Raw genomic sequence first — 230,686 nt, 5'->3', positions numbered from 1 at the left:
CCATCGGACCCGAGGCCACCGGCGGGATCCGCCAGTACCTTCTGGATTTCACCACCGTTCGCATCCTTCAGGATCATCCCAACCTGGCCGGGAAGGTGATTCCGGGTGTTGCGAGGGAATGGGCGGTCGATTCCAGCAAGGCCACCGTCTACTATCGCATCGATCCCGACGCGCGCTGGTCGGATGGCGTGCCCATCACCACGGACGATGTCATCTTCCTTTTCTATTTCATGAGGAGCCCGCACCTCAACGAACCGTGGTACAACAATTTCTACACGACAAAATACAAGACGCTGACGGTGTACGACAAGATGACCTTCGCACTCACGATGTTCGCCAACAAGCCCGACCTCGCCAGCGCATACAGCAATTTCAGCCTGTACCCCCGCCACGCAATGAAGGACTTCGGCCCAGGCTGGCTCGAGCGCTACCAATGGCGGTTCCTTCCCACCACCGCACCCTACATTCTCAAGGACAAGGATCTCGACAAGGGCCGGTCCATCACCTTCACGCGACTCGACAACTGGTGGGCGAAGGACAAGCGCTTCTATCGCGGGCGCTTCAATCCCGACCGCTACCGTCTCGAGATCATCCGCGATCCCGACAAGAGCGCCGAGGCATTCGCCAGGGGCGACCTCGACATGTTCCCGCTCTCGCAGCCCAAGTTCTGGTACGAAACCATTTCCAATCAGCATCCGGCTGTGACCGCGGGCTACATCGCCAAGGCCACGTTCTACAACAACATTCCGCGACCGGACTGGGGACTCTGGATCAACCGCGCAAAGCCCGAACTTGATCAGCGCGAAGTCCGCCTCGGCATCCAGTACGCGACCAACTTCGACCTGGTCTGCAAACAATTCTTCCGGGGCGACGCCGTGCGCATGAACACCCGCTCGGACGGCTACCCCTTCCGCGTCCACCCCACGCTCACCGCCCGGCCCTTCGACCCCAAGCTCGCCCGCGAGCATTTTGCGAAGGCTGGTTTTACCACCCAAGGTCAGGATGGCGTTCTGCAGAACGCAGCCGGGCGACGTCTCTCATTCACGCTTTCATCTTTCCGACCTGATCTGCGCGACATGCTGCCCATCCTGAAGCAGGAGGCTCTCAAGGCGGGCCTGGAGCTGAACCTGGAGGTCCTCGATCAATCAACCGGCTGGAAAAAGTTTCAGGAAAAGAACCATGAGATCGCGCTGATCGCCCTCTCCCGCTCCGTCGAGGCCTACCCTCGTTACTGGGAAATGTATCACGGTTCCAACGCATACGAGGACGCCTACTTCGACGCCAATGGAAAACCCGTCGAGCGTTATTCCGAGGGAAAACCGAACCCTTCGCCGAAGAAGATCCGGGTTCAGACCAACAACATGACATCCACGTTCATTCCCGAGCTGGATCGCCTGATCGAAGCCTACGATGCCGCAAGCACCATGGAGGACATCAAGGCCTACGCCGCGCAGATCGAGCAGATCATCTACGACGACGCCGCGTGGGTGAACGGCTGGGCGATCCCGTTCTACCGGGTCGGCTACCAGCGCTACATCAAATGGCCCAAGGGATTCAACGTCGCCCAGAGCCGGACGCCTGAGGAGTTCTTCGTCCACTGGATCGACCAGGACGAGAAGAAGGCTGTCACTGATGCCCGGAATTCCGGCAAGACGTTCCCGCCGATGATCCAGGTGTTCGATCAGTACAAACAGTAGGCTGCGAACGGAATCCCGCCGGACTTGCATCCTCCCGCTTCCATGCCAGCACACGAGCCGACCGACGTCGTCCTCGACATCCGCCGTCTCGTCACGACGTTCGACACCGACGCCGGCGTGCTGACCGCCGTCGACGGCGTAAGCTTTTCCGTCCGCCGCGGACGCACGCTGGGCATCGTTGGCGAATCAGGCTGCGGCAAGAGTGTCACCGCGCTGTCCATCATGCGGCTCCTTCCGCAGCCGATGGGAAAAATCAAGAGTGGAGAGGTGTTGTTTGATGGCCGGAACCTCGTGGAGCTGCCAGGAGCCGAGATGCGCAGGATCCGCGGCGGTCGCATCGGCATGATTTTCCAGGAACCCATGACCGCGCTCAATCCGGTCCACACGATCGGCCGGCAGTTGAGCGAGATTTTCCTGCTGCATGTCACCTCCGACCGGCGCCGCGCGCTGGAGATGTCGGTCGAGATGCTCCGCAGGGTCGGGATTCCCTCACCGGAAATCCGAGTCGGCGAGTATCCCCATCAACTCTCCGGCGGCATGCGCCAGCGCGTGGTGATCGCCATGGCGCTCGCCTGCAAGCCCTCCGTCGTTATCGCCGACGAGCCGACCACCGCCCTCGATGTCACGATCCAGGCGCAGATCCTCGAGCTCATGCACGCGCTGCAGGAGGAAATGGGCATGGCCATCATTCTCATCACGCACGACCTCGGGGTCATCGCCGACATGTGCGACGACGTCGTGGTGATGTATGGCGGACGGATCGCGGAGTCGGGACCGGTCGACGACATCTTTGCCGCACCCGCCCACCCCTACACGCGGGGGCTGCTGAGCTCGATACCGCGCCTGACCACGCCGAGGAAATCCCGCCTGAATGTGATCGACGGCATGGTCCCCGGTCTCGCGGATCTGCCGGAGGGCTGCCGCTTCCAGAACCGCTGCCCCTACCGCATCGACGCCTGTGCCCGCCAGCCTCCCGACGAGAATGTCACACCTGATCACGTCGTCGCCTGCCATCGCTGGCGCGACCTGCCCCGATTCAACTCCGCCCCATGAACCCGCCGCTGATTGAGGTTCAGGACCTGTGCATGCACTTCCCCGTGAAGGAAGGCCTCTTTCAACGCAGCAAACGCTTCTGCCGCGCGGTGGACGGCGTTTCGTTCTCGGTCGGCTCCGGTGAAACCATCGGCCTCGTGGGGGAATCAGGCTGCGGAAAATCGACGCTCGGCAAATGCATCGTTCGGCTGCTCCGCCCGACCTCGGGACGCATCCTCTTTGACGGAGTGGACCTCTCCGGACTCTCCCCGCGGCGCATGAAGCCGCACCGGCGTCATCTCCAGATGATCTTCCAGGATCCCGTCGAATCGCTGAACTCACGGCACACCGTTGGAGAAATCCTCGCCGAACCGTTCGCGATCCATGGAATCGGTGATCCCGCCGGGCGCCGGCAGAAGGTCCGCGCACTCCTCGACAAGGTGGGCCTTCCGGCGAGTGCCGCCGATCGCTATCCGTTCGAGTTCTCAGGCGGACAGCGACAACGCATCGGCATCGCCCGCGCGATCGCCCTCGAGCCGCGGGCGATCGTCTGCGATGAACCCGTCTCGGCCCTCGATGTCTCCATCCAGAGCCAGGTGCTGAACCTCATGCTCAACCTCCAGCGCGAGATGGGCCTCAGCTACCTGTTCATCGCGCACAATCTTGCGGTCGTGAAACACGTGTCCGATCGCATCGCGATCATGTACCTCGGACGCATCGTCGAGTTTGCCGACGCCGAGGACATCTATCGCGACCCACGACACCCCTACACGCGCGCTCTGATCTCCGCGATCCCCGAGCCCGATCCCAGGAGACGCAGCAAACGCATCGTGCTGACGGGCGACGTCCCCTCGCCCATTCACCCCCCCTCCGGCTGCGCCTTCCACACCCGCTGCCCGTTCGCGACGGAACGCTGCAGACAGGAAACCCCGCACCTCCGCCCCGCCCCCGACGCCCCCGCCCACACCGTGGCCTGCCACTACGACCGCCCGTGGAACGCCACGGCATGATGGAGGCTGGAACGGCCCTCCGACGAACGATATCCGACCACTGACCGTGTGGAACAGACATTGACCACCAGCCTTTGATATCCGCCCGACTCGTCCCCAAACTGGAGGGGCACGCTTTGTCGTGACCTGGGACCGCACAACGCGCAACTGCGCCGGAATAGTCTCACGCAAAGCCGCAAAGCACGCAAAGAAATCCCCCACAGCCCGAAGCACATATCTCCGATTTGGAGGGGCACGCTTTGTCGTGACCTCCGACCGCCGCCAGAAATACTGCGCCCGACAAACCTCCCATTCGCTCCAACCGCACGCCATTCCTCCAGCCCCAACGGGGCGCAATATCTCCACATAGCCTGCGCCAACGGCGCGCCATTCCCCAAGCCCCAAAGGGGCGCAACATCCCAAGCCCATGGCAACGCCATGGGATACCCGTCGAAACAAACCCGGTGAGCCCTGAAGGGGCGACCCAACCCCCGCGCAAACTCGCATTGGAACGCCCCTACAGGGCTCGGCATGGTGGCTCGCCAAAATCCCAAGGCGCTGCCTTGGGCTGCCAAGGCTGGGCCGCTGGCGCGCCATTCCTCCCAGCCCGTTCCGCTCTCACCATGACCGCACAGGGTGTCACCGAGTTCGCAACGGTGAACGTGAGTGACTTCGACGGCTTGGGCTTTCGGAAGGTGTGGAGCCCGCTCTGGCAGACGCCCGCGCCGGCGGGAACGATCCGCGGATTCACCCGTGTTTGCGTGGATTGAAATCCCGGCCTCGCGCGCGTACGCTTGCGGGATGAGGAACGGCGACAAATGAACCGCAGAAAATTCATCCACCGGACACTCGCAGCCACTTCCGCAACCCTTCTGGCCGGGAAGGTGGCGGGCGCGTCCAACAAGAGAACACCGCATGGGAAGGTGATCGCCGGCGCGCCCTTCACTTCTTTTCCGACCGACGGGCACACGATCTACCAACTGAAGCCCGCGGCGGTCGGCGCGGGCGATGCGGCCCGCGCGATTTACTGCGCCGCCTATGACGGCACCGTGCTGTGTCTCACCCAGCAAGGCGTTCTCCTCTGGAAAACCAAACCCTCGGCCGGCTTTCCCTTTGACCTGGCCTCGGGCGACATCGATGCCGACGGCTTCGACGAAGCGCTGGTCGCCTCCTCGGACGGCGGCCTCTACGCGATCGACCACGATGGCCGGCATCTGTGGACCTTCAAGCGGGAGGCCCCGCTCTACCAGGTGATCGTGCGGAACGAAGCCGGCGGGCCGCGCATCCAAACCGGCGGCATTGAGCGCGTCCTCTACACCCTTGCGACAGACGGAAGCATTGTCGCGCAGGAGAAACGGGACCGGGTCATTCGCCGCCTGGGCGCCTCCGGCGCGCAGATCAAATCAAGGTGCAAGCCTTTCCGGGTGCGACCCTATCTGACAACCTACGCGTCGCACGTGAAGAGTGACACGTTGGGCGACGAGTTCCTGCTGAGCCTGTATGGACGGAATCTCATGATCGCGAACAGCGATGGCTCGTGCCGCAAGGTGCTCTACGGAACGACGGTGGCGGCGGGCGCGGTGTTCGACCCTCGGACGAACACGTATTGGATCGGCAGTGACATCTCAGGCGGTGACGGCATTCACGGTTTCCATCTCGACCATCCCGGCTGGCAGGATGCGTTCACGAATCTGAGACCGGTCGGGACGATGATTGAGCTCGAGCAGAATCTCGCCGCGCTCGCGCAGCAAACCGAGGCGTTCAAGGCCCTCCCCTACCAGAAGCCGGCCGGCCGGACCATGGTGCTCCTCGAGGAGTGCATCGACTGGGATTACCGGAAAACCTATGACGCCATCCGGCGCGAATACCTCGAGCGCCATGGGCTGAAGAACGTGTTCTTCGTCCCCTACGTCTATTCCCACGAGTCGGTGTTTTTCTTCAAGGAGGCCTACGATCCCGGCATCGCCGATCCGGCCAAACTGGCGGCGTGGACCAGGGAGCACAACCGCATGGGGCACCGGATGCTGAAGCAGGCGGAAATCCTCCGCTTCGCCGCGGAACGCGAGGCGGCGGGCGAACCTTTCTTTATCTACGCGGGTCACGGTCGGATAACCGGGATCGATTTCTATCTCAGCCCCGACACGCTGGCCAGAATGCTCGTGCTCGCGCCGACGACCCTGCAGGGTTTCGTTTTCGCGGAATTCGAGACCATCGACGACAACATGGCCCTGGCAATACGGGAGCAACTGCTCCCCCTCGCGGACCTCTGCCACGAGCGAGGGAAAAAGATACTGCTCCGCGGCAAAAACATCTTTTGGAACGGCAGTGTCTACGCTGACGTTTTCAAGCCGCTCATGTCCGAGGAAAAGTATCGCGAGGTCTTCGTGCCCAGCATGGAGGAGACCAACTCGCGCAACCAGTCGCTGAGCCTCACCGGGCGCACCGGACTCTGGCTGACAAAAAAGTTCAACCACATGTCCGGGCGCGCGGTGACCGACAACGGAAACTTCAACCGCCTGTGGGACTGGTGCCAGTCCGCGCACCTCAGTCACTTCGTTCGCGCGATGATCCTGGCCCGCTGCCAGGGCGCCGACATTTTCCACCTGAACATTTACAGCGACAACGCCGGTGAGATGCTGCCGTTTTACCAGATGCTCGAGAAGGGCATCCTGCCGCTGCCCGCGCGCGAGGACATCCTGTCCATCTCCGATCTCGCCATTGGCATGCTGCAGCCGGATCAGGACTTCCTGCGGCACGGCATCAACGGACACGGCATGGACCTTTATTCTCCCGGAGAAGCGCCGTTCGTGTTCGACCGCCTCGACTGCTTCTGGGGCGGGGCCATGCTCGCCGATCACGACTTCGAGAACTACGCCCTGCACGCGAAGCGAAGGATGACCAATTTCATCTCGCGCAGCCCCTACGGCAATCTGGCGATGATCCCGGCGGACACGGACCTCGCCCGCTTTCCAATTTTCAAGCGAAAGCTGCTCACTGACGGCCGCTACTGGTATGACGACGCCGGCAGGCGCCACACCGCCCCGGAATACAAGCCCGTGGTGCTTCAAGCCCTCGAGGAGGCCGCCGCGCGGCTGCCGATCCGCGTGACCGGCGACGTGGCCTGGGCCGCCCTCAGGCTGGATGCCACGCACATCCGCGTTGTCGTCATCGATCCCGGCTATTTCGACCCGGCGCCACGCCAGGCCATTGTTCGCTTTCAACACGTCAAGCCCACCGAAATCCGCGACATCCTCGACGGTGCAAAGCTGACCGCGGAAGTGGAAGGGCTGGCGCTAAACATTCCGATGGGAAGCCTGCGAATCATCGACGTTGCTCATCAACAACCCGACGCCGAGCGCCTGACCTGACATTGCGTGAAACCATTCCGGCGGCGTTACACGTCGCACGTCCCCAGGTCACGACGGAGCGTGCCCCTCCAGTGTTGCCTGCATCCTCCCCAGTGTTGCCTGCATCCCCCCTCCGTTGGAGGGGCATGCTTTGTCATGCCCAGGGTTCGCGCCTCGCGCCACAACGCCGGCCGTTTCGCGTCCAACCCATCGCGACTCTTCTTGAACTCCACATCATCTTCTCCTCTCCTCCGCGCCTCCGCGTCAAACCCTCCGCCGCCGTTCCTCCACGCACGTCCCCTGGGCACGATGCGGCGCGCACGGGCCTTGCGTTCATTGCCGCGAGGGTTGATGATGGCCGGCTCAACCCTCCCTTGCCCAATCCCATGAACTCCTCCCGCTTCCGCCTCATTGCCACGCTCGCCGTGATCAGCCTGGCATCGCTGCACGCCGCTGAAACCAGCCTGTTCGACGGCAAAACTTTGAACGGCTGGCAGAACTTTGGCGGCGGCAGGTTCTACGTGGAGGACGGCGCCATCGTCGGCGAATCCAAACCGGGGCTCCCCAATTCCTTCCTCGCCACGAAGAAGGTCTACAACAACTTCGAACTCGAGGTCGATTTCATGATCGACCCGCTCCTCAACTCGGGAATCCAGATCCGCAGCAATGTCTATCCCGCCGAGACAAAGACGATTCGCTGGGGCGGCCTTAACGCACCCGATGGCAGCCGCATCACCAAGGAGATGACCAGGGAAAAGGGGCGTTTCTGGGGATACCAGATCGAGATCGATCCAAGCGAGCGCGGGTGGACTGGAGCCATCTATGAAGAGGCCGGCCGCGGGTTTCTCCACCAGCCGAGCCACACCACCGCCTACCGACCCGGCCAGTGGAACCACTTTCGCATCCGCGCATCAGGCGACCACATCCAGGCATGGCTCAACGGCGTCGCCATCGCCGAGGTGCACGACAACCTCACCGCCTCCGGCTTCATAGCCCTCCAGCTCCACGGCATCGGCAACTCGAAGGAGAAGGCCGGCCAGAAAGTTCGCTGGCGCAACATCCGCCTGAAGGAACTTTGAGACTCCCCTTCGCCGGCAAATGAGTTCGGTCGCTGCGCGCTGGTGCGGAACCTGAAGGCCCCCACCACCCCACAACCATGTCGCGCCCAGACGTCCCCGGCAACCCTCCCGTCTTCCACGCGCGCGGGCTCACCAAGGTGTACGGCGAGGGCGACGCCATAGTCCGCGCCCTCGATGGCGTCGATCTGGATTGCGCACCCGGCGAGTTCATCGTCGTCCTCGGCGCCTCAGGCAGCGGAAAATCCACCCTGCTCAACCTGCTTGGAGGACTCGACACCCCGACCAGCGGCACCCTGCTTTACCAGGGATGGAACCTCGGCGAATCCGACGAAAAAGGCCTCACCCGCTATCGGCGCGAAGCCGCCGGCTTCGTTTTCCAGTTCTACAACCTCATACCCAGCCTGACCGCGCGGGAGAATGTCGCCCTCATCACCGAGATCGCCGCGGACCCCATGACTCCGGAATCCGCGCTCGAGCTCGTCGGCCTGGGCGCGCGCATGAACCATTTTCCCGCGCAACTCTCCGGCGGCGAACAGCAGCGCGTCGCCATCGCCCGCGCCATCGCCAAGCGCCCCGCCGTCCTCCTCTGCGACGAACCCACAGGAGCGCTCGACGTGCGCACTGGCATCACCGTCCTCGAGGCCATCGAGCGCATCAACCGCGAGCTCGGCACACTCACCTTCGTCATCACCCACAACGCCGTGATGGCCGACATGGCTGACCGCGTCCTGAGCCTTTCCGACGGACGCATCACAAGCGAGAAGCGAAACTCCGCCCGGATGCCGGCGAAGTCCCTGGTTTGGTAAGCCGCCATGTCGCTGCTCGACCTCAAGCTCCGGCGCGATCTGCGCGGCCTCAAATCCCAGGCCATCGCCGTGGCGCTCGTGATGGCCTGCGGTCTCACGATGATGGTCATGACGCGCAGCCTGATCCGCACGCTGGAAACCACGCGCGACGACTATTACCGCGACTACCGTTTCGCCGATCTCTTTGTCCGATTGAAACGGGCCCCGGACGCCGCCGCACTGGACCTCGCCGGCATCCCCGGAATCTCGGCGGTGCAGACCACCATCGCCCTCTCCGGCCGGCTCGATCTCAAGGGCGTTCCTGAACCCGCAAACGGACTCTTCCTGTCGCTGCCGGAAACCGGTGAGGCGGTTCTCAACCGCCTTTTCCTGCGCAGGGGCCGCATGATCACGGGCCGCTCCGCACCGGGCGAGGTGCTCGTCGGCGAGGCCTTCGCCGAGGCGCACGGCCTGCAGCCCGGCGACGAAATCGCCGCCGTTCTCTACGGGAAGCGCCAGGTGCTGCGCATCGTCGGCATCGTGCTTTCACCCGAATTCGTCTTTGAGGCGCCCCCTGGCGCGGCGCTGCCCGATCACCGGAGCTACGGCATCTTCTGGCTGCCGTACAAGGAGCTCGCCGTCGCCGCCAGCATGGAGGGAGCCTTCAACCAGGCGTCATTCTCCCTCGCACCCGGCGCGCGCGGCGACGCCGTCATCGCCGCGATCGACCGCGCCCTGCGTCCCTACGGCGGCCGCGGCGCGTACGATCGTGAATCGCACACGTCCCACATGCGCCTGCGCGACGAGATTCGCATCCTGCAGGGACTCTCCGTCGGCTTCCCGCTCGTGTTCCTCGGCGTCGCCGCCTTCATGACCAACGCGGTCATGAACCGGCTGATCACGCTGCAGCGCGAACAGATCGCCATCCTCAAGGCGTTTGGTTTTTCCAACCGGGAGATCGGCGGACACTTTCTGAAGTTCGCGCTGGTCATCGTGCTCGCGGGCTCCGCGCTCGGCATCGTCGGAGGCATCGGGCTCGGTCACAAGCTGGTGAACATGTATCACCTGTTCTTCCGCTTTCCCCTGCTCGAATTCCACCTTGCGCGCGGCGTGCTGGCCGCCGCTGTTCTGGTATGCGGTTTCGCGGCCATTGTGGGCGTGTGGGGCGCCGTGCGCGCTGCGGTGCGCCTGCCTCCCGCGGAGGCCATGCGGCCCGAGCCGCCCGCATCCTTCCGCCCCGCGCTGCTCGAGCGCACGAGGCTCGCCGCGAGCTTCACTCCATCCCTGCGCATGGCGCTGCGCAACATCGAGCGCCGCCCCATGCGCGCCGTGCTCACCTGCACGGCGCTCGCCCTGGCCACGGGCATTCTCGTCGTGCCCAGCGCGTTTCGCGACGGCATCGACCACGTGCTCGACTACCAGTGGGACCTGATGCAGCGCCAGACGGTCATCGCCTCCCTCATCGAACCGGGTCCGCCCCAGGCTCTCGCTGACTTCTCCAACCTTCCGGGCGTCACGCTCGCCGAACCCAGCCGCGTCGCCCCCGCGGAACTCCGCTCCGGCAACCACCTGCGCCGCCTGAGCATAGTCGGCGTGCGTTCGCAGGCGGTGCTCAACCGCATCATCGACGCCCATGACCGGCAGATTGCACTGCCTCCCCACGGGATCGTGCTCTCGGCCAAACTCGCCCAGGTCCTTCATGTCAAACGCGGGGATCCGCTCCACGTTCGCGTGCTCGACGGACGCCGCCCGGAATTCGTCGTACCGGTGGCCTCGCTCGCCGAGGATTTTGCCGGCACCGCCGCTTACATGGAAATCGACGCGCTCAACCGCCTGCTCGGTGAGGGCGACCGCATCACCGGCGCCTACCTTTCCGTCACCTCCGGCGGCTGGCTCGATTTTCTTCACGCGGTCAAGCTGACCGCACGCACCGCCGCCATCGTCAACAAACAGGCCATCCGCGACGGCTTTCGAAAGACCACCGCCCAGAGCATCGGGCTGATTCAGAAGATCTACCTCACCTTCGCCACGATCGTGGCCTTCGGCATCATCTACAACAGCGCGCGCATCGCGCTCTCGGAGCGCCAGCGTGAACTCGCGACGCTGCGCGTCCTCGGCTTCACCCAGGGGGAGGTCGGCGCCGTGCTCGTCGGGGAACTCGCCATCCTGACGCTCGTCGCACTGCCCTTCGGCATGATCATCGGTTCGGGTCTCGCCGGCGCAATACTCACCTCGGTCAACACCGAATTCGTCCGCCTTCCCCTCATTCTCACCCCTTCGAACTACGCATTCGCCGTGCTCGTCGTCAGCATCGCCTCCCTCATCTCGGCAACCCTTGCGTGCCGGCGCCTTTCCCGACTCGATCTCGTCGGTGTTCTCAAAGCCCGCGACTGATCCTCCATGAACCCGAATCACCAGAAATCTCCCGGAGCAAAGCCCGCGCGAGCCGCGCGTCGTTGGACGCGTTTCGTGCCGTGGATCGCCGGCGGAATCGTCGTCGCGCTGATCGTGACCGGCCTCTGGCCAAAGCCCCTGCCGGCGGAACTCGCGACGGTCGCCCGCGGGCCGCTCCAACTGACGGTCAACGAGGAGGGCATGACACGACTCAAGTTCCGCTATTCCGTTTCGAGCCCGGTCGCCGGACTGCTGCGCCGCATTGACCTCAAGCCCGGCACTGCGGTCGAGGCCGGTAAAACGGTCCTCGCGACACTGGAGACGCGCGATTCCGATTTTCTCGACGCCAGAACCCGCGCCCAGGCCGAGGCCGCCGTCAAGGCGGCCACCGCCATGCTTGCTGAGGTTTCCGCGCGCCGCGAAAGCGCCGCGGCCGCAGCCGTTCTTGCGCGCACGGAGTTCGAGCGTATCCAAATGTTGTATACATCGGGCTCCGCCTCGCGCCAGGAATTCGACGCCGCCGAGCTCCGCCACACCGTAGCCGAGCAGAACAGCCGCGCCGCCGGATTCGCACTCCAGGTCGCCGAGCACGAACTTCAGCAGGCCCGCGCCATGCTCGCGCGCGGCACCGGCACCAACGACGCCACCAGCGAGCCGCTCGTCATCACCTCGCCCATAACCGGCAGGATTCTCAAGGTTTTCCAGGAGAGTGAACGCGTCGTCCCGGCGGGATTTCCACTTCTCGAGGTCGGCGATCCCACCGACATCGAGGCTCGCATCGAGGTGCTTTCACGCGATGCCGTGGCGATCAAACCCGGTGCAACCGCGCTCCTGCACAAATGGGGCGGCGTCGAACCGCTGCGCGCGCGGGTCCGCGTGGTGGAACCCGCCGCCTTCACGAAGATTTCCGCCCTCGGAGTCGAGGAACAGCGCGTCTATGTGGTCGCCGACCTGCTCAATCCCCCCGATGAACGCCCCTCCCTCGGCGACTCCTATCGCGTGGAGGGAAGCATCGTCGTCTGGTCATCCGACGACGCCCTCAAGGCGCCATCGGGCGCCTTTTTCCAGCGGGGCAGCCAGTGGATGACCTATAGGGTGGACGGTTCGCGCGCCCGCCTGTGTCCCGTGCGCATTGCTCACAACAACGGCATCGAAGCCGAGGTTCTCGAAGGCCTCGCAGCAGGGGACAAGGTCGTCGTCTATCCGGGCGACCGCCTCACCGACGGCAGCCGAATCGAGGCCATGACCGTGACCACGCATTGAACGGCATCTCTGTGTTCAGGAGTGTGGGGTGGACATTCCTGTCCGCCCGTTCCTTGATGAGCACAAACAGGGAATGCGTGCACCACCCGTGAAGCAGGCGACGGCTTGCTACGCCACGGGAACCTTCTGACCAGCGACATCACCTCGCGGCACCGCAAAGCCCGTATCCTTCACACGCACGGACCTCGCAAGGCCAATGCTCAGCAGGCCGGCCGCAACGGCTATCCATCCGAGCCAGTTGAAATGCAACAGACGTTCGTCGGGCTGCTTGGTGACAATCCAGCCGCCCACCGTCGAGCTGACTCCGGAAATCAGGTCCCGCGTGCAGCTGCTCAGACTCAGGAACGCCCCGCGGCGCGAGGACGGCACCGCGAGCGTCACGATCGCCTGACTCGGCACGAACCGTCCGCTCGCAAAGATGAAGAACAGTCCGTTCAGGACGAGCGTCAGCCAGACGGGCGTTGGCCCGGAGTTCGCGATCACCAGAGTGACCAGCATCGCAACCACCACCATGATGTTGAAAATGCGCTGACGGCCGAATCTATCCGCCAGACGGCCAACCCGCGGCGCGGTCAGGACGCTTGACACGCCGCCGATGAAATAGACGACGGAGAGGTATTTCTCAGGCAGCGCCATGTCTCCGACGAGATGCGGTGACAGCAGCGGGATGACGCTGAAGTGACTCAGCACCGTCACCCCCATGAAAACGAGTGCCCGCCAGGCATTGCCGTCACCCAGCAACTCGCGAAACGACCGTCCCCCAGCTTCACCTTCACTCAGGTGCCCGCGCACCGGAGGCACGATGCGAAACACGACGGACCACATGACGCCGGCGACCAGCGCGAGCAGCGTGAACGGCGTGCGCCAGCCGAATGACTGCGCCAGTTGCAGCCCCACCGGAACGCCGATCGCGGCCGCGACGGCAAATGCCGTCATGACGATTCCAATTCCCGCCGCACGACGCTCCGGCGGCACAATGTCGCTCACAATCGCCATGCACAGCGACCCGGAGATCCCTCCAAAAGCACCGCCAATAGCGCGGGCAATCAGAAGCGTGTGCGCATCCCGCGCCAGTCCGCAAAGCAGCGTGGCCACGCCGAATCCAGCATACATGCACAGAAGGAGCGTGCGCCGATCGAATCGATCGATGAACGGTGCTCCAAGCAATCCCACGACTCCCGCCGAAATCGAATAGGCCGCCACAAGCGCGGTGAAACGCCCCGCCCCCAGATTCAGCTCGCGCATCAACTGCGGCGCGAGCGGCATCATGACCATGAAGTCCATGATGTGTGTGAACTGAATCCCCGCCAGGATCAGCAGGAGCAGACGTTCGGAAGGAGACTGGCGCGACATCGTAAACCTTCAGACTCTCCGAGACCAAACCCGTGGGCAACCCGATCCCGCGGGAAATGCCGGCACGCTCCATCGCGCAGAGCATTCGCGATCAGCCGGACGGCGGGACAAGGCAATACTACAATTTCCTCGAGCGCCTGACGGCGCGGCGCACACGCGGTTCTTCCGCTTCCTCCGGACTTGGAGGCACATGCTCAGCCTGCAGCGCATGCAGTTGTTCAATGATGCCGGCCAGCTTCACACCGGTCGGAGTGAGGCTGTATTCGACATGCTGAACCTTTCCCGCAAGTTCCTCGCGGGTGATCAGTCCGTAGTCGCGCAGCTTGCGCAGGCGCTCGGTCAGCACCTTCGTCGATATCCCCGGAATGTAGCGCTCCAGCCTGCCTGGCCGCGTCACGCCCCGTTTCAGCGCACCGACAACAGCGGCCGACCACTTGCAGCCAACCACATCCTCGAGCCGCCGATAGGCCGAGCGTTCGTCGATGGAAAGATTTTGGGCGGGCATCGCATTCCCAGATTGCTCACTTCCACGCGCGACGTCGAGCAGGCACCTTTTGGTGCCCCCTCCGCAATTTGTGCCCTCTGGCCGGCATGCGTGCCTTCGGTTAAACTCATGAGGTCGGAACGCGAAGCCATCCGGCGTCGCATCCGGCGCGTTTCAACAAACCTCCGAATCCATCCAAAAAATAATCCTCATGAAAACTTCCGCAAAATTCTATCACGCCGGCTGCCCTGTTTGTCTCGACGCCGAACGCGTTGTCACCCGCTACCTCGATCCCACCAAGATCCAGGTTGAGATCGTCCACCTGGGCACCGCAAAAAACCGCATCGCAGAAGCAGCTGCGGCAGGAGTAAAATCCGTGCCCGCCCTCGTCATCGACGGCAAACCCGTGCACATGAACTTCGGCGCCGCATTGTCCGACCTGAAGTAGGCGCCGGCACTCTGCTCTCGTGCTCCGCGGCGCTGAGTGAAGCTAACCGGCGCCGTGGCGCTGCGCTCCGTCGCGCGAAACTATGCCGGCTGCTCTGGAGCTCCGCGTAAAAAATTCCGCCGTCGTTGCGCGACGCCCGTCCCCTGGTCACGACGGAGCGTGCCCCTCCAAAATTTTTCAAATCCCCCCTCCAGATGACGGGAAATGCATGCCGTTGACCCTCGTGAAATTTCACACCCTCACACGCACTGCCGCTGGCTCACCCCTTCAGACAAATCCGCTTTCAACTTCCCCCCATTCCAGCATCTATTGACCGGTGATGCTTTGGTTTCGTTTTCTCGGCTTGTGCCCGCTCCTGGCGTCAATTCCCGCCAACGCATCGGGCGCGACGGTTGACTACCTGCGCGACGTCAAGCCGATCCTCACCCGGCATTGCGTCCGCTGCCACGGCGAGGGCAAGGAGGAGGCCGGCCTGCGCATCGACACCGCCGAAGCCATGAAGCTGGGCGGCGAAAGCGGCTCCATCTCCAAGCTCCGCCACGGTCGCGAAAGCCTGCTGATCGAGGTTATCACCGGCACCCACACGGACATTCCGCGCATGCCGTACAAGAAGCCGCCGCTGGGAGCCGATCAGATCGCAACGCTGCGCGCATGGGTGAATCAGGGCGCCATCGCTCCACAAAACGAGGAGCCCGGCCGCTTCATCCACTGGGCCTTCGTTCCGCCATCCCGCCCCGAACCGCCACCCGTGAAGCAGAAGCGATGGGTCAGGAACACCATCGATCGCTTCATTCTCGCCCGCCTCGAAAAAGAAGCGATCAAACCTTCGCCCGAAGCGGATCGGGTCACTCTGCTGCGCCGGGTCAGTCTCGACCTGACAGGCATTCCGCCGACGCCCGCAGAGGTCGACGCATTTCTCCGCGACAGGTCGCGCGACGCCTACGAGCGCGTCGTTGACCGCCTGCTCGCCTCCTCGCGCTACGGCGAGCGCTGGGCGCGCACCTGGCTCGATGTGGCGCGCTACAGCGATTCCGATGGCTACAGCGTCGATTCTCCACGGCAGATCTGGAAATACCGCGACTGGGTGATCAGCGCCTTCAACCGCGATCTGCCCTATGATCGTTTTGTCGTCGAGCAGCTCGCCGGCGATCTTCTTCCGGAGCCGACTCTGGAGCAGCGTGTCGCCACCGGATTCAACCGCAACACCCAGATCAACCAGGAGGGCGGCATCGATCCGGAACAGTTCCGCGTCGAGTCCGTTGTTGATCGCGCCAACACCTACGGCACCGCCTTCCTCGGGCTCACGGTGAGCTGCGCCCAGTGCCATGACCACAAGTTCGACCCACTCACGCAGAAGGAGTACTACCAGCTCTTCGCCTTCTTCAACAACAGCCCCAATGACGGCCACGGTGAGTCGAAGGCCGGGGGACGGCTCGAGTTTCCCGGCGAATCCGCCCTTCCCCCCGATCATGAAGTCGAACTGGAAAAGGCCCGCACCGCACTCACCGCCTTCCTCGACGGAAAGTCCGATCATGTCGTCAGGGAGATCGCCGAACTCACGCCCGATTCGATTCAAGCACTGAAGCAGAAGACACGGGATGCGATCGCGATTCCCTGGGCGGAACAATCCCTGGAGCAGCGCCGCGACATCTACTTCACGCTCAACGGAGCCGATACCGAATTTCTCAACCTGAACCAGTCCTTTCTCGCGCTCGATCGCGCACCGCGATTCGTCTCGACGCTCGTGATGTCCGAGCTGCCGGCGCCGCGTCAGACTTTTCTCTTCATCAACGGCGACTTCACCCGCCACGGCGAAGCCGTTTCCCCGGGTACGCCGCAGGAGCTCCCGCCGCTGACAGCACAAAATCCCAACCGGCTCGATCTTGCCCGCTGGACGGTCGATCCGGGCAATCCGCTGACAGCGCGCGTCGCCGTCAATCGCATCTGGCAGCAGTACTGGGGTCGCGGTCTGGTGGAGACCGAGAACGACTTCGGCACCCAGGGCGAGCCACCCTCGCACCCCGAACTGCTCGACTGGCTGGCCACGGAATTCATCGCACAGGGCTGGAGCATGAAGGCGATGCACCGCCTGATCGTCACCTCGGCAGCCTACCGCCAGGCATCGACGGTGAGGCGCGATCTGGAAAACATCGATCCCTTGAACAAACTCTGCGCCCGCCAGACCCGCATCCGGCTCGACGCCGAGGTCATCCGCGACGTCTGCCTCTCGGCCAGCGGCCTGCTCTTCGAAAAACTGGGAGGCCCGCCCGTGCACCCACCCCAGCCCGATGGCGTCATGGCGCTCGGCCAGGTGAGGCGCCCCTGGCCAACCAGCACCGGGGATGATCGTCATCGCCGGGGCATCTACACGCAGCGCTGGCGCGGAACCCTCCACCCGGCCTTCGCCGTCTTCGACGCACCGGACGGCGTGACAGCGTGCACGCGCCGGCTGCACTCCAACACACCGCTGCAGGCGCTCACCCTCCTCAACGATCCGCAGTTCCATGAATTTTCCCAGGCGCTTGCACGCCGCATGCTCGACACCCGCAGGGGCGGCATCACAAGCCAGATCGAAACCGCCTTCCGCCTCTGCCTCGCGCGCAAACCCGACCGCATCGAGCGCCGGCGCCTCGTTGATCTCTATCAGCAGCAGCTTCAGGCTGCGTCCGGATCCGACCCGCAGCGCCGCCTCGAAGCCTGGGAAACCGTGGCCCGCGTCCTGCTCAACCTCGACGAAACCATCACGCGGGAGTGATTCACCGCCCGTATCCAACTTTCAAACACATGCGCCCCATCTCCCCCGAGGAACACCTCCGCCAGTTGACGCGACGCCACTTCTTCAGTCGCTGTTCCGTCGGACTGGGCGGCATCGCACTGGCCTCCCTGCTGGGGCGGCACCCGCTCTCCGGCGCAACAACCGCTCCCCTGCCTGGCTCCCCCCGGAGGCATCCACACTTCGCCCCGAGCGCAAAAAACGTCATCTACCTCTTCATGGCGGGCGGCCCGAGCCAGCTCGAGCTCTTCGACTACAAGCCCCGCCTCGTCGAGCTCAACAACCAGCCGATCCCGGAGTCGTTTCTTGAAGGGAAACGCTTCGCCTTCATGGACAGCAGTCACTCGACGAAGCTGCTCGGCACGCGCCGGACATTCAGCCAGCACGGACGCAGCGGCGCGTGGGTGTCCGACCTCTTCCCCCACACCGCCGGCATCGTCGACGACATCACCATCCTGAAGTCCTGCCAGGCCACGCTGTTCAATCATGCTCCGGCAAAGTTGTTCATGAACACCGGATCGGGTCAGTTCGGCCGTCCGAGCATGGGCGCATGGGTCAACTACGGACTCGGCAGCGAGGCGAAGGACCTGCCCGGTTTTGTCGTGCTGCAGTCCGGGCCGCGGGGCCCGCGGGGAGGACCGGTCAACTGGGGATCCGGTTTCCTGCCGACAAGTTTCCAGGGCGTGCCGCTGCGATCCGGTGCGGAGCCCATCCTCGATCTCAGCAACCCGCCCGGCGTGACATCGCAGAAGCAGCGCGAGACGATCGACGCCATTCGCGATCTCAACCTGCGCCGGGCGGTCGCCACCGGCGACCCTGAGATTCACACGCGCATCGCCGCCTACGAGATGGCCTTCGCCATGCAGTCGAGCGCGCCGAAGCTCATCGATCTGTCGGGCGAATCCGACGCCACGCTGCGGCTCTACGGGGCGGACCGCACCACGCACTCCTTTGCACGCAACTGCCTGCTCGCCCGCCGGCTGATCGAGCGCGGCACGCGCTTCGTGCAGTTGTATCACACGAACTGGGACAGCCACGGCGGCCCGGGTGAAAACCTTCAGGGTGACTTCGAGAAGATCTGCCGCGAGGTCGACCAGGGGCAGGCCGCCCTCGTCACGGATCTCAAGTCACGCGGCCTGCTCGATGACACGCTGGTGATCTGGGGCGGCGAGTTCGGCCGCACGCCGATGGGCGAGACGCGCGACACCACCGGCCGCAATCATCACATCGACGCCTTCACCATGTGGTTCGCAGGCGGAGGCGTGAAGGCCGGCGCGGTCATCGGCGAGACCGACGAACTCGGCTTCAACGCGGTCGAGGACCGCGCGCACGTGCACGACATCCATGCGACAATCCTGCATCTGCTGGGCATTGATCACACGCAGTTGACCTTCCGTTTCCAGGGCCGCGACTACCGACTCACCGACGTGCACGGAAATGTAATCAACAAGCTGCTGGCATAGTCGCGCAAGCGCGGGTCCTCTTCTCCGCGTGCTCCGCTTCTCCGCGTGAAACCTCTCGGACTGCTATGCTGCGCCCGCGTGAATTTCCTCCGGTGCCGTTCTTCCACGCGCGTCCCCAGGTCACGACGGAGCGTGCCCATCCAGAATCGCATGCTTCCCCTCTCCAGAATCGCATGCTTCCCCCCCTCCGTTGGAGGGGCATCCTTTGTCATGCCCAGGGTTCGCGCATCGCGCCACAACGCCGGCGCACATTCTCATCAACGCATCGACTCCTTCCTCCCCGCGTTTCCATGTCCCCCAGTCTCCCTCTCCCTCTTCTCCGCGTGCTCCGCGACTCCGCGTTGGAAATCTCGGCAATGTCTCAACGCTCGCCAATCCGCCCGGCCCCCGCCTGCTCCGCCAGCAGCGTGACCGGGCCGAGGAGCCCGGAATCCAGAAGCGGGCTGTCCGGCTTGAACGGATTCAGCGAGGACCAGGTGAACCGCTCCGCAGGCGGCAGCGCCAGATCCCCGATCATCCGGTTCGGCCAGAGATTCGCGACCTCGATCTCCAGGTCGTTGGCGCCGCGCCGCAGCGCGCCCGATACTTCGACCCGCCAGGGCGAACACCAGACAACGCCCACATCGCGCCCGTTGAGTCGCACTCGCGCGATGTTCTTCACGGTCCCGAGGTCGAGCCAGAGGCGCCGTGCACCGCGTTCGCCGCCGCCCGGTTCCCATTCAAACCGCTTCCGGTAAACCGCCACTCCGGAATAGTGCCGGATGCCGGTTTCGGGCCGCTGTATCCAGTTTTCAAGCACGTCGAAAGCGACCCGCTCCGGGCCTCCCCACCTGGGATCAAACGCGACGGTCCAGGGTCCGCGCACTTCCTGCACGGAATGCATCGCCGCGAAATTCTCCACCCCTTCCCAACCTGCCTGATTTTCGGGAGCGCTGCGGAAGATGACAAAGAAGGACTGCTCCGGCTCGAAACGCAGGGGAATCGTGGTGCGACCGGCCTGGGTCCCGAATCTCCGCAGAGGCCTGCGTCCGCCAGTGACGGGATCCCAAAGCTCGGGCTGCGGCCCAGCAACCCGGAACACGCAGTTCGCGTCCACAGCGCGATTCTCGCGGTTGGCGACAAAATACAGCTCCGTCGTCCCCAGCCTGCGATGCGTGTAGCGCACCGGTCCGTCACTTTCGAAGTCGGGTGCAACCGCCATCCGCTTCAGCAGCGCGGCGGTGCCCGCGTGGGCGCTGTACTGCGTGAAGACATCCTGCGGCGCCGCATCCGCATCCCAGACAACCCGGCCCTTGCCGTGCGCATGCTCCTTCACCGCACGCCCGTCGCATGGGCCCCACACCGCATCCGCAAGCGTGCGGACCTCGTCGTCACAATCGGGAAAATTCTCAAGGCTCGGTGAATGCCGCGGGCGCGGACCAAGGATCGTCGCTCCGGCGCTCACGAGCGCATCCAGCCTGCGCAGCAGGCGCGGGGTCATTGTAGGCCGGTTCGGCAGCACGAGCACGGCATAGCTTCCGCCATCGCGCAAATGGATCCGCCCATCCCTGACTGTCACGCCCTCGAGCAGCGTCTCAGGCGCACAACCATCGAAATTGTACTCGCGGCGGTCCGGCCGGTTGCCGGTCGTCGCATCGGGCGGCGGACGAAACACCTGCGGCGCGCCTTCACCGGCGAGGTAGAGGATGTCCGCAACAGGCTGCCCCTGCTGCAGCATGAACTGGCAGCGCGAGAAATATTCATGACACGCCCCGGCCATGGGCCACCAGGTCTGCGTGCGCTCCCAGTGCACTCCATACTTCCACATCATCATTCCCGGCCTGCGGTCAAGATACGGCTGGTGCGTGTAGCGGTGTATGTAGAAGCGATTGATCCCCGCGCAGAACGCCCAGTCGCCCAGTCCCTTGACCGAGCCGGGATACCCCCGCCAGTCCTCGCCCGGGTCCGAAGTGAACGCCTCCGCGCCGATGATCCGCCTGCCGTTGGTGTGGCCGATGGAGGCAGCCTCAATGACGCTGTAGTCCGTGTTGAAGTTCGGACAATGCCACCAGAATTCCCCCATCGGCAGATCCGCCGCGGCGCCGAGCGTGAGATCCGCATTGGGATTCATGTCATACGGTTCGATCGAGAACGTCAGACCGTGCTTCCGCGCCATCGCCTTGAGCGGCAGCATGTGGTTCGCGACAACCAGTTCCTGCGCGGTCTGGCGCAGGTCCCACAGGAAACGTTCCGTCTTTTCGGGGCTGTCGACAACACGGCCGGTGAACGCCGGCAGCCAGGCCCAGGGATCGTAGTTGCGGCGCTTCCGGAACTCGTTCGCAAACTCCCCCGACCAGTTCTGCGCGCTCATCTCCCAACTGTCGAAATGAAGCACCTGCACCCCGCCGCCCTTCCGCGAATCGGGCCCCAGGCCGCTTAGCAATGGACCCGGATAATGCGCCAGATGATTCTCCACCGCCGCAACCGAAAACTTGTCGCTTTCGAATCCAAGCCCGCTGGCCGGAGCCGGCCGCGTGGTCTGCCCGGTGCTCACGCGCCCAAAGCGCAGAATCGTCCATTCACCGGGCGGGACCGACCAGTCTAGCCGCCCATCGGGACCAAGCCGCGACGTCAGATCCACGATCGCATTCGTCCGAACGCATTCATCGGGCGGCGCGGAGGGAAAATCGGCCGGCATGGGCAGAAACGGCTTCACTCCGGGCACCGAGGAAAACGGCGCCCGGCGATAGAGCGCCTTCTCGTCTATCCCTTCAGTTCTCAGACCGCCGCGCGGCGTGGGGAAGGCCAGCACACGGACGTCGCGATAGAACTCCTTCCATTCGCGCGTCAGCTCTGGAGTCATGGTTTTCGCGCCAAAGAACGGGACCCTCGGCTGGGGACGCGGCAGCTCGCGGTTGAAATGCGCGGGTCCCGTCACATTCATTTCACTCGCGACCAGATGCTGCATCGACTGCTCGGGCGACACCCACGGTCCGCCTGTGCCGCACCATCCCGGCCCGGCAATCACACCGATCTCCAGTCCCAGTCGTCGTGCCTCGTTTTCCGCATGGGTAAAAATCTCCCGCCATTCCGGGCTCATGAACCCCACCGGACCGCGGGGCAGGCCGAGGTCCACTTCCATGATCATGAGACCGCCGATGCCGGCCTCGCGCATCGCTTCAAAATCGGCGGTGATGCCTTCGCGCGTGAGCGTTCCATCCATCACAACGTAGTAGACCCACGGTCGCGCTGCGGCAGGAGGCCGCAGAAAGCCGCGTTCTAGGTGCTCGTCGACTGCAGAGGCCTGCTGCATTGAGAACAACGACACGACCACCACAATGCCTGCACGAAAAGCTCTCGAAAAACTCATGCTTGAATGGTTCGCCTGATGAATATTGGCGACTGGATGCGGCGGCAATCCCGTTCATTGAATTCGCGCTGCATTGGCAGGGCAGACACTTTTGGAGCCTGAATCAAATTGGACAAAATTATCGAATTTCGCTCAAAACTCGTCAGCGGTCTTTCCTTTGTCCCGAACCGCGCTATTTGCATTGGCTTTCCTCTCCAGAGGAATCCGGAATTCTTTCCATGAAGTCCACTCCCCTCCGCGTCGGATTGTTCGGCATCGGCCTTGATGAATACTGGCCCCAGTTTGCAGGACTTCGCGATCGGCTTGAGCATTACGTCGGCAAGGTGGCGGGCAGACTCTCGCGCCCGGGTGTTGAAGTCGTGAATCTTGGGCTCATCGACACGCTTGATCGCGCAGTTGCGGCCGGCCGCACCTTTCGTCAGCGCGAGGTCGACCTCATTTTCCTGCATGTGACAACCTACGCATTGTCCGCCACCGTGCTGCCGGTCGTGCAGCGCGCGAAGGTTCCCGTCATCATTCTCGGACTTCAGCCGTCAGCGGCGATCGACTACGCATCCTTCAACGCGCTGCGCGACCGGACAAAAATGACGGGGGAGTGGCTCGCCCATTGCGCCATCTGTTCGGTGCCGGAGCTGGCGAATGTCTTCAAGCGCGCCGGCATTCGTTTTCACCAGATCACCGGATGCCTTGAAAATGACTCCGCCTGCTGGAACGAAGTCGATGCCTGGATCGAGGCCGCGGGTGTTGCCTCGGCCATGGCCGATAACCGCCTCGGCGTCATGGGCCACTACTATGGAGGCATGCTCGACATCTACAGCGACATGACCCTGCAGTCCGCGACGTTTGGAACCCAGATCGTGATGCTCGAGGTTGACGAGCTTTCCGCCATTCGCCGGGAAATCTCCGGCGACGCGGTCGCCCGGCGCACCGCTGAATTCCACGATGTGTTTGACGTCCAGCCGGACTGCGCCGAGTCGGATCTCGCCGACGCGGCACGGACCTCCCTCGCACTGGACCAGATGGTCGCCCAGCACCGTCTCGGATCCCTGGCCTACTATTACAAGGGCACCGGAGTCGCTGAAAACGAGGCGACACTGGCCTCGATCATCCTGGGCACGTCAATGCTGACGAGCCGCGGCATCCCCGTGGCCGGCGAGTACGAGATCAAGAATGTCCAGGCGATGAAGATCATGGATCTTTTCGGCGCGGGCGGATCCTTCACCGAGTACTACGCCATGGATTTCAACGACGATGTCGTGCTGATGGGACACGACGGCCCGGGACACATCGCGATTGCACAGGGCAGAACAAAGGTCCGCCCACTGGATGTCTTTCATGGCAAGGTTGGTCGCGGCGTGTCGGTGGAGATGGCTGTCCGGCATGGGCCCGTGACGCTGTTGTCCGTGATCGAATCGGCCAACGGCAGGCTCGAGCTGCTCTGCGCCGAGGCGGAGTCCGTGCCCGGACCGATCCTCGAGATCGGCAACACCAACAGCCGGTATCGTTTCGCCTGCGGTGCTCGCGAATTTGTCAATCGCTGGAACGCCCACGGCCCGGCGCACCACTGCGCGGTCGGTGTCGGCGCCCTCGCCGACCGCATCTCCAAACTCGGCGCGCTGCTCGGCCTGGAGGTGCATCGCGTCTGCTGAATGCCGTCCTCCGCTCCCCGTGAATTTCCTCCCGCGCTGTTATTCCACGCGCGTCCCCAGGTCACGACGGAGCGTGCCCCTCCAAATCAGAGAAGCCCATCCGTTGGAGGGGCATGCTTTGTCATGCCCAGGGTTCGCGCGTGGCGCAAAGACGCCGGTGCATATGCTCATCAACGCTTCGACTCCCTCTTCTCCGCGTGAATCCATTCGGTTCTCCGACATCTTCGAAGTCCAGAGGCTCATCGCACCTCGCGGGCCGCAGGATTTGCCGGCGGATCGGGCGGTGCAGGTTGACGTGAACGGCAACTGGCGGCAAAGGAGTGAACGCCGTGCCTGAGTTCACCAAATCTCCCGATCTTGTCCTCATCGGCCGCAGCGCGGCTTCGGTTGATTTCGAGGCCGTGCTCAGGCGGCACGACCCGAAGCTTACAATCCGACTCTATCAGACCACCGAGGACCTGCTCCGCGAAAGCTGGCGCGAGCGGGGGTTGCTCGCCGCCATCGTCGAAGCTTCGGATGACGCGATCATCGGAAGAAAGCTGGATGGCGCCATCATGAGCTGGAACTCAGGAGCGGAGCGGATTTTCGGCTACAGGGCCGAAGAGGCCATCGGACGCCACTATTCATTCCTCGTGCCGCCGGATCTGCGGGACGAACTGGAGGAAATTCGCAGGAAGATCGAGCAGGGAGAGCGGATTGAGCATTATGAATCGGTGCGCCTCGCCAAGAACGGCAGCCTCGTTGACCTGTCGCTCACGGTTTCGCCCATCAAGGATGCGCGCGACGTCCTCGTTGGAATGTCGGTGGTCGGGCGGGACATCACGGCCCGGAAAAAAAATGACGCCGAACGGAGCCGCCTGGTGCTTCTGCTGGGTGAACGGGTCAAGGAACTCACGGTCATGTATCGGATGGCCCACGTGCTCCAGTTGGAAGGAAAGCCGGCCATCGCGATGCTTGAGGAAATCGCCGCTCTGCTGCCGCCGGCCTGGAGGCATCACGAGGTCGCCGCCGCACGAATCAAACTGGGATGCATGGAGTACAAGACCTCGAACTTCCGCCCATCGCGATGGAGCCAGCGGGCGGAGTTCACAACGGCCGACGGACGCGGCGGCATGGTCGAGGTGGTCTACTTGGCGGAATGTCCGCCGAACGCGGAGGGTCCCTTCTCGGCGGACGAGCGACGGCTGATCGATGCCGTTGCCGTCAATCTAAAGGCGTATTCGGACCGCAAAGACCTGGAATCGGAAATCCTGGAAATCAGCGAGCGCGTCCAGCGCCGCATCGGGCAGGATCTGCACGACGGTTTGAGCCAGCGCCTGCGGGGCATCGCCTATCTCAGCCACGTGCTCGCGGAGGATCTGGCGCAGAAATCCCTGCCGGGCGCCGTGGACGCGCATCGAATCACCCAGCTCCTCGATGAGGCGATCAAGGAGGCCCACTCGCTGGCGCAGGGGCTTTCTCCAATAAGTCTGGAAGCCGAGGGCCTGATGTTCGCCCTGAAGGAACTGGCCTCCTCAATCAAGGGCATCTACGGGATCTCGTGCAGTTTCGCTTGTCCAAATTCCGTGCTGGTGCACGACAAATCCACCGCGATGAACCTGTTTCGCATCGCGCAGGAGGGCGTCCAGAACGCCATCAAGCACGGCCGGGCGAAACGCATTGCCATCCGGCTGACCGAGAAGGACGGCACCGTGAAACTCGCGGTCGCCGACAACGGCTGCGGACTTCCCGGGGATCTTTCTCGGCAGCGGGGAATGGGGCTGAAAATCATGGAGCACCGGTCGAGCATGATCGGGGCCGAGCTCACCTTGCAACGGGCGCCGGGTGGCGGCACGCTGCTGACCTGTCTGCTGCGGGGTGTCGGCGTCAAACCCGAAAAATCGAGGCCATGAGCACAAAGAAAACACGCGCAACTGTTCCCATGCCGAAACCCTCGCAGGCGGCGGAGCGAAAGAAAGTCAGGATTCTGCTGGTGGAGGATCATCCGACCATGAGGGAAGGGCTCATCCGGGTGATCGAACGCGAGGCAGACCTGACCGTGTGCGGTGAGGCGGAGACTTTTCAACAGGCACTGGAGCAGATCGCGGCCTCCAGTCCGGACGTTGTCGTCGTTGACATTTCACTGGGCGACAGGAGCGGCATCGATCTCATCAAGGACATCAAGGTCCGGTCTCCGCGGCTGCCGGTCCTGGTGCATTCCATGCACGACGAGTCCGTGTATGCTGAACGCTCGCTCCGTGCCGGAGCCCAAGGCTACATCAGCAAGAAGGAACCGCCGCAGAAACTGCTCCAGGCCATTCGCGACGTCAGGCGGGGGGAAATCTCGCTGAGCGATGCGATGACCCGGCAGATCCTCCAATCGTTCGGGGCGAAACGGACGGACGAGGAGTCCCTTTCGTTCCGGGATTTGAGCGACCGCGAATTCGAGGTGTTCGAGCTGACCGGCCGGGGGCTGGGCACCAAGGAAATCGCGGGCGCGCTCCATTTGAGCGAAAAAACCGTGCAGGCGCATCGCGACAACATCCGGCGAAAGCTGGATTTGCCGGATGGACGCGGCCTGACGCGGCTGGCCACCCGCTGGGTGGAATCCCAGGGCTGATCCCGCGGCGGAGCGGCCCGCTCCACTCCCACCCTCGCGTCCGCTTCGCCCTGACGGAGCGATCCGCGCTAGGCAATTTGCCTACGGGCCTAGTCATGGCACCCAGAAGGAATCGGCACCGCGCCCAATGACTGCTCCGCGCGGATGGAGTACGGTGTCCGCATGCAACCAACGCAGTGGAACCCGGACAATCGCCTTGGTTGCATCGCGAAGGCGCAGGACAAGGGAGCCGCAAGCGCCGCGCGGCACAATCGCCGCGCCGGCGGTCGTTCAAGTCTTCATTTGAAAGGAAACGTGAAATGATGAACAAGCCGACTGCCCGGCGACCGAAAGGGCTCAAGAAGAGAAACAGCGAACTGAAGAAGATGCTGGCCGGTTCGCTCCTGAAGAAGCGCGTCTTGAAGATCGTGAACGCCGGGAAGCCAGGATCCATGCAACTCGACACGTCCCACACTGAAAGCGATTCCAGAACCGCCGCGGCGCAAAACCATCAAGTTTGATTTTATGAAAACACATTCAATTCCATCCGACGGGACGCCGCGGGGCGCATCATCGAAGGGGGCCTTGTGAACGCACCCAGCCTGCAATCCGTCGTCGCGGCCCTGATGGCCCCGGCAAAGGCGGCAACTGCGATGTTCGCACGGACCACACGGCAATCCTCCGCTAGTTTCACCGCACATGACACCACCTGATCTCACCAAAATCGCGGAACACTATTCGGGCATCCTGCGGGAACTCGGTGCCGACCTCAACTCCGAGGGCATGGGGGAGACGCCGCTGCGAGCCGCCAAGGCCCTCGTGGAGATGACGGAAGGCTCGCGGTTGGATACCGCCGACCTCACAAAGATGTTCAAGGCGGAGTGTCGGACGGCCATCTGCCACGACATGGTGGTCGTGGACGGCATCAGGGAGGTCGGATTGTGCGAGCACCACTTGCTGCCGATTCTCATGAGCATCACCATCGCCTATATCCCGGACAAACAGATCCTGGGGCTTTCCAAGCTAGCCCGCATCGCCGGCTATTTCGCCCGAAGGCTGCAGAACCAGGAGCGGACCGCCCATCTGATCGCCGTGTTTGTCGAACAGATTGTCGAGCCACTGGGGGTCGCTGTGCTGATCGACGGCAAACACATGTGCGCCATGGCGCGCGGCGTCCACGACACGCATTCCGCCATGAAGATGAGCGAGATGCACGGAGCATTCCAGAAGGATCCAAATTTGCGCAACGAGCTCCTGGCGAGGCTGCGCTTGAACGCCGGCACCGGCGCGTGACCGGCGGGGAGTGACCAATGAAAAATGCCCATGTTGAAATCGGCATGGTCGGCCTCGGGGTGATGGGCCGCAACCTGGTGTTGAACATGGCCGACCACGGCCATTCCGCCGCGGGCTTCGACAAGGACGCCGACAAGGTGTCGGCGTTGAAAAGGGAGGCGGGGAACCGCGACATACAAGGCGCGGCGTCCATGCAGGAATTCGTCGGTTTGCTCCGAACGCCGCGCGCCGTGATGATGCTCGTGCCCGCCGGGCCGGCGGTCGACGCGGTCATTCGCGACCTGCTCCCGCATCTCGAACGTGGCGACCTGATCATCGACGGCGGCAACTCCCACTTCAGCGACCTCGAATCGCGGGCAAAAACGCTCGCGGAGCACGGGATCCAGTTTCTCGGCGTAGGCATCTCCGGTGGCGAGCACGGCGCACGCCACGGTCCCAGCATCATGCCGGGCGGTCCGCGCGACGCCTATGAACGGGTGCGCCCGATCTTCGAGGCGGTGGCCGCCCGTGCGGGCGGCGAGCCGTGTGTGGCATGGCTCGGTCCGGGAGCGGCGGGCCACTACGTCAAGATGGTTCACAACGGCATCGAGTACGCGTTGATGCGCCTGATCGCCGACACCTATGATCTGATGAAACGCGGGCTCGGATTGACCGACGACGAACTGCACGACGTTTACGAGCGGTGGAATCGCGACGAGCTCAACTCGTACCTCCTCGAGATCACGGCCGCCATTTTCCAGCCGGTCGACGGGAGGACAGGAGCGCGGCTGATAGACGTGATTCTCGACGAGGCCCGGCAAAAGGGCACGGGCGCGTGGACCTCGCAGGACGCAATGGCGCTGCAGGTTCCGGTGCCCACGATAGACATGGCTGTGGCGATGCGAAACCTCTCCGTCTTCGGGAGCGAACGCGACGCGGCGAGCCGGATTCTCAACCGTCCCGTTCCCCTCCCAAAGGGAGACCGCCCGCAGATGATCGACCGACTGCGAAGCGCGCTTCATGTCGGCATGATCATCGCCTACGCGCAGGGCATGGCTTTGCTGACGGTGGCGTCGGCAAAGCACGGATTTCAACTCGACCTCGAGAGGGTCGCGCGGATCTGGCGGGGCGGATGCATCATCCGGGCCGCGCTGCTGGAGGACATCCGCGCGGCATTTCGCGTGCGACGCGATCTGCCGAACCTGCTCCTCGATCCGCATCTCGCGAAAAAAATCGCGGAGAATCAGGAGAATCTACGCCGCGTTGTCTGCACCGCGAGCGAGCTCGGCGTGCCGGCGCCGGCCATGATGGCGTCGCTCGCCTATCTCGACAGCTATCGCAGCGCGTGGATGCCGGCCAACCTGATCCAGGCGCAGCGCGATTACTTCGGCGCTCACAGCTACGAGCGCACGGATGTCGCAGGCACGTTCCACACGCAGTGGGAGAAGGAGTAGGCAACATGGAGATTCCACCAACCATCATCGTGATCTTTGGAGGCGCGGGCGATTTGACCTGGCGCAAGCTCATCCCGTCGCTGTTCGACTTGAAACGGGACGGACGAATGCCGGCGCGCCATGCGATCGTTGCGGTTGACCGCATACCGATGACGAATGACGCGCTGCGCAGGCGGCTGCTCGACGGCGTCCGAAAGTTCGCCCGCCGGGAGACTTTCAGGGTGGCGGAATGGAATCGATTCGCGCGGGGCATCACCTACCAGCAGGGGGATTTCAACGCCCCGGCCACGTACGCGACGCTCGCGAAAACCTGCGGATTGCTGGAGAAAACCTGGCGGAGCGGTGCCAGCCGCATCTTTCACCTGGCGACGCCGCCCGCCATGGTGGGCGTGATTCCCGACCAGCTCGCCCGAGCCGGTTTGAACCTGGAACGGAACCGCGCGCGCATCATCGTGGAAAAGCCGATCGGACACGATCTGGAGTCCGCGCGGGAGCTGAACCGCGCGCTGACCCGCGGGTTTCACGAATCGCAGGTTTTCCGCATCGACCACTACCTCGGCAAGGAAACGGTGCAGAACATCCTCGCCTTCCGCTTCGCCAATCCGCTCTTCGAGCCGATCTGGAACCGACGGTACGTCGATCACGTGACCATCACCGCGGCGGAAACGGTGGGCGTCGGCCACCGCGGCGGTTATTATGAACATGCCGGCGCGCTCCGCGACATGGTGCAGAACCACCTGATGCAACTGCTCTGTCTCGTCGCGATGGAGCCGATCGCCTCGTTCGAGGCGGACGAGATCCGCGACAAGAAGCTGGATGTGCTCCGTGCGGTGCGCCGGATTGCGCCGGGCGAGGTTCACCGCTGCGCCGTGCGCGGTCAATACGGCCGGGGCATCGTCGGCGGAAAGAAAGTGCGCGGCTATCGCGAGGAGGAGAACGTTTCGCGGCGTTCACAGACGGAGACCTATGCGGCCTTGAACCTGTTCGTTGACAACTGGCGCTGGGAAGGCGTGCCCTTCCATCTCCGCACGGGCAAATGCCTGGCCGAGCAGCGTTCGGAGATCGTCATTCAGTTCCGCGATGTGCCGCATCAGTTGTTTCCACACGAAGCCGCCGTGAACTGGCATCCCTCGCAACTGGTGATGTCCATCCAGCCCGAGGAAGCCATCGTGCTCGGCTTCCAGGCGAAGCGCCCCGGGCCGCTGATGGAGCTGCGGCCGGTGCAGATGCATTTCAACTATCGGGAAAGTTTTTCCATCCCGTCGCCGGACGCCTACGAGACCCTGCTGTGGGACGTGATGAACAACGACCCCACCCTCTTCATGCGTGCCGATCAGGTCGAGGCGGCGTGGCGGATCCTGATGCCCGTGCTCGACGCATGGGCGAAGCACACCGCGCGCAATTTTCCCAACTACGCCGCGGGGAGCTGGGGGCCCAAGAACGCGGAAAGGCTCTTTGCCGGAGACGTCCGTGTGTCCGCCGGACGGAAGGCAAAGGCACGCGCATGAGAATCATGGTCATGGATGCCGGCGGCGCGCAATGGAGGGTGCGCGAAAAATTTCCGCCCGGTGGTGTCCGCTGCGGACGTTCACAAACATGATTCACGCAGTCGCATCGATGGATTTTCCGCTCTGGTTGCGCGTCAATCACTACATCAACTTCCTGTTCATCACGCTGCTGATCCGGAGCGGGATTCAAATCCTGGCCGACCATCCGCGGCTCTATTGGAACAAGCACTGCACGCCGGGCAGTGAATGGTTGAAGTTTTCGCGGAAGGTTGTGCCGAAGACCGGGCTTTGGACCTCGATGGACGAGGCCGTGGACGTGTCACCGTGGATCGCGCTGCCAGGCGGACGCCACAGCCTGGGCATCGGACGCCACTGGCATTTTTTCTGCGTGGCGTTTTGGGTGCTCAACGGTTTCGCGTATGTCTTTCTGCTTTTTTTCACCGGCAACTGGAACCGGTTGATCCCCACCTCGTGGAGCATCTTTCCGGCGGCCTGGCACACGCTGCTGACCTACGCCTCGCTCCATTTCCCTCCTGCGGACGCGCTGCATCCTTACAATCCGCTCCAGCAGCTCGCGTATGCCGGCGTCGTGTTTGTCCTCGCGCCCATCTCACTGCTCACCGGTCCGGCCATGTCGCCGGCGTTCACCGCGCGGTTTCCGTGGTATCTGCGGATTTTTGGCAACCGCCAGAAGGCACGCAGTCTTCATTTTCTGGCGCTGGTCGGCTACCTGGTTTTCATTCCGATCCACGTCGGGCTCGTCCTCATCGAGAATTTTCCGCAGAAGATGAATCAGATCGTCCTGGGGATGCGGCCCCGAGGCGAAACCCTGGCGGTTGTGCTGGGTCTTGGCGGCATCGCGGTGGTCGTGACGATTCACGTGGCGCTAACCGTATGGTCGCGGCGCCGCCCGCGCTCGGTGCAACACCTGTCCGGCCTGGTCACGGACTGGCTGATGCGCCTCCTGCTCTACCGGCTGACCACCCGGGAGGAGTACGCCGCTTCCGACATTTCCCCGGCGTTCTGGGTCAACGGACGCCCGCCGGACAATGCCGCGTGGGCGGCACTCGCGAGCAACGGCTTCGAAAGCTGGCGGCTGGAGGTGAATGGACTCGTTGAGCACCGGCTGCTGCTCTCGCTGCCCGAGCTGCGTGCCATGCCACGGAAGCGGCAGATCACCCAGCATTGTTGCATCCAGGGCTGGTCGGCCTTTGCCGAATGGGAAGGCGTGCCGCTGTCCGCAATTCTGGAGCGATGCCGGCCGCTCCCCCGGGCGCGCTATCTGATCTTCCACACGCATCAGGTGGACGGCCAGGCCCGCGAATATTACGGCTCGCTGGATATTCGCGAGGCGTGCTATCCCCAGACCATCCTCGCCTACGCGATGAATGGCGCGCCGCTCCCGATGAGTCACGGAGCACCGTTGCGGCTGCGCGTGGAAACCAAGCTCGGCTTCAAGATGATCAAGTGGCTCAAGTCCATCGAACTGGTCGAGGACTACCGCGGCATCGGCGAAGGCCAGGGCGGTTATCGTGAGGACACCCAATACTATGGAACCGGCGCCGAAATCTGAGCACCGCGGCGGTGAACAGCGGCAGGCGGCCGGATCGACATCATGATCGACTACAAGATATCGAAACATGCCAGGATTCTCTTTGTCGGAATCAACCCGCATCCCGGCTCCGATCGGCGTGGCGTGCCCTTTTCGAACAACAAGATGTTCTGGTATCTGCTGAACCGGGCGGGCCTGATCCAGGAAGCGGAGGCGGATCTGCGGAACGACGGGAAGCTCAGGCGGATTTACGACGAAAAGTTCCGGCAGGTCTACGGATTGAATCTGGTGAACCTGGTCGACCGGCCCACCATCGATGTGACCATGCTGGAAAAGGGTGAGGCGCGGGAGGGAATCGAGCGGGCGCTGGGAATCGTCCGGCGCTACCGGCCAAAGGTGGTTTGTTTCATCGGGAAGATCACGTTCACCACGTTTGGGGGCGGTCCTGAGAGCGACTGGGGCTGGCAGGCGGGGATCGGGGACTCCCGGGTGTACCTCATGCACTTTCCAATCCGGGGCCCGGCGGATGTCCGGGTGAAGGAACTCCAGGAAATGCACCACGCCGTCAATGTCGCGTTTGGCACCAGGGCCATGAACTTGGAACTTGAAATGCCCACCGCTACAACAGGCGGGAGGCCGGCGACTCGCTCCTCCCCGACAAGCGCCGCATGATTCGTCAACCCATGTCCGAATCAAACCCCCGATTTCCCCATCCCCAATCCAAAGGGGTCAAACCTCACTTTTCGCATTCCGGATGTGGCACATGCTGGATCGACTCTGGCGGCGGGAGATGGTGTGAATCTTTCCACGGGACTCCCAGGGCACGACGAAGCGTGCCCCTCCAGGGGGAAGAGACCGCATCACTCCGCGTGGAACTATTCCGGCGCTGCTCCGCACAGCGCGCCCGTCCAGGTGCATGGGACTGCGTCCCTCCGCATCAGAGCCTCTCCGCCTTCCCCATCCGCGTCTCCACCGAGCATGCACGGGCGCCGGGCGCGAATCTCTCATCCTGCGTCAAACAGGCGATCATGCATCGCCTTGGCGACCGCGCCGCTCCGGCTCTTGACGTGGAGCTTTTCATAGATCTGCCGGGTGTACCCGTCGGTCGTGTGCGCGCTCAATCCGAGCTTCGCGGCAATCTCCTTGTTGGTGAGCCCGGCGGCCATGCCTTCGACAACCTGTCGCTCGCGGGGTGACAGCGTCGTCCCCCGGTTCTCCTTCGGCGCAAGGCGCGAAAACATCTCAAGCACCCGCCGCGCCACCCGCGGCGTCATAGGCGCGCCCCCTTGCATCGCCTGCTCCAGCGCAGCGGCCAGTTCGTCCATCCCCGCACCCTTCAGAAGATAGCCGGACGCCCCCGCGCAGATGGCCCGGTAGATCTTCTCGTCGTCGTCGAAGACCGTGAGAATCACCACCTGGGACTTCGGCGACAGTTCGCGGATCCGCGCAATCCCATCCAGGCCGCTCATTCCCGGCAATCCGACATCGAGCAGGATGACATCGGGCGGGACATTCGCCGGCTGCCCAAGCTGAACGAGCGCATCCTCGCACCGGATGTACCTCGCCGTGCAGGCCATGCCGCTGATCGCGCCAACCATGCGCGCAATCACCCGGCTCAACGTCGTGTTGTCCTCAATCAGCCAGACGGTCTTCTTCCTGGCGGCGGCCATGGGCATGCCATTGAACTTCGAGAGTTGGCACGCACGCAAGGCTCAAGCGGACAACGCACCCTGGAGTCGCGCGAAAAACCAAAGACGCCGCGATCGCGTCATGACCACCAAGCCCTGCTTCCTTCCGCCGGAGGCCCCGGCTCTTGAATGAGAAAAATGGCGCCAGGCGCCCGATGGAAGATCCACCGGGTGCCGGCTTCTCAAAACGAGTCTCAGAACATCACGGTCGCTGAGAACGTGACCTTCCTTGGCTCGGGGTAGTTGAAGAACCCCGGTATTTCGACAAGCGGGTTGGTCGCGATGCCGCCAACGCGAGGAGTAATGATCGAGTAGAACCGGGGGTCGTCATCGTCGAGCAAGTTGTCCACGTTGATCTGGTATTTCGCATGGTACCTGCCGAAAAGCCTGTGCTCCCAGCTCACGTGTGCAGTGACATTGTAGTAGGATGGCGCATACCTGTAGGCGAATGCGGAATCGGCCCTCTGCTGGGGTGTGGGGTTGTCGGTCTTGAACAGGATCTGCGGACTCGTGTTTCCAATTTTCTGCTTGCCGCGCAGGTAGGCGCCGGCGCCGACGGAAAGGTTCTTCAGTCCTCCCTCGGTGAACCGGTAGGTCGCATAGAAGTTCGCCGTGTATTTGAGCGTGCCGTTGAGGCGCGCACCAGCGACAGTTGTAAGCAGCGTCTGGTCGAGCGCATCGAGGTTGCTCTGGAGAGAGTTGCGTTCGGCCGCAGTCATGACGTAACCGTTCACTCCTCTACCGGTGCTGCGGGCAGCCTCCCACTCGGGGCGGTTCAGCTCATTGTATTTCTTGGTGTCAGCCAGGCGGTCCACGATGGCGGTGTCGGGCAGGCTCAGACCGGCGGTCAACCTCAGATTGTCCGTCGGATTGGCCGTGATCTCAAATTCGTAACCGTCCGCGGTCAGGGATTCGGTGTCACGGAAGTCAATGTTGAACTTCCGCTCGTCGAGCGTGACTGTGTAGCCGATGGCGCGCCAGATGCCGCGCAAGGCGCCGGCGTTGGTGCCGGTGATGCGGTCGGTCTGCTTGGAGTCGTAGCGGCTGAAAGAGGCGTAAACTTTGCCGCCAAGGAGATTCAGCCGGATGCCGTAATCCTTTCCGGAGCCGCTCGTGGGACCGAAAGGTGACAGGTCGAAGCGCGGCAGGCCGGGCGTGGCAGGCGTGAAGTTCTCGGAGTAGTTCCAGAATACCCCGATCCACTTGGCGCGGGGAAACGGATAGGCCACCGCCCCTCCCGAGAAGGTCGTCGAATTGCCGGTCTGCGAGACGGGCGGAAGCAACACGGCGCCAGTGGGCCGCTGATCGGAAGCTTGCTGGCTGCGGTCAAAGGTGTCGTAACGCACGCCGCCGAGGAGCGAAATCCGGTCATCCCAGAGCGTGGTGTTTGAAACGAGCTGCGCGTAGTCGAGCACGTCATCCGTGTGAGTCTGGAAAAAAACCTGCCGATACTGGATGTCCGCTCCGGGAATGCCGGGAAGACCCATTATGGGATATTTGCGCGGCTCGTCCCAATAGAGCCGGTACCGCACGATGTTCTCCTCGAGGCGGAGGTCCGGGTTTGGACCATTGACGCGCCGCTGAAAGAAGGAGTTCAGGTCGAAGTTGAACCAGCGGCGTCCGCCGGCGACGGTGAAGCGCTGCTTCAGGTCGAGCCCCTTCCAGTCGCTGGCGAAATTCCAGGAGGCGAGACCGCGAATCTCATTCACCGTGCGCGACTGCGGCTGGCGCCCGACTGCGGCGTCGGAGAACGGAACGAGGAACTTCGGATTCGAAGTTCCGTCGGGAAGAAGCCGGTTGACGTCCACGCGACGGGCATTGAACAGCTCGGTTGTGTTGGCGACACGGCGATCGTCGAAGTAGTAATAGGACAACTGCGCCTCGAGGTTTCTGCTGAAACGGTGGTCGAGCCAGACAGTCACGGTGTTGAAGTTCTCGGAGGCCGTGCCGTCCGGTGGCTGGAGGGTGAACTCGCGGCTGGGCAGAACCGGGGAGTTGGGAATGTCCGCGCGCGGGGTGTCGAGCAGCGAGCCCCCGGTGCCGACCGTCTGAAATGTGTTCTGCCAGTTCTGATATCCCGCCTTCGGCACCGCGGGGATGACGAGGAAATACGGCTGGGAACTCTGCAGGGCAACGCCAGCGGCAGCGCGTTCAGCAGCGGGAATGGCATTGGCACCGACAACATCGGCGGTGCGTCCGGTCCAGTAGGAGCTTTGGTCGCTGTGATTGATGGCATAGGTGAGTCGCTCCTCCTTGCTCCACTCCGTCTCGGCCCGGATTTCGGTCTTCTCAGTCAGGCGGTACCGGGCGGCGATGTGAACTGCCTGGCGGTCAAGGTCGATGCCGTCGCGCCAGTCCTTGCCGAGCTGATAGAGGCCGTTGACCCGGATGGCCGCCCTGTCGCCGAGACGCTGGTTCACGTCAAGAGTGGTGCGAATTCCGCCGTAGCTGTCCACTTGTGCGCGAATGGAGCGGAAGTCGCGGTCGACGCGCGGCACCTTGGTCCACGTGGTCGGCTGGCCGCCGAGCTGGGCGTCGCCATAAACGATGGAGTTCGGGCCGCGGGCGAATTCGAAGCGCTCGGTGTTGTACGTGTCGCTCGTCGCGTAGAAGTGGAAGTAATTGCGCGTGGGAACCGTGCTGCCTGAACCAACGCCACGAATGTTGTATTCGTAGTCGCCAAATATCGTTTCCTGCTGGCGGAGATTGCCGGGCGAGGCGTTGACGGTCCAGAAATAGGAATCGCGGATGTTGGTGATCGCAAGGTCCTCGAGAAACTCGGCCGTGATGGCGGAGATGGCGGAGGGTATGAGTCTCAGCGGCGTGTTGGTGCGCCCGCCGGCGAGCGAATTGACCGCGAGGTAGCCGCGGTCCTCATCGACGCGCACCTCGAACGCAGGCAATTCCTGGCTCTGGCTGTCGGTGGTGGACGCCGTCGAGGAGTCGGGAGACGTCTGTGCCGACGCAATGATCGCGCCGGCCAGCGTGAACGGGATGAGGCAAAGTTGCCTGACATTCATGATGTGGATTGGGTTGGGGTTGACGGTGAAAACTGGGATCGGACTGCGCTGTCCGGCGCGGCGATGCCTTCGACAGGGTTGCTCGGCGCAACTGAGACCAGGGCGACAATCGGCAGGACGACATGCGCGCCAGCCGCCAGGGCGAAAGGCTGTGCCGCCCAGCAACCGGATCCGATGCCGCACGCGCATTTCGCATAAAAATATTCGATGAGGCCAGGGGGTAGCATCGTTCGAGCGGGATGGGGTACGATGAGGCAGACAAATCATGCAAACGTTATCATTGCAAGTTCAAATCGTCCACTCCAACGAATCTCAAGATGAAGCCCGCACCGAATCATCCGCTAAGATGCACATCCAAATTATTGCTATCCATTGGTTTAGTACGCGACCCCGACGACAGATCACCGCGCGAACGAATTGTGGAAACTGACATCACACCAACATCAACAAACGGCTGCCACAGACAAAGGTCCCGCAGGGTGCCGGGGAATTCCGGACAGCAGGAGAAGCTGGCATGTTGTTCTCAGCAGCGTGCAAGCCGCTCATTTTATGCCAGTAACACTGCCACCAAACTCGCGCCACGCACGCGCCCTGCGCAGAAATGACGCGTTCCCACAGGTTCAGCGCCAGAATTGACAACGTTTGCAGGCCGTCGGTGCTGTCTCGCCATCTCCCGCAGCAGCGGCGCTGCGACTCCGATCCCAACCGCCGCGCTGTTTCCAGCCAGCCCAATCCTGTCATGCTTCAATCCAACCTCCCTCGTGTTTGCGGCACGAGGTTCATTCTACCAGCGGGGCGAGTTTCATGGACAGGAGTACGTGCAGTTCAATCCGCTTTTTGGCTACCAGTACAGCCACGTATGGATTGACCCGCGCGGCCTCGCTGATCCCTACATGCACGACAAGGGCATCGACTATTTTGTGAATGCGCGGCGGGCCACCCTGGCCAACCGCGCCTACTGCATTGCAAACCCCGGCGGATTCAAAGGCTATGGAGAGAACATCTGGGGGCTCTCCGCGTGCATGGGGCCGGCCTCGGTTACAGTTCAGATCGAGGACAAATCCGTGCGCTTCAAGACGTATTCGGCGCGAGGGGCGAGCCGGCGCTCCATCAACGACGATGGCACGATCACACCGACCACCGCCGGAGGTTCAGTTCCATTCGCCCCGGAAATCACCATTCCGGCCCTGATGGCAATGCACGAACACTTCGGTGACCTTCTTTTCAACCATCATGGATTTCTCGATGCCTTCAATCCCACCTACAGGGAGGAATGGGGACCGGCGGCTCACGGGATCATCCACCCCGAGCACGGCTGGTTTGATGACAGGCAGCTCGGCATCGATCAGGGGCCCATCCTGCTCATGACTGAAAATCACCGCACAGGATTCGTCTGGGAGGTGATGAAGCGCAGTCCCTACATCCAAAAGGGTCTGAAACTTTCCGGTTTCACCGCCGACTGGCTGATGTAGGCGCCGCAATCCCGCCGCGCTGCCGGTCATCAACCCACGCATTCTGGGGGATGTGAAGCACGCACCCTGCCGTGCTAGAATGCCACCGCCCATGGCGCGCACGCACCCTGCCGCCCCAGGACCACTTCGCGAACCAGGCCGTTGCACCACATGACATCACTTGCTCTCCCCTTCCTCCCCCGCTCCTGCCACAGACGGGCCTGTCTCGCCCTCGCGGCCATCTGTCTGTTCGCTCTTCCTGCCTCGGTTCGCGCAGAATCGGCAACTGCACCCCGGATTCACCTGAACTGGGACGACGGCTGGAGATTCATCCTCTCCGACCCCGCAGGCGCCGAAGCGCCGGCCTTTGCCGATGCCTCTTGGGAGCCGGTGCTTCTCCCGCACGACTGGGCCATTCGCGGCCCCATCGCAAAAACACATCCCGGCATCGGTCGCATGGGCTACTACCCGGGCGGTGTCGGCTGGTATCGAAAGTCCTTCAACCTGTCCCCCGCATTCGCCGGGAAACACGTGCGCATCACCTTCGACGGCGTCTACATGAATGCCGACGTCTGGATCAACGGACACCCCCTCGGCCGCCGCCCCTACGGCTACGTCAGTTTCAGCCACGATCTCACCCCGTTTCTCCGCAGCGACGGCAATCCCAATGTGCTCGCCGTGCGGGTCGACAATTCCGTCCAGCCCAGTTCCCGCTGGTACACCGGCTGCGGCATCTACCGGCACGTCTGGCTCACGGCCACAAATGCCACCCACGTGGAACCCAACGGCATCTTTGTCACAACACCCGAGGCGACCTCCGAACTCGCGGAAATCCGCGTGCAAACTTCGGTCAAACATCAGAACCGTGCGCCAATCGGCGTGACTGTCGAACACGCCGTCCTGAGGAACGGCCGCCGCATCGCCACATTCACCCCGACTTCACAGACCATCGGCGCAGAGGGTTCGCTGGCCTTCAACCAGACGATCAAACTCCACGCCCCCGAACTCTGGTCACCCGAATCACCGGCACTCTACCTGCTCGAAACCACCGTGCGCGCCGGTGGAAAACTCGTCGACCGGGTTGAAACCCGTTTCGGAATCCGCCGCCTCGAATTCACCACCGGGCAGGGATTCTTCCTGAACGGTCGCAACACCAAGCTGAAGGGCGTGTGCCTGCATCACGACGCCGGGCCCGTCGGCGCGGCCGTCCCCGAGGACGTCCTGCGGCGGAGACTGCGCCTCCTGCAGGAGGCCGGCTGCAACGCGATCCGCACCGGCCACGCCCCGATGGCGAGCGAGTTCTACGACCTCTGCGATGAAATGGGCATCCTGGTCATGGGTGAAACCCTCGACGAATGGCGCATCGCCAAGAAGGACATGGCCGCCGGCGGCTACAACCAGCTGTTCGCCGAATGGGCCGTGCGCGACGTCCAGGACGCCATTCTCCGCGATCGCAACCACCCGTGCGTCTTCATGTGGAGCGTGGGCAACGAAGTGCGCGAACTCGGCAAACCGGAGGGCGTCGCCGACGCGCGCCGGCTTCGCGACGCCGTGCACGAGATCGACTCCACGCGGCCGGTGACCTGCGGCATCAACTACATGGACCAGGCCAACCAATCGGGTTTCGCGGATGTCTTCGACGTCGCCGGCTACAATGACGGCGGCGGATCCGTTTTCCTCTACCGCGAGGATCGCCAGAAATTTCCCAAACGACTCTTCATCGGCACCGAGCATCCGCACACAAGCCAGACCCGGGGAGTTTATCGCACCACCACCCGCATGCGGGAAAAGATCCCGGGCTACCCGCCAATCCCCGATCTCGCACCGCAGGAGGTCTTCACAGAGGTCCGGGACCTCGGCACGGAACGCCCGACACTGAGTTCCTCCTACGACAACAACTACGTCTACCTGAATGCGCGCGACTCCTGGCGGCTCACCGCCAGCCTGCCCCATGTGATGGGGGAGTTTCGCTGGACCGGCATCGACTACCTCGGCGAATCAAGCTGGCCCAGCCGCGCGTCATCCGCGGGCATTCTCGATCTCGCGGGATTTCCCAAGGACCATTACTATCTCTATCAAAGCCTCTGGACCACGAAGCCAATGGTCCACCTGCTCCCGCACTGGACCCATCCGGGCAAGGAAGGCGTCACGATTCCGGTCGTCGCCTACTCCAACGCCGAGGAGGTGGAACTCTTCCAGGACGGCCGCTCCCTCGGACGCCAGCCCATGACGCTCGCCTGGCAGATCGTCTGGAACGTGCCCTATCGGCCTGGCGTGCTCAAGGCCGTCGCCTATCGCAATGGCCGCGCGATGGCCGAAACTATTCAGCAGACGGCTGGTCCCGCGAAACGGCTCACGCTCGAAATCGATCGCACGACCATGCGCGCGAATCATCGCGACGCCCTGCACGCGACAGTCCGCATCGTTGACGAACACGGCGTGCTCGTGCCCGCCGCGGACAATCGCATCACCTATTCGGTCCGCGGTCCCCTGAAGCTACTGGGAACCGGGAACGGCGACGTGCTCGATCATTCACCCGCGCCATCCTCCGCAAGAAATGCTTTCATGGGCATGTGCCTGGCCATCTGCCAGGCGACTGACGAGGCGGGCTCCGCCGAACTGACCGTCTCCGCGGAAGGCCTCCAGCCCGCAGGCGCCCGCATCCGAATCAGGCCGGAAAACAACTGACCCGCCGCGCCCGCGCGCGCCGTCGCGCCCGCAGGCGTATCCATACGACCGACCCCGTCGGGACGCGACGCGGCCCCGATGCGCGCCACCGAGGCATCCGGCGGACGATTGAGTGGTTGACATCGATTCTATTTGATCGATTGTTTGAACAAATACCAAAGCACCCCGCGCTCAACAAGACCATTGCCCTGGCTCTGCTCATCAACAGATGGCTGGGTTTGGCAGCGTCCGCAGCGGACAATCACGCGCAGCATCACCCCCAATCATCCTCATCAGTCATGAAAAGAAGAACCTTCATCACGACCACCGGCATTGCTTCGCTGGCAGGCGCCCTGATTCCCTCAACGGCCTCCTCGAAGGAAACAGATGGCAGCCGCAAGTCCGGAAGCACAAAGGGGGCGGAGCGTGGCGCAACGCCAGCGGAGCATCGCGGGGAGAACTGCGTCTATCCCGCCGCCGCACTTGCGGTGATTGATGTCACCAAGGCACCCTATCACTGCGACAATCAGGGAAGGAAGGACTGCACCGAAGCGTTGATTCGCGCGCTCGATGACATTCTCCGTCCCACGCTCGAAGCGGAAAAAGCGCTGGAAAAGGAAATGGCCGATGACCCCCGTCAGGATTTCCATCATCCCATCAGCGTCGAAACACTCAAGGCAAACGGACGCATTCGCGTCGTATTTCCCGCACGGCCGGAGCAGTCGAGAATTCTCTACTTCCCGAACGGGACCTACCTGGTGAGCGACACCCTGTGCTACACGTTTGCCGATCTGCACAACACCTCTGGTGGGGAGCTGAACCGGCAGATCATCATTCGCGGCCAGAGCGAGCGGGGTGCCGTGATCAGACTGAAGGATGCATGCCCCGGCTTCGAAAGAGGCTCCAACAAGCCGGTCTTCAGTTTCATGAGGAAGTCGACATCGAACGTTTCAATGGCGAATCTCTTTGAGAACATCTCGATTGACACCGGCATCGGCAATCCCGGGGCGTCGGGCCTCCGCTTTTTCGGCAACAACATGGCCGCCGTCCGACACGTCACCATCCGATCCGGGGATCCCGGCAAGGTCGGAGCCGTCGGACTCCTATGCGACCGCCACAACCTTTCAGGCTGCTACTTCAAACATGTCACCGTGGAGGGCTTCGACTATGGCATCCAGGCACTGCCATACCGAATGTACACGGTCTTTGAGCACATCACACTCAGCCACCAGAAGATTGCGGGATTTCTTGTCGACGAAACCCCCGTTTCGATCCGTGGATTGCGAAGCAGGAACCAGGTGCCTGCCCTCACAATCGCGGGATCGCCCGCCCACGTCGTCCTCGTCGACAGCGAATTGGCGTTCGAGTCCGATCCGACGGACCGAACGGAAACAGGCGGGGCGGTGCCTGCAATCGAGCACATCAACGGCGTGCTCTTTGCCAGAAACGTGAGGACATCCGGATACCCGGCCGCAATCGGAAGGTTCGACAGCACGCTCCTCAGCGGCCCGATCATCGAAGAGCACTCCTCTCATGGCGTCCAGACACTGCGTTCAGAGCAGGAAAAGCGGTCCCTCAATCTGCGCATTGAGGAGACGCCTGAAATCCCCTGGGAGCAGGACATGAACCGATGGGTAAGCGTCAACGAATTTGGAGCGAAAGGAGACGGGACAACGGACTGCACCCAGGCGATCCAGTCGGCGCTGGATTCGGGGAAATCAGTCATCTACTTTCAACCGGGTCGATACCTCATCAACGGAGCCATTCGCGTTCCGGCGACAGTCGAGCGGATCAATTTCATGTTCTGCGATCTCGTGTCGGGTGAGAATCTGAAGCAAGCGAAGAACCGCGGCACCTTTCGTGTCGACGGCGAATCATCAACGCCGCTCCTCATCGAGGATCTTTTCGCCTTCGAGGAGTTCAGGGGAGAGCAGTACCTTGTCGAGCACGCTTCAAGGCGCACCCTGGTTCTCAGCGACCTTCATGCACAAACGGGGGCGATGTACCTCAACACGGTGAGCGGTGGAAAAGTGTTCATCGAAAACATCTGTTGCACCGACCAGTTCCCGCCCAACCCCAACTGCTACCAGTTCAAGGGGCAGTCGGTCTGGGCGCGGCAGTTGAATCCCGAGCGTGCAAACCCCGAGGTGATCAACGACGGTTCGCAGCTTTGGGTACTGGGATTCAAGACCGAAGGGCGCGGAGTCGGGTTTCTCACGAAGAACGGTGGATCGACCGAAGTGCTTGGAGGCGTTGTCAATTTCGGCGGAAATGACAATCCCTTCGTCATCAATGACGAATCATCAGTCTCGATCTCATGCGCCTCCAACGGAAAATCCAATTTCCTTCACCAGGCGCCATTCGCCAGTGAGAAGATCAATGGTCGGGAAAGGGTGCTGTTGAAAAGTTCGCTCCCAAAACGCATTCTCTTTCAGGGTGCCGGTCCGTTCCGCGAAGGGGGCCAGTATTCGGAGCAAACCCATGTACCACTGTACGTCGGCAAACACAGAGGCTGATCCGCGTCCTGAATCCACTGCGCCCGGATCCCATGGCGTTCCTGAAATTTCCGCATTCCCCCTCTCGTGTCCCGCCAGGACACGCAACAACAGATGACGGCAGCGACAATCGGGAACCCGATGGCGACGCCCGGGGCACCGCCCAACTGCGGGATTGACAGCGCCATCATTCGATCAGTTTGTTTGAACAAAGTATGATGCGCTCGATTTCCCCCACTCCATCGACAGCCCCATCCGGAATTCTGAAAGGACTGCGACTGGATCCGGGCAACTCCCTGCCGCTTCATGCCCAGGCTGAGCAGTCCCTGCGTGCTCTCCTGGCCCAGCCCGCCCAGGCCCCCGGCACGCTGCTGCCCGACGAAGTCTCACTGGCCAACGCCATGGGCGTCAGCCGCAACACGCTGCGGGCCGCGATCGCCCGCCTGGTGAGCGAGGGAAGGCTCGACCGCAGGGCCGGCGTGGGCACGCGCGTGCTGGAGCCCAAGGTGCACTCCGGCGTCGGCGCATGGCAGAGTTTCACCCGCGAAATGGAGTCAAAGGGCGTGCGCGTTGAAACCTACACGGTGTCAACCCGCTCGCTGACCGCCCCGGAGGAGGTCGCCCGCCGGCTTCATCTCAAACCGGGAGCCGAAGTGATCTGCCTCGATCGCATTCGCGGCTGGGATGCCACCCCCGTCGTGCGCTTCCGCTCCTACCTTCACCCGCGCCTGAAGCTGAAGGTCGGTGACGACTTCAGCCAGCCCCTCTACGAATTGATTAGAAGCCGCTGCGGAGTCATCGCAGATCAATCCGAGGACGCCCTTTCCGCCGTCGCCGCCGATCAAAGGCTCGCCCGCGCGCTCCGGGTGGCACCCGGAGCTCCGCTGCTGCTGAGAACACGCACCGTCTTCGACACCCGCCGTAAGCCGATCGAGTATTCAATTGTCCACTACCGCGGCGATCGCTTCGAGCTCAGCCTGACGCTGCGCCCCAGTTGAACCCATCCGCACCGCTCCTCCCATGACCGCCCCGTCCCCACATTCCCACCGCTTCGTCCTCTTCGCCACGGGTGTGACCGCCATCGGCGGATTTCTCTTCGGCTACGACACGGCCGTCATCAACGGCGCCAACTCGTACCTGACCGCGCACCTCGGATTGACGCCCGCCGAGGAGGGACTCGCCGGCGCGAGCGCCATCCTCGGCTGCATACCCGGCGCCATGTTCGCCGGTTTTCTCAGCGACCGGTTCGGACGCCGGAAGATGCTCTTCCTCTGCGCCATCCTCTACGCCGTGTCGGGCCTGCTCTCAGCCATTCCGCGCACGTTCGAGGAGTTCCTCGCGGCCCGCATCATCAGCGGTCTCGGCATCGGCGCATCATCCATGATCTGCCCCGTCTACATCGCCGAGATTGCTCCGGAAAGATGGCGCGGCCGCCTCGGCTCCCTCTTCCAGCTCGGCATCGTCACGGGCATTTTCCTCACACTGTTCGTCAACCACGTCATCCAGGGCATGGGAGACGAGGAGTGGAACACCGCCTTCGGGTGGCGCTGGATGCTCGGCATGGAGGTCGTGCCGGCCATCGCCTTCATCGGCCTGCTCTTCACCGTTCCGGAGAGCCCCCGCTGGCTGGCACGTCGCGGGCGCACCGACGAGGCCCGGTCCATTCTGTCCAAAGTGGACGGTCCTGCGCACGCGGAGCGGGAAATGACCGCGATACAGTCAGCCGCCCCCAGCGCCGAGGCACCCTTTTCCGCACTTTTTTCCCGGAACTTTCGCCGCCCGCTCGCGCTGGCCGCACTGCTCGCGCTCTTCCAGCAGTTCTGCGGCATCAACGCGATCATGTACTATTCGACCAAAATCTTCGAGACCGCAGGCGCCGTGAAGAACGCCGCCTTCACCTCCTCGGTCTGGGTCGGATTGATCAACCTCATCTTCACGTTTGTCGCCATCGCGTTTGTCGACCGGCTCGGACGTCGCCCGCTGCTGCTCATCGGCACGGCCGTTCAGTCCATTTCCTTGCTGCTGGTGGGCTGGCTCTTCCATTCCGGTCAGCAGGGCCCCCTGCTGCTCGGAGGCGTGGTGCTTTTCATCGCCGCGTTCGCGATGGGAATGGGCCCGATCACGTGGATCTTCTGCTCGGAGATTTTCCCCAATGAAATCCGCGGACGCGCCATGTCCGTCGCCACCTTCGTCATCTGGGTGGCCTGCTACATCGTGGCCCAGACTTTTCCGATCCTCAACGACAGTCCCGCAGTCGGCCCCGCCATGACCTTCTGGCTCTATGCCACGGTCAGCCTCGTTTCCTTCCTTTTCGTGCTGACCCTCATTCCTGAAACCAAGGGCCGCACCCTGGAGGAAATCGGCCGCATGTGGCGGACGCCGGCGCCGTCCCCGAAGCAAATGAACCCTCGTCATGACATACCTCGCTTGTGATCTCGGTGGCACGCGCCTGAAGATCGGCGTCGTGCGCGACGGCCGGGTCCTCGCGCACACCGTCGAGCCCGCCCACTCCCAGCACGGTCTCGCACTGCGCCTGCCCGTCTTGAAGGACGCCTGGCTCCGCCTGCTGCACGGGCTCAACCTAAAGCTCTCCGACTGTGCCGGTGCGTCGGTGGCGTTTCCCAGTCTCATAGACAAGGAAACGGGGCGCATCCTCGTGGTCTATGGAAAGTACGCCGACTCGCTGGGCATCGACATGCGCGCGTGGGTGCGGACCGAGCTGGGTCTGCCGCTCGTCATCGAGAACGACGCCCGCATGGCGCTGATCGGCGAATGGCGCGCCGGGGCGGGTCGCGGCTGCGACAACCTTGTCATGATCACCCTCGGCACGGGGCTCGGCGTGTGCGCAATCATCGAGGGCCGTGTGCTGCGCGGCAAACACGGCCAGGCCGGCGTGCTCGGCGGGCATCTGACGGTGCGCTACGGGGGGCGGCCCTGCACCTGCGGCAATCTAGGCTGCGCCGAGGCCGAGGCATCGACGGCTTTTCTCCGCCAACTCGCGGAGTCCTCGCCCGACTGGGAACGGAGCTCCCTGCGCTCGCTCCCGCTCGACTACGCCAATGTCTTCGCGCAGGCCACCGCCGGCGACGCGTGCGCCGTCGCGCTGCGCGATCACAGCCTGCTTGTCTGGAGCTCGCTCGCGGTGAATCTCATACACGCCTACGACCCCGAGATGCTCATTCTCGGAGGGGGAATCATGTCGAGCGGAGATCAGATTCTGCCCGCGATCGCCGATTATGTGAACCGGCATGCCCACACTCCCTGGGGAAAGGTCCGCATCGTGCCCTCCTCCCTGGGCGACAACGCCGCCCTTGTCGCCGGCGAGTGGCTGCTGAAGGAATCCGCGGCCCGCTGACACGCAGGCTGCGTCAAAGGAAAGGAATGTTTCATGAGAAAATCCAACTACGACAAGTTTCCTCATCTGCCCGTGCCGGGCGCCAGTGCATGCGCGACCGGCTGGAACGCGATCGCGGCAAGGCTGCGGGACAGGGCATCTCCATCGCCTGGCGGCCGCCGCGTCCTGGTGGTGGAATGCTATCCCGGGGTGGACGAGGTGCAGGTGCGCACCGAGCTGACCTCCCGCCTTGCCCCGGCGCTGGTCGTCGATTCGCGCGAAGCCCTTTTGCAGCCCGACCGGATCGAATCCCTGGTCGCTCCCTTTCTTGGCGGCGATGATCCAGTTTTTGGATACATCACCAGCCTGACGCTGCCGCAGTTCTTCGATCCGACGAAGCTGGATCGGTTGCGCGCCCGGGTCGCCGCGCTCCCCGCGGGACTCGCGCTGGTGGTCGGCTGCGGCGCCCGGCTCGTCGCCGACGGCGATGTGCTCGTGTACGCCGACCTCGCGCGCTGGGAGGCTCAGTTGCGCTTCCGTCGCAACGAGTCCGCCAACCTCGGCGTCGCCAACCACACCCTGGCCGCCAACCTCAAGTACAAGCGCGCATTCTTCGTCGACTGGCGCGTCGCCGACCGCTGGAAGCGGCCCCTGATTGCAAAGTGGGACTTCGTTCTCGACACGCACGATCGCGGCACGCCGAAGCTCGCCGACGGCGAATCCGTCCGGCGCGGCCTGCGCCACGCGGTCACCCGTCCTTTCCGCGTCGTGCCGTTCTTCGATCCCGCGCCCTGGGGCGGACAGTGGATGAAGGAGACCTGCGATCTCGATCGCAACGCCAGGAACTACGGCTGGTGTTTTGACTGCGTGCCCGAGGAGAACAGCCTGCTGCTCGATCTCGGCGGAGTGCGGATGGAGCTGCCGTCCATCAACGTCGTGTTCGACCAGCCGCGCGCACTGCTCGGCGAAGCGGTTCACGCGCGTTTCGGCGATGAATTTCCGATCCGCTTCGACCTGCTCGACACCGTGGGCGGCGGCAATCTGTCGCTCCAGGTGCATCCACTGACCGAATACATCCAGCGGAATTTCGGCATGCACTACACGCAGGACGAGAGTTACTACCTGCTGCACGCCGAGCCCGCTGGCACCGTGTATCTGGGGCTCAAGGAAGGTGTGGACTCCGCGGCGATGCTGCGCGATCTCGCGACGGCGCAGGCGGGCGGCGCGCCATTCGACGCCGATCGCCACGCCAGCCGCCTGCCGGCGAAAGCCCATGACCACTTCCTCATCCCCGCAGGCACCGTTCACTGCTCGGCGGCGGGCACCATGGTGCTCGAAATCAGCGCCACGCCCTACATCTTCACGTTCAAACTCTGGGACTGGACCCGCCTCGGCCTCGACGGCAAACCGCGCCCGATCCATCTCGCCCACGGCGCGGCAAACATCCAATGGGACCGCACGGCCTCATGGGCAAAAAAACATCTGGTCAATGCCATCACCCCCATCGGCAGCGGAGACGGCTGGCGCGAGGAACGCACCGGCCTGCACGAGCGCGAGTTCATCGAAACCCGCCGCCACTGGTTCACGAAAGCCGTGTCGCACGACACGCATGGCGGCGTGAACGTGATCAACCTCGTGCACGGCGAGGAGGCGATTGTCGAAAGTCCAACCGGCGCCTTTCAGCCATTCGTCGTCCACTACGCGGAGACGTTCATCGTTCCCGCCGCTGTCGGAGCCTACACGATCCGGCCGCATGGTCCGGCAGTCGGAACCGAATGCGCAACCCTGAAGGCCTTTGTGCGCACATGATCCCTCAATCCACCATGCTCGACGCGAACCGCCTGTTGTCGCGCTACAATCCAGCCACCGGCGAACTCGATGGTGTCAAACCTGTCGAGCGTTACCTCGCGGACCTGCGCGGCTGCTTCGCGGACACCGCCGCGTATGAGGCTGCACTCGCAAAGGGCAACCCACTGCTCTATCGCGTCGCCAGTGTCGAACCCGCCTCGGGCGAAGGCGACCTGCACTACGGAATCGGATGCCTCATGCCGGGCAAAATCGGCGACGAGTACTACCTGACCAAGGGCCACCTGCACGCGTGGCGACCGGCCGCGGAATTCTATTTCGGTCTCACCGGTGAGGGGATGATGCTGCTCGAAGACGAATCCACCGGCGAAAGCCGTCTGGCGCCCCTTCGTCCAAATCAAGCCGTCTATGTGCCGGGCTTCACCGCCCATCGCACGATCAACACCGGCACCGTGCCACTCACCTACCTGGGTGTCTATCCCGCGCGCGCGGGTCACGACTACGGTACCATCGCGCAGAAGAACTTTCGCTGCATTGTCGTGGCCGGGCCCAACGGACCTGCGATGCGCCAGCGCAGCGAACACCAACGCAGAGACCCGTCATGACAATCCGCCGTCCAATCCTTTCAAGCCTCAGCCTGGTCCGTCTCTCCTTCGCCGGACTCCATGCCGCGCCAGTCAGCGACAGACCCATCCGCAATGAGGCTGAGGTGAAGGAATCGGGCCGGCAGGCGCTCGCACGCGCGTCGGTCCGAGTTTTCACGCACAAACATGACCAGCTACATCACCAAACCCATCCCCGCCCAAAAGCCTCCGGTTGAGATTGTCGAGCGCCCGTGGGGTTCGTTCAAACAATACGCGCACAATCGCGACTGCACGGTGAGTCTCATGACCGTGCTTCCGGGCCAGCGCCTGAGCCTGCAGTCCCACACGGGGCGCGCGGAATTGTGGATCGTGCTCGACGACGGCGCCGTTGTCCAGGTGGGCGACGCCATCCGCGAATGCCGCGCGGGCGACGAGATCTGGATTCCCGCACAGGAAAGGCACCGCCTCAGCTGCCATGCCGGCACCCGCCCCGTGCGGGTGCTCGAAGTCGCCTTCGGCAACTGGCAGCAGGCCGACATCACCCGCTATGAAGACGACTTCAAACGAGCGGCGCACGGCGAATAGTTCGGCCGATGCGCCTCGCAGACACCATAGACCACATCCTCCGACTCTTCCCTTCCACGCCGTGTCAGACTTGATCTCGTCCCTTCACACGCTTGCTCTGCCCGCGCTCACGCTTGTCCTAAGCCTCGCGGCTGGTGCGCCGCTGGCGCAGGCCTCGGCGCTGAAACCGATCGCACCGCGCCAGTCCCTTTCGCTCGACGGCACCTGGCAGATTGAGCAGGGCGGCATGGACGCGCCGCCCGCCGTGTTCACCCGCACTGTGCGCGTGCCCGGTCTCGTCGATCTCGCCCAGCCTGCTTTCACCGAGGTGGGCAGCGTCAGCGCCCAACGCCAGGCGTTCTGGTATCGGCGCAGCTTTCGCGTTGATCAACCGATCCCGGCGATCGCCCTGCTCAAACTGCACAAGGCGCGTTACGGGACCGAGGTCTGGCTCAACGGAAAGCGGGTCGGCGAACATCTGCCATGCTTCACGCCGGTCGAGTTCGACGCCAAACCGTATCTTCGCAGGGGCGACAACGAGGTGCTGATCCGGCTCGGCGCCAATCGCGAATCGTTGCCGTTCGACCAACCCACGGGCTGGGATTTCGAGAAATACCTGTTCATTCCCGGCATCAATGACCAGGTTGAACTCATCCTGTCCAGCGCGCCGTTCCTGCGCAATGTCCAGACCGTGCCCGACCCCGTGGCCGGATCAGTGCGCATCGTCGCCGAGGTCGTGGCCGGCGCGCAGCCCGTGGAGTTCACTCTGCAAACAGAAGTCGTGGCCGACAAGTCCCGCGCCCCTGCCGGCAGTGCGGCCACACCCGTGCGACTCGCCGCGCGGGAGGAGAAGGTCGTCGATTTTGTTCTCCCGATTGCGGAGCCCCGGCTCTGGTCGCCGGAGGACCCCTTCCTCTACGAGCTGCGGCTGGCAACTGGTGCTGACGCCGCGCGCGTGCGTTTCGGTTTGCGCAGTTTCAGCTTTGATCCGGCCACAAAACGCCCGCTTCTGAACGGGCGGCCGTATTTTCTGCGCGGCAGCAACATCACCATCGAGCGTTTCTCGGAGGATGCGGCGCGCGGCGAACTGCCCTGGGACGCCGCCTGGGTGCGCAGGTTGCACCAACAGATGAAGGCGATGAACTGGAACTCGCTGCGCTACTGCATCGGGTTTCCGCCGGAGTTCTGGTACGACATCGCCGACGAGGAGGGCATCCTCATCCAGGACGAATTTCCCATCTGGCTGCTGCGCACCACCCGAGGATCGAGGAGACCGCCCGAAAACCCCGTGGCGGAGAAGATCATCTCGGAGTACACCGCCTGGATGCGCGAACGCTGGAACCACCCCTGCGTCGTCATCTGGGACGGACAGAACGAAAGCGTGACCCCGGAGACCGGCAAGGCGCGCGACGCCGTGCGCCACCTCGATCTCTCGGACCGCCCCTGGGACAACGGCTGGTCGCCGCCCGGACGGCCCACCGACCCGGTCGAATCGCATCCGTACCTGTTCAGCCGTTTGCTGAACCTCGGAGGAAAGGGAACCGGCGAACCTTTCTTTTTGTCCGAACTCGCGACCACCTCGGTCCATCCGAAAATCCTTCCCGAGCAGCGCTGGAAAAACGAACCCATCATCATCAATGAATACGACTGGCTCTGGCTGAATCGCGAAGGCGATCCCACCGCCCTCACAGGTCGCGTCTATGCCAGTCTGCTCGGTCCCGGCTCCACGGTCGAGCAGCGCCGCCGTCTCCATGCGCGTTATGTAGCCGCACTCACCGAATTCTGGAGATGTCACCGCCAGGCCGCGGGAGTCATGCACTTTTGCAGTCTGGGCTATTCACGCGATGGATCCAAACCCACGCCCGAGGGCGGTGCCACCAGCGACGACTGGATCGATGTGCCTTCCCTGCGTTTTGAACCGCACTTTGCCGAATTCGTGAAAGAGGCCTTCGCACCGGTTGGACTCATGTTGGATTTCTGGGCCGACAAACTCTCGTCCGGCGAGAAGCGAGAGATGCCTGTCATCGTCATCAACGATCTTCCGACTGACTGGACAGGCGGTCTGCGACTGCGCGTCCTGCGCGGCGCGGAAGTGGTCTCCGAGCAGACCCAGCCCTGCACCATCGACTCCTACGGCGACCGCCGCTTCAGCTTTGCCTTTGCGGCACCGTCCGCTACCGGCGACTACATCCTCGAGGCCGCCCTCGTCCATCCCGACGCACCGCCGACGCGCAGCCTGCGCGACTTCAAGGTGGCAGCAGCGGCACCCTGACCGCTTTTGCGTCACGACAGGACCGCAACGGCCGGAGAGGCTGGCGGCACGCCAGCCGAAAGCTGATCTCAGCCACCCTGCTTCTCCAGCTTGATTTTCTCACGCTCGAGAATGGGCTCGGTGACGGTCTTCAAGATTTCCCGGGCCTCTCCGCGCCGTCCCAGTTCGAGCAGCGCCTTCGCGCGATGCAGGCGGCACGTCTGCTGCTCGACGCCGGGCTTCAATCCACCTTCAAACTGGGTCCAGAATTTCAGCGCCGTTTCCCAGTCAGGTGAAGCCACGTCGTAAAACGACAACCCGTACCGGTACGCATAACGCCACTCGCCCGGCGTGAGCAGGGACGCCTGCAGAAACGCCTTCTGCATCGCCTCGTCGATCTTGGCGGCCGTCCACTCACCGCTCTTGAGAAAATCATCGCGCGCCTCCGCCAGCAGCGTGCCCACCTGGTAGTGGTAGAGCGGCTCCTTCGGAGCCAGCCGCACCGCCGCAAGAAAGTAGTTGAGCGCCTCCAGAGGCTGCCCCTGCTCCGCGATGTGATTGCCGAGCTGGTTCTTCACCAGCGCAATGTCCGGATCGAGCTGATTGGCCTTCAGGAAAAGCGCCGTCGAGCGACGCCGCTCATCAATCACCGGATTGTCCAGCAGCATCGCGTAACTCACATAACCGAGCGCGTACGACGGATATTTCCTCAGGAAGTCCTCGTACGCATAACAAAGCTCCTGAAGCGGCTGGCGCAGGTCCTCCAATTCCGTCTGCGAGCCCTTCTTCGCCGCGGACTGGAGCAGGTCCTTCTGCCGGCCCGCCAGTTCCGCCAATGCCTCTTCCGCACCGGCTGGCGGTTCGGCCCGGGCCGGCGGATGCAGGCAGATGATCACCAGTGGCAGGAACAGAAGTCTCAGCATTCGAAACATGATCGTATCAGCAGCCGGTGCGACTGCTGCCTGAAAGTGCGCTCGCTCAGTCATTGTGGAAGCATCGATTCTGACCCTCCTACCCATCGATTGTGCCCGAATAAACATTCATTCGCCCACCCCGCACAAATCCGATCAGCGTCTGCCCGCTCTCACGCGAAAACTCAACCGCTAGACTCGTGGGAGCCGAGACCGCCGCCACTGTCGGGATGCCCGCCATCAGCGCCTTCTGCATCAATTCAAACGAAACGCGCCCGCTCACGAAGAGGATGCATTCGGACAACGGCAGCCGGCCCGCAAGCAACGCCCAGCCAGTCACCTTGTCGAGGGCATTGTGCCGGCCGACATCCTCCCGCAGGGCGATCAGCTTCCCGTCAGCGGCAAACAGCCCGCTCGCGTGCACGCCGCCCGTGAGCGCGAAGGCCTGCTGGCGTTCCCTCAACACATGGGAAATTCCCTCCAGCACGGACCGGGAATGGACCGGCCGCGACTCAAGGGCCAAAGCCATCGTTCTGACGGCATCAATCGATGTCTTGCCGCAAAGGCCGCAGCTCGACGAAGCGAAGGTGTGGCGGGTCAAACGGTCCCAATCGACCTGAACCCGTGGAGCAAGGTGCACAGTCAGCACATTGGGCTCAGCCTCGGCACCCTGCCCGCAGCGGACAATGTCGAGAACGTCATTCGCATGGCGAACGATCCCTTCGCTGACAAGAAAGCCGGCGGCCAGTTCACGGTCGTTTCCCGGTGTGCGCATCACGAGGGCGAGGCTCCGCTCTCCCAGCCGGATCTCCAGAGGCTCCTCCACCGCCACGAAATCATTGATCTCCCGATGAGTCGTGCCTTCCCACCGCGTCAGCGTCACCGGGCGTGCGAGCGGGTTTTGACCGGAGCGAATCATCGTTCAACTCCACGTGGTGCAGCGGGGTGGACGATCCCGCTCATGACAATGTCGCGGACACTTGCACAGCCGGTGTGTTTTGATCGGCAGCCCATCTTGCACCCGCATCTAGAATCCGAACCGCTCCGCAATGCGCAGGAATCCATCGACCAGCACTTTTGCCCACAGTGCAAAATAGACAATCATCCCAAAAAAAATTCCGTATCCCGTCACAATGCCCGCGCCATCCCGCTCCAGCGTGCTCATTGCCATGACCACAATTGTGAGCGCCGGCAGCGTGTTCGTGAACGGCGGAATGGGCGGAAGCGGCAGCATCAGCACAATCGCACTCAGCATGATGACCACCGCATGCACCCGCAGTTTCCAGCGCGGCACGACAAGCGGCAGCCAGCGCACGCGCATGCGACGCTCGATCCATCCGATCACGCGGCTTCCAGCATCGAGTATCCTCACCAGTCCCTTCGGCGGCAACGCAACCCGCCGCAGCCGCTGCGGCAGCCAGGGCGGACGGCCGAGCGCATATCGGAACGACAGCACAAGGATCACCAGTCCGAAGGGCGTGGAAAGACCTGGAATCGCGACCGGCGCACAAAAAGGAAGCGCGCACACAATCATCAGCAGTGCGGACGCCCGCGCACCCAGCGCGTCCATCAATTCTCCCAGCGTCCATCCCTGGGCGGGAGTCCCAGCCGCCAGCGCATGAAGCTTCTGAGAAAGCGTCTCGCGGGCGCCATTTCTCGACGGCGGCTTCAAGGGCGTGAATGTGGAATGCAAACTGTCGATAAAGACCGCGACTGCAATGGAGTGAATCGCGAAAATTCCATTTCTTTCCCCGGGCAAAGCAATGGCGATCATGGCAAGAACTTGTAGAATGCACCCAACTGCGGCATCAATCCTTCCTCCCTCTGTCCTGATTTCACCCGCCGCCACATCCCTGCACAGCATGCCGACCAGCCCTGACTCCGCGACCCTCAACACCCTGCATCATGCCATCAACCTGCGCCTGGCCCTCCTCGGCTGCCCAACGATCGACGATGCCCAGGGCGCGGCCTGGAGCAAACTCACCGCCCCCATATTCGCCCGCCACCGAGAGATCACGCGACAACTGACGGACCGCTTGTGTCCCGCCGACGGACGCATTCAGCACTTTCTCAACCTGTATCTGGCCGATATCGGCCCGGCACCCCGGCTGCCTGCGCGCACATTCATTCTGGACCTGCCCGGCCTCGCCCGCGAACTCTCCCTGCCGGCGCATGGTGACTCCCATGAGTCCCCGATGCTGAAAAGCTACCGGCTGCGAAACGGGGTTCTCCACAATCCTGCGAGCGACCGCCGCACGACCCAGGGCGTCTTTCACATCGCCGACGGCGGCATCGCCGTCCCCGATGACAAATTCTGCGTGCCCAAGGCAACCTTCGCCCGGCTGCTCGAAATTGCCCTCAGTCCTCCCGCGGATCTGCAGCGACTGCCGTTCACCGAGAGCCAGGCACCTTCCGCCGAGTGCATCGTCTCGCTCCTCCTTCGCCCGCTGGTGGTGCCGGCGATCCCCGGATTCACTCGGGAAAAACGAATGGAGATCCGGTTTTTCGCACCAGGCTCGCTGGTTTCCAACCTCGATTTCGTCGAAAGCATTTTCGGCAACGCCGGTGACCCCTACCTGCCGGAAAACGACGCCGCCCTCGATGTCGACGGCTGGACGGGCCACAGTGGCTGCGTCATTCTCGCGCCGCATCTCGTCGGCATTCCCAAGCACACGCTCGGGCTTCCCCACTGGAATCTCGCCACGCCCCGCCAGCGCCGCGACGGCATGTGCTGGAAAACTCCGGATGAACGCTACAACAATGGCACGGCGTTCAAGGTGTGCGCGCGCGATGCACGGGGGACCATGGTCACGCTCATCGCCGACAACTACTTCGGCTACTGCAAGAAGGAGGTGAAGACGCAGATCAGCTATGCCGCCAACCTTTATGGATCCGCCGAGGAGGAGCATGCGGGCGGTGCGCTGGTTTTTCCCAGCTACGATCTCGGCAATGAATTCGACGCCTATGGCGTGCCCGAACGCTACAGCGTCGCCGATGTCATCGCGCGCCACCCCGGCCGCTTCCAGCCGCACCCGGAGGGACACGCCACGGACACGCTTCTGGCGGATGTCGTGCTCGTGCCCGAGCAGGCGCACTTCAGCCTGCGCAACCAGGCGATAACCTGGACGGACTGCGGCGGTGAACGGCGCCAGATCAAGCTACTCGCCGGAAAAACCTATGTGCGGCCGGGCGGCTACCGCGTTCATCTCGAGCCCGTGCCCCATGGTCCCGGACTCTGGCGCCTCGTCGGCACGGTCGCCGACGGCACGGTGTGTCACAAGCCCAGCACCGTTTCAGGCGGCGGCAAATCGGAGATCTCCAAGGCGATCTCCGACGCCATCCTCAGCGGCACGGTCTTCGTCGCGGATTTCGACGCAGACATGGACCAGGTTGAGGCCATCCTGGCCCGCGATTATTCGAAGCGGTTTCTGGACACGAGCCGAAGCCTCGACACACGCCCGATCCTCAGCGCCGAGCGCTCCTTCGGCAGCGTCATCAAGCTGCTCACGCCCTCGACGCGCGAGTTTACTCCGGAGTACAACGAGTGGCTGCGCTCGATCCCTCCGCACATCAAGGAACTCGTCTTCGTCGTCAAGCGCTTCTACCAGCCTTCCTGGGGGGGCGACTGGCGCCCGCGGTTTTCCGTCGACCAGATCAATGGACGGCCGGCGAACATCCTCCGGCATGAGGGGCGTAGTGTCATAGTGAATACACTCCGGGTCGGATTCAACGCCGACGGGGCGTGGCGGGTGTTCGGTCTGCGTCATGATTTTCACCCCGCCGCAAAGGTTCAGATCGAGGACGACATCACCGCCTCCGCGGTGGTGCCCGCGCCTCAGGTGGCGCAGGCGCTCCGTGCGACAGCCGGCAATGGCGGCGATGCTCCCCCGTCCCTGAAATTCGTGCGGAACTGCGAGCGCATGCTCTTCCAGCGCCCCGATGAATGCATACACCGCGGATACGACGGCCAGGCGGAAGGCGACATCGCGGCTCCGGGAAACTTCCTGTCCAACTACGCGCCCCTGACCTCGGAGGACGCCCGTGCGCTCGTCGAGGACGCCATAGGCTTTTCGGCCTTCACGCAGCCCATGCAGGACCTGATCCGTGCCGCGGCATCGGCTCCCGACGGTGAATCACCGCGGTATTTCGTTTCCTCGGCCCATCCGCGCATCGTCGACGGAAAGCCCTCGAGAAATCCCCGCTACCTGCAGCTCCGCCAGGATCTCGCGGATCCTCACTCCACCGCGCTCGCTCATCTCAGCCAGTGCCTGCATCGCAAACTGCCCGCGGACATCAGCGACCCCCTGACTCCCGTGCACGTCGTCGTCCCGGGCCGCCGCAACAATCCGCCAGAGCCCGGCATCCGTCCGCTCTGCGTGTTCAATCCGATCCACCATCTCGAGCTGCCGGAGCTCTTCATGGAGTTCATCAGCTCAATGACCGGAAAGTCGCCATCCACAACCGGCGCGGGCTCCGAGGGCGCCCTGACCAAGGCTCCGTTCAATGCGCTTCCGCCCATCATCGATCTCAACGCCGCGCTGGTTTCGCTCGTTCTCACCGGGCATGATGTGTTTCTCACAGCCGCCGGGCATGTCGGTCCGAGGATGCGGGTTGATCACGACATCAGCCTGCTGGTGCCCGAGGTCTTTGCGCGCATGAGCCCTGCGGAACGCTCTGCGAAGGCCCTGATCGCCGACGGATGCCTGGAACGGTGCCCCGATCTTGAGTTTGAAGGCAGGCCTGTTCCCGCCAGCAGGCTGGGCTACCGCATCACCGCGCGCTTCGTCCGCATTTATTTCGGACGCGTGTTTGCCTACCCGCACGTTGTGTTCACCGACGACATGCTGAGGCCTGAACTGCAGGACATGGCGGTTTTCGCGGACGGGATCGACAACATCCTGTCGACACACCGGCGCATCGCGGAGAGCTACTTCGCCGACGGAAGCATCGCCATGGCCTGCCCTCCCCTGCGGGCGGTTCTTGAAATCATGGTCAACGGCAGGACCAGCGGCGGCCAGTCGCTCGGTGACAATTCCGTGCGCGAGCTCTTCACCCGTGATCATCTGATGGCCAGCGATTGGTACCGCGCCCGGCTCGACGCAAAGCAGATGCTCGACAGCCAGCTCTGGCGGAAGCACGTCGAGTCGCTGGAACTCTTCATCGACCGGCCCGGTTGTGCGGATGTCGCCGAAAGGATGAAGATCCGGGACCGCCTCTCGCACGCGAAGGCCGGAAAGGCCCGCGTCGAGTCTCCCGCCTACCGCGAGAGCCTGATCGGCACCCTCGGAGTTCAGCCGCTGGCAACCTGACGGGCACGCGACTGCATGCCTGAATCACCAATCGGCTTCAGCGTTCCTCACGGTGACAGGACAAAAATCAGGATCGCTTCCACGCCGAAGCGCCGTTAACCTGTCAGAATGAAAACTGCCCTTCTCTATGGTTCGGCAATGGCGGTGGCGGGAACCTTGGTGACCTTGGTCGAGTACCTGCTGGGTTTTCACAACGATATGGCCAGATTCCAAACTGGCCAGACCATCGGCATGATCGGCGGGTTTGCGGTTTCGATCGTCGGTTTGGTACTCACGATGCGTGCGGTTCGCGACTCTTCACCCGACGGCTCGCTCAGCTACGGCAGGGCTGTCGGTACGGGGGCACTCACTTCAGTCTTTCAAGGCGTGATCGGCGGCGTGCTCGCCTACGTCTACGGCACGCTGATCAACCCCGCATTCCACGAACTCGTTTTGGAAAACGCCAGGCAGAAGGTGCCCGCGGATAAATTGCATGCCGTCGAGGGCATGCTCAGGTTTTTCGCAAGCCCGCTTTGGTTCCTTATCGTCATGGTCTTTGTGGTGCCGATCATGGGCACGGTCTTTTCGCTCATCATCGCCGCCTTCATGAAACGCGCGCCACGCACGCCGGAGTCGCCGCCGCCGCTTGTGGCGGGCTGATCGCGAAGCGGGTGCACGCCCGCCAAATCAGTTCGTCACGGCATCACGCACCAGCGCGGCAATGTCAGGAGGCAGATCCAAGGCAAGTCCGGCGAGCTGCGCGCGCGGGCTCATCTTCCGCCAGGTCTTGCGCAGGATGTCGATGAACTTCTCCCGCGGGTAGTCCGCATGCTGCGCGGCAAATCCGCTGATTTCCTTCTCCAGAAAAACCAGGCAGGCCGCATCCTCCAGCATCTGCGTCCCCGGGTTGTCCTTGAGCCCGCTCTTGCCCACCCAGGTGGCGACATCGGCAACCTCGTGTTCCGGCACGCCCGCCTGAAGCAGAAGTTCACGGGCGCGCTCCGCCTGGCGAACATACAGGAGCCGCCGCCACTTGTGATACCCCACCTTGCCCAGGGGAAACGTCGACCGCGGCACCGACCAGCGTTCGAGGTGCTGGCACCGGGCCCCAAGCCGAAGGAGCGATGACGCCAGAGGATCAAGCCGGGCCACCCAGGCCTCCATCGCATCCGCATAGGCAAGCTCGGCCGGCCGGCCATCAGCCGTCCGCTGCGGGTCAGCCGCGTGAGCCTGGTCAATCAGAATCCGGGCGCGGGAATAGGGGGTGTCCGACATGTTTGCTCATCACAAGTATTGACCATCAGCGCTGTGAACTCACGCCGGAACTGCCTTCACCGAAAAATTCGGCTGGTTTTCCGGCCCGCCCGGCGATTGGCTGAACCCTTGTCCATCCCTCCCAGCCTTTCGTTTCATCCCATGGCCAAGTCCTCGAAGAAGTCCTATTTCAGCAGCATTCCGTCGATCGCCTACGAAGGCGCCGACTCAGACAACCCGCTGGCGTTCCGCCACTACAATCCGGATGAGGTCATCGACGGCAAAACCGTCAGTGACCACATGCGTTTCTCCATCGCCTACTGGCATTCCTTCCGCGGCACCGGCAGTGATCCGTTCGGTCCCGGCACGATTGTGCGCCCCTGGGAGCGCGGCAAGGATCCTGTCAGCGTGGCCAAGGTCCGCCTCGAGGCGGGCTTCGAATTCTTCCAAAAGATCAAGGCACCGTTCTGGTGCTTCCACGACCGCGACATCGCACCCGAGGGCCGGACGCTCGCGGAGACCAACCGGATCCTCGACCAGATTGTCAGCCACGCGAAGCAGCTCCAAAAGGCCACCGGCGTGAAGCTGCTTTGGGGCACGGCAAATCTTTTCTCGAATCCCCGCTACATGTCGGGTGCCGCCACCAATCCCGACGCGCACGTTTTCGCCTACGCCGCGGCCCAGGTGAAGAAGGCGCTCGAAATCACGCATGCACTCGGCGGTGAAAACTATGTCTTCTGGGGCGGCCGCGAAGGCTACGAGACGCTGCTCAACACCAATCTCAAGCGCGAACAGGAGCACCTGGCGGCGTTCATGCACATGGCGAAAGACTACGCTCGCAGCATCGGCTTCGACGGGCAGTTCCTGATCGAACCCAAACCCAAGGAGCCGACCAAGCACCAGTACGACTTCGACGTCGCCAGCGGCATCGCCTTCCTGCGCACCTTCGGGCTCGAAAAGGTCTTCAAGTTCAACATCGAAACCAACCACGCCACCCTCGCGGGCCACACCTTCCAGCACGAGATCGAGGTGGCGGCCGCCCAGGGCATGCTCGGCTCGATCGATGCCAATGCTGGCGATCTCCTGCTCGGCTGGGACACCGACCAGTTCAACACTGATGTCAGGGAGCTGACGCTCGCGATGATTTCCATCCTGAGGGCGGGCGGCCTCGGTTCAGGCGGATTCAACTTCGACGCCAAACTCCGCCGCCAGAGCATTGATCCGGAGGATCTCTTCCACGCCCACATCGGCGGCATGGACGCCTATGTCGCGGCATTCAAGATCGCCCGCTCAATCCTCGCCGATGGCCGGTTTGAGAATTTCGTTGCTGATCGTTATTCAAGTTTCGACTCCAGCTTTGGCCGGCAGATTGAAACCCGGAAAATCGGTTTCAAGGAGCTCGAAAAACTCGTCCTCACGAAGCTGGGAGAGCCCACGCCACGCAGCGGACGCCAGGAATACCTGGAAAACCTGCTCAACCGCTACCTGCACCCGTAGGCTCCGCGGCGATCGAGGCGCCACCTTCAAGCGCCCGCCGCCTCGCCATCATCGCATCCATCCACCACCGTTGGATGATCATGCATTCCCCCCTCCGTTGGAGGGGCACGCTTTGTCATGCCCAGGGTTCGCGCGTCGCGCCAAGACGCCGGTCATTTCGCGTCCAACGTATCGCAACGCTTCTCGAACTCCACTTCCTCTTCTCCGCGTGCTCCGCGCCTCCGCGTGAAAAATTCCGGCGCCGTTTCGCGTCGCACGTCCCCTGGTCACGACGGAGCGTGCCCCTCCATGGCGGAGCGCACTCATCCCTCCACGCGATCGACCGCCGGCTCAGTTCACCGTCGCGATTTCCGTCTTCGACCGTGCCGCGAGCTCAGCGGCCCGATGAATGCCGGCTCGAATGCGCTGGTAGGTTCCGCAGCGGCATAGATTTCCCGACATGGCGGAATCGATGTCCGCATCGGATGGCTTCGGATTCTTCGCCAGCAGGGCCGCTGCACTCATGATCTGGCCCGCCTGGCAGTAGCCGCACTGGGCAACGTCGTCATCGATCCAAACCTGCTGCAGCGGGTGAAGAATCCGCTTTGAGTCCGCCGCGAGACCCTCGATCGTGACAATTTTCCTGCCGCCAACCTTGCCCACGGGAATCGAACAGGACCGCTCGGCCTCTCCGTCGAGATGGACCGTGCACGCCCCGCACATGGCCATGCCGCAGCCGTACTTGGTTCCGGCAAGACTCAGGTGATCGCGAAGGACCCACAGCAACGGCGTCTCCGGGTCCACATCCACCTGCTTTTCAACGCCATTGATACTGAGAGTGATCATAGAGCAGGGGGGTGTTGGACGGCACGCGGATTTTGCTGAATGGAAAGGGAATCCAATGCTTCCGAGAGGTCAAATGCTGCACCCGAAACCATGATCCTTCAAGCCTGAAGCCGTTCGCCTAAAGTCCCCTCTGCTCCTCTTGAAATCCCCGCAACTTGCGTTTGATTGGTACTGTGAAACGCTCCCGCACGCCTTCGGAATGTCCCAACTGCGGCGCCGATGTTCCTCCCAACGCCCGCGCCTGCCCGGAGTGCGGTGCCGATGAGCGATCCGGCTGGAACGAGGAGGCCACGCGCTACGACGGCCTGGACCTCCCCCCGTCCGAGGATGAGCTTTCAGCACACCGCCCCCGACGAACTCAAACCTCCCTGGGCATTTCGCGATTCTGGTGGATCGTCGGAGTAGCACTCGTCCTCGTCTTGATCTACCTTGAGCTCCGATCAGTCTTTTGACCGCCTTGTCGTCTCGGAATGCAGCAATTGCATCAGCTTTCCGACGCCCGCTGGTTCCGCTTCTTTCCTGGCTCCCCCCGCGCCGCCGACTCGGCGTCGATCTGCTTCATGTAGGCCTCACGCTCACGATTTCAGCGCAGATGTCGGTCCGCAAACTTCAGGTACTGCGCCCAATCGTAGGCGGTGATGTCATGCTTTCCCGTGCGCAGGTGATAGGCGATCGTTCCACCCACGGGTGAGTCGACGGGAGGCATTTCGTCGACGCCCACCCCGGTCTTTCCGAAAAGCGCGTAAACGGGTCCCGCAAGCTTCGCGCTCAGAAATTCGCCCTTGGGATCAGCCCATAGATCCTCGCTCGCACTCGCCACATACAGCGGACGAGGCGCAACCAAGGCCAGCAGCTCATGCTGGTCCACCGGCAGGGCGGCCTCATTGTCGTCATAGGCTCGGAAACGCTTCGCGAACCAATGGGGAAAGGTCTTGTTGATGAGTCCCACCGTCTCGCCAAACACGCGCTTGCTGAGCGCCGCGCCTCCGCAGCCGCTGTCATTCGAAATCACCATCGCAAAACGCGGATCCTGCGCGCCGGCCCAAAGCGCAGCCTTGCCCAGACGCGAGTGACCGTGCACCGCCACGCGTCGCGCATCCACGCTCCGGTCCGTTTCCAGGTAATCCAGCGCGCGACTCAGGCCCCAGGCCCAGATTCCGATCGCCCCCCAGGCGTCATCCGCCCGGCCTTCCGTCCCGCCCGTGGAAAAAATCGACGCAACATTCTCGTCGAGTCCACCGATGCGGTCGGGACAAAGGTCGGTGTACCAAGCCGTCACCGTGGAGTACCCGTGGTCGACCACCATTCCGACCTGCCAGCGGTCCGCCTGGCCGCCGCGTCCCATCGGCGGCCGATCCTTTCCCCGGGGCGTGGTCGGCAGCGGCTTCCCCGGCGCGAAAACAGAGATCGGATCCGCCAACGCAATCCCGGGATCGTTGTCCACCGTGTGGTTTCCATAGAAATTGAGTCCGAGAAACACCGGCGGCGCCTGCTTCACGTGATTCGGCACGTACATCAGCAGGCGCATGCGCGGACCTTCCCTGCCTTTCGTGAACCAGATCGTCACCTCCTTGCGCGTCGCCTTTCCTCCCAGGGCATTTGTGTCAGTCGATGTCACTTCAGCGTGCACAGCCTTGAGTCTGCGCGTCGGCGTGCGGCCATAGACATCTTTCGAGAACAGCTCGAGCAGTTCCGGCCTGCGCTTCGCCATCCACTGAGCGGAGGTCTGAATGCGCGTGCCGTCCTCCGCGAGCAACGGATCGGGCAGCGTGTAGGGCACAACCTTTGATTCATCCTCGATCGCGGGCGCGGGAGTCGCCGCCGATGGGATCCGTGAAACCATGAGAGCGGTCATGGCAAACGTGATGCGAAGGGGAATGTGCCGAAAGAAAGAGGCCATCGACCCATCGAAGCGCCTCGCCCGCGCAACGCAATCCGTCAGTGCCTGATCGGCCGGAGCCGGCAGCCGTCTCCCCGCCGCCAGGTGCCAGGCCAAAACTCCCCACCGCCTACGTTGCCGCAGGCATCATTTCCGAAACCAGGCGTGCGCAGTACCACTGCATGCGGGGCAGGTGAAACGGTCCCTTCCAGGTGTTGCCCTTGAGTCGCGTTGAGATGCGCCCGTCCCGATGCGCGTAGCCGAACCACTCGCCGTGCACGGGATCGGCAAAAACGCGGTGCGACCAGTCATGCACCTCCGTGTGCCAGGCCGCGTATTTCGCATCCTTCGTGAGCTGATAGGCCAGCAGTGTCGCAATCTCGGCCTCATTGTGCGGCCACCAGAACTTCATCTCCGCCCAATACTCCTGCACCGGTTTCCCGAAAAGATCGGTGAAATACAGCAGTCCGCCAAACTCGGTGTCCCACCCGCGCTCCCACATGCAGTCGAGGATCGACAGCCCCAGCCGCAGCAGCCGCGCGTCGCGACCCCGAAGCTTCGCCTCGTGAAGGATGAACCACGCGCATTCGAGAGCGTGACCGGGATTGAGCGTGCGGCCGTCGAACGTGTCGAGCACGGCTCCATCCGCGCCCACAATCTCCATCAGCGCGCCATGCTGGGGTTTGAAAAAGTCCTTTTCTATGGCCGCAAGCGAACGGTCGATCCATTGCGTGCAGGTCGCACCTCCAACCGCCACATCGCCAAGCAGCGCACGAATCTCCTGCGCGGTGACAATGGCGATCATGTGGGGCGCGACTCCCTTCATCGGGCGCGTCGCCGGATCGGTCTTCGCAGGCATCACGCCGGGCGTGAAACTGTGGTGAAGGTAGGTCGCAAAATACTGGAGCGCCTCCTCCGCGGCGCGCGCGTCACCCGACGCCTTTGAGTAGGCCGCGTTTCCGATCGCCGCGAAGCACTCGCTGTACACGTAGCGTCGCATGCGCAGTGGCCGGCCATCCCGCGTCACCGTGAAATACAGTTTCCCCCCCGGCCCCCGGCAGTGCGCCCGGATGAAATCCAGACACTGCTTCGACGCGGCAAGCCATTCCGGCTGCCTGGCAACCGTGTTGTACAGCGTCGCAAAGGTCCAGGCCGCCCGGCCCTGCAGCCAGACCGCCTTGTCGGTGTCGATCACCGATCCATCCTCGCCAAGTCCGGAGAGCAGGCCGCCATGCTCGTGATCGAGCCCGTGCCGCAGCCAGAAGGGAATCGTGCTTTCCAGAAGGTCGCCGGAATACGCGCGACGCAGTTGCCCGAGGCGGTGAACGGAGAGACTCATGGAGGAAACCGGAAGGTAAGGACACTCGGCGTGCGCACGCCTGGCACCACTTCCCCGCTGGTGACAACATGGCGGTCCCGCCACGCAACCAGAGGCGCAGTCACCCTCGGCGGAGCGCCGGGCGGCAGGCCGCCCGCTTCAATCGAAATCCAGCGATCGGCCCCGCTGTCATAGACCAGCATCCCTCTGGAAAATCCAGGATGCGGCGCGTTCGGTGGAATCGCTGCCAGGTATTCGGGCCACACTCCACCCGCAATCGCAAGATTGCCGCGCCCGGCAGCCATCGCCGGTGAAGGCGCCGCCACCACCGCATGGGGCAGATCCGCCAGACGCTGCCAGCCCGCATCCTCGCGGTACCGCCACGCGTCGTTCAGGTAGCGGCGCTCAGCCGCTCCCGTCGGGCCGGCGTACAGGTCCGTGCCGCTGAAAAGATAAAACCATCCGTCCAGGGCAGCCGCGACACCCAGCACGCGACCGGGCGCGCCCCGCGGCCAGGGCACTTCACGCCAGGCGCGTTCCGCCGCGGCAAGGTCCAGGACAAAACACCGCGCAAGCGTTGAAGTGGCCGACGGCGTTTCCTGACCGCCGGCGATGAACAGGCTGTCACCGACAAGTGCCCCGCAGGCATTCGCCACCGCAGCGGGGAGGGACGGCAGGGGAAGGAAAGTGAGCTGTCTGCCGTCCCAGCGCATCATGCGGCACTCGCGGAAATTCGCGTTCGCATCACCGCCCCCGGCAAGGACAATGCCATCGCGCCAGGTCGCCGACACCCCGTAGCCATTCGCCCGGGGCAGGCGGCCGGCGGCACGCCAGGCCTGGTCGGGCGCCTCCAGGACAAACACCTGGTCGTGCCAGACCTTTTTCCCGCCCTGCGACAGCGGTTTGTCCGGAAAATTTGCTCCGCCCGCGCAGAGCAGCGCGCCGCCGGAGACCCCGGCAAACATGCCCGCATAACCATGGACATCGGGAAGCGGCTCCAGTGCAGAAAGCCGGGGCGCAGGTGTATTCATTTTTCCATGACAGGTCGCAATGACCGCCACCAGCAGGATGAACCCCGGCGCCTTCACTTCACCGCCCACTCGAAGAAGCCCAGCGCGCCGAGCTCCCTCCTCATTTTCACCCGCTGCGCCTGCGAGGTGGTCACCGTCGGCAGGCGACTGTGCCCGCAGTCCGCGCCGATGAGCTCCATCGCGGCCTTGAGCCCGCCGCGGCCGCCGTTGCCGACGATGATCCGCACCATTCTGGCGGACAGCGACTGCAGCCGCCGCGCCTCGTTCATGTCCCCGGCTTCAAACGCCGCGATGATCCTCCTGTAAAGCGGGGCGGCGAAATTGAAGGTCGAGCCCACCGCTCCGCGCGCGCCGAAGGCGAGGCCGGCGAGCAGCATCTCGTCGACGCCGAAGAGAATGTCGTACCGTCCGTCCTCGAACTCCACGCACGCGAGCATTTCATGGAGATGGGTGTCGGAGAACTTGATGCCCCGCAACGTCGGAATGCACGCACCGCCGGCCTGCAGGAAGTCAACCATGTCAAAGCGCACGCCTGAAAGAACCGGGATGTGATAGTAGTAAAACGGCAGCTTCGGCGCGCCGTCAGCGATATGAGCCATGCACTGGACGAAATTGCCGAGCGAATCGGGCTTGAAATAGCCCGGAGGGGTCGCGGAAACCGCGTCCGCGCCGATGCGCTGGGCGTGCGCGGCGATGCCCCGCGCCTCCTCGATGCTGTTGTGCCCCACCTGGATCACCACGGGCACGCGCCCCGCGGCCGCCTTCACGCTCGCCTCCGCGACGCGCAGCCGCTCCTCCGTCGAGAGCAGCGGCCCCTCCCCCGTGCTTCCGCAGACATAGAGACCGCCGGCGCCCTGGCCGATCACGGCGTCCACCACCGGCTTGATCCGCCTCAGATCAATCGATCCGTCGGCGCGGAAGGGCGTGAATGTCGCGGCGATCAGACCGCGCAACTGGAAGGTCGCATGGGGGGATTTGCTCTTTGCCATGGCTGTCATCGCGGCATAAATAATTCTTTCGTGCAAGAATTATATCGAAAAGACCATGATTTTATTTTCCATGCCCGGGATTGCCCGCCCGGCGCGCGCCGTTCCCTTCACTCACCGCAATGACTTCCGGATACTCCCAGACACCGCGCATCATGGAGCTTGCCCAGCAGCTCGAGGCCGACATCCGGCGCCGGCAGTTGAAGCCGGGCGACGCCTACCTGCCGCTGGCGGAGGCCGCCCGCATGCTCGGCGTCGGTTCCTCGACCGCGAACCGCGCCCTTCAACTGCTTTCCCAGCGCGGCATCCTCGAACGGGTGCAGCGGCGGGGAACGTTCATCGGCTCCCTCAAGCGGGAGGCGAGCCCCGGTCTGCTCAAGCGGGTGTTCATGGTGGTGCACCGGAATTACCTCAGGCAGGAGGGGCGCGTCGCGGACGGCGTCCTCGTCGGCATACAGGGAGTCCTCCCCGGCGCGGACGTGCAGTTCAATTTCCTCCCGGCGACCGACCCCGCGGACTATGTCGACTCCCTCATCGGCGAGATCCTGAGATCGAAGGAACCCTCCGGCGTGGTCCTCACCAAGGTGCCTTTCGTCGTGCAACGCGCCATCAGGCACAGCGGGCTGCCCGCGGTCGTTCATGGCTCCCTTTACCCTTCGATCGAGGGCCTGCCCTGGGTGGAGCAGGACAATCTTGGCATCGCCCGCCTGGTCAGCAGCTACGCCTCAAGCCACCGGTGCCGGCATGTCTGCGCCCTCACCCGGGAGGTGATGTTCCCCGGCGACAACGTCGTGCTCAGCGAACTGGGGCGGCTGCTGGGCAACGCCGGCTACAAGGCGGGCGAGTACTCCATTTCGCACCTGCCCGACGACCATCACGCCATCATGTCCGAGGTGACGGCGATCGTCCAGCGACACCCCACGGATCTCTGCCTGCTCTGCCGGTCGGAGGCGAAGGCCGAGGCCGCGCTCGCAGCCATCGACCGCCTGGGACTCAAGGGCAGGCGCCGCCCCAGGCTCCTCGTCAGCGGCCTGCACCAGCGGCCCGCCGGCGGGAATTCCCTGCCGTACCTCTTCCCCACCCTGCGCCCCGAGGAGATCGGCGCAGCCATCGGCCGGCTCCTGGCCTCGCGCGTGACAGATCCGCGCTCCTCGCCCGGCCAGGTCGTCATCCCGATCGAACTGTCGGAGCCCTAGGCGCCCGTTCAGCCCTCCGCGGCGCCCTGCGGGGCACGCAACCCGCCTCCATCGCTTCACATGGAGACGCCTGTTACCATAAAAATGCTCAAACATTGACAATAATTTTGACCTCGTAGGATTTTTAATTTTTTTCGGAATCCGCCCTACCCGGCATATCCCATGAAAATGACACCTGTCACCCTGCCCGGCTCGCCAGTCGCCGCCACCCTCGTGGCCGTCGCCGTGCTCTCCTCCCTCCCCGTCTCCCTTTGCGCGCAGGCCGCGCGAGCGACGGATGCGGATGACGAGACCATCGTCATGTCGCGATTCGAGGTCAGCTCGAAGACCGACCGAAGCTACAACCTGACCACGGCCACCGCCGGTCTCAAAACCCGCCAGGAGCTCATCGACATCCCCGGCTCCATCCAGATCGTCCCGCGCAACCTGATCGAGGATCTCGGAAACTTCCCGTACCCGAGCGATTTCGCCAAGTACATCTCCAGCGGCCTCTCGTCCTTCGGCGGCAACAACCTCTTCTACATGCGCGGCGAGCGTCTCACCCGCACGTTCAAGAACGGTGTCGAGTACTTCCCCTCGATCGACGACGATGTCACGACCGAGACGATGGAGGTTGTGAAGGGCGCGCAAGCCGTGCTCTTCGGCACCCGCCCCGTCACCCAGGGCATGCTCCTGCGCACGACAAAGGTCCCCCTCTACACCCGCAAGGGCTCGGTGCGGGCGCTCGTCGACAGCAACGGCATGCTTCGCGGTGAGTTCGATCTCACGGGACCGCTGGACGCCGACATCGGCGGCGCTCGCGCCGCCTACCGCTTTGTCGGCGCTCAGCAGGCCGGAAAATTCTACCAGGACGGCATCTTCGACGACCGCACCGTCCTCTCGCCGACCCTTCAGCTCGACTGGAAGGACACGACCGTGCGCCTGCGCTACGAGTACTCGCGGATCGAGACGAGCGGCCTCTTTCCCAACAACTTTCTCGATCAGAACAACCAGCTCTCCTACATCGGCGGACGCAAGCAGGGCTACAAGGCCCCCTGGAGTCTGTCCACTTTCACCAAACACGAGCTCGAGGGCACGATCACGCATCGCATCACCTCCAATTTTGAATCGAAGTTGCAGGTCGCCTTTTTCTCCGAGCGCCGCTACGATCATGACAGCCGTTCAAACGTGAACAATAACACCCTCCTCGGCGCCAACGGCGTCGTGGATGCGACCGACTACATGCAGTTCAATCTTCTGACGCTGCATCAAATGCAGAAGATGTTCAGCGTCGTGAATGACTACATCTCGGTCTTCAATGTCGCTGGTCGCCAGCAGCAGACGAACTTCGGATGGGCCGCCAGTTCCGTCGCGGATCAGCAAGGACTTGTCTTTACGCCGCTGATCTCGCCCGAAACCGGCACCACCCGGTTCAGCATCATCAATCCCGTCTGGCCGGCAAACCCCGCCGACGCGATCATTCCCGGCACCGCGAACACCATTCAGCGCCGCAGCGCCGCCAACATCTACGTGCAGCACCAGGCGCACCTGATTCAGGACCGCCTGATCGCAACCGCCGGTGGAAGCTGGAGCTGGAGCAGCAATACGTCCCACCTCGACGTCCTCAACGCCGTTCACAAGGAGAGCAAGGGAGACAAGGGCGTCTACAAGATCGGTCTCGTCTACAAGCCCCGCGCCGACCTGTCCTTCTTCGCTTCGCAGGCCACCAATTTTGCTCCCGCGGGCGCTGACGACCGCGATCCCAACGGCGTTCCCCTGCCTCCGACCCTCGGCAAGGTGCAGGAACTCGGCGTGAAGACGGCCGCGCTCAATGGCAGGGTGACGGCAAGCATCGTCTGGTTCCGGAACGACGCCAAAAACCTGCCGGTCCGCTTCAACCTGGGCCAGCCCAATGTCTATGCCCTGCCCGCCGGAAGCGTGCGGACGGAAGGTGTCGAATACGATCTCAACATTCGCCCCGTGGATGGATGGACCGTGATCGCCACTCTGTTCGATGGCCGCGGCACCCACGATCAAACCGGTGCCACGCTCGTGCGCACCTACCGGAAGACCTGGAGTCTGCTCACCAAGTACGACTTCACCGACGGCCCGCTCAAGGGCTTCGGCATCGGCGCAAATCTCTTCCACATGGGCGCCACCTACCAGCGCCCCCTGGCGGCGTTTCCCGCCTTTGACGTCTACAACGTCTTCGCGACCTACACGCACAAGGAGTGGAGCTTCAACCTCGGCATCAACAATGTCCTCGACGAGGACTACGCTGCCGGTGGCAACAGCCGCTTCGTCGTGTATCCCTCGACACCGCGGACCTTCAGCCTGACAGCGAAATACAGCTTCTAGGCAGCCACGGCATTGGCGGGATCCATTCCGCTTCGCCACCCAGGCGTCCCCGAAAATTCAAGGGGGACGCCTTTTCATTTTCGGCTCAAAGGGCCCCAATCCATACACGCGGCATGTCCTTGCCCGCGCGAAGGTTGACGCGGCGGTTGCGATCGTCCATAGCTTCCTCCATGGACTCCCCCAGTACTCCAGCGAAGAACGACGCCAACATGTGGGCGATGCTCTGCCATCTCTCCGCCTTGGCCGGTTACATCATTCCCTTCGGCAGCATCATCGGTCCGCTCATCATCTGGCAGATGAAAAAGGCGGAATTTCCCATCGTCGACGATCAGGGCAAGGAGGCGATCAACTTTCAGATCACCGTGGCCATAGCGGCGATCATCTGCATTGCCCTGGCCTTCGTTGTCATCGGAATACCGCTCCTTTTTGCACTCGGCATCGCCGATCTCGTGCTGATCATTCTGGCCTCGCTCAAGGCCAACAAGGGCGAAGTTTACCGGTATCCGTTCTCATTCAAATTCATCAAGTAGAACGACGCGACTCCAGCCGCGTGAATGCCTCCTGGGATCTGCTGAAGCTTCTCGCCGATCCCACCCGCCTCAGACTTCTCGCGCTCCTGCTGCATGAGGAGCTCTCCGTGGCGGAGCTGCAGGAAATCCTGGGCATGGCGCAGTCGCGCATCTCCTCGCAGCTCGCCCTGCTGCGCCAGGCCGATCTCGTTGTCGACCGCAGGGAGGGAAAGAAGGCCTTCTATTCAAACAGGGCCGGGCTTCCTAAGGAGCAGACTGCTCTCCTCCGCGCGGCCTGCAATGCGGTCGCCGCCGAAATCGCCGACGATCGCATCAATCTCGAGCGCATCCTTCGAAAGCGCCGCGCGCACCAGGAGCAGTACTTCAATCTCATCGCGGGCAAACTGGGGCGCAATTACTGCCCGGGCAGGTCCTGGGAGGCCATCGGCCATCTCGCGCTTCGACTCGCGCCACCCATCGTCATCGCCGACCTCGGCGCCGGCGAAGGACTCATCTCCCAGCTTCTGGCCCGCCGCGCAAGGGCCGTGTGGTGCATCGACAACTCGCCCCGCATGGTCGAGGTCGGCACGGAGTTCGCGAGAAAGAACGGGCTGTCCAATCTGACCTACAAGCTCGGCGACATCGAGGACGTGCCCCTGCCCGACGGGTCCGTCGACCTTGCGATCCTCAGCCAGGCGCTTCACCACGCGCTTCACCCGCAGGCCGCCGTGCAGGAGGCCTTTCGCATCCTCCGGCCCGGCGGCCAGATTGTGATCCTCGACCTCAAGGAGCACGGATTCGAAAAGGCGCGCGAACTCTACGCCGACGTATGGCTGGGATTCCGCGAAAGCACGCTTCACCGCTTCCTCACGACGGCGGGATTTGACCACATCGAAATCTCCACGGTTGCCCGCGAACCGGTCGAGCCGCACTTCGAGACGCTGCTCGCCGCCGGCTACCGGCCGGAAAGTTAGCCCCCGTCCGTCCTACTCGGGCGGGAGCCGATCCTGGCAAAACCGGTTGCAGAGGGCGAAGATCTCTCCGGCCGTCGTCTTGGTGAGCGACTCCTCCGCCAGGCGTCTTGCATCCGCATGCGACATGGCTCGAATGGAATACTTGACCGCCGGAATCAGCGGCGGAGTCATGCTGAGTTCGTCGACTCCCAGACCGACAAGCAGCGGGGCGAGCACGGGATCGGCCGCCATCTCACCGCAGACGCTGACCTTCAGCTTCTTTCGATGCGCCTCGTCGACGATGTGCTTCAGTGTTCTGACCACGGCCGGATGCGTGGGCTCGTAGAGATGTGCGATCCGGTTGTTCACGCGGTCGATCGCCAGCAGGTACTGGATGAGATCGTTGGTGCCGATGCTGAGAAAATCATTCTGCGCCGCGAGTATGTCCACGGTGTATGCCGCGCTCGGGATCTCGATCATGGTGCCCACGGGCATCTTTTCGTCGAAGGGAACACCCTGTGCCCGCAGTTCCCGGCGGCATTCGTCGAGAACCGCATTGGCCCGCGCGAGCTCCTCGCTTCCACTGATCATCGGATACATCAGCTTGATGTTGCCGACAACACTCGCGCGCAGAATCGCCCGGAGCTGATCCTTGAAAATGGCCGTGTTCTCCAGGCAGAACCGGATCGCACGGAATCCCAGGAATGGATTGTCCTCCCGGGGGAAAAGCGACGGCGCCGCGGTGATCGGCTTGTCGCCCCCGAGATCGAGCGTGCGAATCACCACGGGCGCGGGTGAAAGCTTTTCCGCCACCGTGCGGTACGCCTTCACCTGCTCCTCTTCGGACGGAATCCTCTGACTCCCCAGGTACAGGAACTCGGTGCGAAACAACCCCACTCCCGAACCGAGGTACTCCTTCACCAGCTCCGCTTCACTCTCCTTTTCGATGTTCGCGCGCAGCACGACCGCCACGCCGTCCAATGTGACCGACGGCAGACGGTTCGCCTTGTAGAGACGCTGCTCGATCGACTTCTTGTGACTCTGGATCTTTCCGTACCGGAACAGCGTCTGCTCGTTCGGGTTGATGATCACAAGGCCCTCGTAGCCGTCGACAAGCACCCAGTCCCCGTTCTTCACCCGGGTCACGAGCTCCCTCGTTCCCACGACTGCGGGGACCTTCATGGAACGCGCCACAATCACCGCATGGCTGGTCCTGCTTCCCGAATCGGTGATCACCGCCAGCGCATTGCTTCGATCGATGCCCGCCGCATCTGACGGGGAAATGTCGTTTGCTACAACAATGCGCTTGTCGGCCAAACGCGACAAACTCGCCGCCGACTGTCCAAGGAGATTGGAAAGCACCCGCTGCACGACGTCGCGAATGTCACCGGTGCGCTCCCTCAGGTATTCGTCATCGATCTCCGAAAACGCCCGGATGTATCGCTGCGCGACCGCGTTGAAGCAGGCTTCAATGTTTCGTCCCGAACCCTCAAAATCCCGGATTGTCTCGGCAATCAGCGCCTGGTCCTCCAGCACCAGGAGGTGGGCGTCAAAGATCCGCGCCTCATTTGAGCTGAGGTTTTTCTCCACCTCATCCCGGATCTTCTGGATCTGGCCGCGGGTAACCAGCAGCGCCTGCTCAAATCGAGCCACTTCGGCCGGGCGCTTGTCCTGATCCACCTGGTACGATGGCAGCTCCAGGTCGCTCTGCAGAAACAAGAACACCTGTCCGTAGGCGATGCCCTGCGAGGCGGACAGGCCTTGCACCTTGAACTCAGGCTTCGCTGGATCGGCTTCGGTCATGCGGTTTGCGACAACGCGCCGGAACGGATCCGGCGGCGTGGGAGGTTAAGGGCCCGCCATGGCCCCCGGTCAACGCGGATTTCCAGGAAATCCTTGTTCAATCAACGTTGTCCCTGGCCGTGGAGCAGCCTCGTTTCGACCACAAATGCCTCGCGGCCCCAAGCAGACCTGACCATGTCCTCAACTGCGGCCGCCGGCGGTTCAACTGATCCCTCGCGGGCAAAAAGAAAACAGGCGCTTCCACTTCCACTCAGCAACGCGGCAAATCCGAACGCATCTGCAAGCTGCTTCAGCAGCAGTGGCAGCGCAATGAACTTTCGAAAAACAACCGGCTCGAAGGAATTGAAAAGGAGGCTTGAGAGCGGAAGCGCCGGCGTATCGATCCATTTCCCGAGGCGTTGCTCCGCCTCCACCGCCGGTAGGTACGATCGGGGTGCCTCCGCGGCCAGCATGCGGTAGGCCCAGGGCGTGGAAACGCCGACCGACGGCTTGATGATCCACACATTCCTTCCGACCAGCCGACTCCTTGCGGCCAGAGGAAGGCCTTCAATGATCTCGCCCCTGCCGCGCATCACCACCGCATCTCCCGCAAGAAAGAGCGCGCAGTCCGATCCGATGTCAGAAGCCAGCGCCGAAAGCCTGCCATCGGCAAGCGGCGAGCCTGTCAGACGGTTGAGCGCCAGCAATGCCGCTGCGGCATTGCTGCTCCCACCACCCAGCCCCGCCCCCAGCGGTATCCGCTTCTTCAGTACAAATCGCGCTCCGCCCTCAAACGGCGCTTGTCGCTTGAATGCCATCGCCGCACGCACGATCAGATTGCTTTCATCGGTCGCCAGCGCGGGATCGTCGCACACCAGAGTGATTTCCCGTCCGGTCGTCAGCTCGACGTGCAGCTCATCGCCAAACTCCACCGGCGATACGAGGGACACGAGATCGTGATACCCATCCGCCCGCATGCCTGTGACTGCGAGAAAAAGATTGAGCTTGGCGGGAGAGGTCAGGGTGAGAGAGGACAAGGCGGAGTGTTGCTAATCCACTTTATTTTCCGCTGATTTGAAGCGAAATCCGGACAATACTCCATTCGACTTACAAACCCATGCCGTGCGATTTGATCCTGGTCCTCGATGAACCGAGCCCCGCTGCCGTGGAGCCGCTCCTCAAGCAGCTCGCGGGCGAGGTCCGCTGGGTCAAGATCGGCCTGCAGATGTTCACCGCCTGCGGCCCCGACTGCGTCAGACGTATCGCGGATCTCGGCTTCAAGGTGTTCCTCGACCTCAAACTTCACGATATTCCCAATACCGTCGCGCGCGCCGTCGAATCCGCCGCCCGGCTTCCGATTCACATGCTCACGCTCCACACGTGTGGCGGCGGCCCAATGATGCGGGGAGCCGTCGCCGCCCAGCAGGCTGCGAAGCCGGATCTCCTGCTACTTGGCGTGTCCGTGCTCACGTCCATGAGTGAGTCGGATCTCCGGCAAACCGGAGTCAGCTCCACACCCGAAGCCCAGGTCCTGAATCTGGCGTCGCTGGCCGTCGATTCCGGAATGAAGGGGCTCGTGTGTTCTCCCTTGGAGATCGCTCCATTGCGCAAGCGGTTTCCCTCCGGACTCGACCTGGTCGTCCCGGGGATCCGTCCAGCCGGGGCAAAGTCGGACGATCAGACTCGCATACTCACACCGGCTCAGGCGGTCGCCGCCGGAGCAAACTACCTTGTCGTCGGCCGGCCGATTTCCCACGCCGCGAATCCCGTCGCCGCCGCTCGCGAGATCCTTCGCTCGACGGGCCACGCAACCGCCTGACCCGATCGCGGTCTGCCCATTCAACACACCCATTTTCCATGAGCCGAAACGCCGCCATTCTCCTCGCCGCCGGCAGCGGCCACCGCATGCAGGGCGCCGTGGGGGACAAGATCCTCGCCCCCGTCGGCGGCAGACCTGCGTTCGCCCACTCGGCCGGAGCGTTTCTTGAGAGCGGTGTCGCCGACTTCTTCATCATCGTCTACCGCGATGCTCCGCAGTCGATCCAGCTCTCCGCCTACGCACCCACGCCCGCGCTCTTCGTCAAGGGTGGATCCGAGCGCCAGCACTCGGTCGCGCGCGCGCTCGACGCCCTGCCGGACGACGTGGACTACGTTTTCATCCATGACTGCGCCCGCCCTTTCATTCGCGCCGAGCAGTTGATCGCCCTGCACAAGATCGTCCGCCGCGAGCGCGCCGTCGTCCTCGCGCACCGGGTGACCGACACCATCAAGGTGCATCACGAAACTGGACGGCTCCGCACGCTGGACCGCTCCAAACTCTGGGCCATGGAAACGCCCCAGGTGTTTGCCCGCGATCTCATTGTCCGCGCCTACGCTCGCGTCTCCAGGCGGCGGCTCTCCATCACCGATGACGCGCAGGCCGTCGAGGGACTCAACCACCCGATCGCCCTCCTCGAAAATCCGCACCCCAATCCCAAACTGACCACGCCCGCGGATCTCGCCTGGTGCAATTCTCTCGTGCAAACCCATCCGGCCCGATGAAGCCAGCACCTGTCCAGCCATTAACGGCAATGCGCATCGGCCACGGCTACGATATCCATCGGACCGTGAAGGGCAGACCCCTCGTGCTGGGTGGAGTTCGCTTCGACTGCGATTTCGGCCTCGATGGCCACAGTGATGCCGACTGCCTGACCCACGCCATCTGCGACGCCCTACTTGGTGCCGCGGGTCTGCCCGACATCGGACACTTTTTCCCGCCCTCCGACCCCGCCTTCCTGAACATTGACTCCCAGATCCTCCTCAAACGCGTTGTCGCTGAACTCGCCTCGCGGGGCTGGCAGCCCGCCAACATCGATTCCACGCTGATCGCGGAAAAGCCGAGGATCCTACCCAGGCTTGCGGAAATGAAGTCCTCACTCGCCGCGTCCACCGGCCTGCCCGTCGACGCGATCGGCCTCAAGGCCACAACGAATGAGGGCAGCGACGACATCGGCCGCGGGCTCGCCATAGCCGCCCACGCCGTGGCCCTGATTCATCGCACTTCCTGATGGACCGACGCCGTTTTTCCTGGCTGCACGGTGCCGCGTTTGTCTCCGTCCTGCTGACACTGCTCGCGGCCTGTTCGCCACGCGAGACAGCGGTCGAGGAGGGAAACCGCCTGAAAATTCTCCATCGCGGCATCGGCCCTGACATTTCAAACCTCGATCCTCAACTGGCAACAGGTCCGAGCGAGCACAGCGTCCTGTCCGCCCTCTTCGAAGGACTCATAACCGAGGATCCGAAGGATCTCAGTCCTGCTCCAGGCGTCGCCGAGCGGTGGACGGTCTCACCGGACGGCCTGACCTACACGTTTCAATTGCGAGCCGACGCCCGCTGGTCCAACGGCGAACCCGTTACCGCCGACGATTTTCTCGCGTCCTGGAAACGGGCGCTGTCCCCGACGCTGCAGGCGGACAATGCCAGCCTGCTTTTTCCAGTCCAGGGTGCCGAAGCCTACCATCGCGGAACGACAGGAAACTTCCGTGATGTGGGCCTTTTTGCGCCTGACGCCCGCACCGTGCGCATCACGCTCGAACGACCGACGCCCCATTTTCTGTCCATGCTTCAACACTGGGTCTGGTGGCCGGTGCCCATGGCGACGCTGAAAAAATCCGGACCGATCGACTCGCGCGGCAACCGCTGGGCGCGCCCGGGAACGCTCGTGGGCAACGGCCCCTTCACACTCAAGGAGTGGCGCACGGGCCAGCGGATCATCGTCGAGAAATCGAAAACCTACTGGGACGCCGCAAACGTGCAGCTCAACGGAATCCATTTCCACACGATCGATGACGTCAACGCCGAGGAACGCGCATTCCGCGCAGGGCAGTTGCACATCACCGAGGCCCTTCCACTCGCCAAGATCGACAGCTACCGCACGCACGCACCCGAATTCCTGCGAATCGATCCGTATCTCGGCACGTATTTCTATCGCATCAATGTGTCGCACGACTTTCTGAAATCGGTGGACGTCCGACGCGCGCTTTCTCTCGCGATCGACCGGGAGGCGCTGGCCGGAAGCCTCCTGCACGGCGGCCAGATTCCGGCAGGTACGTTCACTCCCCGCGGCATGGCGGGATATGTCCCCCCCGCAGGAATCACGCATGATCCCGGCGCAGCACGAACATTGCTGGCGCATGCGGGATTTTCAGGAGGCAGGGGCGCACCCGTCATCGAGCTGCTTTACAACAATTCCGAGAATCACCGCGTCATCGCCGAGGCCATCCAGGAGATGTGGCGCCGGGAACTCGGATTGGAGACCGAGCTCCGAAACATGGAGAACAAGAGCGTGCTGAACGCGCGCAGCACGGGCAGTTACCAGATTCTGCGCTCGAGCTGGATTGCCGACTACAATGACCCGATGACATTTCTCGGAATCTGGCGCAGCGACAGTGGAAACAACCACACGCATTGGGCGAACCCTGCCTACGATCGCCTGCTCTACGAGGCCGAACGGACTCCGGAGCGGCAGGCGCGCAACCGGATTCTTCAACGCGCGGAGGAACTGCTGCTCAACGAATCGCCGGTGATTCCTCTCTATCACTATACGCATGTTTTCCTCATCAATCCGGCCGTCCAGGGATGGCATGCGACGCCATTGGATCACCACCCGTACAAGCACGTGCGCCTGATCCAACCATCGGGTCAATAGAGCGGAATGCAGGAGCGCCGCCTTCGACAACGCCGTTTGCACAACGGTGATCTTCATCCCGACCTTGCCTGGGTTGGCCGGCCTGTTCTGATGGCACAATGATCCATCGCGCGTGGCTGCCCATCGTTCTCGCTTCTATCTTCCTGTCAGGTTGCGGCAGGAAGCTCGACCGGCCCTCAGCATCTGAATCCGCGCCCACAGCCCGGACGGACCTCAACTTCGGCAATGGCACCGAACCGCAGGACCTCGACCCCCAGGTGGTCACGGGCGTGCCCGAAAACAGGATCATCAACGCGCTCTTCGAAGGGCTCGTCGCCTATGGACCGAAGGGCCAGGGCACCGTGCCCGCCGCCGCGGCGAGCTGGACCATTTCCGACGACGGGCTCGTGTACACCTTCAAGCTTCAGCCCGAGGGCAGATGGTCCAATGGCGAACCCGTGACTGCCACGGACTTCGTCCGATCCTACCAGCGGATCCTGACTCCGGAACTCGCGTCCGAGTACGCCAACAAGCTTTATCCGGTCGCCGGTGCCGAGGAGTTCAATCGAGGCGCATTGAAGGACTTCTCACAGACGGGTTTCCGCGCCATCGATGACCACACGCTTCAGATCACGCTCAGGCATCGCACTTCGTTCCTGATCGAATCGATGAAGCACTACGCCTGGTTCCCCGTGCCGATCGCCACGATTGAGAAATTCGGCGGCCTGACCCGCAAGGGCAGCGCATGGACGCGCGCCGGCAATCTCGTCGGCAACGGCCCCTTCGCTCTCAAGGAATGGTCCATGCAGCAGCGCCTGGTCGTCGAGAAATCGCCGACCTACTGGGACAGGGATTCGATCAAGCTCACGAAAATCACGTTCTTCCCCACAGAGAACATCGACACCGAGGAACGCATGTTTCGCACCGGGCAGTTGGACAAGACCAACGACCTCCCCATCGACAAGACCGACGCCTACCGCAGGGATCCGCACAGCAATCTCAGGATCGATCCACTGCTAGGCATCTACTTTTTTCGCATCAACACCACCAAACCTCCGCTCAACGACAAGCGCGTGCGCAAGGCGCTGGCGCTGGCGATCAATCGCGAACAGATCGTGCAGCGCGTCACCAAGCAGGACCAGCAGCCCGCCTACAATGCCTGTCCCCCAATGGCGTCGTTCACCTCACCCGTCAGGCTCGAAGGCGATCTGGCTCTCGCAAAACGCCTGCTTGCCGAAGCTGGTTATCCCGGCGGAAAAGGCTTTCCGAAAGTCGACCTTCTCTACAACACCAGCCAGAATCATCGGAAGATCGCGGAGGCCGTGCAGCAGATGTGGCGCGTCAACCTCGGAATCAACGTCGGGCTCGCGAACCAGGAATGGAAGGTGTACCTCGATTCCCAGGATACGCTCAGCTACGACATGTGTCGCGCCGGCTGGATTGCGGACTATGTCGATCCCAACACCTTCTTTGACATCTGGAGGACCGGCGATGGAAACAATGACACGGGTTTCTCCAATGCCGAATACGATCGCCTGCTCCAGTCGGCCCTCAACTCCAGCTCCGAGGCCGAGCGCATGGCAAACTACGTGAAGATGGACGCCATCCTGATGGACGAGGTGCCGCTGATCCCGGTCTATTTCTACACGCGGGCCTACGCGATCAACCCCAAGCTCAACTATCCGAAGAACCTGGTCGAAACCCCCAATTGGAAGTTCATCTATTGGAAATAGACCCCGCGCTTCGTCGAAAGTTTTGGTGCCTTGCCATCAAGGGCAAATGATTGAAGCTTTCCGGGCATGTTCCGATTCTTCGCGTCGCGCCTGCTCCAGTCAGCCCTCGCGTTGTTCATCATCATCACGGCGACCTTTTTCATGCTGCGGTTCGTGCCAGGCGGCCCGTTCACCGCGGAAAAGGCCGTCACGCCCGAGATTCTTCGCAATCTGGAGGAGCACTACGGACTCAACCAGCCGCTCTGGAAACAGTACGCGGACTACCTGGGCAGCCTGCTCCAGGGCGATTTCGGTCCCTCCTTCAAGTATCCCAACCGCACGGTGAACGAGATTCTCGGTGACAAACTTCCCGTTTCTCTCGAACTCGGCGTGCTCTCGCTGGCTGTCGCGCTCCTGATGGGCATTCCGCTCGGGATCATTGCGGCGACCCGGCAGAACTCATGGATAGACTACGGTGCATCCACCTTCGGCGTGATCGGACTTTCGGTCCCGACCTTCGTGGTCGCCCCGCTTTTGGTCCTCGCGCTCAGCATCCACATGGGATGGTTCAATGCCTCCGGCTGGTATTCCCCGGAAGACCGCGTGCTGCCGTCGCTGGTTCTCGGCTTCGCCTACGCCGCGCCGATTTCGCGCCTGACGCGCGGCGGCATGCTCGAGATTCTCAGCCAGGATTTCATCCGCACCGCCCGGGCCAAGGGAGCCTCTGAACTTCGCGTCGTCTTCAAGCACTGCCTGCGCGGCGGACTCCTGCCCGTCGTGTCCTACCTCGGCCCCGCCATCGCGGGCATCCTGACCGGCTCATTCGTGATCGAGACCATCTTCCAGATTCCGGGCCTCGGACGCGAATTCGTGAACAGCGCGTTCAACCGCGACTACACCCTCGTGCTCGGCACGGTCATACTCTACGCCGCACTGATCATGGCGCTCAACCTCGCCGTGGACATTGCGCAGGCCTGGATGAATCCCAAGGTGAGGCTCGCACGCTGACCTCGCATCCCATGTCCACGATCGCATCGGCCGCCCCTCCGTCCCCGCCATCAGAAGAATCCACCGCGATCGAGCAGGGAAGCTCGCTGTGGCAGGATGCCTGGCTGCGCCTTCGCAAGAATCGACTCGCAATATTCGGCGTCAGCGCGCTCATCGTCGTTTCCATCGCCTGCCTGGTCGGTCCCTTCTTCAGCGCCTATGGGTACGAGGATCAATCGCTTGAGCTTGGTGCCTCCGCGCCGAGTGCGCAGCACTGGCTGGGAACGGACACGCTCGGGCGCGATCTTCTGGTGCGCACCCTCTATGGCGGGCGCATTTCCCTGGCGGTCGGCCTGGTCGCCACGCTCGTCGCCGTGACCATCGGCGTCGTCTACGGGGCGGTCGCCGGGTTCTTCGAGGGCAAGGTGGACGCCGTGATGATGCGCATTGTCGACATCATGTATTCGCTGCCGTTCACCATCTTCGTCATTCTGCTCATGGTGTTCTTCGGGCGGGAGATCATCCTGCTCTTTGTCGCGATCGGCGCCGTCGAGTGGCTGACCATGGCTCGCATCGTGCGCGCGCAGGTCATGTCGGTGAAACGCATGGAATTCGTCGAGGCGGCGCGCTCGCTGGGCTTCGGAAGAGGACGGCTGATCTTTCGCCACATCCTTCCCAATATCGTCGGACCGATCATCGTGTACACCACGCTCACCATCCCGAGCGTGATGCTGCTCGAGGCGTTCCTCAGTTTTCTCGGGCTGGGCGTGCAGGCACCCATGAGTTCATGGGGCGTGCTGATCAAGGATGGTGCGGAAAAGATGGAGGAGTTCCCCTGGCTGCTCTATTTCCCCGGTGCCGTTTTTTCACTCACCCTGTTCTCGCTCAACTTCCTCGGGGACGGTCTGCGCGACGCCCTGGACGTGCGTTCCAGCAAGGACTGAGACACCGGTTCCTCCATGCGATCGCTGCGAAGGCTCCGCCCCCATCTCCACTACCTGAGGCTTGTCCGAGGACGGATCGCCTGGGCGATTGTGTGCGGCATCATCTACGCAGCCACGACCGGCATCGGCATTCCCTGGCTGACCGAGAACGTGTTTCCCCGAATCTTCACCGCCGCGGAAAACCGGCTCTCGTGGGAGGCCGTCATCCTGATCGCCGCCTACATTCCCGCAAACTTCCTGATCCGCGGAGTCGCCGGATACCTGAATTCCTACCTGATCCAGTCGGCCGGCACGCGAATCCTCGAACGGCTGCGCGAGGACTATTTTCGGAAACTGCAGTATCTTCCCCTCTCCTTCGTGCAGGGCAGGCAGTCCGGCGACCTGCTCGCCCGCGGCCTCACCGACACCGCCCAGCTTCAGTTCACGCTGACCCAGCTTGCCAATGACGGCATCAAGCAGCCCTTCACCCTGCTGGGCGCCCTGGGCTACCTCGCGGCAAAGGCGCTCGACGCCAATGGTGTCAGCATGATGCTCCTCTGCCTCGCCGCCGTTCCGCTGGCCGTTTTTCCCATCCGGTACGTCGGCAGGAAGGTCGTGAAGCGCGCACAGCAGGTGCAGGGAAAGCTCGGAGCAGTCGCCGCGCTCTTCTCGGAAAACCTCTCCGCTGCACGCGAGGTTCGCGCCTATGGACTCGAGAACCGCGAGATCGGCCGCCTCGCCGCACTCTCCGAGCAGCTCTTCAAGCACCAGCTCAAGATCGTGAAATACGCCCAGGCGCTCAGCCCGGCCATCGAGGTGATCGCCGCGATGGGCGTGGCAGGCACCCTGCTCTTTGCGTACCATGCGCAGATTTCAAAGGACACTTTTCTGGGCATAGTCACCGCTCTCTTCCTCGCCTACGAACCGGTGAAGAAGATGGGCTCTCTGAACAACGATCTGAAACGTGCGGAGGCATCCCTCGATCGTCTCGAAGTCGTCCTGAACGAACCCGTGTCGATTGCGGATCCGAAGGACCCAGCACCCGTGCAGCGACTTGGCGGTACGGTTGCCTTCGACGGCGTCTCCTTCGAGTACAGCGAGGGCAACCCCGTGCTGAAGGATGTCACTGTCGAGATTCCGGCCGGCACCACCTGCGCCCTGGTGGGTCCGTCGGGTGCAGGCAAGAGCACCTTCGCGAATCTCGTTCCGCGCTTTTTTGAGGTCACGAGTGGCGCCGTAAGCATCGACGGCATCGATGTCCGCTCCATGCGCCTCGCGGACCTTCGCCGCAACATCGCCATCGTTTCCCAGGACCCGGTTCTCTTCAACGACACCATCTACAACAACCTCCTCGTCGGACGACCCGACGCGACCCGCGAACAGGTCCTCGACGCCGCCTCCAACGCATTTGCGCACGATTTCATCACGGCGGAGCGGGATGGCTACGAGACGATCGTCGGTGAGCGCGGGCTTCGGCTCTCGGGTGGACAGAAGCAGCGGATTGCCCTCGCGCGCGCGTTTCTTCGCAACGCGCCGATCCTGATTCTCGACGAGGCCACGAGCGCGCTCGACAGCGAAAGCGAATCCTACATTCAGCGGGCGCTGCAGAAGCTCGTCGTTGGAAAAACCGTTCTGATCATCGCTCACCGGTTCTCGACCATTCGCGACGCATCCCTGATCCTGGTCTTCGAAAGCGGACGCCTCGTCGCCAAGGGCGATCATGCCGCACTCCATGCGGACTGTCCGCTCTACCGGACGCTCTATGATGGTCAGGCCGGGCACAGATAGGAGCGCGGCGCTCCACCAGCCGGCTCTCGACCCATTCGGTGGCCTCCATGGAAAGACCCAGCCCTGATGATGCGTCGGTCGCCGTGCGGATCCTCGTAATCCGACGCCGCTACCTCGGCGACATTGTCCTGCTCGGCACGACTATCGCGAACCTGCATCGCCACTGGCCCGGCGCGACAATCGCGGTCCTCGTCGAACATGCGTATCGCGAGGTTCCACCATTGATCCCGCATGTCAGCGAGACCCATCTGCTTCCTGCATCCGCGACGGCGTGGCCCGGCTTCCTGCTTCGCATAAGGCGTGAGCGCTTTACACACGTCTTTGATTTCGACAATGCCGAGCGCACAGCGGTGATCTCCGGCGCAACCGGTGCGGCGTTTCGTGCGACATACACACACGAGAACCGAAGGACCCGTTTTCCATGGCTCTACACCCTTCTGGCAGCGCTCCCAAAGGCAGTACGCGACTCCCAGTCTGCAATAGACACGTACCATGACCTGCTTCAGGCGTCAGGAATTCCCACGCCACTCCAGGATCTTCGACTCATCGTGAGTGAAGAGGCGCGAATCCAGGCGAAAAGACTGATTTCCGGGCCGTGCCGGAAGGTGCTTGTCCATCCCGGCACGCGCAGTCCATTTCGGCTTTGGCCGGTGGACCGATTCGCGGAACTCATCGACAGAATCCAGGAGCGTCTCGGTGCGCAGGTTTTTGTTGTGGGCGGTCCCGGGGAACAAGCCACCATCCGAAAAATCCACCAGTTGACCCGGACGCATGCGGTGTCCCTGAACAATGCGTTTTCGGTCGAAAACTTCGCGGCGCTTGTCGCCCAATGTGATCTGTTCATCTGTCATGACAGCGGCCCCATGCACATTTCAGCCGCAGTCGGCACACCGGTTGTCGCGCTCTTCGGTTCACAGAATGCAGCCATTTGGAAACCACACGGCACCCACCATGTTTCCCTCCAAACCGACCTTCCCTGCTCCTGTTTTCCCGCGACACAATTGCCGGCAGCCTGCATCCCTCTTGATTCCTATCGATCCTACTGCGTCAGGAAACTCTCCGTGGAGCGCGTATTTGACGCCGCGGAATCACAACTGAACTGCATGATGTCAAAATGAACCCTCCGCCGATTTATTGGATGTGAGGAGATTGCGAGATCGAACATCTTGCGCAGACTTGTCATCGCATGGAACGTCAGTTCATTTTCACCTCGAGCACCCTTCAACTGGTCTTTGCAGAGCGCACGAAATTCACATTTGGCGCACCGCGTGTCCGTGGGCTCTAAGAAAAGGGCGCTGTATTCCCATCCTTATTTCCCCTGTGGTGTCACCGCTCCCAATTTCCGTCGTGGTTGTTGCCCGCAATGAAGCCAGCAACCTGCCGCGCTGCCTGGCAAGCGTGTACGGATGGGTCTCTGAAATCATCGTCGCCCTCAACAATACCGACGATGAGAGCCCGGACATTGCAGAACATTTTGGCGCCAGGGTGATCACTCTTGAATGGAAGGGATTTCGCGACACGAAGAATGCCGCGCTTGATCTCGCCGAAAATACCTGGGCATTGTGCCTCGACGCCGACGAGGAAGTTTCCGTGCATTTGCGGGGGGAAATCGAGCGCTTCTTTCGCGACGGCACGAGTTCCACGTACGCAGGCGTGCGTTTTCCCAGGAAAGTCTGGTTCATCGATCGATGGATCACCCACGGAGACTGGTATCCGGACTTGTCCCTGCGATTGGTCGACCGGCGCAGATCCCGATGGGGAGGCGACGCATTCGTGCACGAAAAAATGGAATGCAACGGCCCTGTTCTTCGACTTCACGGCGATCTGCACCATTATTCTTTCTCCAGCCTTGCCCGGCAGGTGGGAAAGATAAACATGTTTGCCGAACTTTATGTCCGGCAACAGGAGGCTCGCGGAGCGGAGTTCTCCCTGATCAACACGCTCTTTCGTTCCGCGTGGCGCTTCTTTCGGGGATATATTCTGAGGCTGGGTTTCATGGACGGTTATCCAGGCCTGTACATTGCCGGTGCCAATGCCTTCAGTGTTTTTGTACGCGGCAGCAGGCTCTTTGAGGCTGAACGCCACAGGGAGCCCCCACCCCTGTCCACTTCACCTCCGCAACCTCCAACACCTTCGCGCGCGGAGCGCCTCACGCCGGTTTCGCGATAGCATCCGCTTCACAATTCCGGATGACCGACCAGGACCCTCCAAAATTCAGCAGGATCGCCGAAGAACTGATCGGATCCCTGCGCCGCATTCCGAATGACGATCCTAGGGGACTTCGACGTCGCCCGATTCACGAGTTGTCGCATCTCATTGGCGAGCTCCAGGTCAAGTACGGCATAGGACTGGAAACCCCTGAGCATGTCATCCGCGAACAGTGGGCGGAAATCGTCGGATCTGCAAATGCTTCCTATTCGCACGCCGGGCAGATCGATCCCCGAGGACGGCTCATCGTGTTCACGAGCCACGCAATCATTCGCAATGAACTTTTTCTTCATCGGAAAAACATCGTTGATAAATTGCGAAAACTTCCTGGATGCGAAGCGATTCGTGAAATCATTCTCCGAAGCGGCTGAGCGCAAGTTTGCGCTTGCACAGCCATTGATGGGTCGGAAATCTCGTCTCTTGCGTTAGTGGATGCCCGTCCGGTTACGGGCGCCCACCATGCCTGGTCCCGCATTCCGCGGGATTGGAACGGTGCCATCGGCCTAATTTGCGGTTCTCCCCGCAGGTGAAGCGGGTGACACGGGAGCAGCCCCAAGCCACTCCCCTGCAGGCGTGCAACATCATCAAATAACCATGTCTACTGTCGTAAAACCCGAAATAATCGCCCAATACAAGATCCACGAAAAGGACACCGGCTCGTCCGAAGTTCAAATCGCCCTGCTCTCCGCGCGCATCAATCATCTGACTGAGCACCTGCGGTCGCATCGGAAGGATTTTCACAGCCGCCGTGGCCTGCTTCAAATGGCCAGCCGCCGCCGCAAGCTCCTCGACTACTTGAAACGCCACGATCTGGCGAAGTATACGGAGCTTCTGCAAAAGCTGAATCTCCGCAAATAGTTTCTCCGCTTGCGGGCGATCCGATAGGCGGATCGCCCGCAGTCCTTTTCGGACCTCGACTCAGACCGGGACATTTCCGAATAGCGCCATGGCCGGTTCCTCGTAATGGCACATGGATCTAACCGGAAATTTCTCGCGGCTGACGAGAATATTGAGAAACCCTCGCCACACGGCTGCATTTGCAGCGTCGGCGGGGTCAACCCGAACATGCGGGACCCGCATGTAAGCTCATCCGCCCCTCCGTCAGCCCACTATCTGGCACGGTCTTGGTGCGCTGGATGACAAAACCATCAACTATGAATCAGAAATACACTGTCACCGTTCCCGGTTTGGGAATCACGTTCTCCACCGGATCAATCGCCCAGCTCGCCAATGGCGCTGTCAACGTATGCGTCGGCGAAACCAATGTCTTCGTCACCGCCTGCGTCGCCCAAAGCATGCGGCCCGGCCAGGACTTCTTCCCGCTGACCGTCGACTACCGCGAAAAATACGCCGCGGCCGGTCGCTTTCCCGGCGGCTACTTCAAGCGCGAAGGCCGCCCCTCCGAAAAGGAGATTCTCACCTCCCGCCTCTGCGACCGCCCCTGCCGCCCGCTTTTCCCGGAAGGCTTCCTGAACGAGGTTCAGATCATCGGCCAGCTGATGTCGGCCGACCAGATGAACGAGGCTGACATCCCCATGGTCAACGGCGCATCCGCCGCGCTCGCGATCTCGGACATCCCCTGGGCCGGTCCCATCGCCGCCGTGCGCGTCGCCCAGATCGACGGTCAATTCGTGGCCAACCCGACCATCGAGCAGATGTTCTCCAGCACGCTCGACCTGATCTATGTCGGCACCGAGAAGGACATGCTCATGATCGAAGGCTCGGCCGACCAGATCAGCGAGGAGCGCTTCATCGAGGCCCTCGCGTTTGGCCATCAGGCCATCCAGCCGATCCTGAATGCCATCAGGGAACTCGTCGCCCTCTGCGGAAAACCCAAGTCCACATTTCCACTCGTGGGCGCGACCCCTGATGCCCGCGCCATCATCGAACGCGTGGTGCCCGCCGAACGCATTGCCGAGGCGATCTTCGGCAAGGAGAAGGCGGCCCGCGGTGCCGCTGTCAAGGTGCTGAAGGAGGAGGCAAAGACCGCACTGCTCGCCGAGCTTGGCGAAGGCAAGTTCACCGATGTCGACCTCAACGTCGTTTTCGAGGATCTGCAATACAAGGCCTACCGCAGGACCGTGCTTGAGCGCGGCGTGCGCGCCGACGGCCGCGATGCCCGAAGCATCCGCCCGCTGCAGGCGAACGTCGGCGTCCTCCCCCGCGTGCATGGCTCCGCCATGTTCCAGCGCGGCGACACCCAGAACATCGCCATCACCACACTGGGCCCCACCAAGGAGGCCCAGGACATGGATGGCCTCACGGGTGGCGCGACGTCGAAGTCCTTCATTCTGCACTACAATTTCCCGCCATTCTCCGTCGGTGAGACGGGCCGCTTCACCGGCCCGGGCCGCCGTGAAATCGGCCACGGCGCCCTCGCTGAGCGCTCGCTCGTTCCGGTTCTTCCCCCGGAGGACGTCTTCCCCTACTCAATCCGCGTCGTGTCCGAGATCATGGCGTCCAATGGATCGACCTCGATGGCCTCCATCTGCGGCGGCTGTCTCGCCCTCATGGACGCCGGTGTTCCCATCATCGCCCCGGTCGCCGGCATTTCCTGCGGACTCATGACCGAGAACGCAAGCGACGGCTCGATCGCGAAGTGGACCACCATCACGGACATCCTCGGTGAGGAGGATCATTTCGGCGACATGGATTTCAAGCTCGCCGGCACCACCAAGGGCATCACGGGTTTCCAACTCGACCTCAAGATCAACGGCCTTCCCTTTGAAATTGCCAAGGCTGCCATCTACCAGGCCCGCGAAGCCCGCATTGAGATCCTGAAACTCATGCTTTCGGCGCTCCCGGCTCCGCGCAAGGATCTCTCCAAGTACGCCCCGCGCATCCAGACGATCCAGATCGATCCGGAAAAGATCGGCCTGCTCATCGGCCCCGGTGGCAAGACCATCCGCCGCATCGTCGAAACCACCGGCGCTCAGATCGACATCGCCGACGACGACTCCGGCAAGGTCTTCATCTACTCCAACAACGCCGACGCGATGAATCGCGCCGTGCAGGAAATCGACTCCCTCTGCGGCGGCGGCGCCCAGATCGAGATTGGCAAAATCTACCAGGGCCGCGTCACCGGCATCAAGGAGTTCGGCTGCTTCGTCGAGTGCCTCCCCGGCAAGGAGGGCCTATGCCACATCAGCGAACTCGCCGACATGCGCGTGCGCCGCACCGAGGATGTCGTCAAGATGGGCGAAACCATCTGGGTCAAATGCGTTGGAATCGATGAAAAGTCCGGCAAGGTCCGTCTCTCCCGCAAGGCGGCCATGAAGGAACGCGAGCAACAGCAGCAGTCAGCGCCCGCTGCCGATGCAGGTGGGTCCGACGAAGGATCAGCCGCCGGCTCCTGACTCACACCATCGAACGAGCCGGGTACGCCAGGTAGTCCATCCCGCAAGCCAACCACGGTCCGCTGGATGGGCACGCTCCGTCGTGACCGGTTCGTCGATCGCAATTTCGCGCGCCCTCCAGGTTCAACCGACGAGACCGCCTCGCGCCCATGATCACCCACCTGATCGCATTCCTTGCCGGTTGCATCACTGTCGTGCTCTGGCGGGCCATCCGCCGGAAAACGCCCGCGGGTGATTCAATCGTTCTGCCCGGCAGGGAGGACATGCCCAGCGACGATGAGTTGGATGCCGCAATTCTCGAGTACATCTCCAGCAATCGTGTCTACCATATCAACGACCTCTGCCAGGCACTGCACCATCCCAAGGGAGCCCGTCACGTTCGTGGGCATTTTCACAAATTGATGGAACAGGGCAGGATCAAGTATCAGGACATGACCTACACCACCTGATGCCCTTGATCGAGGTCAACGGACTGAGCCGCGTCTTTCGCACCTACAAGAAGCGCCCCGGCTTCTGGGGCGGCGTTGTCGGTCTGTTCAATCGCAAATACGAGGAAATCTGGGCCGCGCGCGACATCAGTTTCGCAATCGATGAGGGGGAGTTTGTGGGTTTCCTCGGCCCCAACGGAGCGGGCAAGACCACCACGCTCAAGATGCTGGCCGGTTTGATCTACCCAACCAGCGGCACCGCAAACATAGCGGGATTCAATCCTGTCAGGCGCGACAACACCTACCGGCGCATTTTCTCGCTCGTGCTCGGACAGAAGAACCAGCTCTGGTGGGACCTGCCGGCAAGCGAATCGTTCACCCTGTTGCGGCACATCTACGACATCCCGGCCGCCACGTACGAGCAAACGCTCGCAGAACTTGTCTCGCTGCTGGGCGTCGAGAAAAAACTGGATGTCATGGTTCGGGAACTTTCCCTCGGCGAACGCATGAAGATGGAGCTGATCGCCGCCCTGCTCCACAAGCCCCGTGTTCTGTTTCTCGACGAACCGACCATCGGCCTCGACATCATTTCTCAGAAGGCGGTCCGCTCCTTCCTTCGTGAATACAACAGGAAACACCGGGTGACCATCCTGCTGACCAGTCACTACATGGCGGATATCGAGGAGCTGTGTGAGCGTGTGATTGTCATCCACAAGGGCGCGAAGGTCTACGATGGAAGCCTCTCCAGCCTCGAAGGGGAGCGAAAATCACGCGTGCGGCAGGTGATCTTTATTCCGCAGGATCCGACGTCGGTGCCGCCATCATGGAAATCCTCGTTCGGCGAAACCCGCCGCGATGCCGTGACCGGAAAGATTGTCGTTCAGGCGAAGGCCGAATCCATTTCCCGCGCGATCCAGGAGATCATGTCCACGACACCGATCGCCGACATCACCATTGAGGAGGAGCCCCTCGAGAACATCATCGAAAAGCTCTTCTCCCAGTAGCACGCACCCGACTTCAGAGCTGCTCCTTGCCGGGCACCATCGCGCGCTGGTGATCCGCCACCGCGGCGCGGATCTTCTCCACAACATCCGGATGAGCGGCGGCGATGTCGAACTGCTCTCCCGGATCCGTGCCCAGATCATAAAGCAGGGGTGGTTCATGCGCCTCCGCTTTCGGCTGCCCGTATGACGGCTGCGTGAAGAAGTGCGCCTTGTACTGCCCAAGCCGACAGGCAAACAGCTTGCCGCCGCGATAAAAGAAATAGGGATGTTCCGGCAGTGTCTTTCGCTTGAACAGCAGTGACGAAATATCCCGGCCGTCGATCACCCGATCCGAGGGAAGCGGTGCACCTCCCAACGTGAGCGCTGTCGCAAACAGGTCCATCCCGCTCGCCGGTTCACCAGTGATGCCCGGCGCAACTCTTCCCGGCCACCAGGCGATTCCTGGAACACGCTGGCCTCCCTCCCAGGTGCTGCCCTTGCCTTCCCGCAATGGTCCGGCGCTGCCGCCTTGCTGCTTCATGATGAGCCAGGGGCCGTTGTCGCTGGTGAAGAAGACCAGCGTGTTCTTCTCCAATCCCTGCGCACGCAGAGCTGCCATCACCTGCCCCACGCTCCAGTCGATCTCCTCGATTGTGTCCCCATAGATGCCGCGACGGCTTTTTCCCTTGAACGCCGGCGACGCAAACAACGGCACATGCGGAAACGTGTGCGCAAAATACAGAAAGAACGGAGTCTTCCTGTGTTCACGAATGAATTTCACCGCCTCTTCCGTGTAGCGACGCGTCAGCGTCGTCTGGTCCGCGGGCTTTTCGACAATCTCACCATTGCGGTAAACCGGCACCATCCAGCCATCCGCGGGCGGATTGGATGAACCCGATGCGCTGGATGGCACGTCGGTACGCCGGTCCATGTCGTTCGAATAGGGAAGCCCGAACGAATAGTCGAATCCATGATCACCCGGCCGCCCGCCGGGATGGATGCCCAGATGCCACTTGCCCAGATGCGCCGTGGCATACCCGCGCTGCTTCAGCGCACGCGCAATCGTGATCTCCTCCTGCGGCAGGCCGCCGGTTGAGTCGGGAAACAGAACCCGTCGCGCACCGACCATGCCGCTGCGAACCGGATAGCGCCCGGTCAGAAGTCCGGCGCGGCTCGGCGTGCACACCTCAGCAGCCGAATAGAAATCAGTGAAGCGCAGCCCGTCCGCAGCCATGCGATCAAGATTCGGTGTGCGGATTGTCGGCGCTCCGTAGCATCCCAGGTCGCCATATCCCATGTCGTCGGCAAGGATGATTATGATGTTCGGCGGACGTGCGGGAGCGGCGTTTGCGACCGGAATCAGGACGATGGCGGCGAGCAGCAGGATCAGGCGATTCATGGGTATAAAGGGTTCTCTCCATCACCCTGCGTGTCACCAAACCTCCGCGCAATCCTCAAGTCCCGCGGCCTGTCCCTGTCCGCCCCGTGCTAATCAAGCGTCGGCGGCGCCAGCGACGGCACGATCGAGCCATGTTCACGCTGGCCGTTCTTCAATCGATCGCGCTGGTCCTTGTACGCAAATCCAAGTGCGGCGAACACCACCAGGATGATGGCGCCGAATCCCGTCGCCACCGCAGTCGCCCAGTTCGAAACCGCGAGCATGCCGAAGACAATTGCCGTGATGATCGCAATGCCCACCGACGTCCCGATGCGCTGTCCCGTCTGCATAACGGCACCTGAACTCCCGGCATATTCCACGGGAACCTCGTTCAGCGTCAGCGCCTGATTCGGGCTGATGATCGATCCCTGCGCGAGTCCAATGAACGCAAGCGAGGCCATGAGCCACCAGACATTCAGAAGTCCTGCGGCATGCAGAAGCATGATGGCTGCGGTTGAAGCCAGCCCGAAGACGGCCAGCCACAGGCCGCCAATGACAATCCTGCGTCCATGCCGCATGACGCGCCTGCCCGACCAGTGCGCCGAATACGCGGAAAGCAGCGCCGCCGGAATGCCAAACGTGCCCGCCTCGAGCGCCGATTTGCCGCTGCCTTCCTGCACATAGAGCATGACGAGCACCCAGATGCTCGACATGCCGAGAAAACACAGCGTCATGATCGTCGCTCCATTGGCAAAACTCGGCGTCAGGAAAATATTCAAATCAACCATGGGGCTGAGGCCGCGCCGCGCATGACGCCTCTCCCATTTCACCCAGAGGAAGCACAGCACAATGCCCGCGGGAAGAAGCATCCAGGTCAGTGGTGACGCGCGGGACTCAACAAACGGAAAGAGGATCGCAAGCACCGCGAGGCAAAGCAGCAGCGAACCCATCGGATCGAGCGAGCGCAACAATGCGCCGGCCCGCGCCGCGCCGTTCCGCCGGGATTGGACCCCATCCTGGATCAAGGGCTTTGGAAACCAAAGCAGTCCCAGAATCACAATCAGGATGCCGATCGGAAGGTTGACCAGAAACGTCAGCCTCCACCCCATTTCCGGTCCGCCAAGATGGATGAGAAATCCTCCGAGAACCGGCCCGACGGCCACGGAAAACCCAACCGTCGTGCCGAGATGGCCAAAGGCACGGGCACGTTCATCCCCGCGAAAGAACTCCTGAATCATGCCGACTCCCTGGGGATTCAGAATGCCCGAGCCCACACCCTGCACAAAGCGGGCACCATTCAGCCAGTCGGCATTCGGCGCCATGCCTGCCGCCACGGAGGACAGGGTGAAAATGACGACACCGATGAGAAAAATCCCTCCGCGGCCCATGATGTCCCCGGCCCTCCCCGCCGCCACCAGCACCACTCCAAACGTCAGCGCATAGCCCGACAGCACCCATTGCAGATCCGACAGCGTCGCCCCCAGCGCATGCTGGATCGAAGGCAGGGCGACATTGACGATGCTGACGTCGATCAGCGACATGAAGATCGCAAGGAGCAGAATGATCAGAACCCGTTTCCGATCCCTTGCCGAGAACCGGCCCGCAGCGATTGCTGTCAAATTGTCCGCCGCTCGCTGCTCCGAATCGCTTTCCATGAAGGCTCCATGTCTGACCCCTTCCCACCCCGCGCGCAATCCCCACTTGAATCGACAACCAGCCCTCCGCCCCCCGAATTTCACCTCCCATCCGCGCAACTTGACCTCCCTGTGGTCGAACATTTCCGATCCGTGCAATCTGTGCCATCCGTGGTCAAACGGCTCGACTCCGCGCACTGCGCGCCAATGGCGCGCACTACGAGATTACAAGGCAACGCCTTCGGAACTGAGCGCGTTTGCAGAACTGAGCCCTGAAAGCGCGGATAATTTTTCCTCAAGCACCGCCAGCGCGCAGTGCACAGCAGGTTGTCAAGCTATGATGTCTTAAGCCTGACTCTTTCATTTAGTTCTTTTCGAATCCAAGCAGGATCTCGACGCATGTCCAATATCGCGGCCACGCGTGCGAGATCATCGGTCACGTCGTAATAGATGGCGAATGGGAATCGGCGCGACAGAAGGCGGTGGAATTCAAAGTGGATAGAGTGGATGCCAGCATGGAGCCGCAGCGACTCGAGGTCGGAAAAGAGGCAGTCCAAAAAGTATCGCCCCACACCGGGCTCCCGCTCGTCGTAGAAAGTACGTCCGGCCTCCAAATCCCCCGCGGCTTCCGAAAGGATGATGACCGCGCGGACGCGCATCAGTGGAACTGGTCTCGAATCTGGTCCAGAGTGAAGAACCGTGCCTCCCCAGAGTTCATCTTCTCCTTCCGCTTCGCCAGCACGACATCGTGCCAAGCTGGAGACGTTGGTTCGGTTTCCTCACGGCACAGGGCGTCCCAAAGCTGCTCCATCGCTGCCAATCGCTCACTAGTGGTCATCTTCCGGATTTCGGCGGCACCCATGAGAAAGAAGCTAGAAGGTATCGTTGGAACCGCAAGCCCAAGTCCACGCGTCATGGATCGATGAGGCATGGGCGGGTAGTTGTGACGAAGCGTTGAGCCGCTTTTTCATGGCTCGGGATATTGTTCACCCCTGAGCCAATGGCGATGCCATGGGTTGGGGTTGGCACGCCCCGTTGGGGCTTGGAGCCATGGATTGTCATGCCCAAAGGCGGCCCATCGCCCTTCAACGTATGATATTTTCAAACGGCAAATCGCGAAGGCACTTCCCCTGCATTCGCTCCGTGAAATCTGTGCCATCCGTGGTCAAACGGCTCAACACCGCGCAACACGCGCCAATGGCGCGCACTACGACAGCCAAAGGCAACGCGTTGTGAACCGAAAGCACCCCAAATAATCGATGTCCGAGTCCACCTTCATGGCAGTTCCCAATATGCAGCCTCGCTCCCACGCCCATCACAGCCGCACCTTTTCTGTTTCCATACTCGAACCTTCTCGTCGCGCAACCCGCCAACTCCGGTGTATTGAGTGGGCCTCAAGCTCTGATGTCTTAGGCTCGCTCCCCATCTCATATCGACGCCACCATGCGCTTCATGGATCAATGGAATCATCGGCCAACGCCCTTTGTGTGGACCGCCTGGGCTCAGGATATCCTCGCCAAGGTCGAACGCTGCTGGCGCCGAATCGCTGCACTGGCTCTCGCCTACGCGTTCGCGACTGGGCTCCGCGGGGCGCAACAGGCTTCCGCCATCGACGCCAGTACTCAGGCGGCTGCACTGGAGGCTTGGCGGGATCCGGCCCTGAACAAAAAAATCGACGACGGCATCGAGAAGTATCGCAAGGGAGATGCCGTGCTCGAAGTGGTGGATGTCGGCGGCAAGCCCGTTTCCGGCGCCACCGTCAGATTGAAGCAGACCGGTCACGAGTTTCTCTTCGGGTCCAATACCTTCGTGCTCGGCCAGTTGAAACCGGACGAGAAGGAACGCCGCTTCGAGAAGGCGTTTCTGCGGCTGTTCAATTTCACCACAGTGCCCTTCTACTGGGCGGCGACGGAGCGGAGCAGGGCAAACTGCGCTATGCGGAACCCGCGCCGGAAATCTGGAGGCGTCCGCCGCCTGACCACTTTGTCGCGTGGGCCGGCAAGCACGGGATCCTGCTCAAGGGCCACCCGCTGCTGTGACACCTGCACAATCCATCATGGCTGCCCAAGGACCCCGATGTCCTGCGCGAGCTCTACCGCAAGCGATTCCGTGAAATCGCCGCTCGATATGCCGCCAAAATCCCAATCTGGGATGCGGTGAACGAGTCGCTGGTCTGCCCCGCCACGTATCCTCTCTACAGCGAGGACCGCGCCTACGTCGGCTGGGCTTTTCATGAGGCAGCCTCGCTGTTTCCGAAGGAGACCATGCTGATGATCAACGAGGTCACGAGCTACAACTACCCGCCTCAAGTCGCAGACTATTTCGCGCAGATCCAGAGGTTGCTCGCGCAGGGTGCCCGGATTGGCGGCATCGGCCTCCAGTACCACTATTTCCGCCGCAGGGAGCTCGACAAGTTTCTCGCCAGTCCGGACAACAATCCGGGCAGGTTGCTCGAATCCTACCAAAAGCTTGGGGAGTTCGGCCTGCCGCTCTACATCACGGAGATCACAATCCCCTCTGCGGGCGAGGGAGGAGCGGCGCTTCAGGAGGAACTGGTGCGGGCCCATTACAGACTGTGGTTCAGTGTGCCAGGGATGGCGGGAATCACTTGGTGGAACCTGGGTGATGGCACCGCCCTGGCCAGTGAGCAGGAAGCCCAGGGCGGGTTGCTTGATGCAGATCTCAATCCGAAGCCCGCCTACCGGGCACTGGATCAATTGATCAATCGCGATTGGACAACCCGGGCGGAAACGCACACTGACACTGCAGGTCGCTCGGCATTCCGTGGATTTTTCGGAACCTACCAGGTCGAGATCCAGGTGGGAGGCAAAGTCCAGAGACTCGAGATCAAGCATTTCCGGTCGGCTGATGCGACGCACAGGATGACGCTCGATTGGTCACGATCAGGACCGGGCGGGTGACGTGAGCCGGGCGCAAACGCCGCGGCGCGCTCACCGCTTCAACTGTTCACGCAGCCAGCCGGGACGATTGGTTGTGATTCCATCGACTCCCGCCGCGGCCTCGGCTCTTGCCACCACTGGATCGTCCACCGTGCATGTGTAAAGTTTCAATCCCGCGCCGTGAATCTTTTCGGGAACACGGATCAAACCCAAAAAATCCGCCTCCCAAGCCTAAAGGGGTCAAACCTCACTTTTCGCACTTCTGAAATTCCTCCCGGCGCATGATTTGTCCCTTCGCGGACATGACAACAATCCGGGCACGACAGAGCGCGCCCCTCCAGCAGATGATTTACAGCACTCGATTCGCATCCGTGCAATCCGCACCATCCGTGGTCAAACTGTTCGACTTAGTGGAATCGCCAGCCGCGGTTCTCCAGTTCTCAAGCCCCTGATTTTCCAAAACTCACAATCATCACCGCGCCAACCACCATGATGAGCGAGCCGATCAATCTGCGCCTGATGTTCTTCTCCGCAAAGAAGTGGTGACCGAAGAAAACGCTCAGCAGGGTCGATAGCTGGAAGAGCGCCAGGGCGTACCCGACCTGCAGCTTGCCGAATGTGAAGAGCGTGGCCGCCTGCATGAGCCCGGTCGTGAGTGCGAGTCCGACGCAATGGCGCATGTTCCCGCCCAGGCGCAACCCACCCGACCCCGCGCAAGCCAGCCTCCGCGTGGCTAAAGCGATCAGCGCAACCGGCAAGCCAAGGATCGACCAGAACAGTAACGTGACGAGCGGTGTTGCCTCAAGGATCGCCCGCTTGAGAAACACCGCCTCCGTCGCCGAAAACACAAGCGCCGCCAGACGCAGTTGGATGCCACGGTCCCTGAGGAATGCGACCATCGCGCCACGGCGGGCCTGACCCGGCGCGCGATCAACCACGAAGAGGCTTCCGGCAAGCACGAGCACAACCCCGGCAAATCCGACGGACGTGGGAACCTCGCCGAGCAGCACAAACGCGAGGCCAAGGCTGAGCACCGACTTGTACGCATTGATCGGCCCGAGGACCGAAAGGTCGCTCTGTCTCAGTGCATAAACGATCAGCGCATTGCCCACAACTGCGAGCACCGCGCAAATCCCCATGTTCAGCCAGAACACAGGTCCCAGTCCGCCCCACTCGACGCCAATCAAAAGGAGCACCGCCACAGGCGTGAGGAGCGCATGCGTGACGGCTATGACGATCAGCGGATGCACACCGCGATGGGTCAGTTGCTTCTGAAGCACATTCGAAAGCGGATTCGCCAGGATCCGCACCGCCACAAAAAGAGCAGTCAGCATTCATCTGTCCACTAGACAGCCCGGCCGGGCTTGGCCAAGCATTTGTCGCCGCCACGCATTTCCCATCGATCCCGCTCCCCCCGGCAGCTCAACGAAAACCGCCAACGCTTCCTCAGCGGTTCAATCGAGAGTGCTCAGCACATTCGCAACCTTGCCTGACGGTCGAGAAGCACATGCCGCTCGATCACGCACCATCATTCTTCGCCGGTGGCCAGGCCGCACCCGACAACTCCGGAGGCAGTTCGGTGGGGTCCTTCGGGTAGAACAACGAAAGATCCATCTTCGATTTCGACCCCTGAAGAAACTCCAGCTCCTCGGGTCCACCGATGATCAGCCATAAAACCTCCTCGTCGGTGTCGTTGAACACCTGCCGCATTTCCCGCGGGCCGACCAACACCCCGCCAAGACGCGGCACGGTCAGCGTCGTCTCTCCAACGCGCATGCGGCCTGTCCCCTCCAGGACGAAGTAGAACTCCTCCGATCGGATGTGGCGGTGCAGCGTGTTCGCACTCCTGGGCGGCAGGCGCCAGAGACCGGCTCCCTCGAAAAACTTGCGGGATTCTCCCTCATTCCGGTGTATGGTCTCCGATAGCCTCCGCCTCAACCACATGAATCCTCACTCCCATTCGAAGCATGACGCCCCAAAGGATGCCTCGGATTCCCCTGAAACGCATCACGCCGCAATGAAATCGATGCCCGGGAAATGCTGCCATGCCGGAGGCGGAGCGCATCATCACGACCATGCCTCCCATCACGAGATGAACGTCGTGCCATCGGCCGCGGCCCGTTATTTTTGCCCAATGTGCCCGGGCGTGGAGTCCGACCGTCCCGGCGACTGCCCGACCTGCGGCATGGCGCTGGAACGCAATCCCGCTTTTGCGGGCTCCACCAAGACCATCTACACCTGCCCCATGCACCCCGAGGTCCGGCAGGAGGGCCCCGGCGACTGTCCAAGATGCGGCATGCCGCTCGAAGCGCTGCAGGTTGCGGATGACGAGGACGACGAAGCCGAATTGAAGCTGCTTGCGCGCAAACTTTGGATAGGCGGCGCACTGGCTCTGCCCGTATTCGTCTCGGCCATGGTGATGATGATTCCCGGCATGGCGACGGAAGGCGAAACCGCCGCCTGGCGCCGCTGGGGTGAGTTCATCCTCGCGACACCCGTCCTCTTCTGGGCCGGCGATTTCATCTGGCGAAGGGCATGGAATTCCCTGCGACACCGCAGCGCCAACATGTACACGCTCCTGGGACTTGGCATCGGCATGGCGTACGCGTTCAGCGTCGCCGCCCTGCTCGCGCCCGGTTTCTTCCCTCACGAGATGCGGCACGGCGGAGAAACCGGGCTCTACTTCGAGTCGGCGGCGATCATCACCGTGCTGGCAATCTTCGGTGAATACCTGCAGGAGCGCGCCCGGCGTCGCACGGGACGGGCTGTTCGCGCGCTGCTCGACCTCGCTCCCCGGACCGCGCGGCGCGTGCTCGCCGATCGGGACGAGGACGTTTTTCTCGAGCATGTTCAGGTGGGCGATCTGCTCCGTGTGCGGCCCGGGGAAAAGATCCCGCTCGACGGTGTGATCGTGGAGGGATCGAGCAACATCGACGAATCCATGCTCACCGGAGAGCCGATTCCCGTCGGAAAAACCGCCGGTGACCGCGTGATTGGCGCCACAGTCAACCAGACCGGAGGCTTCGTCATGCGCGCGGAAAAGGTGGGGGCGGACACGCTGCTCGCGCAAATCGTGCAAATGGTGGCGCAGGCGCAGCGCAGCCGCGCACCCATTCAGGCCCTTGCGGACCGCGTGGCGTCCGTCTTCGTCCCATCCGTCATCGCCATCGCCGTCCTCACCTTTGCGGCATGGATGATCTGGGGACCCAGTCCAAGCCTCTCCTATGCCATCACCAATGCCGTCGCAGTTCTCATCATCGCCTGCCCATGCGCACTCGGACTGGCGACGCCGATGTCGATCATGGTCGGCATCGGACGCGGCGCTCAGCTCGGCATTCTCATTCGCGATGCGGCAGCGCTTCAGCGCGCGGAAAAGGTCACGCATCTTGTCACCGACAAGACCGGAACCCTCACCGAGGGGCGGCCTGTGCTGTCCGGGCTTCACGCGAATCCCGCGGTGGGCGAAGAACGCCTTCTCGCATGGGCCGCGGCGCTCGAGGCCGGCAGCGAGCATCCGCTCGCACGCGCCGTCGTGAACGCAGCGGCCGCCCGCGGACTGACAAATCCCACCGCCGAAGGTTTTGCGTCTGTCACCGGCGCGGGTGTCACCGGCACCATCGCTGGCAGCTTCGTTCGCGCCGGCAAGCGCGTTTGGCTCGAAAAGGAGGGCGTGACCATTTCGCCCGAATTCGACAGCGCCGCCGAAAAACTCCTTTCCCAGGGTGGCATCGTTATCTGGATATCAATCGGACAGGAGGTCGCCGGGATTCTTGCCCTTGCTGACCGGATCAAAAACACGACCGCCGATGCGATTCAACGACTCCACGACCTTGGCATCCGGGTTGTCATGCTCACCGGCGACCATGCGAAAACTGCGGAGGCTGTCGGCAGGACGCTGGGCATCGACGACGTGCGCGCCCATCTCACGCCCGAGGACAAGCTTCGCATCATCGGCGAACACCGTCAGAAGGGCGCGATTGTCGCCATGGCCGGTGATGGCATCAACGACGCCCCCGCGCTTGCCGCCGCCGATGTCGGCATCGCGATGGGCACGGGCACGGATGTCGCCATCGAAAGCGCGACCATCACCCTTGTGAAAGGCGACCTGCGTGGCATCTCGACCGCACTGAAGCTCAGTCGCATCACGATGAGGAACATCCGGCAGAATCTGTTTTTTGCCTTTGTCTACAACGCAGCCGGCATTCCTCTCGCCGCCGGTGTCCTCTACCCGCTTACCGGCTGGCTGCTGAATCCCATGTTCGCCGGCACGGCGATGGCCCTCAGCAGCGTTTCCGTCATTTCAAATGCACTGCGCCTGCGCCGCGCCAAACCATGACAGCGCCAAATTCCTGAGGGTTGCGACTGAACCCGGGAGTAAGGCAATCAAACCAAAATGAGTTCAAATCTTGAAGATGAACATCTCCGCCGACTGCTGCGTCGGGGCTGGACGGCTGCGGCCGAGCCAAGTTCCGGGTTTCGAGCAGCGGTCTGGGCCCGCATAGATACGGCGCAGCGTTTGCCCGCGACGTGGGCGGGCTGGCTCAGGCTCCACGTTCCCGGGGTCGCCTTTGCGGCCGCGGTGGGCATTTTCGCCGCCGGCGCAGGAGGAAGCCTCCTCGCCCGCCATCAGGCCGCGCAGGCGCGTGAAGCTCAGATCCGACACTACGTGGCGAGCATCGATCCCCATCAGCAATTGAGCTCAGCGCCCTCTCCATGAAATATGGCTGGCTCACCGCAGGGTTGATCGCGCTTGTGGCACTTGCGGCCGGCAGCCTGACCTACCTCTGCCTCCGTCCGGCATCAGCGGCGACCAGCATTGAATCAAACGACGATTCACTTGTCTGGCTGCGCGATGAGTTCAAACTCTCGGACGACACATTCGCCAGGGTGAAGGCCATGCACGCGTCTTATGAGAAAATCTGCGCCGGCCACTGCGAGGCCATTGCCGAATCGCGGACCGCGTTGAAGCGGCTGCGCCGCTCCGGAGCGCCCGAATCGGAGGTGGCCGCGGCGATGAAACAGTCGGCCGAGGTCGACGCCGAATGCCGGGCCAGCACTGAGCAGCACATCCGGGAAGTCGCCGCCGTGATCGGCGGTCGCGAAGGGGAACGCTACATCTCCATCGTTCTGCCGCGCGTAGCCGCCTTCGACCACTCCGCTCCCGCGTCGCTCGACCTGCAGAATCACGCCACGCACCATGCCCCCGGTCGAAGGTGACACCGGGAGCTCGTCTGACGAATCGCTGATGGCCGCCTTGCAGCAGGGGAACAACCACGCCCTTGCCGCGCTGATGCAGCGGTGGGAGATCAGCGTCAAAAGTTTCCTGCTTCGCCTCGGGGTTCCGTCCGCCGATGTCGAGGACGTGGCTCAGGAGGCCTTTGTTCGTCTCTACCAAAAGCGCGCCAACTACAGGCCGGGATCCTCGTTCAAGCCATGGTTGCTGACGATCGCCGGCAACCTCGGCCGCAACCGTCTGCGCTGGCGGATTCGCCGGCGCGAAGACAGCATGGAGGAGTTGAACGATTCCACTCCCGGCGGATTCGAGGTGGCCGATCCCGCGGCACGCACCGCATCCCAGCTGATTGAGGAGAAGAACCTCGCACGAAGCGTGCAGGCGGCAGTGCACGCGCTGCCAGCGAAACTCCGGCAGGCCGTACTATGCGTCGAAATCGAGGACCTCAGCCATCAGGAGGCCGCCCAGGTGATGGGCTGCTCGCCCAAGGCCGTGGAGACCCGCCTCTACCGCGCGCGGCAGCTCCTGCGGTCGAGACTGCAGGGCCTCCTGGGATAGTCCGGCGTCAAGATCCGCGCACGGCGAGCATGCTGCCTTTCCGATCCGACACCACGCGTTGTGCGCCTTCAGTCCAGCCACTTGACTTACGCCCTTCGTTGATGTAATGCACTTCAGAAGAAAGTAAGGCAAATGATCAAATTGCACCTCACGCAGAAAGGCCAGACGACGTTTCCCAAACCGATGCGGGAGTGGCTCGGCGTCGAGCCGGGCGGCGACGTCCTGGTTGAATTCCACGAAGGCAGGGTGACGCTGCGCGCGGATGCCAGCCCGGCGGGAATGCTGGCACGGTATGCCCGGCCGAGGCACAAGCGGACGGTGGAAAAGTCGATCGGCAGACACTTGGGCGCCCTCGATGCCGCGACGCGCGATACTTGATGCCAACGTCGTGCTGCGCTACCTGCTTGCGGACCATGCCAGGCAGTCTCCGGAAGCGGTGGAGCTGATTGAGCGCGCGCCCGACGGCACGCTTCACCTGCCCGCAATCATCCTGGCGGAGGTCACGTGGACCCTCAAATCGCACTTCGGCGTGCCGCGCGACCAGATCGCCGCGGCCATTCAGCGTGTCCTGGCGCGGCCCTCCATCGCCGCGGATGCAACGACACTCGACGCCGTCGCCCGCTACGCCAGCACCAGTCTCGATTTCGCGGACTGCGCGCTGGCGGCGGAAGGTGCGTCCAATGGGCTGACCGTCGCCACCTTCGACAAGGATTACCGAAGGTTCCCGGACGTCGCGGCGAAGCGCCCACGCGAGCTTCTGGCAGACCTCACACCACCTGCTGGAGAGTAGTCCGCCCTTTTGTCGGAGGTTTGTCATCGATGGCACACCCGTAGTTTTCCTGCTCTCCCCCCAGTTTTGGGATCCACATCACTCTGGAAGGAGTGCCCGAAGCGGGACTCGAACCCGCACTTCCTTTCGGAAATTCGATTTTAAGTCGAAAGCGTATACCATTTCGCCATTCGGGCGGCCGTTCCGTCAGGGACGACTAACAGGGAAAATCGCCCGGCTTACGAGCTTGAAACCCGCGTCCGCCAGCGCTCACCGGGGCGCGGGCTACTTGAGCGCCTCGAGTTCCTCCCAGCGCGCAAACGCCGTCGCGTGCTCCGCCTCAAGCTCGAACACGCGCGCGCGCGCCGCCGCCACGATTTCGGCAGGCTGCTGGTAGAAGGACGGATCGGCCAGCCTGCCGGACAATTCCTCCTGCTCAGCCTCGATCTTTTCGATTTGCGACGGGAGGCCCTCAAGTTCCCGCTGTTCCTTCGCTGTAAGTCTGCGGGGCTTGATTGACGCGCCTCCGGAGGCCGGTCTTGCCGGAGCAACGGCCCGCGCAGCCATGGCGGCTGCCGCCGCGGCAGCCTTTTCCTTTTCCTTCACCCAGTCGCTGTAACCGCCGACATACTCTCCTATGGAGCCATTGCCTTCGAACACCAGCGTACTGGTCACCACATTGTCCAGAAAATCGCGGTCGTGGCTCACCACGAGAAGCGTGCCCTGATATTCCACGAGCAGGTCCTCGAGCAGATCGAGCGTCTCGGCATCGAGGTCGTTGGTCGGCTCGTCCATCACCAGCACATTCGCCGGCTTGGTGAACAGGCGCGCCAGCAGCAGCCGGTTTCGTTCGCCGCCGGAAAGCACGCGAGCCGGCGTGCGCGCACGATCCGGCGAAAAGAGAAAGTCCTGAAGGTAGCTGATCACATGTCTCGTCCGTCCGTCGATCGTGACGGTCTCGTTCCCATCCGCGATATTGTCCGCGACCGTCCGGTTGTCGTCGATCTGCCCGCGAAACTGATCGAAATAAACCACCTCGAGTCCGGTGCCGTGCTTGATCTCCCCGGAGGTCGGTTTCAGTTCCCCAAGCAGCAGCTTGATGAGAGTTGTTTTTCCCGCGCCGTTGGGACCTATCAAACCGATCTTGTCACCCCGCGTGATCAGCGTGGTGAAATCGCTCACAAGCGGCTTTCCGTCCGCGAAGGCGAACGAGATCCGGTCGGCCTCGACGACCTTGACTCCCGATCGCTCGGCTTCGGCCAGCCGCATGGTGGCATTGCCCGTCCGCTCGCGGCGCGCCGCCCGCTCCGCCCTCATTTTCATGAGCGCGTGGATGCGACCCTGCGCGCGCGAACGCTGGGCCTTCACTCCCTTGCGGATCCACACCTCCTCCTGCGCCAGCTTCTTGTCAAAGAGCGCCTGCTGCCGCTCCTCCGCCTCCAACACCTCCTGCTTGCGCACAAGGTACGTGTCGTAGTCGCACGCCCAGCTCGCAAGCCGCCCGCGATCGAGATCGACAATCCGCGTCGCCAGCCGGCGCAGGAACGCCCGGTCGTGCGTCACGAAGAACAGCGAGATCTTTTCCGAGAGCAGAAAATCCTCAAGCCACAGGATCGAATCGACGTCGAGATGGTTGGTGGGCTCGTCCAGCAGGAGCAGATCCGGCTGGCCGGCAAGCGCGCGCGCAAGCAGGGCGCGGCGTTTCAATCCTCCCGAAAGCTGGGAAAACTCGGCTTCCGGATCGAGCTGCAGCCGTGCGACGAGATCGTCAACCCGCACGTCCCGCTCCCACTCCTCCTCATGATCGTGCGGCGGACGCAGGCCCGATGTCACCAGGGTGCGCACATCACCCTCAATGCCCGCCGGGATCTCCTGCGTCAGCCGGGTGAAGACGGCACCGGGTTCGCGGAAGACCTGGCCGGAGTCGGGCTTGATTTCTCCGGCGATGATTTTCATCAGCGTCGATTTTCCCGCGCCATTGCGCCCGAGCAGGCACACGCGCTCCCCCGGATCCACCTGGAAATTGGCCTTTTCCAGGATGTAGGGACCACCAAAGCTGAGTGAAACGTCGAGCAGGCTGAACAGGGACATGAACGCAGTCATTCAAGGCTGGCCAGCCCCGTTGGGCGAGGGATTTCTTGAAACCACATTGACGGGGGTGCCCGCCCGCAGCCGATGAAACCCACTCCATCGTTGCCGAGTTCCCGGCACACTGCGCACAATGCAAGCCCATGAAAGTATCGTTCACTCCAAAGGAGTTTGCGCGGGTCCTGGAGCTCGTGCATTTCGGCATGCACGTGGTGACTGCCTATCAGGGGCCCGAGACCACGGCCGCCAAACGATACCAGGATGTCGAGCAGACGATCCTGAATCTGGCGGAGGCGCTGAACTGCGCGGATCTCGTCGAAAAGGGATCCAACGGAGTCCTCTCGCTGTCCGAAAAAGTCACGAAGAACGAGCAGGTTGAACAGGTGCTCTCCGAGCACACCAACGACGCCTTCTGGCATGAACTCGTGGCTCGGCTTGCCGATCGCGACTACGCCTCGGACCAGGCGAGGCGCCACCTCGCCTCGACCACCCCCGGCCTCGAACCACCCCCTTCACTTGAGGCCGAACTCAAGAAGCTTGAGGACGCCTACTGGCAGGAGTTCGAGAAGCACGACCTCGCCCACGTTCATGTGCTCCGCGGTGGGAACGGATGATCCCGCACACTAACCCAGGAGCCTGTCGATCTGACGTCGATCCCGCTTCGTGGGCCGACCGGATCCGCGCTCCCGCTGCAAAAGATGCTGGATGCGCTGTTCCCTGGCCTTCTCCCATTCGGCCGCAGGCGTCTGCTCGTCACAGTAGTCCGCCACAAGCGGAGCTCCCACACGCGATTTTGGCACCGCACGCACGATCAGTGTTCGATTCACAACACCCTGCCGCACCGAAATGATCTCCCCTTCATGAACATCCCGCGCCGGCTTCACCGGCTGGTCGGCAATCTTCACGCTCCCCGCGCGACAGGCGTCGGAAGCCAGGCTGCGCGTCCTGTATAGGCGGACCGCCCAAAGCCACTTGTCGATGCGTGAACCGGATTCCGAGGCCTGGGGATTCAATGGGGAAAGCAGGGGCTCCAAAGAAACCGCCGCGAGCTGGTGAGTCGCGGCGGTGGGATCGCATCAAGTGCGCAATCCGTGAACAGCTCTACTTGGTTTCGCGCAGTTTTGCGCCCATCCAGTCATTGAGGATGTCCTTCTCATACCGCAGCGGATCCTGACGATCGATAGTCAGGCGCATCATGAACGCAAGGTCGGTGATGTTCTCCTCTCCCTGCTTTACGACGGCACCCGCCGCATTGGTGACTTTATAGCTGAACTTGAAGCGAGGTGGATAGATGTCCTTCACAATGCGGATGTCGTCCGCACGCGGTCCGCGCCAGGGCTCATATTCACCGGCGAGGTCGATGTCGCTGAACGTGATGGTCAGTTTCTGGCCCGCAGGAAGCAGCTTGTCCGCACGCCGCGTGATGTACTCGCGGATCTCGGACAGGATTGCGTCGCGGCCTTTTTCAGTGCCAAAGGAACTGTCCTTCACGTCCGTGAAGTTTTCAGGGTCTGTGAAGTTCACCTCGACACGCGTGGTGGGAATCTTGTTGTCCGCCGCGTATACCGCAGCGGTTCCCGCCAGAGAGAGAATCAGAAGCAGTTGTAGTGGTTTCATAGGATTAATTGTTCTTTGTATGTCTGTGACTCATCCTAGCCGCATTTGTTTCACCTGCCAGCACACAGAAGCGATTTTATTGACCGATCATGATTCGTCCGTCAGATCCGCGCTGGGGGATATCGTAACGACAACATATTTGCTCGTGGGAGTATTGCTGATCTCGGCCGTGCTATCGACCGGCACAAGTACATTGGCTTCAGGAAAATAGGTGGCAACGCAGCCGCGCGGAATCGAATAGGGTGCAACCATGAAGCCGCGCGCCACTCGCGTCACTCCGCCAAAATGGTTCGCGAGGTCGGCCAACTGTCCCGCCATCAAACCCGACGACTTGATGTCGTCCTCTTGCATGAACACAACCCGTCGTCCGCCGTAGACTCCACGATAGCGATCATCGAGCCCGTACACCGTCGTGTTGAATTGGTCATGGGTGCGGATCGTCATCATCACGAATTCGCCGCCCCGCAGAGTGGAGCGTCTGATTGGCGCCACGGTGAAGCGCGCTTTCTTTGAAATCGTCCTCCAAACCCGCTGATCCCGCACGGCATTTGGCAGGTGGAAAACCCCTTGGCGAATTCGCTCGTTGAAATCCTCGAATCCCGGCACAACGCGCGCAATGTGATCGCGAATCCGGTCGTAGTCGGCGGCGAGGTCATGCCATGGCACGGACGTGCGTGCGCCAAGAACAGCCGCGCCGAGCCGCGCCACGATAGCAGGTTCGCTGAGAAGATCGGGTGACGCCGGTTCCGCATGGCCGCGCGAGGAGCTGATGATGCCCATCGAGTCCTCCACGGTGACAAACTGCTCGCCCGCCGCCTGGCGGTCCCGTTCGCTGCGGCCAAGGCACGGCAGGATCAGCGCCGTGCGACCGGTCACCAGGTGCGCGCGATTCAGCTTGGTCGAGACATGCACGGTCAGCGCGCACCGACGAAGCGCCTCACCGGTGAATTCAGTGTCGGGAGTCGCCGAAAGGAAATTGCCGCCGAGTCCGAAAAAGACGCTCACATCGCCCCGATGCATCGCACGAATCGCATCCACCGTGTCATGACCGTGTTTCCTCGGCGATTTGAAGCCGAACTCACGATCGAGGCGGTCCAGCCACTCATCCGGCATCTTCTCAAAGATTCCCATGGTGCGGTCGCCCTGGACATTCGAATGTCCGCGCACCGGACAGACCCCGGCGCCCGGCCGCCCGATGCTGCCGCGCAGGAGAAGGAAGTTGACGATCTGCTGGATGGTGGCAACCGCCTGCGGCTGCTGTGTCAGGCCCATGGCCCAGCAGCAGATGGTCGCCTTCGACCGCGCGGCCAGCAGCGATACGCGCTCGATCTCCCCGCGCCCGACCCCTGCGGCTTCGACAATCGACTCCCACGGCGTCGCCCGCAGGTCCGCGATCAGTGGCTCAAATCCGTCCGTGTGCTCGCGGATGAACGCGTGGTCAAACACGGTGCCGGGCGCCGCATCCTCAATTTCAAGCATGCCCTTCATCAGTCCCTTGAAGAGCGCCAGATCCCCGGCAATGCGCACCTGAAGCCAGTGGTCGCTCAAAGGCGTGCCCGGCTGAAGCAGGAGCTTCACAGCCTTGAGCGGATTGAGCAGGTCCTGGGGGTTCTTGAAGCGAAAATTGCCGATCTCGGGTAGTGGATTAATGGATACTATGGTCGCCCCCCCGCCCTTCGCCTCCGCCAGGGTCGAGAGCATGCGCGGGTGGTTCGTGCCGGGATTCTGGCCGACGACAAGGATGAGCTCTGCCTTGAGGAAATCCTCCATCGTCACCGTTCCCTTGCCCACCCCGATGGTCGCGTTCAGCGCCGCGCCGCTGCTCTCGTGGCACATGTTCGAGCAGTCGGGCAGATTGTTGGTGCCAAACTGCCGCGCGAAAAGCTGATAGAGAAACGCGGCCTCGTTGCTGGTTCTCCCCGATGTGTAGAATGCCGCGGCATCCGGCGTGGACAGGCCGCGGAGCTCGTGCGCAATCGTCCCGAACGCCTCGCCCCAGGAAACCGGGGAATAGTGCGCCGCCCCCGGACGCCGGATCATGGGCTCGGTCAGGCGGCCCTGGCGGTTCAGCCAGTAGTCGCTCCGTCCAAGAAGTTCTGCGATCGAATGTCTGGCGAAAAAATCCCGGTCGACGCGCGCCGTCATCGCCTCGTCCGCAACCGCCTTGGCGCCGTTTTCGCAGAACTCAAAGGTGTGGCGGTCCGTGTCCGGATTCGGCCATGCGCAGGACTGGCAGTCGAAACCGTCGATCTGGTTGACCTTGAGCAGCGCCCGGGTGCCGGCCCAAACGCCCGCCCTTCCGAGCGCATGCTCACCGGTCTTGATGACGGCCTTCAGGCCCGCGGCGGCTTTCGATCCCGGCCCCAGGTGAGGAGGATTCGCTTCCGGCGGAGGCTGGGCGGAAGGCATCGGCGCGTCTGAAGTGGGCAGGGACATGCCGGAATCATGGGCGCGCCGGGTTGAAACTCAAACCCAAGCCATCGTGCGCGTGCAAATGTTGCAGCACCGCCTTGAAGGGCTGATGCCGGATTCCCCACGATTTTAGGTGACCCGCATCGATGCCTCGGACTGGAATCGGGCATGCGCATCGCCGTGATTGCCGACACCCATGACCGTTATCCCTCCGGTCTGCCGGGATTGCTGAAAGGCGCCGATGAGATCTGGCACCTGGGCGATGTCTGCGATCCGGAAACTCTCGTCGAATTCGAGCTGCTGGGAAAACCCATGCACGTTGTCCGCGGCAACAATGACTCCCATCCCTGGCCAATGGAGATGACACTGGTCAGAGGGAGCCTCAGTTTCCACCTCGTCCACATTCCGCCGCGCCGCGCTCCGGCTGGCGTCCATTTTCTCCTGCACGGCCACACCCATGTTCCCCGCGATGACATTGATTTCTCCCGCGTGCGCTGGCTCAATCCCGGCTGCATCAGCTACCCGCGATCGGACACATGCTCGTTCGCGTGGCTCACTCTTGAACGGAATGCGCTCAAGCGCTGGGAAGTGATCACACTCTGAGCCCGCAATGTCGCGCGAACGCCAGTCGGACTTTCTCGATTCAGTGCTCACAACAACCGCCTCAACGGCGGCCGGGGCGCACCCGATCGCCGCATCACCGCAGGAAACGCGTGATCCGGATGTCGTTTTCAAACGAAGCCTGCGCGCGGATCACTACCGCCTGATCCTGCGCAGGGACGGCGTTCCCGAGGTCACAATTCCCGCCCGCGGCAACGAGCGTGATGCCCGGCGGTTTCTGGAGTCGCACCGCGACTGGCTGGAGCGCGCGCGCCAGCGCCAGCGCCGCCGTCCCCAGGCCCCCGAGGTCTGGGTTCCCGGCACACACATCCTCTGGCGCGGAACGCTCACACCACTGCGCGTCGCGGTGGCGGGTGAGAAACCCGCGGTCTGCCTCGACGCGGATGTCTTCCGCGTGCCTCACCTGAACGGCAATCTTCGACCGACCCTCGAAGCCCATTTCCAGCGTCGCGCCAGAATCGAGCTGCCCGCACGCACCTGGGAGTTGTCGGCGATTTGCGGCGTCGAGGTGAAGCAGGTCGGTGTGCGCAACCAGCGCTCACGCTGGGGTTCCTGCAGCTCCGGCGGCGTGATCTCCCTCAACTGGCGGCTGGTGCAGACCCCGGACCATGTCCGCGACTACATCATCCACCATGAGCTGATGCACCTCCGCGAGATGAATCACTCCGAGCGTTTTTGGGCGCGCGTCGCCGAGGTGTGCCCCGGCTGGCGCGAGGCGGAAGCCTGGATCAAGCGCAACGGTTCGCTCGTGGGCCTCTGACCTGCCACCCCCGCGTGCGGCTCACCAGTCGTCCGTGCGAAACGGCCCCGCCGGCAGTCCGGCGCCGTTGTAGAGATTCGCAACCGGAGCATTGCTCCACGCATAGCGCACTTCGATCGGCTCGTTCACTTCGGACGACGTTACAAACACGGTGTCTCCTTCGATCGCCGCCTGCGCCGGGTGGAAAACCTTGTCCCGGCCGGCGAGTTCAAACGATTGCAGCGGCTGATCGCGCGCGATCAGGCCCGTCACGGCATGGCTGAAGTGCACGCGAATGCCGTTTTTCTCGCGATCCGCCGACTGGAACACCGGGCCGGAGTAGTCCCCTGGAATGCCGTAGACCTGAGCCTTTGCAATCAGCGCGAGGCGACGGGCCACCTCCTGCTTGTTGCGAGGATGAATGTCGTCCGGATTCCCGATATCGATGGCAATCGCCTGCCCTGTGTCAGGAAGGGAAAGCGTCTGTGTCTGCGTCTCGCGCAGGGCCGCCCAGTCGAAGTTCGTTTTGAAGTTGGCCAGCTGCACCCAGCAAAAAGGAAAATCCCCCTGCCCGAAATGCGCGCGCCAGTACGTGATCATCGTCTCGAAAAGCTTGTGATACCCTGACGGACGGCGCGCATTGTTCTCGCCCTGGTACCAGAGCACGCCGCGAATGCCGTACGGGAGCACTGGATTGATCATCGCGTTAAAAAGGCCGGACGGCAGGTCCCGGCTTTTCGGATCGCGGGGTTCCAGTGGTTTCCGCTTGGAAAACGGCTTCCCCGCCTTCCTGGCCTCCGCCTGCTCTGAAGTCCACGCTTCAAGTTCCTTGTCATAGGCCGCCTTCTCCTCCGGATAGGCATCCAGCGCCTCCTTCCAGCGCTTGAATACGATCTCAAAGGCCGGATCGCTCGCCAGCGCCGCAGGGCTCATCCACGATTCAATCGGAGTGCCGCCCCAACTGCTGTGAATGATGCCGATGGGAACACCCAGCTTGCGATGGATGTCGCGCGCAAAAAAATACCCCACTGCGGTGAATCCTCCCGCCGTGGCTGGACTCGCCGGCGACCACTTTCCCGTCAGTTCGTCCGTTGGCGTCTCAGACACCTTCCTTGGCACGGTGAAGACGCGTATCTGGGGATAATCGGCTGACGCCATCTCTTCCTTCGCATTGTCCGAATTCCTGACCAGCCACCCCATGTTCGACTGCCCGGAGCAAAGCCACACCTCGCCAACCAGAATGTTCTTCACGGTCAGCTGATTGTTGCCCGACACCGTCATCTCCGCCGGTTCCGAGCGGGTCGCCAGCGGATCGAGGTATACGATCCAGCGACCGTCGGCCGGTGTCATTGTCGAGACCTCCTGGCCGGCAAAGCTGACGGTCACATTCTCGCCGGGATCCGCTCGACCCCAGATCGGCACAGGGCGGTCACGCTGAAAAACGAGGTCATCCTGGAACAGTCCCGCCAGCGCAACATCGGCGCGAAGGATGCTTGTGAGGCAGACAGCCAGCAGACTCAGGATGGTCAGGCGCATGATTCCTCACTCGTGCCAAACTCGGGTCGCCAGCTCAATCCGATTCATCGCAGCAATTTTCACTCGCGTCGGGAATTTCCCGCTGCCTCATTGCCGCCCATGCCTGCACTCGCTGACCAGGTGGTGATCGTGACCGGCGCCTCCTCCGGCATCGGAGAAGCGACCGCCCAACGGCTCGCCCGCGCGGGAGCCAGGCTCATCCTCACGGCGCGCCGCTCCGACCGGCTCGAAGCCATGGCACGGGCACTGGACCCAGGCGGCACCCGCATTCTGGCCGTCGCGGCCGACATCACCCTTGCCGCCGATCGCGAGAGGCTGGTCGCCGCCACGCTGCAACGCTTCGGTCGAATCGACGCACTGGTCAACAACGCCGGCTATGGCCAGCGGGGTCCGCTGGAACGGGTTTCGATCGACGCCGTGCGCCGCAATTTCGAGGTCAATGTATTCGCCCTGATCGCTCTCACCCAGCAGGTCATTCCGCACCTGCGTTCGCAGGGGCGCGGCCGCATCGTCAACATCGGCTCCGTCGCCGGCAGGATCGCGCGCCCGCTTTCGTCCGTCTACGATTCCACAAAACACGCGCTCGAGGCTCTCAACGACGGGCTTCGGGGCGAACTGCGCCCCTTCAACATTGACGTGGTGCTGATCCGGCCGGGTTACATCGCGACGGAATTCGGCGAATCAGCCGCATTCGCATCCGCCGATGCGCTCAACGACTCCGGTCCATACGCTCCCTTTGTCGAGGCCTACCGGAAGGGCTACAGCCGCGGGCGGCGGTTCGCCCGGCCTCCGGACACCATCGCGCGGCTCGTCGAACGCGCACTCACCGTCGCGCGCCCGCGCACGCACTACTCAGGCCCCGCCCACGCCCGGGTCTTTCTCTTTCTCCGCTGGATCCTGCCCGCGCGCTGGTTCGATCGCCTTGTCCGACTCAAACGCTGACGGCTGCGCCGATTGCATCGGCGGTGTGGGGACTGCGGCATCCTCCGCATGGGGCGCCTCGTCTCCCCGGGTCGCAGCGGAGGGACGTCGATGGAGGAACTCGTACAGCTCCACGGCGAGTTTGGGTCCGAACCCCGGGACATCGCGGATCTCGGCCGCGCTCGCCACCTTCAGGTGTTCGAAGTCGCCGAAATGCTCGAGGAGCGCCGCACGACGAACCTCGCCGAGTCCGGAAAAATCGTCGAGCAGGCTCTCGCGCAGTTTCCGCGAACGCAGGTCGGCGCTGTAGGTGTTCGCAAACCGATGCGCCTCGTCGCGGAGCCGCTGGAGCAGATTCAGCGCGGGTGAATTCAGCGGCAGATTCAGGGGAGCGCGCGCGTCCGGAAAAATGATCGTTTCATGCTTCTTCGCGAGGCCGATCAGCGCCGGAGGCTCAACCTCGATCGCTAGAAACGCCTTCAGCGCCGCTCCAATCTGTCCCCGGCCACCGTCGATCACGACGAGATCCGGCATCCGCCTGCCTTCCTGTTTCAGCCTTCGATAGCGCCGCCCCACGACCTCCTCCATGGCTCGAAAATCGTCGTTCCCAATGAAGCTCTTGATCTGAAACCGGCGATAATTCTGCTTGTCCGGCCGCCCGTTTGAAAAGTGCACCATCGAGGCGACGACGTAGGTGCCGGAAATGTGGGAAATGTCGAAACACTCCATGGTGCGCGGCAGCTCCCGCATTCCAAGCGCCTCCCCCAGCGCAGCCATCGCCGATTCGTCCGTGGAAACGACGGGGTGATCCCGCTCAAACTTGCGCGTTTTTTCGAGCGTCTTCTCGAGCGCGAACACCACATCGCGCAACTCCGCCGCCTTCTCGAATTCCTGCCGCGAAGCCGCGCCCGCCATCTCCGCACGCAAAGCCTCGAGCCACTCGCGCGACTTCCCGTCCAGAAAAATGCACGCCCCCTCCACGCGCCCGCGGTATTCCTCGGACGTCGTCACATTCTCAAACCCATAGAGCTCCCGTCTCACATCATCGTAGAGCTGCCACCGGCCATCCGCCAGCTTCCTGGGCGTCGCATCTCCCAGCATCACGCCAAACTGCCTGCGCATCTGGGCGAGGGTCTTCCGAAGCAGCCCTGAATGTGCAAAAGGACCGAAATAGCGCGACCGGTCGTCCTTCCTGATGCGTGTCAGCCGGATCCTCGGAACCTCCTCCTGCATGTCGACGCGCACCAGCAGGAACCGTTTGTCATCAGTAAAATCCGTGTTGTACCGGGGCTTCCACTGCTTGATCAGCCTGCCCTCGAGCAGCAGCGCCTCCGGCTCCGATTTCACCTCCAGTGTCTCGAAGTCCGCAATCGTCTCGATCAACGCCCGGATTTTCGGGTGCACAGCCATTGCCCTGGATGGCGTGAAGTACGATGAAACGCGCTTTTTCAGGTTCTTGGCCTTGCCCACGTAAATGATGCGCCCCAGCCGGTCCTTCATCAGATAGACCCCCGGCCGGTCAGGCAGACGCCGCACCTTTTCCTTCAGGGAAGCGGGCGAGTCCTCGCGATGCGATTCAGTGACTGGCATTTTTCCGAGTTTAGCCTACTTTCCAGACTGGCAAGTTTTGAATCATACTCGTCTGGCCTTGTGACCTCCCTCCATTTTCCGCGTCGTTTTGAACTCATCACCCTCGGCGACGAGTTGCTGCTTGGTCTTACAACCAACAGTCATCTCGCCTTCATCGGCGCCCAGCTCGGCCGCCACGGCGCGATGCTGGCGCGCAACGTCACCGTGACGGATGAGGCGGCCGCCATCGAGCGGCAGTTTCGCGAAAGCTGGGCGTCCGCCGACGTCATCATCACAACCGGCGGCCTCGGGCCGACATGCGACGACCGCACCCGCGAGGTGATTGCAGGCGTTCTCGGCCAGACGCTCGTGTTCGACCCTTCGATCGAGACCTCCATCGCCGAGCGTTTCGGCCGTCTGGGACGTCCCATGACGAAAAACAATCTCAAGCAGGCGTACCGCTTCGCCAACGGCAGCGTGCTGCCAAACGCCAACGGCACCGCGCCCGGACTCTGGTTCGAGCAGGATGGCAAGGTCCTGTGCATGCTGCCGGGGCCGCCCAATGAGCTGCAGCCGATGTTCGTCACGCAGGTTCTCCCCCGGCTCGCCGCGCTCGGCTGCATCCGCGACCACGAGGCGTATGTCCAGCTTCGCACCGCGGGCATCGGGGAAAGTTCGCTCGAGGACCGGCTGCAGCCGGTCTTCAACCGGTTCGGCGACGCCCTGACGGTCGCCTTCTGCGCGCATCAAGGCCATGTGGACTGCCGTCTCAGCTCATCGGGTGATAGATTTTCGGGCACACAGCTTCTCGAGATCGCAACGGAGTGCGCATGCCTCCTGGGCGAGGACTTCGTGTGTTACGGCAACGAACCGCTGGCGCGCATCTGCGCCAATCTGCTGCGGGAGCGGGAGCTGACCATCGCCGTCGCAGAGGCCGCGACAGGCGGCCTGCTTGCGAACGCATTCACGGAGCTTCACGGCGCCTGCAAGTTCTTCGCCGGCGGCTGCGTCTGCTATTCCAATGAATCCCGAATGCAGCTTCTCGACGTGCCCGAGGAGATTCTTTCGCAGCACGGCGCCGTATCGCCGGAGGGCGCGGTGGCCATGGCGACCGGAGCTGCCGAAAGGCTGGGCGCCGACTACGCGCTTGCGGTCACGGGCTTCGCCAGCCCCACCTGCGGCCACGAAGCCAGTCCGATCGGCACAATCTATATCGCTCTTTACTCGCCGAATGGAGTTTGGAGCAGGAAACTTTCGTACCCTGGACCGCGCGAGACAGTCAAGGTGCGGGCGGTCAACGCGGCGCTGGACTGGTTGAGGCGGGACCTTCACAAGACCAGAAGTTCTTCGAAGGCATTGATCGCAACGGCACCCACGAGCTCAGGCTGACGTTCAGTCCGATTTGCAGCGCGGTTCCTCGAGGCAGGCGGAGAGGCCAGCCGGTTGGTCCCCAGGCATGAAGCCCGCTTGATGGCCCAGGCAATTGCTGATCACACGCGTTTTCAGCCATGCGCTCATGGGGACCATCCGAAGTATTTCAAAAAATAATCCGCGGAACTGACTCCTTTTCACCGTCACAGGCGTAGATTGGAAAAAAGGGTAAAGTCTCCCGCACCAAATACCGATTGAAAGACATTCGCCGCGCATGGCCGCAAAATCCATTTCTGACGCCCGGCTCGCCGCCGCCGCATCCAAACTTTCCGCGGCGCCACGCGTGTTTCAGCGGCTGAGCGCCGCCATGAGGGATCCCGACGTCAGCGTCGACGCGATCGTCTCCGTCGTGCGTCTCGACGCCGTCCTGAGCGCGCGTGTCCTGCGGATCAGCAACAGCGCGCAGTTCGCGCGCGGCAGCCACATAACAAGTCTCGACGAGGCGATCGACCGCATCGGGCTTTATGAAGTCTATCGTCTGGTCGGCGCCGCCATGGCCTGCCAGCTCTATTCGGTCGGTCTGCCAGTTTATGGCGTGTCCTGCGATGAACTCTGGGAGAATTCCGTGACCACGGCCGTCGCCTTGGAAAACATGGCCGCCGCCGCAGGCGAGGACGGCAGCACCGGATACACCCTGGGACTGCTTCGGCCGGTGGGCCGGCTGCTGCTCCAGGGAGTGGCCACCGAGGAGGGCTGCGCGGTCGGAAGCGGGTCGCATCCCACCGCCGCGCTCGTCGCCGCCTGGGAGTTCAATACGTTTGGAACGACCAGCACCGAAGCGGTCGACCGCCTCTTCCACCTGTGGGGTTTTGCTCCAAGCCTGACCGAACCGATTCGCCACCATTTCGCTCCCGCCGGGGATCCCAATCGCATGAAAATCACCGCGCTGCTTCATGTCGCAGCATGGATCACCCAGGAAATCGGCAAGGGCCTCTCGATCGAGCGGCATGCCTGGGCCCTCACCGAAGACGTTCTTCTGCAAGCTGGGTTGTCATTGAAGGACGCGCAGGCACAGGTCGAACGGACGAAGCGAATCTCCGAGCGACTCCAGGGCATGCTGCGAGCCGCCTGATCGACGCGATGCGGGCTTGCGGGGATTGAATCAATATCTCCGCGGCGAACCCGGGGTTCACCTTCGCTCAGCGCATGAGATTTCTCAATGCGGCAAGGTACTTGTCGCGCGTTCGGCGAACAACCTCCGCCGGCAGCCTGGGCCCGGGCGGGCGCTGGTTCCAATTCACCGCAAGGAGATGGTCCCGCACGAACTGTTTGTCATAACTCGGAGGCGACTGATCCGGCGCATAACTCTCCGAAGGCCAGAAGCGCGAGGAATCCGGCGTCAGCACTTCATCGATCAGCACCAGACCGCCCTGCGCATCCGTGCCAAATTCAAACTTCGTGTCAGCCAGGATCATGCCCGCCGCACGCGCGCGGTCGTGTCCGCGACGATACAGCGACAGGCTCGTCGCCTTCACGCGCTCATAGAGATCCGTGCCAACGATCGCCCGCCCGGCGGCATCGTCGATCGCCTCGTCGTGCTGTCCCTTCGGCGCCTTCGTGGTCGGAGTAAACAGCGGCTCCGGCAGCTTGTCGGCCTGCCGCAAGCCGGCGGGCAGCCGATGACCGCACACCTCGCCGCTCGCCTGATAAGATTTCCAACCGCTGCCCGCCAGGTAGCCGCGAACGACGCATTCGATGGCGAGCGGTTTGAGTTTCCTCACCACCATGCTGCGAAGCCGCAGATCGCTGTCATGGATGCCGCGCCGATTGAACTCCCCTTCCTGATCGGGCAGCAGGTGATTCGCGATCAGGTCCCTCGTCAGATCGAACCACCACCGGCTCAACTGCGTCAGGAGGATGCCCTTGCCCGGGATGCCGTCCGGCAGGATGACATCGAAGGCGGAAAGCCGGTCCGAGGCGACGAGCAGCAGCGCGTCACCCAGGTCGTAGATTTCACGCACCTTGCCCGAGGCGAGATGTCGCGGCTTCGGATTCAGATTTGAAAGCTGCGACTCGATGTGTTCAAGCGACGTGACGGCGGATGATGGCAGCGCGGCCTCGATCTCTGCAAAATTCATGGGCATTGCCGTTCACGAAGGACGGAAAGTTCAAAAAGGTCAGGCATGAATTTTCACACAGCGCGCATCATGTACGATCTGGTTTTTTGTGTGCGCTCGACAACGGGCATTGAAGCCGCGCGCCTTCTCCGCAGTTTCACGCCTCCGCGACTGCACCATGAAAAACCGCTACTATCCTGCTCTGGACGGCCTGCGCACGATCGCGGTCGGCATCGTGCTGTGTGCTCACGGAGGAGTGACCTGGTTTCGCAGCGGTGGAGTCGGCGTCGATGTTTTCTTTGTCCTGAGCGGCTTTCTGATCACAACCATCCTCAGCGGCGAGCATGGGAGGACCGGTGCGATCAGCTTCAGAAATTTCTATGCGCGTCGTTTTCTGCGGCTCGTGCCGGCGCTGCTACTGACCTGCGCGCTAGTGGCCGTGGCCAAGCCCGCGCTTGGCGAACCGTTTCCGGCGGTGGACATCGCGCTGGCGCTGACCTATTCATCGAACTGGGCGCAGGCGATCTACCAGCACCACCTCACCTGGTTGAATCACTGCTGGTCGCTGGCGATCGAGGAGCAGTTCTACCTCATCTGGCCGCTTGTTGTCATCGGCCTTGAGCGCGGCATCCGAACGCCCGCGGTCAAGAGCGGCGCGCTGCTCGCGGGTGCGGCGTGCATCGCCGCTTGGCGCGCCTGGCATGTCGGCACCTGGACGGACGAGCGCATCAATTTCGGACTCGATACGCGCATGGACACCCTGATGGTCGGCGCAGCGATCGCCTACGCTGTGAAGGCTCTGCCAAAAGGCGGATTGCCTGAAAACCTCAGCCGGTTCCTCGGACGTATGCTCGCGCCCCTCGCGCTTGCAACGGTGTTCCTGATCCCCCGCATCGTGACCTGGTACAGCCCGTGGATGGGATGGATCGGTTACGTCATCGTCGCCGGCCTGGCGGCGACAACACTCCTCGATCTGGTGGCGGGCCGGCACTCGCTGCTCGCGCCGATTCTGGCGACACGACCGATGGTATTTGTCGGCAGGATTTCGTACGGACTCTACCTCCTGCACCTCCCCGTCTATTACATGGTCGAGGCAGTCATCCCCAATGCACCGCTCATCGTACGGCTCGGCTGGAAAGTCAGCATCAGCCTCGCCCTGGCAACAGCATCGTTCTTCTGGATCGAGCGCAGATTCCTGCAATTGAAAACCCGGTTTGAGTGACAAGCGCCGGACGATAGCCGCGGCAAATCCCCAGCCTTGTCCTCTGACTGGCGGAGATCGAACCGGGGAAGTTCGCGGCACGAACCGCCCCTTCGCGCCGTGTCACCCTCGGCAAAGTCACAGGCACGCGCAGGCAAACATCTTGCACGATGGCCAATTTTGAGCGGAAGACCCCTTTCAAAAACGTACTTGCACAACCCCCCTGACGCCGTACCGTCCACCCCCTTGTTCTTTTGCGTCCCCATCGTCTAGCCCGGTTAGGACACCACCCTTTCACGGTGAGAACCGGGGTTCGAATCCCCGTGGGGACGCCATCTTCGAGAGGCCCGTAACTCTAACGAGTTACGGGCCTTTGTGCTTTCGGCTCAGCCCTAAGTGACAATGAGGGTGACAATAAGTTCAAGGAAATCTGCCGACGTTTCGGGATGACGCGGAAGAGACTTTCCAGTCCGCACTGAGGACGATGCAGCGCACACGGAACACAAAAATACCGCCCCGAGGTTGCCCCCGGGGCGGCTGGCCCGTGTGGCAAAAACCGTTGGCCGAAATGGGTCGGAGTCAACGCACGATCCGCCCGCGCGGTATCGTGGATGTCGTGGCAAAAGGGCATCACAAGATGCCCGCCGCGCGGAAGGAATAGTGGCCGACCTTCAACGGATCGGCTTTCGGATCACCGACAATGACGTGGTCGATGAGGTCGATGTCGATGACCTTGGCGGCTTCCCGGAGGTGACGGGTCATCTGGACGTCGGCCGCGCTGGGGGCCGGGTCGCCGGAGGGGTGGTTGTGGGCGACCACGAGGGCGGTGGCGCTGGCGAGGATGGCTCCGCGGAACACCTCGCGTGGTGCGACCAGTGTGGAGGTTGCCGTTCCCAGAGTGACGAGATGCCGCCCAATGGGGTGATTCTTGCGGTCGAGATAGACGCAGTAGAACGCCTCCTGCATCGGATTTTCCTCGAAAGCAGAATGGAGGTAATCGGCAACCTTCTCCGGTCGGTCGAGACGGACCTCTTCGCCGAGAGAAACGAGGGAGTAAACGATCTTGGCTTCGTAAACGCGCATGGTGAGCGCTCGCGCGAGCCGCGTTTCCCTTTCTCGACATGCTGTCGAGTGATCGCGGGTGCTGCCCGGTTGAGCGCCCGCTCGGGATGGGCGAAAGTCAAAGCGCTGGGTGGAGCGCCGAGGCAGCGTCCCGCGCAGCGGGACCAATCGAGGGGGAAGCGGAACGTTTGCGCGGGGTGGAGGCCGCAGACACGACCTTGACCGCCCATAAAATGGGGCGCTACCGGACGGGGCAGAGCTAAAATAATTCGAGCGGAGCGAGCGTCGGCTGGCAGACTTGGTCACGGTCACTGTTGGCGGATGCAGAGCGGAAATCCGGACTTACCGAAGGGTGTAGTGATGGGCTCTTCCACAGGTCAAAATTTGCGCAGTAGCGAGCAAGCAATGATCAGGGGAATCGGAGGAGTCCGGGGTAAGGTAATTGTAACTCAACCAAAGGATTCAAATGAAACTCCCGTTTAGCTCCAAAACTTCGGCGGTCGGCCTCGGCCTCCTTTTCTCCACCCTGCTCGTTTCCAGCGCCGTCGCTGGTCCCGGCCCCGAATACTGGGCGCGCATGAACAAGAATCAGAAGCCGGCCTCGTATCCGACCATCTGGCGGACCAAGGCAGACGCCGACGCCAAGGTCCAGGCCGCCGCCAAACCGACCGCCGAGGCTGCCGCTGGCTGCACCGCTTGTCAGGGCTGCGCCAAGAAGTCCTGACGCAGCGTATCGGTCATTGTCACTCAGCCGCCGCCAATGCGGGCGGCTGAGTTTTTTGAATTCAGGCCAAGACTGAACGCAGCGCCGAACGCAGTATTTGGCGTGCCCGGTAAAGCCGGGTTTCGACGGCCTTTGGGCTACAGCCCATGATCTGCGCCGCTTCTTGGTGGCTCATTTCCTCAAGCTCGACGCAAAGCACCGCTTGACGAAGATTGTCAGGCAACGCCTCCACGGCTGAGCGAACTTCCTTCGTCACACCGGCTTGCTCGGCAACTGCGGCTGCGGACTGAGTGGCGGAGTCGGCCACATCAAAGCCATCCGGTCGATCCGATGCCATTGCTTCGATGCTGTCTTCCCGGCGCCGGAACCGCCAACGCAAGCGATTGCGCCCAAGGTTTCCGGCGATGGTCAGAATCCAAGGCTTGAATGGCGCTCCAGGGCGATAGTTTGCCCGCTTCTCGTAGAGGCGCACAAACGCATCCTGCGCGACATCTTCAACATCGGCTGACGGCACTCCGAGCCGGAGAAGAAAGCCCTTCACCCCCAATTCCCATCGATGCATCAACGTGGCCAACGCCTGGTCTTCGCCACGTTGCAAGGCCGCCATCAACGCCTCATCAGAAATCGTCCCGGAATCATTTTCGCCCGGGGCCGTCATACGTTGGGGTTTTCTGCATATCGAGTGTGGCCGGAGCGCTGTGATCGAAAGAGGCCACGCGGGGCAGCACGATGGAAAGATAACGCCGGCCGTCTTCACCTCCGATGACAGCGGCAATCTCGCGGATATGCTTTTGGGTGCTGGCAATGCACTGCGCGTCCACGGATGTAACCCTGGTCATCGCTGCGGCGATCTCCGCTTCAGATGCATGGCTGTCGCGCACTCGCTGCAGTTCCTTCCGGGAATCGGCGATGGCCTGGCAGTGATCGGCGCACACGAGTTCATAGGATTCGTGCATCGCCTCCACTTGGGCCATTTTTTCGGGCGACAGCTTGAATTCCTCGCGCACCCACGCCAGCGAGTCATGTGCGTGCGCGACCGAGTCGGGTAAAGGCCGATGAAAGCACACATAGGCCAAGCAACCCGCCGCCAGCGCAACGACAGCAATGATCCCGGCCGTAATCCAGCGATACTTCATGGAGCGGTTGACGAGGCCACGCGCTGATGAGGATCGATGCTGGTGACGTATCGCTGGATGAGCTGATCACGGTCACGGTTCGCTTGGCTGGCGGCAAGATAGCCGCCGCCTGCACTCGCAAGCACGACGCTGGCCGCAGCATACATGGTAACACTGGCGAAATTGAGTTTCAGCCACCCGCTCCAAGTCGCGGGCAGCCGCCGGCCGGCTTCAATTCTGGCCCAGACTGAAGTCCGAAAATTCGGGTTGGATTGAGCCGGCACTGTCCAACCCCTACGGATCAACGGGCCTAGTTGGTCATCATTATGGTCGGTGTTCATGTTGCTTCTTTTGGTATATTACACCCCTTGGCGGCACAATCCCTCATGCTTTCTGCGCGAAGCAAGCGGCGGCAGTTGCAACCGCTCAGCAGGAGCTTAACGTCTCGCGAGCAAAAAGTAACAACGCGCACCTTTTCCCATGGACCAAACCGACAGCCTCGCCCCCATTCTCGCCCAGAGAGCCCGATTCCGGGCTTATCTGGTGGCGCGATTAGGAAACGAGGCCGACGCTGACGATGTGCTGCAAAACGGCCTCGTGAAAGCCATGCGGTCCGCAGGTGGGGTTTCGGATGCGGAGAAGTTAACGGCTTGGTTTTATCGGTTGTTGCGAAATGCCTTGGTTGACCATGTGCGCAGCAGGTCGGCCACTGCCCAGCGGGATGCCGATTGGACAGTTGATCTGGGCCAAACGCACGAGGTATCTGAGAAAACGGTATGCGCGTGTTTCGAGGGCCTTATCGAGAACCTCAAACCCCGCGAAGCCGAACTCGTCAGGCGGGCCGAGTTGGGTGGGGAGGCAGTAACGGTGGTCGCCCGCTCGCTCGGTATCTCCCCTGGGAACGCGAGTGTGGCGTTGCATCGCGCCCGGGCGGCACTCCGCAAGCGCTTGGAAGAGTTCTGCGGGGAGTGCGCGAATGGGGCGTGCCGCGATTGCGACTGCCCCAAGCCGGGCGGCTGACCTCCGGGTTACAATTTTTCTCGGCGAAGTCGTAGCGAATTGGTGATGACCGACACGCTACTGAGGGCCATGGCTGCCCCCGCCACCACCGGATTCATGAGCCACCCAATGACGGGATAGAGGATACCGGCCGCCAAAGGCACGCCCGCCGCATTGTAGATGAAAGCGAAGAACAGGTTCTGGCGGATATTTTTCATAACCATGCGACTGAGCACGAGGGCCGTAACAATGCCACGCAGGTCGCCTTTCACGAGGGTGATGCCTGCGCTTTCAATCGCCACGTCCGTGCCCGTGCCCATGGCGATCCCCACATCTGCGGCGGCGAGTGCGGGGGCGTCGTTGATGCCATCGCCGGCCATGGCGACGACCGCGCCCTGACTGCGAAGCTCCTCAATGATCCGATGCTTGTCCTCCGGCGCAAGCTGCGCGCGCACGTCGTCGATGCCCAAGGTCTTGCCCACCACTTCAGCGGTTTTTTGGTGATCGCCGGTCAGCATCACCACCTTCAGCCCAAGGGCGTGCAACCGGCGGATGGCCTCGGCGGAAGAAGGTTTGATCGTGTCGGTCAGTGCGAGCACCCCGGCGACCCGCTGTTCGATAGCGGTCCAGATGACGGTGCCGCCTGCCGCGAGCAGGCGCTCGGCTTCTCGGTCAAACTCCGCCGGGATGGATACCTTCTCATGCAGAAGCCAGGCACGCTTGCCTACGCGGAGAAGCTTTCCCTCCACGATGCCTGACACCCCGGCGCCGGTGACCGAGTTGAAATTCTCTACCCGCGGGAGCTTCAAGCCGCGCCCTTCCGCCGCTTTGACGACCGCATGCGCCAGTGGATGCTCGCTGCCGGCTTCCAACGCGGCAGACCATGCGAGCAACCGCTCCTCGCCGATTGCGGGATCGACGTGCAAACCCGAGAGTTCGGGGCGACCGACCGTGAGCGTGCCCGTCTTGTCGGTCACGAGATGGGTGATCTTTTCTGCGCGCTGCAGGGCGGCGGCATCACGAATGAGCACGCCAAGCGAAGCCCCGCGACCGACTCCGACCATGATCGACATGGGCGTGGCCAGACCAAGTGCGCACGGACAGGCAATGATCAATACGGCTACGGCATTGGTGATGGCATAAGCTAGCCGCGGTTCCGGCCCCCAGACCATCCAGACCGCAAAGGTGGCAAGGCTGATGGCGATGACCGCTGGAACAAAGAATTCCGACACCCGGTCGGCTAATGCTTGGATGGGCGCGCGACTGCGCTGGGCCTGCGCGACCATGTTGACGATTTGGGCTAGCAGTGTGTCGGTCCCGACCTTTTCGGCCCGCATCACGAAACCGCCGGTTTGGTTGACGGTCGCGCCGATGACCCGGTCGCCGGTGTTCTTCTCGACGGGCAACGGCTCGCCGGTGAGCATGGACTCGTCAACGTTGCTTCGCCCCTCGACCAGCACGCCATCGAGCGGAACCTTCTCGCCCGGGCGAACGCGTAGCATATCACCGACCTGGATTCGGTCGAGCGGCACGTCTTCCTCGGCTCCGTCGCGCACCCGTCGCGCCGTTTTCGGTGCCAGCCCGAGCAAGGCTTTCACGGCCTGACCTGTGCGACGGCGCGCGCGTTCCTGGAGGTATTCGCCGAGCACAGCGAGCACGGTGATGATCGCGGCCGCCTCGAAATAGAGGCCGGTCTGACCGCCATGTCGCATTTCGTGGGGAAAAAGATTCGGCGCGAGCAAGGCGACGACGCTGAACAGATAGGCCGCACCGATGCCGAGCCCGAGCAAAGAATACATGTTGGCGCTGCGATGCCGGATGGAATTCCAGGCCCGGCGCCAGATAAAGTCACCGGCCCAAAAGACGACGGGGCTGGCGAGGATGAACTCGCCCCACCGTCGCCACGATTCAGCGGCACCGGTAATTGCCAGTCCCGGCACCATGCCGGCCATTGCTGAAATGAATACAGGCACCGCGAGAGCGCCGCCAATCCACAGCTTGCGCGAGAGTTGTCGTAACTCGAGTTCGTCGTCCGCCTCATCACCGGCTTGCACAGGCTCCAGCGGCATTCCGCACTTGGGGCAGTCTCCCGGGTGGTCTTGGCGCACCTCCGGGTGCATCGGACATGTATAGACGGTCTTGCCCGCACCTGCGAAGGCCGGGTTGCGCTCCAGCGCCATGCCACATTTCGGGCAATCCCCTGGCTGGTCGGATTCGACGCCGGGACACATCGAACAAAAATACTTTGCCGCAGGGGAAGGCGACACGCCCGCTTCGTGGCGATGCCCAGGCTCTCCTGAATGGCAGCAGGAATGCCCTTCAGTCGGCGCCTTGTGCTGGCCAGCCGCATGGTGGGAATGGCCCTTGGGGTGGTCGTGCGAGTGTGGATTCATACCGATTAGACGGAGCCGTTTCCTAGACCTTACACCCCCTAGCGCGAAAGCCCTCAGGGATATGGCTCTCAGCACCTTAAGGGGAAATCTCTGCGGCAGGGATGTTTTTTGAAGGTTGAGCAATAAATGCCGAGGGATTCGCCATGGATGCGGAGTATTATGGGTGAGCCCTCTCCTTCCCAATCCATAATCACCTAATGAATACACCCAACCTACTCCAGTCTGGCCTCGTTCGCAGTCTTTTCGCTGCGTGCATTGTAGCCGCGGCTGCCACCACCACCTCTGCTCACGAAGCCCACAACAAGGGCAAGGCGAAAGCCGACGAGCACGCCGGCATGGCGATGCCGGCCGATTCGGCCCAAGCGGTCGCCGCCTATCCGCTCGTGAACTGCGTCGTTTCGGGCGACAAGCTGGAGGACGGCGACATGGGGCCGCCGATCAACCATGTCTTCAAGCAGGAAGGAAAACCTGACCGCCTTGTGCGCCTCTGCTGCAAGAGCTGCGTGAAGGACTTCAACAAGGACCCGGACAAGTTCCTCAAGATGATCGACGATGCTGCGGCGGCGAAGGCCAAGGGCGAAAAGCCCAAAGAGACTGCGCCTACCGGGCACGGTAATCACTAAGACCTGCGGTTCCCAAATTCTGCGTCGGCCGGGGCGTCGCGCTCCGGCCGAATTTTTTAATCAATCTCGCCATCACTTGTGACGCTATCGCCATGGATTTAACGCTCCTCTTCGGCCGCATGCACCCGCTGGTGCTGCATTTTCCCATCGCACTCATTTTGCTCGCTGCGGGGATCGAGCTGATCCGCCTCCGGTGGGATGGCCCGCGCTTGGCTGGTCTGGTTCCGTTTCTCCTTTTGGTAGGAGCGGTTGGCGCGCTGTTTGCGAGTGTGACCGGATGGGTATTCGCGTTTGAATCATACCCGCGTCCGGCGCTTCGCTGGATGCTGCAATGGCATCGTTGGCTTGGCATCGCGGCTACGGTGTTGGCGGGGGGCGCGGCCTGGGTCACCTTTCGCCTCGCGAACTCCGAAACGCCCGGAGGGCGCTGGCTGCGTCGTTTATCGGTCTGGTTGACTGCCGCCGTCTTGTCGGCAGCGGCGCACCTGGGGGCATTGATGGTATGGGGCGAAGATTACTTCGATACAAACGCCTGACGAACTGATGAAGCTTCTGACCTATTTTCTCGGAGCCGGTGCCTTGATCGCAGCTAACGTTGCCCATGCCTGCGAAGAGTGCGGCGGCAAGGGCAAAGCGCTGTGGACGCTTCGCGAAAGCGAGCCCAAGGCCTCCCAGCTATATCCCGATGCCAAAATCGTCGAATACTCTCTCGACGTTACCGAGACCACGCTGTCTCCCGCCGGCAAGCCCGTGCGTGCGCTTACGCTCAATGGATCTATTCCCGGTCCGACGCTGCGCTTTCGCGAAGGCGATGTCGCCCGCATCCACGTCAACAACCGCCTCGCCAACGAAGAGACCTCGACGCACTGGCACGGCCTGCTTCTCCCCAACCTGGAGGATGGCGTGCCCTACGTCACCACGCCACCCATTCGCGCCGGAGAGTCCCGCACCTTTGAGTTTCTGCTCAAGCACGCCGGCACTTATTGGTATCACAGCCATACCGGCTTGCAGGAGCAGCGCGGCGTTTACGGCAGCATCGTGGTCGAGCCAAAAGCGGGCACGACCGCGCGCATCGACATCCCGCACATCGACCGCGAGGAAGTGATTGTGCTGTCCGACTGGACCAATGAAAACCCGAACGATGTCATGCGCACGCTGCTGCGCGGCAGCGATTGGTATGCGATCCGCAAGGGCACGGCGCAGTCTCTCGTTGGCGCGATTCAAGCCGGAAACCTGAAGGACTATCTCAACCGCGAGAAGTCCCGCCTGCCCCCGATGGATGTATCGGACGTGGCTTACGATGCCTTTCTCGTGAACGGGAAGCCGCTTCAGCGGCTCGCCGCCAAGCCGGGCGAAACCATTCGTCTGCGCGTGATCAACGCCGCCGCCTCAACCTATTTTTATCTCAACTCCGCGGCAGGGCCTCTCACAATCATTGCCGCCGATGGTATCGACGTAGCCCCCATTCACCAAAAGCGCCTGCTCATCGGCATGGCCGAAACTTACGACGTGCTCGTGACCGTCCCTGAATCAGGCGCATGGGAAGTGCGCGCGACCGCGCAGGACAATTCGGGCCACGCCTCGCTTTTCGTGGGCGAAGGTGCGGAGAACACTGCTCCCGCTCCCGGCCCCCTTAATGCCTACAGCATGAACGTCGCGCTCGCGGCCGTGCTGGATCAGCTCGACGACAGCGGCGAACTCACCGACGCCGAAGCGCTCGCCGCCGAGAGCGACCGCCCGCTGCCTCCTTACAAGCGACTCAAGGCGACCGTCCCCACCACGTTGCCTGCGGATGCGCCGGTCCGCGAAGTCACCCTCAAGCTCACCGGCGACATGATGCGCTACCTCTGGTCGATCAACGGCAAGGCCATTGATGAACAGAGCACCATTCCTGTGAAGAAAGGCGAAGTGCTGCGCCTTGTGCTCGTGAACAACACCATGATGCACCATCCCATGCACCTGCACGGGCATTTCTTCCGCCTGCTCATGCCCGACGCGGTGGACCCGAAGTATGCGCCGCTCAAGCACACCGTGGATGTGCCGCCCATGAGTCGCCGCATCATCGAGTTTTACGCCGACGAAGACCGCGACTGGCTGTTTCACTGCCACCTCCTCTATCACATGATGGCTGGCATGGCGCGGGTGTTCAGCTATCCCGCCGGGGCCGAGCTGACCCCTGCCGACGCCACTGCGGTCGCGTCAGCACCGTCTGGGAAAACGCCGGCACCCGGCACCGCCTCCCTCTCGAAATTAGCCTATCGCCCGAACTTGGGCGAACACGCGATGCCTCACACCTATGCTTGGATCGACGGCAGCGTGCAGTCGCACATGAGCATGGGCATGGGCACGATCCAGCGCGGTCGCGACAACCTCAACCTGATGTGGGAAACCGGCTGGGAACGCGTCGAGAAAACCGAATACGAAATCGACGCGACCTATTCGCACTATTTCAACCCGCGTTGGGTCACCTTCGCCGGCTATCGTCTTACCAACATGATGGAGGGCCACGATGCCTTTATCGCCGGGGCCACCTATCGGTTGCCCTACATGGTGGATTTCACGACCACCCTTCAAAGCAACGGCGATGCCCGTGTCGCGTTGGCAAAGATGCTCCAGCTCACCACGCGTGTCGGCGTCATGGCGCGCGCCGAATACGACACAGCGGAGAAATTCTCCTGGCAGCTAGGCGCGTCCTATACGCTCACCAAACGCTTTTCGGTCATCAGCACCTACGATTCCGACTACGGCCTCGGTGCCGGCCTCGGCTTCCGTTTCTAACGCCATCAACATTTCCCAATATGAAAACCAAACGATTCCCGCTCCTCGCGACGCTCGCCCTCGGGCTGTCGGTCGCTCTTTCCTCCGCCTCGGCGATTGCCGCCGACGCTCCCGCCAAACCGGCTGCCGAAAAGAAGGCGGCCGACAAGGGCCCGGCCAAGCCGTATCCCCTCGATGTCTGCCTCGTGACCGACAACGACCTCGGTTCGATGGGTGACGAGACGAGCTTTGTTTACGAGGGTCAGACGGTGAAATTCTGCTGCAAGCCCTGCGAGAGAAAGTTCCTCAAGAATCCGGCCAAATACTTGGAGAAGCTCGCCCCCAAGGCAAAGTAACCCGCCGTTCCGTCGCTTCGAAACTTCCGCTTACAATGCTCACAAATAGCCATGCCCACCGTGTAAGTATTCAGCGTAGTGCGACGGCTGCAAATCCCTGCACCGCTGTCACTTCGGCCCTACGGGGTTTCTCCCGGCGGATGCAAATGCTCGCAGCGTTGTTTCTGGCGGCTCTGATTGCGCAGCCATCCGCGTGGGGCCGCACTGAAATTGCCGAGGCGACACAGCCCCAGCTTTTCAGCGCGCGCGATGGTCGCGTCTGGTTGGCTTACGCCAAGGGCGAGGATTTGTTTGCGGCTTTTTCCAAGGACGGCGGCGTGGAGTTTTCGTCTCCCATAAAAATCGCCAGCGATGAAAAATTCATGATCGGGATGCGTCGAGGGCCGCGTATCGTTGCCGATGGCGATCACGTCACGGTGACAGTAATCGGCAGCGAATTGCTCTCCTTCCACTCTCCGGATGGCGGGCTCACCTGGAGCCCCGCGCACACGATCAACGAAGTGCCGGGAAGCGCGCGGGAAGGTCTGCACGATCTCGCGGCAGCACCCGGTGGCCGCATGTTTGTGACCTGGCTCGATCTGCGCAACGGGAAGATGGAATTGTGGGGAGCCCGCTCAAGCGACGCAGGCCGGACGTGGGCGAAGAACGAGCAGATGTATCGTTCGCCCGATAAATCCGTGTGCGAATGCTGCCATCCCACCGCGCACTACGACGAAGCCGGGAAGCTGGCCGTCATGTGGCGCAACTCCATCGCTGGAAACCGGGACTTGTGGCTCGCGACAGAGGCGACCGGCGCAGGTGGTTTTTCCGCCCAGAAACTCGGCATGGGATCGTGGGCCTTGAACGCCTGCCCGATGGACGGCGGCGACATCCTCGCGCTCGGTGGCGGAGCGTTCACGACCGTGTGGCAGCGTGCGGGTGAAATTTACTACTGTGCTCCGGGCGGCATGGAAATCGGCCTCGGCAAAGGCAAACAGCCGGTCGGTGTTCACGTCGGCGGCCGGTCGATGGTTTTCTGGCAGGATGGCAATCAACTCATGATGACTCGCGATGCCAACAAATCGGCTCCTGCCAAACATGCCGAAAACGCGCGTTATCCCTCTGTCGTCGCGACCGGTGACCACGCCGTTCTCGCGTATGAGCAAGGCAAAGCAGGCGAGACACGAATAGTGATAGAACGTCTCTGATAGGAGGAATCGCCTCCAGTTTGTAACGCTCTGCTTGAATGTCGCCCATGCCAACAAACCTCTCGCCCCATTTTTCACGTCGCCGTTTCCTCAATCTCTCGGCGGCGGGCGGGCTCGCGCTGCTACAGCGGCTTACCCCGGCTTATGCACAGGCGAGTCACGCTGGGCATGGCGCGATGACGGGAACCGGTGGCGATATGGCTGCGGTGACCAACGAAGTGAATCTGGCCATCCGGCGCGCCACGCTCGATCTCGCCGGAACCCCAGCCTCGGCCGTTACGATCAACGGAACGGTGCCCGGCCCGCTTCTGCGCTTCCGCGAAGGCGATGAGGCGGTGATTCGCGTGTCCAATCAGCTCGATGGCGAAGATACGTCGATCCATTGGCACGGGCTTATTCTCCCCGCCGCGATGGACGGCGTCCCTGGTGTCAGTTTTGGTGGCATCAAGCCTGGGGAAACGTTCACTTATCGTTTCCCGCTCAAGCAAAGCGGCACCTATTGGTATCACAGCCATACCGGATTCCAGGAACAGATCGGTGTCTTCGGCCCCATCATCATCGATCCGCGCACGCCTCCGCCTTACGAATACGACCGCGAATACGTGGTGATCCTCTCCGACTGGACCTTTGCCGATCCGCACCTCGTGTATTCGCGGCTCAAAAAACAAAGCAACTATTACAACCGCCAGCGCCGCACGCTGCCCGACCTGGTTCGCGATGCCGGGCGTGAAGGTTGGTCCGCCGCCCTTGCCAGCCGTCGTGAGTGGGCACGGATGCGTATGGACCCCACGGATATTTCCGATCTTACCGGAGCCGCTTACACCTATCTCGTAAACGGCCTTCCCCCCGCCGCCAACTGGACAGGATTGTTCCACCCGGGCGAACGCGTGCGGTTGCGCTTCATCAACGCCTCCGCCGCCACGTATTTTGATGTTCGCATCCCCGGATTGCCGATGACGGTGGTTCAGGCCGACGGCAACGACGTGCAGCCCGTCACGGTGGACGAATTCCGCATCGCCGTGGCCGAGACCTATGATGTCATCATCGAGCCCTCCGAGGATCGTGCCTACATGCTGTTCGCCGAGACGATGGATCGCAGCGGTTACGCTGCGGGCACGCTCGCTCCGCGCCAAGGGATGACCGCTCCGCTCCCGCAACGTCGTGTTCGCCCGATTCGCACGATGGCCGATATGGGCATGGATCACGGTGCTGGCGCAGGCTCGATGGCCGGAATGCCGGGTATGGCGGGTAGAGAGCATTCCGCGCATGGTGGCTCGCCGCCGCCGTCTGCTCCCGTAGGGCACGACATGGCTGCGATGGCCGATATGCCGAAGCCTACACCCGCGGTCGATCATTCCAAAATGGCCGACATGCCTGGCATGAAAATGCCACCCACGCCCCCCGCGAGCAGTGAACACGCCGGTATGGCGATGCCCGCCGTGCAACCTGCCCCGGCGTCTGCTGCCGTCCCGCATGGCCCTGACAATCATGGAGCGGGCAATTCGATGGTCGCGATGGCACCGCGCAATCGCCTGCATGAGCGCGGCACGGGTTTGGAAGATGCTCCCCATCGTGTGCTCGTTTACACGGATCTGCGCAGCCTTCAGCCGCGAGCCGAAGTGCGTCCGCCTGACCGCGAAATCGAACTCCATATCACGGGCAACATGGAGCGCTATATCTGGGGCTTTGACGGGAAGACTTTTTCGGAAGCCGCCGCTCCCATCGCTTTCAAACTCGGCGAGCGCGTGCGCCTCACGTTTGTCAACGACACCATGATGGATCACCCCATGCACCTGCACGGCATGTGGAGCGAGCCCGAGAACGGAGCCGGTGCCTATCGACCGAAAAAGCACACAATTAACGTGAAGCCCGCCGAACGCCTCTCGCTCGACATCGAGGCCGATGCGCCTGGGTTCTGGGCTATGCACTGCCATATTCTCTATCACATGGAAGCCGGCATGTTCCGCGTAGTCTCCGTCGCCTGAACCCTCGCCGCCCGCCATGCACCGTTTTCTCTCCTTCCTTGGCGTCAGCCTCATAGCCGCCAGCCCGCTACTCGCTCAACACGCCGGACACGGCACGGGTGCGGATGCACCGGCAACTCTTGTCACGGGGCAGCCTCCGCACCTCGCTCAAGGCTGGGCTCCGCCCGTCGAAGACAGGATGAAATTTAATTACGTCCTCATCGACCGGCTGGAGTTTTCCTCGGGCGATTCCGCTGACGCACTCAACCTGGATGCCGAAGGTTGGTATGGCGGTGATAAAAATAAGTTTTGGTGGAAAGCCGAGGGCACGAGCCAGCTTTCCGGTCGCAGCGAAGGTGAAGGCGAAGTTCAAGCGCTTTATAGCCGGCTGGTGGCACCCTTCTGGAATTTTCAAACCGGACTCCGCTACGATCGCTCATGGGGAACCGGATCGGATCGGGGTCGCACTTTTGCCGTGATTGGCTATGAGGGTTTGGCCCCTTACTGGCTCGAATTCGAGCCAGCCCTGTTCTTGAGCGAGAATGGCGATCTATCCGCGCGGTTGGCCGCAACTTACGATGCGCTTCTTACGCAAAAACTCATCCTTCAGCCACGTGTTGAGGTAAATGTTGCCCTGCAAAGCGCGCGTGAATTCGGCGTGGAGAAGGGGCTCAACGATTTCGAGATCGGCCTTCGCCTTCGATATGAACTACGACGTGAGTTTGCTCCATACATCGGCGTAGTTTGGACTAGGCAACTAGGCAAAACCGCCGATTTGCGACGGCAGGAGGACGATGTCACCGAAGTGGTTAGCCTTGTCGTTGGCATGCGTGCCTGGTGGTGACATTCAGGCCGAAAGCTTCGTCAATCAACGGTGTCCTTGATCGCATTTCAGAGGACACACGCACGATTTTCTTCATCACAGCGGCAATCGAGAATATCCTCACAGGCTATCGAGGCCGCAAAACCTATCGGATTATCGGGATGAAGAACGCATCGAAAAATTTTGCTGTGGCGGAGCTAGGCAAGAATTTTGCGTCCTGTTCGGAAACGCACTTTTGGCGAAAAACAGCCGCTACCTTTGCCAAGGTGATGCGTGCCCGCTTCTGAATGTGAATTCGAGCGAAGCGAGCGTAACGTCTTAGTTTGAGGGATTGGGCTCACGATCTATTCGGACTCAGTTGATTCTTTCGACCGCGTCAAACTCCACAGCGACAATCAGTAGTCGCTTTTTTTCGGCTGAGTTGAAGGCTTGGGCAGGGTGAGCGTGGCCAAGTGGCAATTGACAAAAAACGCGCTGCGTCGATTAGTGAGAACAGTGTCCACGCTCCGCCACATCATCGCGATTGTCCTGTTGGCCCTTTGGTTGCCGACAACTCAGCATTGCGGATTGGAGGCAGCGGGGCTGATCGCAGCAGAATCTCCCCACGGAGCTGACGTCGGGTGTTGTCAGACGGGCAGCGGTCCTTGCACCCATGACGGATGCAATGTGGTCGAGGGCAGCCTCATTAAGTCCAGCAATGAGGCCATCAAGGTGCCAACTCCCTCGTTGGCGGCCTGCACGTGTTTTCTTTGTTTGCAGCTCTTGCCGTCAGTATGGGCGGTTGAGCCAAGCCTTGCGGTTTCGAAGCCCGAGACCCCGGAGCATTGGGTTCCGGCCTGGCAGTTTGTCCGTCGAGCCGCGCCGTTGTCGCGCGCGCCTTCGCTCGTTGGTTGATTAGTCCCTGCGCGGACTGATCGACCCTTTTCTATTCCATCCCGCTGCGGGACGCGTGCGCGCGTCTGCAATCCTCGGGGTGTTTTTCGTTCACCACCTTGTCACGCCCATTTACTTTTCATGAATCCTATTGTTTCCACGCCCTCCTACTTCATCCGCCCGAGCCTCGGGTTGATGCTCCTCACCCTTGCGGGTGTCGCACACGCCCAAAGCGTGCCCGGTGAAGCCGCGACTGCCGTTTCACTGTCCGCGCTCGTCAGCGAAATCACGGCCAAAAATCCCGAGCGCCAATTTTATCAGGAAGAAATTGCCGCCGCCAAAGCCGGGGTGCGCATCTCCTCACGCCTGAGCGACCCCGAGTTGTCTTTTGATATCGGTCAAAAGCGCTTGAAGGACTCATCGGGCGCCAGGATCGGCGACGGTGCGGTTTGGTCTGTCTCCGTCACGCAGACCTTCGAATGGCCTGGCCGTCTCTCCCTGCGTAAGGCTATCGCCAACCGACAGGTTGAACTGGCCGAACTGGGCGTCGCCCGGTTTGAAAACGCCCTGACGGCGCGTGCGCGCACGCTGGCTTTCGGTCTCTACGCCGCCAACGCCAAGGCGGCGGCGATCAGGGAAGTTTCCGACCGATTCTCCTCGCTCAAGGAAACCTTCCTTGCCCGCGATCCGGCTGGCATCACGCCCCTGCTGGAAACACGCGTGATCGAGGCAAGCGAACTCGCCCTCCAGCGACGCGCAACCGAAGCTGAGCTTGCCGTGCAGGCGGCGCTGATCGAACTCAATCAGCTTCGTGGCGTGGCCGTTGATGCCCCGCTGCGGGTGGCCGCTCCGGCCCTTAGTTTTGCCTCCTTGCCTGCCACCCCTGATCTGCTGGCCGCCGCCCGCGAGAAGAACTTCGACTACCGGATGCGGCTGGTTGAATTGGAACAACAGGGGTTTGCCGTCAGTCTCGCCCGCAACGAGCGCTATCCCGGCATCAGCGTGAGTCCGTATCTCTCGCGGGACAACGTGGGTGACCGCGAGACCATCGTCGGCCTCGGACTGAGCGTTCCCTTGCCTGTCTCGGGTCGCACGGGTGCGGCCGTGGAAGTGGCCAATGCCCGCCGCCGGCAGGCGGAAGCCGCTGTGCTGGTCACGCTGCGCGAACTCGACCGTGAGGTCATCACGTCTGCACAGGCCTTCGCCACCAAGCTCGCCGAGTCGCGGCATTGGTCGCCCGATGCCGTGCAGAAATTCCGCGAAGCTGCGGATCTGGCCGACCGCCACTACCGGACCGGCGCGGTGCCCATCGCCACCTACGTCGAATTGCAGAACAGCTACCTCGATGCCGTCGAAGCGTTGCTCGATACCCAAAGCGAAACGCTGGTGGCCGGACTCAAGGTCCAGCAGCTCACCGGCATTGAACTCAACCCTGTCGAAATCAAGCCATGAACCCTCGTCTTTGGTTTCCAATCGGTCTGGCCGCCTCGGCTCTGTTTCTTGCCGGCTGCGGCAAGAAGGCGGCTTCCGAAGCAGGGCACGACCACTCCGAGCATGCCGAGGGTGCGGAAGGTGAGGAAAGCGGCGTTACCTTCAAGGAAGGCCGCGGACTGCAACTTACACCCGAGGTCGTCAAGGCACTCCGTTTAGTCACCGCGGAAGCGGAGGACCGTGCGCTCGCGGCCGAGATGAATATCACGGTCCAGGTATTCACGATCACGCCTCAGGTGCTGGCCAGCGCTCGACTGCCCGCCGATCAGATTAAACCATTTGAGCAGTCCAGTTTCACCGGCGCGAAACTGGTGCGAATTGATCGCTCCGCCGTTTCGGCGACGCGCCTCGTTGACCTGGTCTTCGAGCTGGGCGCCTCGGCAAACCATAAGATCGGCGACTTCGTGACACTCGCGCTCGCAGTCGAACCGAAGTTGGTCCTCACCGTGCCCCGTTCCGCCGTCCTCGAAGGTGCCACCGATACCTTCGTTTACGTCGTCAATAGCGGCGCCTACCTGCGCACGTCGGTCAAGGTGGGCGCACGTTCAGCCGACTTCATCGAAATCGCCGACGGTCTTTATGCCGGCGATGTCGTGGTGGTGACGCCTGTCGATCAGCTCTGGCTGGCCGAATTGCGTCTAACCAAGGGCGGCGGCCATAGCCACTGATCCTTCTCTTCTCATTTTTTAACTCCCACATCCCTTTCCTATGATCGACAAGATTCTCGAGTTTGCCCTCCGCCAGCGCGTGTTCGTGCTGCTCGGCGCAGTGGCGCTCATATTCATCGGCGCTTGGTCAGCCTCCCAGCTGCCCATCGATGCCGTGCCCGACATCACCAACGTTCAGGTGCAAATCAACACCTCGGTGCCTTCACTCGCACCTGAGGAAATCGAGAAACTCGTCACCTATCCCATCGAAGTCGAGATGGGTGGAATCGAGAAACTCCTCGAAGTCCGCTCCATCTCGAAATTCGGCCTTTCGCAAGTCACCCTGATTTTCAAGGAAGGCGCAGACATCTATCGCGCCCGCCAACTTGCGGGTGAGCGCCTTCAAGCCGTTCTGGATGAGTTGCCGCCGGGCGTCACACCGAAACTCGCCCCCATCACCACGGGCCTCGGTGAAATCTACCACTACACGGTCCGCTATAAAGAGGGTTTCAAGGATGCCCCGGCCGATGCGGTGGACCGGCTGCGTGAACTCAAGCTGGCACAAGATTATATCGTGAAGCCCGCGTTGCGCACCGTGCCCGGCGTTACGGAGGTCAATACTTCCGGTGGCTACGATAAGCAGATCGTGATTATGCCCAATCCCGCAAAGCTCACGAGCGTGGGTCTCACCGTGGGTGAGGTGGCCGACATCGTCGCAGAGAACGTCGCCAACGCCGGCGGCTCGGTGGTGGAGAAGGGCGGCGAGTCCGTTACGGTGCGTGCCATCGGGCGGGTGCAGACGACAGAGGAGATCGCCAACCTGCCGATCAAATTCTCCGGTGCCCGCGCGGGCACATTGCGCGTCAAAGACGTGGCTGATGTCGGCATCGGTTCCGGCGTTCGCACGGGCTCCGCGACCCACGATGGGGCAGAGGCCGTGCTCGGTTCTGCCCTCATGCTTATTGGCGAGAACAGCCGGTTGGTTTCCAGCCGGGTGCATGAGCGTATTGCCGAACTGCAATCAAAGCTACCCAACGGCATGGAGGTTGAAACGGTGTATAACCGCACCGACTTGGTTAATTCGACCATCCGCACGGTGGAGACAAATCTCTTTGAGGGTGCGATCCTGGTGATCGCCATCCTCATCGGACTGCTCGGCAACTGGCGTGCCGCCCTGATTGTCGCCACCGCCATTCCGCTTTCCATGCTCTTCGCCATGACCGGCATGGTTCGCTATGGCGTGTCGGGCAATCTCATGAGTCTCGGAGCCGTGGACTTCGGTCTGATCGTGGACGGGGCGGTGGTCATGGCCGAGAATATCGTGCGCATGCTGGCCCAGCGTCAGCATCAACTCGGTCGCCTCCTGAGCAAGGAAGAGCGCCTGCATACCATCCTGACCGCCTGCAAACAGGTCGGCACACCCACCGTCTTCGGTGTGGCCATCATCACCATCGTTTACCTGCCGATGTTCACCCTCACGGGCATCGAAGGGAAAATGTTCACGCCGATGGCCTTCACCGTCGTCTTCGCCCTCATTGGCGCGCTCATTCTCGCGCTCACGGTTGTGCCGGTGCTGTGCTCGTTCTTCATGACGGCAAAGGTCAGCGAAGAGGACAACTTCCTCATTCGCTTTGCCAAGCGACTCTACACGCCGGTGCTTCACTTCAGCCTGCGCATGCGCTGGCTCATGTCAGCCATTGCCATTGGCATATTCGGCGTGTCGATGTGGGTGTTCACTCACCTTGGCGCGGAGTTCATTCCGCAGCTCGACGAGGGTTCGCTCGCCGCTCAGATGATCCGCACGACCAGCATTGGTCTTGGGCCGTCGGTGCAAATGCAGACTGCCGCCGAGAAGCTGATGTTGGAAAAGTTCCCGGAAGTAACCCATACCTTCGCCCGCGTCGGCACCTCCGAGGTGGCGACCGATCCGATGGGCGTGAACGTGGGCGACAGCTATATCATGATGAAACCGCCCTCCGAGTGGCGGAAGATCGACGGTCGCACCATCACCAAGGATGAACTGACCAATCTCATGTCGAAGGAGCTGGCCGTTCACTTCCCCGCCCAGAGCTACCTCTTTTCCCAACCGATTGAATTGCGTTTTAACGAACTGCTCTCGGGCAGCCGGGCCGACATCGCCATCAAGGTTTTTGGTGACGACTACGACACTTTGGAAAAGGTCGCCGGCGAGGTCCGCGAAATCGTGGAGAAGATCCCCGGGGCGGCCGACGTGGAGTTTGATGCGGCAGGCAAGGCGCCCGTCCTCCAGGTCGTCCTCAACCGCACGGCCATGACGCGCTACAACGTCCACGCCGATGAGGTAAACAAGGTGATCGAGACCGCGTTCGCTGGCGTCGAGGGCGGGGTGATCATTGATGGCAATCGCCGTTATCCCATAATCACCCGTCTGCCGGAATCGGCGCGGCAGGATTTTGCCAACGTTGCCAATCTCCCCATCCGCACGACCGACGGCGGCATGGTCACCCTCGGCCAGGTGGCCGACGTGAGCATGACCGAAAGCGTCAACACCATCAGCCGTGAGGCGTTCCAGCGCCGCATGGCGATTCAGGTCAACCTGCGCGGCCGCGATGTGCAGAGCTTCGTTTTGGAAGCACAGCAAAAGATAGGAGCCGAGGTTAAGTTGCCCGAAGGCTATTTCGTCGAATACGGCGGGGCCTTCAAGAACCTCCAGGAGGCGCGCACCCGGCTGATGATCGTGGTGCCAGCCGCGCTCGCCCTGATCTTCCTGCTGATCTTCATGGCCTTTGGCAGCGTCAGACAGGCCTTGATTGTTTACACCGGCATCCCCCTCGCCGTCACCGGCGGCGTCTTCGCCCTCTGGCTGCGCGACCTGCCTTTCTCCATCTCGGCGGCGGTCGGCTTCATTGCTCTCTCCGGCGTGGCTGTGCTCAACGGCGTCATGATGATCTCCTTCATCAATCAATTGCGCGAAGAGGGAAAGAATGTGCGGGAGGCCGTGGTCGAGGGCGCGCTGACCCGTCTGCGCCCCGTGCTCATGACCGCCTTGGTCGCCGCCCTCGGTTTCGTTCCGATGGCCCTCGCCACGGGGTCGGGCGCTGAGGTCCAGCGCCCCATCGCAACCGTCGTCATCGGCGGCATCATCACGGCGACCTTCCTGACCCTCGTCCTGTTGCCAACGCTCTACTGCTGGTTTGAACGCGACAACCGGCCTTCCCGTTCCGTCAACCCCGCAACTACCAACAAAGGACACGCATGAAAACCCTGCCGTGGCTTTTACTTCTCGGTGTGGTTGGCCTGACCGGCTGCGCCACGCCCTTTCGGGCTCCGCCCGATGTAGCTCATATCAGGCTCGACCGCGCCGACTCTCCGGTCGTCGTGGTCGAAAAAATCTGGCTGGAGCGGAAAAAAGGTCCGCTCGTCGTCAAGGGCTATGTCGTCAAGCGCCTGGAGGCCGAAGACACGACCCAGACCCATCTGGACGTAACCCTCTACGATTCTGCGGGTGGTGTGCTCGGTAGCACCGTGGAGCATTTCGAACCACGCCAGATAATACGACGCTATCGGCGACCCGACTACGCGAGTTACAGCGTAACGCTCGATCCGCTTCCGAGCGGCACCGTGCGGATTGAAGTCCGTGCGCACGAAGGCAACCACTCCTAAACCTCAACCACTCAACAAAGATTATTCCTATGAAAACCATCCGTAACCTCATCCTTGCATCATTCGCGCTGCTGGCCACGGCCGTGGCGTTCGCCGCCAAGCCGATTCCCGGCCCCAAAGGCGGCAAAATCGTCACCACAGAGGCTCCCCACGTGGAGTTCTTCGTCGAGAAGGACCGCTCCGTCATCGTATCCTTCTACGACAAGGATCTTAAAGCCGTGGCTCCGTCCGGTCAGGTGGTTTCGGCGATCGCCGAAGCCAAGACCGGCAAGGTAAACCTCACGTTCGCTGCCAAGGACGGCGCGCTCGTGTCGGCCGCTCCTTTGCCCGACGGCGATGGCTATCGCGTCGTCGTTCAAGTCCGTGACTCGGCCCAAGCGAAACCCAAGAACTATCGCCTGGAATTTCACGACGAAGCCTGCGGCGAGTGCAAGCGGGCCGAATACGCCTGCATCTGCGAAGAACACGGTGAAGAGGCAGGCGAACACAAACACTGAGGTCAACGCGATGCCGTCCCCCGCCTGAAGACCAAACACCATGAGTGAAGACGAGCATAGCCACGAATCGTGTTGCGAGCACTCGCAAGACAACCGATTCGAGAGTCTGAGCTTGCTCGTGTCGGGCGTGCTCGTGGGAGCCGCCCTTCTAGCCAGCCAATGGGAGGATGACGGTCGCACGCTCACCGCCCTCCTTGCGGGCGCTGGTATGCTGGCCGGCGGCTGGTTCCTGTTGCCCAAAGCGTGGCGGGCCGTCCGTCGATTACGTCCTGACATCAATCTGTTGGTCGTCATCGCCGCCATCGGGGCGTCGGTGATCGGCGAGTGGGTCGAGGCTTCGGCCGTGGTGTTTCTCTTCGGTGTGGCTGAGTGGCTTGAGGGTTGGGCGGACCGGAGGGCACGGCGTGCCACCGAGGCCTTGCTGGAACTGGCACCGAAGGTTGCCCTCGTAATGCGTGAGGGCAAATTCGTGGAGATGCCGGTCGATCAGGTGTCGGTCGGCGACACGGTTGCCACCAAATCCGGCATGAGCATCCCGCTCGATGGCGTGGTGCTGACCGGCGAATCTGCAGTCAATCAAGCGCCGATCACCGGCGAATCCGTGCCGGTGGACAAGAAGCCTGGCGACACCGTATTTGCTGGCACCATCAATGGAGAAGGATCGCTGCAGATCAAAGTGACCAAGACGACCGGCGACACGACACTGGCTCGGATCATCCGGTTGGTTGCAGAGGCGCAGGAGCAGAAAGCGCCCACGCAACGCTTCGTAGATGTGTTCGCCCGCTACTACACGCCTGCCGTTACCGGCGTGGCGCTGCTGGTGTTCCTCGTGCCGCCTCTGTTGCTGGGAGGTGACTGGAACACTTGGCTCTATCGCGCCTGTGTGCTGCTCATCATCGCCTGTCCGTGCGCCTTGGTGATCTCGACGCCGGTCAGTATTGTCGCCGGCCTGACAGCACTTGCGCGGCGCGGGGTGTTGGTCAAAGGCGGCGCTCATCTCGAAACCATCGGTCGCCTCAAGGGATTGGCCGTGGACAAGACCGGAACCATCACGGAAGGAAAACCGCAGGTGCTCGGCGTTGAGTTGCTGGGTTCGGCGACCATGTCGCAGGTGCTGGGAGTTGCGGCGGCCATTGACGAACACTCCGCCCATCCCCTGGCCAAGGCCGTGGTCGCGCACGCACAGGAGCAAAAGATTTCCTACGACCGGGCCTCAAATTATCAGGCCCGCAGCGGACGCGGAGCCGAGGGCGTGATCGATGGTCATGCCTATTTCGTCGGCAACCACCGGTTCGCCCACGAATTCGGAGTGTGCTCGGAGAGTGTCGAAACCCGGTTGGCGGCAATCGAGGCCCAGGGGCAGTCTGTCGTGGTGGTCGGCCATCGTCCGCACGACGGATGCAAAGGAGAGGTTCTGGGCATCGTCGCCATCGGTGACACACTGAGACCCAACGCCAAGGCCGCAATAGCGGCGCTGCACGCGGCCGGTGTCGAACAAGTGGTGATGCTGAGTGGCGACAACCAGCGCACTGCGGATTTCATCGCGCGACAGGTTGGGATCGACGAAGCCCGGGGCGACCTGCTGCCGGACGACAAGGTCGAGGCCGTGAAGGCCCTGCGCGCAAAGCACGGTGTGGTCGGCATGGTGGGCGACGGCGTGAATGATGCTCCTGCGATGGCCACGGCCAGCATAGGCATCGCGATGGGCGCGGCCGGCACGGACGCCGCCATCGAGACGGCCGATATCGCCCTGATGCAGGACGAACTCGCGAAGATTGCGGAGACCATCCGCCTCGGCCGGCGCACCCTTGGTATCATCCATTTCAACATCGCCTTCGCTCTCGGGCTGAAGGCCATCTTCCTCCTCCTCACCCTGATGGGGCACGCCAGCCTGTGGCTGGCCATTATGGCGGACACCGGTGCCACCCTGCTTGTCGTTGCTAACGCCCTGCGCCTGCTCGCCGCACCCAAGTCTGTTGCCCAATGACATGCCGTGAAGGCGAAACGACCATTGAGGAAGGCAGCCAGGCCCTCGCGCAGAGTGCAGTGGCAGCCCGAAGTCGTGCCGTGGGGAATCGGACTTGGGTTGCTGTTCGGCTTTGCTGCTGAAATTTACTGGCACGGAAACATGCTGTGGATGACCGGGGGTGGTATCGGCGGTGGGCTGCTGGGGGCGGTCTGCGACACCGCGCTCTTCGCCTACCGTCACATTCGTCGCAAACACCAGACGAACAAGGGACTTCACCCGTGAGGAAGACGCTGTCAGTTTCGCGTGTGACCGGATGACTGCTCCCGCATCAAGCAATACCGCCGCGCCAGTTGCGCCGGACCGACTGAATCGGTTCAGGTATACGCTCTACGCGCCGATCTACGACCGGCTGGCGTGCATCTTCGCCGGACAACGCGGCGCTGCCATCGCCGCCCTTCGTCTGCGCCCCGGGCAGCGGGTTCTGTTGGTCGCCTGTGGCACGGGTCTGGATTTGGAGTTCATCCCCAGCGGGGTGCTCGTGTCCGGTCTCGATCTAACGCCCGGCATGGTGGGCCGGGCGGAGGCTCGCGCACGTCGTCACGGATTCGAAGGTTCATTTCTGGTCGGTGATGCACGCTCGCTGCCGTTCCCGGATGGCTGTTTCGACGTGGTGCTCCTGCACCTCATTCTCGCGGTTGCACCGGAGCCTGAGCGCATTGTCAGCGAAGTTGACCGGGTGCTCGTTCCCGGGGGCACAGTGTCGATCTTCGACAAATTCCTGCCGGCCGGCCAAACTCCCGGTTTGACCCGCCGGTTGGCCAATTGGGTGGCGGCGTTTACGTTCTCCGAACTGAATCGCACAGTCGAACCGCTGGTGACCGGATGTGGCTGGCGTGTGTGCTTGGACGAGCCGGCCGGATTCCGTGGCTCCTACCGCCGCATCATCGCCATCAAGCCGGCGCCGGTCTCCAAGTAACACGTCAACGGGCGTGCGCCTTGAGCCGTGTGCTCAGCACCTTGATGTCGATCTCGGCACTGACGACGGTGGCGCGGGCTTTGGCCAGGCGCACCTCGGCTTTCATCAGCTCGCGTTTGAGCATGTCGAGTTCGTCGGTGGTGGTCGTGGTGCGGGAGTGGCGTGCGGTGGCGGGTGCTTCGGAGGTGCCGTTGTTCATGGTGAATTTCGTTGGATTGCGAATGCGCCGGCCAGCGGAGTGCTGACCGGCGCCGCTGATTGAAGCGGCACGCGTGCGCCTGGCACGCGAGCGCGCCTACCGGAAACGGGGGATCACGCCTCCCGAAAGAAAGGGAGCGGCCCGCAGGCCGCTCCCCGTGTGTGACTCAGTTGTTCGCGAACTCGCTCGCGAGACTCCAGAGAGCCTTGTTGAGCTTCTGGCCTTCACTCAGGCCGCCTACCGGGCGCGTCCGGTTGCGGCGGATGCCCATGCCGGCGGTGTAGCCCATGTAGCGGTCGCCGCCTCGAATCAGATGCTCCTGAACCACGTTGAAGGTGGTCCAGAGGTCCGTGGCGGCATCGCCGTAGCGCACCGGCGTCAGTAGCTTCTCAGGGCTGAGGAGCTTCATGACCGGCTGCTCGGCATCCCAACGGAGGCGCGCCGCGCGCCGCGCAAACTCCACCCGGGTGGCCTGCGGGAGCTGCACACCCTGCCATTTGGCCACCGCCTCCAGCGCGCGGGGCGTGTTCTCGGCCACGGATTGCGCCGCCTTGGCGAAGGCGTCGGCGGAAACGTCCACGTGCCGGATCGAGACATGGGCAAAGTCGGCATCCGCGACGGTCAGACCGTTGCGGCACACCAACCGATACAGGCCCGCGTCGATGCGGTAGGCCCGGCTTCCGTCGTGCGCGTTCTGCAGGATCATTTCCGGGCGGGTGTTGCCGACCTGAAAGGCCCCGGCCTCCAGGTCAACCCGCCGGGCAAAGCGGATTTCGTGCATCTGGAAACCGATGCGGTCCTCCAACCTGACCCGCTGCTCGGACGCCTTCACCGGTTCCCAACCCTCCGCACCAAGCAGGGCAACGACCTGCTGGGTGGAAACGAACGTGTAGCGGGACGACACCCCCGGCCGCGCGTGCTCGGCAAAGATCGAGGGAGCGCAGCGGCGGAGATCATCGGACGAAAGCGCCTTGAAGACGCGAGCGGGAGCAACGGGAACGGATTCAATCGAGTTCATAACTTTCCTTGTTCTGAAGCGCCCCAACGAGGGCGCATAGTGGCGGGCCGCGCCACGCGGACCCCAACCCGAGCCGAACCGAAAATCGGCCGCCCCGGAGGGATGCCGACGATCAGCACCGTCGCGCAAGGTGGAGCGCAGCGCAGCGAGCAATACCTTGAGGCGCGGACGGGCGAAGGCGCTCGCGCCGCCGACCGCCAGCCGGCGCAGGTGCTACAATCAGGCAGCCCACAGGGACAGGCTACGCTAACTGCGGATGCGCGAGCGGTGCAACGAGAGCGAGCATCGGCAGCCCAGCGGCGTCTGAGCGTCACCCTCGGGGTCGGGCGGGACCGGACGGCGCGCAGATGTGGGAGCGGAGCGAAGGCGACAGGCCGGGAGTGAAGGAAGGAGTCGGCGCGGGCGGGAGCGCGGCAAGGCCGCCGGTGTCGCGACCGGAGAGCCTGCGACCGGGAGCGATCCTGGCGAATGGTCGTGCTCGGACGACGAATCGCCAGAGGCGGCCGTGAGCGCGGAGCCAAGCCGTCTCCGCCCGCAACGAGTGGCCGGAGCCGCAGCCGGAGCGGAGAACCGGAGCGGTGGCCGGTCCCGCTCGCGCTAACCAAGCCGGCCTTCGCCGGCGTCGGGGCGTTGCGGGGTGTCCCCGCTAGAATGGGGAGGGCGAGACGCAGACTCGACTGCGGGAAAAGACCTTTCCCTTCGCGCTAAGAATCGATCCCTTCGCATATTACAACTTGAGCCACTTGCCCTGATCGCTCTTATTTCGACTGACCCCAATGTTCGCGCAAAGACAAACAAGCTCAACCCGTGAGGCGTTTTCACTGCGAGATATGGAATTGTAAGCATGTATCAGAAATTGCAGAGCCAATTCTCTCTAAACCAAGCGACGACGTGAAGCCCCCTGGCACGATGCGGCAAACCAGCCGACGAACGAAAGTCTGGATGCATTAGCAACCTGATGCGCTTTCCGGACATACTGCAGAATGGTGGAGCCATGCCTTTCCCCTCGTGGGCCAAATTTTTGGCGAAAGTTGGTCACCACATGGCAATCAACAATGCTGTAGGTGCCCAAAGTCCTCCGCAGCTGGCCATAGTTTGCCTTCCCAGAATTGATTATGCGGCGCTTTTCACCGCGTATGGCGTTCTTTGCTCTCTCTGTTCTGACGATGATTCTATTCCGGGCTCCAAGAGCGTAAATCTCGACGGGCTCTTAAATAAAAAGGTCAGTTGCCTAAAAGTAAAAGGAAGCGAAGCCCATGTCCTTATCGGCATACTCGAATCAATCGACTACACTTCTGGAGTAGCTACAATACTAACGCAAAATGGAAGCTCCTCTCGCTTCATATACAATATCAGCCGGAGGGATTGGTATCTGATAAGAGGAACCGACGTGCTGTTTGATATAACACGCGGGGCCACCGAACGGCAACGCCTTCGGGCTAGTGATGCTTACAGGGAATACCATGAAATAGCTAAAGTGATGGGGGTGGCACTTGCATCAGCAGCAACAAGGACATCAAGCTCCTACGCCACCATCGTTGGCGAGAAAAGTAGATTTATTGAAGAGATCGCATCACTAACATTTAAACACGGTGAATCATCGCTTGCGGCCGGCATTTTACTAAATTCAGAGAATGAAACGGGTAAAAATTCCCGTAACAGCGGGCGCTGTATTGATCTACATGCCTCCGGACGTAGTTTAACCGAGGCGAAAGCGCCGCTGGTTATAGTTGAAGCAGGCCGAGGGCTTGGAGATCAACTGCAGCAGCTTGATGACAACAAGCGCGCAATCATCCTTGTTGCTGCAAATAAGCGCTCTCACAACGACGTCGTGGAGTTACTTGCGCCGCTGATCAACTTTCGGGGGCTCTGTGAGCCGACCCCTGACCTTGGAGCGACGCCGCAATACCTGAAGACCATCTTCATACGATGAACATCGCCGATCTTGAGCAACTCAACGAGTGCGCGGAGTTTCTATACGGAGCTGGCGTAACGGTTACCCCTGTAACATTCCCGGAGGCTTCCGAACTGTGGAGCGCGACACTTAGCCTTGGCCAAATCTGTGAGCGGCTAAAATTAGGTCCGGCGTGGATTGAATTCGGCCGCCTAAACAAGGTCCTGTATTACCGCTTGGCCGGTGGCATTTGTTCGCCAGCGCATGTGGTGAGCGACATGAGAAAGGAACTTGCTTCAGGTTACTTAGGGATAAAACACTCGCTCAACGGCGTTGCCCAAGAAGCCCGACAGACTATTGAACAAATAGTCTTACCTGAAACTGGATTGTGGGCTAGGCTGGTGAAAATTGAATGTTCGCCATTCTATTCCATTATCCAGGAAAAGATCGGGGAATCAATCCGGCGCAATCAAAAGAGCGCAGTGCTTATTCTGCGCGACAATCGTTTTAAAGAACAGACCATCAACCTGCTCAAGGGCTACCAAGAAGCGATAAACATAGAAGTCCGGAAGTCGAATGAGCTTCGCAATCACCCCAAAGTGGATCGCGTATTTTATGTCGGATCTATGAAGAGTCTGAGGCGGCTCGACGATGAGTTCTTGCTGCGAGCGCCTGTCACTGACGAATTTGAATTTTTTGAGCTGAGTCATACCGGTAAAATACAAAATGCAGGACTAGACGTGTTCGCCTTGGAGCCGGGAAAAGGATTTTCGCTTAATCAGGCGCCAGCAGTCGGCATATTGGACGGGTTCAAACCGAAGACCGCGACCCAAGTCGCCGATGAAGAGTTTGAGGGGGACGATTCTGTTGCGTCTTCCGAATTAGAATTCGAGACTAGTCACTTAAGAGCGGTCGATGCTTTCCGGGCGATATTAGGTGGTGGATATGGAGCCAACTTGAGTGCGGAAGGTGACGTATTCATTGCCCACTGTCGCAATCAAGGCGCAGCGCTAACCTGCACGAAAATTGAGAAGAAAGAGGTGATCGATCTTGAGCCGGGCGATTTTGTCGTTCTCACCACCGATGGTTCGGGAGATATGATAGCACCCTATGCCGATCAAATAATTGGCCCGAGAGCCAAGACCTATCGCGAACTGCAGCTGGCTTGGAAAAGAGATCTGGCGAAATTGGTAATCGAAGCCGGAACAGCCCATGTAATTAAAGAGCTGAGATCCAATTCTGGCTTTGAGATATCTGCGTCCAATCTTCGCCAATGGCTTGGACTGACGGTGCACGGCCCGGGGAAGGAAAGGCCACGGCTTTTTGACGCTGTTCTGAAACTCCTGAAACGGGACGACAAAATCCCGATTCACAAGGAAGCCTTAGATGAAATTAGAGAGGCCTCCATGAAAGCGGGGCATCAACTGCAATCCGAACTTCGCAGAAAGTTATCCGGTATGGATATGTCTACCGTATTGTCCGACGGCTTTATGGAGTTTCGTTTGGATTCAAACGGGCCAGCAAAAACAATTTTTGAATTACAAAAACTGGATACCGCCGTCAGATCCGTGAATCCACATTATATAAATCGCGTCTTCAAATTAAAGCACGGGGAGCACGGTGCATGAATGGCGCACGGATGATACCGAATTCATTTTTGCCCGACTCGCCGCCCGGGGAGCGTGCTATTTTCGAGAGGTTCAGGTCAGATCCTGCGTGTAATGGCTGGATAGTCCTTCATAGCCTCGATTTGGCCCGGCATGTAAAGCAGGTTAGTGGTGAGGCGGATTTCGTCGTCATAGTTCCGAATCAGGGCGTCGTAGTTTTGGAAGTAAAATCACATGAGTTTGTGAAGCTGGACGAACGAGGATGGTGGTTGGGCACGTCTGCGACGCCCGAGACGCGCGGCCCGTTCAAACAAGCGGCCCAAGCAATGCATTCAATTCGTCTCTATATGGGAGCGAGGATGTCTCATCTGACTGACCAATGTCCCTTTATTTCAGGCGTTATTTTTACAGCGGTTTCGTTCTCGGTGCATTCGCCCGAATGGCACGCGTGGCAAGTAATCGATAAACAAGCGTTAAATGCCGGATCGCTGGCCGCCCGTGTTCTATCCATGCTTCATCATGCTCGCACACACTTCAAGGCGTGTGGCTTGCGTGGAATAGATCCGTCGATGCTTACGGACAAGACTGCCGCCGATCTTGCCGCCACTCTCAGACCCAAATTTGAATTCATTATCAAACCTGCGGATAAAATTAAAAATTTACAGGCCGGTTTGCTTAAATGCACGGCTCAACAGTTTCAGGTTTTGGACGATATTGCGGATAATGATAGAGTCCTGATACATGGTCCCGCAGGAACAGGAAAAACCTGCCTCGCCCTCGAAGCTCTTAGACGGGAAAAGGCGATCCGGCCCGCAAGTAGCGTAGCCCTCTTTTGCTTCAACAAGCTGCTAGGGGAAAAATTGGCGTTGGACGCAGCCGGATTGGGCGTTGGTGACATTAAGGCCGGCAACATTCATTCATGGCTGGTGGAGCTTGTCGGACGCGTTCCAGCAAACCCAAGCGCCGACTATTGGTCGAAAGAATTGCCCCAAGCCGCGGTAGAGATACTTCTACAAACCGGACCGGTGCTCGACTTTCTCATTTTGGACGAAGCACAAGACCTGATAAACGACGCCTACCTTGATGTGTTCGATTTGTTGCTCAAGGGCGGCCTGAAAGATGGTCGATTTCTGTTTTTGGGGGACATTGAACGCCAAGCCATATTTAAGTCGACTACCGGTGGGGGTGATCAAATTGAAAGAATCAAGCGGCGGGCCACTCGCGGGTTTGCGCGCTTCCGCCTGAACATCAATTGCCGCAATACCGCCGAGATTTCCAGCTTTGTGGAAACACTTGGCCATTTGCGACCAGGCTACGCCAGCGTGCTTCGCGGCGACACGCATGTTGACCCATCTCTTGAGTTCTACGTCTCCGAGGATGACGCCCTGTCCAAGCTATCCGACAAGCTGCGTGAATTACTCAAGATGGGCTATGCCGCCTCCGATATCGTCATCCTTTCAGCTGTTGGTGAAGATTCAGCGGCCGCTCGTCTCAGCGCGGGAGGAAGCTGGAAAGGCGTGCTGGTTCCATACGCTTCAAAAACTGCTGCTGGCCGTATTCGATACACGACCATCCATGCATTCAAGGGATTGGAAGCACCCGCTGTCGTCGTTACGGACATAGCGAATCTCGATTCCGTTCGCTCGGGCGACCTGTTTTATATCGCCCTCTCTCGGGCATTGCATCGCCTTGATGTGCTGGCCCATGCACGCACTCAAGGAGCGATCAGGCAAATTCTCGAACAATCCCCATCCAATGACGAGCACGACACTTAACCCAAAGCAGGAACAAGAGCGTCTGCACCTTCTGGAGCGCGGCCTTGTGGCGTCTGCCTTGGTCTCCGAGATTCACGGCCCACACCCCGATTACGATTCGCTCAACGGCACGATCAAATCGACCGCCGTCCCCGCAGATCTGTCCGGACCCCTGCACTTCAACGGTTGGGAGTCTTATCGTCCGCGTTTTACTGAGAAAACCACCGGCGAGGAGATCATCAAAGATGAAGCGCCCTCGAAACTCTACGGCGTCGGTATCCTGTTCCCCCTAGACTCGGCTGTGCCTCATTCAAACGGCGAAGCCAATCAAACCAAAGGCGAATCGTCAGGTGATGATCCTGCCGACAACGTTGCGGCGGCAGAAGCTTCCAGCGGTTTCAATTCTGGCAATTCGACCACTACCAGCCCGAGCGTCCCAACTACGGACAGCTCACAGGAAAAACGACTTTCCGAAAAAATCGCGCGTATGCGCAGCCGGTTTTCCAGCAGCCCCATCGCCCGCTCAGAAAGCGGCGAAGATGAACCTGCTTCCGAAGAGGATGTCGCCGCCGGTGACGACGATCTGGACGGCCTGAAACTCGCCCGTGTTCGGAAGCCCCAGAGCATGGGCATTACGTTTGCTTGTCGCGTGGCCGACGATGTCATCTGCACTGTGGCCGTGTCGGGTGGCCGTTATCGCATGTTTACCAATGTGCGCGTTTCCGACAAAGAGCGCACGTTTGAGCGCAAGTGGTGGGTCAGGGTGCCCGTATCCGTCACTCTGAATCTAGCGGCTCCGCAACTCCGGCAGAACGGCCGTCATCCGCTGACACTCTCGCCAGATGCCATTCCCGGGCTGAAGCCCTTGGATCTATCCCTCGAAATCATCAGCCGCCCGCTGCCGCACACATCACCCGGCGACGGCGAGACCCGGCTTATCACGGCAACACTGGTCAATCGCACCAAGGAAACGCGTGAAGTAGACAAGGGGGCTCTCTTTCAATCGCGCTTCACCATTGAGGCCGCCGATGCGTCCGGTGCCAATGCGCTGGTCCCTATTCCGCGCGGTTTGAAAAACAAAGACCCCGAGGAACTCGGCATGGAGTTGCTTTACCGCAACGCGCGAGTGTTTGCCGCCGGTCACGGTTGCGCCGGTGTGTGGAAAGCCGATGAAGGTGCTGCGGTCGCACACCGCGTGATCGCGGAGCCGGTTCCCGCCCACGAAACGGCACCTGTTACCCCCGATCTGGTTGATCCCGATACCGGTGAGCCGCTGGAGATACCGATGCTACCGCTCGCTCTTGCCGAAGCCGGTTGGATAGCTCCTCTGGAACGCCTGCTTAGTCTTTACCGCGACTGGATCGAGAAACGTAGCCAAGAGATCTCCGGCCTGCCCACAGAGCTTCAGAATGCCGCCATAACGCACATCAAGGCCTGTCGCGATTGCGCCACACGCATAAATGCCGGGCTTCATCTGTTGCGAACCGACCCCATTGCCGCCGAAGCCTTCAAACTAACCAACGAGGCCGTCCTTTTGCAGCAGCTTGCCGGTGCTCGAAAAACAAGGACGCTGAGCTTCGACCAAGCCGCTAGGGTGATGACATGGGACGACCCGTCGGATGCCACCACAGCCTTCCTGCCCAGCCTCACTCATCCAAACGCAGGGAAGCGGAAATGGCGTCCGTTCCAAATCGCATTTTTGCTCATGAGTCTACCCGGGCTCTTTGACGAAAAAAGCGCCGACCGCGCCATTGCAGACCTGATCTGGTTCCCGACCGGTGGCGGTAAAACGGAGGCCTACCTTGGAGCCTCTGCCTTCGCCCTGCTCTCCCGCCGTCTCCAAGATCCCGAAGACGACGGCACGACCGTGATCATGCGCTACACATTGCGCCTGCTCACCGCCCAGCAATACCAGCGTGCATCGGGCCTGATCTGCGCGCTGGAAACCATCCGCCGTCGCGCCCCCCAGCGGTTCGGCAATACCGCGTTCACCATCGGCATCTGGGTCGGTGGCTCGACCACGCCCAACAAGAAAGACCAATCCCTCGAAGCCTACAAAGCCGCGTTGCAGAATGGCCCCGAGGCCTATTCCCACATTATGCTGCGCTGCCCATGGTGCGCCTCCGCAATGGGGCCTAGGCGCCGTGGCCGGGGCGAAGCCGGTCACAGCTACTACTCCTGCGACGGGCTGCGCCTGACCGGTGCTGGCGAATCCCGTTCCGTCGCCATCCATTGCCCCGACCGACGTTGCACCTTCCACGAAAGACTTCCCGTGAGCGTGGTGGACGAGGAACTCTACGAATCCCCGCCCTCTCTGTTCATCGGCACGGTGGATAAATTTGCTATGCTCGCTTGGCGGCCTGCGGCGAGGGCGTTGTTTGGATTGGAAATGGATGGCAGCCGTCAGAAATCGCCGCCCGCACTCATTATCCAAGATGAGCTTCACCTAATCACCGGCCCGCTCGGCTCGATGGTCGGTCTTTACGAGGGGGTGGTCGAGGAGCTTTGCACCGACCGTCGCGGGCCGCACCCTGTCAAACCTAAACTCGTCGCGTCCACCGCGACCACTCGGGCTTCTACACGCCAGATTCGAGAACTTTACGCCCGGGAGCAAACAGCCATTTTCCCGCCTCCCGGGCTGGATGCCGGGGATTCCTTTTTCGCCTGCTACGATCGTTTTCCGGTGAGTCATCCCGATGCGGGGAAGATCAAGCCGGGACGCCGCTATCTAGGCGTTATGGGCCGTGCATATGGCTCGGGCCTGACTGTGAGCGTGCGAGTATTTTCCAGTCTTTGCGCAGCTGGTGGACGCGCTCGGGCTAGTGCTACTAATCCAAGCGAACGCGTCGGAAGTGATGCGTGGTGGACCCTGTTAGCTTTTTACAACAGCTTACGCGAATTGGGCCAAGCGCTGACTCTTTTCAGCGCCGACATCCCCGAGCGACTAAGCGACATCAGGGATCGATGGTTTCCAGGCGAAAAGCGCCGTTATCTTCGCGAGGATGGAGTGATGGAATTAACCGGCCGTCTCAATAATAGCGACGTGCCGGTTGCCCTCGCCCGCTTGGAACGCAAGCTCCCGGCCGACGGCTCGGCCGATTATCAAGTGGTCGATGCCTGCCTGGCCTCCAACATCATCGAGGTGGGTGTGGACGTGCCCCGGTTGGGCCTAATGGCCGTCGCAGGACAGCCAAAAAATACTGCCCAATACATCCAGGCCACCGGCCGTGTCGGCCGCGAATTTCCCGGCCTCGTCGTGATGATCTACGACAACGGCAAACCCCGCGACCTATCCCACTTCGAGCAATTCGCCACTTATCACTCACGGCTTTATGCGCAAGTGGAACCCTCCAGCGTGACGCCGTTTACCCTTCCAGTGCTGGAACGCGCTCTGCACGGAGCCATGATTGCATGGATGCGCCAAAAACTGCCCGAAGACGCCATCAGGCTACCGAGGCCGATGGGCATCACCGGAACGCCGCTTGAAATCGAGTTCATGGCCTTCGCCAAAATGGCTGCGGAACGTGTCGAGCTGCTGTTCGCGGACGACAAAAATGCGAAAGATCACGCTCTGTCCGTGCTGCGCCAGACCTTGGCTCGGAGAAGAAGTGAGTGGCGAGGCTCAGATCCCTCCGCGTGGGAAAATCGGGAAGGCGAAGGCGACCTGCCGCTCATGCGTTTTTACGGCACTCCCTGCCCGCCCGAGTGGCAGGAAATCACTTGGGAAACGCCGACTAGTATGCGCGGCGTCGATGCGGAATGTTTGGTGAGCATCTATCCCGAGGCCGCGCAGGAAGTGGCGCCTGCTGCCGCCGCAAACACTCCAGAGAACGACGGCATGGATGCCATCTTCGGCAAACGCACCTAACCACCTCCAGATACCATGTCCGACTCTATTCGACGCACTCAGGCCATCGCACCGTTTGGCGTGGGTGCCATCCATGTTCTTAAAGGAGCCCAAGCCGTTGTCACGGCCGGTCTCGATTGCTGGTTCGAAACTCCTCAAAATCCACCAGGGAAAAAGCGCGCAACAAGCGATCAACTTACGTGCGTTCGAATAACGGAGCCACGTTTACAAAAGCAGCTTAATGTCTCTCACTTCCGACGACCACCCGGGCCAGAAACAGACCTTCCCGACTCTCCATCGCTTAGCGTTCCTGTATTTCGCTTCCCCACTTGGTTGGTCTGTCCCTTGTGCGGCGTCATGCGCCAATCCCAGTTGAGTGCCCAAGGTGACCACACCTGCCATCGCGACGATTGTCCGGGAGCTCAGCATAAGGGAGGCAAAGCCATCATGCGCCAAGTGCGCTTTGTAGCGGCCTGTGAAAACGGACACCTGATGGACTTCCCGTGGCGCGAATGGGTCCACCGCGAGCGTGCCTCGGCCTGCCCGCAGGATCTTTTCTACAAAGCGGGTGGCTCTGGATCGCTGAATGATATCAGCATAGAATGTAAGTGTGGGAAGAAGCGGGCCTTGGGCGGCATCATGGGAGGAAAAGAAGATGCCGGTCAGAGTGTGACTTATCTAAGCCAGCGGCTGCTAGGCAGCGACCAGCCCGGCTCGAATCCAGAACCCTTCACATGCTTGGGTGGGCGCGTATGGTTAGGGGAGCCTCGCGGCCAACCTTGTGGTTGCCACATGAAGGCCGTCCTTATCAACTCGACCAACGTCCACTACGCCCGGGTGGCCAGCGCGCTCTGGATACCTACAGCGGCGCAAACGGCCACCGAAAGTCTTCGGATCGCGCTGGATGATGTCCGAGTGCGGCAGACGATCAAGTTGCGACGGAGCTTGAAAGACAGTGATGAGGCCATCACCAAAGATATTCTCTCAAAATTCCCTGACCTTTTTTCCGGCGTCGGGATGGCGGCGATTCTCGCGGCGCTTTCGCCGCAACCTGTGCCAACGCCGACCTCCCAAGAGGCTTCAGACACCACCGAAGCGAATGACTTGGAAATCCGCATACCCGAGTATGCCGCCCTGCAAAAGAACCACGAGCGCAAGGTGACCACGGACGACCTCGTCGTGCGCCGAACAGAAATCCCGGCCTCGGCCGCTGCGTGGTATCGAGAACGGGTGGAGGGCCTTCACTTGGTTGACCGTCTCAAGGAAACCCGCGCGCTCTACGGCTTCTCACGCCTCTTCCCGCAAAAACCACCAGGCGCTCCTTCGTATCAAAGCATGATGTGGCGGTCGATGCCTGCCACGGTAGATGACCGCTGGCTTCCGGCCGCAGAAGTTTACGGCGAAGGAATCTTTATCCGCTTTCAGGAAGAACCGCTGGCCGATTGGGAGGCCAGAATCATTAAGGCTCGGTATCTCGACAGCTTGCAGCAAAGAGCGGACGCGTCCGCTGACGCTTCGCAACGGGAAAGGGAAATCGTCACGCCACGGCTGGTCATGCTGCACACGTTGGCGCATCTGTTGATCAAGCGACTCGCCTTTGAGTGTGGTTACGGAGCGTCGTCCTTACGGGAACGCCTTTATGTGAATTGCGATTCCGCGAAGCCGGATGAAAACATGGCCGGCCTGCTAATCTACACGGCTTCGGGCGACAGCGAGGGCAGCTTGGGCGGCTTGGTGCGTATGGGCGATCCCATGCGCTTCCAAAAAATCCTCGAACAAGCCTTAGAAGACGCTCGCTGGTGTTCATCCGATCCGGTTTGCACAGAAATCGGGCAAAACGGTGGCCAAGGAACGGACGGATTGAATATCGCCGCGTGCCATTGCTGCGCGCTTATTGCGGAAACCTCATGCGAGAAATTTAATCGATTTCTTGACCGTGGGCTTGTCGTGGGAACAACAGACGTTCCCGATCTAGGTTTTTTCTCAGGAGCCATTTAATGCCCATACCTCTTATTGATTTGTTCGCCGGCCCAGGCGGCTTGAACGAAGGCTTTTCCAGCGTCGTTGATTCACGTGGAAACCATGTCTTCGAAACGGCGCTCTCGGTGGAAATGAACGAGTTCGCCCACTGCACACTGGAACTCCGGGCACTCTTCCGGCTGCTTCGGCGCAGCGGGAATCTCGCTGATTATGTGGCATATGTGAAGACTAGCATCAATCGCGAAGAACTTTTCAAACGTTCAGGAGTGGCTGGAGCTGCAGCTCAGGCGGAGGCTATGCGCGCCACTATGGGCGAATCGGAGAGCACCGACCGTGAAATCGAATCCCGGATCGACGCAGCATTGAAAAGAAACAAAAGTAAAGAGTTCGTGCTGATTGGCGGCCCACCGTGCCAAGCGTATTCTTTGGTTGGACGTGCGAGGCGCCGCCATGAAAAGCGAGAAGAGTTTGAGGCAGATCCGAAGCATCGCCTTTACGAAGAATATCTAAGCATCGTGTCTCGCTTCCGTCCGGCTGTATTTCTCATGGAGAACGTCCCAGGGCTTTTGTCAGCCAAGCTAGGCGGGGAAAGCATGTTTGCTCGAATTTACCAAGATCTCGGGGACGCAGATTACGATCTCCATCCAATCAACGATTACGGTGATTTGCTCAACTTAGGTGAGACTGACCCAAGGCGGTTTGTAGTGCATGCCGAGGAGCACGGAGTCCCTCAATCAAGGTCCCGTGTGTTTATTCTCGGAATACGAAGTGACCTTAAGCTTAAGGCCCGCACACTCAATCCTGCGACAAATATCCGAGTTACTATCGATGATGTGCTCGATGGGCTTCCGTCGATACGCAGCCGCATTTCTCGCCAGCCGGATTCGGCACATCAATGGCGCGATGAAATTCTGAAACTAGGTGGATACAAATTTGATAACTTGGACGCTAAAATGCGCGGTTTTATTGATGTCCAGTTGCAGGCCATTGATCCGGCTCTTCCGCTTGGCACTCAATTTATCCCTGGAGTCGCAAAGTCGGAAACTCTCGTCGTGGTTGGACGGAAGTGTTGTTGGCGGCGTTTTGAATCACAACAGCCGGGGCCACATGGCGTCAGACCTTCGCCGCTATTTTTTCTGGTCGGCATATGCCGCCGTTCATGAACGCTCACCGAGCCTAGCCGATGTTCCTCACTACCTTCGCCCGAATCATGAAAACGTGAAGGGTGACGCCAAAGACATTCCCTTCGCCGATAGATTCCGGGTTCAACTAAGCGGGCGCCCTTCGACAACAATCACGTGCCATATCGCGAAGGACGGGCACTACTACATTCATCACGATCCGAGCCAGTGCCGCAGCCTCTCCGTGCGCGAAGGCGCGAGGCTCCAAACATTTCCAGACACGTATTTTTTTGAGGGACCTGTGACCGAGCAATACAAACAAGTTGGTAATGCCGTGCCCCCCTATCTCGCCAAGCAAATCGGAGGTTTGGTGGCGGATATCCTGCGTTAAGTTTCAGATCTTGCTTAAGAATGACAGACGTATTCACCAAGGCCAAACGCTCTGCGGTGATGTCTCGTATCCGGTCCTCAGGAAACAAGGATACTGAGCTTCGGCTGATCGAAATCTTTAAAGTCCGTGGTATCACCGGCTGGCGGCGGGGCTACACAATGGTTGGCAAACCAGACTTCGTTTTCGCAAAAATCCGCCTCGCTGTTTTTGTAGATGGGTGCTTTTGGCACGCTTGTCCGAAGCACTTTCGGCTCCCCCAGAGCCGGACGGAATTTTGGACTCAGAAGATCAGCCGCAATCAAGATCGTGATCGCCTGGTGAATCGCACGCTTCGGAAAAACGGCTGGAAGGTGGTGCGAATCTGGGAGCACGCCTTGGTTCCACAGAAGACGGAAGTAACAGTGGCTGCGTTCCGCAGGCTCATTGAGAAAAGAGCGTTAGAAATTACCGCTATGCCGGAACGGTTACTCCGTAGTCGTCGTGCTCCAACGCCAGATAGCCAGCATCTTTGAAGAGCCTAATGATCCCTCGGTAACGTGGGTCGGGCGACTTAAGGAATTCCGAGAATGTCCACTCCGCGCCTGTTGGCATTGGCATTAACTCCGTGCCAGAATCGTCTTTGATCACTGCGGGATAACGAAAAAAGCCGAACACCACCTCCACCCCTCGCTCATTCGTAACCACCAATAGGACACCGTGAGCAGGGCCGATTCGGCAGCAACCGGTTGAGGGATCATGAGCAATAACAAATTGATGCTTCGACAATCCAACGCCCTTTAGTTTTTCACCCTCGACCGCAATCCCTGTCGTGAGCCTTCGGGCAAACTGTCGCTGTTCTACTGTATCGAATGGCGCATTGACTACAATCGTCGGATCAAATCCCGCGGCCTTTGCCTCATATTCAACCCCAAGCAAGAAATCCGCCAAGTCGGTGGACTCTACGGTCGCTGGCGCCACGAATTGGAAATGATACGTCAGCCCCATAGGAGTTATTCGTTGTCGAGAAGAACGACGAAGAGGGGCACCCTCAATATGCTCTCCATGAATCTGCATTTCAAAGTTTCGTTGTCTCGTCCGTCGTAGATAGTGGCTTCGCTTAGGTGGTCCGTGAGACGGACGCGCGCAACGGAATCGACCATCACGAACATGCCGTTTTCTGTGGCTAGCACCCAGCGAATTTTAGCCAATGCTTGCATACGTGACGTGGTGCCTGCTGCTGTGCCCACACAAGCGTCTGCGATTTCACGTTCGAGTAAGGAAGGCATTCGACAAGAATGACCGGTTTCGCAGGTTTGCCCAGGATAAACTTTGGAAACGGGGGCGCACTCTTGCTCTATTGAACCATCCGGTTTTCGCGGATCATGGAATTTTTGATGGCCAGATTCTGAACCGTTCCAAGCCGTTCAGTTGCCTTTTCCAAGAGAGTCTTTGCCAGTGATTCCGCGCCAGAATCCACGAACGCCTTCACCTCGTGCTTCGTGCGAATGTGGTCGGCCGGCCCCATCTCCTTCACCCGCAGGCGCTCGGTGATCAGCCGGACTGCGTCCTCCTCCTTGCGGAGGGCGAGCAGGGTTTGGACGGTGATTTCAGGGCTCTTTTGGGGGTTCATCGAACGAAAGTGTAGTATAGGCGATTAGGACGGCCGGAGGGAGACTTTTTTGAAGCCATTCGTGCAGTGACGCACAACAGCGGTGTGGTCGGGCAGGCTCCTGAACTCGTGCGGCTTGATCCGATACTCCTCCACCCGCTGATACGTGTGGGCCGTATGGTCCAAATGCACGGTCCGGGTGGCACGCTCAACCCAGTGTTTACCCAACGCATTCGCACACCGGAGAGCGTCGACCTCGGACGCGGCCCGATACATCACGAGGTTCTTAAGATTGAGGGCCAGAACCTCGGCTTGTTCCTTGGTTTGAGGCGGAATCAACGACTCGAAGGCCTGCGCGGACACCACCAGCATGAGCATGCAATCGCGGAGCCGGTCGATGACGTTGAAGTCGCTGGTGCCGTCGTGGCTGGCGGTGATGGCGTTCTGGAACTCGTCGCCGACGTAGACGAGCTGGTTCAGCGCATACTTCTGCCAAGGGGGTAGCGCGTAGCGCCGGAGGGCGTGCCGGTAGAGCAGAAGCTTGATGACGGTGAACACATACTGCCGCTCCGTGGTGTAGTCCTGGGGCACGTCGATGCAGAAGATTTTGCCCTTATCGACGTCGGCCATGGTGCAAGTGTCCGGCTCATTGGAGCTGAAAATTTCAGCGATTTCGGCCGTGCCGAGATATTCGAGGTAGTTCTGGGAGGTGCCGATCTCGCCGGCCCGTTGCTCCTTCGCCTCATGCTTCAGGTAGGTCTGCTCCAAGGTCTCGGCGAGGCGAATACGGCGCTCGGTCGGCTCCAGTTCCGTGAGCTTCTCCAACGCCGCCTTCAGCTCCCTTTCCGAGGTCAGCAGGTCGTAGGCGTTGGTCGCGGTCGTGGGCCGGCCGATGTCGGCGAGCAATTCAAAGGCCCGCCCGATGTGGGCGGCGCCCTTCACTTTGAAGAAGCCTTTTTCATCTTTCGGATTCAGGGCGGCGGCCGTATCGACCAAAATCCGCGCCCGGGTCGTGAACGGCAACCGGGCGTCGCCCGTGACGTTCAGACGGTGGATTGCCTTGCCCGGCTCGCCGACCAACCGCGGACGCAGGCGGATGATGTCGTGCTCGCGGCCATACTTCTTCGCGAGCCATTCGAGGTAAAACCACTCGTCGCCCTTGTTCGCCATGACCACGCCGCCGAGCGTGGGATTGCGCCGCATCAGGTCGGCGAGCAGGCCGTTCATGCCTGAGGTTTTGCCGGAACCGGTGTCACCGGAGAAGAAGAAGTGCCGGTTGGCCTTGTCCCGTGTCCACTTGAATCCGGCGAACGCCAGCACGATTTGCCACCGGTCCGCCACCACCTTGCCAGCGGGGTCGCGCACGTAGCGGCGATGGTCGGCGTAGTAGAATAATCCGCCCGCCAGCGCGCACAGGACGGCCCCGACAACGTATCCCCAAGGTGAGGGCAACCGGATTGCCCCGAACAGACCGGAGGCGGAGATCGCGAGGGCAAAAGGGAGCGCCAGCGGGAGGCGCAGCCCCGGCTCGTTGTGGCGAAGATTCCGCTGAATCAGCCATCCTGCGATGCCCAGAAACAGGGCGGAAACTGCGAACGCAGCTACCGTGATGGCTTGCGGATCGTGCAGCCATTGGCGCATCAAAACGTGAGGTGCCGGGAGCGTTTTCATCACCGATCGTGCGGAGAACGAAGCGCGCTTTCGCCGAATCCGCGAGGCAGCGACCCTACCGAAAAAAGGGTAGTTCGGCCGGTCCCGCGCGCGTTTGGCCGATCTGTGAAAGCTCGATGGCCCGATCCCAACGAACTCGTTAGGGTATTGCGTCTGTGGCCAAACAAGCGTGGGGGATTTTCGCCGACCTTCCCAGCTCATCGTAGCCGCTGATGTCCGCCCACGAAGCGGAGGACTACCGTGCGACCGGTAGGCCCGCTACCCCGGAATCGGGAGGGGCGCTCCGTTGAGGTGGACGGCTTGTTCGGGCGTGATGATGGCATGATCACCGTGGGAGTCATTCGGAACGGAGCCACTTACCTTTCGCATCACCTGCGGAAGAACGATTACTGGTCGGAAGGCGAAAAGGAGGTGCGCGGCGAGTGGATCGGCGAAGGTGCCCGAGCGCTCGGACTGACGGGACCGGTCACCGACAAATCATTCGAGGCCTTGCGGCAGAATCGGCACCCGGGGACCGGCGAAGCACTCACCGCACGGGATCAGGCCAACCGGGTCGCGTTCTTCGATGTGCAACTCTCCGCGCCGAAGGACGTGAGTGTGCTGGCGATGGTCGGGGGCGATGAGAGGGTCCGCGAAGCGTTCGTGGAATCCGTGAAAACGGCGCTCGCCGAAATGGAGCGCTTCGCGGCGGTGCGTGAGCGTCGCGGCGAAGCGGCCGGAACGGAAGCCTTCCGTCTCACGGGAAATTTCGTCGGGGCGTTGTTTTTCCATGATGCGAGTCGCGACCTCGATCCGCAGTTGCATGGGCATGCGGTGCTCGCGAATGCGACGTGGGACGCCGCGCGCAACGAATGGCTCGCGCTACAACCGGTCGAGATGCTGCGCGCCTCGGCGTATCTGCGGCAGGTCATGTATCGCGAGCTAGCCTCGCGGCTGCGGTCGCTGGGCTACGAACCGTATGAAATGAACTCGAAGGGCTTTGCCGTGCGCGGGGTCGAGCACCTGCGCGAGCGCTTCTCGAAGCGCACCCGGCAGGTGCAACGCCTGGCGGAGGAGTTCGCGGCGAACAAGGGGCGCAAGCCCACGAAGCGGGAGGTCGAGATTCTCGTCCGCGAATCGCGCGAGGATAAACTCACGGAAATCTCCACCCCGGCCGTGCGAGCGAAGCAACGCGCGGAGTTGAACGCCGACGAAGCACGCGCGCTCGACGGTCTTGTCCGCGCCGCACGCCAACAAGCACCGCGCATGCAATGGTCGCACGGCAACACACGTTCGGTTCTCGAAGCGGCGCTGCGCCATGTTTACGAGCGCAGCAGTGTCGTCCGCGAGGGTGAGGTGCTGAACGCCGCGCTCGAACTGCACCCGGATTTCTACCGCTGGCGCGAACTGCGCGAGGCGCTCGAAGTCCACCCGGATGCGATTCGTAAGGACGGCGAGATGAGCCTGCGGCCAATCCGGCGCGAAGAGGACGCGGCGGTGCAGCGCGTGCGCGTCGGCCGCAACCAACGCTTCCCTTTGGGCGATCCGACGCAGCTTCCGCCAGAACTGACCGCCGGCCAGCGTTCGGCCGCGACCGCGCTGCTCGAAAGCCGGGACTTTCTGAGCGTCCTGATCGGCGACGCCGGCACGGGCAAGACGACCGTGTTGACCGCCATCGAACGCGCACACCTCGGGGCCGGCGGCACTCGGTTCCTTCCGCTCGCCCCGACCACCCGGGCGCGGGATGCCATGCTGGCCAGTGGCCTGGAACAGGCGGATACGGTGCAACGCTTCCTCGTCAGCGAAACGATGCAGGCGCAGGCGGCCGGCCGGGTCGTGTTGATCGACGAAGCCGGGCTCCTTTCGACGCAGCAATTGGATCAGGTCACGCGGATCGCGACCGAGGTCCGCGCGCGACTGCTCCTCGTGGGGGATACGAAGCAGCATTACAGCGTGCAGCGGGGCGACGCGCTCCGAAACGTCATCCGGCATTCCGGAACGCCGGTCGTTCGACTCGCCGAAGTCCTACGCCAGCGCAACGAGGCGGACCGGCGCTTCAGCCGTCTGCTCGCCACCGGAGCCGTCGCCGAGGCCTTCGGCTTTGCCGACCGGCGCGGTTTGATCCGTGAGGCGGCGGACGACAACGCCATGTTTGCCCAGGCGGCGGAGCACTATGTGGGCAATCGGATGCGTGGGATCGAAACGCTCGTGGTGATTCCGTTCTGGGAGGAAATCGAGCGCTTCAATGCGCAGGTGCGGCCCGCGCTCCGACAGGCGGGCCTGCTGGGCGAAGCCGAGGTCACGCGCGAGGCCGTGAAACCGCTCACGTGGACGGAGGAGCAGAAGATCCATTGGGACCAATACCGCCCCGGCGACCGGTTGCTGTTCGCGCGGGATACGCGCTTTTTCAAGCGAGGCGTCGCGGCTGAGGTCATCGCCGTCCTGCCCGATGGTCTGCGGGTGCGCGGTCCCAAGGGTCGAGAGGCGAAGATCACCCGCAAGCAACGGGCGGCGTTCGAAGTGGGCCGGGCGCAATCGCTCGCCGTGTCCGTGGGCGACCGGCTCTTGATTCGCGGGCGGGAAGACGATGCGGGATTCGCGAACGGCGATTTCAAGGAGGTGGCGCAGGTCGATCCGAAAGCGGATCGCATCGTGTTCACCGATGGGCGGGAGCTGCCTCGCACGTTTGCCGCGTGGACCTACGGTCACGCGCTTACGTCCTACCGTTCGCAGGGCAGCACGTCGGAGGAATCGCTGCTGGTCTTGGGCGAGGTCGCCATGCGGGCGCTGGCCCGTCGCCAATTCTACGTCGGCAACACCCGCTATCGTGGCGCTCATGCCATCTATCTTTCCAACAAGGCGGAAATCCTGAGCCGGCTCGCGCGGCCCGATCCGGGCCGCGAATTGGCCACGGAGTTCATGGCCCGGCATCGGCTCACGCTCGATGAGCGACTTGCCCCGAGGGCCACACGCGGTCTGCGGGCTGGCGTGCGGGAAGCCTGGCACAGCGCCGTCAGGAAGCTGCGCGGGCTCGCAACGGCTCAGGGTGAAGGGAGGAAGGCGTGATGGAACGCGCTCCGCTCAGAAAACCGAAGCTGTATTTCGATGCGGGCGCGAACCCGAGCCACGTCACGTTCGACGATGGCAAGGATCAGCGCCGGAATCTGCCGTGGATGCACTATGTCGAGGCGCGCTGGGATTACGCGGAGCCGGACACGATCAAGATCGAGGTCGGCGATTGGTTGGTGGTCGTGCGCGGCCACAACCTCGCGCCTCTGTTCTTGGCGATTGAGGAACACACCTTGGCGCGCGTGCGCGCGCAACCGGAGCTGCAAGCGGATCGTGAGCACGAAGCCGATACGTTCGCCGTCGAAATTCGGTTTACCAAACCGCTCACCTGCATGGAGAGAAATCGACGCGGACAAATCGAGTTAGATCTGGATCGATAACGGCCGGGCGTTCTCACCCGTGGGTGGGAGGGATTGGACACGGTTGGTTGATTTCAGCGCTTCGGTGCTTTTTCCGCGCGAGTCATCATTGCCCAGAGTGCGGGGCAGGTCGCATCTGTGCTACGCGCCTGGCACGCGTCGACAAGTTCATCCAAATTGCGACGCAACCGCTTCATTTCCTTCATTCGTCGGTCGATTTCGTCCCGTTTTGATTCGAGCAGTTGTTTCACTTCGGCGCACGATTCGCCGGGAAGAATTTGCAGGTCGATCAACTCCTTGATCTCGCGGAGGGTGAAGCCGAGTTCCTTGACTGATAGGATGAAGCGGAGGCGCCGCAACGCGTCGTCGTCAAAGTCACGGTAACCGGACCCTGGCCACCGGTGGGTTGCGGGGAACAGCTTTACGCGTTCGTAATACCTCACCGTCTGGACGTTCACTCCCGCCTGTTTGGCAAGTTCTCCGATGGTCATGATGGTGTGGGTTGACCTTATACTATGGTATAGAGTGTAAGCTGCGTTCATGAAATCGGCAAAGCAATCGTGGATTCTGGCAGGCGGGCTCCTGTCCGCTCTGGCCGCTTCGTTGTGTTGCATTGGTCCGCTGGCCGCCGTCGCTTTAGGGCTTGGGAGTTTTGCCGCCGCGGGTTGGTTTGCGGCTTCACGCCCCATTTTCCTGGGAGTCACGGTGGGATTGCTGATAGTCGCATGGTTTCTGGCCATCCGCGCTCGACGGCTGCAATGCGCCGCTGACGCTGCGTGTGCGAGGCTACCGGCGAAGCGCTGGCCGTTGGTGCTTCTGAGCTTTTGCACGCTTGTCGTCGCCGGAGTCGCGCTATTCCCCGAAGCGGCGCGTAGCGTAGCTGATCGAGCGCGTCCCGCTTCGACCACCACAGCAGGTGGGTCGGTGCTCCGGGTGCGAATTCCAAGTATGGATTGTGCGGCATGTGCGGTCGGGATTGAGGGCACATTGCAGCGGGTCGCGGGGGTTCGCTCCGCTGCGGTGCGCTACGCCACCAAGGAAGCCGAAATCACTTACGACGCCGCCGTGGTCTCGCAAGCAACGCTGATCGCCCATATCGACGGCACGGGATTCAAAGCCGAGCCGCTCAAATAACTCATTCCAGCAATGTCCGATTGTTGTTCACCCGAAAAGAGCGCTTCAGCGACGGAGGGAGCCCCTCAAGCTAAGACCAAGGCGTTCTGCCCACAGTGCAAACGTCCGGGCCGGACCGTTTCCACGCTCACCCTCAAACATCAGGTCCGCCCGGAGTTTCTTACGGCGGTAAATCATGGGGCGTTCTATTTTTGCGGAACGCCGGAGTGCCAGGTCGTTTATTTTTCAGTCGGCGGGCTTACTTTGACGAAAGCTAACGTGCGGCGGCCCATAACTCAGAAGGACGCGGAGAACGCCCCTGTGTGTTACTGCTTCGGCTTTACGCCGGCGATGGTGCGGGAGGAAATTGCGGCCTCGGGGAAGTCCACCGTTGTTGAGCGCATCGCCAGCGAAATGAAGGCCGGTCTTTGCGCCTGTGAAATTCGCAATCCACAGGGCTCATGTTGTTTGGGCAACGTGAAAGCTGTGGTTAAGGCGGCGCTGGTAGCCCACGGTTCCTGAATAACAGAGAACCCTGCATGGAGAGGGGTCGTTGTCACCCCGTCCTGCTGGGAATAAACTCGGTTTCGGTTCCACAGTTGGGCCTACCGAAATCTCGGTATGACCGCCGCATTGCGATAGGCGGGAAGGGATTTTGTTTCTTTGCCCATGGGGTTTCCCGTCACGCATTGAGTGCCGGGTGAACTTCGCGGGATTCGGCCCCCACAAGCGCCGGCATCTAAAAACGGAGAGCAACATGACAACCTTGGTCCACCTAACGCCCTATGTGGCGTTCAGTCTCGGTGTGGCGATGATGATGAGGGCGCTGCACCTGTATTCGGAAAGCCGGCCGCACGCGCCGGTCAGCTCGTTGCAGAAACTTGCGGTGTGGTTCGGGGCCATGCTGGCCTGGCCGACGCTCGCCCACGCGCAAGCGGTCGATCTGCGCACCGCCACGGAGGCGGGCAACGCGATCATCATGTATCTGAGCGGGACGTTCGCCGCGGTCGGCATCGTGGCAGCCGGTGTCGCCATGATGATGGGCCGGCAGTCCATCGCGAAATGGGCCTTCGCGGGCGCCATGGTGAGCGGGCTCGCCTTCGCCATCGTGCGGACGATGTGGAGCAACATGGGGATCGAAGCCTCCAACGTCGGCACCTTCTCGCCCTGATCGAAACCGGTTCCGCGTCCCATGCACTCGACGCATCTCAACGAGCACGACGCCAATCAGGGCGCACAGTCCTCCGGCGAGTTCCTCGGCATGACCGGGAATTCCGGTTGGTATCTACTGGGCTCCGGCGGCGCGACGATCCTGATGGTGATCTTCCTCTGGGGGATCTTTGGGGTGTCGCTGCTGTTGTGCCTGCTGGTGGGCGTCGTGCTCTGCGCGCTGTCGGTCACGTATGTGTTCACGCTGAAAAACAACAAGCCGGAGCACTACGATACCGATTTCTTCGAATCCGCGTTGGTCGAGTCAGGTCTGCTCTCCTTCCAATTCGGCCCGCGCGCCCGGCGGCCGGCGAACCCCTTCGCCGCCGCTGGGTCGCCGCTGGCCCCTGAGGCGGACGCGCCCGAGCCGGCGGTGCGCTCACACCGCGCGAGTCTCGGAACGGCCCGTCATTTCGGCGCGAACGCTCGCCCGGTTGGGGAGATGACCGGCCACAAGGAAGCCGAACAGAAGAAGCGTGGGCAACCCGTGGTGGCGCGCGCCGACTATGATCGGTTGCAGGAGCAACTCACGGTCACGGAGGACATGCTGGAAGAAGCGTTGGCAGAACGAGGGGAGGAAGTCGCATGAGAACCGAACCCGCAGACGGCTACTTTGGCGAAGACATGATTGTCTTCGAAGGCCTCCATCGCGGCGGTTTCATCGCGCGTGGATTTGAGGTCATTGCCCCCGATTTGGAACATGCCGATCCGGTCCATCACAACGCATTCGAGTCCGACCTGGTCGCGCTGCTCTCGGTGCTGAAACCCGGTTGGCGGATGCAGGTGCAGTGGACGAACGATTCCGACTTCCGGAAGCCGCTCCAGCGCTACCGGGAAGACACGGCCACGCTCGCGAACAACGAATGGAGCAAGCGCCAGCGCAACGAGCGGTTCGTGCGCTACTGGCGCATGGTCGAATCTGGGGCACTTCGGCGGGAGCGTCTCCGCCTGTATTTCACGACGCCGGTCGATGCGGCGGTGCTCGGCAAGAATGCCGGCCGACTGCCCCGGGAGGCGCTGCTTGGCACCTATGCCGAGCAGTTCAACCAAATCGGGCAGTTCCTGCAGGCGCTCTTTGGCGGGAGCGGCGGTCAGGTGCGGCCGATGACCGATGCCGATCACTTCCTGCATTACCTGGAGTTCCTCAATCCGTCGCTGCCGGAGCAGAAAGTCACCGATCCGCTGGAGTTCTTCGATCCCCAGAAATCCATTCAGGAAAACTGCTGGCTCGGCGAAGGCCGCCCGTTGGAGAAGCCCGACACCGGTTTTTATCTCGATGGCTGCTACCACGGGATGCTGGTGCTCAAGTCGCTGCCGAAGCGGACCCGCCCGAGCCTCGCCTACCTCCTGACGAAGCTCGGCTTCCGGGACTACGCCATCACCGTCAACATCGAGTCGGTCGATGTGGAAGAGCTGATCGAGAAAGAGCAGAAGGAGCTGAACCGCGTCGAAGGCGACTATGAGAGCCTGAAGAAGGTGAAGCTCCTCGCGGCGATGCGGACGAAGGCCGCGAAGATCGCCCGCTACAGCAACGGCGACAGCTCACCCTACCGCATCCAGTATATCATCCGCGCATGGGATCGGAACCGGGAAGACCTGCGGGCAAAGCTGACCGCGCTCAAGGCCGCGGTCGGCAGCATGGAGCGGGCGCAGGCTTATGAGCCCGCCCTCGAACCCTCCGCGCGAAATTTCTTTTACTGCACGTGGCCCGGCTGGTCGTTCAGCCGCTACGACTCGCTCTGGCATGACTACGACGACGCGCTCGTCGCGAACATCCTGCCCTTCTCGTCAACGCCGGTGGGCCACCTCGATCAGGCGGAGTTCCTTTTTGAGGGGCCCAACGGAAATCTCGTCGGGGGACGGACGTTTTTCGGCGAGGGCAACAACCAGACGCCGCAAAACGCGGTCGTCATCGGGACCACGGGTTCTGGCAAGAGCGTCAACGTCATCGATATTCTGACCCAGACGGAACCGTTCTACGCCTACACGATGATCGTGGAGGAAGGTGAGTCTTACACCACCTACGCGAAGACCGTCGATCCGGCGGCGGAGCCGATCATCGTCCAGGCGAACGGCAAGCTGACCATGAACTACCTCGACACGCGAGGCCTGCCGCTGTCCGGGTTGCACCTCAGCGCGGCGGCGGCGCTCCCGATGCTCATGGTCGGTCAGTCGAAAGACGAAGACCGCAACAAGCTCCGGCAGGCGCTCCTGGCGAACGCCATTGGCCGCCTCTACGAGGATTTCGCGCGGTGGTATTTCAATCGTCACCCCGAGGAAACGACGGCCATGGCGCGGCGGGCCTACGCCCTTGACCTGTATCGTCGCACCCGGATGGGGCCGCAGGCGACCGGGCTCGATGCGTTCCTCGAGTTTGCCGAATGGGAGCAACGTCGGGGAGATGAAGCGTCGGCCTTTGCGGCTTCAGCCGACGAAGGCGACGTGGTCCGTTTCGCGAAGGACGGTGCTGGCGCGCAACAAATCCGCGACCTCGTGTTCGCCCGGCTCACGCCGGCCGAAATGCCGCAACATGGCCAGTTGCAGGAATTGCTTTCCGCCGAGGCCTCCGGGCCGCACGCCGAGGAAATGCGTTACCTCGCCACGCTCCTTGAGCCGTGGTCATCGGGTGGCAGCTACGGTGAACTCTTCGATGGCGTTTCGAATGTGTCGCTCACGGGCAAGATCGCGCACTTTGAACTGGGCTACATCCCGGAGTCGGCAGAGGAACTCAAAGCGGCGGCGGCCTTCCTGATCGCGAATTATACCCGGTCGCACATGATGCGGCTGCCACGCGCGCTGCGGAAGCGGAACATCTTTGAGGAAGTTGCGCGCTTCTCGCTCGTGCCGTCCGGCAAGAAAGTGCTGCGCGAGTCCTACCAGCAGCTCCGCAAATACAATGTTTGGAACGTCGCGACCGTGCAGAACTACGAGCAGTTCAAAGCGTCCGACATCCGTGGCGCGGTCCTGGGCAACAGCCGCATCCTGTTCCTGCTCCGTCAGAGTGACCGGTCCGACATCGAGGACCTGAGCCGGGATTTTCCGATCCCGGATGCGGCGAAGGATGCCGTCATGAGTCACCCCGAACCGGAGAAGCTGGTTGGGACGAAGTATTCGCAGTTCACCTACTACCACACGGACGAGCGCCGTCCATTGATCGTGACCATGCGCAACGTCGCCTCTCGCGAAATGCTCTACTGCGCGTCGAGTTCGGGCGCGCATTTCGATCAGCGCGAAAAGGCACTGCGCGGAAACGGCAACGTGGTGGACGCCATCATAGCCAACGCCTGACGCCATGAAGACCAACGAGGAAATCCAACGCGAGGCTCAGCGCATGGTGGTAGCGGGACGCAGCTACCGGGACGAGCATCGCGGCACCGCCGGAGAGGTCGTTCCGCTGCCGCGCGTGCTGGTGCAGCTTCCCGATGTGCAGGTCACCCGCAAAGCCGAGACCGGCTCGCCGGGTTCGGAATCTCAGCGCGTGAACCGTCACCGGCATATCGAGGCCGCCTTTGAAGATGGGGCTCTGATCTTCCGGCTCATGGAGCGGGAGACGGCAACGGGAGAAGCTGCGGCCATGGTGCGGTCCGGTGAGCCAACCGAGGTCATGGTCAGCCGCTCCGGGTTCGATCTGCTTCACGCGGGATATGAGATGGTCGAGGAAGACCGCTTGTTCGAACGCCTCGCGCCCTACACGGAGCGCATTGAGGAACGGGACGGTCGCGATCCGTTGGACGAGCGTGAGGTCGCCGAGGTCGAGGCGGTCCTCGAAACCCATCTGCTCCCGCCTTCCGACCGCCTGCGGATGAAGGCGGACATTGTTGAATTTCTCGAAGGGCGGTTGGAGGCAGGCGTTTTCATCGCCCATGCGATTGACCGGCTGTGTGCGCGCGAGGGCCAGCGTCAGGGCCACGCGCAACGTCATGAACTCAAACTCACAATCAACGAATCCTGATCCTCAACCCAAGGCTACCCATGCAACGATTCCTGGACAGTCTCTCGTTCTCGCAGCCGTATCTGGTCGGCCTGCTGTTCATGGTGGTGGTTGTCCTCTTCATGCCGGGCTGTGCTACCGCAAGCGCCGACTCGGCCGGGCGCACGCGCAACTTTGCCACGACCGCCGCCACAACCGCGGGCGGGGCTTACATCGGCGCCCGGGAGGGCGACGGCAAAGCCAAGAACGCCGCCGTCGGTGCGGCGGCGGGCTTCGTGGTGGGCGAAACCATCAACTACTTCAATAACAAGGCCCAGCGGGAGGCGTATCTGGCCGGCTACGAAAAGGGCCAGTCGAACGCTGTGAAGCAGCAATATTGGATCGCCCGGGACAACCAACGCCCGTCGCTCGACGACGGCTACGAGGAAACCTATTACGAAATCGACGTGCCCCAAACGGATCGCGACGGGGTTCGGCGCGAGCCGACCAAGCGAGTCATTCGCGTGGTCATGCCGAAGGAGGAAACCGGTTCATGAAAACGACGCTCCTTTTGGTCTCGGTGCTGACGATGGGCGCGAGTTCAGGCCTCGCGCAATGGGCGGTAATCGATGCCGCGAACCTCCAGCAAAGCGCCGTGAATTACGCTGCGCTGGTGGAGCAGTTGTCGAATCAGGCCTCCCAAATCACCAATCAGATTCGGCAGATTCAGCAGTTCGAAACCCAGCTCAAACGCATGGGTGACATGGCCAACGTGAAGGATCTCGTAGGCTTCGCGGAGTTCCGTGCCGACCTGAGCCTCCCGACACAGGTTAAGACCTGGGCGCAGGGCATCGCTCGTGTCGATGGCCGGGGCCTATTTGGCGACACCCGGGGCGGCATCTTCCGCGAAGTCCGGTCCGACTTCCGCGATTTCGACGGCGCTGTGGTCGAGCGTGACCCGACCGTTTACAAAGAAGCCCACGACATGGCGGTCACCGTGGACGAGTTCAAAGCGGTGCAGAACGACGTTTACACGAGGCGCGAGGACTTGAAGCGGGCCATCGCCCAAACCAGCGAAGCTCTCCGGGCGGCCGAAACGGAGGCTGAGCAGAAGAAGTTGGAGGCGGTGCTCAACGCCCAGTATGGCCAGCTTACCGCAGTCGATGCTGAGGTCGCCTTGAGTGCAGCCCAGGTGCAGGTCAAGGCGGCCGAGTCCACGGCCATGACCAATGCCCAGACCGAAGCCGATGCCGAGGCCCGGCGGCGGCTTGCCCAGCAGGAAGCCCGGAAGCTATCGGCTGCGTTCAAGCCCCGTTACGAGACTATGCTCCAATACGTTATTGAAAAACCTTTCACACGCTGACGGCGAACCGCCTCGGGAAAATTCGGTCAAAATGCACCTATGAAAGCACCTACGATCACCGGAGTTTTGCTGATGACGTTGATGTTCGCTGGAGGATGCGTGGACCGGGAAGCGGAAGCGCGGCGGGCACGCGAGGACGCCGAGGCCAAGGCACGTGCCGAGGCAGCTCGCAAGGAAATGAACGCCCTTCCGAAGGCGTTCAAATCGCCGGAATTCTTCAAGCTCAACGAGCCTGATCCCAAAACGACACCGCAGGCGGTCCCCGTCCCTGAAAAGAAGCAGAATCCCTGAGCCTTGATACCATGATGATGCTGGCGACCATCCTTCCCCCTTCATACTTCGACGGCTTGTCGTCGTTGTGGGGCGGATGCGCCTATATCGGCAGCGCTATCGTGGCGATTGGTCTGGTTTTCAGCACCGTGAGGGGCCGCCCGGATGCCGGGGAGTTCATTTGGCTTCTGGCCAAAGTGTTCCTGATCGGCGTTAGCACGCTCTTTATCAGGGAGTGGCTCATGCGGCTCAGTGACATCATCTTCGCCTTTGGGGCCATGATGGGAGTGGACCCTACTGCCGTGGATGAGCGCTTTGTCACGTTCATCGCTGGGACCAAAGCGACGGAACCGGATTCCAGCATGTGGGACATCATCTGGGGGACCAAATCCATCGGAACCGCGATCTGCTACGCTTTGCTCTGGCTGTTCGGGTGGATGTCCTGGGGCGTTCAGTATGTCGTGAAACTGGTCGGTGGAGTCCTGCTCACCGCAGGGTGGGCGTTGAGCCCGATCTTCCTCTCCTTTTTCATGCTCAAGCCGATGGCGGGCGTCGCTCAGAAGTATGTCGTCGGACTGGTGGCCTTGGTCTGCTGGCCATTCGGTTGGGTAATCGCGGCGGTGGTCACGAATGCGATGCTCGAAGCAGCCGCAACGGCCAGTCTTGTTCCGGTGTTCGTCGTGGGAGCACCAATCGCCGCGCCTGCCCTGACGGTGTTGCTGATCGGATCGTGGATGATCCTCAGCTCCGCACTCGCCCCATGGATCAGCACAAAGATTCTGCTGATGGGTGCCAACCCGGCAGTGGCGTTCGCCCAGAGCGTCGGTGGCGTGGCGCAAGCTGCTTTCACGGGCGGTGTCGGAGCGGCCGTCGCTGCCGCAACCGGTGGAGCTGGTGCGGGCGGAGTGATCGCGGCGGCGGCAGGCGGAGTTGCTGCTGCCGGAACCGAGTCCACGGTCCGGGGTGGAGGCTCGCCCCGAGTCACCGGAACTGCGGTCGGCGGGCTGTCGGGCTTCTACGCGGGCTCCTTCATGCGGCGCCATGCGGCAGCCGCAGAAGAGACCGCCTCTGCTCAAAGGCAGCACGCCCAAGCCACAGAGAATTTCGCTGAGCAGTTCTCGGCCGAAGCCAATCGTAGACGGGCCGGCCGTAGCGGATTCGGGCGTCAACCTCACAACGAAGATCCCAACCAAGCAGCCATCGATATCGATTCCCATGCCAAATCCTAGCCAAAGAATTGCCGCTTCCTCGAAAGACTCGATCAATTCGATGCGGCGTATCGCAGTCGCACAGAAGAAGGTCGCCGATGTGCTACTCGACGGCTTGCGCCGCGACGAGCCGGTTGGCCCAGAGGCTGAGCGTCCGCTCAAGAACGTGACGCCTGCGAGGACAAACCCACCCCGGAGGTAATCACCATGGTCGCCAACGCCGAAACCGCTTCCGCGCCCGCTTCCCGCATTGCGCCGCAGTTCGGGAAACCGAAATCATCGCTGCTGGCGATTTTTGACCGGCAGCGTCGTCAGTCGTTGATCTGGTTCCTCGTCGCCGTCCTGGCGTGGGTCTGGGCGGTGTGGGACCGCCATCAACTGGTCGAGCAACTGACCCGCAAGCGCGAGGTCGTGATGATCGACAGCCTCGGCACCTATTACGTGTCCCCGGTGGTGGACATTCAGCAGGCAAAAGACCTGCATGCGATGCAGACGAAGCTCGCGTGCAAGGCGCTCTTCGAACGCAACCCGGCGGGCTTGGACAATCCCGAATTGTTCAAGCAACTCTTCCTCCGCGAAGCGGCCCAGACTGCACAGGCATCGCTCAACCGGACCAAACCCGAGTTCGAAGCCAAATCCCTCCACCAAAAAGTGGAGGTCGGCGTGCCGGAGATTCTGAGCACGCGCGACAACGCCTTCTACACGTCGGCCGACGTGCAGTTGATCCGAGTCGGCTCATATCAGGGCGCCCCGATCACGGAGGTGCTCCGCTACCGGGTGAAATTCAAGTTCCTGGTCAACCCAGACCTGACCCGCAACGGGCGGTTTCCGACCGCGGTCGCCGCGTTCCAGGTGGAACCCATCAAAACGTGAGGACGCGCCATGCTGAAATCCCTCTCACTCTTCATCGGCCTCGCCTCGGCGCTCGCGGCGCAAACGATTCGCGAGGCCCGGCTTGATCCGAAGCAGGCGGTGGACCTGCCGGTGTCCCGCGAGGTCACCACCGTTATGTTCCCCGGTCCGATCACCGCCGTGGCGGGAGCGGACATGTTAATCGAGGGTGGTAAGCAATCGGTGGAGGTTGAGGAAGGGACGCCGCTGCGCTTCCATGTCTCCCATGCGCCGGGATCGAACTTCATCCTCGTCCGCAGTCTCCAGCCGGACGCCGCCGCGAGACTGACCGCAATTTACGAGGGCTCTGCCTACGTGCTCAACCTTCGCACGGTGGCGGCAGACTCCACCGCGAGCGTGATTTTCCAGCCTGCGGCGCAGATGGCGGCGGTCCGAGTGGAGACCCCACCGGAGCCCGTGAAGTTCTCGCCCCGCATCGGACTCAGCCTGCTGGATCGGGCGCGGGCCTATCCGGTGTTGGCGAAGTCGCTGCCGAAGGCAGTCGAGGGCGTCACGCTCCGGGCACAAAATCGAAAGATCGAATTGCCCGGCGTGGAGGTGACCGTGCAGGAGGTCTATCGCTTCTCCAAGGAGGACGCCGTGGTTTTCTTGCTGCGGCTGAAGAACACCACGGACCGAACGCTCGATCTCGCCCCGAGCACGTTTGCGGCCCGGGTCGCCAATGAGAAATTCGAGCAGTCCATCGCCAACGGTCCGCGCAGTCTCGCCCCTGGCGAGAGCGCCGACGCGGAGTTCGCCGTCGTCGGCATGCCGGACGGCACGCGCAACGATCTCAGCGCGGACAATGCGTTCACCATTCTGGTCAACACCTCGCGACGTGAGGCCGTCGCGACAACGGAGCCCACGGCACCGGCAGCAACGGAGGCACCGAAGTCATGAACCCGCGTAACATCGGCAATTTCTTCAAGAGCAAGTTCGGGTTGTTCATCGTGTTCGTCGTCGTGCTGTTTTCCGGTCTGGCGATTTACGGTCGCCAGCAATCGCAGGAACGCGAGGCTGCGAAGCTCGCCGCGCAGAGCACGAAGAAGGTCGAACTCGGTCAGGTGCGGGTGCCCTTGGATCAAGGCCTCGAAAACGGGCTGCCGCAGCAAGCGCGTCCGTCAGAGGTCGCTCCGGCAGGCGAGCCCGCCACGGCCGGCGGTATCGTGCCCTTTCGTCCGGCGTCACCCGGGGCCACGGTTGCGGGGAGCCAGAAACCTCACACGGCGACGCCGGCCGCAGAGCCAAAACCGCGCAAGATTCGCTACGCCTCATTGCTTGCCTCGTATGAAGCGCCGCCGGTTCGGTCGGAGCGCGCGGTTCCGCCCCCGCCAGAGAAGTTCATGCCGTTTGGCACGCTCTTGAAGTGCAAACTCGTGAACACGATCGACAGCGCGAATCTGGAGACGCCGGTCATCGCGGTGCTGCTCGAGGACGTTTGGCAGAACGGCAAGAAGGTCATTCCGGCCAATACGCTCGTGCATGGCACGGCGCGCGCGGGTCGGCTGCGCGACCGCGTGAACGCGTCCGGCACCTGGCGTTTCGTCTGGCAGGATGGCCGCGAGCTGGCGTTCAACGGCGTGGCATTGGATCGCGAATACGAACACGACATTGACGGCTACGGAATAACCGATGGGTCCGGCGGCATCAAAGGCCGTCTGATGGCGACGGATGACTTGCAGGAATTGAAGGTGCTGGCGTCCGCCGCGCTGAGCGGTTTCGCGCGGGGCACGCAGGACCGGACGCAGACCGCCCTCGGGACGACCATCACCGGCTCGGTCTCCAACGGTGTGCGCGAAGGCGTGGGTGACGTGTTCGATCTCTACGCGAAGCGCACGCTGAAGGACATTGAGGAAAACGGCTACTTCGTCCGCGTGGCGGCCGGTAAGGAATTCTACGTTTACGTTCTCGAGTCGGTCGATCCGCAGAAGGCGAGCGTGGCGGGGGTGAAATCCCCTCAGCCCGCGCCACCTGAACCCGTGGCTCCTCGGCCAGCTCCTCAACACCCATCACAAGGATAACTATGCGAACCCTCTGGTATATTCTCCCCGCGGTTCTCCTCGCCGGTTGCGCGACCAAGCAGCCCGTCGCGATCCAGCCGCCCCCGGTCGTGCCCGTGGCTGCCGTCGTTCCGACCAAAGCGGTCGAGACGCGTTACGATGTGCGCGGTTATCGCGAGGCGGCGAATCCCTCGATTCGCCATGAAGCGCACGCCGTCTATCGCCGCACCATCGTCCCGGCAAACGCCACGGAAGACATGGGGACTGTGCCGCGCACGGGCTATGCCCCGGCGAGCCATGCTCCGCTTTCCGGCGACGCCGAACTCGCGGCGGAACTCGCCACGCAAAAGGCCATCACGGGGGAGCTGCGTGCGATGCAGTCCTCGATGGCCGAAACCGAGCGTCGAATGCAGGCTCAGTATGCGCAACTGGTGCGCCAGAGCACGGAGGCGGCGAAGCTCCGCGAGCAACTCGAAGCCGAGCACGGCCGGCTCCGTTCCGGGGTGCCGCCTGCCGCGTCGGAACCGGTGGTGGCGAACGCCACGGCCGCCACGGAAGCGAAATGGTGAGGGCGCGTCATGAGCATCGCCGCCGAACACCTCGAAAAACTCCGGACATTGCCGGATCGCCTCAAGGCGGTGCTCACGGGACAGGATGTGGCTATCGATTTGGTCGCCGAGCGGCTGCAGCACGGTGAGCTTGGCCTCACCGTTCCTGGCCGGCCGAAGGCGAGCTTCCTATTTCTCGGCCCGACCGGCGTCGGCAAGACGGAGCTGACGATCCGCTTCACGGAAGACCTGCTTGGCCCGGATCGCGTCGTCCGTCTCGACATGTCGGAGTATCAGACGGCGGATCGCCTCGGGTTGTTGCTCGGGACCGCCGATGAGCCGGGTCGGATCGCGGAGGGGTTTGATGCGTGCGCCGGCTGCGGCACGCTGCTCTTCGATGAAATCGAGAAGGCGCATCCGCAGGTCTTGGACGTGCTCCTTCAGTTACTCGATGCCGCCCGGCTGACGACGGGCCGCAACCGTGTGCTGGATTTCTCGGCGTGGTATGTGGTGCTCACGAGCAACATTGGTGCGCAGCGCATCATGACGCTCCGCAAATCGAAGTATGAGACGATGGAGCGCCTCGTGCGGCAGGATGCGCAGCGGGAACTGCGGCCGGAAATCTTCGCCCGCATCACGCTGACGGTCGTGTTCAACAAACTCGACTACGAGGCGCAGTGCGCCATCGCCGCCGGACTGGTGGAAAAGGAGTGTCGGACGTTGGCCGGGCTGGGCTATCGGGTTTCCTCGGAACCATCCGTGCAAGGAATTGTCGTTAGTCGCGGGTATCACGAGCGGCTTGGGGCCAGGCCGATGCGTGATGCCGCCGAGCTTCTGGTTCGGAACGCGCTCGCTCGCGAGTTACTGCGCGGGGGCGACGGCTCAGGCCGTCTGCTGCCGCATTCGGATGGAATGAAACTGCACCTGAACCCTGCCGCCTCATAGCCATGCTGCCCAAAACCGCCACGCCACGCATCGTGGTTCTGAAGGGCGATAGACTTTACGGGGATTTGATCAGCCGCCACATCAAGGATCTCTGGCGGAACGCGGACGTGCAGGTGTTTCAGCTCGGGTTTGACGCGCTCGATTCCATTCAGGCACGGGTGCCGGACCTGTTCATCACCGGCGTGAAGATCGACGACATGGACGGATTGGAGCACCTGGAGCCGTTCATCGAAACGGCGCTGCCAATCCTCGTGCTCACGTCGCGCAAGGACGCCCGCACCTTCGATCTGTTGCGCAGCATCCGCTACGATGGTCTTTACGACGGCCACGCGGAGGGCCTGGAGAACCTGCCCACCGCGTTGCAACAGGTCATCCAGCGGCGGCTCTACGTGAGTCCGACGATGCTGCCGAATCTGAAGCGACCGAAGAATATCACACTCGATGCGCTCACAGAAAAAGAACAGATGGTGCTCTCAGTCATCGGCGACGGCTCCGATGACCAACAGGCGGCGGACCGGCTCGGGCTTTCGCCTTACACGGTGAACACGCACCGGAAGGCGATCATGGCGAAATTGAAGCTGCACCACAAAGGGCAGCTCATGCTGCACGCACTCCAGCATGGGTATATCTGGGTGTCGGCGCAGCAGATTCAGTATCCCGGATTCCAGCGCCGTCTTCTGGCGACCGCAGGTGCGGCGAAAGTTGCACCGACGGAGCGCGCGAGCGCGTGAGCTTACGAAGGCGCAAAAAAGGGGCCGAAGCCCCTTCGTTCAGTCCTCGTAAGGAAGCATGAGAGTGAGGACCGGGGCCGTGGTGTCGCCCGGGCCGATGTGCAGTTTCAGGGCATGCGTCCGCCCGGTGATGATGACGCTGAACCGGACCAACTCCGGGTCCGTCGCGCTGCGGATGGCGAGCTTGGCCATAGTGGAGATGTCATGGCAGATGCCGGAGACATCCTGGCCGGGCTGTTGCAACGCCTCCTCGATGATGGCCCACACCGCCGACGTGCAGGCGAAGGGGTATTTCCAGTGTTGGCGGATGGAGTCGGCCTGGCTCAGGTCAACGAGGACGCCGTCCTCGATGGCTTGGGCGCGGGAGTAGGAGTAGATCGTTTCCCCGAACGGATTTTCACAGGACATGGTTTCATGCCGTTCGGCCCGTGGGGCGTACGTCACGTCTCGTGACCTTATCGCCTACTGCCGATTGGCGATTTTCGCCCCACACCCGAAAGTCAAAGCGGTGACGGAGCGCCGAGGCCGTGTCCTGCGCAGCAGGACCAACGAGGGGGAAGCGGAGTGATTCCGCGAGGTGGAGATCGCGCAGCGATACTACCTTGACCGGGTGTAAAATGGCGAAACCAGCGGCTGGCAGTCGCTAGAAGATTCGAGCGAAGCGAGCGTCGGTTCGGTGATTGGGCACGGCGCCGTAGGACACAAAAAAGGCGGCCGGGGTTACCGGCCGCCGTGGTGGCGAGGGTCACTCGCTCTGTTCGGACTTCAGTTCCGCGAGGCGGTCGAAGATGAACGTGTGGGCTTGGTCGGCCAGCTTGGCGACGAGCGGGAGGTCATCACGGCCGAAGCTGTCGGTGTCGTGATAGTTCTTGGCGTCGTCCACGTAGGTCCGGGCGAAGGTCACGTTGTAGAATTTCTTCTGATCGGCTTCGTTCTCCCACACGGCGGCTTTGATGCGGCCGAGGCGGAAGGTTTTCACCGGCAGCTTGGCGCTGGTGGTGGGCTTGGCTGACGAGGCGGGTTGAGCGGTCTTGGAGGGCATATAGTTCCTTTTTTGATTGTGAGGGAGCGGAGTTGCTCTCTCGCCCCAAGGCGGGGGTGCCGGCCGGGACGAGGGGGCGGTTGGGAGGATTCCTTTCAAGGGGGAACCAAACGTTCCCCGTCCGCGCAGCGGCGTGCCGGCCGGAGGGGCCGCCAGAGAGAGCGAAAACGATCCCGGAAAAAGGAACGTGCCGCCTTGGCGGCGTTGCCCGGAAGAACGCGGACCGCTCGCAGCCATGACCGCATGCAGCGCTGCCGAGGTGCTCCGTGCCGCCACCGGATCGATGCGTGGGAGAATGAAGCCAGAGAAATTCCGCAACGGTCTCGCCCGGTCCGGGGCGACGACATTTCACGACACTGCCGGCGGTGATGACTCACGCCGACGAGGACGAGCCACACGGTCAGCGTGGCTCGCGGAGCTGAAGTCCGCAGTGACCTCGCCTGACGGTCGGCCGGTCCCGGCCGCTTTGGGTCCGCAGGCATCGCTCGGTTTGTGGGGAGTCGCATGACTCCACGGTGATGGATTGGCAGGCTTCGCCCGATGCTCGGGGCCTACCGAATCCGGTGTAGGATTCGCCCCGCGATTTCGGCAGGGCCGCTCGATTGAGGATGACGCCGGGTGGCGCAGAGATGGATGCAGCGAAACCCAACTCATCCATGAAAACGAACCACACGACATCATTCATCACCGGCCCCGACGCGGAAGCGACGGTGGCACGTTATCAAATCTATCGGCAGAACCGCGCCGGGCTTTTCCTTCCTGGCTATCGAACCGACTCGGCGCCGGAGGCGGTCGAGGCGTTCCTGAATCAGGCGCCGGCCTTCGAAGGCGGCGGCGTTCGCCTCCTCGATCACCATGATCAGCGCATGGTCGCATCGGTGGAATGGCGCACGGAGAAGACCGAGTTCGGCTTCCCCGTGCATCACCGTGCGAACCGGTTTCATGACGTGATAATCGAACAGCTCGCGGGCGACGTGCAGGCGCGTGCGGCCATGCGCATGGAACTCCGTCATGAGGCCACCCAGACGGTGAGCGTCTGAACCCAACTCAATCTCAACCGAAACAAAGAATCATGAACGCGACCCTTCCTTCCCCCAGCGCTGCCATGACTGGCGAATCGCCGAAACCGGAATGGCTCCGTCTGCCGGCTCCCGGTAGTCGATGCCGGTTCACGGGACTATCCCGGAGCACCCTCAACGAGCTGACAATCCCCGGCCCGGCCAACGACGGAACCCCGCCCGTCAAAAGCGTCGTCCTCCGCAAGCGGGGTGCGCTTCGGGGCATCCGGCTGATCAGCTACGACAGCCTGATGGGCTATCTCAACGAATTGGCCTGAAGTCGTTTATGGACAAATCCTCCCTTAGAGCCCTCGTATCCTCATGGCAGGGTTTTCGCCTTGAGTCATTGTTACGTATTCACACCATAAGTGAGGAAGTGAAAATAGAACGTAACACCATGACCCTCCTCAAGGCTGCCGGCGACCACGCCAGCCGTCTGGGGGTGTTTCGCGCGCGCGACATGGTCGTGGCCGGCTACCCTCGCGAGTATCTGCGTCGTCTGGTGAGCCAGGAGCAAGTCCGCCAGCTTGGACGTGGGCTCTACGCCTCGGCGGGCTTCGACGGCGACCAAAACCAATCTCTGGTGGAAGCGGCCAAGCGGGTGCCGCGTGGGGTCGTCTGCCTGGTCTCCGCGCTGCAATTCCACGGGATCGGGACGCAATCGCCGCATCAGGTGTGGCTCGCGCTGCCCCGTGGCAGCAATCGTCCGCGTGGCATGAGCCTGCCGCTGCGCTTCTGCCAATTTTCCGGTTCGGCCTACACCTTTGGGATCGAAGAACACACCCTGACCGGGGGAACCGTGCGGGTTTACTCACCTGCGAAGACGGTGGCCGACTGTTTCAAGTATCGGCAAAAATACGGCCTCGATGTTGCGGTCGAAGCGCTGCGGGAAGGCTGGCGGGGAAAGAAATTCTCCATGAAGGATCTCGCGGCGGCGGCGGCGGTGTGCCGCGTCAGCCGAATCATGCAGCCTTATCTGGAGATGCTGACATGAGTGCCGCGCCGAAAAATCTGGCAGCATCGGTAAAGGCGCGATTGCAGAACGAAGCCGCCCGGCGCGGCGACGATTTCAACCTGCTGCTTCTGCGCTACGGCATCGAGCGGCTGCTGTTCCGACTCAGCCAGTCCGCCTACGCCGACCGCTTCTTGCTGAAGGGAGCGATGCTGTTCGTCGTCTGGGACGAGAAGACGCATCGCCCGACGCGAGACCTCGATTTGCTGGGCTTCGGTCCCTCGGAGAAAGAGGACCTCCAAAAACTGTTTCAGGAGGTGGTGACGCTGCCGGTGGTCGATGACGGCCTGGTGTTCGATCCCGCTTCCGTTCGCGCCGAGGAAATCCGGGAGGACAATACCTATGGCGGTGTCCGCGTCCGGATCATGGCCAAACTCGGACCGGCGGAGGTGCCTGTCCAAATCGATGTCGGGGTCGGCGATGCGGTCACGCCCGCACCGGAGTCGGCGAATTTTCCTACGCTGCTGGATTTTCCGGCACCGCAGGTGCGCACGTATCCCGTTTACACGGTTGTGGCGGAGAAATTCGAGGCGATGGCGAAGCTTGGCATCGCCAACACGCGGATGAAGGACTTTCACGACGTATGGTTTCTCACGCGCCGCTTCCAACTCGATGGCCCTACGCTCCGCCGGGCAATCGAGGCTACCTTCGCCCGCCGGCAGACGCCGCTGCCCGTGTGGCCGGACCCGTTGAGCGATGCGTTCGCCAACGACGCGACCAAGCAGACCCAATGGGCCGCGTTCATTCGCCGCAACGGTCTCACGGGCCTTCCTGGGCACTTCGCTGAAGTGGTCGTCGCGGTCCGAGACTACCTGGCTCCCGTGTTGCGACAGTGAGTTTTCAGGCGGGCTGCGACGCCAAAGCCATTCGGGTTCAGGGTGGAGCCCTGATCCATGGGAAAAACTTAGTTATTGGCTCATGTTTGGCCGTTTATCAGGCAAAATGCGCAGATTTTCTGTAAGAAAAACGGGGATGTTTTTCTTACAGAAATTTTGAGCTCAAGCGAGGGTTGGGAGCTTGAGAATGGCCTTCCGTTTGGTCTCGTCGTCCATGTGGGTGTATTCGCGGCTGACCAATTCGGACTCGTGGCCGATGATGTCTCGCACCACCGATTCCGGCACGCCGGCACGTTTGAGCCACGACGTGGTGTTGTGCCGGAGACTGTGAAACGACAACTCGCTCACCGTGCGCCGGACGGAGTGACCGCGCCCGCTGTTTTTGTCTTTGGAGCGCGCCTCCGCGAGACCCGCGGTGACCAAGAGTTCATGGAACTGCTTCGACAGCCGGCGCGATTCCCCATCGGCCTCGATTCTCTCCGCGTGGGCCTTCGGGAAGATCGGGCCGTCCGGTTCCTCGGGGACATGCTTTTTGAGATAGTCGAGCAGCGGCCGCGCAATCGGGATGACCATGTCCCGGCCCGTTTTCTGGGACCGGAACTTGATCAACTCCTCGGCGAGATCGACCTTGCGGCGGGTGAGGGAGGCCAGGTCGCCGATGCGCTGGCCGGTGTAGAGGCCGCCGAGCACCATGCCCCGCCACTCGCCCTTGGCGACCGACAGGAGCGTGCGGAGTTCGGCTTCATCGAACGGCCGCCGGGCCGGGGCGTCGGGCTCGCGCCGGTCGTCGAGCGTGCTGACGGCGGAGGCGGGATTGTCCAGCCGCATGCCATCCACCACGGCCTGCCGGAACGCCACCCGCAGGATCTTCAAGTCGGTGTTGGCCGTGGCCGGCGACAACTCGGTGGCGGTTTTGTCGCGCAAGGCGGCGATGTCGCGTTTGTGGACATAGGCGATATCGCGCTCCGCCCGCTCCCCCAGAAACGCGAGGAGCTTGTCCACCGCGTTTTTGTAGCGCTTGTAGGAACCGGGGCTCATTTCGACCTGCTTGCCGGCGAGCCAGTCGTTCAGGAATTTCTTGGTCGTGGCGTGGTAGAGCTGCTCACCGTGCAGGCCCTCGTAGATGTCGGAGACCACTTTCCGCGCCTGGGCTTCGGTGAGCTTCATCGCGTAGGCCGCCTCGAACTTCTGGGCCATGCTTTGGGCGGTCGTGCGGTCGGAGGTTTGGGTGGAACGCTGACGCTGGATGCCGTCACCATCCGTGAAGCAGGCGATCCAGTAGCGGGAGTTGGGTTTTTTGCGGAGCGAGGCCATGGCGATGTGACAATGTAGGTGACAATGACGCAGACATTTTTTGTTGTCGCAGGTTTCAGAACTCATTGAACCGCAACACAAGTCATTGACCATGAAGGCGGGTCACCGTGACCGGGGTTCGAATCCCCGTGGGGACGCCAACTTTCCAAGCCGCTGCTGAAAAGCAGCGGCTTTTTGTTTGGTTGGCGGTCTGCGCAGCAGACTTCGAACCCCGGCGGGGTTTGTGGAGGCGCGCAGCGCCGGAACGGGCCGCCGAAGGCGGAGGGCGAAGCCCCGAGGCTGCCGAGCCAATCCCCGTGGGGACGCCACTTTGATGGCCCGGATATCGTCAAATCACGATACCGGGCCATTTCATTTCTCCACACACGGGGATGAGAACCCGGGTTCGACGAAGCGCAGCGGAGATGGGTCCACGCTCGGCGTGGATCGCACAGCGATTGGCCCATTGGGCCAACCAATCCCCGTGGGGACGCCAACTTTCCAAGCCGCTGCTGAAAGCAGCTCCCCGTCCAAACGTATCGCGATCGAGCCGGAGAGCAGGTGCGAAGCGAACCGTCTACATGTCCAATCCCACGGCTGGAAAGGAGGATTTCCGGATGCGTCAGATGGTCGCCAAACCGTTCTATCCAACGCAAATACCAAAGTCCGAGACGAGGAAAACAAGGTCATCGAGCCGATATAAATCAGCGGGTAAAGTGAGTGCCTGCGCGTAAGACAAAGTTGTTGGTGCAATCAAAATAAAGTTGAACCCATTTTGAGGAGATCGATGCGTGCCCTTCGATCTGGATGCGGAGTTTCGGCCCCACGCACGAGTCCGGCTTTGGACGCCGACTACTTTTCATAGAGCGCGGACTGCCTTCAGAAATCCCTCGAAGATCTTGTCGCGGATCTGAGCGGGAAATCCGGACTCAATCTCGCGGTCGACCTCTTCTACTGCGATGGGCGCGGCAGCGGCAATCTCCGCGAACAGTTCCGCACTTCTTCCCAGGCCGGCGAGCCGAGCGGTTGCGTCCCAACTCCGCATTCCAATTTCGCTCATTTTCCAATGCACACTTTTGCCGCGCACCGCCATGGCAAGTTTGGCCTTGCGCCAATCGAGGTGATTCGGGCCCCGGCCAATGATTGGCCAGGCAGAAAGTACGTCGTAGAAAGGAGTCAGCCGATGGCCGCCGCCTCGCTCGATAAAAATGGAAAAATTCTTCGCGTGGCCGTCGGTTGCTGCGAGCAGCCAGAAAACCATCTGAGCTTTAAGGAAGGCACGCTTGTCTTCGAAGGGAGCCAAACTGGCATCGAGCACCCGCAGGATATCCCTCATGCCCGGACCGCCATCGCCCTCATATTTCATCGTGCCCGGCAGCCCGAGAGCCTGGCAAAAATCCTCCTGGGGAAGACGCGCAATCCAATCTGAACGTTGGAAGCGCCGATCAAACCGCTCAACGGCGAGGACTTTCCGCATGCCGAACTCCACGATCTCGCATCGCGCGGTGTTCAGACCCATGCGCTGCATCAGACGGGAGCAGAGCCATTCGTTCTCCACCGATCCCTGCATGTCCATTTGCAAATGACCGACAAGTCCAAGTGGCAGCTTCAAGATGTGCGTGGTCGGAGTTGCACCGCGAGGCCGGCACCACCTGCCTTTGTGAAAGAGGAGCGCTGTTTTCTCCTGTGCGCCGGCGATGGATATTCGAAAGTCAGTCTCGCCATCCTGCCCCATGACCCGCGCTGGCGAGAGACCGCCGGCAATCAGTTCCTCGACGCGGCGCTCGCTGAGCGGCTCGGCGTCGATACGGTCGAAACCGGACGGTGTTTCGCCGTCAGACAATAGTTGAACGGCCCCGACACAATCGCGGCCGATTTCCCTGAGAAGATCGAAGGCGTCGGTGGACCTCGTGCCGAATTTCGAGCGGATCCGGCCGCGGATGGAGGCAGCGTCAGGCAGCAGATTGTCGAAATAGTGCTCCACCTTCGCTCCGCGAATCGGCTCATTGCGCGGTGTAAACGGCAGTGACAACGACAGAGGCCGGCCGGCCGGCGATCCGAGCCACGCAGTGTCGTACTCCAAAACGTGAACGTGCCTGACGATGGACCACGTTCCCACTCGCAGTCCATTCATCCAAACCGTGAGAGCGGAAGAGGCCGCCATGCTACCAGTCCCCCTTTTCCGAACGCATCGCTTGGGTCGTTTGCCTGCGGTCGACGGAGTTGGCTTTGGCGGGAAGATCGTTGATGGCCAATCGCCCCCCGAGCGCTGCAACAATCCGTGAAAGCTGGTCAAAACTGGCCCGGCCGGGCGAAGCCTCGATGGTGGCAATCCGACGCTGGCTTACCCCAATGCGGTCGCCGAGCTGTGCCTGACTCAGGCCTCGGGAGTCGCGCAGCGCACGCAACACGGTTCGCAGCTGCGCGGGAGTGGAAACGGCGTAATTCATGAACAGGAGGTTAGAACTCAGGAGTTCTAAATTCAAGCTAGACCCTAAAGACGCTAAAACGACATCAGCCCGTTAACATTCTGAATCGCAAGACAGGCCAGGAGCACTTGGCTCAGTGGGCGGCCGAGAGTCGGCTGGATGAAGCTGCCGCCGTGAGCTTCGTTCCACCTCGGATCCGATCGAGCCCGGCGCGAGGCACCGGGGTCAGCGCGAGGCACCGGGGTCAGTCCTTACTGCAAGACCTAGTTGAGAAAACGAACGCTGAAATGAAGCAAAGTGCAGCAACAATTGCATCGTTGGCCTGGGGAATCTCGCTCGCATGTCCACCATCAGGTGACACCGGCTTCCATGATCGACCAAGCATGTTCCTGGCACCAGCGCTTCTTCGCAGCACAGGGTCCAGCGCCCCTCCTCCAGTCCTACATTCGCCCGATCGATCACCTGACACACCCTCCTCCTGCCTCAAACTCATTTTCACTTCACTCAATCATGCAATGTCATAAGTAAGGAAAGCCCCAAAAATTTTCACCCACAAGACGCCGCCGGTTCAATTCCCCATCGGCATCGCACAATGTGACCTCAAGTTGCACTGACATGCCTCAGCCCCAACGGGGCGATACATCTCCTGCAGATGGCGAAGCGATGGGTTCGAGGTGAGCGACTGAGTCGGAATTGGGAGCCCCAAAGGGGCGCCATATCCCCAGCCCATGGCGACGCCATGGGTTCACGGGTGAACCGAACACAGAGAGCCCTGAAGGGGCGGCACAATTCTCTCGAGTTTGCTTCGTCACGCAGCCCGCTAACGCCGGTGCTGTTGGACCACTGACGGTTGCCGATGGAATCGTAGGCGTATTCATGGCGTCGACCCGGCAGCGGAACGGCCTGGCTTGTCACATTGGTGCCGAGGTAGCCGATGCCCGCGGTCAATTCCCCGCGGCCATTGTAGACAGTACTGAATGCCTTCACCACGGGGCGATACATCCCTACAGATGGCGAGCGATGGTTCGAGGTGAGCGACGAGTCGGAAATCGGGCAGGTGCCATATCCCCAGCCTGGCATGGTCACGGTGAACCGAAAAGAGAGCCCTGAAGGCGGTACATTTCTCCTCGAGTTTGCCTCGTCGCGCAGCCCGCTGACTCGGTGCTGTTGGACCTGCCGGTTGCCGATGGAATCGTAGTATTCTTGGCGGCACTGGCGAGGCGGCCTGGCTGTCAATTCGTGCCAAGGTGCCGTGCGAGTCAATTCGCGTCCATTGTAGGAAACTGTCGGTTGGTGGCGTCGCCATAATCCGTAGCCGTGCCTTCCTGCAATACTGTCGAGCGAAACGGCGCATCGTATGTATGGGCCGACGATGGGAATGACGCAGAGTCGCAGGATAGACGAATCTCACTTCCCACACCGCGCTTCAGGCACCAACAGCGACGTAGCGAGTAATCGCGCGCGTTGGCATGCTGACTTCCCAGTAGGTCGGACGATCACGGTGCGCCGCAAACCACGTCTTTCCATCTTCATGAGCACGTATTATCGCCTTATCTTCGAAAACGATCCTCATCAATTCCGGCCTGGGGCGACACGGAACTCGGGGAAACCTGTCGCCCGTTTTGCCACCATTCGAGCGCCGCTTTCCGGCGAGTGCTAAGACCATTCATCTGCAGCTTCACTTCGAGGTCTTTCGATTCTGATGCTGTCCGCCCTCAGGCTGCACAACAGACGACCGCAATCCAAACAGCTCTGAGCACGTTGGAGTTCATTTAGCGCAGTCCCAACCGTTGAGTTCCGACGAAGCCGCATCTAGCTGCGACAGATCAACTGGTGCTCTTCTGTAATCATTGGTGGCTTTCCGGTCGCCAAGTTCGTCCGTGATTCGGCACTGTGCCGAGATAGTTTTGAACCTGTCTGGAGCCGAGTTTGGAAGATTGCTCGAAGCGCTCGATCTGTCAGCTGCCGCACCAATGCTTCTTCAGATCGCCCAGTTTGACCCGCTGGAACGGCCTGGAGGAGCCGGATTATTGAGTGCAAAGTCTCGTGGATTAGCGTCGAAGCTCAAGTCAACAGTCGAACCACCGTAATTGAACCGAGTTCGCTAATGTGTTTGCGAGATCTGATAGTTACGGAAACAATAGATTACTCCTGTCGCTTCATTCGATGTCCCTGCAGTCATGGCTGTCGCTGCTTGGAATTCGAAGAGCTGGTCTGACGCCACCTCGCGAACAGTGACTACCGTTCTGTAGAGCCTCCACAAGTGCTCGACCTGCTTCAGTTCCACAGAGTTTTCTTCATCAAATCGAGTGGTGCCTCCTCTGCTCTCTTGTTTTGAGGAACCCGCCACCCCCATGTATCCAGAAATGTTGATCCGGCATTGTTTCGTGGAGGCTCAAACACCGTCGAGTTGATTTCAACTGAGGGAGGTCGCCATCAGAGCTCTACAACAAAAGTTCAAGCTTCACAGCATTGTCCCATCCGCCTTTCAAAATATCGGCCTCCGTGAGAAGTCACAAAACCGGATCCATCGTCATACCCGTATCGAGTGTTGATCCGCATGGCACTGCTAGCAGTGAAGACTGACCAACACATCCCATCTTCAATCATCCCCAGATAATCCCACAAATTCGCCGGGTTGTTTCTCACGAAGGCATACAAATTCAAGCCGCCGTTTTCCTGATCTGGTCCAGCCGATGACGGCTGGTTTTGGGTCAGAATCGGCGGCCATAGTTGTACAGCCCAAGATCCGAAAAGTATTCCTTGGTTCCGTGGGCGTAGGTGAGGAGGCCAATCGGCATGCTGGCGGGCAGGCCACTGGATAGAATGCCACCTCGCCGAAGGCGCTCAGGCTTCGGCTGTAGCCGCCGCTGAAGCCCAGATGTTTCCGCGTCCGTCATGGTGCGCAGGTAGCCGATTCCATTGACCCACCACGAGCAATCCTCCGGTGCCGTCGCCGCTCGCATGCCGCCCGGCGAGTCCCGCCCATAGGTATTGCGCGGTCTGCGTGTAGCCTCCCACGGTGTCGTACCGCAAAGCGACACGGTCGCCATCGCACAGACGCCATGGTGCCTGCCGGCTGTAGCCCGTAACCGCCCCACGGCTGCCAATAGCCGGTGCTCAAGGCCGGTGGCGGTAGTCGGTGGCGAAGCCAGAACCATCGGAACCTTTGTCACTTGAACGAGGCGATTCTCCGCATCGTAGACATGGTCTGCGTGCCATTGCTGATAGATTTCCGGCATCGTGGGTCCACGCGCTGCCGCCGACCGCCGTGTACTGGTTGAGCGCATTGGCCTGATAGGCGGCTCCATTTCCCGTCACGCGGTTGCCTTGTTCGTCATAGCCCGACGCCCCGGACCGGATGTCAGTTCCGATCGTGGATTGTACGCAAAGGGAATGCTGGAAACCAGACTGTCCTCCTTGTACTGCGCTTCGGTGGCAATGCGCGAAATCTCATCGCGGGTGTACTCGAAGCGGTGCGCGCTGAAACTCCCGCCACTGTACCGATTGTCATACGACACGAGATCATCGCGATGCGCCGCCCAGGTGAGTACCTTTGATTGACTGGAATTGTCATTGATCGAAGCAGGCAGCCCTGAATTCGCGAGGTACGAGTAGGTGAATGTCGCCGGTCCGCTGACCGAGGACAAAAGGCCGGTGCCAGCGGCGTATCCATAGTTCACCCCTTGGCCAAACGCAGTTGAGCCGGTGGGCTGCATCATCGGCGAACTCTGCGTCAGCCGGCCATAGACATCATGGGTGTATGCAATCGACCCCGTGCCGAATCCAATCAGAGTCAGCGCCTCGTTGGAGAGTTGATCGTAAGCTGTGTAACTCAGCGTGCGGCTGCCTACGCCATCGACAACCATGGCGACGCCCGCGGCGGTCGTAGGTGTAGGTGACTGCCGGCGTGCCGTCCGAATAGGTTGTCGACAGGAGCTGTCCGGTGGGGGATCGTAGGCATAGTTCGTCACCACCCGCGCGCCGGTGCGCGAGCTCATGCGTCCGGCGGCGTCATACGCATACGTCACGTCATGGAGTTAGCATCGGTCTTGGCCAGAAGCAACCCTGTCGCCGATCCATAGGTCCAAGTCGTCCGGTCATACGCGCCGGTGGTTGCGGTTGGACAAGTGGCGCTGCCCAGCCCGTGCCTCCCCGGTAGGTGCGCAGTTCAACGATCTTCCGCACGAACAGTAGCTGCGTTCGACCGGGTACGATGCGGATCCCCATTCCCTCACAACCCGGCCATGCAGGTCATACTCGACGCGCCGGGTCTGGTTCTTCGCATCGGTGGTGGCGCCTGGCGTCCCGCAGCATTGTACTGGTAGACTTCGGTGATGCGGCTCGCGGCAGATCGGCCGGATCGATCATCGCGCTCAGCATGGCACTGTTCGCAAGGTAGACGAATCCGGTGTCGCCCTTGCGTGCATCGGTCTGGGTGATCAGTCTGTCGCAATCATCGGTGGAACGTCGTCGTGACCGGCCCGGCAACGGTGCGCAGCGTTTTCCCCGAGGCCTCGACCGCAACCTCGGTCCGCGCGCCAGTCACGGTTGTCACCTTGCAGGTTCCATTGCGCACACCGGTTCCACCGACGAACCGACATCCCCCGAGGCGTTTGACCATTCATGCTCATTCAAAGCCACCACCCCAGCTTCTGGCGGGTGTCCCTGAGGAGGGTCGCAGCGCCGCTTCCCGTGACCCATAGGTGTGAATCCGGGTGATTCGTTCGAGCGAGATGGCAACTGGTTCGGCCACTGGCCGGACATCACAAAGCCGATCGTCGTATCCGAATCGGTGATACGATCCGCGGAGGCTGGATCGAGCGTTCCATTGTTGTCCATGTCGACTCCTTGCGGATCCTTTCTCCGAGCGCATTGTGACGTACCGCGTCGGTCGGGATCCGGAAACTGTTCCCAAGGCAACAAGCTGGCCGGCGCTGTTGTACTCCTGCGTTTCGACTACGTGCCGCCTGCCTGTGTCGGATGCGTCGAGACCACGGTGCGCCCGAGCCAGTCGGCGGTTGTTGACCAGCGCGTGCCTTCGGCAACGGTTGTAGTGAGACGTCCGTCGGCACCGATCTGGTACGTCCTGTCTTGTTCACCTCAGCCGTGCCTTCCTCGGCGGATTTCCTGCCGTCGCGGTAGGTCTTCTGAATGCTGGTTCCGCCGTCGGGCGCCGTGGCGGTCACCTGTGTGCCGCCAGCACCAAGGATAGAGTAAGCGAACGTCGTCGTCAGTTGACCTGACGGACCCGGCACGCGGGTCTGTGTTTTTCGTCCAGCCTTGTCGAAGGGGCACTAACGGGTCAGTCCTTACTTCTAACATTAACCGGCAGAAGGAAGTGAAGATGAAGGGCAACCATGAGGTGGATGTGTCACGCAATCAATCTTGCGAGTGTGCGGGTGGATCACGCGGAAACAGCGGCAGACCTGTGCTGTGAAAAGGCGCGCTCCCTGAATATCCACCCACGGTAGATGCCCCTGCTGATCACGTGATAACACGTCCTCTTAAACTCCATCCTCAATTCTCTTGCCACCTCCCTTGCTCCCAACTCCTAATCGTCCTGTCAATACAAGAAGTACGGACTGACCCCTTTGGTTTGACCTCATACAGATTGATCCCACCTTCCTCCCCAATTGGATCCCTTCCGACGAACCGCCCCATCCTCGCATCATAGTACCTTCTCCCATAATATGACCAGCCTGTCTCCGCATCCCGCCACCTGGTCGAGAACTTGAACGCATACGTGCTGACGGCGTTATCCAGCACCTCGTAGCGGAGCATTTCGCCGAAGGGGGTGTATTCGTAGGACGCGGCGAGGGCTCCGGTGCCAAGGTTGACCAATGACGCCACGTTGCCGTTGCCGTCGTAGGTCGGCAGGTAGGTCTGGCCGGTTGGCGTGTTCGCGAATTGCAGCAGGGCGCCCACGCCGCCAGCCTTTGTCAGCGATGACGCAAGGTCAATGCCCCACGCATACGTGCGCTGGAGCTTGTCGAGGGTTGTGCCCGCCGACACGGAATATTCCGCGATCACGTCCCAGCCGTTGTAGATGAAGCGTTGGGAGGACAGTTCCGTCGAGGTGACGCCGTCCATCACCTGCTTCTGCACGCGACGTCCGAGGTAGTCATACGTAAAGTTGAGGATGCGATGCGCGAAGCCTGCGCTTCTGGCTGCGACCGTTGTTTCCAGGCGGACAAGCCGGTTCTCGGCATCCCACTGGTAGTCCCAGATCTCATCCGAGAGCGTGTTGCCATCGAGGTCGCGACTGAAGCTCTGCGAGACCGCGGGCAACTGCGCCGCGCGCGAGTCGATGCGCATCACATTGCTCCCGGCCGCCGACTTCGTGGCGTAGACCGAAAGCGGACCCGCCCACGGACCGAGGACATTCGGGACTGTCACCTCATCGCTCCAGAATCGCCCCTGCCGCCCAGCCGTCACCGTGCGGCCCTTGACCGCCACGACCGAATCGGTCGTAGCAGTGCCAGACAGGGAGAGCGTGTTGTTTTCGCGCGCCACGTACTGGTTGAGCGCATTGGCAGTATAGTCGTCGCGCAGTCCGCTGACGCCGGTGCTGTCGGACCACTGCCGGTTGCCGATGGAATCGCAGGCGTATTCATGGCGGCGACCCGGCAGCGGCGCGGCCTTGCTCGTCACATTCGTGCCGAGGTATCCGACCCCCGCGGTCAATTCGCCACGTCCATTGTCGGCATACTGGCGATACGTGGCGTCGCCATAGTCCGCATAGGCAGCGCCCTCCTGCGGCATTCATTAAGACATCTCGAACACCACAAAGGTTAGGAGCCGACCCCATGGGAATGACTCTTTTGGCTGAGCCTCTACAATAAAAGAATGGAGGGGCGCACTTCGTCATGCCCAGGGGACGTACGTCACAAGACGCCGCTGGCCCAACTCCCTCTCGGCATCGAACAATCTGCTCTCAATTGTCGATGCACTCAGCAATCGCTCACTGATCCGAGTGAAATTTCCCATTGCCGGTGCGATGCCAGCGACCCGGCCTGGCTCGTAACATTCGCGCCAAGGCAGCGGATGCCCGCCGTCAATTCGCCGCGCCCATTGTAGGCAAACTGGCGGTTTGTGGCGCCGCCATAGTCGGCACAGGCTGTGCCCTCCTCGGGCGTTCCCGTCTTCTCGGTCACCACAAAGGTTAGGGGCCGCCCCCGTGGGAATAGCTCGCCATGGGTTCATAGGTGAACCAAAACAGAGAGCCCTGAAGGGGCGGCAAAATCCTCTCGAATTTCCTTCGTCGCGCAGCCCACTCACGCCTGTGCTGTTGGACCACTGCCGGTTGGCGATGGAATCGTAGGCGCATTCATGGCGGCGACCCGGCAGCGGCACGGCCTGGCTCGTCACATTGGTGCTAAGGTAGCCGATGCCCGCGGTCAATTCGCCACGTCCAATGTAGGCATACTGGCGGTACGTGGCGTCGCCATAGTCGGCAAAGGCCGTGCCCCTCTTGGAGTATTCGAGGTCATCTCGAATACCACAAACGTTAGGGGCTGACCCCGTGGAAATGACTGATTGAGCGCATTGGCCGTGTAATCGTCGCGCAGCGCGCTCACGCCGGTGCTGTTGGACCACTGCCGGTTGCCGATGGAATCGTAGGCGTATTCATGGCGGAGACCCGGCAGCGGAGCGGCTTGGCTCATCGCATTCGTACCGAGGTAGCCGATCCCCGCGGTCAATTCGCCGCGTCCATTGTAGGCAAACTGGCGGTTGGTAGCGTCGCCATAGTCGGCATAGGCCGTGCCCCTCTTGGAGTATCCGAGGTCATCTCGAATACCACAAAGGTTAGGGGCCGTCCCCGTGGGAATGATTCAAAGGTTAGGGGCCGTCCCCGTGGGAATGATTTCACTTCGAATCTGGTTTTCTCCCAGTGGGACCAGATCTTCAAGGATCCCATGACCACCATGGCCGCCGTCGACCGCCTAGTCCATCACGCCACTATCCTTGAGTTTACCGGCGATACCCAGCGTACGCCCAAGAAACGTCAGGATTAACCTCAGAGGTGGGGAGAGGCAGGGCACACCCGCCTCCCCACCCTCTCCACCCCGATCCTTTTGGATCTCTTTCAGGAGCAGACTGGGGGGATCTTCACTCCCCTACTCCCCTCGAATCTTACTGCAACAAACAGGGAAGTATAATTGCCGTCACCACGGAAGTGACTTCGTCGTTGTCCAATGTGGATCGTTTTTTTCGAGTTTCGGTTAACGATCCGTCCTGTCCAGTTTCCGGGGTCCACCTCACGCTTCCACCACTTGTGGCCGGTCTTCCGACTGACGTGAAAGTCCGCGCACAATTCCGTAAACGTGAAGCGGCCCGTGGCCGCGAGACTGACAAACCGATGGTTCTTCACGTTTGGTTGTGGGAAAGGGTCTGGGCGGTTAATGTGTGAGGATGGAAGAAACCGTCAACGAGCATTACCGCCAGCTGCTGAAACTCGAGAAGCCTTGGAGGGTGACGAACGTGGAAAAGGATCTGGAACGGGAGCGGGTCACGATCTGCGTGGCGTGGCCGGAGCGGACACCGGTGGCATGCCCCGAGTGCGGGAAGCCGTGCCCGGTGTGCGACCGGTTGCCGGAGGGACGTGGCGGCACCTGGGTGTGATGCGGTACCTTCTGGAACTGCGCTGTGGGGGTGCCGCGGTGCGCCTGCCCGAGCACGGGGTGAAGACGGTGACGGTGCCGTGGGCAGAGCCGGGCTCGCGCTTCACGTTCCACTTTGAAGCCTTTGCGGTGGCGGTGATCGCGGCCTGTCGGTCGCTGACGCGGGCCGCAGATTTGCTGCGACTGCATTGGGACAAGCGTCAACGGCTGATCGAGCGGGCCGTGGAGCGGGGCCTGGCTCGACAGACACGGAGGACTCCGTCGAGTCGGCCTCGATGAAGAGTTTTCTGCGAGGCCAAAGTTACGTTTCGCTGATGACCGACCTCGGCCAGTCGCGGGTGCTGGACGTGGTGCTTGGACAGGACACCGAGCGGGCGATTGCCCTGTGGAAGTGCCTGCCGAGGCGCAGCGGTTGAAAGTGGAGGCCGCCGCCATGGACATAGGGCGAACTTTGCGGCTGCCACCCGGATCGCCGCTCCGCAGGCTGCGATCGTCCATGACCGTTTCCGTCTCCAAGCACCTCAACGAGGCGGTCGACCAGACCCGCCGGCAGGAGGCGGCCAAGCTGGCGCGAACGGCGACAGGACTCTCAAGCAGACTCGGTATCTGGTGCTTGGACGGGGACACCAGGCGATTTCCTGTGGAGTGCCTGCCGGGCGCAGCGGTTGAAGTGGCTGCATGGCACCGACCCGCCGGAGAAGCATCAGGACTCTCAAACGGACTTCGCCGAGCTGCCGGAAGCATCAGGCCAGCTTCGAACCTGAAATGACCTCCCGGGCTGGTTGTACAAGGGCAGATGGTGGAGTTCTGGAGCCAGTCGGACGCGGCCAGCGGCGAACGCTTCTTCTCCCAAGTGGTACCGCACCGTCATGCGCAGCCGTTTGCCGAAGGTGATGGCCGTGGCCCGCACCCTCAAAGCCATCTGGTGAATCTTCTGACGTACTTCCAGCACCCGATCACCAATGCCCTCACCGAGGGCTTCAACTCCAAGATCCAAGCCATCAAGGCCGATGCCCGCGGCTTCCGCCGCTTCGAAAACTACCGCGCCCGCATCCTCTTTTTCTGCGGCAAGCTCGACCTCGCGCCCCTTCTTCCCTCAGGCGCTACCCACACGATTCCGTGGAGAACCAAACCGATGCTTCTGTTCCATGAGGGCTTCTTCGTTCCAAGCCATAGCCTGAAAGTGTAACCCATGTCCCCGGACAGTTTGTTACCTATGTCCCCGGATCATACCACTCGTGACACGGAAAATTAATCCTTAAGCTTAGAAACTCCCGCGTAGCTCCGCAAAAACTTCTCCAGCTTATCTATTCTGATACTGCGGCCAGCATCTTCCGCAACAACGTCGATCAATTGTCGACATACAGATGCAGCTGGACCTGCTGAGCCTCCATAGGTATTCAAAATTTCGCCAAAATATCGACCTCTCCCTACTATATAAACATCAGGACTGTCAGTAGACAAATCTCGCTTCTCCGGAAATCTTACGTTTCGTAATGCATCAACAATGACTTCCTCCAGTTTAGGCACCAGCCAAGTTGGAAGGTCACAATTCGTCAACGTACGAACGGGATATTCCTCAACTCCCTTCTCTGTTTGCACCGCCTGCAATCGTCGCAACCCAGAAATACGCCCATCACGCTCAACCCCTATTGCAAAAACCTCCCGCCCTCCAACTTCCGCATAGAGCAATATTCGAAAATCCCCCCTGAAAGTCTTCTTAAATATTCTTTCAATCATCCCTCCCGGCGTACACGGAGCTGGAGTAGCATGTAAAATAACACCCTTCAGCCATATTGGTTGAAGGAATAGGGCAAGAGTTAGAACGATCCGTTTCATTTTTTCCCAAAACAATCAATTATTCCAATTAATTCGGTCGGCGACGGACTTTCGCCCAGAGTCGATCCATCGCTTCCGCGCCTATTTTCAACATTATCAACAGTTAATCTGGGATCATAAAACAAAATACCTTTATTTGGTGTAATCAATACACCAAATACACCAGAATCAACAAATTGTCCGTCTATTGTATTATGATAAATCTGCAAGTCATATAGCGAAAATCGATCTCCACCATCTATCGGATGAGTGTGTCCATGAATAATGACTCTGCCTCCATATATTCCTTCCCCGGAGTTCCATGCCCTATTGTAAATCGCCTCATTGGTGGCATTGACACCATCGTGACTTTTATCCGTATGGATAGGGGAAAATGTGTATGATATCCCCTTGCCGGGAGCAAGATCATCAAATACGCCTTCGACAATTACGCCACTGGAGTACTCGATCCGCTTGTCAATCGATTGCAATACAAGCTGTACGGCCATTGCGAGGGCCGCTTCCCGAGCGGTTGAAAATCTTTGTCCTGGAGTGGCTGAAATGAGATTCCCATATTTACGCATTAGGCCATCACAATCATTGCCATGATCTTTTCCATCTGAACGACTCCTTGAAGGCAAGGTGCCGTCCCAATCTGGAATTGAGAGACCTGAGTCAAATGAAGGGGAAAGACCTGGAAAGGATAAACGCGATCCCAAGGCAGAATCTAGCGGAGGAATACGTGATTCATTAACGTCGAATACTGGCATCTCGACGGCTCCACTACGAGGACCCTTAGGAGCAGATTCGTCTTTGTAACATGTATATAGACCATCCCAAGCATATCCATAGGGACAGGCGTGTGCTCCATCACCAACATCATAGTGGCCAAACGGAATCCTCTTGTCATCTATATATGTGTCGCCATACTTCATCCCCAAATAGTCCCACCGGTTCGCCGGGTTGTTTCTCACGAATGCGTACAAATTAATGCCGCCGTTTTCCTGAATAGGATCCCGGCCAATGAAGCGGCCGCTTTTCGGGTCGTAGAACCGGCGGCCATAGTTGTACAGCCCGAGGTCCGAAAAGTATTCCTTGGTTCCGTGGGCGTAGGTGAGGAGGCCGATCGGCATGTTGGCAGGAAGGCCACTGGGATAAAATGCCACCTCGCCGAAGGCGCTCAGGCTTCGGCTGTAGCCGCCGCTGAAGCCCCAGATGTTTCCACGTCCGTCATAGTGCGGCAGGTAGCCGATTCCATTGGACCAAACCACAAGCAATCCTCCCGTGCCGTCGCCGCTCGCATGCCGTCCGGCGAGGTCCCTGCCCCATAGGTACTGCGCGGTCTGCGTGTAGCCTCCCACGGTGTCGTACCGCAGAGCGACACGGTCACCATCGTACAGACGCCATGAGGTGCCTGCCACGCTGTAGCCGTAACCGGGCCACGGTTGCCAATAGCCGGTGTACTTCACGAGCCGGTGCCGATAGTCGTAGGCAAAGCTGTAGACCATCGAACCCTTTGTCACCTGAACGAGCCGATTCTCCGCATCGTAAACATTGGTCTGCGTGCCATTGCTGAGGAGATTGCCGTCGGCATCGTGGGTCCATGTACTGCCGCCGACCGCTGTGTACTGGTTGAGCGCATTGGCCTGATAGGCGGCTCCATTTCCCGTCACGCGGTTGCCTTGTTCGTCATAGCTCACGACGCTTCCCGGTCCGGATGTCAGTTCCGATCGTGGATTGTAGGAGAAGGGAATGCCGGAAAAGAGACTGTCCTCCTTGTACTGCGTTTCGATCACGATGCGCGAAATCTCATCGCGGGTGTACTCGAAGCGGTGCGCGCTGAAACTCCCGCCACTGTACCGATTGTCATAAGACACGAGATCATCGCGGTGCGCCGCCCAAGTAAGTTCCTTTGTGTCGCTTCCGCCGATCGAAGCCGGCAGCCCTGAATTCGCCAGATACGAGTAGGTGAATGTCGCCGGTCCGCTGACCGAGGACAAAAGGCCGGTGCCAGCGGCGTATCCATAGTTCACCCCTTGGCCAAACGCAGTTGAGCCGGTTGGATGCATCATCGGCAAGCTCTGCGTCCGCCGGCCATAAACATCATGGGTGTACGCGATCGATCCACTGCCGAATCCGGTCAGAATCAGCGCCTCGTTGGAGAGTTGATCGTAAGCCGTGTAAGTCAGCGTCCGGCTGCCCACGCCATCGACCACCGTGGCGATGCGCCCGCGGCGGTCGTAGGTGTAGGTGACTGCCGGCGTGCCGTCCGAATAGGTTGTCGACAGGAGCTGTCCGGTGGCCGGGTCGTAGCCATAGTTCGTAACCACCCCGCGCGCCCAGGTGCGCGAGCTCATGCGTCCGGCGGCGTCATACGCATACGTCACGCTCATGGAATTAGCATCGGTTTTAGCCAGAAGCAACCCTGTCGCCGATCCATAGGTCCATGTCGTCCGGTCATACGCGCCGGTGGTCGCCGCGGGCCAGGTGGCGCCGCTCCAGCCCGTGCCTCCCCGGTAGCTGCGCAGTTCAACGATCTTTCCGCACGAACAGTAGCTGCGTTCGACCGGGTACGATGCCGATCCCCATTCCCTCACAACCCGGCCATGGAGGTCATACTCGACGCGCCGCGTCTGATTCTTCGCATCGGTGGTGGCGATGCGGCGTCCCGCAGCATTGTACTGGTAAACCTCGGTGATGCGGCTCGCGGCCAGATCGGCCGGATCGATCATCGCGCTCAGCAGGGCACTATTCGCAAAGTAGACAAATTCGGTGTCGCCCTTGCGTGCATCGGTCTGGGTGATCAGTCTGTCGCAGTCGTCGTACTGGTAGGTGGTCGTGATCGGCCCGTTGATCGTTCGCAGAACCTTTCCCGCGGATTCGATCTTCATCTCGGTGAGCGCCCCAGTTGTCGTGCTCACTTTTGTCGTGCCTGAATTGTCGAGTTTGCTCTGGCGCTCGGAGACACCAACATCGCCCGAGGCGCCGGCCCATTCGTACTCCAGCTTCTGCCACCAACCCAGCTTCTGGCGGGTGTCCCTGAGGAGGGTCGCGGAGGGGTACTAACGGGGTCAGTCCTTACTTCTAACATTCACCGGCAGAGGGAAGTGAAGATGAATGGCAACCATGAGGTGGATGTGTCACGCAATCAATCTTGCGAGTGTGCGGGTGGATCACGCGGAAACTGCGGCAGACCTGTGCTGTGAAAAAGCGCGCTCTCTGAATATCCACCCACGGTAGTTGCCCCTGCTGATCACGTGATAACACGCCCTCTTGACCTCCACCGTCGTTTCTCTTGCCACCTCCCTTGCTCCCAACTCCTAATCGTCCTGTCAATACAAGAAGTACGGACTGACCCCTTTGGTTTGACCGCCTTTGGTTTGACCTTCGCTCCACACAACAGCCCCTGCATAAAACCAAGTGCCTTGCTGAGCGGCGTCAGGGAATTGTTCGATCTGGGCTCCGGATGCGGAAGCGCACGCTTCAGCACCTCTGCCCATCCGCTCGATTGCACGAACGACCAGAACGTTGCCGTGCCCGCGTGCGGACTGAGCTGCTGGTCGGTGAACTCGATTTTGATAGACCGCCCGGCACTCTCGAACTTCACTTCCTCTGTCACCGTTTGGTGGAGCGGGCCGTTGCCTTTCGATTGGTTCTTTTTCATTCAATCCCAATCACTTCACCATCGGTGACACTTTTGCCACTGCATCGTTACGGCTTAGCGCGATTCGGGACCGACCCCGAGGGAATGCCTCTCAGACGATCCATTCGTCTTTCGATTTCGAATCTTCCTGCCAATGCCCGTCGACTTTTCTGAAAACAACAACGATACCATGAGGCCTATTCGGTTTGTCCGCCAAGTAGACCGCAATTCCTCCACAGTCTGCCTTCTGGACCCAAATAACTACAAGCTTATAACGTGCGGTAGCAATGCGGACAACTTCGGCGATCTCGTGCTCGGTCACGCCGATTTTTTCGGCTTCATCTGACCAGCGCCTATTGGCGGCGAAGGAGGGAGCCGGCTTCGTCAATAATCCGGGCGATGTACAACCCAAAAGAAGCGCTGCGACCAACACTTGGACGACCATAGATTTAGGACTTGTTTGCATGAAGTGCTCAAGGATTCTCAAATGGCGCGGTTGAGTAGCCATCGTTCACGACCCCGTCGTAGATGTTCGAAAAATTCGGCGTGAAAGGAGGCCTGTTACAGAAGAATCCAGTGCCAGAGCGCCCTCCAGGCACCGTTTGAGGTATCCCGTTTCTAATGGCCCAATCCTCTACCCAATAACGAATCGAAGCCTCTTCCATCGCTGGGCTCGCACCAGGATTGTTTCTAAAACCCTCTCGATAGAATGCAACATGGGTTGATTCATGAAGTATTACCACTGCGAGGAACTGGGCAGACGTACCTGAGAACTCTTGTGCTGCTACAGTCGAATCCAAGTTAACAAATACCGTCCCTGCTACTACGTTACTATAACCCGAATAACTCTTGGTCACATCGGTTGCACCCGAATAGGTCGAAAGTATCAACTTGCTGATAACACTTTCGAAGTAAACAGGTTTCGTGTCCTTTAGAAGCGCCAAAGCATCGTTGAAATCTCTATGTGTCAGGCGGGTGGCCTCACCCAATTTTCCGCTTACTGAGAACCCGTCTCCAATGTTTTGTTCGCAAGGAGGAATTGGAGAAGCATTTGTCGGTCCTGCTCCTGCGTCTCCCGACAAATCAATCTGTCCATACTGTATGTCCGAGTCGGGAAACCTGAAGCGTCCTGCGCCGGAAGTATCCAACGAAAATCTATTAAAGCGAGATCCGTCTGCGTTGAATACTGGCATTTCGACGGCTCCACTACGAGGACCCTTAGGAGCAGATTCGTCTTTGCGGCATGAATAGAGACCATCCCACGAAGATCCATAAGGACATGCGTGGATTCCATCGCCAACATCATAGAATCCGAACGGAATCCTTTCATCATCTATGTATGTGTCGCCATACTTCATCCCCAAATAGTCCCACCGGTTCGCCGGATTGTTTCTCACGAATGCGTACAAATTCAATCCTCCGTTTTCCTGAATCGGATCCCGGCCGATGAAGCGGCCGCTTTTCGGATCGTAGAACCGGCGGCCATAGTTGTACAGCCCGAGGTCCGAGAAGTACTCCTTGGTTCCGTGGGCGTGGGTGAGGAGACCGATCGGCATGTTGGCAGGCAGGCCACTGGGATAGAATGCCACCTCGCCGAAGGCGCTCAGGCTTCGGCTGTAGCCGCCGCTGAAGCCCCAGATGTTTCCACGTCCGTCATAGTGCGGCAGGTAGCCGATTCCATTGGACCAAACCACAAGCAATCCTCCCGTGCCGTCGCCGCTCGCGTGCCGCCCGGCTAGGTCCCTTCCCCAAAGGTATTGCGCGGTCCTTGTGTAGCCTCCCTCGTAGTCGTACCATAGGACAGCGCGATCGCCGTCATAGAGTCGCCACGACGTGTCTGGTGGATTGCTCGATCCCTGCCAACTCCTCGAGTGCTTCACAAGCCGGTGACGATAGTCGTAGGCAAAGCTATGAATCATCGAGCCCTTTGTCACCTGAACGAGCCGATTCTCAGCATCGTAGACATTGGTCTGCGTGCCATTGCTGAGGAGATTGCCGTCGGCATCGTGGGTCCACGCGCTGCCGCCGACCGCCGTGTACTGGTTGAGCGCATTGGCCTGATAGGCGGCTCCATTTCCCGTCACGCGGTTGCCTTGTTCGTCATAGCCCACGACGCTCCCCGGACCGGATGTCAGTTCCGATCGTGGATTGTACGCAAAGGGAATGCTGGAAACCAGACTGTCCTCCTTGTACTGCGCTTCGGTGGCAATGCGCGAAATCTCATCGCGGGTGTACTCGAAGCGGTGCGCGCTGAAACTCCCGCCACTGTACCGATTGTCATACGACACGAGATCATCGCGATGCGCCGCCCAAGTAAGCTCCTTTGTGTCGCTTCCGCCGATCGAAGCCGGCAGCCCTGAATTCGCAAGATACGAGTAGGTGAATGTCGCCGGTCCGCTGACCGAGGACAGGAGCCCGGTTCCCGCTGCATAGGCGTAGTTCACCCCTTGCCCGAACGCAGTTGAGCCGGTTGGCTGCATTATCGGCGAGCTCTGCGTCCGCCGGCCATAGACATCATGGGTGTATGCGATCGATCCCGTGCCGAATCCAGTCAGGGTCAGCGCCTCGTTGGAGAGTTGATCGTAAGCTGTGTAACTCAGCGTGCGGCTGCCCACGCCATCGACAACCGTGGCGATGCGCCCGCGGCGGTCGTAGGTGTAGGTGACTGCCGGCGTGCCGTCCGAATAGGTTGTCGACAGGAGCTGTCCGGTGGGGGGATCGTAGGCATAGTTCGTCACCACCCCGCGCGCCCAGGTGCGCGAGCTCATGCGTCCGGCGGCGTCATACGCATACGTCACGCTCATGGAGTTAGCATCGGTCTTGGCCAGAAGCAACCCTGTCGCCGATCCATAGGTCCAAGTCGTCCGGTCATACGCGCCGGTGGTTGCGGTTGGACAAGTGGCGCCGCTCCAGCCCGTGCCTCCCCGGTAGGTGCGCAGTTCAACGATCTTTCCGCACGAACAGTAGCTGCGTTCGACCGGGTACGATGCGGATCCCCATTCCCTCACAACCCGGCCATGCAGGTCATACTCGACGCGCCGGGTCTGGTTCTTCGCATCGGTGGTGGCGACGCGGCGTCCCGCAGCATTGTACTGGTAGACTTCGGTGATGCGGCTCGCGGCCAGATCGGCCGGATCGATCATCGCGCTCAGCATGGCACTGTTCGCAAGGTAGACGAATTCGGTGTCGCCCTTGCGTGCATCGGTCTGGGTGATCAGTCTGTCGCAATCATCGTAGTGGAACGTCGTCGTGACCGGCCCGGCAACGGTGCGCAGCGTTTTCCCCGAGGCCTCGACCGCAACCTCGGTCCGCGCGCCAGTCACGGTTGTCACCTTGCAGGTTCCATTGCGCACACTGGTTCGCACCGACGAACCGACATCCCCCGAGGCGTTTGACCATTCATGCTCATTCCAAAGCCACCACCCCAGCTTCTGGCGGGTGTCCCTGAGGAGGGTCGCAGCGCCGCTTCCCGTGACCCCATAGGTGTGAATCCGGGTGATTCGTTCCGAGCGAGATGGCAACTGGTTCGGCCACTGGCCGGACATCACAAAGCCGATCGTCGTATCCGAATCGGTGATACGATCCGCGGAGGCTGGATCGAGCGTTCCATTGTTGTCCATGTCGACTCCTTCGCGGATCCTTTCTCCGAGCGCATTGTAGACGTACCGCGTCGGTCGGGATCCGGGGAAACTGTTCCCAAAGGCAACAAGCTGGCCGGCGCTGTTGTACTCCTGCGTTTCGACGTACGTGCCGCCTGCCTGTGTCGGATGCGTCGAGACCACGGTGCGCCCGAGCCAGTCGGCGGTTGTTGACCCCCAGCGCGTGCCTTCGGCAATCGTGGTGGTGAGACGTCCGTCGGCGGCGATCTGGTACGTTCATGTCTGGTTCACCTGAGCCGTGCCTTCCTCGGCGGATTTCCTGCCGTCGCGGAAGGTCTTCTGGATGCTCGTGCCGCCGTCGGGCGCCGTGGCGGTCACCTGTGTGCCGCCGGTGCCGAGCATCGAGTAACCGAATGTCGTCGTCAGTTGACCTGACGGACCCGGCACGCGGGTCTGTGTTTTTCGTCCAGCCTTGTCGAAGACATGGTTGGTGACGAGCGATTCGGAAGCGCCTGAAATCTTTTCCTGCACGACCTGATTGGCGGCGTCGTAAGTGAAGTCAAAGGCCCGATCCGGAATCGCAGGAAGCGTGATCGAATTGTAGCTCGGATTCGCCTGGCCCTTGATCGTCTTTCGAGTGGCGCGCCCCATGGCGTCGTAGACGTAGCGAACATCCACGCCATCTTCACCAATCTCCTTGTCGAGGCGCCCTTCCGCGGAATAGGTGGCTGTCCAGGCGACTCCCGTGCTCCAATCATACCGTGGACCGCGCTGCCGCCATACCGGCTTCAACGACGCATTGTACTGGGTCTCTTCCGTCGAGACGAGGAGCCAGGTCGCAGGCTGGTTGGGATCCTGTCCATTGGGGCCAAACGGGTGATCCCAGACTGAAACTGTGTTCAGGACCGGCAACCCGGCGACCTTCACCGTGACTGTCCGCAGGCTCTTTCCCACGATCAGGGGCGACTGTGTCGAGTATTCGGCGATGTCGGTCCCGGTTGGAAAGTATCCGTTCGGCGTGAACACTCCGTTCACGGGATCCCACACGCCCACCTGGTAGCGGTAATCGGCGGCGACTCCATTGGGAGCCACGATCTGGACCGGTTTGTTCCAGAACTTTGCCGGAGTCGGTGCCGATGCGCGCAAGGTTTTAATGACGCTCACCTCGGGTGCAGCCGATGCGCCGGCATAACGGGAAACAGTGGCAACGGTGATTGGAGCACTCGGGCCTTGCGGCGCATCGAAAAGGTACTGCGCGGTCTGGGAAAAATCCCACTGCGTCGCAGTTCGCTGGGTGGTTGTCCCCAGAACGGTCGTTGTCTCGTCGCTCACGGCACGCACAGCACCCGTCCAGTCCGCGACATAGGCATAGGTTGTGGCGACGCAGTTGGAAGGCGTTGCGAGATCCGGGTGGCTCGGTGCATCAAGCCAGGGACGCAGCACCCGCTGCACGCGTCCCATGGCCGGACCGCTCAGGTGGTACTCCTGTCGCACCCAGTTGCCATCGGGAAGGATCGTATGCTTGAGCCGCCCATTCGTGGCGATCTGCGATGGCGTGTCATAAAACGCATACTGCGTGGTGAGCGCTGCTCCGGCGGGATCCTCCACCCGGCGGATGACCTCGCGGCCCCAGGGAAAGTCGTGGTACTCAAAGAGCGTTTCACGGACTGAGACCAGGTCCGGTCCCTTGAACACGCGCAGTTCCTCGATGTTGCCGGCTGCGTTGGTTGACTGGGAACGCTCCTCGATCACCAGGCCGCCAGGACTCGTGCGCCGCCAGGTATTGGAACCCACCGGATCGATCTCGGTGGTTTCTTCGTCGATTCCGACAATCCGCGCATGCACCAGATGGCCGGAAGAGGGAACCGGACGAGTGAGCCGGTGCACGATCATTGGCTGCGCCGCGGAATCGATTGTGTAGAGATTGCCGCTCTTTCCGGTGCTTGCCGACCAGGCGTAAAAGCGGATCTCAAGGCCATTGCTGATCGACTGGATGTCCACCAATGCCTGCGGCACCGCCACTTGGCGCAGTTCCCCCACGGGCTCGTTGATCACCTCGATTTCTCCCCCCGCGGGAGCTGTCAGTTTCGAGCGCGAGAGACCCGAGGTTGCGACCCAGTTCGGTGCGAGCGCGAGCGGATCCAGCGCTTTCGACGTTGCTCCCACTCCCAGGCTGGCCACCCAGTTGACATCACCCAGCGAGAGGGAACGCGACTGACCGATCGCGGGTGACACGGCCACAGGAGAGCCGAGCCGGACCTGCCATCCTCCGACGAAAGCCTCGGGATTGGAGGGATCGAACTCCACGCTCATTTGGGAGGATCCGAACGGAGCGCCGTTGACCAGGCTTTCGGTATCGGGATCGGCGAAGAACTCGGCGCGGACCGTGCCAGAGTACTGGGTGTAGCAGTAGTTTTCATCCGGCGCCCAGACAAACGAGAGCCCGTAGGTGCGGCCCGGCTCCATTGAAAAATATATCGGAGCGCTCGTGCGTGTCGTGCCATCCGAGGAGCCGGTTTCCGAAAGCGGAACTCCACCGAAATTGGCCTGAAAGACCTCGGTGTTCTTGTAGATAAAACGAACACCGACCAGTTGCTTTGGGCGGACGAATGACGGATCGCGCGCGAACGCGGCTCCCGTTGCAAGAATCGCGACTGCGAGGGCGGCAAGGAAGCCTTTCATGGCGCCGCCTCCTTTCCGCGGCCAAGTCGCGGTGTGAGTTTGCTCGGCGGAGCCGCCTTCTCCGGTCCGCGATCCGGCTTTCGTTCCTGCGCGTTCAGCCGGGATTCAAGTGCGAGCGCCTCCGCGGAAATCGGGTTCACCGCGAGCACGCGTGCCAGTTCGCGCCGCGCAGCTGTGCGGTCGCCGAGTATCAAAGCATGCACCCGGGCCTTGATCAGAATGGCCTGCTCCCGGCGGGCGGGAATCGGCTCCAACTCGCCCAGGAGGGAAAGGACCGCCGCGAATCCCTTTCGCGCTTCGTCCAGGCGGCCGTTCTCAAGATCGGCGCTGGCTTGCGTCCACGCCTTGAAAAACGCCGTTGCATGAGCCTTCGGCAGGCTCAGCTTCAGGAATGCATTGGGATCCGACGGCGGTGCCTGCTCGCGCGCGGCCGTTTGCCCGCTCAGGCGTCCCTCGCTGGGCAGCACCGCCAGCAGCAGAATCGCCAGCAAAACTCCTTGGACAAATCGCCTGCACGCCGGCGAGCACGCAACGAGATGAAACGATCCTCTACGATTGTCGCGGTAACCGCCTACGGCGCCGCAGCATGTGTGTGTGGGGGGGGGGGCGAACATGGGGTGCTGCACGAAGCCGCAGTGAACGCGATGATCAGGGGGGAAGATCAGAGCCTCGGTGCGCTGCGAGATCAGCCCGCACTCATCAAGGTCCGCAATGAAATTTTCAGTCACCGCCCCAATTGCGTGAGCTGCGGAAACTTCGGCGAGAGTTTTCGCGCAAGGCCTTTCTCACTTGATGCAAGCGCGACGCTGGCCGCAAGCCACAATCGCCATCCAATACGCTTCAAGGCGGAATACAACCTGTCCCTGTCAAGCCGTACATCAGTCTGTCCCCAACGCAATGGTTCACGCGGCATGGATCAAAAGATCGTGAGCGTTTTGATTTCGACGGCGGGTATTTGGGCCGCCCTTTCAGGGCTCTGGATTCTCGTTGGCCCTTAAACCCATGGCGTTGCCATGGGCTGAGGTTGGTTCGCCCCGTTTGGGGCTCGGAGACATCCTCGAGGCGGAATAACAACCTGTCCCTATCCTGCCGTAAATCAGCCTGTCCCCAACGCCGTAGTTCACGCGGCATGGATCAAAGAATCGTGAGCGTTTTGATTTCGACGACGGGTGTTTAGGCCCCCCTTTCAGGGCTCTGGATTCTCGTTGGCCCTTAAACCCATGGCGTTGCCATGGGCTGGGGTTGGTTCGCCACTTTGGGGCTCGGAGGCGCGCTTGGACGGGCACGGCAGCCTGTCCCTTTCTGTTCCGCGTCACGGTGTTTCAGGAACGTTTTTTCGTGATAAATGCGGCACGGGAGTAGAGCTGTTTGCGGGTGCTCCGGGTGGAGCGTGACGTGATGGAAAAGCGACGCGGTGTGACGCCACGTTGATCGCGGCGGAGATCAAAACAGCGACAGCTGGCGGTCGTCGGCCGGCTTGCGTTGGCCGCGCTGGGCGTGGAGCAGCCGATGAGCGGCCGCGAGCAATGCGAGGTGGTGGGCGTCCCTCTCGACCGTAAGGGCAGGGAGGGCGAGGCGAGGATTTGATCGAGGGCGTTTCGGATGTGCTTGAGTTCAGCGTCGAGCTCGTCGCCGTGATGCTGGAACCAATACTGGCGGCATTTGAGCAGATACGCCGGAAAGTATGGGCCGTAACGGGAGGGATCACCGTGGGCGGCGATGTCGCCGAGGGGGTCGGTGATCAGGGCAACCAGCGATACGGCGAAATCCATCCAGTCGAAGTTCCTTTGCCTGGCTCACAACTTGCTCGCGCTGTTTGAGGTGCACTTGGAAAACGACTATCGGATTCGCAACGAAGCCAGCCTGCAACGTCGCGAAAAAAGGCTCGCCGAACACGCTGCCGTTTCCCGGAAAAAAGGGTACGCCGTCTCAGCCCTGCTAACCAAGCTATTCCAGCCTCTACAATGCAGCATAAAACTCATCCGATGGCTTCGCTCCTACCGGTTCTCCAGCGCCCCTATATCGCAGATCCTGCCTGTCCTGGCCCGCTCCTACGCACATTCCTAGCCTCCCACATTGGACACCCTTGACATCAAGGTAGTGCGAGATTGCCTAGCACCACCGTTCAATCGAATCAGCACCATTGCTACTACATGGCGATGTCAGTTCTCGGCTAATTACATGAAATTGCTAGTGCCAGGTGTCAATTATATGGTATGTCAACTGGTGCTTCGTAGATTTCAAGCAATACTTCACCGCCAAGCTGACTGTCATCGCTTACATGAACTGTATATGCTCCTGGTTGGAGAGCAATCGCACCAAATGAAACCCAAGGAACTTCATTTCCATTCAATGGAAACGCCCCAGCGCTTGCGAACAGTCTCGACCAATAGTCAGGAGGCAGGACAATGCCGGGAATGACGAAGTTCACTCGCTCTCCCTTGGAGTTGTATATTTGGAAACGAGGACTCTTCACAGGCGAAACTATCCCAAATTGACGAAGCGACTCACCGACTGCGCGTATCAAAATACTCTTCGATTTCTCCTTAACAACAAAGCCCACGATCTGTGAATCCTGACCCGGCGACAATTTTATCCGTCCGGAGAAATTGACAAACAAGCCTTCCGCATCGCTTCTGATCGTCAGCTTGATCTTGTTCCCCACCGATTGATTGTTGGGTGGAACAACCGCCGAATACGTTCCCGCCGTGCCCATCGACACACCGCTTAGAATGAGAGTGCTTGAGACTTGATCCGGCAACAACACTCCATCCTTCTGCCACCTCGTCTCAGCCGGCGATCCAGGGGCAGTGATCATTTTAATCACGCCGCCCAAAGGCACGACAATTCTGGCGTCGGGTTCACCAGACTGACCCAAAACAAGTGCGACAGAGCTCGCCTCCTGCCCGCGAGTGGCGCCCCCCATAAACGCAAACATTAGAGCAATTCCAATGCTGATCCGCATTCCGAAATAATGTGTATTCATATAATTAGTAATCCTATGGCGCCGTAGTTCCGCTGGCGACTGGTGGAAAAGAACCAAAATCAATGCAATCATAGGCGATTTGCCATGGAGTTCCGCCGAAATATGATAACTTCGCCCCCATTAATGCCTTTGGCGCATAAGCTCGCCCATGACTATCAATATTTGAAGTCGTATACAAGCCAGAAAAGTTTCCTGGCGGCACCGGCCACGCGGTCGCTAGGATTCGTGCACCATTCGGCTGAATCAGGTCTCCACTGGCTATCCGAACCCTCCCAAGATCAGATATCAATGGATTCAGATAACCAAGCTCAAGAACAGGCTGAGCGGAGCCAAATGCTTCGATATCGTTGATGACTAAGCGATTCTGAATTGCAATCGCCGGCAGCCCATCCATGGAGAAGCCAACCTTTCCCGACGCACCACTAAAAATCACGTTGCCAGCGTACAACCCTCCGAAAGCAAGCGCTGGAAAGCTGCCGTTTTCTTGCGATTTCCAGAAACTTACCAGCTTGATGTCGGCTATTCCGTGGTAAGCGCTGGACGGCTGGACAAATAGGCCTGGCGTTAGGGTATTCGAAGTCCCTAAGCTAAAAATCGCCACGCTGGTATTTTCTGAAGTTCCCTCAACCGTCAATGTCGCCTTGCCTTTGACATATTGAACCCCCGGCTGATTGCAAGGGCGTCCAAACCACTTTATAGAACGATTGCGGAATAACGAAACTTGGGAGCGACAATGCGCAATTGGAAAGGGCTTCAGAGTGGCCTGTATCGGGGATTGAGTGGCGGTGGGTAATCTCGTTGTAGAGGCAGGAAGACGCCCGGAAAATTGTTTAAACTTATGCTTGAAGATGCATTGAGGGTCAGGTTGGGGCCCCATATGGAGCACATTTCTGATCCTGTATTGAGGAAGACGTTTTTCGCGCCCTTGAGCAATGCCCTGGCTGCGTCGCTGCATCAGCGGGACTGCCGGGCGTTCACGGACGCCGAGTTTCTTGAACTCGGCGCGACCCGGGTGATTTGCGATCCACGCAGTGGTCGAGGATTCCTTCAGCAGATTGGCGTGCACATTGAATCGTGCCCGCAGCGGAGCAGCTTTTTCGAGCAACTCAAGAGCATGCGGCGCCTGCAGATGCTCTCCGACGTGACCGAGCGGGTTGCGGCAACGATGGCGCCACGGGCGGAGATGCCGGAAGAGCTCGCCAATCACGAACTGTACGCCGGCGATGGTCATTGGCACGGTGCCGCCACGCATGATGCGAAGATCGATGATCGGCGCTGGGCGGTCGGCCATGTTTACGCTCTGAACCTGCGCACCCGCGCCCTGCATCACCTTGATCTGACTCAGGGCAAAAAGGAGCACGACATGTCTGTGCTCAAACGGCTCGGCGCGGACATGCTTCGAATGGGTGCGAAGAAGCGTCAGCGCGTCATCTGGGTGTGGGACCGTGCTGGCATAGACTTCGAGCTCTGGCAAAACTGGAAAGCCACCCGCGGCATCTACTTCATCTCGAGAACCAAGGACAACATGACTTTCACCACGGTGTCTCAAGTAGCTCCTGATCCGGACCGCCCGATCGACCCGAATATCCTCTCGGACGAGCGCTGCTTGAGCGGCCAAGGCACCGAGGTCCGCCTGATTCGATATCGCGATCCGGTGGGCGCAACGGTGTACGAGTTCGTCACCACCGCATTCCACCTGCCCGCCGACATCATTGCCTGGCTGTATAAAGCGCGATGGAACATCGAGAAGGTCTTCGATCAGCTCAAAAACAAGTTCGACGAGTCCAAGGCTTGGGCAACCAGCGATACGGCGAAATCCATCCAAGCGAAGTTCCTTTGCCTGGCTCACAACTTGCTCGAGCTGTTTGAGGTGCACTTGGAAAACGACTATCGGATTCGCAACGAAGCCGGCCTGCAACGTCGTGAAAAAAGGCTCGCCGAACACACTGCCGTTGCCCGGAAAAAAGGGTACGCCGTCTCAGCCCTGCTAACCAAGCTATTCCAGCCTCTACAATGCAGTATAAAACTCATCCGATGGCTTCGCTCCTACTGGTTCTCCAGCGCCCCTCTATCGCAGATCCTGCCTGTCCTGGCCCGCTCCTACGCACATTCCTAGCCTCCCACATTGGACACCCTTGGCTGATTGTAAAGGGAAGCATAGGATTGCGGAGCCACATAGTCATCAAGTGAGACTCTCAGGTTCGCGCCCGGGCCGGTGAGTTCCGCCATTACAATATCGAAATTTTCATCAATCCACGAAACGCGAGTAATCTGACCAGGATCTGCATGCACAGTAACCTCCCTGTCCGTCATCAACACTTGGTCGTAGTATTTTCCGTTCGGATGCAAAACATCCGCGTTCACCAAAACTCCGCCAGTGGGCGAATTTGGATCCTGCGGATCTGCTATAATTCTGTTAGGCAGAATCCAGTTTGGGGAAAGGTAGAGCAAGTGCCCAGTACGCGCTCCGGGCAACGAGATTGCGTCACGAGTTGCGTTGACAACTATTGCATTTCTGACCTCTCTCGCTGTGTCGTTCGGGTGATACTGTAAATAGAGGGCCACCGCACCCGTTACGAAAGGAGCAGCCATGGAAGTCCCAGAATCTTGTCTACTTGCATTATTACTTGTACTGTCTGCTGACGTAATGTTGTAGCCCGGGGCATAGACATCCACCTGTGTCCCATAGTTTGAAAAGAATGCCAGGGTATCCTGCAGTGGCACAGTCGTTGTAAACTCGATGGCTCCGACTGCAATACCATCATTCAAATCTGCTGGGAAGTCTTGCATGTTTAGGAAACTGTTTCCTGCAGATGCGACGATGGGTATACGCCGATCTAGCAGCTCCTGAAAGGCATCCTCTGTAACTTGCAGTGAGCTCATTCCAAAGCTGCAGTTTACGACAGCGGGCATCTCATGGTTGTCTCGAATCCAATTTGCTGCAGCAATTACTTCGGCGTCAGAAGCCGAGCCCGATCCTGAAGGAGCGATTCGAACAGAATGAATTGTCGCTCCAGGGGCTACACCGTATGTAGCCCCAACAGCGATCCCAGCAACATGTGTTCCATGGTTCCGAGAATCCAACCATTCATTCGTGCCAGAAAAGGCAGAGAATCCGGTGGAAGTACGTCCCGCGAACTCCGTGTGAGTCCCCAGAATTCCAGTATCGATGATGTAAACATGCACTCCGGCACCATTTCCTACATTCGGTAAACCGGAATCTGAGTCCAATGGTAAACGTCTCTGATTGATTCTATCCTTTCCGTCATTCAGCCACCGAATCCTTCTATTTTTGGTCACGGCACTAATTTCACGATGGGCACGTAAAGAAGACACTTCGCTAGCGTTGAGAAAACAAGCGAAAGCGCCGTTGCCCATGGGGAAAACATGAGTTAGGCGATTTATATCACCAAGGACTTGCACTGCTCGCCTAGCCACTGAGGTGCCCCTATGATCGAAGTAGGTAATTCCGCCATCCGACTTCTTGCCCACGTAGGGGAAGATGCCATCAGCAAAGCGTACAATATAATGGTTTGGAATCTCTTGGATGTCTGGAGATAGTGCGTCGAACCAACGATCATAGTTGGCGCGTGCCGCAAAAAGTGGGGATATCCTCTGACACTGGACCAGAAACAAGTGATTTCGGCAACGGCACCCTCTCGGGTTTACGAGACAATCTTACATTGTCGCTATTTTGCCCAATGTGCTCAGTTGGAATTCCGCCTTCCACCATCAGCGCCTGCTGTCCAAAACTCGGGCTAACAATTGAAACTAGTAACAGTCTGCAGAGTAATCTTCTCATCGCGCCGCTTTGTCACTCTGAGATTTCAAATGTTCCCGAGCTAAAGCTTCAAATCCATATCTACCTTATAATAAGTTATTTATATTCTCAATCTCATCACAAATCTCCCATTTCCCTATAGCAAGCAACCCTCAATTCGCACTGAGTAGGCGCTCGATCTCGGCATATTTGGCCTTCTGGTCAGCGAGCTGCCTGCGGGCGCCTTCGAGGACCGCGGGCGGGGCCTTGCTGACGAAGGCTTCGTTGGCGAGGCGCGCCTCAGTCCCGGTAATGTGTTTGCGGATTTGCTCAAGCTCCCGACCCAGCCTCACCTTCTCGGCCGCGGCATCGACCTTGATGCCCGTGTCGAGAAACAGCGTGCCAAGCGGCGTCACAATCGCCGGAAGCGGCGGTTTTTCGGACGCGCGTTTGAGCGCGGCCGCGCCGAGAAGCCGGAGCAGTTTCGCGGAAGCGGCGGATAAGTCCGCCCAATCCGGGTCGCCCGCCAGCGCATGGAAAGTGACATCGCGCTTCTGCGCCACCGCCTGCTCCGCCTTCAACTGGCGCGCCAGCGTCGCGAGTTGCTTCAGCTTCTCCACACGGCCGCTCGCCGCGGCGTCCACCGCCAGTCCGCGCGACGCCAGCCCCGCGGCCAACTGCTCCGCTGTCTGAATGCGCGCATCCTGAAGAAACGCGCCCTCGGCCCCGTATCCAAGGAGGTGCCACAACTCCTCGGTGATGAAGGGAGCGAAAGGCGAAAACATCAGGAGGAATTCGCGAATCACCAGATCCTGCACCGCCAGCACATGCGGCTGGGCGGCGGGATCCTGCACGCGGGACTTCGCCACCTCCACATACCAGTCGCAGAAATCGTTCCAGAAAAATGAATACAGCCGCTGCGTCGCACCGGCGAATTCAAACTCCTGAAAACCCCGCCCGACCGTCCGCATCGTCTCCATCAGCGCGGCCAGCAGGGCATGATCGTCGTCATCGAGCTGCGCGGGATCCAGGCGCGCCAGGATCGCTTCGAGCGAGCGGTTGTCCGCCATCGGTCCGCTCATCTGGCGAAAGCGGCAGGCGTTCCACAGCTTGTTCGCGAAATTCTTGCCGCCCTCGATGCGGTCCTCGTCAAACTTCACATCCTGCCCCAGCGGGGCGATCTGGAGCAGCCCAAAACGCAGGCCATCGGCCCCGTATTTCGCAATCAGATCGAGCGGATCCGGCGAATTGCCGAGCGTCTTCGACATCTTCCTGCCCTGCTTGTCACGAACGATGCCATTGAAATAAACGTGGCGGAACGGGATGCGACGCAGCAGTTCGTCCCGCGAGAGGGTCGAAGGCGCACCCTTCGTCCGCGAAGCTTCCATCTCATCGCCATCCAGCGCCGAACCGGTGAACTCCAGTCCGGCCATGATCATGCGCGCGACCCAGAAGAAAATGATGTCGGCCCCGGTCGCCAGCGTGGTCGTGGGATAAAAGGCGGCGAAGTTCGCCTTCGCCATTTCCGACTTGTCCGGCCAGCCGAGCGTTGCAAACGGCCAGAGCCAGGACGATGCCCAGGTGTCGAGCACGTCGTCCTCCTGGTCCCAGTTCTGCGGATCCGGCGGTCCGTCCAGAGAAACGTGCACCTTCGTGGGATCGGCGAGATCCACCTCGGTGATTTTCTCGCGGTCAACTCCCTTTCGATACCAGACCGGAATGCGATGCCCCCACCACAACTGGCGGCTGATGCACCAGTCCTGGATATTGTCGAGCCAGTTGAGGTACACCTTGCTCCAGCGCTCCGGGTGAAACTGGATCAACCCGTCCCTGACAACCTGCCTGGCTTCCTCGACCCGGGGATAACGCAGCCACCACTGCTGGGTGAGCCGGGGTTCGATGGGAACGCCCGCGCGCTGCGAGTAGCCGACATTGTTTTCGTAGGGCTTCTCCTCAAGGAGCGAGCCTCGTTCGCGCAGCAGCTCCGTCGCCTTCTTGCGCGCCGCAAACCGCTCCATGCCCGCAAGCTCCGGCCCGGCCTCGGCGTTCATCGTGCCATCCGCATTGAGCGCATCGATCACGGGCAGGCGATGGCGCTGGCCGATCTCGAAGTCCACCTTGTCATGCGCCGGCGTGACCTTGAGCACACCCGCCGCGAAAACAGGATCAACCGCGGAGTCCGCGACGATCGGAATGGCGGCGCGCCCGCCGAGTGGCCGCCAGACCTTCTTGCCGATCAGCGCGCGGTAGCGTTCGTCTTCGGGATGGACGGCCAAAGCGACGTCGGCCGGAATTGTCTCGGGGCGCGTGGTCTCCACCACAAGATGCGTGACGCCGTCCACGGGCTCCACCAGGTCATACTTGAGTTTGGTGATGAATCCCTTCGTCGGACGCATCTCGACCTCCTCGTCAGAAAGCGCCGTCAGCGAAACCGGGCACCAGTTGACCATGCGTTTGCCGCGATAGATGTGCCCTTTTCCGAACAGGCGCACAAACGCCGTCAGCACCGCCCGACTGTAACCCGGGTCCATCGTGAAATGCGTGCGATCCCAATCGCAGGAGCACCCGAGCTGCCGCAACTGCTTCAGAATGATGTCGCCCTTTTCCTCGCGCCAGCTCCACACCCGCTTCAGGAAGGCCTGCCGCCCAAGATCCCGGCGCCCCCTGCCCTCGGTCTTCTTCAGGTGCTTCTCCACCATCGTCTGTGTCGCAATCCCCGCATGGTCCGTGCCCGGAATCCAGCAGGCCGCCCTGCCCTCCAGTCGCGCCCGGCGGATCAATGCATCCTGAAGCGTGTTGTTGAGCACGTGACCCATGTGCAGGATGCCCGTGACGTTCGGCGGAGGGATGACGATGGTGTAGCTCTCCTGGCCGGGCTCGGCCCTGCCGGCAAAGCATCGCGACGCCTGCCAGGCGGCATACCACTTGTCCTCAACCTCACGCGGTTCGTAGCTCTTTGTGATCTCAGGCATGTCTTTAACGTTGAATCGAAAATCCAACCGCCGCGCATCTCCTGACGCAAGCGGCAAGCGGGACCGCGCGAGCCGTGCGCATGCGCCGGTCTCCCTCGCGCAGCAGAGATTTGTTAATTATTATTCACAAGTAACTTGAAAGATCCATCCCCGCGATGCTCCTCGCGCATCAACAAAGAATTCGCGACAAACCGGCTTTGCTGCGTTCCTCTGAACTTCCTCCATTCGGCACAGCCCGCACCCGATGATCGGCCGCATTCAAAAGCACGCACGCGAACGCCTCAATTTTGAAGGCGAGGTCTCCACCGCCCAGCGGCTGGCCGCCTGCCGGACGTTTCTGCGCCTGGAAAGCGCGATGATTCGCATGCATCACGACGCCGGTGCCAACGGCCTGGAAACCGCCAACGCCCGCGCGGCGATGGTCGACATCCTCCTCCGCCACCTGTTCGACTACGCGATGGCCTCCTACGTCCGCGCGCACGGGGACACGCCATCACCCGTCGCACTGATCGCACTCGGCGGGTACGGACGCAGCGAACTCAGCCCGTTGAGCGACATCGATGTGCTCTTCCTCTTCCCGTCGAAAGCGGACCCCAGGGCGATCAAGCCGCTGCAGGAACATCTCAGCAACGAGATCCTCTACATTCTCTGGGATTGCGGACTCAAGGTCGGGCACTCCATTCGCACCGTCGACGAAACCTTCGCCGAGGCGCGCGCCGACATCCAAACCAAGACCGCGCTCCTTGAATCGCGTCTGGTCGCGGGCTCGTCCGGTCTCTTCGAATCATTTGCCTCCGCCTACCGCGCCTTCTACACCGAGGAAAATCCGCGCGGCTACATCGCCGCACGCCTGGCCGACCAGTCCTCCCGGCGCGCGAAATACGGAGACACCGTTTTCATGCAGGAGCCCGACATCAAGAACGGTGTCGGCGGTTTGCGCGACTACCAGAACACACTGTGGATGGCCCGCGTGAAGCTCGGCATCACCTCGCTCGACGAGCTCGTCACGTCGTCCTACCTGCGCCAGAATGAAGTGCGCGACTTCCAGCGCGCCTACACGTTTCTTCACCGCGTCCGCAACGAGCTGCATTTTCAAAGCAAGCGCGCCACGGAAGTGCTCGCGCTCGACGTGCAGCCCAAGATCGCGCTCGGACTCGGCTACACGAACCAGGACGTGCTCGGCCGAGTCGAGCAGTTCATGCGCGACTACTACCGCGCGGCGCAGACCATCCATCGCGTCTCGCGCCTGATAGAAAGCCGGCTCGCCCTCACGCTGGACAACTCCAGCGGCATCCTCACCTCGTTTCGCGACGCAATCCGCGCCAGACGTTTCGAAAAAACAAAACGAATCGATGGCTTCATCCTGCGGGGCAGCGAACTTGCCGCCGAATCGACCGACGTCTTCAAGGCCGACCCCGTCCGCATCATCCGCGTGTTCCGGCACTGCCAGCAACTGGGTGCAAATCCCGACTTCGCCCTCCAGGGACTGATCCGGGATGCGCTTCCGCTGCTGACCCGCCATGTCCAGCAGTCGCGCGACGCAAACATATCCTTCCGCGCCATACTCCAGCAGTCCGGCGCGGTCCACCCGACGCTGTCCTCGATGCACGAACTGGGCGTGCTCGGCCGCTTCATTCCGGAATTCGATGCGCTGACCTGCCTCGTGCAGCACGAGTTCTATCACCGCTATACCGCGGACATCCACACGCTGAACGCCATCCGCGAGCTCGACTACATCTTCACCGAGGCGGATCCCGTCAGCCTGAAGTACCGCTCGACGCTCCACGAGACGCCCGAGCCGACGCTGCTCTACCTCATTCTCCTGCTTCACGACATCGGAAAGGCCCGCGGCATCAAGGGACACGCTGAAAGCGGCGTGGCCATCGCGGGGCCGCTCCTCGAACGCATGGAGGTGGACGCCACAAGCCGCGAGTTCGTCGTGTTTGTCATCAAGAATCACCTCGTGATGACGCGCTTCTGGCAGAAGCGGGATGTCGATGATCCCGACACAGCGGCCGCCTTCGCCGAGGTCGTCGGCGACGCCGACCGCCTGCGCTACCTCTACGTCCACACCTTCTGCGACGCGCGCGGCACCGCCAGCGGGCTCTGGAACGGCTACAAGGACAGCCTTCACACAGCGCTCTTCCGCAGCACGCTGGAGCGCCTGCTGCATGGCGCGGAACTCGCCGCTCGAAATTCGCAGCGTCTTGAGTCGATCCACCGGGAACTCGTCAGCAAGGGCATACCGGGCATCAGTCACGACGAGATCGACGCGCATTTCCATCTGCTGCCGGAGCGCTATTTCATTCACACCGAAACGGGTAAGATCTCCCTCCACATCCAGATGGTGAACCGCCTGCTGCATTCGATCGCGGACGTCGAATCAACCGGCACTCTCAAACCCGTCATCAATTGGAAGGATGACATCAATCGCTCCTTCACGGTTGTCAATGTTGTGACCTGGGATCGTGCCGGGCTCTTCTACAGGCTCGCCGGCGCGTTCAGCGTCGCCGGTTTGTCCATCCTCAGCGCCAAGGTCATCTCCCGCAGCGACAACATCGCGATCGACACCTTCTTTGTCGTGGAGCCCGGGCGCGGTGTCGTTCAGAGCACGCAGGCGCAGGAGACGTTTGCGCGAACCGTCGACGCCGCGCTGGTCCAGGACAAGGATCTCCTGCCCGACATCCAGGCGCAGGCGCGCCGTCTGGCCTCAACGGGTCGCTACCTCTCCAGCACAAAGAAGGGCAACGATGCGATGCAGACGTCGTTTCCCCCGATCGTCGAGGTCTATCACGAGGCCTCCATGCAGCGCACGATCGTGGAGATCCAGGCGCGCGACGAGATCGGCCTGCTTTTCCGGCTGGGCAAAGCGATCAGCGATCACGGCTTCGACATCACCTTCGCCCGCGTTGGCACAGAGCACGGCGTGGCCATCGACACCTTCTACATCGAAAACGCCAACCACAGCCCCGCGACCGAGACAGCGCGCCTCCAGGCGCTTAAGGAGGCGCTGACCGACGTCATCACTCCTCGGGTCGAGCCCGCACCTGCGCCCGCACCCGTGGAAGTTCAGTCCCGATAGTTCAAGGCCGGAGCGCGATCGCCGAGCAGCGGCTCGTACTTGAAATCCTCCCCGCGCCGGCGCAGGAGCTCAGCCCTGGCTTCCGACAAAACCTTCGGTTCGGAAAAGAGGTCCATCGCTGTGAGCGCGAGCGCCTTTGACGCCATGAGCCGGCCCTTGACACAGATGGTCGTGGCGCCGCAGGCGGCGGCCTGCCAGCTGTGCGCCGGCGTGCCGGGCACCCACGTGGCCGTGCGCACGCCAACCGTCGGCACCACATAACTGACGTCCCCCACATCCGTCGATCCACCGCCCTCACCATTTGGGTCGATCTTCAGCGGCTGAATCGCGCGGGCCAGCTCAACCGCCGCCGTGCGTCCGCCGATGAACGTCCTGCCCAGTTCCGCCGCAAAGCGCTTCTCGGATTCATCATAGGAAAACCCGCCGACACGCTCCAGATTTGCCTGCGCCACCTTCGCCAGCGCCTCGTTCGGCAGCAGGTCGTGCACACCGCCCGTGATCTCCCAGCTCACCGACGTGCCCGTGCCCATCGCGGCTCCCTTCGCCGCCTGGGTGACGCGCTCAAACACCTCGCGCACAATGCGCCGGTCGCGGTGGCGGACATAGTAGTAGGACTCGGCGAACGCCGGGACGACATTCGGCGCCTCGCCGCCCCGCGTAATGACGTAGTGGATACGCACATCCTGCGGCACGTGCTCCCGCATCATGTTGACCATGTAATCCATCGACTCCACGCCATCCAGCGCCGACCTTCCCCGTTCCGGCGCCGCCGATGCGTGGGACGCCACGCCGGTGAACCGGAACTTGGCGGAAATGTTGGCCTTGGTCGGGCCGGTGGTGACTCCGTTTCCATCGCCCGGGTGCCAGTGAAGCACGGCGTCGACGTCATTGAACAGACCCGCGCGCACCAGATAGACCTTGCCGGATCCGCCCTCCTCCGCGGGACAGCCGTAAACGCGCAGCGTGCCCGGCCGGCCTGTCGCCTTCAGCCAGGAGGCGATCGCCGCCGCCGCCTCGATCGAGCCTGCGCCAAACGCATGGTGCCCGCAGGCATGGGCGGCGGTGGATCCGGGACGCGCCTTCTTTTCAGGCACACCCTCCTGAGAAATTCCCGGCAGCGCGTCGTATTCGGCGAGGATTCCGATGACGGGCCGGCCCGAGCCATACGCTGCCACAAAGGCCGTCGGCATGCCGGCGACTCCCGCCTCCACCTTGAAGCCATCCGCCTTGAGCCGCTCCTGCAGCAGCGCCGAACTCCGGGTCTCCTTGAAGCCCACCTCGGCGAGTTCCCAGATCCTGTTCATGATGGCCGTGTACGGAGCCTGCTCCCGATCGATGCGCGCAAGCACATCGTCCTTGGATGTCTGCGCCAGCACCCCGCCCGCGAACGCAGTACCCAGAATCAGGAGCCGCCACCCGTGTACAAATCTCATGTTCCCATCGCCGCAAATTCCAGCGCACGCCGCAACCCAGATATTGCGCCGCCGCGTTGCCCGGGCTTCCAGCCCGCAGTGATCAAAACTGCGCTGTGGTCAGAGGCCCAAAGTTTTCACGCTGAGAATATACCAAAAGCTCAATGCAGGGGCATGCATCGTCATGCCCAGGGAACGCACGTCGCGCCACAACGCCAGATCGCTACCATCCCCCCTCCGTTGGAGGGGCACGCTCCGTCGTGACCTGGGTTCGCGCTTCGCGCCACAACGCCAGATCGCTGCCAGAGATCGGCGATCAACCCACCGCGACACTCATCTCGAAATCCACCTCCGCGTCTCCGCATGAAATCCTTCCGTACGCCTCCTTCGCGTGCTTTGCGCCTTCGCGTGAAACCGACCAGCGCCGTTTCGCGACGCACGTCCCCAGGGCACGACGGAGCGTGCCCCTCCATCACTGCTCGCATCCCCCAGTCTTGCTCGCATCCCCCCTCCGTAAGTCATCTCATCCCTCCTACAACATTCCGGCCTCAGTCCATCCGGTATTCATCCGGCTCCATCTGTGGATAAACTCCAATGCCTTTCATCCGGCCCGTATCCGCGTCGATCCGTGGTCCAGCTCCGATTCACCCCTTCATCTGCGGAATGATGCCCCCCGTGGCTTCAGGTGGAATGTAAAGCCAGCGCGCATCGTAGAGCCCGGTTTCCGCGTCGCAGATCCGCCCGTCTCGAAGCGTGTACTGGTTCGGCGTGCTCGGGCGCATGCCTGACAGGTGCTCGGGAACACGCAGACGGTCGGCCTCGAGCTGCCTGTGAGCGGCTTCCCAGCTGAACCCCTGCTCCAGCATTGCCCGCATGGAATCAATGCGCCCGGCCTGGGCCGCTTCCGCCATCCGGTTCAATCGTTCCTCCGGATCCTCCCGAAGATTGAAAAGCAGCTCGGCGCCCTTCTCAACCTGCACGAATTTCCAGCCACGGGTGCGCACCAGGCGCATGGCTCTCGCGGGCGCATCGTCCGCGCTGCGCGGCCGATTGATGCGGATGCCATAGTCAAAGTAGGACGAACTGGCGAACGCTCTCGGGGCAGCGGCGCCTTCCGGATCGCGGAGCGCCGGGCTCTGATCGATCCCATCCAGACCCAAAGGAATGGGCAGGCCGGCAAGTGCGCAGGTGGTCGGAAAGAGATCGATCAGGGAGACCGGATCGTGCCAGACATGGGCACCGGGTTTCACGCCCGGCCCGGAAACCAGCAGGGGCACCGCCACGGAGGACTCGTAGTAGACTCGCTTGCCCCAGAGACCATGACTTCCCGCCATTTCACCGTGGTCAGACGTGTAGATCACGATCGTATTGTCCAGCAGCCCCGACCGATCCAGAGACGCCAGCAGTTCACCGATGCAGTCGTCGAGGAAGTCGATGCTCGCGTAATAGGCCTCGAGCGCCCGCCGCTCCTCCTCCCTCGAGGGATGTTCCGAGGGGACGGCCAAACGCGCAAAAGGCTCAAGGCAGCCCGGCTCGCCCTCCGCCAGATTCGGAAGCGGCACCTTGTCCGTGTAGCGGCGGATGTACCTCCCGGGCGCCGTCAGGGGACTGTGAGGACGCGAGAACGAGGCGCATGCAAACCAGGGTCGGTCTGGATGCTGACTCTGATGCTCGAGCAGGAACGACCGGGTCTCCCGCACGACAACCACATCCTGCATCAGGCTCTCCGGAATCTCACTCACCCCCGCGCTGCGCACATGGGCATAGCCGGGGAACAAATCGATGGGTTCAGGCTGATGTCCAAGTCCGTGTCGAAGGTCCCCATAAGGGCGGTGCTGGAACCCTTGATACTGGTCGCGTCCGCCAAAATGCATCTTTCCCACAAGCACGGTCGTATAGCCATGAGCGGCGAAATGTCCCGGCCAGGTGGCATGTTCGGGGAAGATCATCCAATGATTGTTCCATGCAGCGCACCGATGAGGCTCCTTTCCCGTCAGCATCGACATGCGCGAAGGTGTGCACACGGGAGACGCGCAGAGCGTCGTCGCACACCGGACGCTTCGGGTCGCCAGCGCATCCAGGTTCCGGGTGCGTACCACCCGGTCTCCGGCAAATCCGGCCATGGTGGCATTGTGCTGGTCGCTGAGCAGGAGCAGAATGTTGGGGGGGTTCGGCATGGAAGGGAGATGCTGCGTCGGCGGGTTGAGGTCGCTTGAGAGTGACTTCCTTGCCTCGCACTCACAATGCCATCGCGGAATCCTTTGCAGGACCAGAATGCAAACTGGGAAAATTCATTGGCCAGCGTCGCAATCGCCAGTCAGCCACGCCAACCGTGAAACTGTGGATCTCCAGAATGGTCAAATCCCCGAATGCCTGGGACCGGCGCACGTGGATCTCCCACTGGTTGAGGACAACTTGTCAGCAAATATGACCATTACAATGCATGAGAGTTACCCCCGGGAATGGTGAAGATGATTGCCAAGGGAGAGCCAGCCTCATGTCACCTCGATCATTCCGCGTCCCCTGCCTTTCAAACAACCCAGCCACTGAAACCATGACGAAAGACACCTCACCACGTCGGACTCACCCCCAAGGTCTTCCACAACGGGGAATCCCAGTCCTCCAAATCTCGATGCCTGCCGCCTTGGCCGCACTGACAGTGGCCCTGCTGTTTCTCGCGGCTCCCGCAGCCTTTGCCCAGCAGGAGGCAGCGGGCACCGTCACCGGAAGAGTCTATGACGCGACCGGCGAGCGCTACCTCTTCAACGCCAGCGTCAAGGTTGAGGGCACGTTGATCGAGGCCCTCACGGACGAAAGCGGCACTTTCCGCCTGCGCGACGTGCCGGCCGGAAGCGTACAGGTTCATGTCCGCTATCCTGGCCTGGCCGACAAGCTTACAAGCGTCGACGTGACCGCCGGCGGCACCGCGAGCCTGGAAATCAGCCTCTCAAGGCCGTCGCGCGACGCCTCAGGCGGTGTTGTCGAAATGCAGGCGGTGTCAGTGGTCGAACAACGCGAGATGAGCGCGCAAAACCTGGCCATCAACGAACAGCGCAATTCCACCAACATCAAGAATGTCGTGGCTTTTGACGAGTATGGCTACGCGACCGACGGCAACCTCGGTGAATTTCTGAAGCACATCCCAGGGGTGTCGGTCGACTATTCCGCCTCGATCCCGGTCGGCGTTTCCGTTCGCGGCATGCCTGGCAGCACGACCAGCATCATGAGCGACGGAGCGATGCTCGCGGGTGGAGAGACGACCAGCGCCACCCGGGCAACCAGTCTGTCAATGGTGGCGACGGACAACATTTCGCGCATCGAGGTATCAAAGGTGCCGACTCCCGACATGCCCGCAAGCGGCATTGGCGGCACGATAAACATCATCAGCAACAGCGCACTGAACCGACGCAAGCCGCTGCTCAACTACAACGTGTACAGCACGTTCAGGGGCGACTACCCGTGGAACTTCAAGGGTCGCGACATCGGGATGCCCATTCCCCTCTTTGGCGGCGCCCATTCCGCGGGCCACATCCTGCCATCGCTGACCTTCAGCTACCTCAAGCCTGTGAACGACAGGCTGGCGATATCGCTTTCGGGCTCCCAGATCCTGCGCTACATTCACAACGACACCACGATCGCCACCTGGAATCCTTCAACGTATGTCCAGACGAACTCGCGGTATCGCGTGGTGCCCCAGGTGGCGGCAATCCGCTCCGGTCAGATCAAGGCGGACTACCGCCTGACGGAAAACTCGCTGCTCAGCGCAACCTTTCAGGCGCGCGAACGCGCGGCCTCGCAGGCCGTCGCCGATCTCTACGTGTCAACCTACGGCTCCGGAATCACGGGTGGTCCCGACTATGTCGAGGGCAAGGCAGGGGGCAACATCCAGCAGGCGAACGGCTTCATCCAGCGCAACAATTCCAACCAGACCGCCAGCCTCAAGTACGAGCTCAGGAAGCGCGACTACAAGTTTGACGCCGGCTATTCCTATTCGAGCACGCAGGTCGAGAATTTCGACAACGACGGCTATACAGGCATCACGATCGCCAATCTCGCGGGACTCGCGATCCGTGGAGACGGCATCCATCCCGATCCGGACAGGGTGGCGAGCAATGTTCCCGCGCAACTCACGGTGACCAGCGGCGGAAAACCGATCGACTGGACCGACGCCAACCTCTACTCGCTGGCCTCGATAACAAACACCGACTTCAGCTTTCGCAACACGCGGCGGAATCTTTTTGCGAACCTTCAGCGCACCTTCGGCAACACAGGCCTGACGGCACTCAAGATCGGAGCCCTGCTCTCCGAGGAAACCCAGCGCTCCGACTGGAACACCAAGGCCTACAATTTTCGTTCGGGCTCATCCGCAGCAGTGCGTCAGGCATCCAACTACGAAATCGTCGACCCTGATCTGTTCACCTATGTCCCTCAAAGCGCGGGCGCTACAATCAAGCGAATCAGCCCGACTCTGGTTTACAACCTGGTCCAGGCGCATCCGGAGTACTTCACGGAACAATCGACCAACACGCGGAACAAGATTAACAACACCTTCCGCGTGAAGGAACGCGTTTCCTCGGCCTACATTCGCGCCGACTTCCGCCTGCTCGACGGTCGCATGAACATTGTCACCGGCGCGCGCTACGAGCACACCAAGGACAAGACGAAGGGACCGCTGAAGGATGAATTGCTCAGACTCGCCTCCGAGGGAAGCTATCAGGGGCTTTATCCGAGCCTGAACGCCAGCTACCGGCTGAACGACAGATTCACGGTGCGAACAGCCTACGCGCGCACAATCGCACGCCCTGACATGGAGTACATCATGCCGCGCGCAAGCGTCGCATCCACGGAAAACTCCAACGGAGACCGCGAGATCACCCTCGTGAAGACCGGCCTGAAGCCCTGGACCGCAAACAACTACGATCTGTCCCTCGAAACCTATCTCTCAACAAACAGCTATGGTTCGGTCAGCATCTTCCAGAAGGACATCGATGACTTCTTCGGCCTCAGCAGCCGTCCGGCCACACTCGCCGAAGTGAACCTGTATGGCGGCGATCCTTCCCTGAACAACTACGTGATCGTCGAGCGCATCAACGCCGGACAGGCGCGCATCCGCGGATTCGAGCTGGGTTATCGTCATTCGCTCACATTTCTTCCAACCTGGGCGCGCGGCTTCCAGGTTTTCGTCAACTACACGCGCCTCGAACTTGACGGAAGCGCGCTCGCGGATTTCAGCGGTTTCAACCCCGAGACCCTCAGCTACGGCTTCAATCTCGTTCGTCCGCGTTTCTCCTTCAAGTTCAACATGTCCTACCTGGGTGAAACCCGGCGTGAGCAAACCGGATCCACCGGTGACTACTTCTGGGCGGGCGCAAAGAATCGGGACACCATCAGCATGGAATACTCCCTCACCAAGCGCATCTCGGTCTACGGTCAGGTGACCGATCTGCTAGGCGGGGGGTATGTCGACGTGCAGAAGCGTTACAACCCGAACATCGATGTTCCCGACTACGCCCGCTATCAACGCCTCATCAACACCGGAACCGAGGTCTCGATCGGCATCAAGGGACGCTTCTGAGCGACATAGCCCTCAGCCCCCGCCGGAGCCTCTATGGAAAACTTGCCAGCGCCGTTTCGCCACGCACGTCCCCAGGGCACGACAAAGCGTGCCCCTCCAGTTGATAGTGAATTGACCTTCGATCTCCAATTTCTCCACGCCCCCATTTCCCCTCTTCTCCGCGGCTCTTCGCCTCCGCGCGAAACGCTCCACCGGCATTTCGCAGCGCGCCACGCCACAATCCTCGCAGATAGAGGACAGAACATCTTACCACTGACGGACGATTGGCTTGGCGCCTTCGCACGACTGTTGTCCAGGCTTCGTTCCCAAACGCTCGTTCACCTGCCTCAGAGGCCGTCAGCGACCGGCTTCAACCCGGTATCCGCATTACTTCAAGAGAAGCCCATGAAAACACCTCCCTCATGCTCAATATTTCAACCGAGGCTGGTGCAGTCGGCTCGTGGTCGCCTGATGCGTCTGCTCGGCCTGGCCTGCCTTGGCTTTCTCGCGAGCCTGGCTTCCGCCGCCGAGACCAAGCGACCCAATATCATCATGATTGTGGCCGACGATATGGGATTCTCAGACCTCGGTTGCTACGGCGGGGAGATTCGAACACCCAACATCGACAGGCTCTTCTCGGACGGTCTTCGCCTCACGCAGTTCTACAACTGCGCCGTCTGCAACGTGACGCGCGCAACCATGCTGACAGGGCTCAATCCGCGTTTTGGAACGGGGAGCCTGCTGCAGAACAACATGGTCACAATCGCAGAAGTGCTCCAGCAGGCCGGCTACGCCACGGTCCTGAGCGGCAAATGGCATCTGGGAGGCTTTCCCACCAGACCCATCGATCGCGGGTTTCAGGAATTCTACGGTGTCATGATCGGCGCCGTGAATCATTTTGATCCGAGCCTGCCAGATCCACCGCCCTACAAGCACGCCGGGCCGCCCAATCCGTTTGTTCACAACGCAACGCCGATCAAAAGCGTCCCCGCCGACTACTATGACACCGACGCCTTTGTCGATCATGCCGTGCAGCAGATCCGCAATCTGTCCAAGGGCGACAAGCCCTACTTCCTGCATGTCGCCTTCACCGCTCCGCATTATCCCATGCAGGCGCCAAAGGAGGACATCGCCCGGTACAAGGACCGCTATCGCGAGGGCTACTCCGTCTTCCGCGAGAGGCGCTACCGCCGGCTCATCGAACTTAACTTGATTTCCAGCAGCTGGAAGCTTCCGCCACCCGATCAGAAGCTGGGCGACTGGCGCTACGACCTTGAGCCCCCGCCATGGGACGCCCTGCCGGACAAGGATTGGGAGTCCGCCAAGATGGAGGTGTACGCGGCGATGGTCGACCGCATGGATCAGGGAGTCGGCAGGATCATGGCTGAACTGAAGTCCAGCGGTGCCGACGCCAACACGCTTGTCATCTTCTTCTCCGACAACGGCGGCTGCGCCAGCAACTCAACGGAGGCAGCCTATCAGTCATTCAAGGAAGGAAAACCGGTCGGCGACAAGGACTCCTACATCCTGTGCGGACCTGGCTGGGCAACGGTCCAGTCCTCGCCTTTTCGTCGCTACAAGACCTGGACCTATGAGGGTGGCATCAGCACGCCAATGATCCTGCGATGGCCCGGGCATATAGCTCCGAGGACCAATACCAGCATGGTGGGTCATGTCGTGGACCTCATGCCCACGCTGCTTGACGTTGCGGGAGTGAAGTATCCCTCCCGTTTCAAAGGAAGGGACATTCTTCCAATGGAAGGCATCAGCCTCAAGCCGTACATTCTTGGAGATGCCAGGCTGGGCGATCGTGAACTGGGCTGGGCTCTCTACGGCAGCCGGGCCTATCGATCCGGAAAATGGAAGGCCGTGTGGGGCGTCACCGCGAAACGATGGGAACTCTACGACATCGAGGCGGACCGCACCGAGACTCACGATCTCGCCGCCGCCGAACCGGCCATTGTCAAGAAGCTCTCAGCAAAATGGCTGACTTGGGCGAAGCGAAGCGGAGCTCCGCGATGACGGACTGAAACGCGCGTCCGCTCAGCGCGGCGCCGCTCCTGCCTCCGCCATGCGCTGCGCCACGGTTCGCCCGCATGGCAGCAGGCTGCCGAGCATGCCGACAAGCACCGCAACCAGAAGGCCGAGTGGTGATCCCCACAGAAAGCTGATCGGAGGTTCGGTGCCGAGGCCGAGATTCAAGAGGTGATTTCCCGCAGCCGCGAGTTCACGCCAGTAGTTCACCAGCACGGTCGCCAGCACGCCGGATACGGCTCCGAGCATCGCGCCCAAGGAGGTTGCCCAGGGAATGAACAACGCCATGAAAAAGAGACTGAAAAGCGGCGCGGTCAGCAGGTTGACAACCTTGTAGATCAGCTCGAGCAGGTTTCCCTCAACGTAACCGACGCCGAGGGCGAGCACGACCACAACACACCCCACCACCAGCGAAATCCATCGCAGCATGCGCACCTCCTGCCCGGGCGTGGGCTGGGCTCTCCGGAAGCGCGACATGAAGTCCGTGCCGATCACCGCGCTTGCGGCGTTCATGCCCGACGAAAGGCTGTTCATCGCCTCACCCAGCAGACCCGCAATGATGAGTCCGGCGACCCCCACCGGAAGCGTGGTGGCAATGAATCGGGGAAACAACTGGTCGGCCGCCTCGCTCGAAAATCCGCCACCGCCCAGCCATTCGGGATTCCTGACGACGTACGCCATCAGCGCCAGGCCAAGACAGCTCAGCGTGACCTTGATGAGGAAACTGGAAACCAGCGAGACGGTCAGCATCTTGCGCGCACCCGACACATCGCGTGTCGCCAGATAGCGCTGCACTGCCATCTGGTCGGAACCCGCGGTGCAAGTGTACCAGACAAGCGACGAAACCAGCGCGGCGAGAATCGTGCGATCCCCTCCCTCGCGCCCGGCAAAATGGGCCTCCGGCCAGTGTGCGGGCCAGGCATCCGGCCACCAGGCCTGCACTCCGCCGAGTTTGTAGGTGATCAGGGCGAGCGAAAGGATGACGCCGCCAAAGAGCAGAATGGCCTGGATGAAATCAACCGCCACGATCGCCTTGAGCCCGCCCATCGTCGTGTAGACGATTGTAAGTCCAGCCAGCAGGATGCAAAGCCAGGGAGTCGCAGCGTCGCTCAACCCGATGAGCGGCACGAGTACCTTGTCAACGGTGGCGAATACAATCACAGCCATCCACATGAGCCGCATGAGCAGGAACAGAAGGATTCCCATCATTCGCGGACCGCCCCCCAGCCGTGACCCCAGGAGTTCGTATCCGCTGTTCACCTTCAATCTCATGAAGGGCGGGATGATGAACCATCCGACAATGAAGAGAACGAGCGGATACGCCAGCATCCCGCTGAAAACGATCGGTCCGTAGCGCACGATCTCGCCGGGAATGGCCAGGTAGCTTATCGTGCTGAACAGCGCGACAAAGAAGGAGAGGCCCACCGCCAGCGGGTTCATCTTTCGACCGCCGACAAGATAGTCCCCACCGGAGCGATTCCTGCGGCTATACCACCAGCCGATGGCGATCATCATCAGCATGTACAGCCCGATCGCCATCCAATCGACAGGCGAAAGCCGTGCTGAGATGGCTGTCATTGGAAATCCAATAGCGTTCTCGCTTCGCGCCCAACCGTCGCTCGCTTGAACGGGGTCATTCGATGCCCCGACCTAATACCCCGTGTTGGGATACCACGGGCTGTATTCATTCTCGTCCAGTTTCGTGACGAGGCGGTTGGCCGGGAGCGGCACACCGTGCGCGGCCCAGTAGGCGAGCAGTTCGCGATGATTGAGATAAGCCAGCAGGTCGAACGGCTGGCCTTGGTATGCGTTGTCCCCGTAGCCGGCTTCCGGATGGGGATCCCACACGCAGATGCCGTCGGCCCCGTCCTTGTACCATTGGAGGACCAGCGCGCAAAGGCCCTTGGGATTGAGTTCGCTCCACAACTTGGTGCTCCAGGCGACGACGCAGGGAAAGAGTTTCACCGCGGAACCCTTCACCACGCCGCGGTAATAGGCCATGTCGGGCGGTGCATACGCCTGTCCTGGGACAGGGGTGTAATAGGATACCATCACACTGAGCTGGTCCACCAGGCCGCGTTTCACCCAGGTTTTCGGATCCAGGCCGAAACGGGTGTTGAAGCGTTCCGCCGCCAGGGTCGATGCCGAGATCTTGTAGCGCTTGCCTCCCTTGGCTGCGCCGATTCCATCCAGCATGGCGCGCAGCTCAGCCATGAACTCGGTCATGATCCTGCCCCGCAGTTCATGAATCCGCCGGTCCTCGGCATCCACCTTCAT

At 61.4% G+C, this 230,686-nt stretch carries 189 protein-coding genes, 2 tRNA genes and 4 pseudogenes (2 of these 195 only partly in view); 129 read left to right on the top strand and 66 right to left on the bottom strand.

What is annotated here, in order from left to right:
* The 9 genes from HS122_14890 to HS122_14850 all read left to right on the top strand — a co-directional run.
* On the top strand, positions 1–1,697 hold the 3' portion of the coding sequence (locus tag HS122_14890; GenBank protein MBE7539683.1) for an ABC transporter substrate-binding protein. 334 nt of this gene lie to the left of the window's left edge; only the last 1,697 of its 2,031 coding nucleotides appear in the window; the start codon falls outside the window, past its left edge; it ends in the stop codon at positions 1,695–1,697.
* A gap of 42 nt (positions 1,698–1,739) precedes the next feature.
* Positions 1,740–2,750 carry an ABC transporter ATP-binding protein gene (locus HS122_14885; protein ID MBE7539682.1) on the top strand — a complete coding sequence of 337 codons (1,011 nt, stop codon included), beginning with the start codon at positions 1,740–1,742 and terminating at the stop codon, positions 2,748–2,750.
* A complete protein-coding gene (locus tag HS122_14880; protein ID MBE7539681.1) occupies positions 2,747–3,739 on the top strand; it encodes a dipeptide ABC transporter ATP-binding protein in 993 nt (330 codons plus the stop codon). Before HS122_14885 ends, HS122_14880 begins: the two co-directional genes overlap by 4 nt.
* A 602-nt stretch (positions 3,740–4,341) precedes the next feature.
* Complete coding sequence (locus HS122_14875; GenBank protein ID MBE7539680.1) at positions 4,342–4,488, top strand: hypothetical protein; 147 nt, start codon at positions 4,342–4,344, stop codon at positions 4,486–4,488.
* Between the two features lie 48 nt (positions 4,489–4,536).
* A complete protein-coding gene (locus HS122_14870) occupies positions 4,537–7,086 on the top strand; it encodes a hypothetical protein (GenBank protein ID MBE7539679.1) in 2,550 nt (849 codons plus the stop codon).
* Positions 7,087–7,451: 365 nt separating this feature from the next.
* Positions 7,452–8,144, top strand: a complete 693-nt coding sequence (locus HS122_14865; GenBank protein ID MBE7539678.1) for a DUF1080 domain-containing protein — start codon at positions 7,452–7,454, stop codon at positions 8,142–8,144.
* A 77-nt stretch (positions 8,145–8,221) separates the two neighbouring features.
* Positions 8,222–8,950 carry an ABC transporter ATP-binding protein gene (locus tag HS122_14860; protein ID MBE7539677.1) on the top strand — a complete coding sequence of 243 codons (729 nt, stop codon included), beginning with the start codon at positions 8,222–8,224 and terminating at the stop codon, positions 8,948–8,950.
* A 6-nt stretch (positions 8,951–8,956) separates the two neighbouring features.
* Complete coding sequence (locus tag HS122_14855; GenBank protein ID MBE7539676.1) at positions 8,957–11,323, top strand: FtsX-like permease family protein; 2,367 nt, start codon at positions 8,957–8,959, stop codon at positions 11,321–11,323.
* Between the two features lie 6 nt (positions 11,324–11,329).
* Positions 11,330–12,586, top strand: a complete 1,257-nt coding sequence (locus tag HS122_14850) for an HlyD family efflux transporter periplasmic adaptor subunit (protein ID MBE7539675.1) — start codon at positions 11,330–11,332, stop codon at positions 12,584–12,586.
* A gap of 108 nt (positions 12,587–12,694) precedes the next feature.
* Here HS122_14850 and HS122_14845 read toward each other — a convergent pair whose 3' ends face one another.
* Positions 12,695–13,939: an MFS transporter gene (locus HS122_14845; protein MBE7539674.1), complete on the bottom strand. Its 1,245-nt coding sequence runs from the start codon at positions 13,937–13,939 to the stop codon at positions 12,695–12,697.
* Between the two features lie 118 nt (positions 13,940–14,057).
* Complete coding sequence (locus HS122_14840) at positions 14,058–14,444, bottom strand: helix-turn-helix transcriptional regulator (protein ID MBE7539673.1); 387 nt, start codon at positions 14,442–14,444, stop codon at positions 14,058–14,060.
* Between the two features lie 190 nt (positions 14,445–14,634).
* Between HS122_14840 and HS122_14835 the strand changes: the two genes are divergently transcribed.
* From HS122_14835 to HS122_14825, 3 genes are all read left to right on the top strand, one after another.
* Complete coding sequence (locus HS122_14835) at positions 14,635–14,871, top strand: thioredoxin family protein (GenBank protein MBE7539672.1); 237 nt, start codon at positions 14,635–14,637, stop codon at positions 14,869–14,871.
* A 319-nt stretch (positions 14,872–15,190) separates the two neighbouring features.
* The gene (locus tag HS122_14830; protein MBE7539671.1) at positions 15,191–17,626 is read left to right on the top strand and encodes a DUF1549 domain-containing protein; all 2,436 of its coding nucleotides are present in this window, start codon (positions 15,191–15,193) and stop codon (positions 17,624–17,626) included.
* Between the two features lie 29 nt (positions 17,627–17,655).
* On the top strand, positions 17,656–19,107 hold the full coding sequence (locus tag HS122_14825) for a DUF1501 domain-containing protein (protein MBE7539670.1): 1,452 nt from the start codon (positions 17,656–17,658) through the stop codon (positions 19,105–19,107).
* Between the two features lie 361 nt (positions 19,108–19,468).
* On the opposite strand, the gene HS122_14820 is transcribed toward HS122_14825, so the two are convergent.
* A complete protein-coding gene (locus tag HS122_14820; GenBank protein ID MBE7539669.1) occupies positions 19,469–22,456 on the bottom strand; it encodes a glycosyl hydrolase in 2,988 nt (995 codons plus the stop codon).
* A 218-nt stretch (positions 22,457–22,674) separates the two neighbouring features.
* Between HS122_14820 and HS122_14815 the strand changes: the two genes are divergently transcribed.
* From HS122_14815 to HS122_14775, 9 genes are all read left to right on the top strand, one after another.
* Entirely contained in the window at positions 22,675–24,105 is a 1,431-nt protein-coding gene (locus HS122_14815) for an arabinose isomerase (GenBank protein ID MBE7539668.1), read from the top strand.
* 329 nt (positions 24,106–24,434) lie between these two features.
* Entirely contained in the window at positions 24,435–25,997 is a 1,563-nt protein-coding gene (locus tag HS122_14810; GenBank protein ID MBE7539667.1) for a PAS domain S-box protein, read from the top strand.
* Positions 25,998–26,026: 29 nt separating this feature from the next.
* Positions 26,027–26,704 (top strand): response regulator transcription factor, encoded by a 678-nt coding sequence (locus HS122_14805; GenBank protein ID MBE7539666.1) that lies wholly within the window; start codon positions 26,027–26,029, stop codon positions 26,702–26,704.
* Positions 26,705–26,904: 200 nt separating this feature from the next.
* The gene (locus HS122_14800; GenBank protein ID MBE7539665.1) at positions 26,905–27,204 is read left to right on the top strand and encodes a hypothetical protein; all 300 of its coding nucleotides are present in this window, start codon (positions 26,905–26,907) and stop codon (positions 27,202–27,204) included.
* 178 nt (positions 27,205–27,382) lie between these two features.
* Entirely contained in the window at positions 27,383–27,976 is a 594-nt protein-coding gene (locus tag HS122_14795; GenBank protein ID MBE7539664.1) for a GTP cyclohydrolase I, read from the top strand.
* A 17-nt stretch (positions 27,977–27,993) separates the two neighbouring features.
* Entirely contained in the window at positions 27,994–29,409 is a 1,416-nt protein-coding gene (gene gndA, locus HS122_14790; protein ID MBE7539663.1) for an NADP-dependent phosphogluconate dehydrogenase, read from the top strand.
* Between the two features lie 5 nt (positions 29,410–29,414).
* A complete protein-coding gene (gene zwf, locus HS122_14785) occupies positions 29,415–30,917 on the top strand; it encodes a glucose-6-phosphate dehydrogenase (GenBank protein ID MBE7539662.1) in 1,503 nt (500 codons plus the stop codon).
* 88 nt (positions 30,918–31,005) lie between these two features.
* Entirely contained in the window at positions 31,006–32,490 is a 1,485-nt protein-coding gene (locus HS122_14780; GenBank protein ID MBE7539661.1) for a molybdopterin-dependent oxidoreductase, read from the top strand.
* A gap of 42 nt (positions 32,491–32,532) precedes the next feature.
* On the top strand, positions 32,533–33,141 hold the full coding sequence (locus HS122_14775; GenBank protein MBE7539660.1) for a hypothetical protein: 609 nt from the start codon (positions 32,533–32,535) through the stop codon (positions 33,139–33,141).
* A gap of 332 nt (positions 33,142–33,473) precedes the next feature.
* Here the strand turns inward: HS122_14775 and HS122_14770 are convergent, their stop codons facing one another.
* On the bottom strand, positions 33,474–34,145 hold the full coding sequence (locus HS122_14770) for a response regulator transcription factor (GenBank protein MBE7539659.1): 672 nt from the start codon (positions 34,143–34,145) through the stop codon (positions 33,474–33,476).
* A 206-nt stretch (positions 34,146–34,351) separates the two neighbouring features.
* Positions 34,352–37,177, bottom strand: a complete 2,826-nt coding sequence (locus tag HS122_14765) for a TonB-dependent receptor (protein MBE7539658.1) — start codon at positions 37,175–37,177, stop codon at positions 34,352–34,354.
* Between the two features lie 632 nt (positions 37,178–37,809).
* On the opposite strand from HS122_14765, the gene HS122_14760 reads away from it, so the two are divergent.
* The 10 genes from HS122_14760 (at position 37,810) to HS122_14715 (ending at position 52,350) form a co-directional block, all read left to right on the top strand.
* Positions 37,810–38,649, top strand: a complete 840-nt coding sequence (locus tag HS122_14760; GenBank protein MBE7539657.1) for a hypothetical protein — start codon at positions 37,810–37,812, stop codon at positions 38,647–38,649.
* Positions 38,650–38,799: 150 nt separating this feature from the next.
* The gene (locus HS122_14755; protein MBE7539656.1) at positions 38,800–41,316 is read left to right on the top strand and encodes a DUF4982 domain-containing protein; all 2,517 of its coding nucleotides are present in this window, start codon (positions 38,800–38,802) and stop codon (positions 41,314–41,316) included.
* A gap of 278 nt (positions 41,317–41,594) precedes the next feature.
* Positions 41,595–43,811, top strand: coding sequence for a hypothetical protein (locus tag HS122_14750; GenBank protein ID MBE7539655.1), 2,217 nt, complete (start codon positions 41,595–41,597; stop codon positions 43,809–43,811).
* Between the two features lie 194 nt (positions 43,812–44,005).
* Positions 44,006–44,788, top strand: coding sequence for a GntR family transcriptional regulator (locus HS122_14745; GenBank protein ID MBE7539654.1), 783 nt, complete (start codon positions 44,006–44,008; stop codon positions 44,786–44,788).
* Between the two features lie 22 nt (positions 44,789–44,810).
* The gene (locus HS122_14740; GenBank protein ID MBE7539653.1) at positions 44,811–46,223 is read left to right on the top strand and encodes a sugar porter family MFS transporter; all 1,413 of its coding nucleotides are present in this window, start codon (positions 44,811–44,813) and stop codon (positions 46,221–46,223) included.
* Positions 46,204–47,145, top strand: a complete 942-nt coding sequence (locus HS122_14735; protein ID MBE7539652.1) for an ROK family protein — start codon at positions 46,204–46,206, stop codon at positions 47,143–47,145. Before HS122_14740 ends, HS122_14735 begins: the two co-directional genes overlap by 20 nt.
* Before the next feature lie 33 nt (positions 47,146–47,178).
* Complete coding sequence (locus HS122_14730; GenBank protein ID MBE7539651.1) at positions 47,179–48,933, top strand: class I mannose-6-phosphate isomerase; 1,755 nt, start codon at positions 47,179–47,181, stop codon at positions 48,931–48,933.
* Positions 48,930–49,535 (top strand): glucose-6-phosphate isomerase, encoded by a 606-nt coding sequence (locus tag HS122_14725; protein MBE7539650.1) that lies wholly within the window; start codon positions 48,930–48,932, stop codon positions 49,533–49,535. Before HS122_14730 ends, HS122_14725 begins: the two co-directional genes overlap by 4 nt.
* A 165-nt stretch (positions 49,536–49,700) precedes the next feature.
* Entirely contained in the window at positions 49,701–50,099 is a 399-nt protein-coding gene (locus HS122_14720; protein MBE7539649.1) for a phosphomannose isomerase type II C-terminal cupin domain, read from the top strand.
* 61 nt (positions 50,100–50,160) lie between these two features.
* Positions 50,161–52,350, top strand: a complete 2,190-nt coding sequence (locus HS122_14715) for a hypothetical protein (protein MBE7539648.1) — start codon at positions 50,161–50,163, stop codon at positions 52,348–52,350.
* A gap of 68 nt (positions 52,351–52,418) precedes the next feature.
* On the opposite strand, the gene HS122_14710 is transcribed toward HS122_14715, so the two are convergent.
* From HS122_14710 to HS122_14700, 3 genes are all read right to left on the bottom strand, one after another.
* Complete coding sequence (locus HS122_14710; protein ID MBE7539647.1) at positions 52,419–53,261, bottom strand: hypothetical protein; 843 nt, start codon at positions 53,259–53,261, stop codon at positions 52,419–52,421.
* 79 nt (positions 53,262–53,340) lie between these two features.
* Complete coding sequence (gene fdhD, locus HS122_14705; protein ID MBE7539646.1) at positions 53,341–54,159, bottom strand: formate dehydrogenase accessory sulfurtransferase FdhD; 819 nt, start codon at positions 54,157–54,159, stop codon at positions 53,341–53,343.
* Positions 54,160–54,267: 108 nt separating this feature from the next.
* Positions 54,268–55,014, bottom strand: a complete 747-nt coding sequence (locus HS122_14700; GenBank protein ID MBE7539645.1) for an exopolysaccharide biosynthesis protein — start codon at positions 55,012–55,014, stop codon at positions 54,268–54,270.
* Between the two features lie 88 nt (positions 55,015–55,102).
* Between HS122_14700 and HS122_14695 the strand changes: the two genes are divergently transcribed.
* Together HS122_14695 and HS122_14690 are read left to right on the top strand one after the other, a co-directional pair.
* Complete coding sequence (locus HS122_14695; GenBank protein MBE7539644.1) at positions 55,103–58,549, top strand: hypothetical protein; 3,447 nt, start codon at positions 55,103–55,105, stop codon at positions 58,547–58,549.
* A 108-nt stretch (positions 58,550–58,657) separates the two neighbouring features.
* Positions 58,658–59,188: a DUF4199 domain-containing protein gene (locus tag HS122_14690; GenBank protein MBE7539643.1), complete on the top strand. Its 531-nt coding sequence runs from the start codon at positions 58,658–58,660 to the stop codon at positions 59,186–59,188.
* Between the two features lie 27 nt (positions 59,189–59,215).
* On the opposite strand, the gene HS122_14685 is transcribed toward HS122_14690, so the two are convergent.
* Complete coding sequence (locus tag HS122_14685; GenBank protein MBE7539642.1) at positions 59,216–59,803, bottom strand: DUF4202 domain-containing protein; 588 nt, start codon at positions 59,801–59,803, stop codon at positions 59,216–59,218.
* A gap of 141 nt (positions 59,804–59,944) precedes the next feature.
* Between HS122_14685 and xylA the strand changes: the two genes are divergently transcribed.
* Positions 59,945–61,279 (top strand): xylose isomerase, encoded by a 1,335-nt coding sequence (gene xylA, locus HS122_14680; protein MBE7539641.1) that lies wholly within the window; start codon positions 59,945–59,947, stop codon positions 61,277–61,279.
* 330 nt (positions 61,280–61,609) lie between these two features.
* Here xylA and HS122_14675 read toward each other — a convergent pair whose 3' ends face one another.
* A complete protein-coding gene (locus HS122_14675; GenBank protein ID MBE7539640.1) occupies positions 61,610–62,104 on the bottom strand; it encodes a (2Fe-2S)-binding protein in 495 nt (164 codons plus the stop codon).
* A gap of 173 nt (positions 62,105–62,277) precedes the next feature.
* On the opposite strand from HS122_14675, the gene HS122_14670 reads away from it, so the two are divergent.
* Positions 62,278–62,556, top strand: coding sequence for a zinc-ribbon domain-containing protein (locus HS122_14670; protein MBE7539639.1), 279 nt, complete (start codon positions 62,278–62,280; stop codon positions 62,554–62,556).
* Positions 62,557–62,687: 131 nt separating this feature from the next.
* Here HS122_14670 and HS122_14665 read toward each other — a convergent pair whose 3' ends face one another.
* The 4 genes from HS122_14665 to HS122_14650 form a co-directional block, all read right to left on the bottom strand.
* Positions 62,688–63,947: an acetylxylan esterase gene (locus HS122_14665; GenBank protein ID MBE7539638.1), complete on the bottom strand. Its 1,260-nt coding sequence runs from the start codon at positions 63,945–63,947 to the stop codon at positions 62,688–62,690.
* A 166-nt stretch (positions 63,948–64,113) separates the two neighbouring features.
* Positions 64,114–65,322, bottom strand: coding sequence for an AGE family epimerase/isomerase (locus HS122_14660; protein ID MBE7539637.1), 1,209 nt, complete (start codon positions 65,320–65,322; stop codon positions 64,114–64,116).
* The gene (locus HS122_14655) at positions 65,319–66,332 is read right to left on the bottom strand and encodes a galactose oxidase (GenBank protein ID MBE7539636.1); all 1,014 of its coding nucleotides are present in this window, start codon (positions 66,330–66,332) and stop codon (positions 65,319–65,321) included. The genes HS122_14660 and HS122_14655 overlap by 4 nt, the downstream gene beginning before the upstream one ends.
* Before the next feature lie 53 nt (positions 66,333–66,385).
* On the bottom strand, positions 66,386–67,321 hold the full coding sequence (locus HS122_14650) for a dihydrodipicolinate synthase family protein (GenBank protein ID MBE7539635.1): 936 nt from the start codon (positions 67,319–67,321) through the stop codon (positions 66,386–66,388).
* A 119-nt stretch (positions 67,322–67,440) separates the two neighbouring features.
* Here HS122_14650 and HS122_14645 point away from each other — a divergent pair, with 119 nt between their 5' ends.
* The 4 genes from HS122_14645 to HS122_14630 all read left to right on the top strand — a co-directional run bounded on the left by HS122_14645 (position 67,441) and on the right by HS122_14630 (position 72,334).
* Positions 67,441–68,514 (top strand): GntR family transcriptional regulator, encoded by a 1,074-nt coding sequence (locus tag HS122_14645; protein ID MBE7539634.1) that lies wholly within the window; start codon positions 67,441–67,443, stop codon positions 68,512–68,514.
* A 168-nt stretch (positions 68,515–68,682) separates the two neighbouring features.
* Positions 68,683–70,851 carry a hypothetical protein gene (locus tag HS122_14640; protein MBE7539633.1) on the top strand — a complete coding sequence of 723 codons (2,169 nt, stop codon included), beginning with the start codon at positions 68,683–68,685 and terminating at the stop codon, positions 70,849–70,851.
* A gap of 170 nt (positions 70,852–71,021) precedes the next feature.
* Positions 71,022–71,381, top strand: coding sequence for a DUF4870 domain-containing protein (locus HS122_14635; GenBank protein ID MBE7539632.1), 360 nt, complete (start codon positions 71,022–71,024; stop codon positions 71,379–71,381).
* A gap of 20 nt (positions 71,382–71,401) precedes the next feature.
* On the top strand, positions 71,402–72,334 hold the full coding sequence (locus HS122_14630; GenBank protein MBE7539631.1) for a metalloregulator ArsR/SmtB family transcription factor: 933 nt from the start codon (positions 71,402–71,404) through the stop codon (positions 72,332–72,334).
* Positions 72,335–72,346: 12 nt separating this feature from the next.
* Here HS122_14630 and ptsP read toward each other — a convergent pair whose 3' ends face one another.
* Both ptsP and ispE read right to left on the bottom strand, forming a co-directional pair.
* Entirely contained in the window at positions 72,347–74,116 is a 1,770-nt protein-coding gene (ptsP, locus tag HS122_14625) for a phosphoenolpyruvate--protein phosphotransferase (GenBank protein ID MBE7539630.1), read from the bottom strand.
* A 101-nt stretch (positions 74,117–74,217) separates the two neighbouring features.
* Entirely contained in the window at positions 74,218–75,132 is a 915-nt protein-coding gene (gene ispE / locus HS122_14620) for a 4-(cytidine 5'-diphospho)-2-C-methyl-D-erythritol kinase (GenBank protein ID MBE7539629.1), read from the bottom strand.
* 80 nt (positions 75,133–75,212) lie between these two features.
* Here ispE and pyrF point away from each other — a divergent pair, with 80 nt between their 5' ends.
* The 15 genes from pyrF to HS122_14545 all read left to right on the top strand — a co-directional run bounded on the left by pyrF (position 75,213) and on the right by HS122_14545 (position 91,167).
* Complete coding sequence (gene pyrF / locus HS122_14615) at positions 75,213–75,914, top strand: orotidine-5'-phosphate decarboxylase (protein ID MBE7539628.1); 702 nt, start codon at positions 75,213–75,215, stop codon at positions 75,912–75,914.
* A gap of 38 nt (positions 75,915–75,952) precedes the next feature.
* Complete coding sequence (ispD, locus tag HS122_14610) at positions 75,953–76,636, top strand: 2-C-methyl-D-erythritol 4-phosphate cytidylyltransferase (protein MBE7539627.1); 684 nt, start codon at positions 75,953–75,955, stop codon at positions 76,634–76,636.
* A 29-nt stretch (positions 76,637–76,665) separates the two neighbouring features.
* A complete protein-coding gene (locus HS122_14605; GenBank protein ID MBE7539626.1) occupies positions 76,666–77,142 on the top strand; it encodes a 2-C-methyl-D-erythritol 2,4-cyclodiphosphate synthase in 477 nt (158 codons plus the stop codon).
* 53 nt (positions 77,143–77,195) lie between these two features.
* Entirely contained in the window at positions 77,196–78,782 is a 1,587-nt protein-coding gene (locus HS122_14600; GenBank protein MBE7539625.1) for a peptide ABC transporter substrate-binding protein, read from the top strand.
* Positions 78,783–78,880: 98 nt separating this feature from the next.
* Positions 78,881–80,494 (top strand): peptide ABC transporter substrate-binding protein, encoded by a 1,614-nt coding sequence (locus HS122_14595; protein MBE7539624.1) that lies wholly within the window; start codon positions 78,881–78,883, stop codon positions 80,492–80,494.
* 66 nt (positions 80,495–80,560) lie between these two features.
* Entirely contained in the window at positions 80,561–81,481 is a 921-nt protein-coding gene (locus HS122_14590; protein ID MBE7539623.1) for an ABC transporter permease subunit, read from the top strand.
* 11 nt (positions 81,482–81,492) lie between these two features.
* Positions 81,493–82,404 carry an ABC transporter permease gene (locus HS122_14585; protein ID MBE7539622.1) on the top strand — a complete coding sequence of 304 codons (912 nt, stop codon included), beginning with the start codon at positions 81,493–81,495 and terminating at the stop codon, positions 82,402–82,404.
* Positions 82,405–82,419: 15 nt separating this feature from the next.
* A complete protein-coding gene (locus HS122_14580) occupies positions 82,420–84,171 on the top strand; it encodes an ABC transporter ATP-binding protein (protein ID MBE7539621.1) in 1,752 nt (583 codons plus the stop codon).
* Between the two features lie 47 nt (positions 84,172–84,218).
* Positions 84,219–85,289 (top strand): glycosyltransferase family 9 protein, encoded by a 1,071-nt coding sequence (locus tag HS122_14575; GenBank protein ID MBE7539620.1) that lies wholly within the window; start codon positions 84,219–84,221, stop codon positions 85,287–85,289.
* Between the two features lie 205 nt (positions 85,290–85,494).
* Entirely contained in the window at positions 85,495–86,340 is an 846-nt protein-coding gene (locus HS122_14570) for a glycosyltransferase family 2 protein (protein MBE7539619.1), read from the top strand.
* 20 nt (positions 86,341–86,360) lie between these two features.
* Positions 86,361–86,750, top strand: a complete 390-nt coding sequence (locus HS122_14565) for a DUF721 domain-containing protein (protein MBE7539618.1) — start codon at positions 86,361–86,363, stop codon at positions 86,748–86,750.
* 223 nt (positions 86,751–86,973) lie between these two features.
* Positions 86,974–87,237: a 30S ribosomal protein S15 gene (gene rpsO / locus HS122_14560; GenBank protein MBE7539617.1), complete on the top strand. Its 264-nt coding sequence runs from the start codon at positions 86,974–86,976 to the stop codon at positions 87,235–87,237.
* A gap of 296 nt (positions 87,238–87,533) precedes the next feature.
* Positions 87,534–89,735 (top strand): polyribonucleotide nucleotidyltransferase, encoded by a 2,202-nt coding sequence (gene pnp / locus HS122_14555; protein ID MBE7539616.1) that lies wholly within the window; start codon positions 87,534–87,536, stop codon positions 89,733–89,735.
* A 149-nt stretch (positions 89,736–89,884) separates the two neighbouring features.
* Positions 89,885–90,184, top strand: a complete 300-nt coding sequence (locus HS122_14550; GenBank protein MBE7539615.1) for a hypothetical protein — start codon at positions 89,885–89,887, stop codon at positions 90,182–90,184.
* A gap of 5 nt (positions 90,185–90,189) precedes the next feature.
* Positions 90,190–91,167, top strand: coding sequence for an ATP-binding cassette domain-containing protein (locus tag HS122_14545; GenBank protein ID MBE7539614.1), 978 nt, complete (start codon positions 90,190–90,192; stop codon positions 91,165–91,167).
* A gap of 13 nt (positions 91,168–91,180) precedes the next feature.
* Here HS122_14545 and HS122_14540 read toward each other — a convergent pair whose 3' ends face one another.
* The 3 genes from HS122_14540 to HS122_14530 form a co-directional block, all read right to left on the bottom strand.
* Positions 91,181–92,545 carry a sulfatase gene (locus tag HS122_14540; protein ID MBE7539613.1) on the bottom strand — a complete coding sequence of 455 codons (1,365 nt, stop codon included), beginning with the start codon at positions 92,543–92,545 and terminating at the stop codon, positions 91,181–91,183.
* Positions 92,546–92,634: 89 nt separating this feature from the next.
* A complete protein-coding gene (locus tag HS122_14535; GenBank protein MBE7539612.1) occupies positions 92,635–94,179 on the bottom strand; it encodes an MFS transporter in 1,545 nt (514 codons plus the stop codon).
* 637 nt (positions 94,180–94,816) lie between these two features.
* Positions 94,817–95,089 (bottom strand): addiction module protein, encoded by a 273-nt coding sequence (locus tag HS122_14530; GenBank protein MBE7539611.1) that lies wholly within the window; start codon positions 95,087–95,089, stop codon positions 94,817–94,819.
* Between the two features lie 521 nt (positions 95,090–95,610).
* Here HS122_14530 and HS122_14525 point away from each other — a divergent pair.
* A complete protein-coding gene (locus HS122_14525) occupies positions 95,611–96,318 on the top strand; it encodes a hypothetical protein (GenBank protein MBE7539610.1) in 708 nt (235 codons plus the stop codon).
* On the top strand, positions 96,201–97,079 hold the full coding sequence (locus HS122_14520) for an endo-1,4-beta-xylanase (GenBank protein MBE7539609.1): 879 nt from the start codon (positions 96,201–96,203) through the stop codon (positions 97,077–97,079). Before HS122_14525 ends, HS122_14520 begins: the two co-directional genes overlap by 118 nt.
* A gap of 30 nt (positions 97,080–97,109) precedes the next feature.
* Here the strand turns inward: HS122_14520 and HS122_14515 are convergent.
* The 3 genes and pseudogenes from HS122_14515 to HS122_14505 all read right to left on the bottom strand — a co-directional run bounded on the left by HS122_14515 (position 97,110) and on the right by HS122_14505 (position 99,002).
* A pseudogene (locus HS122_14515) lies at positions 97,110–97,250 on the bottom strand (glycerophosphodiester phosphodiesterase).
* Between the two features lie 248 nt (positions 97,251–97,498).
* The gene (locus tag HS122_14510) at positions 97,499–98,392 is read right to left on the bottom strand and encodes an EamA family transporter (protein MBE7539608.1); all 894 of its coding nucleotides are present in this window, start codon (positions 98,390–98,392) and stop codon (positions 97,499–97,501) included.
* Between the two features lie 184 nt (positions 98,393–98,576).
* Complete coding sequence (locus HS122_14505; protein MBE7539607.1) at positions 98,577–99,002, bottom strand: cupin domain-containing protein; 426 nt, start codon at positions 99,000–99,002, stop codon at positions 98,577–98,579.
* Between HS122_14505 and HS122_14500 the strand changes: the two genes are divergently transcribed.
* The 6 genes from HS122_14500 (at position 99,001) to HS122_14475 (ending at position 103,639) form a co-directional block, all read left to right on the top strand.
* A complete protein-coding gene (locus HS122_14500) occupies positions 99,001–101,394 on the top strand; it encodes a heavy metal translocating P-type ATPase (GenBank protein ID MBE7539606.1) in 2,394 nt (797 codons plus the stop codon). The two genes, HS122_14505 and HS122_14500, sit on opposite strands and share 2 nt — an antisense overlap.
* A gap of 57 nt (positions 101,395–101,451) precedes the next feature.
* Positions 101,452–101,775, top strand: coding sequence for a hypothetical protein (locus tag HS122_14495; GenBank protein MBE7539605.1), 324 nt, complete (start codon positions 101,452–101,454; stop codon positions 101,773–101,775).
* A complete protein-coding gene (locus HS122_14490) occupies positions 101,772–102,275 on the top strand; it encodes a hypothetical protein (GenBank protein ID MBE7539604.1) in 504 nt (167 codons plus the stop codon). Before HS122_14495 ends, HS122_14490 begins: the two co-directional genes overlap by 4 nt.
* Positions 102,256–102,849, top strand: a complete 594-nt coding sequence (locus HS122_14485; protein MBE7539603.1) for a sigma-70 family RNA polymerase sigma factor — start codon at positions 102,256–102,258, stop codon at positions 102,847–102,849. The genes HS122_14490 and HS122_14485 overlap by 20 nt, the downstream gene beginning before the upstream one ends.
* A gap of 132 nt (positions 102,850–102,981) precedes the next feature.
* Positions 102,982–103,227, top strand: a complete 246-nt coding sequence (locus HS122_14480) for an AbrB/MazE/SpoVT family DNA-binding domain-containing protein (GenBank protein ID MBE7539602.1) — start codon at positions 102,982–102,984, stop codon at positions 103,225–103,227.
* Complete coding sequence (locus tag HS122_14475; GenBank protein MBE7539601.1) at positions 103,205–103,639, top strand: PIN domain-containing protein; 435 nt, start codon at positions 103,205–103,207, stop codon at positions 103,637–103,639. The genes HS122_14480 and HS122_14475 overlap by 23 nt, the downstream gene beginning before the upstream one ends.
* A gap of 93 nt (positions 103,640–103,732) precedes the next feature.
* On the opposite strand, the gene HS122_14470 is transcribed toward HS122_14475, so the two are convergent.
* Both HS122_14470 and HS122_14465 read right to left on the bottom strand, forming a co-directional pair.
* Positions 103,733–103,815, bottom strand: a tRNA-Leu gene (locus tag HS122_14470).
* An 88-nt stretch (positions 103,816–103,903) separates the two neighbouring features.
* Complete coding sequence (locus HS122_14465; GenBank protein MBE7539600.1) at positions 103,904–105,709, bottom strand: ATP-binding cassette domain-containing protein; 1,806 nt, start codon at positions 105,707–105,709, stop codon at positions 103,904–103,906.
* Positions 105,710–105,849: 140 nt separating this feature from the next.
* Between HS122_14465 and HS122_14460 the strand changes: the two genes are divergently transcribed.
* A complete protein-coding gene (locus HS122_14460; GenBank protein ID MBE7539599.1) occupies positions 105,850–106,320 on the top strand; it encodes a hypothetical protein in 471 nt (156 codons plus the stop codon).
* Between the two features lie 9 nt (positions 106,321–106,329).
* Here HS122_14460 and HS122_14455 read toward each other — a convergent pair whose 3' ends face one another.
* From HS122_14455 to HS122_14445, 3 genes are all read right to left on the bottom strand, one after another.
* A complete protein-coding gene (locus HS122_14455; protein ID MBE7539598.1) occupies positions 106,330–106,719 on the bottom strand; it encodes an RNA-binding S4 domain-containing protein in 390 nt (129 codons plus the stop codon).
* 88 nt (positions 106,720–106,807) lie between these two features.
* Positions 106,808–107,323, bottom strand: coding sequence for a DUF3016 domain-containing protein (locus HS122_14450; GenBank protein ID MBE7539597.1), 516 nt, complete (start codon positions 107,321–107,323; stop codon positions 106,808–106,810).
* A gap of 87 nt (positions 107,324–107,410) precedes the next feature.
* Positions 107,411–109,759, bottom strand: a complete 2,349-nt coding sequence (locus HS122_14445) for an FdhF/YdeP family oxidoreductase (protein ID MBE7539596.1) — start codon at positions 109,757–109,759, stop codon at positions 107,411–107,413.
* A gap of 144 nt (positions 109,760–109,903) precedes the next feature.
* Between HS122_14445 and HS122_14440 the strand changes: the two genes are divergently transcribed.
* Together HS122_14440 and HS122_14435 are read left to right on the top strand one after the other, a co-directional pair.
* Complete coding sequence (locus HS122_14440) at positions 109,904–110,338, top strand: metallophosphoesterase family protein (GenBank protein ID MBE7539595.1); 435 nt, start codon at positions 109,904–109,906, stop codon at positions 110,336–110,338.
* Positions 110,339–110,345: 7 nt separating this feature from the next.
* Positions 110,346–111,116, top strand: coding sequence for a M48 family metallopeptidase (locus tag HS122_14435; protein ID MBE7539594.1), 771 nt, complete (start codon positions 110,346–110,348; stop codon positions 111,114–111,116).
* A 21-nt stretch (positions 111,117–111,137) separates the two neighbouring features.
* On the opposite strand, the gene HS122_14430 is transcribed toward HS122_14435, so the two are convergent.
* Entirely contained in the window at positions 111,138–112,631 is a 1,494-nt protein-coding gene (locus HS122_14430) for a sialate O-acetylesterase (protein ID MBE7539593.1), read from the bottom strand.
* 99 nt (positions 112,632–112,730) lie between these two features.
* On the opposite strand from HS122_14430, the gene HS122_14425 reads away from it, so the two are divergent.
* On the top strand, positions 112,731–113,573 hold the full coding sequence (locus HS122_14425; protein MBE7539592.1) for an SDR family NAD(P)-dependent oxidoreductase: 843 nt from the start codon (positions 112,731–112,733) through the stop codon (positions 113,571–113,573).
* On the opposite strand, the gene HS122_14420 is transcribed toward HS122_14425, so the two are convergent.
* Positions 113,484–115,142, bottom strand: coding sequence for an excinuclease ABC subunit UvrC (locus tag HS122_14420; GenBank protein MBE7539591.1), 1,659 nt, complete (start codon positions 115,140–115,142; stop codon positions 113,484–113,486). The two genes, HS122_14425 and HS122_14420, sit on opposite strands and share 90 nt — an antisense overlap.
* Between HS122_14420 and HS122_14415 the strand changes: the two genes are divergently transcribed.
* Together HS122_14415 and HS122_14410 are read left to right on the top strand one after the other, a co-directional pair.
* Positions 115,122–116,510, top strand: coding sequence for a CinA family nicotinamide mononucleotide deamidase-related protein (locus HS122_14415; protein MBE7539590.1), 1,389 nt, complete (start codon positions 115,122–115,124; stop codon positions 116,508–116,510). The genes HS122_14420 and HS122_14415 overlap by 21 nt on opposite strands.
* Before the next feature lie 256 nt (positions 116,511–116,766).
* Positions 116,767–117,624 (top strand): HDOD domain-containing protein, encoded by an 858-nt coding sequence (locus tag HS122_14410; GenBank protein MBE7539589.1) that lies wholly within the window; start codon positions 116,767–116,769, stop codon positions 117,622–117,624.
* A 67-nt stretch (positions 117,625–117,691) separates the two neighbouring features.
* On the opposite strand, the gene HS122_14405 is transcribed toward HS122_14410, so the two are convergent.
* Positions 117,692–118,630: a phosphoribosylaminoimidazolesuccinocarboxamide synthase gene (locus HS122_14405; protein ID MBE7539588.1), complete on the bottom strand. Its 939-nt coding sequence runs from the start codon at positions 118,628–118,630 to the stop codon at positions 117,692–117,694.
* A 157-nt stretch (positions 118,631–118,787) separates the two neighbouring features.
* Between HS122_14405 and HS122_14400 the strand changes: the two genes are divergently transcribed.
* Positions 118,788–119,831, top strand: coding sequence for an acyltransferase (locus HS122_14400; protein ID MBE7539587.1), 1,044 nt, complete (start codon positions 118,788–118,790; stop codon positions 119,829–119,831).
* Positions 119,832–120,068: 237 nt separating this feature from the next.
* Positions 120,069–120,145, top strand: a tRNA-Glu gene (locus HS122_14395).
* Between the two features lie 295 nt (positions 120,146–120,440).
* Here the strand turns inward: HS122_14395 and HS122_14390 are convergent.
* Positions 120,441–120,893, bottom strand: a complete 453-nt coding sequence (locus tag HS122_14390; protein MBE7539586.1) for a DNA repair protein RadC — start codon at positions 120,891–120,893, stop codon at positions 120,441–120,443.
* A gap of 445 nt (positions 120,894–121,338) precedes the next feature.
* Between HS122_14390 and HS122_14385 the strand changes: the two genes are divergently transcribed.
* Entirely contained in the window at positions 121,339–121,596 is a 258-nt protein-coding gene (locus HS122_14385) for a hypothetical protein (protein ID MBE7539585.1), read from the top strand.
* A gap of 61 nt (positions 121,597–121,657) precedes the next feature.
* On the opposite strand, the gene HS122_14380 is transcribed toward HS122_14385, so the two are convergent.
* Genes HS122_14380 through HS122_14370 form a run of 3 tightly spaced genes read right to left on the bottom strand, consistent with a single transcriptional unit; the run spans position 121,658 to position 122,995 of the window.
* On the bottom strand, positions 121,658–122,254 hold the full coding sequence (locus HS122_14380) for a sigma-70 family RNA polymerase sigma factor (GenBank protein ID MBE7539584.1): 597 nt from the start codon (positions 122,252–122,254) through the stop codon (positions 121,658–121,660).
* Entirely contained in the window at positions 122,232–122,732 is a 501-nt protein-coding gene (locus tag HS122_14375; GenBank protein ID MBE7539583.1) for a hypothetical protein, read from the bottom strand. Before HS122_14375 ends, HS122_14380 begins: the two co-directional genes overlap by 23 nt.
* A complete protein-coding gene (locus HS122_14370) occupies positions 122,729–122,995 on the bottom strand; it encodes a hypothetical protein (protein MBE7539582.1) in 267 nt (88 codons plus the stop codon). The genes HS122_14375 and HS122_14370 overlap by 4 nt, the downstream gene beginning before the upstream one ends.
* Positions 122,996–123,191: 196 nt before the next feature.
* Between HS122_14370 and HS122_14365 the strand changes: the two genes are divergently transcribed.
* Positions 123,192–123,731: a sigma-70 family RNA polymerase sigma factor gene (locus HS122_14365; protein ID MBE7539581.1), complete on the top strand. Its 540-nt coding sequence runs from the start codon at positions 123,192–123,194 to the stop codon at positions 123,729–123,731.
* 8 nt (positions 123,732–123,739) lie between these two features.
* Here HS122_14365 and HS122_14360 read toward each other — a convergent pair whose 3' ends face one another.
* Positions 123,740–126,103, bottom strand: coding sequence for a copper-translocating P-type ATPase (locus tag HS122_14360; GenBank protein ID MBE7539580.1), 2,364 nt, complete (start codon positions 126,101–126,103; stop codon positions 123,740–123,742).
* 197 nt (positions 126,104–126,300) lie between these two features.
* Here HS122_14360 and HS122_14355 point away from each other — a divergent pair, with 197 nt between their 5' ends.
* The 16 genes from HS122_14355 (at position 126,301) to HS122_14280 (ending at position 143,908) form a co-directional block, all read left to right on the top strand.
* On the top strand, positions 126,301–126,726 hold the full coding sequence (locus HS122_14355) for a hypothetical protein (protein MBE7539579.1): 426 nt from the start codon (positions 126,301–126,303) through the stop codon (positions 126,724–126,726).
* Between the two features lie 119 nt (positions 126,727–126,845).
* Entirely contained in the window at positions 126,846–127,262 is a 417-nt protein-coding gene (locus HS122_14350; GenBank protein ID MBE7539578.1) for a hypothetical protein, read from the top strand.
* A 7-nt stretch (positions 127,263–127,269) separates the two neighbouring features.
* Entirely contained in the window at positions 127,270–129,504 is a 2,235-nt protein-coding gene (locus HS122_14345; GenBank protein ID MBE7539577.1) for a multicopper oxidase domain-containing protein, read from the top strand.
* Positions 129,505–129,524: 20 nt separating this feature from the next.
* Positions 129,525–129,839: a hypothetical protein gene (locus tag HS122_14340; GenBank protein MBE7539576.1), complete on the top strand. Its 315-nt coding sequence runs from the start codon at positions 129,525–129,527 to the stop codon at positions 129,837–129,839.
* Between the two features lie 146 nt (positions 129,840–129,985).
* Positions 129,986–131,026: an exo-alpha-sialidase gene (locus HS122_14335; GenBank protein ID MBE7539575.1), complete on the top strand. Its 1,041-nt coding sequence runs from the start codon at positions 129,986–129,988 to the stop codon at positions 131,024–131,026.
* 47 nt (positions 131,027–131,073) lie between these two features.
* Complete coding sequence (locus HS122_14330; protein MBE7539574.1) at positions 131,074–133,011, top strand: copper resistance system multicopper oxidase; 1,938 nt, start codon at positions 131,074–131,076, stop codon at positions 133,009–133,011.
* A 178-nt stretch (positions 133,012–133,189) separates the two neighbouring features.
* Positions 133,190–133,834 carry a copper resistance protein B gene (locus HS122_14325; protein ID MBE7539573.1) on the top strand — a complete coding sequence of 215 codons (645 nt, stop codon included), beginning with the start codon at positions 133,190–133,192 and terminating at the stop codon, positions 133,832–133,834.
* Entirely contained in the window at positions 133,831–134,100 is a 270-nt protein-coding gene (locus tag HS122_14320) for a hypothetical protein (protein ID MBE7539572.1), read from the top strand. The genes HS122_14325 and HS122_14320 overlap by 4 nt, the downstream gene beginning before the upstream one ends.
* Positions 134,101–134,881: 781 nt before the next feature.
* Entirely contained in the window at positions 134,882–136,138 is a 1,257-nt protein-coding gene (locus HS122_14315) for a TolC family protein (GenBank protein MBE7539571.1), read from the top strand.
* A complete protein-coding gene (locus HS122_14310) occupies positions 136,135–136,845 on the top strand; it encodes a hypothetical protein (protein ID MBE7539570.1) in 711 nt (236 codons plus the stop codon). Before HS122_14315 ends, HS122_14310 begins: the two co-directional genes overlap by 4 nt.
* A 40-nt stretch (positions 136,846–136,885) precedes the next feature.
* On the top strand, positions 136,886–140,062 hold the full coding sequence (locus HS122_14305) for an efflux RND transporter permease subunit (protein MBE7539569.1): 3,177 nt from the start codon (positions 136,886–136,888) through the stop codon (positions 140,060–140,062).
* A complete protein-coding gene (locus tag HS122_14300; GenBank protein ID MBE7539568.1) occupies positions 140,059–140,466 on the top strand; it encodes a hypothetical protein in 408 nt (135 codons plus the stop codon). Before HS122_14305 ends, HS122_14300 begins: the two co-directional genes overlap by 4 nt.
* Positions 140,467–140,495: 29 nt before the next feature.
* Entirely contained in the window at positions 140,496–140,963 is a 468-nt protein-coding gene (locus HS122_14295) for a hypothetical protein (protein ID MBE7539567.1), read from the top strand.
* Between the two features lie 40 nt (positions 140,964–141,003).
* Positions 141,004–142,950, top strand: coding sequence for a cadmium-translocating P-type ATPase (gene cadA / locus HS122_14290; protein MBE7539566.1), 1,947 nt, complete (start codon positions 141,004–141,006; stop codon positions 142,948–142,950).
* 6 nt (positions 142,951–142,956) lie between these two features.
* The gene (locus tag HS122_14285) at positions 142,957–143,214 is read left to right on the top strand and encodes a hypothetical protein (GenBank protein MBE7539565.1); all 258 of its coding nucleotides are present in this window, start codon (positions 142,957–142,959) and stop codon (positions 143,212–143,214) included.
* A gap of 31 nt (positions 143,215–143,245) precedes the next feature.
* The gene (locus tag HS122_14280; protein MBE7539564.1) at positions 143,246–143,908 is read left to right on the top strand and encodes a methyltransferase domain-containing protein; all 663 of its coding nucleotides are present in this window, start codon (positions 143,246–143,248) and stop codon (positions 143,906–143,908) included.
* 4 nt (positions 143,909–143,912) lie between these two features.
* Here HS122_14280 and HS122_14275 read toward each other — a convergent pair whose 3' ends face one another.
* Entirely contained in the window at positions 143,913–144,107 is a 195-nt protein-coding gene (locus HS122_14275) for a hypothetical protein (protein MBE7539563.1), read from the bottom strand.
* 166 nt (positions 144,108–144,273) lie between these two features.
* Positions 144,274–145,125, bottom strand: coding sequence for a DUF945 domain-containing protein (locus HS122_14270; protein MBE7539562.1), 852 nt, complete (start codon positions 145,123–145,125; stop codon positions 144,274–144,276).
* Between the two features lie 994 nt (positions 145,126–146,119).
* Here HS122_14270 and HS122_14265 point away from each other — a divergent pair.
* The 7 genes from HS122_14265 to vsr all read left to right on the top strand — a co-directional run bounded on the left by HS122_14265 (position 146,120) and on the right by vsr (position 158,231).
* Positions 146,120–147,058: a hypothetical protein gene (locus tag HS122_14265; protein ID MBE7539561.1), complete on the top strand. Its 939-nt coding sequence runs from the start codon at positions 146,120–146,122 to the stop codon at positions 147,056–147,058.
* Entirely contained in the window at positions 147,055–148,647 is a 1,593-nt protein-coding gene (locus HS122_14260; protein ID MBE7539560.1) for a hypothetical protein, read from the top strand. The genes HS122_14265 and HS122_14260 overlap by 4 nt, the downstream gene beginning before the upstream one ends.
* Complete coding sequence (locus tag HS122_14255; protein MBE7539559.1) at positions 148,644–150,401, top strand: NERD domain-containing protein; 1,758 nt, start codon at positions 148,644–148,646, stop codon at positions 150,399–150,401. The genes HS122_14260 and HS122_14255 overlap by 4 nt, the downstream gene beginning before the upstream one ends.
* Positions 150,331–154,248 (top strand): helicase, encoded by a 3,918-nt coding sequence (locus HS122_14250; GenBank protein ID MBE7539558.1) that lies wholly within the window; start codon positions 150,331–150,333, stop codon positions 154,246–154,248. Before HS122_14255 ends, HS122_14250 begins: the two co-directional genes overlap by 71 nt.
* A 336-nt stretch (positions 154,249–154,584) precedes the next feature.
* Positions 154,585–156,225 carry a DUF1998 domain-containing protein gene (locus HS122_14245; protein MBE7539557.1) on the top strand — a complete coding sequence of 547 codons (1,641 nt, stop codon included), beginning with the start codon at positions 154,585–154,587 and terminating at the stop codon, positions 156,223–156,225.
* A 951-nt stretch (positions 156,226–157,176) separates the two neighbouring features.
* Positions 157,177–157,719, top strand: coding sequence for a DNA cytosine methyltransferase (locus tag HS122_14240; GenBank protein ID MBE7539556.1), 543 nt, complete (start codon positions 157,177–157,179; stop codon positions 157,717–157,719).
* Positions 157,720–157,739: 20 nt separating this feature from the next.
* Positions 157,740–158,231, top strand: coding sequence for a DNA mismatch endonuclease Vsr (gene vsr / locus HS122_14235; protein ID MBE7539555.1), 492 nt, complete (start codon positions 157,740–157,742; stop codon positions 158,229–158,231).
* Here the strand turns inward: vsr and HS122_14230 are convergent.
* The 3 genes from HS122_14230 to HS122_14220 all read right to left on the bottom strand — a co-directional run bounded on the left by HS122_14230 (position 158,170) and on the right by HS122_14220 (position 160,978).
* Positions 158,170–158,676, bottom strand: coding sequence for a hypothetical protein (locus tag HS122_14230; GenBank protein ID MBE7539554.1), 507 nt, complete (start codon positions 158,674–158,676; stop codon positions 158,170–158,172). The two genes, vsr and HS122_14230, sit on opposite strands and share 62 nt — an antisense overlap.
* Before the next feature lie 376 nt (positions 158,677–159,052).
* The gene (locus HS122_14225; GenBank protein ID MBE7539553.1) at positions 159,053–159,328 is read right to left on the bottom strand and encodes a hypothetical protein; all 276 of its coding nucleotides are present in this window, start codon (positions 159,326–159,328) and stop codon (positions 159,053–159,055) included.
* A gap of 24 nt (positions 159,329–159,352) precedes the next feature.
* A complete protein-coding gene (locus HS122_14220) occupies positions 159,353–160,978 on the bottom strand; it encodes a hypothetical protein (GenBank protein MBE7539552.1) in 1,626 nt (541 codons plus the stop codon).
* Positions 160,979–161,299: 321 nt separating this feature from the next.
* Between HS122_14220 and HS122_14215 the strand changes: the two genes are divergently transcribed.
* Both HS122_14215 and HS122_14210 read left to right on the top strand, forming a co-directional pair.
* A complete protein-coding gene (locus HS122_14215; GenBank protein MBE7539551.1) occupies positions 161,300–164,023 on the top strand; it encodes a relaxase domain-containing protein in 2,724 nt (907 codons plus the stop codon).
* Positions 164,023–164,406 carry a hypothetical protein gene (locus tag HS122_14210; protein ID MBE7539550.1) on the top strand — a complete coding sequence of 128 codons (384 nt, stop codon included), beginning with the start codon at positions 164,023–164,025 and terminating at the stop codon, positions 164,404–164,406. The genes HS122_14215 and HS122_14210 overlap by 1 nt, the downstream gene beginning before the upstream one ends.
* Before the next feature lie 53 nt (positions 164,407–164,459).
* Here the strand turns inward: HS122_14210 and HS122_14205 are convergent, their stop codons facing one another.
* Positions 164,460–164,876 (bottom strand): heavy metal-responsive transcriptional regulator, encoded by a 417-nt coding sequence (locus HS122_14205; GenBank protein MBE7539549.1) that lies wholly within the window; start codon positions 164,874–164,876, stop codon positions 164,460–164,462.
* 49 nt (positions 164,877–164,925) lie between these two features.
* Here HS122_14205 and HS122_14200 point away from each other — a divergent pair, with 49 nt between their 5' ends.
* From HS122_14200 to HS122_14125, 16 genes are all read left to right on the top strand, one after another.
* The gene (locus HS122_14200; protein ID MBE7539548.1) at positions 164,926–165,519 is read left to right on the top strand and encodes a cation transporter; all 594 of its coding nucleotides are present in this window, start codon (positions 164,926–164,928) and stop codon (positions 165,517–165,519) included.
* Positions 165,520–165,531: 12 nt separating this feature from the next.
* Positions 165,532–166,020 (top strand): copper chaperone Copz family protein, encoded by a 489-nt coding sequence (locus tag HS122_14195; protein ID MBE7539547.1) that lies wholly within the window; start codon positions 165,532–165,534, stop codon positions 166,018–166,020.
* 235 nt (positions 166,021–166,255) lie between these two features.
* Entirely contained in the window at positions 166,256–166,669 is a 414-nt protein-coding gene (locus tag HS122_14190; GenBank protein MBE7539546.1) for a hypothetical protein, read from the top strand.
* Between the two features lie 21 nt (positions 166,670–166,690).
* Positions 166,691–167,296 (top strand): DUF4133 domain-containing protein, encoded by a 606-nt coding sequence (locus tag HS122_14185; GenBank protein MBE7539545.1) that lies wholly within the window; start codon positions 166,691–166,693, stop codon positions 167,294–167,296.
* The gene (locus tag HS122_14180) at positions 167,293–169,995 is read left to right on the top strand and encodes a hypothetical protein (GenBank protein MBE7539544.1); all 2,703 of its coding nucleotides are present in this window, start codon (positions 167,293–167,295) and stop codon (positions 169,993–169,995) included. Before HS122_14185 ends, HS122_14180 begins: the two co-directional genes overlap by 4 nt.
* A gap of 4 nt (positions 169,996–169,999) precedes the next feature.
* The gene (locus tag HS122_14175; protein MBE7539543.1) at positions 170,000–170,659 is read left to right on the top strand and encodes a hypothetical protein; all 660 of its coding nucleotides are present in this window, start codon (positions 170,000–170,002) and stop codon (positions 170,657–170,659) included.
* 20 nt (positions 170,660–170,679) lie between these two features.
* Positions 170,680–171,174: a hypothetical protein gene (locus HS122_14170; GenBank protein MBE7539542.1), complete on the top strand. Its 495-nt coding sequence runs from the start codon at positions 170,680–170,682 to the stop codon at positions 171,172–171,174.
* Positions 171,171–171,980 carry a hypothetical protein gene (locus tag HS122_14165; GenBank protein ID MBE7539541.1) on the top strand — a complete coding sequence of 270 codons (810 nt, stop codon included), beginning with the start codon at positions 171,171–171,173 and terminating at the stop codon, positions 171,978–171,980. The genes HS122_14170 and HS122_14165 overlap by 4 nt, the downstream gene beginning before the upstream one ends.
* A gap of 39 nt (positions 171,981–172,019) precedes the next feature.
* Positions 172,020–172,271 (top strand): hypothetical protein, encoded by a 252-nt coding sequence (locus HS122_14160; protein MBE7539540.1) that lies wholly within the window; start codon positions 172,020–172,022, stop codon positions 172,269–172,271.
* 17 nt (positions 172,272–172,288) lie between these two features.
* On the top strand, positions 172,289–173,479 hold the full coding sequence (locus HS122_14155) for a hypothetical protein (GenBank protein MBE7539539.1): 1,191 nt from the start codon (positions 172,289–172,291) through the stop codon (positions 173,477–173,479).
* A 186-nt stretch (positions 173,480–173,665) separates the two neighbouring features.
* Positions 173,666–174,331 (top strand): hypothetical protein, encoded by a 666-nt coding sequence (locus HS122_14150; GenBank protein MBE7539538.1) that lies wholly within the window; start codon positions 173,666–173,668, stop codon positions 174,329–174,331.
* A gap of 9 nt (positions 174,332–174,340) precedes the next feature.
* Positions 174,341–175,249, top strand: a complete 909-nt coding sequence (locus HS122_14145) for a hypothetical protein (protein ID MBE7539537.1) — start codon at positions 174,341–174,343, stop codon at positions 175,247–175,249.
* On the top strand, positions 175,246–176,370 hold the full coding sequence (locus tag HS122_14140) for a hypothetical protein (GenBank protein ID MBE7539536.1): 1,125 nt from the start codon (positions 175,246–175,248) through the stop codon (positions 176,368–176,370). The genes HS122_14145 and HS122_14140 overlap by 4 nt, the downstream gene beginning before the upstream one ends.
* A 2-nt stretch (positions 176,371–176,372) precedes the next feature.
* Positions 176,373–176,918 (top strand): hypothetical protein, encoded by a 546-nt coding sequence (locus tag HS122_14135; GenBank protein ID MBE7539535.1) that lies wholly within the window; start codon positions 176,373–176,375, stop codon positions 176,916–176,918.
* 9 nt (positions 176,919–176,927) lie between these two features.
* Positions 176,928–177,842 (top strand): ATP-dependent Clp protease ATP-binding subunit, encoded by a 915-nt coding sequence (locus HS122_14130; protein ID MBE7539534.1) that lies wholly within the window; start codon positions 176,928–176,930, stop codon positions 177,840–177,842.
* 2 nt (positions 177,843–177,844) lie between these two features.
* A complete protein-coding gene (locus tag HS122_14125; protein ID MBE7539533.1) occupies positions 177,845–178,573 on the top strand; it encodes a response regulator transcription factor in 729 nt (242 codons plus the stop codon).
* Positions 178,574–178,612: 39 nt separating this feature from the next.
* On the opposite strand, the gene HS122_14120 is transcribed toward HS122_14125, so the two are convergent.
* Entirely contained in the window at positions 178,613–178,981 is a 369-nt protein-coding gene (locus HS122_14120; GenBank protein MBE7539532.1) for a hypothetical protein, read from the bottom strand.
* A 337-nt stretch (positions 178,982–179,318) separates the two neighbouring features.
* Positions 179,319–179,615 carry a hypothetical protein gene (locus HS122_14115; GenBank protein ID MBE7539531.1) on the bottom strand — a complete coding sequence of 99 codons (297 nt, stop codon included), beginning with the start codon at positions 179,613–179,615 and terminating at the stop codon, positions 179,319–179,321.
* 656 nt (positions 179,616–180,271) lie between these two features.
* Between HS122_14115 and HS122_14110 the strand changes: the two genes are divergently transcribed.
* From HS122_14110 to HS122_14095, 4 genes are all read left to right on the top strand, one after another.
* Positions 180,272–180,655 (top strand): hypothetical protein, encoded by a 384-nt coding sequence (locus tag HS122_14110; GenBank protein MBE7539530.1) that lies wholly within the window; start codon positions 180,272–180,274, stop codon positions 180,653–180,655.
* Positions 180,656–180,687: 32 nt separating this feature from the next.
* Positions 180,688–180,951: a hypothetical protein gene (locus HS122_14105; GenBank protein ID MBE7539529.1), complete on the top strand. Its 264-nt coding sequence runs from the start codon at positions 180,688–180,690 to the stop codon at positions 180,949–180,951.
* Positions 180,952–181,070: 119 nt separating this feature from the next.
* Positions 181,071–181,667, top strand: a complete 597-nt coding sequence (locus HS122_14100) for a type IV toxin-antitoxin system AbiEi family antitoxin domain-containing protein (GenBank protein ID MBE7539528.1) — start codon at positions 181,071–181,073, stop codon at positions 181,665–181,667.
* The gene (locus HS122_14095; protein ID MBE7539527.1) at positions 181,664–182,521 is read left to right on the top strand and encodes a nucleotidyl transferase AbiEii/AbiGii toxin family protein; all 858 of its coding nucleotides are present in this window, start codon (positions 181,664–181,666) and stop codon (positions 182,519–182,521) included. Before HS122_14100 ends, HS122_14095 begins: the two co-directional genes overlap by 4 nt.
* A gap of 162 nt (positions 182,522–182,683) precedes the next feature.
* Here HS122_14095 and HS122_14090 read toward each other — a convergent pair whose 3' ends face one another.
* From HS122_14090 to HS122_14055, 8 genes are all read right to left on the bottom strand, one after another.
* Complete coding sequence (locus HS122_14090; protein MBE7539526.1) at positions 182,684–183,835, bottom strand: tyrosine-type recombinase/integrase; 1,152 nt, start codon at positions 183,833–183,835, stop codon at positions 182,684–182,686.
* 838 nt (positions 183,836–184,673) lie between these two features.
* Positions 184,674–185,978: a type II toxin-antitoxin system HipA family toxin gene (locus HS122_14085; GenBank protein ID MBE7539525.1), complete on the bottom strand. Its 1,305-nt coding sequence runs from the start codon at positions 185,976–185,978 to the stop codon at positions 184,674–184,676.
* A gap of 1 nt (position 185,979) precedes the next feature.
* On the bottom strand, positions 185,980–186,264 hold the full coding sequence (locus tag HS122_14080; GenBank protein ID MBE7539524.1) for a helix-turn-helix domain-containing protein: 285 nt from the start codon (positions 186,262–186,264) through the stop codon (positions 185,980–185,982).
* A 2,693-nt stretch (positions 186,265–188,957) separates the two neighbouring features.
* The gene (locus HS122_14075; GenBank protein MBE7539523.1) at positions 188,958–189,485 is read right to left on the bottom strand and encodes a hypothetical protein; all 528 of its coding nucleotides are present in this window, start codon (positions 189,483–189,485) and stop codon (positions 188,958–188,960) included.
* Positions 189,486–189,996: 511 nt separating this feature from the next.
* The gene (locus tag HS122_14070; protein MBE7539522.1) at positions 189,997–190,179 is read right to left on the bottom strand and encodes a hypothetical protein; all 183 of its coding nucleotides are present in this window, start codon (positions 190,177–190,179) and stop codon (positions 189,997–189,999) included.
* Between the two features lie 520 nt (positions 190,180–190,699).
* Entirely contained in the window at positions 190,700–190,867 is a 168-nt protein-coding gene (locus HS122_14065; GenBank protein MBE7539521.1) for a hypothetical protein, read from the bottom strand.
* Positions 190,868–191,763: 896 nt separating this feature from the next.
* On the bottom strand, positions 191,764–193,008 hold the full coding sequence (locus HS122_14060; protein MBE7539520.1) for an RHS repeat-associated core domain-containing protein: 1,245 nt from the start codon (positions 193,006–193,008) through the stop codon (positions 191,764–191,766).
* 188 nt (positions 193,009–193,196) lie between these two features.
* Positions 193,197–193,400, bottom strand: a complete 204-nt coding sequence (locus HS122_14055) for a hypothetical protein (protein ID MBE7539519.1) — start codon at positions 193,398–193,400, stop codon at positions 193,197–193,199.
* 714 nt (positions 193,401–194,114) lie between these two features.
* Between HS122_14055 and HS122_14050 the strand changes: the two are divergent.
* From HS122_14050 to HS122_14025, 6 genes and pseudogenes are all read left to right on the top strand, one after another.
* Positions 194,115–194,261: pseudogene (locus tag HS122_14050) on the top strand (ATP-binding protein).
* A gap of 450 nt (positions 194,262–194,711) precedes the next feature.
* Positions 194,712–195,146 (top strand): transposase family protein, encoded by a 435-nt coding sequence (locus tag HS122_14045; protein ID MBE7539518.1) that lies wholly within the window; start codon positions 194,712–194,714, stop codon positions 195,144–195,146.
* Entirely contained in the window at positions 195,143–195,283 is a 141-nt protein-coding gene (locus HS122_14040; GenBank protein ID MBE7539517.1) for a hypothetical protein, read from the top strand. Before HS122_14045 ends, HS122_14040 begins: the two co-directional genes overlap by 4 nt.
* Positions 195,284–195,363: 80 nt before the next feature.
* Positions 195,364–195,636, top strand: a complete 273-nt coding sequence (locus tag HS122_14035) for a hypothetical protein (protein MBE7539516.1) — start codon at positions 195,364–195,366, stop codon at positions 195,634–195,636.
* 27 nt (positions 195,637–195,663) lie between these two features.
* A pseudogene (locus tag HS122_14030) lies at positions 195,664–195,861 on the top strand (transposase).
* A pseudogene (locus HS122_14025) lies at positions 195,799–196,056 on the top strand (transposase). The pseudogenes HS122_14030 and HS122_14025 overlap by 63 nt, the downstream one beginning before the upstream one ends.
* A 62-nt stretch (positions 196,057–196,118) precedes the next feature.
* Here HS122_14025 and HS122_14020 read toward each other — a convergent pair.
* The 6 genes from HS122_14020 to HS122_13995 all read right to left on the bottom strand — a co-directional run bounded on the left by HS122_14020 (position 196,119) and on the right by HS122_13995 (position 207,100).
* Positions 196,119–196,706: a hypothetical protein gene (locus HS122_14020; GenBank protein MBE7539515.1), complete on the bottom strand. Its 588-nt coding sequence runs from the start codon at positions 196,704–196,706 to the stop codon at positions 196,119–196,121.
* On the bottom strand, positions 196,703–199,606 hold the full coding sequence (locus tag HS122_14015; protein MBE7539514.1) for an RHS repeat-associated core domain-containing protein: 2,904 nt from the start codon (positions 199,604–199,606) through the stop codon (positions 196,703–196,705). Before HS122_14015 ends, HS122_14020 begins: the two co-directional genes overlap by 4 nt.
* An 834-nt stretch (positions 199,607–200,440) precedes the next feature.
* Positions 200,441–200,794 carry a hypothetical protein gene (locus tag HS122_14010; GenBank protein ID MBE7539513.1) on the bottom strand — a complete coding sequence of 118 codons (354 nt, stop codon included), beginning with the start codon at positions 200,792–200,794 and terminating at the stop codon, positions 200,441–200,443.
* A 7-nt stretch (positions 200,795–200,801) separates the two neighbouring features.
* Entirely contained in the window at positions 200,802–204,110 is a 3,309-nt protein-coding gene (locus tag HS122_14005; protein MBE7539512.1) for a hypothetical protein, read from the bottom strand.
* 93 nt (positions 204,111–204,203) lie between these two features.
* Positions 204,204–206,609, bottom strand: coding sequence for a hypothetical protein (locus HS122_14000; GenBank protein ID MBE7539511.1), 2,406 nt, complete (start codon positions 206,607–206,609; stop codon positions 204,204–204,206).
* On the bottom strand, positions 206,606–207,100 hold the full coding sequence (locus tag HS122_13995) for a hypothetical protein (protein ID MBE7539510.1): 495 nt from the start codon (positions 207,098–207,100) through the stop codon (positions 206,606–206,608). The genes HS122_14000 and HS122_13995 overlap by 4 nt, the downstream gene beginning before the upstream one ends.
* 6 nt (positions 207,101–207,106) lie before the next feature.
* Here HS122_13995 and HS122_13990 point away from each other — a divergent pair, with 6 nt between their 5' ends.
* On the top strand, positions 207,107–207,607 hold the full coding sequence (locus tag HS122_13990; protein MBE7539509.1) for a hypothetical protein: 501 nt from the start codon (positions 207,107–207,109) through the stop codon (positions 207,605–207,607).
* A 324-nt stretch (positions 207,608–207,931) separates the two neighbouring features.
* Here HS122_13990 and HS122_13985 read toward each other — a convergent pair whose 3' ends face one another.
* Positions 207,932–208,381 (bottom strand): hypothetical protein, encoded by a 450-nt coding sequence (locus tag HS122_13985; GenBank protein ID MBE7539508.1) that lies wholly within the window; start codon positions 208,379–208,381, stop codon positions 207,932–207,934.
* Positions 208,382–208,412: 31 nt separating this feature from the next.
* Between HS122_13985 and HS122_13980 the strand changes: the two genes are divergently transcribed.
* The gene (locus HS122_13980; protein MBE7539507.1) at positions 208,413–208,676 is read left to right on the top strand and encodes a hypothetical protein; all 264 of its coding nucleotides are present in this window, start codon (positions 208,413–208,415) and stop codon (positions 208,674–208,676) included.
* Positions 208,677–208,812: 136 nt separating this feature from the next.
* On the opposite strand, the gene HS122_13975 is transcribed toward HS122_13980, so the two are convergent.
* Together HS122_13975 and HS122_13970 are read right to left on the bottom strand one after the other, a co-directional pair.
* Positions 208,813–209,595 (bottom strand): hypothetical protein, encoded by a 783-nt coding sequence (locus HS122_13975; GenBank protein ID MBE7539506.1) that lies wholly within the window; start codon positions 209,593–209,595, stop codon positions 208,813–208,815.
* A gap of 13 nt (positions 209,596–209,608) precedes the next feature.
* Complete coding sequence (locus HS122_13970) at positions 209,609–210,550, bottom strand: hypothetical protein (GenBank protein ID MBE7539505.1); 942 nt, start codon at positions 210,548–210,550, stop codon at positions 209,609–209,611.
* On the opposite strand from HS122_13970, the gene HS122_13965 reads away from it, so the two are divergent.
* Positions 210,521–211,711, top strand: coding sequence for a transposase (locus tag HS122_13965; GenBank protein MBE7539504.1), 1,191 nt, complete (start codon positions 210,521–210,523; stop codon positions 211,709–211,711). The genes HS122_13970 and HS122_13965 overlap by 30 nt on opposite strands.
* Here the strand turns inward: HS122_13965 and HS122_13960 are convergent.
* Together HS122_13960 and HS122_13955 are read right to left on the bottom strand one after the other, a co-directional pair.
* Positions 211,708–212,973 carry a S8 family peptidase gene (locus HS122_13960; GenBank protein MBE7539503.1) on the bottom strand — a complete coding sequence of 422 codons (1,266 nt, stop codon included), beginning with the start codon at positions 212,971–212,973 and terminating at the stop codon, positions 211,708–211,710. The genes HS122_13965 and HS122_13960 overlap by 4 nt on opposite strands.
* A 555-nt stretch (positions 212,974–213,528) precedes the next feature.
* On the bottom strand, positions 213,529–216,327 hold the full coding sequence (locus tag HS122_13955; protein MBE7539502.1) for a valine--tRNA ligase: 2,799 nt from the start codon (positions 216,325–216,327) through the stop codon (positions 213,529–213,531).
* Between the two features lie 244 nt (positions 216,328–216,571).
* Here HS122_13955 and glnD point away from each other — a divergent pair, with 244 nt between their 5' ends.
* Positions 216,572–219,409: a [protein-PII] uridylyltransferase gene (glnD, locus tag HS122_13950; protein MBE7539501.1), complete on the top strand. Its 2,838-nt coding sequence runs from the start codon at positions 216,572–216,574 to the stop codon at positions 219,407–219,409.
* Here glnD and HS122_13945 read toward each other — a convergent pair.
* Both HS122_13945 and HS122_13940 read right to left on the bottom strand, forming a co-directional pair.
* Positions 219,397–220,842, bottom strand: coding sequence for an amidohydrolase (locus HS122_13945; GenBank protein ID MBE7539500.1), 1,446 nt, complete (start codon positions 220,840–220,842; stop codon positions 219,397–219,399). The two genes, glnD and HS122_13945, sit on opposite strands and share 13 nt — an antisense overlap.
* Positions 220,843–221,465: 623 nt before the next feature.
* On the bottom strand, positions 221,466–222,998 hold the full coding sequence (locus HS122_13940; GenBank protein MBE7539499.1) for a sulfatase-like hydrolase/transferase: 1,533 nt from the start codon (positions 222,996–222,998) through the stop codon (positions 221,466–221,468).
* A gap of 455 nt (positions 222,999–223,453) precedes the next feature.
* Here HS122_13940 and HS122_13935 point away from each other — a divergent pair, with 455 nt between their 5' ends.
* Together HS122_13935 and HS122_13930 are read left to right on the top strand one after the other, a co-directional pair.
* Positions 223,454–226,396, top strand: a complete 2,943-nt coding sequence (locus tag HS122_13935; protein ID MBE7539498.1) for a TonB-dependent receptor — start codon at positions 223,454–223,456, stop codon at positions 226,394–226,396.
* 450 nt (positions 226,397–226,846) lie between these two features.
* Positions 226,847–228,397, top strand: coding sequence for an arylsulfatase (locus HS122_13930; protein MBE7539497.1), 1,551 nt, complete (start codon positions 226,847–226,849; stop codon positions 228,395–228,397).
* Between the two features lie 21 nt (positions 228,398–228,418).
* Here the strand turns inward: HS122_13930 and HS122_13925 are convergent, their stop codons facing one another.
* Complete coding sequence (locus tag HS122_13925) at positions 228,419–229,987, bottom strand: hypothetical protein (protein MBE7539496.1); 1,569 nt, start codon at positions 229,985–229,987, stop codon at positions 228,419–228,421.
* A gap of 72 nt (positions 229,988–230,059) precedes the next feature.
* A protein-coding gene (locus HS122_13920; protein ID MBE7539495.1) for a hypothetical protein crosses the window boundary here: on the bottom strand, positions 230,060–230,686 show its 3' end. Its footprint extends 1,263 nt past the window's final position; the window shows 627 of its 1,890 coding nt (coding positions 1,264–1,890); its start codon lies off the right edge, out of view; it ends in the stop codon at positions 230,060–230,062.

The sequence above is a fragment of the Opitutaceae bacterium genome, assembly GCA_015075305.1.
Lineage (GTDB): Bacteria > Verrucomicrobiota > Verrucomicrobiia > Opitutales > Opitutaceae > UBA6669.
The sequence above is the reverse complement of the archived record's forward strand: the minus strand, read 5'-3'. Positions and strand labels throughout refer to the sequence as shown.

Coding starts and splice junctions, on each gene's coding strand:
- HS122_13970 (MBE7539505.1), bottom strand. CDS start 210,550: ATGCAGCGACGCAGCCAGGGCATTGCTCAAGGGCGCGAAAAACGTCTT.
- HS122_13975 (MBE7539506.1), bottom strand. CDS start 209,595: ATGAATACACATTATTTCGGAATGCGGATCAGCATTGGAATTGCTCTA.
- HS122_14215 (MBE7539551.1), top strand. CDS start 161,300: ATGATCACCGTGGGAGTCATTCGGAACGGAGCCACTTACCTTTCGCAT.
- HS122_14675 (MBE7539640.1), bottom strand. CDS start 62,104: ATGATCACTCTCAGTATCAATGGCGTTGAAAAGCAGGTGGATGTGGAC.
- HS122_14435 (MBE7539594.1), top strand. CDS start 110,346: ATGTCGCGCGAACGCCAGTCGGACTTTCTCGATTCAGTGCTCACAACA.
- HS122_14065 (MBE7539521.1), bottom strand. CDS start 190,867: ATGGTCAAACGCCTCGGGGGATGTCGGTTCGTCGGTGGAACCGGTGTG.
- HS122_14110 (MBE7539530.1), top strand. CDS start 180,272: ATGAAAACGAACCACACGACATCATTCATCACCGGCCCCGACGCGGAA.
- HS122_14640 (MBE7539633.1), top strand. CDS start 68,683: ATGACACCTGTCACCCTGCCCGGCTCGCCAGTCGCCGCCACCCTCGTG.
- HS122_14125 (MBE7539533.1), top strand. CDS start 177,845: ATGCTGCCCAAAACCGCCACGCCACGCATCGTGGTTCTGAAGGGCGAT.
- HS122_14270 (MBE7539562.1), bottom strand. CDS start 145,125: ATGAACTCGATTGAATCCGTTCCCGTTGCTCCCGCTCGCGTCTTCAAG.
- HS122_14145 (MBE7539537.1), top strand. CDS start 174,341: ATGCTGAAATCCCTCTCACTCTTCATCGGCCTCGCCTCGGCGCTCGCG.
- HS122_14120 (MBE7539532.1), bottom strand. CDS start 178,981: ATGTCCTGTGAAAATCCGTTCGGGGAAACGATCTACTCCTACTCCCGC.
- HS122_14205 (MBE7539549.1), bottom strand. CDS start 164,876: ATGACCATCGGAGAACTTGCCAAACAGGCGGGAGTGAACGTCCAGACG.
- HS122_14140 (MBE7539536.1), top strand. CDS start 175,246: ATGAACCCGCGTAACATCGGCAATTTCTTCAAGAGCAAGTTCGGGTTG.
- HS122_14655 (MBE7539636.1), bottom strand. CDS start 66,332: ATGAATACACCTGCGCCCCGGCTTTCTGCACTGGAGCCGCTTCCCGAT.
- HS122_14010 (MBE7539513.1), bottom strand. CDS start 200,794: ATGCAAACAAGTCCTAAATCTATGGTCGTCCAAGTGTTGGTCGCAGCG.
- HS122_14410 (MBE7539589.1), top strand. CDS start 116,767: ATGGCCGCAAAATCCATTTCTGACGCCCGGCTCGCCGCCGCCGCATCC.
- HS122_14460 (MBE7539599.1), top strand. CDS start 105,850: ATGAAAGTATCGTTCACTCCAAAGGAGTTTGCGCGGGTCCTGGAGCTC.
- HS122_14740 (MBE7539653.1), top strand. CDS start 44,811: ATGACCGCCCCGTCCCCACATTCCCACCGCTTCGTCCTCTTCGCCACG.
- HS122_14825 (MBE7539670.1), top strand. CDS start 17,656: ATGCGCCCCATCTCCCCCGAGGAACACCTCCGCCAGTTGACGCGACGC.
- HS122_14390 (MBE7539586.1), bottom strand. CDS start 120,893: ATGCGCGTTTACGAAGCCAAGATCGTTTACTCCCTCGTTTCTCTCGGC.
- HS122_14755 (MBE7539656.1), top strand. CDS start 38,800: ATGACATCACTTGCTCTCCCCTTCCTCCCCCGCTCCTGCCACAGACGG.
- HS122_14240 (MBE7539556.1), top strand. CDS start 157,177: ATGTCCAGTTGCAGGCCATTGATCCGGCTCTTCCGCTTGGCACTCAAT.
- HS122_14380 (MBE7539584.1), bottom strand. CDS start 122,254: ATGACGGCCCCGGGCGAAAATGATTCCGGGACGATTTCTGATGAGGCG.
- HS122_14265 (MBE7539561.1), top strand. CDS start 146,120: ATGCCTTTCCCCTCGTGGGCCAAATTTTTGGCGAAAGTTGGTCACCAC.
- HS122_14495 (MBE7539605.1), top strand. CDS start 101,452: ATGAGTTCAAATCTTGAAGATGAACATCTCCGCCGACTGCTGCGTCGG.
- HS122_14255 (MBE7539559.1), top strand. CDS start 148,644: ATGAATGGCGCACGGATGATACCGAATTCATTTTTGCCCGACTCGCCG.
- HS122_14480 (MBE7539602.1), top strand. CDS start 102,982: ATGATCAAATTGCACCTCACGCAGAAAGGCCAGACGACGTTTCCCAAA.
- HS122_13945 (MBE7539500.1), bottom strand. CDS start 220,842: ATGAGATTTGTACACGGGTGGCGGCTCCTGATTCTGGGTACTGCGTTC.
- HS122_14250 (MBE7539558.1), top strand. CDS start 150,331: ATGCACGCACTCAAGGAGCGATCAGGCAAATTCTCGAACAATCCCCAT.
- HS122_14765 (MBE7539658.1), bottom strand. CDS start 37,177: ATGAATGTCAGGCAACTTTGCCTCATCCCGTTCACGCTGGCCGGCGCG.
- HS122_14375 (MBE7539583.1), bottom strand. CDS start 122,732: ATGAAGTATCGCTGGATTACGGCCGGGATCATTGCTGTCGTTGCGCTG.
- HS122_14465 (MBE7539600.1), bottom strand. CDS start 105,709: ATGTCCCTGTTCAGCCTGCTCGACGTTTCACTCAGCTTTGGTGGTCCC.
- HS122_14490 (MBE7539604.1), top strand. CDS start 101,772: ATGAAATATGGCTGGCTCACCGCAGGGTTGATCGCGCTTGTGGCACTT.
- HS122_14185 (MBE7539545.1), top strand. CDS start 166,691: ATGCACTCGACGCATCTCAACGAGCACGACGCCAATCAGGGCGCACAG.
- HS122_14180 (MBE7539544.1), top strand. CDS start 167,293: ATGAGAACCGAACCCGCAGACGGCTACTTTGGCGAAGACATGATTGTC.
- HS122_14220 (MBE7539552.1), bottom strand. CDS start 160,978: ATGAAAACGCTCCCGGCACCTCACGTTTTGATGCGCCAATGGCTGCAC.
- HS122_14730 (MBE7539651.1), top strand. CDS start 47,179: ATGAGAAAATCCAACTACGACAAGTTTCCTCATCTGCCCGTGCCGGGC.
- HS122_14175 (MBE7539543.1), top strand. CDS start 170,000: ATGAAGACCAACGAGGAAATCCAACGCGAGGCTCAGCGCATGGTGGTA.
- HS122_14355 (MBE7539579.1), top strand. CDS start 126,301: ATGAATACACCCAACCTACTCCAGTCTGGCCTCGTTCGCAGTCTTTTC.
- HS122_13955 (MBE7539502.1), bottom strand. CDS start 216,327: ATGCCTGAGATCACAAAGAGCTACGAACCGCGTGAGGTTGAGGACAAG.
- rpsO (MBE7539617.1), top strand. CDS start 86,974: ATGTCTACTGTCGTAAAACCCGAAATAATCGCCCAATACAAGATCCAC.
- HS122_14190 (MBE7539546.1), top strand. CDS start 166,256: ATGACAACCTTGGTCCACCTAACGCCCTATGTGGCGTTCAGTCTCGGT.
- HS122_14665 (MBE7539638.1), bottom strand. CDS start 63,947: ATGGTTTCACGGATCCCATCGGCGGCGACTCCCGCGCCCGCGATCGAG.
- HS122_14280 (MBE7539564.1), top strand. CDS start 143,246: ATGACTGCTCCCGCATCAAGCAATACCGCCGCGCCAGTTGCGCCGGAC.
- HS122_14105 (MBE7539529.1), top strand. CDS start 180,688: ATGAACGCGACCCTTCCTTCCCCCAGCGCTGCCATGACTGGCGAATCG.
- HS122_14135 (MBE7539535.1), top strand. CDS start 176,373: ATGCGAACCCTCTGGTATATTCTCCCCGCGGTTCTCCTCGCCGGTTGC.
- HS122_14830 (MBE7539671.1), top strand. CDS start 15,191: ATGCTTTGGTTTCGTTTTCTCGGCTTGTGCCCGCTCCTGGCGTCAATT.
- HS122_14550 (MBE7539615.1), top strand. CDS start 89,885: ATGATCACCCACCTGATCGCATTCCTTGCCGGTTGCATCACTGTCGTG.
- HS122_14485 (MBE7539603.1), top strand. CDS start 102,256: ATGCCCCCGGTCGAAGGTGACACCGGGAGCTCGTCTGACGAATCGCTG.
- pnp (MBE7539616.1), top strand. CDS start 87,534: ATGAATCAGAAATACACTGTCACCGTTCCCGGTTTGGGAATCACGTTC.
- HS122_14315 (MBE7539571.1), top strand. CDS start 134,882: ATGCTCCTCACCCTTGCGGGTGTCGCACACGCCCAAAGCGTGCCCGGT.
- HS122_14150 (MBE7539538.1), top strand. CDS start 173,666: ATGGTCGCCAACGCCGAAACCGCTTCCGCGCCCGCTTCCCGCATTGCG.
- HS122_14365 (MBE7539581.1), top strand. CDS start 123,192: ATGGACCAAACCGACAGCCTCGCCCCCATTCTCGCCCAGAGAGCCCGA.
- HS122_14260 (MBE7539560.1), top strand. CDS start 147,055: ATGAACATCGCCGATCTTGAGCAACTCAACGAGTGCGCGGAGTTTCTA.
- HS122_14165 (MBE7539541.1), top strand. CDS start 171,171: ATGAAAACGACGCTCCTTTTGGTCTCGGTGCTGACGATGGGCGCGAGT.
- HS122_14035 (MBE7539516.1), top strand. CDS start 195,364: ATGACCGTTTCCGTCTCCAAGCACCTCAACGAGGCGGTCGACCAGACC.
- ptsP (MBE7539630.1), bottom strand. CDS start 74,116: ATGACCGAAGCCGATCCAGCGAAGCCTGAGTTCAAGGTGCAAGGCCTG.
- HS122_14345 (MBE7539577.1), top strand. CDS start 127,270: ATGAAGCTTCTGACCTATTTTCTCGGAGCCGGTGCCTTGATCGCAGCT.
- HS122_14645 (MBE7539634.1), top strand. CDS start 67,441: ATGACTTCCGGATACTCCCAGACACCGCGCATCATGGAGCTTGCCCAG.
- HS122_14815 (MBE7539668.1), top strand. CDS start 22,675: ATGAAGTCCACTCCCCTCCGCGTCGGATTGTTCGGCATCGGCCTTGAT.
- HS122_14075 (MBE7539523.1), bottom strand. CDS start 189,485: ATGCCGGAAATCTATCAGCAATGGCACGCAGACCATGTCTACGATGCG.
- HS122_14720 (MBE7539649.1), top strand. CDS start 49,701: ATGACCAGCTACATCACCAAACCCATCCCCGCCCAAAAGCCTCCGGTT.
- HS122_14195 (MBE7539547.1), top strand. CDS start 165,532: ATGTCCGATTGTTGTTCACCCGAAAAGAGCGCTTCAGCGACGGAGGGA.
- HS122_14840 (MBE7539673.1), bottom strand. CDS start 14,444: ATGCCCGCCCAAAATCTTTCCATCGACGAACGCTCGGCCTATCGGCGG.
- glnD (MBE7539501.1), top strand. CDS start 216,572: ATGATCGGCCGCATTCAAAAGCACGCACGCGAACGCCTCAATTTTGAA.
- HS122_14430 (MBE7539593.1), bottom strand. CDS start 112,631: ATGCGCCTGACCATCCTGAGTCTGCTGGCTGTCTGCCTCACAAGCATC.
- HS122_14735 (MBE7539652.1), top strand. CDS start 46,204: ATGACATACCTCGCTTGTGATCTCGGTGGCACGCGCCTGAAGATCGGC.
- HS122_14100 (MBE7539528.1), top strand. CDS start 181,071: ATGACCCTCCTCAAGGCTGCCGGCGACCACGCCAGCCGTCTGGGGGTG.
- HS122_14350 (MBE7539578.1), top strand. CDS start 126,846: ATGCACCCGCTGGTGCTGCATTTTCCCATCGCACTCATTTTGCTCGCT.
- HS122_14245 (MBE7539557.1), top strand. CDS start 154,585: ATGCGCCAATCCCAGTTGAGTGCCCAAGGTGACCACACCTGCCATCGC.
- HS122_14725 (MBE7539650.1), top strand. CDS start 48,930: ATGATCCCTCAATCCACCATGCTCGACGCGAACCGCCTGTTGTCGCGC.
- HS122_14275 (MBE7539563.1), bottom strand. CDS start 144,107: ATGAACAACGGCACCTCCGAAGCACCCGCCACCGCACGCCACTCCCGC.
- HS122_14000 (MBE7539511.1), bottom strand. CDS start 206,609: ATGAAAGGCTTCCTTGCCGCCCTCGCAGTCGCGATTCTTGCAACGGGA.
- HS122_14780 (MBE7539661.1), top strand. CDS start 31,006: ATGATTCACGCAGTCGCATCGATGGATTTTCCGCTCTGGTTGCGCGTC.
- gndA (MBE7539663.1), top strand. CDS start 27,994: ATGAAAAATGCCCATGTTGAAATCGGCATGGTCGGCCTCGGGGTGATG.
- HS122_14750 (MBE7539655.1), top strand. CDS start 41,595: ATGAAAAGAAGAACCTTCATCACGACCACCGGCATTGCTTCGCTGGCA.
- HS122_14540 (MBE7539613.1), bottom strand. CDS start 92,545: ATGAATCGCCTGATCCTGCTGCTCGCCGCCATCGTCCTGATTCCGGTC.
- HS122_14415 (MBE7539590.1), top strand. CDS start 115,122: ATGCGATTCAGTGACTGGCATTTTTCCGAGTTTAGCCTACTTTCCAGA.
- HS122_14445 (MBE7539596.1), bottom strand. CDS start 109,759: ATGTCCCTGCCCACTTCAGACGCGCCGATGCCTTCCGCCCAGCCTCCG.
- HS122_14650 (MBE7539635.1), bottom strand. CDS start 67,321: ATGGCAAAGAGCAAATCCCCCCATGCGACCTTCCAGTTGCGCGGTCTG.
- HS122_14405 (MBE7539588.1), bottom strand. CDS start 118,630: ATGAATTTTGCAGAGATCGAGGCCGCGCTGCCATCATCCGCCGTCACG.
- HS122_14385 (MBE7539585.1), top strand. CDS start 121,339: ATGAAACTCCCGTTTAGCTCCAAAACTTCGGCGGTCGGCCTCGGCCTC.
- HS122_14565 (MBE7539618.1), top strand. CDS start 86,361: ATGACCGACCAGGACCCTCCAAAATTCAGCAGGATCGCCGAAGAACTG.
- HS122_14860 (MBE7539677.1), top strand. CDS start 8,222: ATGTCGCGCCCAGACGTCCCCGGCAACCCTCCCGTCTTCCACGCGCGC.
- pyrF (MBE7539628.1), top strand. CDS start 75,213: ATGCCGTGCGATTTGATCCTGGTCCTCGATGAACCGAGCCCCGCTGCC.
- HS122_14605 (MBE7539626.1), top strand. CDS start 76,666: ATGCGCATCGGCCACGGCTACGATATCCATCGGACCGTGAAGGGCAGA.
- HS122_14335 (MBE7539575.1), top strand. CDS start 129,986: ATGCTCGCAGCGTTGTTTCTGGCGGCTCTGATTGCGCAGCCATCCGCG.
- HS122_14745 (MBE7539654.1), top strand. CDS start 44,006: ATGATGCGCTCGATTTCCCCCACTCCATCGACAGCCCCATCCGGAATT.
- HS122_14820 (MBE7539669.1), bottom strand. CDS start 22,456: ATGAGTTTTTCGAGAGCTTTTCGTGCAGGCATTGTGGTGGTCGTGTCG.
- HS122_13925 (MBE7539496.1), bottom strand. CDS start 229,987: ATGACAGCCATCTCAGCACGGCTTTCGCCTGTCGATTGGATGGCGATC.
- HS122_14660 (MBE7539637.1), bottom strand. CDS start 65,322: ATGAGTCTCTCCGTTCACCGCCTCGGGCAACTGCGTCGCGCGTATTCC.
- HS122_13960 (MBE7539503.1), bottom strand. CDS start 212,973: ATGGGCAACGGCGCTTTCGCTTGTTTTCTCAACGCTAGCGAAGTGTCT.
- HS122_14400 (MBE7539587.1), top strand. CDS start 118,788: ATGAAAAACCGCTACTATCCTGCTCTGGACGGCCTGCGCACGATCGCG.
- HS122_14085 (MBE7539525.1), bottom strand. CDS start 185,978: ATGGCGGCCTCTTCCGCTCTCACGGTTTGGATGAATGGACTGCGAGTG.
- HS122_14425 (MBE7539592.1), top strand. CDS start 112,731: ATGCCTGCACTCGCTGACCAGGTGGTGATCGTGACCGGCGCCTCCTCC.
- HS122_14475 (MBE7539601.1), top strand. CDS start 103,205: ATGCCGCGACGCGCGATACTTGATGCCAACGTCGTGCTGCGCTACCTG.
- HS122_14635 (MBE7539632.1), top strand. CDS start 71,022: ATGGACTCCCCCAGTACTCCAGCGAAGAACGACGCCAACATGTGGGCG.
- HS122_14805 (MBE7539666.1), top strand. CDS start 26,027: ATGCCGAAACCCTCGCAGGCGGCGGAGCGAAAGAAAGTCAGGATTCTG.
- HS122_14160 (MBE7539540.1), top strand. CDS start 172,020: ATGAAAGCACCTACGATCACCGGAGTTTTGCTGATGACGTTGATGTTC.
- HS122_14360 (MBE7539580.1), bottom strand. CDS start 126,103: ATGAATCCACACTCGCACGACCACCCCAAGGGCCATTCCCACCATGCG.
- HS122_14575 (MBE7539620.1), top strand. CDS start 84,219: ATGGAAAGACCCAGCCCTGATGATGCGTCGGTCGCCGTGCGGATCCTC.
- HS122_14020 (MBE7539515.1), bottom strand. CDS start 196,706: ATGAAACGGATCGTTCTAACTCTTGCCCTATTCCTTCAACCAATATGG.
- HS122_14170 (MBE7539542.1), top strand. CDS start 170,680: ATGCAACGATTCCTGGACAGTCTCTCGTTCTCGCAGCCGTATCTGGTC.
- HS122_14880 (MBE7539681.1), top strand. CDS start 2,747: ATGAACCCGCCGCTGATTGAGGTTCAGGACCTGTGCATGCACTTCCCC.
- HS122_14595 (MBE7539624.1), top strand. CDS start 78,881: ATGATCCATCGCGCGTGGCTGCCCATCGTTCTCGCTTCTATCTTCCTG.
- HS122_14835 (MBE7539672.1), top strand. CDS start 14,635: ATGAAAACTTCCGCAAAATTCTATCACGCCGGCTGCCCTGTTTGTCTC.
- HS122_14200 (MBE7539548.1), top strand. CDS start 164,926: ATGAAATCGGCAAAGCAATCGTGGATTCTGGCAGGCGGGCTCCTGTCC.
- HS122_14340 (MBE7539576.1), top strand. CDS start 129,525: ATGAAAACCAAACGATTCCCGCTCCTCGCGACGCTCGCCCTCGGGCTG.
- HS122_14525 (MBE7539610.1), top strand. CDS start 95,611: ATGGATCAATGGAATCATCGGCCAACGCCCTTTGTGTGGACCGCCTGG.
- HS122_14700 (MBE7539645.1), bottom strand. CDS start 55,014: ATGATCGCCATTGCTTTGCCCGGGGAAAGAAATGGAATTTTCGCGATT.
- HS122_14885 (MBE7539682.1), top strand. CDS start 1,740: ATGCCAGCACACGAGCCGACCGACGTCGTCCTCGACATCCGCCGTCTC.
- HS122_14710 (MBE7539647.1), bottom strand. CDS start 53,261: ATGTTTCGAATGCTGAGACTTCTGTTCCTGCCACTGGTGATCATCTGC.
- HS122_14580 (MBE7539621.1), top strand. CDS start 82,420: ATGCGATCGCTGCGAAGGCTCCGCCCCCATCTCCACTACCTGAGGCTT.
- cadA (MBE7539566.1), top strand. CDS start 141,004: ATGAGTGAAGACGAGCATAGCCACGAATCGTGTTGCGAGCACTCGCAA.
- HS122_13935 (MBE7539498.1), top strand. CDS start 223,454: ATGCCTGCCGCCTTGGCCGCACTGACAGTGGCCCTGCTGTTTCTCGCG.
- HS122_14585 (MBE7539622.1), top strand. CDS start 81,493: ATGTCCACGATCGCATCGGCCGCCCCTCCGTCCCCGCCATCAGAAGAA.
- vsr (MBE7539555.1), top strand. CDS start 157,740: ATGACAGACGTATTCACCAAGGCCAAACGCTCTGCGGTGATGTCTCGT.
- HS122_14130 (MBE7539534.1), top strand. CDS start 176,928: ATGAGCATCGCCGCCGAACACCTCGAAAAACTCCGGACATTGCCGGAT.
- HS122_14500 (MBE7539606.1), top strand. CDS start 99,001: ATGAATCCTCACTCCCATTCGAAGCATGACGCCCCAAAGGATGCCTCG.
- HS122_14510 (MBE7539608.1), bottom strand. CDS start 98,392: ATGCTGACTGCTCTTTTTGTGGCGGTGCGGATCCTGGCGAATCCGCTT.
- HS122_14770 (MBE7539659.1), bottom strand. CDS start 34,145: ATGCCCATGGCCGCCGCCAGGAAGAAGACCGTCTGGCTGATTGAGGAC.
- HS122_14080 (MBE7539524.1), bottom strand. CDS start 186,264: ATGAATTACGCCGTTTCCACTCCCGCGCAGCTGCGAACCGTGTTGCGT.
- HS122_14300 (MBE7539568.1), top strand. CDS start 140,059: ATGAAAACCCTGCCGTGGCTTTTACTTCTCGGTGTGGTTGGCCTGACC.
- HS122_14535 (MBE7539612.1), bottom strand. CDS start 94,179: ATGGAAAGCGATTCGGAGCAGCGAGCGGCGGACAATTTGACAGCAATC.
- HS122_14695 (MBE7539644.1), top strand. CDS start 55,103: ATGCCGACCAGCCCTGACTCCGCGACCCTCAACACCCTGCATCATGCC.
- HS122_14685 (MBE7539642.1), bottom strand. CDS start 59,803: ATGTCGGACACCCCCTATTCCCGCGCCCGGATTCTGATTGACCAGGCT.
- HS122_14590 (MBE7539623.1), top strand. CDS start 80,561: ATGTTCCGATTCTTCGCGTCGCGCCTGCTCCAGTCAGCCCTCGCGTTG.
- HS122_14155 (MBE7539539.1), top strand. CDS start 172,289: ATGCTGGCGACCATCCTTCCCCCTTCATACTTCGACGGCTTGTCGTCG.
- HS122_14875 (MBE7539680.1), top strand. CDS start 4,342: ATGACCGCACAGGGTGTCACCGAGTTCGCAACGGTGAACGTGAGTGAC.
- HS122_13985 (MBE7539508.1), bottom strand. CDS start 208,381: ATGGATTTCGCCGTATCGCTGGTTGCCCTGATCACCGACCCCCTCGGC.
- HS122_14115 (MBE7539531.1), bottom strand. CDS start 179,615: ATGCCCTCCAAGACCGCTCAACCCGCCTCGTCAGCCAAGCCCACCACC.
- HS122_14505 (MBE7539607.1), bottom strand. CDS start 99,002: ATGTGGTTGAGGCGGAGGCTATCGGAGACCATACACCGGAATGAGGGA.
- fdhD (MBE7539646.1), bottom strand. CDS start 54,159: ATGATTCGCTCCGGTCAAAACCCGCTCGCACGCCCGGTGACGCTGACG.
- HS122_14295 (MBE7539567.1), top strand. CDS start 140,496: ATGAAAACCATCCGTAACCTCATCCTTGCATCATTCGCGCTGCTGGCC.
- HS122_14420 (MBE7539591.1), bottom strand. CDS start 115,142: ATGCCAGTCACTGAATCGCATCGCGAGGACTCGCCCGCTTCCCTGAAG.
- HS122_14775 (MBE7539660.1), top strand. CDS start 32,533: ATGATCGACTACAAGATATCGAAACATGCCAGGATTCTCTTTGTCGGA.
- HS122_14210 (MBE7539550.1), top strand. CDS start 164,023: ATGGAACGCGCTCCGCTCAGAAAACCGAAGCTGTATTTCGATGCGGGC.
- HS122_14450 (MBE7539597.1), bottom strand. CDS start 107,323: ATGAAACCACTACAACTGCTTCTGATTCTCTCTCTGGCGGGAACCGCT.
- HS122_14795 (MBE7539664.1), top strand. CDS start 27,383: ATGACACCACCTGATCTCACCAAAATCGCGGAACACTATTCGGGCATC.
- HS122_14325 (MBE7539573.1), top strand. CDS start 133,190: ATGAAATTTAATTACGTCCTCATCGACCGGCTGGAGTTTTCCTCGGGC.
- HS122_14855 (MBE7539676.1), top strand. CDS start 8,957: ATGTCGCTGCTCGACCTCAAGCTCCGGCGCGATCTGCGCGGCCTCAAA.
- HS122_14305 (MBE7539569.1), top strand. CDS start 136,886: ATGATCGACAAGATTCTCGAGTTTGCCCTCCGCCAGCGCGTGTTCGTG.
- HS122_14225 (MBE7539553.1), bottom strand. CDS start 159,328: ATGAACCCCCAAAAGAGCCCTGAAATCACCGTCCAAACCCTGCTCGCC.
- HS122_14865 (MBE7539678.1), top strand. CDS start 7,452: ATGAACTCCTCCCGCTTCCGCCTCATTGCCACGCTCGCCGTGATCAGC.
- HS122_14090 (MBE7539526.1), bottom strand. CDS start 183,835: ATGGCCTCGCTCCGCAAAAAACCCAACTCCCGCTACTGGATCGCCTGC.
- HS122_14310 (MBE7539570.1), top strand. CDS start 136,135: ATGAACCCTCGTCTTTGGTTTCCAATCGGTCTGGCCGCCTCGGCTCTG.
- HS122_14870 (MBE7539679.1), top strand. CDS start 4,537: ATGAACCGCAGAAAATTCATCCACCGGACACTCGCAGCCACTTCCGCA.
- HS122_14440 (MBE7539595.1), top strand. CDS start 109,904: ATGCGCATCGCCGTGATTGCCGACACCCATGACCGTTATCCCTCCGGT.
- HS122_14040 (MBE7539517.1), top strand. CDS start 195,143: ATGAAGAGTTTTCTGCGAGGCCAAAGTTACGTTTCGCTGATGACCGAC.
- HS122_14530 (MBE7539611.1), bottom strand. CDS start 95,089: ATGCCTCATCGATCCATGACGCGTGGACTTGGGCTTGCGGTTCCAACG.
- HS122_13930 (MBE7539497.1), top strand. CDS start 226,847: ATGCGTCTGCTCGGCCTGGCCTGCCTTGGCTTTCTCGCGAGCCTGGCT.
- HS122_14330 (MBE7539574.1), top strand. CDS start 131,074: ATGCCAACAAACCTCTCGCCCCATTTTTCACGTCGCCGTTTCCTCAAT.
- ispD (MBE7539627.1), top strand. CDS start 75,953: ATGAGCCGAAACGCCGCCATTCTCCTCGCCGCCGGCAGCGGCCACCGC.
- HS122_14845 (MBE7539674.1), bottom strand. CDS start 13,939: ATGTCGCGCCAGTCTCCTTCCGAACGTCTGCTCCTGCTGATCCTGGCG.
- zwf (MBE7539662.1), top strand. CDS start 29,415: ATGGAGATTCCACCAACCATCATCGTGATCTTTGGAGGCGCGGGCGAT.
- HS122_14690 (MBE7539643.1), top strand. CDS start 58,658: ATGAAAACTGCCCTTCTCTATGGTTCGGCAATGGCGGTGGCGGGAACC.
- xylA (MBE7539641.1), top strand. CDS start 59,945: ATGGCCAAGTCCTCGAAGAAGTCCTATTTCAGCAGCATTCCGTCGATC.
- HS122_14095 (MBE7539527.1), top strand. CDS start 181,664: ATGAGTGCCGCGCCGAAAAATCTGGCAGCATCGGTAAAGGCGCGATTG.
- HS122_13940 (MBE7539499.1), bottom strand. CDS start 222,998: ATGCCGAACCCCCCCAACATTCTGCTCCTGCTCAGCGACCAGCACAAT.
- HS122_14060 (MBE7539520.1), bottom strand. CDS start 193,008: ATGCCGCAGGAGGGCGCTGCCTATGCGGACTATGGCGACGCCACGTAT.
- HS122_14850 (MBE7539675.1), top strand. CDS start 11,330: ATGAACCCGAATCACCAGAAATCTCCCGGAGCAAAGCCCGCGCGAGCC.